The organism is Cognatiluteimonas profundi, from assembly GCF_009792795.1.
GTDB lineage: Bacteria > Pseudomonadota > Gammaproteobacteria > Xanthomonadales > Xanthomonadaceae > Cognatiluteimonas > Cognatiluteimonas profundi.
In genome coordinates this window covers 57317-288002 of record NZ_VKHQ01000003.1, presented here as the reverse complement: position 1 = coordinate 288002, position 230686 = coordinate 57317, and the positions used below count along the sequence as shown (strand labels likewise).

Below are 230686 nucleotides of genomic sequence, written 5' to 3'. Positions count from 1 at the left end.
GACTTCACCATAGGTGGTGATCTCGATCGTCCGCGCGACCCGGCTGCGATTGCTGACGCGCAGGCGCCGCAGCTCGATGTCGTCCTCGGCCGATACCGCGATTTCGGTGTGCATCTCGAAGTCGCGCCTGTGGCCGCGGAACTCGACCTTGGCATCGGAGAAAATGGCTTCGTAACCGTCGACCACCACGCAGGCCGGCTGGTGCGACGTGGACCAGAAGTCGCCGCTGGCGACGTCGCGCAGGTAGCAGAAATTGCCCCAGCAATCGCGCGTTCCGTCCTCGCGCCAACGGGTGACGGCCATGTCGCGCAAGCGGCTGTAGCCGCCGCCGGCGCTGGTCAGCATCGTGTGGTAGCGACCGTTGGACAACATCTGCACGGCCGGACGCGCGCCGCCAGCCGAACGAAACACACGCAGGCGGGTTTCGTGGACTTCGCTGGCCACCGCTGCGCCGGAAACCTCGGCGGCATGCGGATGGAACGTACCCGTGCGCGGCACGCGCTCCTGCAGCAGCAGCAGCGTTGCCTGGAATTCGGGATCCGCGACAAAGCGTCGCTGCATCGGCTGGTCGTGCAGCAGGTAGTCGATCGACAGCAGGCCCATTCCCTGGTGATGCGCCATGAACGACCGGACCACCGTCGATCGCTGGCCGCGCGGCAACCGCGCCGGCGTGTAATCGATGGCTTCATACAGGCCGAAACGTCCGCTGAAACCAGCGGTCGTGAGGCGTTGCAGGTTGTCGCAGGCGCGCTGCGGAGCCACCATCAGCGCCAGCATGCTGGCATAGGGTGCGATGACCAGGTCCTGCGCCAATCCGCGCTGCAGCCCGAGGCCCGGCACGCCAAAGGCGCGGTACTGGTAGTTCATCCGCGCATCGACGGTGTTGTAGCCCGATTCCGAGATGCCCCACGGCACATCGCGCTGGTTGCCGTATTCGATCTGGCGCTCGACCGAGGTCCTGGCCGTCTGGTCGAGCAGCGTCCCCTCGTAGCTGGGCATGACCAGCTGCGGCATCAGGTACTCGAACATGGATCCGGACCACGACAGCAAGGTTGGTTCGCCATCGACCTCGGTCAGCAGCCGGCCCAGCGCGAACCATGACTCCTGCGGCAACTGCCCCTGGGCGATCGCGACGAAACTGCACAGACGCGCCTCGGAGGCCAGCAGGTCGTAGAAGCCGGCATCCAGGCGGCGGTCGTCGACGTTGTAGCCGATCGACAGCAAATGACGCGAATGGTCGTAAAGGAACTGCAGGTCCACCTGGGCGAAGGATGCGGCCAACGTGGCCAGTCGTTCTAGTTCCGCGATACGCGCGCTTGCAGCCGCGATGGCGGCACCGCGCTGCGCGTCCGTCAGCGGACTGGCAGTCCACAGCGAGGACGCCGGTTCGGCGATGTCGCGCAGCGTCGGCACGCCTGCCATCGATGGCCATGGATCCTCGGCACCGGCCTGGCACCAGGGCGCGATGGACGCGATGTCGTCGATGAACGCATGACTCTGCCGGCGCAGCGACGCAGCCCAATGACGCGCCTCCTCGGTTGCCGCCGACAGCGACTGCTCCAGCTCCTCCGCATGCGTGCGGATCGCCACGAGTTGCGACAACGCGCCGACCAACGAGGCAGCCGGATGCGCGATGGCGGCGTCCAGCGCCTGGCGCAGGGGCTGCAACACCTCCGGCGCGTCGTGCATCTCCGCGAGCACGTCGAGCGTGTCGCGCAGGCCACCAAAGGTTGCTCGTGGCAGCACTGGCTGGTCGATCAGCTCCAGCAAGCCCTGGCGTAGCGTGAGCAGGTGGCCGCAGAGATTTCCGCTGTCCACCGTGGACACGTACCGCGGAAGCAACGGCTGCAGGCTTTCGGTGTCGTACCAGTTGAAGAAGTGGCCGTTGAAACGCGCCAGCCCGGACAGCGTGCGCAGCGTGTTGGCTGTGCGTGTCGCCGCCTCCCCGGCCGCGAGGTAGCCGAAGTCGTACGCGGACAGGTTGGCCAGCAAGGCAAGGCCGACGTTGGTCGGCGAGGTGCGCCGCGCGACGATCAGTGACGGGTGTTCCTGGACGTTGTCGGGCGGCAACCAGTGGTTGCCCTCGTCGACATATTCCTCGAAGAACGCCCATGTGCGACGCGCCAGCCGCCGCAGGAATTGCCGCTTCGTCTCCGACAATGCCACCCGCTTGCGCGCGCGCGGGCGACCGAGTGCCCACATGAGCAGTGGCGAAAATGCCCATGACACCAGGACCAGGCCCGCGACCGGCAAGGCGGCGGGATTGAGCCGCAGCAGCAGGATGCCGACAGCAACGGCGACGGCGGGTGCAGACCACATGCTGCGCACGACGCCCGCCAATCCCGCGCCGGTCGTGCGCTCGACCTCGCTGGACGGGCTCCACTGCAGCAGATGGCGCCGTGTCACCACCATTCGCCACAGGCTCGTGGAGATCGCCTGCAGGCTGAAGAACGCCTCGTACGGCATGCAGGCAAGCGTGATCGGTGCGCGCGAGAACTGTCGGGCGATCGAGACCCGCAACTGGGCAAGATGCGTACCCAGCGGAATGTCGGCTGGCTTGTTGAATACATCCCGCAGCGAAGCCAGCAGCGGCGGCACGAACAGGATCGCCAGGACCCAGGTCGTCCATGCAAGCGGTCGCGGCCCCATGACCCATCCGAGCACCAGCAAGGTGGTCATGGCAGCCGGAACGAGACTTCGCCGCAAATTGTCCAGCACCTTCCCGCGTGACAGCCACGAAAGGGGATTGCGCTCACGGCGCCCGTGGCGCATCGGCACGACGGGCAGGAGCCACGGCAGTAACTGCCAGTCGCCCCGGATCCAGCGCTGTCGCCGCTTGACGTCCAGGCCGTAACGCGCCGGATAGTCCTCGTTGAGCTGCACGTCGCTCACCAGGCCGGCGCGTGCGTAGCACCCTTCCAGCAGGTCGTGGCTCAGGATGGAGTTGTCGGGGAACCGCCCCTCGAGTGCGCGCTCGAATGCGTCGATGTCATAGATGCCCTTGCCGACGAACGAGCCTTCGCCGAACAGGTCCTGGTAGACATCCGAAACGGCGCGCGTATACGGATCGATACCGGGCTCGCCACTGAACAGGCGCGCATACCAGGAGCGACGCTGGCCGCTCATGCTGACGCCAACCCCCGGTTGCAGGATGCCGTACCCACGGCTCACGACGTTGCGCCGTCCGTCGAACTGGGCCCGGTTCAGCGGGTGCGCGAGAGTACCGACCAGCGCCCGCGCCGCATCGCGCGGCAGCTGCGTGTCGGTATCGAGCGTGATGACATAACGGATGTCGCCCAGGACCGACAGATCGCCCGCGATCCGGAGGAATGCATCGGGCCTGCCGCCCCTGAGCAGCGCATTGAGCGCGGCCAGTTTTCCACGCTTGCGCTCGTGGCCCATCCACGCGCGTTCGCGGGGGTTCCACTCTCGCGGCCGATGGAACAGGAAGAACACATCGCCCCTTGCGGAGGCATGGCGTGCGTTGAGCGCATTGATCTCGGCCTGGGCGTGATCGAGAAGGCCCGGGTCCTGCGGCAACGACTCCGACGCCGAGTCGAAGAAGTCGGTAAGCAGCGCGAAATGCAGGTTGGCATCGCGATTGGCGAGGAAACGCACCTCGAGCGCCTCCACCAGCGCGTTGATGGTGTCGGCATCGCCGAACATGGTGGGCACGACGACGATTGTCTTCGCGTCAGCGGGGATTCCCTTCGTAAAATCGAGCCGTGGCAAGGTCCTTGGCAAGGCGAGCAGCGTTGCGCCCCAGTTGACGAGCGAGATCCCCAGTTCGCTGAAGGCCACCACGCACAAGGCCGCAACCACCCACAGCACGCTGTGGCCAGCCAGCGCATCCACGGCGCCATCGATCAGGCCGTAGGTGCAGACCGCCACGATCAGCGCCATTGGGAACAGGTAGCCGGCGAGGGGCAATCGGCGGCCAGCCTTCAGGATCGCGCGCGCCGCGTGGCGCGTTGGCGCCAGCGCGTGCTTCAGCGCATCCACGCCGTCGTCGACGAGATAGAAGCCGACGTGCGCCTCCACGTCGCCGGCTCCGACCGCCTCGGCGCGGGCCTGCGCCAGTTGGACGGCAAAGTCGGCGACGAAGGTTTCGTCGAGATCCATGCGGCGCGCGATCTGCTCCACGCGGTGGCGGTAGCGATCGCGCGTGGCGAAATCCATCAGGCCATAGACCCCGCCTGGATCGCTGCGCAACCGCGCCTCGACCGTGCTCATGCTCTCGACGAAATCCCGCCAGTCCATCATCGACAGGAAGCGGATGCTGCCGATGCTGTTGCTGATCGAGACCTGGCTCGACGCCTGTTGCTGGCTTTCGGCCTGGACCATCTGTTCGATCGAGTGGCCTGCGTCGGCAAGCCACTGCTCGATCCAGGTCAGCGGCAGTGCCAGGGTCATGCTCTGGCCCTGCAGCCGGCGCGCGAGTTCGGCAACGAACGAGCTGGACATGGGCGGCCGCGAACGCACCATGTCAGCCAGCACGAGCACCAGGCTCTTGGGATCCGATTCCGCCACCGAGGTGAGCTGGTCGGCCCATGCCTCGGCGACGTTGCGATCGATCAAGTGGCCCATCACCCGCGAACTGACCCGCCGGAGGTTCTCGATCAGGGCCAGGCGCAGCATGATCGGGATCGCCCACAATTCGCCCAGCCGCAACGGCGTGACGCTCTGGTAGGCGGCAACGAAGCGACCCAGGCTTTCGGCATCCACCCGGCCATCGCCGTGGGAGATGGCGCTGAGGGCGATGTCGTACACACGGGGAAAGCCCGCGGATGGCCCACTGGTAAGCCGTGGCAATTCGCGGCTGTAGCCCCTGGGGAAATGCCGCTGGGCCAGCCGGATCTGTTCTTCGATCAGGTAGACGTTGTCGAGCAGCCATTCACCAGCTGGTGTCAGGTGGCGTTTGGCCTGCACCGCGTCTTCGAGCATCGCGCAGGCGCGATCGAGCACCCGGCGATTGTCATTCAGGCGTTCAAGAAGCCGATCCGGGGCGGGCCTGGTGCTGACGACATGCGACCGGGCCAACACCCTGCCCTGGCGCTCCATCTGCTCGGCGGTCAGCAGTGGCGCGCGCAAGGGCGCTTCATCGGCCTCGTTCGCGGGCGCCTGCGCGCGCAATCCCAGAGCGCGTACCCAGGAACGTACGTACGCCTCAAAACTTGGCATCTAGGATTCCGTCAAATGAATCAGACCATGATCGCACCGAACCGGCCGCCGTCCGTGAACGCTCCAGACAGCCGGACCTGTTTATAAGGATTGACGGATGCGCAATGCGCATGCGCATGCCCCGTCACCACGGACGATTGGAAGCACACATGGAAGCACACGTCAGCCCCCTGGCCGGTCATCTGTCCGACCCCTCGCAGCGGGTTGACGTCGATGCGCTCGTCGCCGCCTACCACGACCGCGCGCCGGACCTCGGCGATCCGGCACAGCGCGTTGCATTCGGCACATCCGGACACCGCGGCTCGTCCCTGGACGGAAGCTTCAACGAGGCGCACATCCTGGCCATCACGCAGGCCGTTTGCGTCCATCGCGCACAGCGCGGGATCGACGGACCGTTGTTCATCGGCATGGACACGCACGCACTGTCCCTGCCGGCGTTGCAGAGCGCGCTGGAAGTGCTGGCCGCGCACGGCGTGGAAACCCGGTACGCAGCCAACGGCGAGTACACGCCGACCCCCGCCATCTCGAATGCCATCCTTGTCCACAATCGCGGGCGGACGCGCGGGCTTGCCGATGGCATCGTGGTGACGCCGTCGCACAATCCGCCGGAGGATGGCGGGTTCAAGTACAACCCACCCAATGGGGGGCCTGCGGATACGACGGTGACCGGCTGGATCCAGGACCACGCCAATCAGCTGCTCGCCGCCGGACCCAGGCACATCCGGCGGATGCCGCTGGACCAGGCAATGCGACAGAACACCACGCAGCCGCACGACTTCATCGGCAGCTACGTCGCCGACCTCGCCAGCGTCATCGACTTCGCCGTCATCCGGGCTTCCGGCGTCCGCATCGGCGTGGATCCGCTGGGCGGGGCCGGGGTGCATTACTGGTCGCGCATCGCTGAAGAACACGCGATCAACCTGGAGATTGTCAGCGAGGATGTCGATCCGCAGTTCGGATTCATGCCGCTGGACTGGGACGGGCGGATCCGGATGGATCCATCGTCCCGCTATGCGATGCAGCGCCTGATCGGGCTGAAGGACCGCTTCGACGTCGCCTGCGCCTGCGACACCGACCACGACCGCCATGGCATCGTCACGCCCGGCGTGGGACTGATGCCGTCCAACCACTACCTGAGCGTTGCCATCGACCACCTGTACCGCAACCGCCCGTCGTGGAAACCGGACGCGGCGGTGGGCAAGACGCTGGTGAGCAGCGCCATGATCGATCGCGTCGCCCATCGGCTGGGGCGCCGCCTGTTCGAGGTTCCCGTGGGCTTCAAATGGTTCGCCGACGGCCTGTTCGACGGCAGCCTGGGCTTCGGTTGCGAAGAGAGCGCCGGGGCCACGTGCCTGCGACGGGACGGCACGGTCTGGACCACCGACAAGGACGGCATCGTGCTCGGGCTGCTGGCAGCGGAGATCACTGCAGCGGCCGGCCGCGATCCGGCGGAAGCCTACGAGGACCTGGCCCGGGAACTCGGCCCGATGTTCACCGATCGGGTCGAGGCACATGCCGATGCCGTGCAGAAAAAACGCCTGTCCGGCCTCACCGCCGACCAGGTCGCCGACAGGCAACTGGCAGGGGAACCCATCCGGTCGATCCTGGACAAGGCGCCCGGCAACGATGCGCCGGTCGGTGGGATCAAGGTCATCGCGGACAGCGGCTGGTTCGCTGCCCGCCCATCGGGCACCGAGGACATCTACAAGATCTACGGCGAGAGTTTCCGCGACCCGGATCACCTGCAACTGATCCTCGCCGACGCGCAGCGCATCGTGGACGCCGCGTTGGCGAATTGATTGCCGTGTCGCCGGCAGGCGTGCCTCTTGGGGCCGTGGGTTATATTTTCCCGTGCCGGAACGCCGGTGATGACGAGTCTCCAGCCGATGCGTGCACCGTCGTGATCCTATCCAGGCGATTCATCGCAGGCGTCCTCGCGACAGCACTGATCCTCCCGGCAATCGCTTATCCAGCGACGCCCTCCGACGCACCGCTGTCGGTGTCGAGCACCGGCATCCCGGGTGTGGAACCGCCCCAGTTGTCGCCGCAATTCTGGATTGGCCGCTTGCGCGCACCGAATCGCGTCGTGCTCGATAGCGGCGAGATCACCAGTCGCAACGCCTTGCTCACGCGCCTGGATGCGTCGATGCATGATCTGGATGTGCTGCCGGCCACGCTCGACCACGCGCAGGTCGCGCGCTGGGTCGGCAATGTCTCGCACCGCCCGGGCGGTCCGCTGTTCGATGCGAGCGGACAAGCTGTCGATTCCGCCGTGCTGGACACCATCGTCGCCAATGCCGACCTGGTCAACATTCCCGCGCAGGAGTCGAGCCGCTTCGGGCTCGCGGTCCGGCGCACCGACATGCGGACGTTCCCCACCCGCCTGCGGGTGTTCTCCAGCACGGGCGACATCGACCTGGATCGTTTCCAGGAAAGCGCGCTGTTTCCCGGAACGCCGGTCGCGATCGTGCACGAGAGCCAGGACCACCAATGGTGGTTCGTGCTCAGCCCGACCTACGCGGCCTGGGTGCCGAAACAGGCGATCGCGGAGGGTCCGAGGTCGCAGGTGCTGGACTATGCGCACCGACGTCCGTCGCTGACCATCACCGGCGCCACGGTGCGGACGACGACGACTCCCGAGGAGCCGCGCGTCTCCGACCTGCAGCTCGACATGGGTGTCCGCCTTCCGCAGGCGACGTTGCCAGCTGGCCAAACGGTCAATGGCCAGAACGCAGCCGCATCCTGGGTCGTGCTCCTGCCGGTCCGCGATGACTCGGGCAGGCTTTCATTGCGACCCGCGCTGCTTCCGCGCAGCGCGGACACGACCGCGGACGCCCTGCCGCTGACCCGCGCGAACACCATCAACCAGGCATTCAAGTTCCTGGGCGAACGCTACGGCTGGGGCGACGACTACGGCACGCGCGACTGCAGCGGCTTCGTGTCGGCCGTGTTCGCCAGCATGGGCGTCGTCCTGCCACGCAACACCGGCGACCAGGCCCGGAATCCCGTCTACACGCGGCTGCACCTGGACGAAGCGACGCCCCGCAACGCACGCACGGCAGCAGTCGATGCGCTGGAAGTCGGCGACCTTGTGTACATCCCGGGCCACGTGATGCTGGTGATCGGACGCATCGGCGGTGTTCCCTACGTCATCCATGACATCCACGACGGCAAGTTCATCGACGCGAACGGCGTGCTGCAATCCTTGCACCTCAATGGCGTCGTGGTCACCCCGCTGGCGCCACTGCAGCTGGATGCAGACCGGACATTCGTCGATGGCATCACCGACATCGTGCGGATGCTCGATGGTCGCCCGGCGCCTGCCGCGCCCGTGGTGCTGCGGCAATGAACCCGGTTGGCAACGTCGGTCGGCTGCTGCTGGCGTTCGCGCTGGCGGCATCTGCTGGATGTGCGCGCCATGCCGTGAAGGCCGCCTTGCCGTGGCAACACGCACGGCAGGCAGTCGTCGTCACCACCGCCGACTGGAACGCCGACCACGGCACACTGCGGCGCTTCGAGAGGCGCCATGGTCGATGGGTGGCAGCCGGCGAGCCGAGGCCCGTCGAAATCGGACGCAGCGGCTCGGCCTGGGGCATCGGACTGCACCCTGCGCCCGCGGCCGGGCCCGTCAAGCGCGAAGGCGATGGACGCAGCCCCGCTGGTGTCTTCGGCATCGGTGATGCGTTCGGCTACGCCGACACGACTTCCACCGCACTGCCCTACCAGGCCATGCAGGCGTCCAGCTATTGCGTCGATGTCAGCGGCTCACCGCTGTACAACCGCATCGTCGACACCCGAGTCGTTGGCGAGGATGCCGTGGCGGGCGCGACGGAACCCATGCGTCGCGACCTGCACGAAAACGGCGACCAGCGTTATCGCCTGGGATTCGTCATCGCGCACAACGCAGGCGCCGTCCCGATGGCCGGAAGTTGCATCTTCGCCCACGTCTGGAAGTCGCCTGGCTCGACCACCAGCGGCTGCACCGCGATGGCGGCAACGACGATGGAGACCGTCCTGTCCTGGCTGCGCCCCGATGCCCAACCGGTTTTCATCCTGCTGCCGCTAGCCGAGTACCGGCGTCTGCAATCGACCTGGGATCTACCGCCGGTCAATGCCCGCCCGTAGCGCTCAGCCCGCGGGTTCCGGAGACCAGCCCGTGGGACTGCGGCGAAATCCAGAGATTCGACCAGGCAGGAAGGCAGCGCGGTCGCGCTGCCAGTTCCAGACTTCCACCGTCATGCTGGTTGCGGAAACGCGGATGACGTTGAAGGCGTTGGCCTCTCCACGGCCCCTGGTCGATGTCGATGTCCCCGACTGCACCACCAGCGCGGCATGGCCGTCGATGCCGTAACGCTCGGCGGTATTGCTGTGATGGGAATGATGCAGGTGCCCCGACAGGAACAGGTCGACGCCGGCTTCGGCGAAGGCGCGCATGGCCATCGACGCCCGGCCGACCAGTTCGGACGCCCCGACATGCGCGGGCACGTCGAATGGATGATGCGTCACCAAGACCCGGACCACGGACGGGTCGAGCCCGGAGAAACGACTGGCGATCGACTCCACCTGGTCGATGTTGATGCGGCCGCCCTTGAACGTCAGCGAACGCGCGGTGCTGATGCCGACGATGGCGATCTCGTCGTCCTGGTAGAACGGCTCGCGCTCGGCCGTGACGTGGCGGCGGAAACGTGCCAGCGGAGCGACGAAACGGCGCATGACATCGTAAAGCGGGACATCGTGGTTGCCGGGAATGACGATCTGCGGCGACGGCAGTCGATCGAGGAATGCACGCGCCTGGATGAACTGGCTTTCGCGTGCGCGCTGGGTGAGATCCCCCGATACCGCGACCACGTCGGGATTGACGGTGGCAACGGCAGCGAGCAACGGCTCGAGCACCTCGGGGTCGGTGCGCCCGAAATGCAGATCGGACAGGTGGGCGATCGTGCGCATCAGCTCGCGCTCCCGGAGGCCACCCGGGTGTCGGCGGGAGCCAGCACGCACAGTGCCTTGGGAAGGATCCGATAGCTGACGGGTGTCGGCAGTGCATTCACTTCGCCATCGGTCGCGATCATGATCGACTGCTTCGGCGATTCCACGCGGAAGTCGGTCGCCTCGAACGCGTCGAAGTCGCCCACATGCGACCCGATTCCGAACAGCGCCCGAAAGCCCAGCGACAACAGGCCCCACGTCGTCTTGGGTCGCAGCACGTACAGGGACAGGTGACCCGCGTCCAGGCGTTCGCGCTTGCCGATGCCGAATCCTTCGAGCACGTAGGTGTTGTTGCCGACGAAGATGAAAGGCGTGCGACGCTGCAATTCCCTGCCATCGACACAGACGACAGCGCTGAAGGATGCCGGATCCCGCAATGCGCTCCAGGTGGCATGGGCGAGTGCCGGCCACTTGCCGATGCCCAGGCGGTGCTGGGCATCCTCCCGCTCGACGACGATGCGCGGGTACAGGCCCATGCTCGAGTTGTTGAGGAAGATGTGGTCGTTGACCCGTGCCACGTCCACCAGGATGGCGTGGTTGTCGGCAATGACCTGGGTGGCCTTGTCGATGTCGAAGGGAATCCCGAGGTCGCGTGCGAAATGGTTCAGGGTGCCCAGCGGCAGGACGCCGAACGTTGCCTTCCGGTCCAGCAACCTGGCGGCAACCGCGTTGATGGTGCCGTCACCTCCGCCCGCCACGATCAGTTCCGCCCCCGCAGCGAGTGCTTCGTCGACGACCTGCGCGATGTCCTGCCCCGGTTGCAGCACGATGACGTTCGCGCGGAGCCCGTGCTTGCGAAATGCCGCCTCGATCGCACCGGCATCGTCCGATGCGCCGTCCGGACCTGAACTTGCATTGACGATCACGGGAATCTCGCTCACGCATTGCTCCGGTTGCGGATGGGCAGCTACTTACGCACTGTCGGTGGCGGTGGCGGTGGCGGGACGTGCGCCCGCGGCGGTGCCGTCGACGCAGCCCTGTCGATCCTGGCAATCCAGTCGGGCGGCATCGAGCAGTGCCGGCATCTTTTCGACCAGGAAATCGATGAACACGCGTACCGCGGGAAGCAGGCCACGCCGCGACGCGAACACCGCGTGAAAAATGCCCTGCGGCAATCGCCACTGCGGCAGGACGACTTCGAGCGTGCCGTCGCGCACCTGCTGCGCGCAGAGCGTTTCGGGCAACAACGTGATGCCGACGCCCTGCTCGGCAAGCGAGCGCAGCATCGGAAAGTCGAAGCCGGACACGCGCGGCTTGAGATCCACGCGACGCACCTCCCCATCCGGACCGTGCAGTTCCCAACGCTGCCTGGCTTCGTCCTCGTTGATGCTGAGCGTCACGTGCTGGGTGAGTTCATCGGGGTCGACGGGGCGACCCATGCCGTCGAGGTAACGTGGGCTGGCGACCAGCAACTCCTGGATCTGGCCGAAGCTGCGCATCACCAGGCCGCCATCGTCATCCAGGCGCGAGCGCACCCGCATCGCAACGTCGAAGCCTTCGTTGATCAGGTCGACCTTGCGATTGCTGACGTGCAGCTGCAAACGCACCTGCGGATAGCGGGCGAGGAACTCCGGCAGCAATCGCGGCATCTGCTCCTGCGCAAGGCCGACCGGGATGCTGACGCGGACCACTCCCCTGGGCTCGGCGCTGAGGCGATCGACGACCTCGCGTGCGGCGTTGGCTTCGGCCAGCATCGTCTGCGCATGGCGATAGACGCCGTTGCCGACATCCGTCACCGCGAAGCGTCGCGTGGACCGCTGCAGCAGTCGCACACCCAGGTCGGACTCGAGCTGGGTGATGCGGCGGCTCAGGCGGGACTTCGGGATGCCCAGTGCCCGTTCGGCCGCGGCGAAACCGCCGTGGTCGACGACCATCGCAAAATAATAGAGGTCGTTCAGGTCCTGCATGGCCGGCTCCAAGGTTCCATAAGTGGAACGATCAATGGCATTTGACTATCTTTATCCCATACAAGCAACAATCTATGGTGGGTCCTGTCGCGGCGAACGGCCGCATCGAAAGGGCAAACCCATGAAACTCCTCCATGTCGACTCCAGCATTCTGGGCCAGCAATCGGCCAGCCGCGAACTCAGCGCGGCGATCGTGACCCGATGGAAGGACGCCGTCCCGGGCCTGCAGGTGACCTACCGCGACCTCGACGCCGCCCCGCTGCCTCACGTCAGCGGACGCTCCCTGGCGGGCGCTGATGCGCCGCAAGCGGCCGAGGCGGGTCGTGCACTGCAGGAGTTCCTGGATGCCGATGTCGTCGTCATCGGGGCGCCGATGTACAACTTCGGCATCCCTTCCACGCTCAAGGCCTGGATCGATCGGCTGGCGGTGGCGGGAAAGACCTTCCACTACACGCCCAATGGCCCGGAAGGCCTCGCCGGCGGCAAGAAGATCATCCTGGCCAGCACCCGCGGCGGCTTCCACCAGCACAGCGGCGCCGACTTCCAGGAGCCGTACCTGCGCTACCTGTTCGGGTTCTTCGGCATCACCGACATCGAGATCGTACGGGCCGAGGGCCTGGCGGTATCGCCAGAGCAGCGCACCGAGGGCATGACAGCCGCTCATCGTTCGATTGTGGTGCCCCTGGCCAAGGCTGCCTGAGCGCCAAATGCAAAGGCCCGCGCGAGCGGGCCTTTGTCGTACCGCCCCGCGGGATCCAAGCGCGTCAGGCGATGCGTTCGACCCCGCCCATGTACCCGCGCAAGGCCTCCGGCACGACGATCGAGCCGTCTGCCTGCTGGTAATTCTCCATCACCGCGATCAGCGCGCGCCCGACGGCGACGCCGGAGCCGTTGAGCGTGTGCACCAGTTCCGGCTTGCCGGTGGCCGGGTTGCGCCAGCGCGCCTGCATGCGGCGTGCCTGGAAGTCCCCGCAATTGGAGCAGGAGGAAATCTCGCGGTACGTGTCCTGCGACGGCAGCCAGACCTCGAGGTCGAAGGTCTTGAGCGCGGTGAACCCCATGTCCCCGCCGCACAACAGGACGCGCCTGTAGGGAAGGCCGAGGCGCTCCAGCACGACCTCGGCGCTGCGCGTCATGCGCTCGTGTTCCGCGTCGCTTTCTTCGGGCCGTGCGATCGAGACCAACTCGACCTTTTCGAACTGGTGCTGGCGGATCATGCCGCGCGTGTCGCGGCCATGGCTGCCGGCCTCGGCGCGGAAGCAGATCGAATGGGCCGTGACGCGCATCGGCAGGGCCGCCGCATCCAGGATCGTGTCGCGCGCCAGGTTGGTCAGCGGCACCTCGGATGTCGGGATCAGGTAACGCCTGCTCGCGGCGTCCCCCTCGCCCACCTGGGTCGCGAACAGGTCGTCTTCGAACTTCGGCAGCTGGCCAGTTCCGAGCATCGAGTCGGCATTGACCAGCAGGGGGACATTCGTTTCCTCGTAGCCATGCTCCGACGTGTGCAGGTCGAGCATGAATTGCGCCAGCGCACGGTGCAGGCGAGCCAGCTGTCCGCGCAGCACGGTGAAGCGCGCGCCTGACAGCTTGGCGGCCACGTCCCCGTCCAGCCAACCGTGTCGCGCACCGAGCTCGACATGGTCCTTGGCCGGAAATTCGAACGTGCGTGGAACGCCCCACCGATGCTGCTCGACATTGCCGGTTTCATCGCGGCCCGGCGGGACCGACGCATCGGGGACGTTGGGAATCCCCAGCGCGATGGCGTCGATCTGCCCGCGAATGAGGTCCAGGCGCGCCTCGCTGTCGCGCAGCTCGCCACCGAACGCTGCAACTTCCGCCATCAGGGCGCTGGCGTCCTCGCCTTTCGCCTTTACCTGCCCGATCGCCTTGCTGCGCGTATTGCGCAGGTTCTGCAACTCCTGCGTGCGTACCTGCAGCTGTTTGCGCTCGGATTCCAGGGTCTCCAGCGCCGACACGTCGAGCTCGAACCCGCGCGTCTCGCGCAGGCGCGTGGCGAGTTGCGCCGGTTGGGTGCGGAGCAGTGCGGGATCGATCATGGACAAACCGGCAAGCGGACAGGGGCGTGATTATCGCGTGTTTGACGCTCGCATGAGCGTGCAAGAATGCCGAAGTCCGTTCAAGGGAACGCCAATGTCCAGTCCTTCCCCCAATGAAACCAATCGCGTCCACGTCCCCGATGATCGCGGCATGCGCCGGAACATGACGGACTGGCGACCGTCCAGGCGCACCCTGCTGGTCCTCGGCGCTGCCTTCGCGATCGGATTGCTGCTGTTCTTGTTGATGTGGTGGCGCGATCGCGGCCAGGACTTCTACCGTGCCGATACGGCTCCGGCGGCGACGTCGGAGCAGCAGTTCGAGCCATTGCCGGCGCCATTGCCCGCCGATGCAGGCAACCGTGACAGCCGACTGGGAGAACCGGCGGAAGACGATACGTCGCCGGCCATGGGCAGGATCGAACCGCCGCCCGCGCCGCCACGCGCACCCGAGCAACCGCGCGCGCCCTCGCCCTCGCCACCGGTGAATGCAGGCCCGGCTCCTGGGGCGACACCGGTCGCGATCTCCTCGCCAGCGCCCAGCTACCCGCCCGACGCCTATCGCAAAGGCGAATCGGGCACGGTCGTGCTGCGCATCCACGTCGGGCCTGACGGTATTCCGTATTCGGTCGACCTCGTCCAGAGCAGCCGCTCGCGCTCGCTGGATCGCGCCGCAAGCGACGCCGTCCGGCGCTGGCGCTTCCGGCCGGCGCAACGCGGCGGCCAGCCAGTGGCTGGCGAAGTACAGGTTCCGATCGTCTTCACCGCCGACCGTTGAGTTGAAATGCACGTCCCGTCGCCGGAACACGCGACGTGGACCTGCGCCGTGCCATGGTCCTGTCGACTACACCGCAGGAATGGCCATGGCCTGGCGTATCCGCCACAGCACGCAGGACGAGACCGGCGCTACGCCGCGCGGGAATGCGCATCCCTTGTTCTGGCTGCTGGTACTGGCAGCCTTTCTTGCGATCGTCTGGATGCTCTACAACCGCTACGCGAGCGAGCCGCCGCCTCCGCTGATGACGACACCGCCGCCAAAAACCACGGCGGCAACCCGCGCCGTCAGTCGCATCGTCGATGCCGAACCATTGCGGCCACAGCGCACTGGCAGGCCACCGCGCCCATGAAGCGTCAGGAACGCGGGGGTGGCGGTGCCAGCACCGTGCGATCGCCGTTGTGTTCCTGCGGACTGACGATACCCGCCGCCTCCATCGCCTCGATCAGGCGGGCGGCGCGGTTGTAGCCGATCTTCAGGCGGCGCTGCACGCCCGAGATCGATCCGCGACGCGTCTCGGTGACGATGCGGACGGCCTCGTCGTATAGCGGATCGGACTCGTCCCCTGCCCCGCCACCGCTTTCCGGCAAGCCCGATGCACCGACCACGGTGCCATCGCCGAGCGACTGCACTTCTTCCAGCACGCCCTCGATGTAGTCGGGGCCGCCGCCGCTCTGCTTGAGGTGCTCGACCACGCGATGCACCTCTTCGTCGCTGACGAAGGCGCCATGGATGCGCTCGGGCATCGCGGTGCCGGGGGGCAGGTACAGCATGTCGCCATGGCCCAGCAGCGTCTCGGCGCCGGACTGGTCCAGGATCGTGCGCGAATCGATCTTGCTCGACACCTGGAACGCGATGCGCGTGGGGATGTTGGCCTTGATCAAACCGGTGATGACATCCACCGATGGTCGCTGCGTGGCGAGGATCAGGTGGATGCCCGCGGCGCGCGACTTCTGCGCCAGGCGTGCGATGAGTTCTTCGACCTTCTTGCCGACGATCATCATCATGTCGGCGAATTCGTCGATGAAGATGACGATGAACGGCAGGGCTTCGAGCGGTCGTGGCGCTTCGCCGAGATCCGCGTTGGGCTTGAACAGCGGATCCATCAGCGGCTGGCCGGCATCCTGCGCGTCCTTCACCTTCTTATTGAAGCCGGACAGGTTGCGCACGCCGACGGCCGACATCAGCTTGTAGCGCCGCTCCATTTCGGCCACGCACCAGCGCAGGCCGTTGGCGGCCTCCTTCATGTCGGTGACGACGGGCGCGAGCAGATGCGGAATGCCCTGGTAGACGCTCAATTCGAGCATCTTCGGGTCGATCATCAGCATCCGCACGTCCTTGGCGGAAGCCTTGTACAACAGGCTCAGCACCATCGCGTTGACCGCGACGGACTTGCCCGAACCGGTGGTGCCGGCAACGAGTAGGTGCGGCATGCGCGACAGGTCGGCGACGGTTGGGCGCCCCGCGATGTCCTTGCCCAGCGCCAACGTGAGCGGGCTGCCCGACTTGTCGTATTCCTTGGAACGCAGCAGTTCGCTCAGGAAGATCATCTCGCGGTGCGAGTTGGGGATCTCCAGTCCCACCACGGACTTTCCGGGAATGACATCGACGACGCGCACGGCCTTCACCGACAGTCCGCGCGCGATGTCCTTGTCGAGCGACGAAATCTGGCTGACCTTGACGCCCGGCGCCGGCTCCAGCTCGAAGCGCGTGATCACCGGGCCGGGATACGCACCGACGACCTGCACGTCGATGCGGAAGTCCTTGAGCTTGAATTCGATCTGCCGCGAAACGGTCTCCAGCGTTTCCTCGCTGTAGCCCTTCTGCTGCGGCTTGGGGTCGTCGAGCAGCGCGAGCGGCGGAATGCCGGAGCCATCGCCGACATGGAACAACGGGATCTGCTGTTCGCGCTTGGCGCGATCGCTCTTCTCGACCTGCGCCGGCGCCGGAGGCTCGATCCGGACAGGCGTGCGCTTGGCGCGCAGCTCGCTGTCGAACTTCCGGACCTCACCGCGCTCCTCGCGCATCGCGCGCGCCTGCTGCCATTCGTTCGCCTGTTGCGTGCCGCGGCGAAACAACGGCCCCAGCGCGAGCACGCCCTGGCCGATGCGATCCATCACCGCCAGCCACGACAATCCCGTCGCCAGCGTGACCGATACGAGCAGCAGGGCCAGCAGGAACAGGTTGCCGCCGACCGGACCGAAGCCGCGATACAGCGATCGCCCGACGAGCTGGCCGAGGATGCCGCCACTACCCGCGGAAAAGTCCGGCGCGCTCGCGACGCGAAGATGCAACAGGCCGGTGGCCGCCACGAGGAAGCCCACGATTCCAACAAGTCGCAACGCCGGGCCGAGATCGGCCTCGCCATCGCCATCCGCATCCAGCCCGAACAGCGCGATCCACGCGACGAGGCCCAGCATCACCGGCAACAGATACGCCACGTACCCGGTCAGGTACAGCAGGACGTCCGCCAGCCAAGCGCCGACGCGACCGCCGACGTTGTGCAAGGGCGCCGTGACGCTTCCGGAATGCGACCAGCCAGGATCGGCCGGCGAAAACGTGATCAGGCTGGCGATCAGGTAGAACAGCAGTGGCGCGATCAGGATTAACGCGATGTCGCGCCACATCCGCTGGCGACGCGGATTGGCAGCCGCCGGCGCCACCTTTCGCGAGGCGACGGCACGTTTGCCGCGAGAGGTTTCCGGGACGGGGCGAGCCACCGTGCAGTCACACCTTAAGATAATCCCCTAATGGCCTGATAGTACAAGCCATCAGGGGTAGTCGCCAGCGTCCACTGCGGCGTCGGCCGTGGTCAGAGCTTCATGTCCTGCAGCGCGGGATGCACGATCCTGCCCGCTTCCACGTTGATGCCGCGCACCAGCGGCTGGCTGTCGCGCCAGTTTCCGGACGCCAGCTTGGTCACCCACGGCAGGATCGCCGCGCAGATCGCCTGGGAGGACGTTTGCGGAACGGCGCCCGGCATGTTGGTGACGGCGAAGTGGATCACGCCTTCCTCGACATAGGTCGGCTCCTTCCAGGTGGTCGGACGCGACGTCTCGAAACAGCCGCCCTGGTCGATGGAGATATCCACGACGACAGAGCCCGGCTCCATGCCGCGGACCATCTCGCGGGTCATCACATGCGGCGCGACCGCGCCGGTCACCAGCACCGCACCGACGACCAGGTCGGCGGATGCAACCTCGCGGGCGACCACGTCGTCATAGGGGTACAGCGCGGTGACGTTGTTGCCAAGCCGCATCATTTCGTCCATGCGGTCCTGGCGCTTCTCGAAGACCACGACATTCGCGCCGCCCGCAGCCGCCAGCGCGGCCGAATGCCCGCCCGCGGCGCCGGCGCCGAAGACCACGACCTTGCCGCGCTCGGTCGATGGCAGGCCGCCAAGCAGCTTGCCCTTCCCGCCCATCGGCTGGTGCAGCAGGTGCGTGCCGACCTGCACCGCGATCTTGCCGGCGATGATCGACATCGGCGCCAGCAGCGGAAGGTCGCCGTTCGGCAACTCGACGGTCTCGAACGCGATGCCGGTCAGGCCGATGTCGAGCAGGCGCTTCGTCAGTACCGGCAGCGGGGCCAGGTGCAGGTAGCAGAAGAGCAGGTGATCCTTGCGCAGCAGCGCGAGATCGCCTTCGATCGGCTCCTTGACCTTGACGATGAGCTCGCCGTTCGCATACAGCGTCGCTGCATCGGGCGCGATCTTCACGCCCAACTTGGTGTAGTCGGCGTCCTTGAAACCGGACTTGATGCCGGCGTCCTTCTCGATCCAGACCTCGTGGCCGCGCTTGACCAGATCGCCAGCGGCAGCGGGAACGAGCGCAACGCGCCCTTCAAGGGTCTTGGTTTCCTTCGGTACACCAATACGCATCGGATTGCCTCGCAAGATGGGAGTTTCCGGCCGATGATCGGCCGATGTCGGCACGGCGCCTTTGACGCGCCCTTGTTTTGAGGGGAACCCGCCGCCAATCTATGCGGCCTGCGCCACGGCGATGACACTCGCCAGGCGACGATCCCCGAACCTGACAATTATACCCATGACCTCCCTTTCAATCAGTTCGTCGAAGCATTGCCGCCTGCTGATCCTCGGCTCCGGGCCTGCCGGCTGGACTGCCGCCGTCTATGCGGCGCGCGCCAACCTCAAACCCGTGCTGGTGACCGGCCTGCAGATGGGAGGGCAGCTGATGACGACGACGGAGGTCGACAACTGGCCCGGCGATGCGCACGGCCTCATGGGACCGGACCTGATGACGCGCATGCAGGCGCACGCCGAGCGCTTCGACACCGAGGTGATCTTCGACCACGTGCACAGCGCCGACCTGTCGCAGCGACCCTTCCGCCTGAAAGGCGACAACGGTGAATACACCGCCGATGCACTGATCATCGCCACCGGCGCCACCGCCAAATACCTGGGGCTGGAATCGGAGGACGCATTCAAGGGACGCGGCGTGTCGGCTTGCGCCACCTGCGACGGGTTTTTCTTCAAGGACCAGGACGTTGCGGTGGTCGGTGGCGGCAACACCGCCGTCGAGGAAGCGCTGTACCTGGCCAACATCGCGCGCAAGGTGTACCTCGTGCACCGACGCGACACGCTGCGCGCCGAAAAGATCATGCAGGACAAGCTGCAGGCCAGGATCCAGGCCGGGAAGATCGAGCCGGTATGGCACCACGTCGTCGACGAAGTGCTGGGCGACGATGCCGGCGTCACCGGCTTGCGCGTCAAGTCGACGCTCGATGGCGCCACGAAGGATCTCGTCATCCATGGCCTGTTCGTCGCGATCGGACACACGCCGAACACGTCGTTGTTCGAAGGCCAGCTGGCCATGAACAACGGCTACATCGAGATCCGGTCCGGCCTGTCGGGCGGCGCCACGGAAACCTCGGTCGGCGGCGTCTTCGCCGCTGGCGACGTCGCCGACCAGCATTACCGCCAGGCGATCACCTCGGCTGGATTCGGCTGCATGGCGGCACTGGATGCCGAGAGGTTCCTCGACAAGGACGTCTGATGCGCGTTCCCGCCCATTGAAGGCCAGGCCTTGAGCAATGTGCGCACCATCGCCGCGCTTGGGGACATCCCGGCATCGCAATGGGACGCGCTGCACGATGGACGCAATCCGTTCGTCTCCCATGCATTCCTGGCGGGGATGGAACGCCATGGTGTCGTCCGCGCGCGCACCGGATGGATACCGCACCACTTGACGGTCTGGGACGGCGACGCGCTCATCGCCGCGGCACCCGGATACCTCAAGGCCAATTCGCATGGCGAATTCGTCTTCGACCACGCATGGGCACATGCCTACGCACGCCATGGCCTGGACTATTTCCCCAAATGGCTGTGCGCGGTGCCGTACACGCCGGTCACCGGGCCGCGGCTGTTAGCCCGCGATGACAGCGCCCGCAAGCTGCTGCTCGATGCCGCCATCGCCGAGGCGACGAGGCGCCAGCTGTCGTCGGCGCACGTGAATTTCATCACTGCGGAAGATGACGCCGCTTTCGGGGACGACTGGCTTGCGCGCATCGACATCCAGTACCACTGGCGCAATGCATCGGGCTGGATGGACTTCGATGCGTTCCTGGCAGCGATGGACCACAAGCACCGCAAGAACATCCGGCAGGAGCGCGCGAAGGTCGCGCGGTCCGGCGTCACGCTGCGCGTCGTGCACGGTGACGAGGCCAGCGCCGGCGAACTGGAGGCGATGCATGGCTTCTATCTGCAGACCTTCGCCGAGTACGGCAATACCCCGGCGTTGACGCTGCCATTCCTGCAGCACCTTGCGCGGACAATGCCGCGGCAACTCGTGATGTTCCTGGCCCAGCGCGGCGAGGACATCATCGCCGGCGCCCTGTGCCTGCGTGGCGGCGACACCCTGTACGGCCGTTACTGGGGTGCGAGCGAAGCGGTGCCTGGCCTGCATTTCGAGACCTGCTACTACCAGGGCATCGACTACTGCCTGCGCGAGGGTCTGGCGATCTTCGAGCCCGGGGCACAAGGCGAGCACAAGCTGGCCCGCGGATTCCTGCCGACCGTCGTCCGCAGCCGTCACTGGATCGCAGAGCCCGTCTTCGCCCAGGCGCTTGGCCCGTGGTGCAGCGAGGAGGCCGCCGCGATCCTGCGATACAAGGCCTTGCTGGACACGCACACGCCGTTCCGCGGCGCCTGATCACACTGCGCGCATGCAACTGACATTGCCCTGGCTGGATGCCGACCCGGCCGCACCGTTTCCACCCGCCGACTCGGCGCTTGTCGAACCGGCGGGACTGCTGGCGGCTGGCGGCGACCTGTCCCCCGCCCGGCTGCTGAACGCTTATCGCAGCGGAGTATTTCCCTGGTTCTCGGAAGGACAGCCGTTGCTGTGGTGGTGTCCCGATCCGCGCGCGGTATTCCGGACCGACGGCGTCCTGTTGTCGCGTCGCTTCAGGCGGCAGCTGCGGAGCTCGCACTGGGTGCTGCGCGCCGATACGGCATTCGACGAAGTGGTCGCGGCCTGCGCACGCACGCCCCGGCCAGGCCAGAAAGGAACATGGATTACCGCCGGCATGCAGGCGGCCTACGGTCAACTGCATCGCATGGGACATGCGCACTCCATCGAGGTGTTCGACGGCGGGCGTCTCGTTGGCGGCATCTACGGGGTTGCGATCGGCAGGATGTTCTTCGGCGAAAGCATGTACAGCGGCGTGTCCGGCGCATCGAAAGCGGCACTGGCCGGCCTCGCCTTCCGCCTGCGCGAATGGGGCTGGCCGCTGATCGATGCACAGGTCGAGAATCCCCACCTCGACAGCCTGGGCGCGGAATCCTGGCCCCGGGAACGATTCCTGCGGGAGATTGCGGCTTTGACGGCCCGCAATGCGCCAACCGGAGCGTGGACCGGGCGATTCGGCGAACTGGCGGCGGCCAGCCTGTCCGAATGACCACCCTTTTTGCGCCTGCAGTGCCCCTCGTGCCAGAATGCCCGACTTTCCCGGCGGCATTCCGCCTGGCTGCACAGGCCTGTCGCCTGTCAATCGCGTTGCAACACCAGGAAACACATGGCGAAAGATGACGTCATCGAATTTGAAGGCACGGTCTCCGAAACACTCCCGAACACGATGTTCCGGGTGAAGCTGGAGAACGGGCACGAGATCATTGCCCACATTTCGGGCCGGATGCGGAAGAACTACATCCGCATCCTCACCGGCGACAAGGTCAAGGTCGAAATGACCCCCTATGACCTGAGCAAGGGCCGCATCACCTACCGGATGAAGTAACCCGGCAGGCGGTCAAAAAAAGGCGGCCATTGGCCGCCTTTTTTGTTGCCTGGACGGGCTTACACCGTCACTGGAAGCAGCTTCTCGGGCTCGGGTTCGGAGTCCACGACCAGCTCGCCATCCTTGACGTCGATGCTGACGCGGCCGCCACGCACGAGCTTGCCGAACAGCAGTTCGTCCGCCAGCGGGCGCTTGATCCTGTCCTGGATCACCCGCGCCATCGGTCGAGCGCCCATCAGCGGGTCGAAGCCGTGTTGCGCCAGCCACTCGCGAGCGACCGGCGTGGCCGACAGACTGACGTTCTTTTCGTGCAGTTGTGCCTCCAGCTCGATCAGGAACTTGTCCACGACCCGCAGGATGTGGTCCAGCCCAAGCGCCTGGAACTGCACCACCGCGTCCAGGCGGTTGCGGAATTCCGGGCTGAAGCTCTTGCGGATGACTTCCATCGCATCGGTGCTGTGGTCCTGCTGCGTGAAGCCGATCGTGCGGCGGGCCGCCAGCGCCGCGCCGGCATTGGTCGTCATCACCAGGATCACGTTCTTGAAGTTCGCCTCGCGGCCGTTGGTATCCGTGAGGACACCGCGATCCATGACCTGCAGCAGGATGTTGAAGATGTCCGGATGCGCCTTCTCGACCTCGTCCAGCAGCAGCACGCAATGCGGCGTCTTGACGATCTTTTCGGTCAGCAGGCCACCCTGGTCGAAGCCCACATAACCCGGGGGCGCACCGATCAGCCGCGAGACCGAATGCGGCTCCATGTACTCCGACATGTCGAAGCGCACCAGCTCGATCCCCAGCTGCAACGCCAACTGCTTGGTGACCTCGGTCTTGCCGACGCCGGTGGGACCGGCGAACAGGAAATTGCCGATGGGCTTGTCGGGATTGCCCAGGCCAGAGCGCGCCAGCTTGATGGCCGACGTCAGCGTGCCGATCGCGGCGTCCTGCCCGAAGATGACCATCTTCAGGTTGCGCTCCAGGTGCTGCAGCACATCCTTGTCGGACGCGCTGACCTGCTTGGCCGGGATCCGCGCCATCTTGGCGATGATCATCTCGACCTCCTCCACGTCGATCAGCGTCTTGCGCTGGTCCAGCGGCAGCAGGCGCTGGCGGGCGCCAGCCTCGTCGATCACGTCGATGGCCTTGTCGGGCAACAGGCGGTCGCCGATGTGCTTGACCGACAGGTCCACTGCCGCCTGCAGCGCTTCGTCGGCATAACTGACGCCGTGGTGCGCCTCGTATTTCGGACGCAGGCCATGCAGGATCTCGACCGTCTCGCCGACGGTGGGCTCCACGATGTCGATCTTCTGGAATCGCCGCGCCAGGGCGCGGTCCTTCTCGAAGATGCCGCGGTATTCCTGGAAGGTGGTCGAGCCGATGCAGCGAAGCTCGCCCGAGGCCAGCGCGGGCTTGATCAGGTTGCTGGCATCCATGGTGCCGCCACTCGCCGAGCCCGCACCGATGATGGTGTGGATCTCGTCGATGAACAGCACGGCGCCGGGAATTTTCTTCATCGCCGCCAGGACGGCCTTGAGGCGCTTCTCGAAGTCGCCGCGATACTTCGTGCCGGCCACCAGGGCGCCCAGGTCGAGTGCGTAGATGGTGGCGTCGGAGAGGACGTCGGGAACCTCCCCGTCGACGATGCGCTTGGCGAGGCCTTCGGCCAGCGCCGTCTTGCCGACGCCTGCCTCACCGACGTACAGCGGATTGTTCTTGCGGCGCCGGCACAGGACCTGGATCGTCCGCTCGACTTCGTCGGCGCGGCCGACCAGCGGGTCGATCTTTCCCGCCATCGCAAGCTCGTTGAGGTTGCTGGCGTATTCCGCCAAGGCATCGCCCTTGCCTTCGGAGTCGCCCGCTTCGGCGCGGGTGCCCTCCTCCTGCCCAGGCGCTTCCTCACCGCCGAGCTTGGCGATGCCATGCGACAGGTAGTTGACGACATCCAGGCGGGTGACGTCCTGCTGGTTCAGGTAATACACCGCATGCGAGTCCTTCTCGCCGAAGATGGCGACCAGGACATTCGCGCCGGTGACCTCCTTCTTGCCGGAGGACTGCACGTGGTAGACGGCGCGCTGCAGCACGCGCTGGAAACCGAGGGTGGGCTGGGTGTCGCGCCCGTCGTCGGCATCGAGCTTGACCACCGATTTGTCGATCGCCTGCTCGAGTTCCGAGCGCAGGCGCGCGAAATCGGTGCCGCTGGCCTTGAGCACCATCTCCGCCGACGGGTTGTCGAGCAGAGCGAGCAGCAGGTGTTCGACCGTCATGTACTCGTGACGCGCCTCCCGGGCGCGCTTGTAGCACTGGCCGATGCTGTATTCGAGATCCTTGCTGAACATGGGGCTGAAGCCCTCCGGAAACTGTGGACATCACTGTCGACGATGTGGGGCGGCAGCCACCCTCACACAAGCCCCGCGAGCCCCGTTCTACGCCTTCTCCATGGTGCACAACAACGGGTGCTGGTTCAGCCGTGAGTATTCGTTCACCTGTGCCACCTTCGACTCTGCCACCTCGCGCGTGTAGACGCCGCACACACCCCTGCCCCGGGTATGGACGTGGAGCATGATCTGGGTGGCTTTTTCGATGTTCAGCCCGAAAAACCGGACCAGGACTTCCACCACGAATTCCATCGGGGTGTAGTCGTCGTTGAGCAGCAGGACCGAGTACAGCGGTGGTCGTTCGACCTCCGGCTTGCTGGTTTCCACCATGACGCCGTGGTCGCGTTCGTGTCCCGGATTGGTTGCCATGCGTCGATTATACGAAGACGCGGGCGCGAGCCGGCATTGGACGGCGCAAGGACTCCCGAAGACAATGGCAGCATGGGCTATCGTCAAGGACGTTTCTGGCAGCCGGACGTGACCGTCGCAACCGTCGTGGTTCGCGACGGCAAGCTGCTGTGCGTGGAAGAGCGCGTCAACGGCCAGGTCGTGATCAACCAGCCAGCTGGTCACCTGGAGCCCGATGAGAGCCTTGTCGACGCGGCATTGCGGGAAACCAGCGAGGAGACCGGCTGGGACGTGCAGCTGAGCGCCTTCATCGGCGCCTATCAGTGGAAGGCGCCCATGCAGGCCGATGGCAGCGGCGGTCGGCACTACCTTCGATTCGCATTCGCGGCCGAGCCCTTGTCCCTGGATGCGTCACGATCCCTCGACGAGGGCATCGTCCGCGCGATCTGGCTGACCCCCACCGAGCTGATGCAGCAGCAGGCGCGCCATCGCAGCCCGCTGGTCTGGCAGGTGGTGGCCGATTACCTGGCCGGCCGGCGGCATCCGCTGTCGATGTGCCAGCAGATGGCATGAGCGCTCCCGACGTCATCGTGGGGATGTCCGGCGGGGTCGATTCGTCGGTGGCCGCCTTGCTGCTGCGCGATGCGGGCGTGGCGGTAGCGGGCTTGTTCATGCAGAACTGGGCCAGCGACGACAGCAGCGATTGCCGTGTCGAGGACGATCGCCGCGACGCCGTCGCGGTCAGCGGTCGCCTCGGCATTCCGATCCACTTCCGTGACTTCTCCAGCGAATACCTGGAGGGGGTGTTCAAGCACTTCCTTGCCGAATATGCCGCCGGCCGGACACCGAACCCGGATGTCCTTTGCAACCGGGAGATCAAGTTCAAGCACTTCCTGGACGCCGCCCGAGACCTCGGCGCGGAGTCGATCGCAACCGGCCACTACGCGCGTGTCGAAAGGCGCAACGGCAGCTGGCGGCTGCTGCGCGCCGTCGACACCAGCAAGGACCAGAGCTATTTCCTGCATCAGCTCGGACAGTCCCAGCTGGCCGCCACGCGCTTTCCACTCGGTGGGATGCTCAAGTCGGAGGTGCGGCGGATTGCCGCGGACGCGGGACTCCCGACGGCGGCCAAGAAGGATTCGACCGGCATCTGCTTCATCGGCGAGCGCGACTTCCGGCAGTTCCTGTCGCGCTACCTTCCGGCGCAACCCGGCGAGATCCGCGACCCGACCGGCCGCCTGCTCGGCGAGCATGGTGGCGTGTGCTACTTCACGCTGGGCCAGCGCGAGGGTCTGCAGTTGGGCGGCATTCGCGGCCGCGAGCAGGCGCCGTGGTACGTGGTCGGGAAGGACGTCGCCCGCAACATCCTGTACGTGGACCAGGGCATCGACAGCCCGTGGCTGCAGTCGACGACACTGTCGTCCGAGGACGCGCACTGGATCGCCGGCAGCGCGCCCTCGTCACGCTTCTCCTGCACGGCCCAGACGCGTTACCGACAGCAGGCGGAAGCCTGCGATGTCATGGTTCGCGATGACGGCACGCTCGACGTGCGCTTCTCCCGCAGCCAGCGCGCTGTGACCCCCGGGCAATCGCTCGTGTTGTATGACGCAGAAGCCTGCCTTGGTGGTGCCGTGATCCTGTCGACCGATGCTCCACTGGAATCCATGCAACGCGGACAGGCGGCATGACCGGTTCCGGCGAACGCCTGCTCGCACTGGGTGGACTGGCCCAGGCCCTGCAACAGGTCCGGCGCATTGCCGACACCGGCCAGGCCGATGCAGCCATCCTCGCCACCGCGCTGGACAGCGTCTTCCGCATCGATGCGGAAACGGCATCGGATGTCTACGGCGGCGAAGCTGCCGTGCGACCGGGGATGCTGATCCTGCGCGATTACTTCCATAACGAGGCGCGCGACGAATTGCTGCCGCGCCTGTCGCTCGCGGTGATACAATTGGAGCGGCGGTTCAGCCGCGATGCGATGGCGCAGCGCGTGCACGACGCACTGGTCGAACTGGCACCCACGCAAGCCCAGCTCGGCAGCAGCCATCCGCAGGTGCTTGCAGCCCTCGGCAGCCTGTACGCCGACACGGTCAGCCACCTTCGCCCGCGGGTGCTGGTCCAGGGCAATCCGCATTACCTCGGGCAGGCCACGGTGGTGGCGGAGATTCGCGCAGTACTGCTCGCCGGCCTGCGATCGGCGGTGCTCTGGCGACAACTCGGCGGCAGCCTCTGGGACTTCCTCCTGCACCGCAGATCCATGGTCGACGCCATCGATCAATGGCTGGATTGACCGCACGGAGTCGCCCGCAAGCTGATCACGCATGCCGCTGCACACCGTTTGCGGCATAATTGCAGGGCTGAATGCGGTGTTTTCTCCCGCCTCCCCCTTTCTTTTTCCGGAGCCCCTCGCATGGCCGACTCCTTTGCCACCCGCGCCCACCTTCAAGTCAACGGCAAGTCCTACGCCTATGCCAGCCTGCCCAGGCTCGGGGAGCGCTTCGACCTGACCCGGCTGCCCTACTCGCTGAAGATCCTGCTCGAGAACCTGCTGCGCCACGAAGACGGCGTGACCGTGCTTCCGGCCCACATCGAAGCGCTCGCGCAATGGGATCCGAAGGACGAACCGGAAACCGAAATCGCCTTCATGCCGGCACGCGTGCTGTTGCAGGATTTCACCGGCGTGCCCTGCGTGGTCGACCTGGCGGCGATGCGCGATGCCGTGCACAAGCTCGGCGGCAAGGCCAGCCAGATCAATCCGCTCATCCCCTCCGAACTGGTCATCGACCATTCGGTGCAGGTTGACGTGTTCGGCCGCACCGACGCGCTGGAGCTCAACGGCAAGATCGAGTTCGAGCGGAACATGGAGCGCTACAGCTTCCTGCGCTGGGGCCAGAAGGCGCTGAAGAACTTCAAGGTCGTGCCGCCAAGCACCGGAATCGTGCACCAGGTGAACCTGGAGAACCTCGCACGCGTGGTGATGGAACGCGAAGTCGACGGCGAGCTGCTCGCATTCCCGGACACCGTGTTCGGCACCGATTCGCACACCACGATGATCAATGGACTGGGCGTGCTGGGCTGGGGCGTCGGCGGCATCGAGGCGGAGGCGGCCATGCTGGGCCAGCCGTCGTCGATGCTGATCCCGCAGGTCGTCGGATTCCGGCTGACCGGACGCCTGCCCGAAGGCGCCACGGGAACCGACCTGGTCCTGACCGTGACCCAGATGCTGCGTGCGCTCGGCGTCGTCGGTAAGTTCGTCGAATTCCATGGCGATGGACTCCAGCACCTGCCGCTGGCCGACCGCGCCACCATCGCCAACATGGCGCCGGAATACGGCGCCACCTGCGGCATCTTCCCGATCGATGCCGAAGCCGTCACCTACCTGCGGCTCTCGGGCCGCACCGAGGAGCACATCGCGCTGGTCGAGGCCTACGCCAAGGCGCAGGGACTGTGGCACACGCCCGATTCCCCGCAGGCCCGCTACAGCGCGACGCTGGAGCTGGACCTGGGCGACGTGCGCCCGTCGCTGGCAGGTCCCAAGCGCCCCCAGGACCGGGTGCTGCTGGAGAAGATGCGCGACAACTTCACCGCCAATCTCGAAGGCCTGCTCACCGCCAATCGCAAGGCGCGCAAGACCGAGATCAAGCGCATGGATGCCGAAGGCGGCGACCAGCCGCAGGCCGAGCACCTGGCTGCCAGCCCGCGCTCGAAGATCCGTATACGCGACCAGGATTGCGAATTGACCGATGGCTCGGTGGTCATCGCGGCGATCACGTCGTGCACCAACACCTCCAATCCCGCGGTGATGCTGGGCGCGGGACTGCTGGCGCGCAATGCCGTGCGCCTCGGGCTCAAGACCAAGCCGTGGGTGAAGCCGTCGATCGGCCCGGGCTCGCTCGTGGTCACCGACTACCTGAAGAAGGCCGGCGTGCTGGCCGACCTCGAGCAGCTCGGATTTTTCATCGTCGGCTACGGTTGCACGACCTGCATCGGCAACTCGGGCCCCTTGCCCGACGAAGTATCGAAAGGCATCGCGGAAAACGACCTGGTCGTCGCTTCCGTCCTGTCCGGCAACCGCAACTTCGAGGGCCGCGTGCATCCCGAAGTGAAGATGAACTACCTCGCCTCGCCGCCGCTCGTCGTCGCGTACGCGCTGGCCGGCACGGTCGACATCGACCTCAACACCCAGCCGCTGGGCACGACACCCGACGGCAAGGACATCTACCTGCGTGACATCTGGCCGAGCAACAAGGACATCGGCGACATGATCGCCGCGACCGTGGGCCCGGAGCTGTTCGCGCAGAACTACGCCGACGTCTTCAAGGGCGACAGCCGCTGGAACCAGATCGCCTCGCCCGATGGCGAAAGCTACGCATGGGATGCCGGCTCGACCTACATCAAGAACCCGCCCTACTTCGACGGCATGACCATGGACGTCGGCAACATCGATGACGTGCGCGGCGCGCGCATACTCGGGTTGTTCGGCGACTCCATCACGACCGACCACATCTCGCCGGCAGGCAACATCAAGAAGGAATCGCCCGCGGGCCGCTTCCTCATGTCGCGTGGCGTGCAGCCGGCCGACTTCAACAGCTATGGCTCTCGTCGCGGCAACGACGACGTGATGGTGCGCGGCACGTTCGCCAACATCCGCATCAAGAACCTGATGCTGGGCGGGGAGGAAGGCGGCAATACGCTGTACTTCGACAAGCAGGGCACGCCGGGCGAGAAGCTGGCGATCTACGACGCCGCCATGAAGTACAAGGCCGACGGCGTTCCGCTGGTTGTCTTCGCCGGGAAGGAATACGGCACGGGTTCGTCGCGCGACTGGGCAGCCAAGGGCACCAACCTGCTGGGCGTCAAGGCCGTGGTGGCGGAAAGCTTCGAGCGCATCCACCGCTCCAACCTGGTGGGCATGGGTGTTTTGCCGCTGCAGTTCATGGACGGCGAAAACGCCCGCGTGCTCGGACTCGATGGCAGCGAGACGGTTGCCATCAACGGACTTGAGGACGGCGCATCCAGGACCGCGGCGGTGACAGCCACCCGCAGCGATGGCACGGTCATCAGCTTCCAGGTCCAGGTCCTGCTGCTCACGCCCAAGGAAGTCGAGTACTTCCGCAATGGCGGCATCCTGCATTACGTGCTTCGTCAGCTGGCAGCACGCAAGGCCGCCTGATCATGCCGTCTACAGCGCCGGCTTCCAGTCGGCGCTGGTCATTCGCCAGTCCCCCGATTGCAGTCGCCAGCCTGTGCGCACGTCGTACAGGTTGGCTTCGCCTGGAAGACCCGCGCCGGGACCGCCAGTCAGTGCGGCGCTGAACTCGACGGTCGCATGATCCGGTGCACGCGCGGACGGTGACAGCACGATGTGCAGTGGCCCCACGGTCGCACCCACCGTCGGATGCTGCAGGAATGACAACTGCGCCAAACGGACGGCTGCTTCCCGATCCATGCCATCGGGACCGATGAAGTCATCGGCAAGCAACTCCCTGATGGCTCCGGCCTGTCGCGCCTCCACCGATGACTGCAATGCCGCAACGGCTTGTCGCAACGACTGCTCGGGAGGTGTGCGCGCACAGTTGGCCAGCAGCAATGCAAGCACGCACGCTGCCAACCCTGCCGCCAGGATGCCTGCACTGCGCCGGGTGGTTCGCGTTCGCATGGTCCTGCCTCGCATGGTGAAACCCGCGCGGGGGAAAGGCCCGGCGCCGCCTTGCCAGCCCCCGGAGCCTATGCTCCAATCGATTGCGACCATACGGCGTCGCATTGGTTGCGCGACGCAATCATGACAGGGGAAATCGATGGACTCACGCCCGTGGCTCGCACACTACCCGGCTGGTGTTCCGGCTGAGATCGACGTCGATGAATTCCCCTCGATCGTTTCCGTGCTGGAGCGTGCGATCGAGCTGTATCGCGACAAGCCGGCATTCGCCAACCTCGGGAAGACCCTCACCTACGCCGACGTCGATCGACTCAGCGGGCAACTGGCCGCATACCTCGTCGGTGAGCTGCAACTGAAGAAGGGCGATCGCGTCGCGATCATGCTGCCCAACTGCCTGCAGTACCCGATCTCGACGTTCGGCATCCTGCGCGCCGGGCTGACGGTGGTCAACGTCAATCCGCTATACACCCCACGCGAACTGCGCCACCAGCTTGTCGATGCCGGCGTCAGCGCGATCATCGTCCTGGACAACTTCGCACACACCGTACAGAGCGTCATCGATGACATCCCGTCGATGAAGGTCATCACCAGTGGACTCGGCGACATGGTGGGCGCGAAGGGCGTCGCCGTGAACTTCGTGCTCAAGTACATCAAGCGGATGGTCCCCGACTACGACATACCCGGGAACGTCCGCTTCCGGGATGCGTTGGCGCAAGGCCAGCGGCATCCGCTGCCGGAGCCAACCTGCCTGCCAGGCGACATCGCGTTCCTGCAGTACACCGGCGGCACCACCGGTGTTGCGAAGGGCGCGATGCTCACGCACCGCAACCTCGTGGCGAACATGCAGCAAGCGGCGGCCTGGATCGGCACGGCCCTGCGCCCCGGCGAAGAACTGATCGTGACCGCGTTGCCGCTGTATCACATCTTCGCGTTGACGGCGAACGGTCTCGTCTTCATGAAACTCGGAGGCTTGAACTACCTCATCACCAATCCCCGGGACATGCCTGGTTTCGTGAAGGAGCTTTCGCACATTCCGTTCACCGCCATCACCGGCGTCAACACCCTGTTCAACGGGCTGCTCAATACGCCCGGATTCGAACGCGTCGATTTTTCCCATCTGAAAATGACGCTTGGTGGCGGGATGGCCGTACAGCGCTCGGTCGCCGAGCGCTGGAAACAGGTGACGGGCTGCACACTGATCGAAGCCTACGGGTTGACCGAAACCTCCCCGGCCGCGTGCATCAATCCGATGGACCTCCCGGCCTACAACGGCTCCATCGGCTTGCCCGTGCCGTCGACGGATGCCTGCATCAAGGACGAAGGCGGCAACCACCTTCCGCCGGACATGGTGGGTGAACTCTGCATCAAGGGCCCGCAGGTCATGCTGGGCTACTGGCACCGTCCTGATGAGACCGCGGAAGTCATGGACGACGAAGGCTGGTTGCACACCGGCGACATGGCGCGGATGGACGAGCAGGGATTCTTCTACATCGTCGATCGCAAGAAGGACATGATCCTGGTCTCGGGCTTCAACGTGTATCCCAACGAAATCGAGGACGTGATCGCGATGATGCCGGGCGTGCTGGAGGTTGCGGCCGTCGGCGTGCCGGACGAGAAATCCGGGGAAGCGGTCAAGGTCGTCATCGTCAGGAAGGATCCCTCGCTGACCGAGGAGCAGGTCAAGGCCCATGCCCGCGAGTACCTCACTGGCTACAAGCACCCCCGGTACGTGGAATTCCGTACCGAACTCCCCAAGACCAACGTGGGCAAGATCCTGCGGCGCGAGCTTCGGGAGCCGTCGCCGGCCCGCTGACGGCTTTCCTCCAGCCTTCTCTTGCCCATTCGGAACCGGCGCCCTTGCGGGCGCGTCCGTTTAGATGCATAGAGGTCGGTGTCGGACGCACCCACCTTGCCAAGGCCGTCCCGTAACGCGACCGACCGGGCGGCCCACCCCCTCGGAGATACCCCAATGTCTGTGGTCCAACCCCTGTTTCGCCCTGATGGGAAAACCCTGCGTATCACCGAAGACCATGCTCGCGGGGTGTCCTGGTGCAACATGCATGCACACTTGGCCAGGACGCCTGGCCGCGCATGTTTCTCGAGCCGATTGATCGACGATATCCTGGTTTACCAGCGTGACCTTGGCAGCCGGCTCAATGCGCTTCGGCAGGAACAACCAGGTCGACTGCAACACGTCGTGCTGGCGTCCGATAGCGATGCCTTCAACCTGGGTGGCGACCTTGAGTTGTTCAGTCGGCTGATCCGCACGGGCAACCGCCACGATCTGTTCGCCTACGCAAAGCGTTGCGTCATGGGCGTCCACGCGTTCCATGCAGGACTCGATGCCGGTGCCCATACCATCGCACTGGTGCAGGGCGATGCATTGGGAGGCGGCTTCGAGGCAGCGTTGAGCTGCCACACCATCGTCGCCGAGGAAGACGTGCTGATGGGACTTCCCGAGGTATTGTTCGACCTGTTTCCGGGAATGGGCGCGTATTCATTCCTTTGTGAGCGCATTGCCCCACATGCGGCCGAACGCTTGATGCTTGAAGGCACCGTCTACACCAGCCAGGAACTCCACCGCATGGGCCTGGTTGACGTGCTTGCGCCCAAGGGCCAGGGAGCGCAGGCAGTCGAAGAAGTCATCAGGAGCAACAACCGGATCGCCCACGCCCGGGCTGCGATGCATCGCGTTCGTGCGTTGCGACCATCGTCCACATTCGACGAGCTGATGAAGATCACCGAAGTGTGGGTCGATACCGCACTGCAACTGGGGGACAAGTCGTTGCGCACGATGGATCGCCTGGTGCGTGCGCAAAGTCGACGTGCAGGGGTAGCCAACTTCTAGGGGAAATCAGGGGGAGTGTTCGCCCCCGTCCTTCACGCTGCGTGCTTGCTGGCGAGCATCAAGCGCTCGCTTTCCTTCGGCCAGGCGCTCGGAAATGCCGCGCAGCCTGGCCGCCCACTCGCCCGCGATTTGCCGCTGGGAAACCTGCATCAATTCCCCGCTCACCGCGGCGAGTTTGATCAGTCCCAGGTTTCCCGCGACCCCCTTGAGGGCGTGCGCCTGCTCGCGCACCTGCTCCCAGTCGGCGTCCGCGCCAGCGTGGGTCAAGGCTTCCATGCAGATGTCGGCATCAACGATGCATTGCGCAATGAAGTCGCGTTCAAATTCCGCCCCGAGGCCGATGGCGCCGAGCTCATCGAGGACCGCGCTGTCGAAGACACCATCCAGGCTTGACGCGACCCGCGTTACGGCAGCACCTATCCCGGCCGGGTCAGCCGGTCGCTCCCCGGACGCGACCTCGGCAAGCGTATCGAGCAGGCGCGCCGTCGAAAGCGGCTTCGCCAGGAATGCGCGTGCACCCGCCTGCTCGCAGGCCTTGATCGAGTCCGGGGTGACGTCGGCGCTGAGGACGATGACGGGGGTGCGACGGCCTCCGCCGGCTTCCATCACCCGCAATTGCTTCATGAGGTCCAAACCGCTGATCCCCGGCATGTGCAGGTCGACAATCACCGTGTCGTAGTCGGCACTGGCCAGCAGGTCCAGAACCTGCTCCCCGCCCTCGACGCAGGTCACCCGATGCCCGGCTTTTTGCAGCAATCGCTGCAGGACCATCCGATTGGCGGCATGGTCGTCCGCAACGAGAACGGACAAACCCCGGACACGTGCGCGATGCCGCAGGAAGGGGTTCGCAAATGCAATGACATTTTCGGAAGGATTGTCGAGGTGCTCCCCGGCGTCATCATGCAGCCAGGCTTGTCCTTCTTTCGGCACACCATCGTTCGTGCGGATCGCAGGTGCGTCGACTCGCCCCAGTGGGAGCTCCACCCAGAACCGCGTGCCCTGCCGCTCGGTGCTTTCGAAGCCAATCGTGCCGCCCATCGCCTCCGTCAGGCTCTTTGCAATGGTGGTCCCCAGGCCGGTGCCACCATGGCGGCGGTTCAAGCCCGCGTCTGCTTGTTCGAATGCCTCGAACAGGCGTTTGCTGGCCGACATCGGTATGCCGATCCCGGTGTCCGTGACGACGAATCGCAGGCGCGCGGTTCGCTCGTCGAGGCCCGTGAGCATCAAGTCGAGCCTGACGGAACCTGCCTCGGTGAACTTGATCGCGTTCCCGGCGAGGTTGATCAGAACCTGGCGCAACAGGCCCATGTCGCCTCGCAGGACCAGCGGAATGTCCTCAGCGACATTGTCGATGTAGCGCAAGTGCTTGATACGGGCCTGAGGCTCCAGGATCAGGCCGATGCCCTTCACCAGGTCGCGGGGTGAGAATTCCGTGGGATTGAGCTTGAGTTTTCCAGCCTCGATCGCTGAAATGTCGAGGACGTCCTCAACCAGGGCGAGCAGCGTTCGCGCGGAAGCCTGGATGGTGTTGAGGCACTCACGTTGTTCCGCATCCAGTCGCGTCGTGCCCAATAGTTCCGACATTCCGGCCAGGCCATTCAATGGCGTGCGGAACTCATGGCTCATGTTCGCAAGGAACTGGCTTTTTGCCTGATTGGCGCGACGCGCATCGGTGATTGCGCGATTCAAGGCATTGAGTAGCGAGTCGAAGTACAGCGGGACCGCTGCAAGCCCGATCAGCAATCCCCACGACAGATACGGGTTGTGACGCCAATAGGGCGATATCGCGATCACGACTGCGAAAGACGCTGTTGCCAATGCGGTAGCCGCCCTTAGATAGCCGCTGCCATAGCGCATGCCGTTGCCGATCGTCACCCAGAGGAGCACGGCATAGAGGGGCGATGCCTGGGCACCCTCCAGGCACATGATCGCGCCGATCGCCGCGTAGTCGGCGAGCATCCCGACGCAACGCCGCGGGTGTGAAATGCCAGGCTGGCGCAATATCGCTGCAAGCAGGATCAACGCCGTGGCGAGTTCGCCCAGCAGGATCAACCAGGTGAAATGTACGGTTGAGTTGCCCGCCTGCTGGTATTGCCACCCCATGTACGAGGAAAACAGCGCGGTGATGATGATGCGCACGATGTCCTGTGCATGTTCGCTGTCCGGTCGTCCGGACAACCGGGTCTTGACGAAGGAAAAGACCGAGGCCATGGCCTAGGGCGCGCCGGCGACGAGGGTCCGCAAAGCATGCTGCGCGCAAATTGCATCAAGCCGCTCGCGACTGCGCAACACGATGTCCACGCAGCGCGGATCGAACAGCACGCCGCGCTGCTCGACCAGATGGGCGAGCGCATCGTCCAGCGTCCAGCGCGCCCGGTACGGCCGCGGCGATATCAGCGCATCAAGGACGTCCGCAACCGCGACGATGCGCGCCGCGACGGGGATCGCATCACCCGCCAGTCCGTCCGGGTAACCGCTGCCGTCGTAACGTTCCTGGTGACGGAGGGCAATCACCGCGCCCATCTGGATGAATCGGTTCTGGCTGTTGCCGAGCAACTGGTGGCCGATGACCGGATGGCGGCGCATGACGCGCGTCTCCTCCTCGTCCAGCGAGCCCGGCTTGAGCAGCACCGCGTCTGGGATGGCGATCTTGCCAATGTCGTGCAAAGGCGCGGCGAGTTCGATGAGCCGCACATCCTCCTCGGATAGATCCATGCCCTCGGCGATCAGGCCGGCGAACGCAGCCATGCGTTCGAGGTACGCGCTGGTGCCGACATCGCGAAGCTCGATGGCAGCGGCCAGGCGAGACAGCGTCTCGCGCTCGCGCTCTTCCACCTCGTGCATGCTCGACAACAGCCGCTGCTCCAGGGACAGGGCGCGCTGTTTCACGGACTCGGACTGCTGGCGCAGCTGCAGCAGGTTTCGGCATCGGGCACGCAGTTCGCGCGGACGCACCGGCTTGACCAGGAAATCGATCACGCCGGCATCCAGGGCCGCCTGTCGGACGGGCTCGTCGCCGACGACCGTCACCAGCACGATCGGGACGTCGCGATGGACCAGGGGCCGGCGAAACCGCCTGGCGAACTCGAGGCCATCCATGCCGGGCATGCGGTAGTCGAGCAGCAGCAGGTCGGGGCGGTTCTCGTCGCACCACGCCAGAGCCGCCTGCGGATCGCTGAAGTCGACGACCCGCAACTCGGAACCGATGTCCTCCAGGATGTGGCGAAGCATCGTCCGCGCGGACGTCTGGTCATCCACGATCACGATATTCAACGAGTGATCCCATTGCATTGGCGCGCGAATTGCATGCAGGGCCATGGCGGAGTCCTCACCGTGACGAAGAGCAGCGACCGACTTCCGCCCGGAAAACGAGTCCTGCGACAGCACCGATCTGAAACTGGATACGCGGAATAACGGGTGCGACGGCCAGATCATGCCTGATCGGCGCGGGGTATACCTGCTAATTCGACCCACTTCCTGCCATGGGCCGCATGTAGGGAAAGAGCAGTACGTCACGAATCGATGCGGAATCCGTCAACAGCATCACCAGGCGGTCGATTCCGACCCCCAGGCCACCGGTCGGCGGCAATCCCGTCTCGAGCGCCCGGATGTAATCGGCATCGTAATGCATGGCTTCCTCGTCCCCCCCCGCCTTGGCGTCGACCTGCGCCTGGAACCTTGCCGCCTGGTCCTCCGGGTCGTTCAATTCCGAGAAGCCGTTGGCGAGTTCCTTGCCGCCGACGAACAGCTCGAAACGGTCGGTGATGCCGGGTTCCGTGTCCGACTCGCGCGCCAGTGGCGACACCTCGACCGGGTAATGCGTGATGAAAGTCGGCTGGACGAGATCGCCCTCGACCGTTTTTTCGAAGATCTCCAGCAACAACTTGCCCCATCCGTATCCGGGCTTGACCGGAATACGCAAGCGCTCGCAATGCCGGGCCAGCGCGTCGCGGTCCCGGCAATCCGCGGCACTGATCGACGGATTGACCTCGCGCACGGCGTCTTCCATTTTCCAGCGGCGGAAACGCGGCCCCAGGTCGATGGCGTTGCCTTCCCACTCCACTGCCGTGCGGCCGAGCGTCTCCTGCGCGACATCGCGGATCATCGACTCGGTGAGATCCATCACCTCGTCGTACGTTGCGTAGGCTTCGTACAACTCGAGCATCGTGAACTCGGGGTTGTGACGCGTGCTCACGCCCTCGTTGCGGAAATTGCGATTGATCTCGTAGACCCGCTCGAAGCCGCCCACCACCAGCCGCTTGAGGTAGAGCTCCGGAGCGACCCGCAGGTACAGGTCCAGGTCCAGCGCATTGTGATGGGTCGTGAACGGCTTGGCCGTGGCTCCGCCCGCAACGTAATGCATCATCGGCGTCTCGACCTCGAGGAAGCGTCGCGCGTCGAGCCAGCGCCGCAACGCGGCGATGATGCGCGAGCGCAGCACGAAGACCTCGCGCACGTCCGGCGAAACGATCAGGTCGACGTAGCGCTGGCGATAGCGTTGCTCGACGTCGCTCAAGCCATGCCACTTGTCCGGCAGCGGTCGCAGCGACTTGGTCATCAGGCGCAAGGCGTCGGCCCGGACCGACAACTCGCCGGTCTTCGTGCGCATCAGGGTGCCGGTGGCGGCGACGATGTCGCCAACGTCCCAGCCCTTGAAGGCCTCGTACTGCTCACCCAAGGTGGCGGATTGCAGGAACAACTGGATCCGGCCGCTCATGTCCTGGATCTGCGCGAACGCCGCCTTGCCCATGACCCGCTTGGCCAGCAGGCGGCCTGCGATCGAAACCGGTACCGCCTCGGCTTCCAGCGCTTCGCCAGTCCAGCGCGCGGCATCGCCGTAGCTGGCCTGCAGGTCCGCCGCGTAGTCGGAGCGACGGAAATCATTCGGGAATGCAACGCCCTGCCGGCGCAACGCGGCCAGCTTGCCGCGGCGCTCGGCGATCAGGTGGTTCTCTTCGACGCCGCTGGTATCAGCCGGGGCGGAAGCGGGTTTGTCGGTCATTGCGAGGCCTGGATATCGGGAAGCGACGTGATCGATGGCGGTGAGGAAAGACTACACGGCATCCGATCGCCGGGAGCCCGCCTCCAGGCCGGATTTCAGGCTTGCCTCGATGAATTCGTCGAGGTCGCCGTCCAGCACCTTCTGCGTATCCGTGCGCTCGATCCCGGTGCGCAGATCCTTGATCCGGGATTGATCGAGGACATAGTTGCGGATCTGGCTGCCCCACCCGATGTCCGACTTGGTCGCTTCGAGCGCGTCCTTTTCCACGTTGCGCTTCTGGACTTCGAGCTCGTACAACTTCGCCGCCAGCATCTTCATCGCGGTATCGCGGTTGGCATGCTGGCTGCGGCCGGTCTGGCACGCGACCACCGTGTTGGTCGGGATGTGCGTGATGCGCACCGCCGACTCGGTCTTGTTGACGTGCTGGCCACCAGCGCCCGAGGAGCGATAGACATCGGTGCGCAGGTCGGCGGGATTGATCTCGATGTCGATGTCGTCCTCCACCTCCGGCGAGACGAACACCGAGGTGAAGCTCGTATGGCGACGATTGTCGGAGTCGAAGGGCGACTTCCGGACCAGGCGATGCACGCCGATTTCGGTCTTCAGCCAGCCATAGGCGTAATCGCCTTCAACCCGGAAGGTCGCCGACTTGATGCCGGCGACATCGCCGCCGGACACTTCCATCAACTCGGTCTTCCAGCCCCGCGACTCGCACCAGCGCAGGTACATGCGCAGCAGCATCTCGGCCCAGTCCTGCGCCTCGGTGCCACCGGCACCGGCCTGGATGTCGACGAACGCGGAATGCGAATCCATCTTCCCGGAAAACATGCGCTGGAATTCCAGCGTGTCCACGCCGCGCGCATAACGCTCGACATCCTTGCTGATGGCGTCGGCGGTTTCCTGGTCGTCCTCGGCCTCGACCAGGTCGAGCAGTTCCGCGGCGCCCTCCAGGCCTTCGGTCAGTTCGCGGATGCCATTGACGGTCTTGTCCAGCAGGGACCGCTCGCGCCCTAATGCCTGGGCGCGCGCGGAATCGTTCCAGATGTCGGGATGTTCAAGTTCGCGGATGACTTCTTCCAGCCGCTCGACCTTGGCATCGTAGTCAAAGATACCCCCGGAGCGATGCGAGCCGGCTGCTGAGCTCGGAGATGCGATGGCGAAGGGGATTGAGCTCGATCATGGATGGAAAATCGTTGGTTGCGTGGCGCAAATTCTAACAGTTCGGCATTGCCGCCTCGCGCGGGCGAGCGTCCGGATCCGCTTCGGCAAGGTCCTGGCGGTGCACGACGACGAGTTGTATGGAATCCCCACCCCGGTAGTCGTCCGGGACAAGACGATAGGCCAAGTGCACGGAGGACGCGGGTGCCCGCCCCTGCCATCCGCCGAACTCGATGGCATTGATCCGCATGCCCTGCATCGAGAGCTCCATTTTCAGGTGGCGCTCGCCGACGATGCGCCACGACAGCACATCGAACCGGCCGTCGAACAGTGGCTCCGGATAGGCCTGGCCCCAAGGGCCGCCATCGCGAAGGCACTCCGCGATCGCGCGGGAAAATTCGTCCGGCTGCAACTCGCCATCGGTGACGACTTCGGCCTGCAACAACTCCGGGGCCAGCAGTCGCTCGATAGCCTCGCGCAGGGCCGCCTCGAACCTGGGAAAAGCCTCGATCGACAGGCTCAGGCCCGCCGCCATCGCATGGCCGCCGAACCGCTCGATCAAGCCCGGATGTGCCGAGTCGACCGCGGCAAGGGCGTCGCGGATATGGAAGCCCGGGATCGAACGAGCGGAGCCACGCAATTGCGCGCTGCCCGGTTCCGACGGCGCGAAGGCGAAGGCTGGACGATGCAGGCGCTCCTTCAGCCGCGATGCCACCAGGCCCACGACGCCGGGATGCCACTGCGCATCGAACAGGCAGACCACCGACGGTGCAACGCCATCCAGCGAGACCCGGGCCAATGCGGCCTCCGCCTCGTCGGTCATCTGCTGCTGGACCGCGCGACGCTCGCCATTGATCGCATGCAGCAAGCTGGCGAGTTCGCGCGCTTCGCCGGGATCGTCGCTGAGCAGGCAGGCAATGCCCAGGGACATGTCATCCAGCCGCCCGGCTGCGTTGATGCGCGGTGCGAGTGCAAAGCCGATGTCACCGGCGGTCAGCAGGCGCACGTCGCGACCGGCCACCTCGGCCAGTGCACGCAGTCCGACGCAACCCTTGCCGGATCGAAGGCGCCGCAGGCCGGCACCGACCAGGGCGCGATTGTTCTGGTCCAGCGGAACCAGGTCGGCGACCGTTCCCACGGCGACGAGATCCAGCAGTGTCGCCAGGTCCGGTTCGGCTTGCGCCGCGAATCGTCCGGCGTCCCGCAGGCGTCGACGCAGGGCGAGCAGCACATAGAACATCACGCCCACGCCGGCGAGCATCTTGCTGGGGAAACCATCGCCAGACAGGTTTGGATTGACGATGGCGTCGGCGGGCGGAAGCATTGGCCCCGGCAGGTGGTGATCGGTGACGAGTACCTGCCAGCCCCGCGCCTTCGCCGCGGCGATTCCCGCATGGCAGGCGATGCCATGGTCGACCGTGACGATGAGATCGGGCGCGAGTGCGGCGAGATCGTCCACCAGGTGCGGGGACAGTCCGTAACCATGCGTGACCCGGTTCGGCACGGCATGGGAGACATGGCGCGCGCCGAGCAGTCGCAGGCCGCGCACACCCACCGCACAAGCCGTTGCGCCGTCGCAATCAAAGTCTCCGACGACCACGATGTGCCGATCCGACGCGATGGCCGCCTCCAGCAGCGCGGTCGCAGCATCCAGTCCACCCAGCAGCCGCGGATCGAGCAGTTGCGCGAGCGCAGGTTGCGCCTGCTCCGGGCTGAAGGCGCCGCGCAGCTCATGGATGCGCCGCAGCACCGGTGGCATCTGCGCAGGCCACTCTCCGACTGCTGCTGCGGTGCGTCGACGCACAGTGGGAATGCTCATTGCCTCGGATCCATTGCCGCCGTGGGCGCCAGGGCTGCAGTGTCACGGCCTTGCCAAGGCTTGCGCCAGAAACGCCAGCGTTGATGTCGCAGCAGGAGGAACCGCATGCCGTCCTCGAAGTCCAGCACGATGGAATCCACCTTGCCGTCGCCCATCGCCTGGATGGCCGGCAGGATCCAGCCCAACGCCACTTCATCCATGTGGCGCACCGATCGCAGGTCGACCAGGGTCGACAGCGTTGGTGGCGACCACCGTCCCGGGAGCGGCTGCGTCGACATCACTGTTGCTGCCATCGCAAGGGAACGCAGCGTGGCGTCGTCGGTGCGCACGTCGGCATATGCCGTCGACACCCGGCTGGGAAGTGTTCCGCCACCCCAGAACCACAACGAATTGATCGGCGGCCTTCCCGCTGCGATGCGTTGCGCATTGCGCGGATGGTTGTGCAGCACGATCTGCGCGTCGTTCAACAGGGCGCGCCAGCGTCGGGACGTGACGCCGGCCTCTTCCGCCTTGCCGGGCAGGTGGTCGAAGACATCGGTGCCGAGTGCCTCGGATGGATCCACGAACACCGGCAACGGTGTGTCCCGCGGCAGCTGCAGGTACCAGCGCGACGGAGTCGGGGCATCCAGCGCAAAGCCCGCATCGCCAAACAATGGCTGCAAGGCGGGCAGGAATGCATCGACATCGGCCTGTGCCACGCCGACACCGTCGCTGCATGCGAACAGCCGCGCACCCGTCATCTCCGGTCGCACCCAGGCGGGATCCGCGCGCACCCAGGCCGCGGTGCCTGCGTCGCCGGCATCCGCCTGTCGCGTGAGCGCGGCTGCGGGCCAGCCGCGCGGAAGCAGATCGAAATGCCGCAGCAGTTGCGCACGCTCCCCGGCCTCCCCGGACGGCAGGCGGGTCGCGCGACCCAGCACACTGGACAGCGCCGGCGGCCAGTCGCCGCCCAGGCGCGAACGCGCCGGAAGCAGCAAGGTCACCGGTGGCATGTCGGCTCGCCGTCAGGCTTCGTAACGAACGCCGACGATCTCGTACTCGCGCTGTCCCGCAGGCGCATCGATGACGATGACATCACCCTCGTGCTTGCCGATCAGGGCGCGCGCGACCGGCGACGAGATCGCCACCAGTCCATGCTTGATGTCCGCCTCCAGGTCGCCAACGATCTGGTAGGTCTTTTCCTCGTCCGTGTCCGTGTCGGCGAGGTCCACGGTGGCGCCGAAGACGACCTTCTTGCCGACGTCGAGCGTGGCGATGTCGATCACCTGCGCATTCGACAGCTCGGCTTCCAGCTGCTTGATGCGCCCTTCGATGAAGCTCTGCTGGTCACGCGCGGCGTGGTATTCCGCGTTCTCCTTGAGGTCGCCGTGGGCACGCGCCTCGGCGATCGCGGCGATGACGGCGGGCCGCTTCACGGACTTCAATTCTTCCAGCTCGGTGCGCAGGCGCTGTGCGCCCTTGACGGTCAACGGCGCTCTCATCGTGATGTCCTTGTGTGATTGCGCATGGCGTCAGCAAGACTCCAGTTCGGCGTGCAGCTCCTGCAGCGACCAGACGGGCCCGCTGTCGCGGAAATCCAGCGAGTGCAGCAGCGCCTTGGCGCCGGCGATGGTCGTTGAATAGGTGACGCGATGCTGCAGGGCTTCGCGCCGGATCGAGAACGAATCGGAGATCGCCTGGCGGCCTTCGGTCGTGTTGACGATATACGCGATCTCGCCGTTCTTGATCAGGTCGACGATGTGGGGGCGGCCCTCGATGACCTTGTTGATCAACTCGCAGGCCAGCCCCTGCTCGCGCAGGAACGTGCCGGTGCCGCGCGTGGCGACCAGCGTGTAGCCACGACGCACCAGGTCATGCGCCACCGGCAGCACCCGCGTCTTGTCGGGATCGCGCACCGAGATGAAGGCCTTGCCCGTGCCTGGCGCCTTGATGCTCGCCGCTTCCTCGGCGCGGGCGAACGCCGCTCCAAAGCTGCGGCCGACACCCATCACCTCGCCCGTCGAGCGCATCTCCGGGCCGAGGATGGGATCCACGCCCTGGAACTTCGCGAAAGGGAAGATCGCTTCCTTCACGGAGAAGTAGTCGGGCACGATTTCGCCGCTGACGCCCTGCTCGGCCAGCGTCATGCCGGCCATGCAGCGCGCGGCGATCTTGGCCAGCGGTCGCCCCGTCGCCTTGGACACGAAGGGAACCGTGCGCGAGGCACGTGGATTCACTTCGAGCAGGAAGATCCTGTCCTCGCCATCGGGGCCCGTCTGCACGGCGAATTGCGTGTTCATCAGGCCGATGACGTTGAGTGCCTTGGCCAGTGCGATCACCTGCTCGCGCAATGCGGCCTGGGTCGCCGGCGAGAGCGAGTACGGCGGCAACGAGCAGGAAGAGTCGCCGGAATGCACGCCCGCCTCCTCGATGTGCTCCATCACCCCGCCGATCAGCACGTTGCCGTCCTTGTCGGCGATGACGTCGATGTCGACCTCGACGGCGTTGTCCAGGAACCGGTCCAGCAGGACGGGCGAATCGTTGGAAACCTTGACCGCGTCGCGGATGTATCGCGACAGGTCGGCGTCGGAATGCACGACTTCCATCGCGCGCCCGCCGAGCACGTAGCTGGGACGCACCACCAGCGGATACCCGATCTCACGCGCGAGCGTCAACGCTTCATCGGGATTGCGCGCGGTGCGGTTGGACGGCTGCGCGAGGCCCAGCTTCGTGACGAGCTGCTGGAAGCGCTCGCGATCCTCGGCCAGGTCGATCGATTCCGGCGACGTGCCGATGATCGGCACGCCGTTGGCTTCCAGCGCCTGCGCCAGCTTGAGTGGCGTCTGCCCGCCGTATTGCACGATCACGCCAACCGGCTGTTCGACCTCGACGATCTCCAGCACGTCCTCGAGCGTCAGCGACTCGAAATACAGGCGGTCGGATGTGTCGTAATCGGTCGACACGGTTTCCGGATTGCAGTTGACCATGATGGTTTCATAGCCATCCTCGCGCAGCGCAAGCGCCGCATGCACGCAGCAGTAATCGAACTCGATGCCCTGCCCGATCCGGTTGGGCCCGCCGCCCAGCACCATGATTTTCCTGCGGTCGGTCGGATTGGCCTCGCACTCGTCCTCGTAGGTCGAGTACAGGTAAGCCGTCGTCGTCGCGAATTCGGCCGCACAGGAATCCACGCGCTTGTAGACGGGTCGCACGCCGAAGGCCTTGCGCAGCGCCCGCAGCGCCGATTCGCTCGTTCCGGTCAGCTGGGCCAGGCGCGCATCGGAGAAGCCCTTGCGCTTGAGATGGCGCAGGCGGCGCGCGTCGAGCGCATCCAGTCCACCGGACACGACGTCGCCTTCGATCGCGACGAGTTCCTCGATCTGGTCGAGGAACCACGGATCGACGAACGACAACGCGTGCACCGCCTCGACGCTCATGCCGGCGCGGAAGGCATCGCCCAGGAAGAACACACGCTCGGGACCGGCCTCCTTGACCTCGCGCCGCAGGGTTGCCAGGTCGGCGTCATCGGCTAGATCCAAGCCCGTCGGATCGAGGCCGACCTTGCCGGTCTCCAGTCCGCGGAGCGCCTTCTGCAGCGATTCCTGGAACGTGCGGCCGATCGCCATGACCTCGCCGACCGACTTCATCTGCGTCGTCAGGCGCGCGTCGGCGGCGGGGAATTTCTCGAACGCGAAGCGCGGGATCTTGGTGACGACGTAGTCGATGCTGGGCTCGAACGACGCCGGCGTCAGTCCGCCGGTGATTTCGTTCTTGAGCTCGTCGAGCGTGTAGCCGACCGCGAGCTTGGCCGCGACCTTGGCGATCGGGAATCCCGTGGCCTTGGAGGCGAGCGCCGAGGATCGCGACACGCGCGGATTCATCTCGATCACGACCACGCGCCCGGTCTGCGCATTGATGCCGAACTGCACGTTGCTGCCGCCGGTATCCACGCCGATCTTGCGCAACACCGCGATGGATGCATCGCGCAGGCGCTGGTATTCCTTGTCGGTGAGCGTCTGCGCCGGGGCGACCGTGATCGAGTCGCCGGTATGCACGCCCATCGGATCGAGGTTCTCGATGGAGCAGACGATGATGCAGTTGTCCGCGGTGTCGCGGACGACCTCCATCTCGAATTCCTTCCAGCCCAGCACCGATTCCTCGACGAGGACCTCGCTGGTCGGCGACAACTCGAGCCCGCGGCTCACGATGTCGATGAGTTCCTCGCGGTTGTAGGCGATGCCGCCGCCACTGCCGCCGAGCGTGAAGCTGGGGCGGATGATCGTCGGGTATCCGACGGTCGCCTGGATCTCGATCGCCTGTTCCAGCGATCGCGCGACCTCGGCCTTGGGGCAATCCAGGCCGATCTCGGCCATCGCCACGCGGAAGAGTTCGCGGTCCTCGGCCATGCGGATGGCTTCACGCGATGCGCCGATCAACTCGACGCCGTATTGCTCGAGTACGCCGTGGTCGGCGAGGTCCAGCGCGCAGTTCAGCGCGGTCTGTCCGCCCATCGTCGGCAACAACGCATCGGGCTTTTCCTTGGCGATGATCTTCTCGACCGTCTTCCAGTTGATCGGCTCGATGTACACCGCGTCGGCCATGTCCGGGTCGGTCATGATCGTCGCCGGGTTGCTGTTGACCAGCACGACGCGGTAGCCCTCGTCGCGCAGCGCCTTGCAGGCCTGGGCGCCGGAGTAATCGAATTCACAGGCCTGGCCGATCACGATCGGGCCGGCGCCGATGATCAGGACGGTCTTGATGTCGGTGCGCTTTGGCATGTCAGCGCGCCTCCATCGACGCCACGAATCGATCGAAGAGATAACTCACGTCGTGCGGCCCGGGACTGGCCTCGGGATGGCCCTGGAACGAAAACGCCGGCGCATCCGTCAACTCCAGCCCCTGGTTGCTGCCGTCGAACAATGATCGGTGGGTCACGCGCACGTTCGCGGGCAAGGTGGCCTCGTCGACCGCGAAGCCATGGTTCTGGCTGGTGATGAGCACGCGCCCGGTGTCCAGGTCGATGACCGGATGATTGGCGCCGTGGTGGCCGAACTTCATCTTCAACGTCTTCGCCCCGACGGCAAGCCCGAGCAGTTGGTGGCCCAGGCAGATTCCGTATGTCGGGATCTTCCGGGCGATGAACTCGCCGATCGCGGCGATCGCGTAATCGCAGGGCTCCGGATCACCCGGACCGTTGGACAGGAAGATGCCGTCGGGCTTCAACGCGAGTGCGTCGGCGGCGGAAGTCTGGGCGGGAACGACGGTGACGTCACAGCCGCGCTCGGCGAGCATGCGCAGGATGTTGATCTTGGTGCCGAAGTCGTACGCGACCACGCGGAACTTCGACGGCGCCTCGATGAAGGCATTGCTGTCCAGGTCGAGCTGGCCACCCGTCCATCGATACGATTCGCGGACGCTGACTTCCTTCGCCAGGTCCATGCCCTTGAGGCCCGGGAACTTGCGCGCGGCTTCCAGCGCCACGTCGACGTCGATCGCGTCGCCAGCCATCACGGCTCCACCCTGCGCACCGCGGTCGCGCAGCAGGCGGGTCAGCTTGCGGGTATCGATGCCGCTGATCGCGACGACGCCCCGCTGCTGCAGCCATTCCGGCAGCGCCACCTCATTGCGCCAGCTCGATGGCCGGCGCGGGACGTCCCGGACGATCAGGCCGGCAGCCCAGGCGCGCGTCGACTCATCGTCTGCCGCGTTGCAGCCGGTGTTGCCGATGTGCGGATAGGTCAGCGTGACCAGCTGGCGCGCGTAGGAGGGATCGGTGAGGATTTCCTGGTAGCCGGTCATCGCGGTGTTGAACACCACTTCGCCCACTGCCAGTCCGGATGCGCCGACGGAGTCACCCTCGAACACGGTGCCGTCTTCGAGGACAAGGATTGCGGGCTGGGTCACGGGCATCGCCTAGGTGGGTTGGAATCCGCCTCGATTGCGGGCCGCACGTGAGCGCAGGCTGCAGCAAAGCGCGGACGCGGCGTGGAGCCGGTCCGAGCTGGCGAGGAGGAGGCCAGGAAAGGGAAACAGGGCGAGCGGGAATTCTACCGGCGCGAGGCCGCCCGCGCCACCCGCGATCAGTCGAGAATGTCGCCGATCCGGTACAGGCCGGGGCCACGTCCCGCCAGCCTGGAGGCGGCATGCAGGGCTCCGCGCGCGAATATCTCGCGGCTGCCGGCACGGTGGACCAGTTCGATCCGTTCACCCACGCCCGTGAACTGGACCGTGTGCTCCCCGACGATATCTCCCGCACGCAGCGACGCATACCGCGGCAGTGCCCCGCCCTGCTCCGCGGCCTCGCCCAGCGACAACGCGGTCCCCGACGGGGCGTCCAGCTTGTTGCGGTGGTGGGCCTCGACGATGTCGCAGTCCCAGTCCGGCAGGGCGCGTGCCGCCCTTTCGACGAGGTCGGCCAGCACGGCGACGCCCAGGCTGAAATTGGAGGCCCACAGCACGGGAATGCCTGCCGCAGCGGCCTGCAGGGCGTGCTTCTGGGCAGCATCCAGACCGGTGGTGCCGGAAACCAGCGCGGCTGCGCGCTGGACGCACAGGGCGAGGATCTGGCTGAAACCGTCGGGTCGGCTGAAATCGATGGCCACGTCGAACGCCGGCAGGCCCTCCAGCTCCCGTGCGCTGAACCTGGGGATGCCGTCGACCACACGCTGGTCGACGCTCGCGGACACCGCGGCGACGATCTCCAGCAGGTCATCGGTGGCGGCAAGCCGCACAAGGGCTTCGCCCATGCGCCCAGTGGCGCCATGGATGACGACACGAAGGCGCGGCCGGACAGGGGTTGCGGGTGTACTCATCAATGCAGGCTAGCCGGTTACGAGCGGGTTGGACAACGCCATATGGCGCACTGCCGGTCTGCACCGGTGGTTCCGGCGACCCCTGCGCGTTGTCATGTAACTAAACAAGACAAACCGGTTACATGACACCAATCATGCTTTGGATTTGACCGCGCGCTCACGCCTTAACGGTTTTCATACCGTGGATCGCTGGCGTTCGCGCCCGGCGATTGAGCTGGCGCGGATTGCGCCGGTCGAACGCGATCAGCACCTGGCACATCCACGCTGATCGGTTGCCCGTGCTGGATGTAGCTCGTCGGTGCCGGACGGATTCGGCACAAGAGGATGTCATGAGCCAGGTATCCCGTCGCATTTTCCTCAAGGGCGCAGCCGCGATGCCCTTGGCATTGTGGGTGGCGCGCTACGCCAATGCCGCCGACCCGGTCGTGCGCTACGACATCGCCAGCCCCAACGGGGCCGCGATGATGGAGATCTACGCCAATTCGGTTCAGCAGATGCAGGCCATGGGGCCGGACAACCCATTGAGCTGGATGTGGCAGTGGTATACGCATTTCGTCGACGGCACGACGACCAAGGCCAACGAGATCGCCCGCATTTTCGGAACCACGGTGACGCCGACAAGCTCGCTGGCGACGGAAATGTGGAATACCTGCCAGTCGCATTCGGGACAGAACGCGAACAACTTCCTGCCGTGGCACCGCATGTTCCTGTTCTTCTTCGAGAACATCGTCCGCCAGGTGAGCGGCCATCCGGAATTCGCGGTGCCGTACTGGAATTACGTCTCGGCCGACCCCGCATTGCGCGGCGTCCTGCCGCTGCAGTTCCGCCTCAAGGACGACGCCACCTACAGCGTCCTGTACCGGCCCAACCGCACCTTGCTGGCCAATAGCGGCCAACCGATCCAGAAGAACCAGGCCGCCGATCCGATGGACATCAGCACGGCGATGGCCAAGACCGCTTACAGCACGGTCGGCGCGGTACAGGGTTTCTGTCGCGCCATCGATTCGGGCATCCACGGAGCCATCCATGTGCTGGTTGGAAACAAGACCAACATGGGCGCGGTCCCATACGCCGCCCGCGACCCCCTGTTCTGGGTGCATCACTCCAGCATCGATCGGATGTGGGTGAGCTGGAACGCAAATGGGGGCGTCAATCCCTCCACGGTCGCATGGGCCAGGCAGCCATTCGTCTTTGCCGACCCGCAAGGCCAGCGCGTCTCAAGCAGGCTGCTGGATTACTTCAGCACCGAACCCCTCGGGTACACCTACGATGCTTTGATTCCGCCCGCAGTGAGTCCCGCGACGACACTCGCCGCGACCGCGACGACCGCCACCCGGAGCACCGGCACGAAACCGCAATCTGTGGCAAAGGCGCAAACCGCCGCCGAACTCGGTTCCCGGCCCGTGCACGCAAGACTGGTCCCGCTTGCGGGCGCACCGACGACGACGGTCCTGGGCCTGAATCCGGCGCAGCCCCAAAAGCACGCCTACCTGGTGCTCAAGGACCTGCATACCTGGAAGCAGCCTGAAGTCCTGTACGACGTCTACCTCACGCCCGTCACTGGCGGCCGGTTGGGCAGGGAAAGCCATGTCGGGAGCATCAATTTCTTCGACGCGGAATTCCATGACCACGGAAACGGCGCCATGGCCGAAGCCCTCGGCGAGAACTTCTACAGCTTCGACGTGACCCGGCTATTGCAGGGCATCGCGAGAAGCGGAAATCCGAATGCCCGGTACGGTCTGCTCGTGACCTTCGTGCCTGGGGGCACGCCAACCGCGGGGGCGAAGCCACTCGTGGCCACGATCGAACTCGTCATCCAGTAACTCCGGGAATGACGGATCGCCACACGTCCACTGCACCGCCAGGCCGCGCCGTCGCTTGTGATGGCGCGCCTGCGTGCAATCCACTCCAACACAGCCCCGAGTGGCGCCCGCGATGCTGGCGCCGCCGCAGAAGGAAAGCCGCATGTCCTCGATAACCCGCCGAACCCTGCTGAAGGGCGCCGCCGCCATGCCCATGGCCCTTGGACTGTCGCCGCTCGCACGTGCAGCCGACCTGAAGGTGCGCTACGACATCGCCAGCCCGGACGGCCAGGCCATGCTCGCCATCTACGCCGACGCCGTCTACAAGATGCAGGCGCTGGGCCCTGACAATCCCATGAGCTGGATGTGGCAGTGGTATACGCATTTCGTCAACGGCACCACGACCAAGGCCGACGAGATCACCCGCATCTTCGGCACCGATGTGACGCCGCAGAGTTCGCTTGCGAACGAAACCTGGGATACCTGCCAGTCGCACTCCGGGCAGAACTCGAACAACTTCCTGCCCTGGCATCGGTTGTTCGTCTTCTACTTCGAGCGGATCGTGCGCCAGGTCGGCGGGCATCCCGAGTTCACGCTGCCCTATTGGGACTACACCTCGACCGATCCGGCAAAGCGTGGCGTCGTGCCTGAAGCATTCCGGCTGCCCGACGACCCGATCTACGGATCACTGTATCGACCCGATCGCGGCACGCTCGCCAACAGTGGCGAGCCGATCCAGAAATACCAGGCCGGCGATCCGATGGACATCACCGACGCCATGCTGAAGACGACCTACAGCACGGTCGACAGCGTGCAGGGTTTGTGTCGCGCCATCGATTCGGGCATCCATGGCCGCATCCACGTGCTGGTCGGCACCAAGAGCGACATGGGGGCGGTTCCCTATGCCTGCCAGGACCCGCTGTTCTGGGTGCACCACAGCAACATCGACCGGATGTGGGCCAGCTGGAACAAGAATGGCAACAAGAACCCGACGCTGGGGACACCGGAAACGGCCTGGGCCAATCAGATGTTCGTGTTCGCCGATGCCAACGGTGTCCGCGTGGCGCGCAAGCTGTCGTTCGCGTTCAGCGCATTGAACCTGGGCTACTCGTACGACGCGTTCATTCCCAAGCCGACGCCGCCCCCGGCCGCACCCGCCACCTTGGCTGCCGCAAGCGCAACGACACTGCTGGGCGCATCCACCTCGAGCAGGCCAGGCAAGAAGGCCGAGCATGTCGCCAGATCGGCGGCGCCAGCCGCGCTTGGCGCAACAGCGATGCATGTGTCCCTGCAGCCCCTCGCGGGAACCCCGCAGACGGCGGTCCTTGGCCTGGATCCCAACCAGCCCGACAAGTGCACCTACCTGGTGGTCAAGGACCTGCATACCTGGTCCCAGCCCGAAGTCCTCTACCACGTCTACCTCACTCCCGCAGGCGGACAGCCGAGGCTCACCCGGCAGGCATACGCGGGCAACATCAACTTCTTCGACGCCGAATTCCATGATCACGGGCATGGCGCGATGGGCGCCGCCATTGGCGAGAATTTCTACAGCTTCGATGTCACCGAGATACTCAAGAGGATTGCGCTCAGCGGAAACCACAACGCGCGCGATGCATTGTTCGTGACCTTCGTTCCTGGCGGCAAACCGACTCCCGGCGGCAAGCCGATCGTTTCCACGATCGAGCTGGTTCGTCAGTAGCGACAGCAACCGTATTTGAAGAAAGGGCCGCAGATGCGGCCCTTTCCTTTACTGGAACGCTCTCCCGACGCGCGCATGCCTGCTGCTTCGGCCAGGCACCTGGCTGCAGGTGGCGAAGTCGGCGTCGCCCACCAGCGATCAAGATGATGGCCGAGGCTGCAAGCGCGATATCGAGCGCGACAGTCATCGCAGTGTCGCGCCACAATGAAACATCAATGCGCACCAATACACTGCGCTTTTGATCTGCATCAATTCCATCCGCGGGCAAGCTCCGAAAGTGACATCCGCTGCGCCGATGAATGACATCGGAGTCATCCGCGCAGCGATGGATTTCGGAGGAACACACCATGGAATGCTGCCCCTCACCCTGTGACTCGACCGCAATCCTGATTCCCCGCAGGGACGTGCTCAAGGCGTTCGCGGCCGCTCCGCTGGCACTTGGGCTGTCGCCCGTGGCCGAAGCCGCAACACTGAAGGTCCGCTACGACGCCGCGAGCTCGAAGGGCCAGGAAATGCTGGCGATCTATGCCGCCGCCGTGCCCAGGATGCAAGCGCTCGGGCCCACCCACCCGATGAGCTGGATGTGGCAGTGGTACACCCATTTCGTGGACGGCAGCACGACGAAAACAGCTGAGATGTCCCGCATCTTCGGCTCCAATCCATCCACGCTGAAGACCCTGGCCAACGACACCTGGGACACCTGCCAGCCGCACTCGGGCCAGAACTACAACAATTTCTTCCCGTGGCACCGGCTGTTCGTCTACTACTTCGAGCGCATCGTGCGGCAGGTCAGCGGCCGGTCGGATTTCACCCTGCCCTACTGGGATTACACCTCAAGCGACCCGGCGAAACGCGGCGTGCTGCCGCCGCAGTTCATCCTTCCCGATGACCCTGTCTTCGGCAGCCTTTACCGGCCGGAGCGCTCTTCGCTGGCCAACAGCGGGCTGCCGATCCAGCAAGGTCAACCCGGTGACCCGATGGATATCTCCGACGCCTTGCTGAAAACGACCTACAGCAATGTCAACAGCGTGCAGGGCTTCTGTCGCGCCATCGACTCCGGCATCCACGGTCGCATCCACGTACTTGTCGGCAACGGCGACGGCATGGGCACGGTTCCATACGCGTGCAACGACCCGCTGTTCTGGGTGCATCACAGCAACATCGACCGCATGTGGGCCAGCTGGAACAGGACCGGCGGCAAGAATCCAACCACCGCGCCATGGGCCAGCGCGTCCTTCGTATTCGCCGACGTGAAGGGCGTCAGGGCCACGCGGAAGCTGAGCAGCGCATTCAACGCGGCGAACATGGGCTACACCTACGATGCGCTCATACCGCGCCCGGTGGCGCCGACGACCACGCTGGCCGCGACCAGCATGTTGTCCGGCACCGCCACGTTGACGGGCGGCTCCGCGCCACGACTGGTCGGCCAGGCGCGCGCCGGCGCGAACCTCGGCGCCAGCGCCGTGGATGTCGATCTGCTGCGAATTGCAGGCTCGCACGCGGCGTCCGTCCTTGGACTGGATGCGGCGCATCCCGAGCAGCGCTGCTACGTCGTGCTGAAGGGCCTCCACGCATGGGCCCAGCCCGAGGTCCTCTACCACCTGTACCTCAGGCCGGCACGCGCACAGCGGCTGCAGCCGGACAACTATGTCGGCAACATCAATTTCTTCGACGCCGAGTTCCATGACCACGGTGGCGGCGCGATGGCCGAAGCACTGGGAGAAAACTTCTACAGCTTCGACGTGACATCGATCCTGCAGCGGCTGGCCCGTAACAACGTGCATGCGCCGGACAGCCTGTTGCTCACCATCGTGCCGGGCGGTCGGCCGAACCCGAATGCAAAGCCACTGGTGGCATCGATGCAGTTGATCCGGCAATAACGCCGGGCTTGCGGCGGGGTGCGTCGATCGGCGCACCTCGATTTGCAGCAATGCCTCAGGAGACCATGCGATCCCAGAAGCCCTTGACGCCGTCGAGGAATGTCGATGACCTGGGCGAATGCCGGCGTGCGTTCTCTCCGGTGAAGGTCGCTTCGAACTGCTCCATCAGCACGCGTTGCTCGGAGGTGAGATTCACCGGCGTTTCGACCACGACCTTGCAGTACAGGTCGCCCGGCTTGCGGCTGCGGACCGACTTGACGCCCTTGTCGCGCAAGCGGAAGACCTTGCCTGTCTGGGTCTCGGCGGGAACGCGGATCTCCGCCTCGCCACCGAGTGTCGGCACCCGCACCGAATCGCCCAGCGCAGCCTGCGAAATGCGGATCGGCACGTCGCAATGCAGGTCGTCGCCGTCGCGCTCGAAGATCGGATGCGGACGCACCCGCACTTCGACGTAGAGATCGCCAGGCGGCGTTCCCGCCGGCCCGGCCTCGCCTTCGCCGGCCAGGCGGATGCGGTCGCCGTTGTCGACGCCCGCCGGGATCTTCACCGACAGGATCTTTTCTTCCTCGACGCGGCCGGCGCCGTGGCAGACCTTGCAGGGATTGGTGATGTTCTGGCCACGGCCGCCACAGTGCGGACAGGGCTGCTGCATGGTGAAGATGCCGCGCTGCATGCGCACCTGCCCGTGCCCGTGGCATGTCGCGCAGACACTGAGCTTGCCGTCCTCGGAGCCGGTGGACGCACAGGCGCCGCAACCGGCCAGCGTCGGGATCTCGATCTGCTTCTGGGTGCCTGCGACGGCGTCCTCCAGGTCGAGCTCCATCACGTAGCCGATGTCGGCACCGCGTCGCGCGCCGCGACCGGGCGCTCCGCCGCCAAAGATGTTGCCGAAGATGTCCCCGAAGATGTCGCCCATGTCGCCGAACCCGGCACCGGGCGCCTGGCCGCCGCCACCGTGCTCGAACGCGGCATGTCCGTGCGCGTCGTAGAGCCGCCGCTTGGACGGATCCGACAGGATTTCGTAGGCCTGCTTGCAGTCCTTGAACGCCTCCAGCGCCACCGCATCGTCGGGGTTGCGATCCGGATGGTGCTTCATCGCGCAGCGGCGATAAGCCTTCTTCAGTTCGTCGTCCGACGCGTCGCGGGCGACACCCAGGACTTCGTAATAGTCACGCTTGCTCATGGATGGATCCATTCCCCTGACGCAACAACGGGCAGGCCGTGGGCCTGCCCGTCATCGCCTGTTCGATCGCTTCAGGCCTGCTTGCCGTCGTTGTCCCGGACCTCGGTGAACTCGGCATCGACGACATCCTCGCCACCGCCCTGCGCACCGGGCTGTGGTCCGGAAGCGCCAGCACCGGCCTGCTGCGCGGCGGCAAACAACGCCTGGCCTGCTTCTTCCAGCCCCTTGGACTTGGCTTCGATCTGCGCCTTGTCATCGCCCTTCATCGCTGTTTCCAGCTCGGCGATCGCGCCTTCCGCACGACCGATGACTTCGCCGCCGACCTTGTCGCCATTGTCCTTGATCGCGCTGCGGGTTGCATGAATCAGGGCGTCGGCGTGGTTGCGCGCCTGGACCAGTTCATGGAACTTCTTGTCGTCCTCGCGATGCGCTTCCGCATCCTGGACCATCCGCTGGATTTCCTCGTCCGACAGGCCCGAACCGGCCTTGATCTCCACCTTCTGTTCCTTGCCGGTCTTCTTGTCGCGGGCCGACACGTGCAGGATGCCGTTGGCGTCGATGTCGAAGGCGACCTCGACCTGCGGCATGCCACGCTGCGCCGGCTCGATGCCGGTCAGGTCGAACTTCGCCAGCGACTTGTTGAATCGCGCCTGCTCGCGCTCGCCCTGCAACACATGCACGGTCACCGCGCTCTGGTTGTCATCGGCGGTCGAGAACGTCTGCGCCGCCTTGGTCGGGACGGTGGTGTTCTTCTCGATGATCTTGGTGAACACGCCGCCCAAGGTCTCGATGCCCAGGCTCAGCGGGGTCACGTCGAGGAGCAGGACATCCTTGACGTCGCCCTGCAGGACGCCACCCTGGATGGCCGCACCGACGGCAACCGCTTCGTCGGGATTCACGTCCTTGCGCGGCTCCTTGCCGAAGAACTCGGTCACGGCCTGCTGGACCTTCGGCATGCGCGTCTGGCCGCCAACGAGGATCACCTCGCCGATGTCGCCGGGCTTGATGCCAGCGTCCTTCATCGCGATCTGGCACGGGCCGATCGTCTTCTTGATCAGGTCGTCGACCAGCGACTCCAGCTTGGCGCGGGTCAGCTTGATGTTGAGGTGCTTCGGACCGGAAGCGTCGGCGGTCACGTACGGCAGGTTGACTTCGGTCTGCTGGCTGGTGGACAGCTCGATCTTCGCGCGTTCGGCAGCGTCCTTCAGGCGCTGCAACGCCAGGTGGTCCTTGCGCAGGTCGATGCCCTGCTCCTTCTGGAATTCCTCGACCAGGAAGTCGATCACCCGCTTGTCGAAATCCTCACCGCCCAGGAAGGTATCGCCGTTGGTGGCGAGCACTTCAACCTGCATGTCGCCGTCGACCGACGCGATCTCGATGATGGACACGTCGAACGTACCGCCGCCGAGGTCATAGACGGCGATCTTGCGGTCGCCACCCTTCTTGTCCATGCCATAGGCCAGCGCGGCCGCGGTGGGCTCGTTGATGATGCGCTTGACGTCCAGGCCCGCGATGCGGCCGGCGTCCTTGGTCGCCTGGCGCTGCGAGTCGTTGAAGTACGCCGGCACGGTGATCACCGCTTCGGTCACCGTCTCGCCCAGGTAGGCTTCGGCGGTCTTCTTCATCTTTTCAAGGATGCGTGCGGAGACTTCCTGCGGCGACAGCTTCTTGCCATCGCTGGTCGCGACCCAGGCATCGCCGTTGTCGTGCTGGATGATCCCGTAGGGAACGAGATCCAGGTCCTTCTTGACCTCGGCGTCCTCGAACTTGCGGCCGATCAGTCGCTTGACGGCATAGAACGTGTTCTTGGGATTGGTGACGGCCTGGCGCTTGGCCGATGCGCCGACCAGCACTTCGCCGTCCTTGGTGTAGGCGACGATCGACGGCGTGGTGCGATCGCCCTCCGCGTTTTCAATGACGCGCGGCTTGCCGCCTTCCATGATCGCCACGCACGAATTCGTCGTGCCCAGGTCGATGCCGATGATCTTGGCCATGTGTGTCTCCCTCTCGGATGCTTTGATGGTGGGTTGGCGATGGAGCGCCGCTGGGGGTGATCTGGGGCCGTCGTCGGGCACTTCAAGCGCCCCGGCCTCGGATCCGCGCCACGAGGGCGCCTGGCTCAGTCGTGTTCGGCGACGACGACCAGGGCCGGTCGCAGCAGTCGGTCGTTCAGCAGGTAGCCCTTCTGGAACAGCTGCGCGACGGTTCCCGGGGGCACGCCCTGGGCCGGGACCATGCTCATGGCCTGGTGCCGCTCGGGGTCGAAGGAGTCGCCTGGTGCCGGCGCGACCTCCGCCAGCCCGTTGTTCTCCGCGATGCGGTGGAGCTGGCGAAGCGTGAGTTCCATGCCCTCGCGCAGCGGGTCGGCGACCGGCGCAACCAGCAGGCCGGCTTCGAGGCTGTCGAACAGCGGAAGCAGTTCGCTCAACAGGCGCTCGTTGGCGAACTTGCGCGCCATGTCGATATCGCGCGCCAGGCGCTTGCGCTGGTTGTCCAGGTCGGCGCGCTCGCGCAGTGACTCTGCGCGGATCTGCTCGAGTTCGCCCTTCAGGGCCTCGATCCGGTCGGCCTGGGTGTGTGCGCTGTCGTTGCTGGCCTGGGCCACGTCAGCGTCCTGCGTCGGTTCAATCGTCATCGTTCCAGGGTCCGTTCGGCGGCGCGCATGCCGCACCAGAACACCCGTCATAGGGGCGTTCGCGACTGTTTCAAGGCAATTCAGCTGACGGGCGCAGTGCCCGCCGACCGGTATCAGCCGGCCATCAGGGTGCGTCCAGCGCCGCCCCGAGCACGTCCGCCGCTGCCTGCACGACCGGGATGACGCGCTCATAGGCCATGCGCGACGGCCCGATCACTCCGAGCACGCCCAACACCTGCCCGTCGGCCGTACCGCCGGCCCGGTATGGCGCGGTGACCAGCGACATGCCTTCCAGCGGGGCCAGGCCGGTCTCCTCGCCAATGAAGATCCGGACCCCGGGCGCCCGCAGGGTGCGCTCAAGCAGTTGCAGGATCTCGCGCTTGCGGGCGAAGGCTTCGAACAGCTCGCGCAGCCGATCCAGGTCCGAGAGGTCCTGGACGCCCATGAGGCGCGTCTGCCCCGCCAGCAGCATGTCCTCGCCACCGCCGACCAGCGCCTGCTCGGCCAGCTCCACCGTATGCGCCAGCAGCACGTCCATCTCGCTGCGGGCGGCCTTGAGTTCCCTGACCAGCGCCGCGCGGATCTGCGACAACGGCCGGCCGGCGAAATGGTGGTTGAGGTAATTGGCGACGCGCTCCAGCTCACCGGCATCGTAAGCGCGGCGGGTCTGGATGATGCGGTTCTGCACGTCGTTGTCGGCGAACACCAGGATCGCCAGCACGCGCTGCGCGTCCAGCGGCACGAAATCGATATGGCGGAAGGCGAACTGCTCGCGGCGGGGCACGCTCACCACGCCGACGAAATGGCTCATCGCCGACAACAGCTCCGATGCATTGCCCAGCAGCGACTGCGTCCCGGATCCCGCCGGCAATTCCTGGCGAAGGCGTGCCAGCTCGCCGTCAGGCAAGGGCCGTAATTGCAGCAGCGAGTCGACGAACACCCGATAGCCCTGCGCCGTGGGGATGCGCCCGGCCGAGGTATGTGGCGAGCTCAGGAGCCCGGCATCCTCCAGGTCGGCCAGGATGTTGCGGATCGTCGCCGGGCTGACGTCCAGGCCGGCGTGGCGGGCCAGCGTCTGCGACCCGACCGGCTCGCCATCGCGGATGTAGCGCCCGATGAGCGTCCGCAGCAGATGACGGGACCGTTGGTCCAGGGGTCTTTCGTCGGCAAAGGCGCGGCTCATGCGTTGGATATAAGCCCCGGCATCCATTGGCGCAAGGACCGACGGCCGGAAACGCGTGTTTCGTACAGGACTTGGGGGCTTGTGCCCTGCCCGGCGCGCCGCCACGCGCGCCATGCTTGGAGCTGTCTGCGCCTGCCCGCACAATTGCGCCCATGCTGAGCCATCTCGCGATCAAGGATTTCGCCGTCGTCGCTGCCGCCGAACTGGACTTCGGCGCAGGCCTGACCGTCATCTCGGGCGAAACGGGAGCCGGCAAGTCATTGCTCGTGGATGCGCTGGCATTCCTCTCGGGCCAGCGGGCCGACAGCGGCATGGTCCGCCATGGCGCCGAGCGCGCCGAGCTCGTCGCGGACTTCGAACTGAGCGATGCGCCGGCAGCCCTGGCCTGGCTGCGCGATGCCGACTTCGACGAGGGCGACGACTGCCAGCTGCGCCGCACCCTTCGCGCCGATGGCGGCTCGCGGGCGTGGATCAACGGCCGCCCGGCAACCGTCGGGCAGCTTGGCGAGCTGGCGGCGACGCTGGTGGAAATCCACGGCCAGCACGAACACCAGGCCTTGCTGTCCCGTGTCAGCCAGTTGGCGCTGCTCGATGCCTTCGGCGGGCATGAACGGGAGCTTGGAGAGGTGCGCAAGGCCGCCAATGCATGGTCGGGATTACTGCGTGAGCGCGACCTCCTCGCCGGGCGCGGGGACATGTCCGAACACATCGGCTGGCTGGAGCACCAGCTGGGCGAATTGCAGCGCGAATCGCTCGAACCCGAATCGATCGCCGAGCTGATCAGCTCGCACCGACGCCACGCGCATTCGGCGGCACTCATCGCCAGTTGCGAGCAGGCGCTGGGCTTGATGGGCGGCGCCGATGGTCCCGCCCTGTCGCAGCAGTTGCAGCAGGTGCGCACGGCGTTGTCCAGGCAGCTCGAACTCGAACCCCGGCTGGGCGAAGTCGACGGAATGCTGGATTCGGCGCTCATCCATCTGGATGAAGCCTCCGCCCTGCTCGAGCAGATCCGCGCCGACCTCGACGTGGATCCAGCCGCCTTCGACGACCTCGACCGGCGATTGGCACGACTGCATGACCTCGCACGCAAGCATCGGACGATGCCGGAAAGCCTGGCCGCGCATCGCGATGCACTGATGGCCGAACTGGAGACCTTGCGCGGGGCCGGCGATCGCGTGCGCGTGCTCGACGGCGAGATCCTGGCCGCGGCGCAATCCTGGCAGCGCGCGGCCGAAACCCTCGGCAGTCGTCGGCAGGCCGCGGCGAGCGCCCTGTCGCAGTCGACCAGCGCGCTGCTCGGCGAGCTGGGCATGGGCGGTGGTCGCTTCGAGGTGCTGCTGGAAGCCAACGACGTCGCTCGCCCGGATCCCCAGGGCGGCGAACGGGTGGAGTTCCTGGTGTCCGCCAATGCCGGCCAACCACCCAGGCCGTTGCGCAAGGTCGCATCGGGCGGAGAGCTGTCACGCATCTCGCTCGCGATCGAGGTGGCGGCGCTTGGAATGGATGCGATACCGACGATGGTGTTCGACGAAGTCGATTCCGGAATCGGCGGCGCGGTGGCGGAGATCGTCGGGCAGAAACTCCGCGCACTCGGCGCGACGCGCCAGGTGTTGTGCGTGACGCACCTGCCGCAGGTCGCCGCGCAGGGACATGCGCACTACCGGGTCAGCAAGGCCGAACGCTCGGGCGTCACGCAAAGCGCGGTGGTCGTGCTGTCAGCCGGCGAACGCGAAGAGGAACTCGCACGCATGCTGGGCGGGGTCGACGTCAGCAAGGAAGCGCGTGCTGCCGCACGCAGGCTGCTGAAGAACGCCAGCTGAGGCGGTCTAGCGTTTCCTGCGCACGTACAGCACGAGCGCGTGATCCTCGATCTCGTAGCCATGTTCGGCGGCGATGCGGCTCTGCAGGGCTTCGATCTCGGTGCTCTGGAACTCGATCACCTTGCCCGTCTCGATATCCACCATGTGGTCGTGGTGTTCGCCCCGGTCGAGCTCGTAGACGGCGTGGCCACCTTCGAAATTGTGCTTGAGCACGAGTCCGGCCGACTCGAATTGCGTGAGCACGCGATAAACGGTCGCCAGGCCGATCTCGTTCCCCTGTTCCAGCAACTGCCTGTAGATGTCCTCGGCCGTCATGTGGCGGGGCTTGATCTGTTCGAGCAGGTCGAGGATCAGCATCCGCGGGTGGGTGACTTTCAAGCCAACCTTGCGCAGGTCTCGCGATTCCATGGGGACTCCGCATTGGCTTCGGACGAGGGCTCGATCCGCGCGGGCCGGCGGCATGACGATCGCCACGTCCGGAAACGGTGGTCAGTGTATCATCGCGCTGTTTTCCCACGACCCAAGCGGATCCGCATGCGCAAGTTCCTGTTCGTCATCGCACTGGCTGCCACGACATCCGGTTGCGGCATCCTCTACAAGCAGCCGATCTACCAGGGCAACCTGATAGACAAGTCGGCCGTCGACCAGCTGCAGGCCGGGATGAGCAAGCAACAGGTCCAGGCGCTGCTGGGCACGCCGTCGATCATGGATCCCTTCCACCACGAGCGCTGGGATTACGCCGCCAGCGAGCGCACGAGCCGCACCGGCCGCGTCGATGTCAAGGACCTCACCCTGTGGTTCGACGGCGATGCGCTGACGAAGTGGGACGGCCAGTACTTCCCCGAGCAGGACGAGGCGCTGGTCAAGCGCATGGGCCGGTTCGGAAACCTGGCGAAGGAAAAGGACAAGAAGAAAGGCCAGTAACCGGCCCCTTCTGGACGAAAAACCCGGCTTCGGCCGGGTTTTTCATTTGGGGCGCGCGCGCCGCCGACGTGCGTCCTTGGGATCGATCTCCAGCGGCCGCAGCAGCTCGACGCGATCGCCGTCCCGCAACCGGTGGCCTGGTTCGACGCGCTCTCCGAATACCGCCAGGGCGGTGACGCCATCCGTGGAAAATCCGCTCGCCGAAACCGCATCGCCGACGGTGGCCCCCTCCGGCAGTTCCAGATGGACGGCCTCATGCCGACGCGGCCATGCGCGGACGACGTCAATCCCGATCAGCGACACGTTCCCGTCCGGCGCCATTGGCGACCGACACGAAGTCGTCGACCATCCGATCGGCCAGCGCCTGGAATCCAAGCGCCATCGCGGGCCCCAACAGGCGGCTCTGCGGCTCGAAGTCCAGCGTCAGCGTCACCTTGCAGGCGGATTCGTCCAGTGCGTGGAAGTCCCAGCGTCCGGACAACTTGCGGAATGGCCCGTCACGCAACTGCATGTCGATGCGATGCGGTGGTTCCAGCGTGTTGTAGGTCGTGAACCAGGTGCGCAATGCGCCCAGCCCCAGGTCCAGCCGGGCGACGATATGGTCGTCGTCCTCCTCCAGTACCTGCGCCTTGTCGCACCAGTCGAAGCGGCGCGGATAGGCCGGGATGTCGTTCACGAGTGCGAACATCCGGGCGGCGGAGTGCCCGACCAGGGCGCTGCGTTGGATTTTGGGCATCGATCGCTCGCCTCTTCGGGACCGTTCGGAGGACAATGCTTGCAATGAGCAAGAAAACGGCAGGCAAGGATAAGGCAAACGGCGGCGGCACCATCGCGCTGAACAAACGCGCTCGCCACGAGTACCACCTGGAGGAGCGCTTCGAGGCTGGCCTGGCGTTGCAGGGCTGGGAGCTCAAGTCGATCCGCGCCGGGCGGGCAAACATCACCGAGGCCTATGCCGTCATCCGCGATGGCGAGCTGTTCCTGTTCGGCGCGCAGATGACACCGCTCATTTCCGCATCCACCCACGTGATCGCCGATGCGCATCGCACGCGCAAGCTGCTGCTGCACAAGCACGAGATCGACCAGCTGATCGGACGGGTGCAACGCGACGGCTACACGATCGTCCCCACCGCGCTGTACTGGAAGGCCAACAAGGTCAAGGCCGAATTGGCGCTGGCCAAGGGCAAGCAGACGCACGACAAGCGGGAGGCGAGCAAGGAGAAGGATTGGGCCCGCGACAAGCAACGCGTGATGCGCAGCCACAACAAGAACGCTTGAGCCGGCCGAAACGACGTGGCGTGGCGCGCCGGGCCGCCGCGATCAGAACCCTGGTGGCAGGTATTTGAACCTGGCCATCTGTTCGCGGTGATCGTTGACGATGCGTGCGACCTGGTCGCGGTTGAGGCTTTCCCGCCATTGGTTGGCGCGACCCTTGCGGAAGAAGCGCCCGCCTTTTCCGGACGCCTCGACGAATCCCGCCTGCCGCTCCATCGCGGCAAGCACCGGGAATGTCGAATACTTGATCGCGCGTTCCAGCCGGCCGCGATCGCCATCCATGCGCAGCAGCCTGGCGATCCTGCCGAAGGTCTTGGTCGCCTTGTCGAGCATGTCCTCATAACGGACCACCAATACGCTGGCGCTGGATTGATCCGCCCAACTGGCGACATGGCGTGACCATGACGCCAGCACCTGGCTGACGTGGAGGGCGTCGTTCGCTGTCGCGGCATCGTCCGAGCCCAGGTATTCGATTGCATCGTCCAGGCTCAATGCGAAATGGTCGGCCATGCTCAGGACGACATCCAGCGGATTGCGCACGACGTAAATCGCCGCCACCGTCAACTCGGCTGCATGCAGCGGGTAGCCGTCATAGCTGCCGAACATGTTGTGGGTCTTGACGAATACCGTCGCCGGATGGCGCGCAGCGATCCGGGCGTGCACCTGCGGCCGCAAGCGGCTGATGTCCTGGATCGTGAGATCGATGCTCGGCCTCTTCGCCAACGCCGCGTAATCCTCCGGCAGCGCTTCGTCCTCGCAATATCGGGTGAGTTCCGCCAGGGCGACCGGCCGGCCGCCATCGACCACCATGTTGGCGAGGAAAGCGCGCAACCAGGTGTTGCCCGACTTGGGGTAAGAGGCCAGCCAGCAGATGTTGCCCATCAGTGCGCCATTCCATTCATCGTGACCAGCCAGCCAGCCGGCTGCCTGCTGAATGATAGCGGCGGTGCCGTGGCACCCGAACCCATACGGGACCTGCACGACACTCCCGCCCCGCTTGCGCGGCGGTGATGCGACCCTATACTGCGGGAGTCGGCGACATCGACATTCCCGGGGGTGCACTGGCTTCGACGGGGGTTACGAAATCGCTTGGCGCATGCCGAGGGGGCAGCTTTCCTCGTTAATCCAGCAGCAAAAACCCAGACGCCAACGACGACGTCTACGCTCTCGCCGCTTAAGGCGTAAGCCCCGAACCCACTTGTGCCTGTACTCGTGGATGTAGGGTCATCATTACAGGATCGGTATCGGTGGCGACCCGTCAGCCGTTACTCAACTCAAAGCGGGTGTGTCCTGCGGTGTGCCTCGCACGTCGTGTTGCCACGGGACGAGACTTAACGGCGAGCTAAGCATGTAGTGCCGGGCATGGAGTGCCTTCGGACGGCGGTTCGATTCCGCCCACCTCCACCATACAAGCAGCAAGGCAAGTCCAGGCCGGAACCCGCAAAGGTTCCGGCCTTTTTTTGGCCGGCACGCTGCGACTGGAGGAAATACCCCCTCAGGATCTGGTGCCGCTGGACGCGCAGCGCGTCGTGCGCGTCCCGCCCAGGTATCGCGTCTTCGGATTGGCTTGCCCGATCGGTCGAGACGTCCTGGATTGCGCGACTGCAAATGGGGCCCATGCAGCCACGGTCACGATGGCCACGAAGAGCAACAATTTCCGCCAATCGGGACCGCTGATCCATAGCGCCGTGATCAACGCGATTGCCACGACTGCAAGCGCGGCAGGGACTCGATGGCGATTGCGCGTACCAAGCTGGACGCGACGCGTCGAGTCGTGGAATCCCATCTCGACATCCGCGGGCAACCCGTGTGGCGGGTCTTCGAAGCGGCCGTCGGAATATCGGCGGTGCGGCCGGGAAACTTGTGCTCTACGAATGGCGTTCATGCCACATCCCACGATGACCTGTGCGTATTGACGCATATCACCGCATCGGAGCGTTTGACCTTGGTCAGTTGCATGCAAACACGACGTCGACACCGTTCAAGGGCATGCATGTGTCCGCGCACATGAGTTCCATACGCAGCCACTGTCGCGTCACTTATCCTGATCGGAATTGCAGCCAGCCAATGCGATCTCGTGCGGCCCGGCCGGCCGCGGAGAAACCGTGAGCTGCACATGCCCGGGAGGCTGCATGGACAGGCTCCCAGGCGTGTCGCTGTTGTTCACCCCGACGTGAACCCGCCTTTGCTAGCGTCAAAAGCCTGTGATGAATCGATCGCACATCGAATGGTGCGTGACGTAACTGAAGGCACGTCCCGCAATCGCCCCCCGGCCACCGGGAAACAACAGGAAACCGCATCGCAATGCATTTGCTCCGCCGCTGTGCCTGCTTGGTCCTGCTGGCCGTTGCACTGCCGGCAACATCCCTCGCCACGTTACCGCCAGCAGTTCAGCATTACGGGCCGATCGCACCAGCCATCGGCGCGAAGGAACGCCCCGACCCCGCGTTGCATTACCGGGTGGTCTTCAACATCACCCGCGCCGACACGTCTCCGGACAAGGCGAATCCGTCGCTGGAAGGCGTCGCCCGATTCCTCAACCTCCTCGCGGCCGATGGCGTGCGCCCGCAACCCGGCGATGTCGTCGCGGTCGTGCATGGCCCCGCGACCCTGGCTGTCCTCACCGACGAGGCTTACTCCCGGCACGCGGGCGGAATGACGATCCACAACGCCAGCCTGGCGTGGTTCGAACAACTGCTGTCGTCAGGTGGCCCGGGGCGGAATCCGAATCTTCCACTGATCGCGCGCCTGCGTGCGGCTGGAGTCACGGTGAGTGTCTGCAGCCAGGCGCTGCATGCACAGTCGATCAAGGCTACTGAAGTCGCCCCTGGCGTGCGCCTCGACGTCTCCGCGCTGACGACCCTGGCGAACCTGCAGTTGCGCGGATACGCGTTGATCCCGGACTGATGCCGCGCCGCGTCGTCAATCGGCGGGGTCACGCGACAGGCCGATGCGGCTGGTGGATCATGGCGCCTGGCCCGGAATGGAATCGACCCATGCGTGCTCGTGATGGCATTGCGCGAATATTGCTGCTGGCGATCCTCCTTGCCTGCGCGACACCGGCGGCCGCGATCGATCCCGCAACCCTTGCATCGCGCGGAAGCGCCGGCATCCCCCCGTGCTCGGGATGCCACGGCGCAAGCGGTGCCGGACAGCTCATGTTCCCCCGCCTGGCCGGATTGAATGCGGCCTACATGGCCAAGCAACTGGCTGACTTCAACAACGGCACCCGCATCAACGCCGCGATGCAGCCCATCGCCTCGGCGTTGTCACCGGCTGATCGACAGGCAATGGCCGACTATTACGCTGCAATGCCGGTCCCGGTTGCGGCTGCAGCTCCCGCTCCCGCTGCTGACAGTCCAGGCGGCCTCCTCGCCAGGCGCGGGCGCTGGAGCAAGGGCGTCCCCGCGTGCGGGCAATGCCATGGTCCGGGCGGCGTCGGTGTCGGCGACGCATTCCCTGCCCTGGCTGCACAGCCGGCCGCCTATACCGCCGCCCAGTTGCACGCGTGGCAGGCGGGAACGCGCAGGAATGATCCCATTGAGCTCATGCGGCATGTCGCCGCGCAGCTGAGCGACAGTGACATCCAGTCGGTCGCGGACTGGTTCGCCGCGCAACCGGCCTCACTCGCGGCGACGACGACTCCATGAAACCAGCACGCTCGGCAATATTGACGATCGCCATCGTGGCGGGACTTGTGCTTACGGGTTGCAAGCGGCCCGAGTCGACCGTGTCCGCACCGTCGCAGCCGCCGTCCGTCGCCCAACCGCCAGCCACGCCAACGGCCTCACGCACCGGCGCGACGTTCACACCGCCAGGCGAGGACGACATCCCGAGTGGGCCTTTCGGCGATCTGGTGCGGCACGGACGCGACATCTTCACCGACACCGGCACGTACGCTGCCGCTTACGTCGGCAATGGACTGAGTTGCAGCAACTGCCATCTGGACGCCGGTCGGCTGGCGAACTCGGCTCCGCTGTGGGGCGCGTACGTGCGCTATCCCGCCTATCGAAGCAAGACCGGCCAGGTCAACGATTACATCCAGCGCCTGCAGGGATGCTTTGTTTACAGCATGAACGGCAAGGCGCCGCCCGCCGGCAGCTCGGAAATGCTGGCGCTGGAAGCCTATTCGTTCTGGATGTCGAAGGGTGCGCCGGTCGGCGCGACGCTTGCAGGTGCCGGCTATCCAAAAATGAAGGCGCCTCAACCCCCGGACTACCGGCGTGGCGAGCTGGTGTTCCAGGACAACTGCGCCCTGTGCCATGGCAAGGATGGGCAAGGACAGAAGGTCGCCGGGCGCTTCGTCTTCCCGCCGCTCTGGGGGCCCGATTCATACAACTGGGGAGCCGGCATGCATCAGTTGGACAACGCCGCCGCCTTCATCCAGGCCAACATGCCGCTGGGCCGCGGCGGATCCCTGGGCAACCAGCAAGCCTGGGATGTGGCGATGTTCATCGATGCGCATGAACGCCCCCAGGATCCCCGTTTCACCGGCGATGTCGCGGCAACCCGCAAACTGTTCCATGACGACCCCAACTCGCTGTATGGGACCGTGGTTGATGGCCGCCTGCTCGGCGCCAACCCGCCTGGGCCAGGCGCCCAGAAAAACAGATCCGTTCATCAGTGATTGGGTGGCAAACGAAGAAAGTGCCAATGCGCCGTGCACCTTCGCCAACCCGAGCCCCCACATGAACCCATCGCACTCCTGGCTATCCGATTCCATCGACGTCCCGCCGCGCGACGCACTATCCGCAATCAAGGCGGGCGCAACGGCGATCGATGTCCGTGAACCCGCCGAGTTCGCCGCAGCCGCCATCCCCGGTGCGATCAACGTTCCGCTGGGGCGGATACAACAGCAAGGCGCCGACGCGCTGCGCCTGGCCGGAATCGATGTCGACAGCGCGATGAGTGTTGTCATGGTGTGTCGCAGCGGCGCGCGCAGCGGAATCGCCTGCCAGCATCTCCTCGACTCGCTCGATGGCCGCGCCAGGAACCTCGCAGGCGGAGTCATTGCATGGCAGTCGGCCGGATTCCCGCTGACACCCGGTGGCCGTGGACAAATCTGACATGTTGCTGGCTGGCGTCTTGCAGCTCCTGCATTGCGCTCGGGCGACGGTGTCGACATGACATCGCTGACCATCGCCCAGGACCTGATCGGGGCAGCAGCCGGCTCCCTCGTCGGATTCTCACTTGGACTCGTGGGCGGCGGCGGCTCGATCCTGGCCGTGCCGCTGATGGTGTACCTCGTCGGCGTCAACGACCCGCACGTCGCCATCGGCACCAGCGCGGTGGCCGTCGCCGCAAATGCCGGCATCAACCTGACCCACCATGCCCGACGCGGCAACGTCAAATGGAAATGTGCCGCGCTGTTCGCAGCAGCGGGTGTCATCGGCGCCTACGTCGGATCGACACTGGGAAAGGCCTTCGACGGACAGAAGCTCCTGGCGTTGTTTGCACTGCTGATGCTCATCGTCGCGGTGCTGATGTTGCGAGGTCGCTCGGTCGAAGGCGATGCCGCGGTGAAGCTCGATCGCGGCAACGCGCCCAAGCTGCTGGCATCGGGCGCCGCTACCGGCCTGTTGTCCGGATTCTTCGGCATCGGTGGCGGATTCCTCGTGGTACCCGGGCTGATCACGGCGACCGGCATGCCCATCCTGTACGCCGTGGGGTCCTCGCTGCTCGCCGTCGCCGCCTTCGCGCTGACGACCGCCATCAACTATGCGCAATCGGGCATGGTCGACTGGACACTCGCCGTCGCGTTTTTCGGTGGCGGAATCGTCGGCGGATTGCTCGGAGAGAAGATGGCGACCCGATTGTCCGTTCGACGAGGCGCACTCAATGCCGTGCTCGCGGGGCTCATCATCGTCGTTGCGCTCTACATGCTGTGGCGAAGCGCCCAGGCATTGGGCGCGATCTAACCGCCCAGGCAGGCGCCTGGGCAGCTGCGATGCGTCCATGTCCTCCTCTATGACCTTCCATGAATACGGGATGCGCGTCCGCCTGGCGATTACCCACCGCTTATCCACAGGCTTATCTGCAGCCCGTTGACGCCAACAGGGGTAGTGTTGTTTGGATTGGGATCTGCCCGACCCGGGCAGCCTGATGATTCGATCGGAGGCGTCGACATGGGCTGGAGGCGGGAGGCGCTTGAAGAACGACTGGGCATCCTCCAGGAGCAGCTGCACGAACAGCTGGCGTCCGGCAACACCAGCGTCGTCGAGTGGCTCGAATCGCAGATCAGCGACCTGATGGCAGTCGCCGTCGCCTCGGGATATGCGGATTTCGTCGCCGAGGAGCTGCACAACTTCAAGACCCTGGCTTCGATCACATTGCTGGGCTGATTGCGTCCGCGGCAAATCGCTGGCGTTTTCCAACAGGCCTTCGGACGATTCCGATCAGGAGCGACGCGCGCTTTCCGCCGGCCGCAACGCGCGCGGGTACGAATCTCCGGCCCCCGGCTGGTGCAGGGATCGATCGCGTTGCGGCTCGTACGACTTGACCTGGTTGCGGCCGGAGGTCTTGGCCAGGTAGCACATCTCGTCGGCGTGGACGAGCAGTTCGGAAACCGTCATCGCGCCATCGCGGAAATCCACGCGACCGATGCTCGCCCCGATGCGGAACTCGGCCCCTTCCCACAAGAAGGTGAACGTCGCCACGGCGGACCTGATCTTCTCGGATGCGCATGCCGCCTGCTGCCTCGTGCAATTCGACAGCAGCACCGCGAATTCATCACCGCCGAGCCGGGCCAGCATGTCGCTATCGCGAAGCTGTTTCCTCAGCACGGCCGCAAGCTGCCTGAGCAATTCGTCGCCGGCTACGTGTCCAGCCTGGTCGTTCACCGCCTTGAAGAAATCCAGGTCGAAGTACAGCAGGCTGTGGCGACTGCCCTGCTCGGCTGCATTGGCCACCGCGCGCTCCAGGCGGAACTCGAATGCGCGGCGATTGTCCAGCCCGGTGAGCGCATCGTGGTTGGCGTGGTACGTCAGTTCGTTGGTGAGGCGCCGGGCAGCCGTGACGTTGCGGAAGGTGATGATGGAGCCCACGTGCTTGCGCGCGCTGTCGACAACCGGGGCGACGGCGGCCTCGACCAGCACGACGTGCTCGTCGCGTCGCATCAATCCCGCGATATCCCGACCGCTGGTGTTGAGCACGTCGATCGGCGTGCCCTGTGGATCGGTGAAATGCACGCCCTCGTCGAACTTCCGCCCGATCAGGTCCGCCTCGGTCCACCCGGTCAGGTGCGCGGCGACGGGATTGATGAAGTCGATCCGGCCTTGGGCGCCGACAATCACAACGCCATCGGGCATGGCGCGCAACGCGCTGTGGCTGAACTCCCACTGCTGCTGGAGCTCGGCCACTTCGCGCTTCAGGTCCGCCAGGGTTTCGCGTGTCTCCTCGATATCGGAGTCGCTCCCCGCAGGCATGGTTTCACCGACGTCGATCATAGCGGGCCAATGTAGAGAAAGCTTTGCAAAGCCCAGGTGATCGTGCGAAGCGGAATGTGAATGACGTCGAACGCTTCTTCGGAAATCATCCGCGTTTCCTGCATTTTCCGTCGGCGCGTACGCTGAATGCGCAGCGCCCGCGAACGGCCACCTGGACCCAGGCGGCACCCCGGCCCATCAGTCGAATCGTGTCGTCTCGTGTACTCGACCAACGCGCTTTTCGGAAATGGGCAACACGGGCTCCCGGCGATTTCGTCGATGCAACGTGATGTCTCCTCGCGGTAATCACGCTCTGGAGTCCGACGCTTCGGCGATGGCAGATTGGAAATCCGCTGGGGCGCCTGACAGCGGGTGGATGGGGCGGTCGCCCTCAAGGATTCCTGCGCAAGTGATTCTCCCCCGACGGTCGCGGCATCGTGTCGTACGAGCACGGCGCTCCTCCAGGCAACGGACGTGGACTTCCATGTGCTGGCCAATTGAGTCACAGCCCACTTCATGGCCCCGGGACACACCCCGGGCTTTTTCATGCCGATCGGACGCGCGAAGGCGACGCCGCCGATGTCACTGCGGCATCATGGCTGGCCGCGCACGATGCGGCGCTGCAACCGGGAGTGGGCATGGAACTTGGAATGATCGGTCTGGGGCGCATGGGCGCGAACATGGCCTTGCGCCTCCTGCGCGGCGGGCACGCGGTCGTCGGCTTTGATCCGAAGAGCGAGGCGCGCTCCGAACTGGAGGGCCACGAAGGCCGTTCGGCGGATTCCCTTGCCACGCTGGTCCGGATGCTTCCGGCGCCCAGGACGCTCTGGATGATGGTGCCGGCCGGCTCGATCACCGACGGCACCGTGGAAGCGCTCGGCGCGCTGCTCGAGCCCGGCGACGTGCTGATCGACGGCGGCAACTCCAATTACAAGGACAGCATGCGGCGGGCCGCGCAGATGGCACAACGCAACGTCGCGTACGTGGACGCCGGGACCAGTGGTGGCGTCTGGGGCCTGGACGAGGGCTACAGCCTGATGGTCGGCGGCGACAAGGCCGTGGTCGACAAGCTGCGTCCGATCCTGGAGACGCTGGCGCCGGCCGCGGACAAGGGCTGGGGCCACGTCGGTCCTGTTGGCTCCGGGCACTTCACCAAGATGGTCCACAACGGCATCGAATACGGACTGATGCAGGCCTACGCGGAGGGATTCTCGATCCTGCAGCACAAGCAGGAGTTCGCGCTGGACCTGCACCAGGTCGCCGAGATCTGGCGCACCGGCAGCGTGGTGCGATCCTGGCTGCTGGACCTGACATCCGATGCGCTGGGCAGGAATCCGGCGATGGAAGGCATCGCGCCGTGGGTGGCCGACTCCGGGGAAGGACGCTGGACGCTCCAGGAAGCCATCGACCTCAACGTGCCGGCTCCGGTCATCGCCCTGTCGTTGATGGCGCGGCTGCGCTCACGGGACAACGATTCCTTCGCCGACAAGCTGCTGGCGGCGATGCGCAATGAATTCGGCGGGCATGAAATCAAGAAGGAATGACGCCGTCCCCGGACACGTCATTGCGGACCTGTCGCCTGCGGATGGTGCGCTCAACGCCGCGCCGACGCAGTGGCCGATGACAGGATGGCCTGCGCCCGACGGCAGACTTCTTCCACGCTGAAGCCGAATTCGCGCAGGGTGACGTCGCCCGGCGCCGACGCGCCGAAATGGTCGATGCCCAGCACATCGCCGCCATCGCCAACGTAGCGCCACCAACCCTGGGTGACGCCGGCTTCCACCGCCAGGCGCGCGCGCACGACTGGCGGCAACACCGAATCGCGATAGCTGGCCGGCTGCGCATCGAACAGCTCCCAACTGGGCATCGACACGCAACGCACGGCGAGGCCGGTGTCGCGCAATCGCTGGGCGGCGTCGACGATCAGGTGCACTTCGGATCCCGACGCCATCAGGATCAACGCCGGATCGCGCTCGCCGTCGTCCAGCACGTATCCACCACGAAGCAATCCGTCGGCGGCGGCAAACCGGGTGCGGTCCAGCGTCGGCAGCGCTTGTCGGGAAAAGACCAGCGACACCGGCGCATCCCGTGTCTGCAGCGCGGCGCGCCAGGCCATCGCGGTTTCGTTGGCATCGCCTGGACGGATGACCGTCAGGTTGGGGACCGCGCGCAGGTTGGCCAGTTGTTCGATCGGCTGGTGCGTCGGTCCGTCCTCGCCGACGGCGATGCTGTCATGGGTGAAGACATGGATGACGTGCAGTCGCGACAACGCCGCGAGCCGCATCGGCGGGCGCATGTAATCCGAAAAGATCAGGAATGTCGCCGTGAACGGAATGCAGCCACCGTGTGCCGCCATGCCGTTGGCGATGGCGCCCATCGCGTGCTCGCGCACGCCGAAATGCAGGTTGCGGCCGGCATGGCTCCACCCCGCGCCGTCGGATCCCTGCGCGTCCTCGCCTGCCTGCAATGGCGGGTTGAAATCACCCATGCCCTTGAGCGCCGTCTTGGTCGACGGGTCGAGGTCGGCCGAGCCACCGGTCAGTGTCGGCAGGTGCGGCGCGATGGCATTCATGACCTTGCCCGATGCCTCGCGTGTCGCCATTCCCTTGGCATCGGCAGGAAACACCGGGATCTTCGCGTCCCAGCCATCGGGCAGGCCCCCGTGCAATCCACGCTCGAGCTCGGCGGCGAGATCGCGGTTGGCCTGTGCGTAGGCGGCGAAGTCATCGTTCCACTTGTCCTCCAGCGCAGTGCCACGCGCAACCGCCTCGCGCAGGTGCGACAGCGCATCGTCGGGAACCAGGAACGTCGGCTCGACCGGCCATCCCAGCGCCTGCTTGGTCCTTCGCACATCCTCCTCGCCCAACGGGGAACCGTGCGCCTTGAAGCTGTCCTGTTCGGGCGATCCGTAGCCCAGGTGCGTGCGCACCATCACCAGCGACGGACGTTCGGTGTCCTCGCAGGCAGCCTGAAGCGCGGCATGGATCGCGTCCAGGTCGTTGCCGTCGTCCACGTGCAGCACCTGCCAGCCGTAGGCGGCAAAGCGCGCGCCGCGATCCTCGGTGAAGGTGATGTCGGTCCCCGCAGCGAGCGTCACGTGGTTGTCGTCGTACAGGCAGATCAACTTGCCGAGTTTCAGATGGCCTGCCAGCGAGGCCGCTTCCGATGCGACGCCTTCCATCAGGTCGCCGTCACTGGCGATGACCCAGGTGCGATGGTCGATGACCGCGTGGCCCGGGCGGTTGTAGCGCGCGGCCAGCTGCGCCTCGGCGATGGCCATGCCGACAGCGTTGCCGACGCCCTGCCCCAGCGGCCCGGTGGTGACTTCGACACCCGGCGTATGTCCGCGCTCGGGATGGCCCGGCGTCCTGCTGCCCCACTGCCGGAACTGCTTGATGTCGTCGAGCGAGAGGTCATAACCGGTCATGTGCAGCAGCGCGTACAGCAGCATCGAGCCGTGCCCTGCGGAGAGCACGAACCGGTCGCGATCGGTCCAGCCGGGATTGCGCGGGTTGTGCTTGAGGAAACGATCCCACAGCACGTAGGCCATCGGCATCGCGCCAAGCGGCATGCCGGGATGGCCGCTGTCGGCCTTCTGCACCGCATCGACGGCAAGGAAACGCAGGGTATCGATGCAGCGCTGGTCGAGGACGTTGGACATGTTTTCTGCTCTTCAGTCGGATAGCGATGGACAGGCCACGCGGGTTGCGTCGCCAGTTGCAAAAACAAGATCCCAGGCATGGCGCGCGATCTGCGCATCCTCCTGCGAGGGCAACACGCTGATGCGGGACGGGGCGTCGCCCGACGCAAGGCCGAGGGCGTCCAGTCCCGCGCAGATATCGGCACGGACCAGCGGATCGTTCTCACCGATCCCGCCGGTGAAAACCAGCAGGTCCAGCCCCCCGAGTACTGCCGCCATTGCGCCCACCTGCTTGCGCACGCTGTAGCAGAACATCGCGATCGCGAGCCGCGCGTCGGCGCTGGACGCCGCGGCGGAATGCAACTCGCGCATGTCATCGCTGCTGCCGGACACACCCAGCAGGCCCGACTGCCGGTCCAGCAGCGTCTCGAGCGCGGACAGGTCGCCGTCGAGCTCGCGTGCGGCATACAGCAACAGGCCGGGATCGATGTCGCCGGTGCGGGTACTCATCATCACCCCGCCGCTGGGCGTCAGGCCCATGCTGGTGTCGATCGAGCGGCCATCGGCGACCGCCGTGACGCTCGCACCATGACCCAGGTGCGCGATGACAAGCCGGGGTGGCAATGGCGCGCCGAGTTGCCGCACGATGGACTCGCACGACAAGCCATGGAAGCCGTAGCGTTCGACGCCGCGGTCGCGCAGGCTGGCGGGTATCGGAAGCGTGCGGGCAACGTCCGGCATCGTCCGATGGAAGGCCGTATCCAGGCACGCCACCTGCGGCACGTGGGGGAAGTTCGCGCCGGTGGCCTGCAGCAGTTCGATCGATGCAGGCGCATGCAGCGGCGCCAGCACGATGGCGTCCTGCAATTGGCGGATCACCGATTCGTCGATCACCACGTGGTCGCGATGACCACGTCCGCCGTGCACGATGCGGTGTCCGATGGCATCGGGTTTCGGAAGGCCGCGGGATTCCAGCACGCGCTTGATCGCGGCAACGGCGCCGCCGGCCTCGTTGCCTGGGGCGCTGTCGCCGCCGATGTCCTGTCCGCCGTCGTCACGAACGACCCATGTGCCTTCGAATGCCGCTGTTCCCGACAGGACGCGACGACAGGCGTCGGCATCGACCGCGAACAGACCGAATTTCAACGACGACGAGCCTGCGTTCAGGGCCAGCACGCTTGCCGTCGCGGCATCGCTCATGGCGCCCGCCAGTGCCAGTCGAGGACCTCCGGCATGTCCTGGCCGTGCTCGCTGACGTAGGCGCGGTGGCGGGCGATGGTCTCGCGATAGCGTTGCGTGGCCGCGTCGACATGGCCGTGCAGGCGCGGTACCCGCCGGATGGCGTCCAGCGCCAACTGGTAACGATCGATGTTGTTGAGCACGACCATGTCGAAACGCGTCGTCGTCGTGCCTTCTTCCTTGTAGCCACGCACATGCAGGTTGTCGTGGCCGCGACGCCGGTACGTGAGCCGGTGGATCAGGCCCGGATAACCATGGAACGCGAACAGGATCGGCCGATCGGCGGTGAACAGCGCGTCGAAGGCGTCGTCGGTCAATCCATGCGGATGCTCGCTCGCCGGCTGCAGCGCCAGCAGGTCGACGACATTGACCACGCGGATGCGCAGGTCGGGCTCGTACTCGTGCAACAGCGTGACCGCGGCGAGCGTTTCCAGCGTCGGCACATCGCCCGCGCAGGCCATGACGATGTCCGGATCGCCGCCGTCATTGCCCGCCCAATCCCAGATGCCGGCTCCGGCATCGCAGTGGCGGATGGCGGATTCGATATCCAGCCACTGCCATGCCGGCGCCTTGCCGGCGACGATGACGTTGATGTAGTCGCGGCTGCGCAGGCAGTGGTCGGAGACCGCCAGCAGGCAATTGGCATCCGGCGCGAGGTAGATCCGCACGACCTCGGCCTTCTTGTTGGCGACGTGGTCGATGAAGCCGGGATCCTGGTGCGAGAAGCCGTTGTGGTCCTGCTGCCAGACATGCGACGTCAGCAGGTAATTGAGCGATGCGATGGGCCTGCGCCACGCCAGTTCGCGCGACACCTTCAGCCATTTGGCATGCTGGTTGAACATCGAGTCGATGATGTGGATGAAGGCCTCGTAGCAGGAGAACAAGCCGTGGCGGCCCGTCAGCAGGTAGCCTTCCAGCCAGCCCTCGCACAGGTGCTCGCTGAGCACTTCCATGACCCGGCCGTTCGCGGACAGGTCCATGTCCACCGGCTCGATGTCCGCCATCCATGCCTTGCCGCTGTCGTCGATCACCGCACCCAGGCGATTGGACGCGGTCTCATCCGGCCCGAACAGGCGGAAGTTCTTCCGTGCGTCGTTGTCGTGCATGACCTGGGCGAGGAAGTCGCCGAGCACGCGGGTGGCTTCGGCACTCACCGTTCCAGGCGCCGGGACGTCCACGGCGAACTCGCGTACGTCCGGCATCTCCAGCGGCACCAGCAATGCGCCACCGTTGGCATGCGGATTGGCACCCATGCGGCGCTTGCTGATTGGCGCCAGCGACGCGAACTCCTCGCGGAAGCGCCCGTCGGCGTCGAACAATTCGTGCGGGGCGTAGCTGCGCATCCACGCGTCGAGTTGCTGCAGGTGCCCGGGTTTTTCGAAGTCGTCCAGCGGTACCTGGTGGGCACGCCACGTGCCCTCAACCGGCAGGCCATCGACCATTTTCGGCCCGGTCCAGCCCTTGGGCGAACGCAGCACGATCATCGGCCACCGTGGCCGCACGGGCGCCGCACCACGAGCGCGCGCAGCAGCCTGGATGCCGCGGATATCGGACAACACCTGGTCCAGCGTCCGTGCGAATTCGCGATGCATGCTTGCTGGATCGTCGCCTTCGACGAAGTACGGCTGGTGCCCGTAACCGCGCATCAGTTCGGCGAGTTCCGCATTGCCGATCCGGGCAAGCACCGCAGGGTTGGCGATCTTGAATCCGTTGAGATGCAGGATCGGCAGCACGACGCCATCGCGCGCCGGATTGATGAACTTGTTGGAATGCCAACTTGCCGCGAGCGGACCGGTCTCCGCCTCGCCGTCGCCGATCACGCAGGCAACGATCAGATCCGGGTTGTCGAATGCAGCGCCATAGGCGTGTGCGAGGGAATAACCCAACTCGCCGCCCTCGTTGATCGATCCCGGCGTCTCGGGCGCTGCGTGGCTCGGGATTCCGTACGGCCAGGAGAACTGCCGGAACAGCCTGCGCATGCCCTCCCGGTCGCGGCTGACCTGCGGATAGATCTCGCTGTACGTCCCCTCGAGGTAGGTGTTGGCCACCATCGCCGGCCCGCCGTGGCCCGGACCGGTGATGTCGATCATGTCCAGGTCGTGCTGCCTGATCAGTCGATTGAGGTGCACGTAGATGAAGTTCAGCCCGGGCGTCGTACCCCAGTGGCCGAGCAGGCGCGGCTTGATGTCGTCACGGGACAGCGGCCTATCCAGCAGCGGGTTGTCGCGCAGGTAGATCTGGCCAACCGACAGGTAGTTGGCCGCACGCCACCAGCCGTGCATGCGGCGAAGCAGGTCCGGGTCCAGCCCTGCGTTCATCCGTCCATGACCGGCCGCGCGCCCGCCATCAGCGCGGGTTCCGTGCCGCGCGATAGCGCCGGATCAGGGCATTGGTCGAGCTGTCGTGCCGCAAGTCCGGCGTGTCCGTTGCAGCGAGCTCGGATTCTGTGCGCCTGGCCAGCTGCTTGCCCAGCTCCACGCCCCATTGGTCGAAACTGTCGATGTTCCAGATCACGCCCTGCACGAAGACGCTGTGCTCGTAGAGCGCGACCAGAGCGCCGAGCGAACGTGGCGTCAGCCGATCGGCAAGCAGCGTGTTGCTGGGCCGGTTGCCCTCGAACACGCGATGCGGCGCGATGTCTTCGGACGTGCCCTCCGCCCGGACCTGCGCCAGCGTCTTGCCGAAGGCCAGTGCCTCGCTCTGTGCAAACAGGTTGGCCATCAACAGGTCATGTTGCGACAGGGCATCGGCGCCACCCAACGGCTGGCAGAAGCCGATGAAGTCGCAGGGCACCAGTCGCGTGCCCTGGTGCAGCAGCTGGTAGAACGAGTGCTGGCCATTGGTGCCGGGCTCGCCCCAGTACACCGGACCGGTCTGGTAGTCGCAGGGCGTGCCGTCGCGCGTGACGTGCTTGCCGTTGCTCTCCATCGTGAGCTGCTGCAGGTACGCCGGAAACCGCTTGAGGTGATCGGCGTACGGCAGCACCGCCAGCGTCGAGGCGCCGAGGAAGTTGTTGTTCCAGATCGCCAGCAGCGCCATCAGCATCGGCAGGTTGCGCTCGGGCGGCGTGTCGCGGAAATGCACGTCCATCGCATGGAAGCCGTCCAGCATCTGCGCAAACTGCGCCGGGCCGATCGCGATCATGGTCGACAGGCCGATCGCCGAATCCATCGAGTAACGCCCACCGACCCAGTCCCAGAACCCGAACATGTTGTCGGTATCGATGCCGAAGTCGCGCACGCCATCGGCGTTGGTGGAGACGGCGACGAAGTGTCGCGCCACCGCATCGGCACCCAGGGCAGCCACGCACCAGTCGCGCGCGGCGTGGGCGTTGGTCAGCGTCTCCTGCGTGGTGAACGTCTTGGAGCAGACGATGAACAAGGTCTCGGCCGGGTCGAGTCCGAGCGTCGCCTCGTGGAAATCGACGGGGTCGACGTTGGAGACGAAGCCGAAAGCCAGCTGGCGGTCGCTGTAATGCCGCAATGCTTCGTAGGCCATGACCGGACCCAGGTCCGATCCGCCGATGCCGATGTTGATGACATGGCGGATGCGCTTGCCCGTGGCGCCCTTCCACTCGCCATCGCGGACACGGTCCGCGAAATCGCCCATGCGTTGCAGCACGGCATGCACGTCTGCCACGACATCGACGCCATCGACCATGATCGATTCGGTCACCGGCGCCCGCAACGCGACATGCAGCGCGGGACGCTGTTCGGTGAAATTGACGCGCTCCCCGACAAACATCGCGGCGACGCGGGATTCGACGTTGCAGGCACGCGCCAGGTCGATGAGCAGGCGCAGCGTCTCGTCGCCAATGCGCTGCTTGGAGTAATCCAGGTAGATGCCGGCGCCTTCCGCTGACAGGCGCTCGCCCCGATCTGGCTCATCAGCGAACCACTCATGCAGCTGTCTGTGGCGCAGACCCTCGGCGTGCAGCGACAAGGCCTGCCACTGCGGCCGCCCGGTGAGCGCCTCGCCCTGCCCCTTCACTGCGTCGATCGTGTCCTTCATGGGCTGGCGTGTTCCAGTGCGGTGGCCTTGGTTTCGATGCGCTGCATCAGGTCCTGCCAGGACTTGACGAACGACTGCGCACCGTCGCGCTGCAGCTGCGCGGCCAGGGCTTCGGTGTCGATGCCAGCCTTGGCGAACCGCGCGAGCACCAACTCCGAATCGCCACCATCGGCGTCCATCGCGCCTTGCAGCTCGCCGTGTTCGGCATACGCGCGCAGCGTCGCCTCCGGCATGGTGTTGATCGTGTCTGGAGCAGCGAGCGACGTGACGTACAGCGTGTCCGGTGCCGCCGGATCCTTGGTGCTGGTGCTCGCCCACAGCAAGCGCTGCGGACGTGCGCCAGCCTCGGCCAGGCGGCGCCAGCGGTCGGATGCCAGCAATGCACGATAGGCGCGATAGGTCCGCTGGCCGATGGCGACGCCCAGGTGGTTGCGCAATTCCGCGGGCACCTTGTCCTTGATGGCCTTGTCCCAGCGGCTGACGAACAACGACGCCACGCAGCCCACTACCGGGTCGCGGTTCGCATCGAGACGGCGCTGGATGCCGCGCATGTAGGCCTCGGCCACGGCGAGATACTGCCGCGCGGAAAACAGCAGCGTCACGTTGACCGGGATGCCGTTGAAGATCGACTCCTCGATCGCGGGCACGCCTTCGGGTGTTCCCGGGATCTTGATGAAGAGGTTGTCGCGCGCGGCCTGCCGATGGATGCGTGCGGCCGCCTCGATGCTGCCGGCGGTGTCGCCGGCCAGCAAGGGCGAAACCTCCATCGAAACCCATCCGTCCACGCCGTCGCTGGCGCGGTGCGCCGGCAGGAACAGATCCGCCGCCCGACGCAGGTCTTCCAGCGCCAGTTCGATGAACAGTGCTTCTCGCTGCAATCCATTCGCGCACTTTTCGCGGATGGCGGCGTCATAGGCCTCGCTGTTGCCGATCGCCTCGTCGAAGATCGTGGGATTGGACGTCAGGCCGGTCAGGCCATAGTCCGCGATGTCGCGCGCAAGCGTGCCGCTGTCGAGCAACTCGCGGGTGATGTTGTCCAGCCACAGGCTCTGTCCGAGCTTGCGCAGCTGCTGAAGGTTGTGGTTCATCGTGACTCCTTGAAAATATTGGCCATGCGGCCGACATGATCGACGAGCTCGCCGATGCGGCCGATGCAGACGTCTGGTGCGATGGGCGCAGCGGCCAGCAGTTCATCCGTCGCATAGTGGCCCTGGCGGACGAAAATCGTGGTGACAGCGTCGCCCAGCCGTTGTTTGATGGCAGCCAGCAGTGCCGGCTTGTCGTCGACCATGACGTAATGCCGTGCCGGGTAGGCCTGCTTGATGGCGGGGAGCATCTGTTCCTTGTGGAGATACACGTGCACCCTGCCCTGCACCGCCTCCCACAGCCCGGACCGCTGGATCTTGCGCGGCTGGAATACCAAGTCGCCGTCGGACAGGATCACCGGCGTGCCGGCTGCATGCAGCGCCTGCATGAGCGGGGCCACGCCCGGATAGACCAGGTCCGCGAACGGATAGTCCAACAGGAACGTCGACAGCTGCAGCAGGTCGGGATCGGCAACGAAATCCGGGCGCAACTGCTGCAGCGGCTCCAGGTAGTCGGCGTAGCCGCGCTGCCTGCGCAGGCTGTCGTACAGCGCGCGATAACGCGTGCGTCCCTCGCTCCCCAGGGCCGACGTGAGCCGGGCATCCAGGTCGGCTGAAAACCGGTCGTTGTCGAGCAGCGTGTTGTCGACGTCGAGCAGGAACACCAAGCCATCGGACACCGTCAGCATGGCGCGCTTGCTTCGGCTTGCGGGTCATGCCAGCCATCGTCGCGGGCGACCACGTGCGCCGCGGATGCCGGACCCCAGCTGCCTGGCTCGTAGATCTCCACTGGACCGGGCATCGAGAGGATCGGATCCACCACCCGCCAGGCCGCTTCCACCGCTTCGTCGCGGGTGAACAGCGACGAGTCGCCGCGCAGGGCGTCGCCGAGCAGGCGTTCGTACGGTGGCGCGCCCAGCGCGGGCTGATGTCGCGCAACCAGTTCGACATCGTCGCCACGCATGGATTCGCCGGGGCGCTTCACGCGGGCGCCGGCCGCGATCACCATGTCGGGTCCCAACCGGAACCGGAAGTAATTCGATCGCGGCATGTGACCATGGCCGGCATGCCCGGCGTAATCATCGTCGAAGATCGGCATCGGCGGCTTTTTCAGTTCCACCACGACCTCCGTTGCGGTCAGTGGCAGGCACTTGCCGGTGCGGATGTAGAACGGCACGCCGGCCCAGCGCCAGGTGTCGATGTCCAGCCGCATGGCGGCGAAGGTCTCGACCTGCGAGTCGGCGTGCACGCCGGGCTCGTCGCGGTAGCCGCGAAACTGGCCACGCACGACGTGCGCCGGCTTGATCGGCCGCATGGCATGGAACAGGCGGATCTTCTCCAGCTGGATCGCGCGCGCGTCATCGCCGATGGGGGCATCCATCGCCAGCAAGGCAACGACCTGCAGCAGGTGATTCTGGACAACGTCACGGATCGCGCCGACGTCGTCGTAGAAGCCTCCGCGACCCTGCACGCCGAAGTCCTCCGCCATCGTCACCTGCACGTTGTCGATGAAATTGCGGTTCCACACGGGCTCCAGGAATGTGTTGGCGAAGCGGAAATACAGCAGGTTCCGCACCGCCTCCTTGCCCAGGAAATGGTCGATGCGGAACACGCGCTCTTCCGGGAAGACGGCGTGCAGGGTCGCATTGAGCGCCTGGGCCGACGCGAGATCGCGGCCGAAGGGTTTTTCGACGACGACGCGTGCGTTGGTGGCGCAACTGGCGTCGGCCAGCCCCTTGATCACCGTGGGGAACAGGGCTGGCGGAATGGCCAGGTAATGCAGCGGGGATTTCTTGCCGTCGAGTGCGGCCTTGAGCCGGACGAAGGTCTGGGGATCGTTGTAATCGCCATCGACGTACTGGAGGTTCGCACTGAGCCGGGCGAAGGCATCCGGATCGACTCCACCTGCGTGCTCCAGGCTGTCGCGCATGCGTTCGCGCAGCTTCTCCAGGTCCCATCCCTGGCGGGCGATGCCGATGATCGGGATATCAAGCCCATTGCGCACCAGCGCCTGCAGCGCAGGGAAGATCTTCTTGTAGGCAAGGTCGCCAGTCGCGCCGAAAAAAACCAGGGCGTCGGAGGCATCGGCAGATGGTGTCAACGCTTGCTCCCGCGGGGTGGGCGCCGGGGCGGACGCCGCCAGCCCGCCATTCATACACGATGTACGGTTAAGGCATGGTCGACCACGCCGGACCCAATAAAAAAGCGGGCCGCTTTCGCGGCCCGCCATCCCCTGTCTCGAACCGTCAGCTGCGGACCGGCACGATGGTGATTTCGACGCGACGGTTCTGCGCGCGTCCGGCATCGGTATCGTTGCTGGCGATCGGGCGGGTCTCGCCTGCGCCGACGATCATCATCCGCTGCTGGATCACGCCCTTGCCGCCCAGGTAGGCGGCCACGGCGTTGGCACGTTGCACCGACAACTGCTGGTTGTAGGCATCCGTACCGACGTTGTCGGTATGGCCGGCAACCTCGATGACCGTCTGGTTGTACTGGTTCAACGTGCTCGCCACGTTGTCCAGCACCGGATAGAACTGCGGTTGCAGGTTGCTGCTGTCGAAGGCGAACGTGATGTTGCCCGGCATGTTCAGCGTGATGTTGTCGCCCTGTCGCACGACGTCCACGCCGGACCCGGCAAGGCTGCGGCGCAGCGCGGCTTCCTGGCGATCCTGGTAGGCACCGATGCCGGCACCCGCAAGGCCACCGACGCCCGCACCAACCATCGCGCGCTGGCGCCGCTCGACGGCGTCGCCGCCGCTCAGCAGCCCGGCCACCGCACCGATGCCGGCACCGATCAGGGCACCTGTGCGGGTCCGGTTGGGATCGTTCGGATCGTTGGTCTGGCCGGTATAGGTGGCGCAACTGGACAGCAACATGACGCTGGCAAGGCCCGCGGCCAACCCGGTGGTGGTGAACTTGTTCATCGAAAATCTCCTGATCGCGTTGGCGGCCCCGAAATGGACCTGAATACGCGCATCAAGATAGATATCGCGACGTCGCCTGCAAGTGATGACGGCGCCTCCGCCCGGCATTCCGTTCAGGTTGAATGGGCAACCGGCCCAGTCAGGTCGGCCAGGCGCTCCGATCCCGTGGGCGAGGCTGCAGGCTCGGACGCGCCAGCAGCAGGGCCATCACGTCCGGGGCAACCGGATGGCTATAGAGGAATCCCTGCACCTCCAGGCAATCATGTTGCTCGAGCGCCTCCGCCTGGGCGATGGTCTCGACGCCTTCGGCGACGACGTCGGCCTGCAACGCACGTGCCATCGCCACCACGGCACGCACGACTGCGACCTGCTTCTCGTCCGCGGGCAAACCGGAAACGAATGAGCGGTCGATCTTGAGCGTGTTGAACCGATATTGCAGGAGGTAGCGCAGGCTGGAATAGCCTGTTCCGAAATCATCCAGCGCGATCCGCACCCCCAACGCATGCAGGCCTTCGATCAGGGTGCGCGCACGTCCTTCGTCGCAGAACATCTGGCTTTCGGTGAATTCGATCTGCAGGTCCTCCGCCGCAAGGCCACTGCGCTGCAGCGCCTCGGCAACGTGCGCCAGCAGCCGTTCCGGGTCGAACCGCGCCAACGACACATTCACCGACACCGGCACCGACGGAAGCCCCATCAGTTGCCACGCCCGGTTCTGCCGGCAGGCCTCATGCATCACCCATTCGTCCAACTGGGTGATGAGTCCGCTTTCCTCGGCAACCGGGATGAAGTCGGCAGGCACGCCCAGATCGCCATCCTTCCGGCGCCAGCGCACCAGGGCTTCCATGCCGGTGATGCGTTGCTCCGGGCGCATGACCTTTGGCTGGTAGACAAGGCACAGTTCGCCATCGCGCAGCGCATCACGCAGGTCGTTTTCCAGCTTCAGGCGGGCGGCTGCCTTCTCGCTCATGCTGTTCGAGAAATACGAGAACTGGTCGCGGCCGGACTGCTTGGCGTGGTACAGCGCCGTGTCGGCCTGCATCATCAATGCCTGCGCATCGTTGGAATCCTGCGGAAACAGGGAGATGCCGATGCTCAACGACAGGTGCAGCAGATGGCCATCGACCTGGATCGGTGCGCGCATCATGTGCAGCATCTTCTGCGCGACCCGCGCCGCGTCACGCGGATCGCCCAGGCGCTCGAGCAGGATCACGAACTCGTCGCCGCCCTGGCGGCTGACCGTGTCGTCTTCGCGCACGGAGGCCAGCAGCCGTCGCGAGACTTCCTGCAGCACCTGGTCGCCGACCTGGTGCCCGAGCGAATCGTTGATGGTCTTGAAATGGTCCAGGTCCAGGAACATGAGCGCCCCCGGCGGGCCGAAGCCACCCGCCGTGGATGCGAGCGCGTGCGACAGCCGGTCATGGAGCAGGACGCGATTGGGCAGGTCGGTCAGGTAATCATGCTGCGCCAGGTGCGACATCTTCAGCGCCATGGTGCGCAGCTCGCTGACATCGCGGAACACCATCACGCCACCGACGACATTGCCATCGCTATCGCGGATCGGCGCGGCGGAATCCTCGATCGGCGTTTCGACGCCGTTGCGACGCAGCAGCGCGGTATCGGTCTGGAGCGCGACCACCCGGTTGTCGCGGATCGCGATCCTCAGTGGCGACAACGGTGTTTCGCCGCGCGCCATGTCGACCAGGCGGATGACCTCGTCGACCGGTCGCCCAACCGCCTCGGATTCCGGCCAGCCCGTCATCGCCTCGGCGACCGGATTCAGCAGGGTGATGCACATCCCGGTGTCGCAGACCACGACGGCGTCGCCAATGGACTCCAGCGTCACCTGCATCCGCTGCTTCTCCTCGAACAGCGCACGCTCGGCCTTCTTGCGCTCGCTGACATCGTTGGCCAGGACGAACACGCCCTGCACGCAGCCATCCTGCATTTCCGGCACATAGACGATCGATGCCTCGCGACCGGCAACGGCCGCGTCGAAGTGCACGGCCTGCCCGGCCAACGCCTGCGCCACGGGGCCGGAGAGTTGCGCCGCCTGCTCATCGCCCAGCATTTCCGCTGTCGTCCTGCCGATGAATTCGCTGGCCGGGCGGCCGAACCACTCCTCGTACTCGCGGTTGACGAATCGGTACCGACGATCCGTATCCAGGTTGCCGATGAGCGCGGGGACGTTGTCGATGACGGTCTGCAGGTGTTCGCGGGCGCGTTTGAGCGCCCTTGCCTCGGCTGCACGCCGCTCCTGCTGCACGCTGACCAGCAATGGGGCCAGGATGCTCGCGCAGCTGTAGAAAGCGACCTCGGTGAAACCGAGGCGGTCACCGCGAAACACAGGCAGCGCACCCGGATGGGTGAGCAGGAATCGTTCCAGGACCAATACCGACATTGTTGCGGCGAACCCGAGCAGCGCCGTCCCCAACACCCGCAAGCGGAACGCCGCCAGCAGCAGCGGCAGGAGGATCAGCACGAATGGTTGCGTGGTCCACAGGACCGAAGACACGCAGACCAGCAGCGTCATCATGGCGATCAAAGCCAGTTCCAGCCGACGGCCGGCCCCGATGAGCCTGGTGGCGCGCTCGCGGGTGGCAGCCAGCACAAGCGGCAGGAAGACCACCATGCCGAAGGCGTTGCCGACCCACGGCGCCTGCAGCGCCGGGAGGAACGGCGTGCCATAAGTCCGGTTGACGATCAGCGCGACGAGACTCGTTCCAACCATTGGCGCCACGAACACCGTGACCAGCATCAACCGGCCGAGGGTTGGCAGCTCCTGCAACGCGCTGCCGTCTTCGCCCAGTTTGCGCAACAAGCCGTAGGCGAGTCCCAGCTCGAGCAGGCGGGCGCCGCCGAGCAGCAGCGACGTCGACCATGGGCGGCCAGTGACGTGCTGGGCAATCGTCATGGCTGCCAAGCCCAGCAGCAGGTACATCGCCGCCGCCGCGGCTCGCGGCTGCCGTCGCAACATCACGCCCAGCAGCAGTGCGCCGCCGAGGCGTAACGCGGAAACACTGTCCGGGCGCCATGCGAACAGGCTGGTCGTGACGCTCAGCCCGAAAAATGCCGTCGTGGCCAGCAATGCCGCCGGGAACTCGTTGCGCAATTGATGCCACCAGCGCATTCGCTGCCCCATCCGTTACTCCCGCCTGGTCGTTCGCGGGAGATGGAACCGCCGAGTCCTGCGGCAGTTGCGTCGGGGAGTATGCACTGGCCGAAGGAAACCAGGCGTCCGCCGGGCGTCGGCTCTCAGGCCTCGATGAAGCGCACTCGCCGGGTGATCGAACAGACCGGTTCGTAACCAATGGTGTCGGCAGCTGCGGCGATCACTTCCACCGGCAGTCCCTCTCCCCACAGAACCACCGGATCCCCGGTCCTGGCGTCGGGCTGCGAGCGCAAGTCGATCGTCATCAGGTCCATGGACACGCGACCGACGATCCCTGCGGGCGCACCGTTGACCAGCACGGGCGTACCGGCAGGCACGTTGCGCGGGTAACCGTCGCCATAACCGATGGCAGCCACGCCCACCGGCATGTCCTCGGGACACTCCCATGTCGCCGAATAACCGATCCGCTCGCCCTTGCGCACCCGGTTGACCGCAATCAGCCGGGTGGCGAGCGTCATCACCGGCCGCAAGCCGAAATCAAGGCCGCTCGTGCCCTCGACCACCGAGATGCCGTACAAGGCCCCGCCAGGGCGGACCCAGTCCAGGTGCGACTCCGGCCAGCCCAGGACGGCGGCGGAGTTGGCCAGCGAACGGACGCCCGGAAGCCCTGCGGTCGCTTCGGCGAAAATGCGCAATTGTTCTTGCGTCTGCTGGCTGCCAAAGGCGTCCGAGCTGGCGAGATGGTTCATCAGCACGATGTCGTCCGCGACCGCCGGCATCGCGCGCAGCCGGGCATGGGCATCGCGCACATCCTCCGGCGCGAATCCCAGGCGGTGCATGCCGCTGTCGACCTTCAGCCAGCATCGCACCGGGTCGCCAGGCAGCGCCTGCTCCAGCATCGCCAGCTGGCTGGAATGGTGGATCACGGTTTCGACGTTCAGCCGCCGCAGTTGCGGAATGTCCTGGACCTCGTCGAATCCCGACAGCAGCACGATCGGCTGCGACAGCCCGGCGGCGCGCAGGCGCTCGGCGTCGCTCAACGCCGCCACGCCGAAGGCATCGGCCCCGGACAGCGCGCGGGCAACCCGCTCCAGGCCGTGGCCGTAACCGTCGGCCTTGACGACGGCCATCACCCGGCTGTTCGGCGCGCGATGGCGGACCTGGGACAGGTTGTGGCGCAGCGCGTCGGTGTGGATGGTGGCGGAAGTGGGGCGGGCCATCTGGGTAGTGTAATGGTGGGCGGATCGGCCACGGTCGTGGCCGGCAACGCACGCGTGCCTGACCCTGGGAACGTCCGGCGGAGCACCCCGCCGCGGTTACTCGAAACTGCCGACCGCGTCGTGGGCGAGATTGTCGAACCGTGTGTATTCGCCGAAGAACTTCAGCTTGAGCGAGCCGGTCGGACCGTTTCGTTGCTTGCCGATGATGATCTCGGCGAGTCCCTTGTCCGGCGAGTTTTCCTTGTTGTAGTACTCGTCGCGGTAGATGAAGACGATGACGTCGGCGTCCTGCTCGATGGCGCCTGATTCACGCAGGTCGGCCATCACCGGGCGCTTGTCGGTACGCGTTTCCAGCGACCGGTTGAGCTGCGACAGGGCGACAACCGGCACGTTGAGCTCCTTGGCCAGGGCCTTGAGCGAGCGCGAGATCTCGGAGATCTCCGTGGCCCGGTTTTCGCTGTTGCCCGGCACGGCCATCAGCTGCAGGTAATCGATGACGATCAGGCCGAGGTCGTGTTCGCGTTTCAGGCGACGTGCCTTGGCGCGCAGCACGTCGGGCGAGAGCGCCGGCGTGTCGTCGATGAAGATCTTGGACTCGCGCAGCATGCGGATGGCGCTGGTGACGCGGCTCCAGTCCTCGTCCTCCAGCTGGCCGGTGCGCAGGCGCGTGGCGTTGACGCGGCCATTGGCCGAGATCAGGCGCAGCGCGAGCTGCGACGAGGACATTTCCATCGAGAAGACGGCGACGGCTTTCTTGGTCTTGATGGCCGCGTATTCGGCCATGTTCAGCGCCAGCGTCGTCTTGCCCATCGCCGGGCGCGCGGCCAGGATGATCAGGTCGGTCGGTTGCAGGCCAGCCGTCATCTCGTCGAACTCGGTGTAGCCGGTCGGCAATCCGGTGATGCTGCCGCCGTTGGCATGGCGCGTCTGCAGGACGTCGAAGGCTTCGATCAGCGCCTTGGTGACCGGCACGAAGTCGCTCCGCCCGCGCGCGCCCGCTTCGGCGATCGCGAACACCTGCTGCTCGGCAATGGCCAGGATTTCGCCGCTGTCGCGGCCGTCGGGCTGGAATCCATCGTTGACGATGCCGGTACCGACCTCGATCAACTGGCGCAACACGGCCTTGTCGCGAACGATTTCCGCATAGGCGGCGATGTTGGCCGCCGATGGCGTGGTGCTCGCCAGTTCGACCAGGTACGCGCCGCCGGCAACATGCTCACCCAGTCCCTGCGACTCGAACCACTCGCCCAGCGTCACGGCATCGTAGGGGCGGCTCTTCTCGGCCAGTTCGCGGATCGCACGAAAGATCAGCTGGTGGTCACGCCGGTAGAAGTCTGAATCGACCAGTTGATCGGCGATGCGATCGTAGGCATCGGGCGCAAGCATCAGCCCGCCAAGGACGGCCTGCTCGGCTTCGACCGATTGCGGCGGCACCCGCAACTGCTCGATGCGGTGGTCGGCACGGCTCTGGAAAGCCTGGTCGGCACGAAGCCCCTGGCGTGCAGTCATCGGTTGTGTGACTCCCCTTGTCGACCCAACGACGACATTGTCGGAGTGGCCGGCTTGTATCGGTGTTCGATGGCCATCCTAGTCGTCCCGATCCCGGAGCGTTGCAGATAACACTGTGGATAACCGGTGGGCATCGCAGGGGATGCGACGGGGGCTCGGTTATTTTCGAAAGTCATGAATGTCGTTCAGAAAATTGTGTTGCATGGCGCGAGTGTTGTGGCGCGTGCCACGGCTGCCCTGCGGGCAAGTCAAGGGCTTTCTTTCGCCTTCGGCGAGTTACTTTTGTCTTGGCAAACGTAGTCAACCCTTTTTCATCGGCGTCAAAGGCAGCCCTTCGGGCAAGTCGCCGAAGGCGAAGCCTCTTATCAGGCCGTGGCGACAACCATCAACATCGCCGGAGCGCGCTACAGGCATAAGGATTTCAAACAATGGATGCCACAAACAAAAACGGACGCCTTTGCGGCGCCCGTTCCTGCAACAAACTGCGATCGACGCTTACGCGGCTTCGGCCTGCACGATCACCTTCACCGGGATCTCGACGTCGGCGTGCAGGTGCACGATGACGTCGGTTTCGCCGATGTGGCGGATGGGGCCTTCGCCCATCACGACTTCGGATTTCTCGACCGGCATGCCGATCTTGGTCAGCGCCTCGGCGATGTCGCGCGGGCCGACGGAGCCGTACAACTTGCCTTCGGTCGACGAGTTGGCATAGATCGTGACGCTGGCGCCTTCGAGCTTGGCGCGACGCGCTTCGGCTTCACCCAGGTTGGCCTGCGCCTTGGCTTCGTAATCGGCGCGCTTGGCTTCGAACTCGGCCAGGTTGGCGGCCGTTGCCGGCACGGCCTTGCCCTTGGGCACGAGGAAGTTGCGGCCGTAACCCGGCTTGACGTCGACCTTGTCGCCAAGGTTGCCGAGGTTGGTGACTTTCTGCAGGAGGATCAGTTGCATGGTGTTGCTCCGTATTCGTTAGCGGCGCGTTGCGCCGCAACTGTGGCTGTCCGAATGGACGGTGTACCTGCCCGGCGAGCCGGGCGGATGCAGCCGGATCAGGCGTTGTGGTTGTCCGTGTACGGGATCAGTGCCAGGAAACGCGCGCGCTTGACGGCGGTCGCGAGTTGGCGCTGGTACTTGGACTTGGTGCCCGTGATGCGGCTCGGGACGATCTTGCCGGTCTCGGTGAGGTTCTGGCGCAGGGTATTGAGATCCTTGTAATCGATCTCTTTCACGCCCTCGGCGGTGAACTTGCAGAACTTGCGGCGGCGGAAGAACTTGGACATGTGGGTGCTCCTCAGGCGGCTTCGACGTTGTCGTCGGCATCAATGACGGCGGTGCCGACGGCGTTCTCGTTTTCGTCACGACGGCGACGGTCGCCGCGCTCGGGCTTGTCACCCTTCTCGTCCTTGTTCTTCATGATCAGGGACTGCTCGGTGTCGGCCTCGTCGCGGCGCATCACCAGGTGGCGAAGCACTGCGTCGTTGAAACGGAAGCCTTCGACCAGTTCGTTGAGCACGGCCTGGTCGGCCTCGATGTTGAACAGCACGTAGTGGGCCTTGACCAGGTTGTTGATCGGGTATGCCGTCTGGCGACGACCCCAATCTTCCAGGCGATGGATCTTGCCGCCGCCGGCTTCGATCAAGCCCTTGTAGCGCTCGATCATGGCCGGGACCTGTTCGCTCTGGTCCGGATGGACCAGGAACACGATTTCGTAGTGACGCATGGTGTGTGCATTCCTTCTGGATGGAGTCCGCCTCGCGTTTCGTCAGCGCGGTGCGGACCGGGCAGCCCCCCGTCACGCGGTGGGGCAAGGTTCCCGTGACAGAGCGCCGCGGGAAGCCGGTAATTGTGGCAGGTCAATGGGTTACGTGCAAATCGGACCGCTGTCGCTCCGCTCGCGGGGGGACGGGCAGGATCGCAGCCCGGCTAAGCGAAGCGCACCCGGGATCGCCCTGGGAGGGCCCCCGGTTGCGGCCTTTGGCGTTACCCAGGCGACGCTCCCCGAATCAGGCAGCCTTTTTCGCTGCGATCCAGGCGTCGATATGCCGCTCCAGCGCGTCCAGCGGCACCGAGCCGGTTTCCAGCACGGCGTCGTCAAAGTCGCGGATGTCGAACTTCGGCCCCAGCTCCCGCTGCGCCTTGGCCCGCAGCTCGGAGATCTTGATCTGGCCGATCTTGTAGGCCAGCGCCTGCCCGGGCGTGCCGATGTAACGGTCGACCTCGTTGGTGATGTCCTGGTCGGTCTTGGGTGCGTTGTCCTTGAAGTAGGCGATGGCCTTCTCGCGGCTCCAGCCCATCGAATGCATGCCGGTGTCGATCACCAGCCGCACGGCGCGCCACATCTCGTAGGTCAGCTGGCCAAAGTGATCATAGGGATCGTCGTAAAGACCCATGGGGTAGCCGAGCTGTTCGGCATACAGGCCCCAGCCCTCACCGTAGGCCACGAAATAGGCCGTCTTGCGGAACATCGGCGCGTCCGGCAATTCCAGCCCGCGCGCGAACTGGAAGTGGTGCCCGGGGACCGCTTCATGCAGCGTCAGCGGCATCATTTCCCACGTCGGCCGCACCTCGGGCTTGTACAGGTTGACGTAGTAATAGCCCGGGCGACTGCCGTCGCTGGCGCCCTGCTGGTAATACGCCGTCGTGGTGTCCGGGGCGATGTTGTCCGGGATCGGCCTGACGCCGTAGGGCTGGCGCGGGATGATCCGGAACACCTTCACAAGCTCCGGGTCGATGCGCTTGGCGAGCGCGCGATAGTGCGTCAGCAGTGCGGCAGGCGTCTTCTCGAAGAAACGGGGATCGGTGCGCAGGTAGGTGAAGAATTCGGCCATGGAACCCTTGAAGCCGGTCTGCTCCTTCACCTTTTCCATCTCGCCGCGGATCCGTGCGACTTCCTTCAGGCCGATCGCGTGGATCTGGGCCGCGCTCAGGTCGGTCGTCGTGTAATAGCGGGCGAGGAAGTCGTAATACGCCTTGCCGTTGGGCAGGTCGGCGGCGGCAATGGAATCGCGCGCCTTCGGCAGGTACTCGTCATTGAAGAATGTCGCCAGCTGGCGGTAGGCCGGGACGAGTCGCCCGCGAACAACCGCCTGGGCCTGCGCCTGCAGGGCCGCCCGGTCGCTGGCCGGGATCGCATCATTGAAGTTCAGGAAAGGCCGGTAGAACGGGCTCTTCGTCGGATCGTCGACGATCTGGGCGGCAATCTGCGCTGGAACCCGCTGCATCAGGACTTTCGGCGGCACGTTGCCCGCCTTCATGCCTTCGCGCATCAGCGCGATCGACTGGTCGACCAGGGTCGGCACCGCCTGCATCCGCTTGATCCAGTCCTGGTAGTCCTTGACGCTGGCGAACGGCAGGACCTCCGCCAACCCGTCGGCCGTCTGCACGCCACCCTGGTGGCTGACCGGCTGCAGGTACTCGTGGAATTTCTGGCGCTCGATATTCCGCTGCAGCTGCCACTCGAAGGTGTCGTAATTCAGCTGGTCAGCGGGCGACAGGCCGGCGCGCCCGATCGCATGCAGCTTCTCCAGCGCCGCGCGGTCCTCGCCTTCGCGGCGGGCAATAGCGGCCAGGCTGAAGTCGCTCCAGCGATCGTTGAATCGCTTGTCGCCATTGGCGCTGGCATTTTCTGGGGACTCGACCAGCCCCCGCTCCCACTCGTCGGCGAAGAGCTGGTTCAGGGCCTTCGAGGCATTGGCCGGCTGCGCGTGGAGCGGCGCGGCGCAGAGCACGACGGCAGCGGTGGCTGCCAACAGGAACGGACGCAACATCGGCGCAATCTCCCCAGACGGTCTGGCGAGTCTAGCCCGGGGGCGCCCATGCGCAACCTGCCGAAGGTTGGGTCGCGACCGCGCGTCAGGCGGCGCGGGTGGAATCGGTCGTGAAGCTCTCGCCGCAGCCGCACTCGGCGGCCACGTTGGGATTGCGGAACACGAATTGTTCGCTCAGTCCGTTCTTCACGAAGTCGATCTCGGTCCCGTCGACCAGGCCGAGACTGTCCGCATCGACGCGGATCTGGATGCCCGACTGCTCGAACACCGTATCGCCCTCGCGCTGGTCGCGGGCCAGGTCCACCGCGTAGCCCCAACCGGAGCAACCGGTCCGCCTGACGCCGAAACGCAGGCCGATGGCCGTCGGAGTTTCGGCGAGATAACCACGGATGCGTTCGACGGCGGCTGGGGCAAGGGTGATCGACATGGTGGAATTATAGCTCCCGGGGCGATATGGACTCTTGACTTCCAATGCCGCGAACCAAGAGCGCGTGGCGGCGCATCGCGAAAATTCGCCAGCGGGTCTCCCGCGTCGAGGTAGACTTCCACGCTCACTAAATAGGCGCCGATGGGCGGGATTCAAGGCATGACAACGGTCAGCGTCGAACACGCACTCGCAGGCAAACTGCCGGATGGAGGCGAAGTCACCGTCCGCGGATGGGTTCGCACCCGGCGCGATTCCAAGGCGGGCCTGTCGTTCGTCAACGTCAGCGACGGCTCGTGCTTTGCCGCGATCCAGGTGGTCGCTCCCGCCACGCTGGCCAACTACGACACCGAGGTGAAGCGCCTGACGGCGGGCTGCTCGGTGATCGCCACCGGCACGCTCTCGCCGTCCCAGGGCCAGGGCCAGGCCTTCGAGATCCAGGCGCATGCCATCGAGGTCGTGGGCTGGGTCGACGATCCGGAAACCTATCCGATCCAGCCCAAGGCGCATTCGCTCGAATTCCTGCGCGAGGTCGCGCATCTGCGCCCGCGCACCAATCTGTTCGGCGCGGTCACCCGTATCCGCAACTGCCTTGCACAGGCCGTGCACCGCTACTTCCACCACAACGGTTTCTACTGGATCAGCACGCCGATCATCACCACGTCCGACGCCGAGGGCGCCGGGCAGATGTTCCGCGTATCCACCCTGGACATGGCCAACCTGCCGCGCGGCACCGACGGACAGGTGGATTTCTCCCGCGATTTCTTCGGCAAGGAGACATTCCTCACCGTATCGGGCCAGCTCAACGTCGAGGCCTACTGCCTGGCACTGAGCAAGGTCTATACATTCGGGCCGACCTTCCGCGCGGAGAACAGCAACACCACGCGCCACCTGGCCGAATTCTGGATGATCGAGCCGGAAATCGCCTTCGCCAACCTCGACGACAATGCGGCGCTCGCCGAGGACTTCCTGAAATACCTGTTCCGCGCGGTCCTGCACGAACGCGGCGACGACCTGGCATTCATCGCCGAACGCGTCCAGCCCGACGCGATCACGCGACTGGAAGCCTTCGTCAATGCACCCTTCGAGCGCATCGACTACACCGATGCCATCGCGTTGCTGCAGAAGTCCGGGGAGAAATTCGAGTTCCCGGTCGAGTGGGGCCTGGACCTGCAGACCGAACACGAGCGCTGGCTGACCGAGCAGCATGTCGGACGCCCGGTGGTCGTCACCAATTACCCCGAGCACATCAAGGCGTTCTACATGCGCCTGAACGATGACGGCAGGACGGTCGCGGCGATGGACGTGCTGGCGCCGGGCATCGGCGAGATCATCGGTGGCAGCCAGCGCGAGGAACGCCTGGACGTGCTGGACAAACGCATGGCGCAGTTCGGCCTGGATCCCGAACACTACGGCTGGTATCGCGATTTCCGCCGCTACGGCAGCGTGCCGCATGCCGGATTCGGATTGGGCTTCGAACGACTGGTCGTCTACGTCTGCGGCCTGTCCAACATCCGCGACGCACTGCCCTACCCGCGTGCGCCGGGACAGGCGGAGTACTGATCGATGAGCACGGACATGATCCTGTTTTTCGCACTGCTCTTCGTCGCGATCGCGATCGCCGGGGCCACCGCGTTCGTCATCTTCTGGCCGTTGACGCTGGTGCATGTCCGCGATCGCCATTCGGGTATTGCCGCGCAATTGGGCCAGGGCGCCTTCCTCAAGCCCTCGGCGCTGGGTTGGCTGTTGCGTGGCGGCTATCGTGAAGTCCGTGATCCCTCCCTGAGCGGACTGGCGACGCCGGCCAGGATTTCGCTGCTCGTGATCATGCTGGGCCTGTCGCTGGCAGGCCTGTTGTGGCTGGCATCGGTCGTGATGGCATGAGCGACGAATGGTGGCTGGCGACGCTGGGGCGCACGCTGGTCTGGGCCCGGCTGCGCGTGCGGGATGCGGGAACCGCCGAGGTCTTCGACAGCGACGGCAACACGCTCGCCTACGACAGCGAGGACACGGCCCGTGCGGCGTTGATGGATGCCGAGTTCGTCGCGTTCGACGGGATCGATGCACAGGACGCACTCGAGCGCGGTTTCGACCTGGATGAGGTTCAACCGCCGCAGGCGGACAACGACGAAGCCTTGCGCGCGAAGATGTTCCATGCGCTCGGCGAACCGCGCTGACAATTCGGCCGTGTACCTGCCCAGGGCGTTCGAGGAATCCGATCTTGTCGCGCTCGACAGGCTTGTCGAGCGCGACAATTTCATCACCTTGATCACCATGCGCGATGGCGCGCCTGACATCAGCCATCTGCCGGTCCTGTACCAGCGCCAGGGCACACGGATCGAACTGTCGGGCCATTGGGCGCGCGCAAATCCGCAAAGTCGCCACGACGGACATGCGCTGGCGATCATCCATGGGCCGCAAGCCTACATATCGCCGTCGTGGTATCCGGACAAGGAAGATGCAGCGCGCGTGCCCACGTGGAATTACGCGATTGCCCACCTGGGTGGCGAGCTGCATACCTTCGACGACGAAGCCGCGCTGGGCGCGCTGGTCGGCGACCTGACACGGCAACATGAAGCGCGTGCCGGAAGCGACTGGGCCTACGAGCACGGCCGGGCCGAGCTGCGCAGCCAACTCAGGGGCATTACCGGCTTCAGGATGGCCATCACGGCAGTCCAGTTGAAATTCAAGCTCAACCAGAACCATCCCATCGGCAATCGGCAATCGGTCGCCGCGCATCTCGCGCAGCAGCCGGGGCAGTCGAGTCACGACGTCGCCATGCTCATGCGCGAGCGCTTGCCCGGGACTATCCAAGGAGATCGAGATGGACCTGAACCTTAGCGGCAAGCACGCGCTCGTCTGCGGCGGGTCGGACGGCATCGGCCGCGCAGCGGCGGAGGAACTCGCGCTGCTGGGAGCCGATGTCACCCTGCTGGCGCGACGCGCCGGTGCACTGCAGGACGCCGCGGCAGCCCTGCCGTGCCGCGACGGGCAGCATCATGGCTGGATCCAGGCCGACCTTGCGCAGACCGATGCGCTGCGGGCCCAGGTCCAGGCGCTGATCGCGGGCAGACCGGTGCACATCCTCATCAACAACACCGGCGGGCCTCCCGGCGGCCCGGCGTTGACCGCCGACATTGCCGCTTTCCTCGACGCGTTCACCCGGCACCTGGTCGCCAGCCAGGCTATCGCGCAGGTGGTGGTTCCCTGCATGCAGGCGGCCAACTGGGGGCGCATCGTCAACGTCATCTCGACCTCGGTGAAGGAGCCGATCGTCGGATTGGGCGTCTCCAACACGATCCGGGGCGCAGTCGCCAGCTGGAGCAAGACCCTGTCGCGCGAACTCGGGCCATTCGGCATCACCGTCAACAACGTGCTGCCGGGCTACACGCAGACTGGCCGCATCGCGCAGATCGTCGCCGAACGATCGCAGGCCTCCGGCCAGCCCGAAGCCGCGATCCTCGATGGCATGCGCAGGAACGTCCCCGTCGGCCGCTTCGCGCAGCCGGCCGAGATCGGCGGCGTTATTGCGTTCCTCTGCTCGCCGGCGGCCGCCTATGTCAACGGGGTGTCCCTGGCCGTCGACGGCGGACGCATGCAGTCGATCTGAAGAACCGACGGCTCGGTTCCGCCTGCCGGTGCGGCCCGCGAGCCTTGTCGCAGGCGAGTTCCTTAGCGGCGCGGACCTCCACGCGATAAGCTTGGCGGATGCGCTTCAAACACTGGATCGACGGCCACGCATGCGACCCGGCGAGCGATCGCTGGCTCGACGTATTCGATCCAGCGACCGCCCGCGCCGTGGCGCAGGTCGCCGCCGGCAATGCGGATGATGTCGACAAGGCCGTCGCCGCTGCCCGGCGGGCCTTTCCGCAATGGTCGTCCGCGGCCAGCATGGAACGCGCGCGCTGGCTCGAGCGTCTTGCCGACGCGCTGGAAGCGCGACTTGAGGATTTCGCGCAGGCCGAATCACGCGATGGCGGGAAACCCATCCGGCTGGCACGCGAGATCGAGATCCCGCGCGCCATCAGCAACCTGCGGTTCTTCGCGCATGCGGCGACCCAGTTCGCGAGCGAATCCCACCACGGGCAGGCCGGGCTGAACTACACCGTGCGCCAACCGCTTGGCGTGGTCGGCACCATCTCGCCGTGGAACCTGCCGCTCTACCTGCTGACCTGGAAGATCGCCCCCGCGCTGGCCGCCGGCAACACCGTCGTCGCGAAACCATCCGAAGTCACGCCGCGCACCGCGACCATGCTCGGCGAACTGGCTGCCGACATCGGACTGCCCGCGGGCGTGCTCAACATCGTCCATGGGCTCGGGCCTGAAGTCGGCGAAGCGCTCGTGACCCATCGCGACGTACGCGCGATCTCGTTCACCGGCAGCACCGTCGTCGGCAAGCGGATCGCCACCATGGCGGCGCCGCTGCTGAAGAAAGTGTCGCTGGAAATGGGCGGCAAGAATCCCACGCTGGTCTTCGCCGACAGCGACTGGCAGGCGCAGATCGCGACGATCGCGCGGTCCGCCTTCCAGAACTCCGGGCAGATCTGCCTGTGCGGCTCGCGCATCCTGGTCGAACGCAGCATCTATCCAGCATTCCGCGATGCGCTGGTTGCGCAGGCGACATCGCTGCGCGTTGGCGACCCTGACGACGAGAACACCGATCTAGGTCCGCTGGTCTCGCAGGCGCATTTCGACAAGGTGATGAAGGCCATCGCCCAGGCCCGCGAGGACGGCGGCAACGTGCTCTGCGGCGGACACGCACTCGAACGCCCGGGCTGGTTCGTCCCACCGACGATCATCGATGGCCTGGGGCAGGATTGCGCCGGCAATCGCGAGGAGATCTTCGGACCGGTCGCGACGCTGCAGGCATTCGACACCGACGCCGAGGCGCTGGCCATGGCCAACGCAAGCGACTATGGGCTCGCTGCGTCCATCTGGACGCGCGACCTCGTCCGCGCCCATCGCCTCGCCGCGGGCATCCATGCCGGTGTCGTATGGATCAATACGTGGATGATGCGCGACCTGCGCACGCCGTTCGGCGGCATGGGCCAATCCGGCCTGGGCAGCGAAGGCGGCTTCGAGGCCATGCGGTTTTTCACAGATACCAGGAACGTGGGGATATTCATCGGATGACCGAGCTGAGCGAACTGCTGCGCAACAACCGCGAATGGGCCGCGAGCGTCCATCGCGACGACCCCGGGTTCTTCGAGCGCCTGTCGATCCAACAGGCGCCAAAGTACCTGTGGATCGGCTGCTCGGACTCTCGCGTGCCGGCCAACCAGATCATGGGACTCGCACCGGGCGAGGTCTTCGTCCACCGCAACATCGCCAACGTGATGGTCCATACCGACCTCAACTGCATGTCGGTGATCCAGTTTGCCGTCGACGTGCTGCATGTCGAACACATCCTCGTCGTCGGCCACTACGGCTGCGGCGGTGTGCACGCGGCGCTGCACGGCACCCGCGTCGGCCTGGCCGACAACTGGATCCGGCACGTCGGCGACGTGGCGCAGAAGCATTCGGGACTGCTGGAACTGGTCGAGCCACCCCTCCGCAGCGACCGGCTTTGCGAACTCAACGCCATCGAGCAGGCCGAGAACGTCTGTCTCACCACCGTCGTCACCGATGCCTGGGCACGCGGACAGGCGCTGTCGGTGCACGGCTGGGTCTACAGCCTGCACGACGGGCGGGTTCGCGAGCTCGGCATGGACGTCGATTCTGCGGAAGCGCTGGAGCCCGCCTATGCCAATGCGCTGTCGCGGCTGCGCGACAGCCGGGGTGACGCGTGACCCAGGCAATCCAGGCATCATCGGCGCCACGGCCAGTGGGCAACTATCCGCATGCGCGGCGCGTGGGCAACCTGCTGTTCCTGTCCGGCATCGGCCCGCGTGATCCGACGACCAACGAGGTCCCCGGCAACGAGGTCTACGCCGATGGCCGTGTGCGCCGCTACGACATCGCCGCGCAGACGCACGCCGTCCTGGCCAACGTCCGCGCGGTGCTTCAGGCCAGCGGCGCGCAGTGGGATGACCTGGTCGACGTGACCGTCTACCTCACCGACATGCTCGCGGACTTCCGCATCTACAACGCCATCTGGGCCGAGTATTTCCCTGATGCGTCGACGGCGCCCTGCCGGACCACGGTGGGCATCACCGCACTGCCGACGGCCATTGCGATCGAGCTCAAGTGCACTGCCGTGCTCAAGGACTGACCCCATGCTGCCCTCCCCGCTCAACCTGCAGGCCTGGATCGACGAACACCGGCACCTGCTCAAGCCGCCGGTCGGCAACAAGTGCATCTACGACGGCGATTTCATCGTCATGGTGGTCGGCGGCCCGAATGCGCGCACCGACTACCACTGGGACGAAGGCCCGGAGTGGTTCTACCAGTTGGAAGGCGAGATGGTGCTTCGTATCCAAGAGGATGGAGCCGTCCGCGACATTCCCCTGCGCGCGGGGGAAATCTTCCTGCTGCCGCCGCGGACACCGCACTCGCCACAGCGCTTCGCCGACTCGATCGGCCTGGTGATCGAACGCAAGCGACTGCCGCATGAGGACGATGGCCTGATGTGGTTCTGCGAGCAGTGCAACCACAAGTTGTACGAGGAATATTTCCACCTGCATGACATCGAGACGGACTTCCCGCCGGTCTTCGATCGCTTCTATGCATCCATCGAGCGTCGCACCTGCGGGCAGTGCGGGCACGTCAACCCGGCGCCATCGAAGTACGTGATGCCGGACACCTGACCGGCACGCACGTGCTGGGGTCCCTGCTCGCACTCAAGCCCCGCGACGTTCCCGTGCGCGTCGCGCTGCGCAATGCGGTGGGAGTGGTCGCGCCGCTGGCGATCGGATACTGGAGCGGCCACGTCGACATCGGCCTGGCTGTCGCCACCGGCGCCTTGAACACGATGTTCACCGACCAGCCCGGGCCCTACCGGTTGCGGGCGCAATGGATGTTGATGGCGGCATTGTCGGCGGGCTTGTCCGCGTTGCTGGGCATCCTCGTCGGAGAGCACTCGCTGGTATTCGTCGTTGCCGTCCTGATCTTTGCGTTCGTCGGCGGCATGATGGTCGCGCTGGGGCCGATGGCGGCGCGGGTCGGGCTCACGAGCATGATCGTGATGATGGTGACGGCCGACATGCGGCTGGCACCCGCGAATGCGCCAGGCGTCGCCGCGCTGATTTCCGCTGGCGGCCTGCTGCAGATGTTGCTGGCGGTGGCGGCATGGCCGTTGCATCGGTATCGACCCGAGCGATTCGCGCTGGCTGACCTGTTGCAACAGTTGGCGGACACCGCCCGCTCGCGACCCGATGCCGCGCTCAGGCCGCCAGTCTCCCAGGCGGCCCTGGAGGCGCTGGTCATGCTGCACGGCGAACACCGCGCACGCGGAGCGGCGATGCAATCGTTCCGCGTCGTGGCGGAAATCTGCGAACGCGTGCGGATGGACCTGCTTGCGCTGAGCGACCTGCACGCCCGGCTGGAAGACGCAGCCGCGAGGCGATGCATCGAAGCCGTACTGGACGATGCAGGCAGGAGCCTCGATGTGCTGTCCGAATCCGTGCGTAGTGGCCAACTGGAATCGCCGCAAGCGTCCGTCGAAGCGATCGAGGCTGACGTGCGGTCGCTGGGCGCCGCCATCGCGGCCACCAGCCGTCGATCCGATGCACGCCTGCTGCGGATCGCACGGACCCGGGCCGACAGCCTGACGGGCCAGCTGCGTGCCTTGCTGCGCAACGCGCGCCTTGCCAGCAGCCGCGGCGAGATCCAGGCGCAGTTGTCGGAGGTCCGCCTACCCCGCGCGCTGAGATCCGACGCCCCGCTTGCGACGTTGCGGGCCAACCTCGATGGCACATCGGTCGCGTTTCGCCATGCGGTCCGTTGCGCGCTGTGCGTGGGGTTCGCCGCAGCGTGCGAACGCGCCCTCACGATCCCCCACGGCATCTGGATCCCGATGACGGCTGCGATCGTCCTCAAGCCCGACTTCGGCGGCACCTTGCGCTTCGGCGTGCTGCGCACCGCCGGCACCTTTGCCGGCCTGTTGCTCACCACCGTCATCGCCCACTACGCCATGCAGGGTGCGGCATTGCGACTGCTCCTGATGGGCGTGCTGTGCATGGCGTTCCGACTGCTGGCGACAGTCAACTACGCCGTCGGCGTGGCCATGCTGACCGGCATGCTGGTCCTGCTGCTGTCGTTTACCGGCATCGCGCCAGCCGATGCGGTGCATGCGCGACTGGTGGCCACGCTGCTGGGCAGCGCGCTGGCACTGGCCGCCTACGCGCTGTGGCCCACGTGGGAAGGACGCCGGGTCGGCGCCAACCTGGGGCGCCTCATCGATGCCTATCGCAACCACCTGGCGGCGGTCTGCAGCGGATCCATCGCACCTCTCGTGGACAGCCGCGCCACGGCGCGCCGTGCCCGCACCAACGCCCAGGCCTCGCTGGAACGCCTGCGCGCCGAGCCCATGCGCCGGGCGTCGACGAGCGAGTTGAAGAAGGCCGAATCCATCCTGGCCAATGCCAGCCGCCTCATCCGCGCAACGGTCATGCTCGAAGCGCTGGCGCGTGATGGGGCGCAATTGCCGGGAGGCGAACAGATGGCGGCGTTCGCACGGCAGGCCGACGCGATCCTCGGTGGGATCGCCGAGGCCTTGGCCGGGGATCGAGCCGCCGAGCTCCCCTTGTTGCGGCCGACCGAACGTCGCCTCCATGCGGTGCTGCTCCCGCTCGTCGATCGGGAGGATCCCATCGCGACGGCGATGGACGATGCCTGCGACCGCATCGCCGACAGCGTCGATACCCTCGCGTATCTCCTGCGCCCCGCCGACCGCGATGCGCCGGCGACGGCAGCGGCCGCCGTCGCTGGTTAAACTGGCGCCATGCTCAAGATCGACATCCACGCCCATTACCTGCCCCGCGACTGGCCGGACCTTGCCGCCAAGTACGGCGATGCGCGCTTTCCCGTCATCCACCATGGCGACGACGGGCACCACCGCATCTACAAGGACGGGAAGTTCTTCCGCGAGATCTGGCCCAAGACCTGGGATCCGCAGGAGCGCATCAACGACTACGCGCGGTTCGACGTGCAGGTACAGGTGATCAGCACCGTGCCGGTGATGTTCAGTTACTGGGCCAAGCCGCACCATGCGCTTGAATTGCACCAGTCGCTCAACGACCACATGGCGCTGACCTGCCGCAACTACCCGCGTCATTACGCCGGCATCGGCACGGTGCCGTTGCAGTCGCCGCGACTGGCGATCCAGGAACTGGAACGCTGCATGGACCAGCTCGGGCTGCAGGGCGTGCAGATCGGATCGCATGTCGGCGACTGGAACCTCGACGCGCCGGAGCTGTTTGATTTCTTCGAAGCCGCCAGTGACCTTGGTGCTGCGATCCTCGTGCATCCCTGGGACATGATGGGCGCCGAATCGATGCCGAAGTACTGGCTGCCATGGCTCGTCGGCATGCCAGCCGAGCAGTCGCGCGCCGCGTGTTGCCTGGTCTTCGGTGGCGTGCTCGAGCGCCTGCCGAAGCTCAAGGTATGCCTGGCCCACGGTGGCGGGAGTTTCCCCTACACGATCGGCCGCATCGAGCACGGCTTCAACATGCGCCCGGACCTGGTCGCGACCGACAATTTCCGCAATCCACGCGATTACCTGTCGCGCCTGTATTTCGATTCGTGGGTTGCCGACGATCGCGCGCTGCGCTACCTGCTGGATACCTGCGGCGTGTCGCGCGTCATGCTGGGCACCGACTATCCCTTCCCGCTGGGCGAACAGGCGCCGGGTGCCGGTATCGCCGCACTCGACCTGGACCCGTCCGAACAGGCGCGGCTCTATCACGGCACCGCGCTGGAATGGCTCGGGCTGACCGCGGCACGGTTCAAGTAAGGCGTCGCGACACACATGACCGATCTCCATAGCGACGACACCGCAATCGCCCTCGATGCCGCTGATCCGCTGCGTCGATCGCGTGACAACTTCCACATCCCGCTGCATGGCGGCATCGAGCAGGCCTATTTCTGCGGGAATTCGCTAGGGCTGCAGCCTCGCGGCGCGCGTCCGATGGTGGAGGAAGTCCTCGATAAATGGGCATTGGAGGGCGTCGAAGGCCACTTCCGCGACCCGGCCCCATGGATGCCTTACCACGAGATGGTGCGGTCCGGCCTGGCCGACGTGGTCGGTGCGCAGCCGGGCGAAGTGGTCGCGATGAACTCGCTCACCACCAACCTGCACCTGATGATGGTCAGCTTCTACCGGCCAACGGCGGAACGACCGGCAATCCTGATCGAGGCCGGCGCGTTCCCGTCGGATCGCCATGCGGTCGAGTCGCAACTGCGATTCCACGGCTTCGATCCGACGACCGACCTTGTCGAGCTGCAACCTGATGGAGTGGATGGAAGTTTCAGCATGGCCGCGATCGAGCGTGCCATCGCACAGCACGGCCCGCGCCTGGCGCTGGTCCTCTGGCCTGGCGTGCAGTATCGGACCGGCCAGGCCTTCGACCTGCGCGAAATCGCGCGACTCGGCCATGCCGCCGGCGCGATCGTCGGCTTCGACCTCGCGCATGCCGTGGGCAACCTGCCGCTGCAGTTGCACGACAGCGATGCCGACTTCGCCGTCTGGTGCCATTACAAGTACATGAACGCCGGTCCGGGCGCGGTCGGTGGTTGCTTCGTGCATGAGCGGCACGCACACAGCGATCGGCCGCGGTTCGCTGGCTGGTGGGGACACGAGCAGGCAACGCGATTCCGGATGGGGCCGACATTCGCGCCGACCCCGGGCGCCGACGGCTGGCAGTTGAGCAATCCGCCGGTACTGGCGCTCGCACCGCTGCGTGCATCGCTGGATCTTTTTTCGCGCACCGGCATGACCGCGTTGCGCGAAAAATCGCTGCGACTGACCGGTTACCTGGAGGCACTGATCCACGAGCGACTGGAAGCGACGTTGCAGATCCTCACGCCACGCGATCCCGCCCAGCGCGGCGCGCAGTTGTCCCTGCGCGTGACCGGAGGCCGGGAACAGGGCCTCCACCTGTTCGAATTCCTCGCCAATGCCGGCGTGGTGGGCGACTGGCGCGAGCCCGATGTCATCCGCATTTCGCCGGCTCCGCTGTACAACAGCCACGTCGATATCCTGCGGTTCGTGCGGGCCGTGGAATCCTGGCGCGAGGCTGCGCGATGACGTCCCCACGGCAGCTGACCATCGTCGGCGCCGGCCTTGCCGGTGCGTTGCTGGCGACATTGCTGGCGCGGCGTGGGTGGGAGGTCGACGTCTACGAGCGACGCGGCGATCCGCGCGTCGCCGGTTACGCCGGCGGCCGCTCGATCAACCTGGCGCTGGCCGAACGCGGCCTGCATGCCCTGCGCAGTGCCGACGCGGCCGACGCCGTCATGGACAAGGCCGTGATGATGCGCGGCCGCATGGTGCATTTCGCCGACGGCAGCCAGCAGCTGCAGCGCTATGGCCGTGACGATTCCGAAGTGATCTGGTCGGTGAGCCGGGGCGACCTCAATCTCACGCTCATCGATGCCGCGGAAACAGCCGGCGCCCGCCTGCATTTCGACCGCCGCCTGGACAGCGTCGATTTCAGCACGCGCACGGCGACCTTCCTCGGTGACGGCCCACACACGCACGTATTCAATGCGCTGGTTGGCGCCGACGGTGCCGGTTCGATCGTGCGCCAGCAGATCGACCGCGTCGCGCCGCTGGGCGAACGCCTGGAATGGCTGGACCATGGCTACAAGGAGCTGGAGATCCCGCCGCGCGTGGACGGTGGATTCAGCATCGAACCACACGCGCTGCACATCTGGCCGCGTGGACGTTACATGTGCATTGCCTTGCCCAACGACGAACGCACCTTCACGGTGACGCTGTTCCTGCCCAACAAGGGCGACCCGAGCTTCGAGACCGTCGTGTCGGGCGAAGACGCGCGCGGGCTGTTCCAGCGCGACTTCGCCGACGCGCTGCCGCTGATGCCGGACCTCGAGAAGGATTTCGAATCCCACCCCACCGGCACGCTGGCCACGTTGTACCTGGATCGCTGGACGCTCGACGGCCGCGCCGTGCTGGTGGGCGACGCAGCGCACGCCATGGTGCCGTTCCATGGCCAGGGCATGAACTGCGCATTCGAGGACTGCGTGTCGCTCGCCGATCAACTGGATTCCGACCCGGACCTGGCGACGGCTTTCGCGGCCTTCGAATCCGTGCGCAGGCCGAACGCCCTGGCGATCCAGCAGATGGCGCTGGAAAACTACCTGGAGATGCGCGAGCGCGTCGACGACGCCGATTTCCTGCTGCAGCGTGCGCTGGAGCGCAGCCTGGCCGAGCGCCATCCGGACCGTTTCGTCCCCCGCTACGCCATGGTGACCTTCCGCCGGATTCCGTACGCCACCGCGCTCGAACGTGGCCGCATCCAGCGCGAACTGCTGGTGGAGGCGACCCGCGGGCGCACGTCGCTGGACGGCATCGACTGGCCGTGGCTCGACGCGGAAGTCGAACGCCAGCTGTCGCCACTGACGGTTTCGGCCTGAATCGCCGGTCTCACGGGACGATACGGGGCCCGGGCATGCTGACGTCGCCACACCCGCCACCCAGACCATGACCGCCAGCTTCCTGTTCTACGACCTCGAAACCTTCGGCGCCGATCCGCGCACGACGCGCATCGCGCAGTTCGCCGCCATCCGCACCGACACCGACCTGGGCGAGGTCGACGAACCGATCAGCTTCTTCGTCAAGCCGGCGGACGACCTGCTGCCCTCCCCCGTGGCGACGCTGATCACCGGAATCACGCCGCAGCAGGCGTTGCGCGATGGCGTCAACGAGGCCGAGGCGTTCGCGCGCATCGTCGAGGAGATGGCCCGGCCGGAAACCTGCACGCTGGGCTACAACTCGCTGCGCTTCGACGACGAGTTCATCCGTCATGGCCTGTTCCGCAACTTCCACGATGCCTACGAACGCGAATGGCGCGGCGGCAACTGTCGATGGGACCTGCTGGACGTCCTGCGGCTGGCGCATGCGCTGCGCCCGGACGGCCTGGTGTGGCCGCAACGCGAGGATGGCGCGACCTCGTTCCGGCTGGAGCATCTCGCCGTGGCCAACGACGTGCGCACGGGCGATGCGCACGAAGCCCTGTCCGACGTGCGCGCCCTGATCGGCCTTGCGCGCAAGCTGCGCAGCGCGCAACCAAAACTGTGGGATTACGCCCTGCAGTTGCGCAACAAGCGCCGCGCCGCGCAGTTGCTGGACACCGTCGGCATGTCGCCGGTGCTGCACGTCTCCCAGCGCTACCCGGCGTCGCGGATGTGCGCGGCCGCCGTGCTGCCATTGGCGCGGCATCCGCACATCGACAACCGGGTGATCGTGTTCGACCTGGATGGCGATCCCGAAGCGCTGCTCGCACTGGACGCGGATGACATCGCCGATCGCCTGTACACGCCCGCCGCCGACCTGCCGCCGGGCGAAGTGCGCATCGGCCTGAAGGAAGTGCACCTGAACCGCTGTCCATCGCTGGTGGCCTGGGGACACCTGCAGGCGCGGGACTTCGAGCGGCTTGGCATCGAGCCCGCGATCATCGAAGCCAAGGCTGCGCGCCTGCGCGAAGTCGGCCCGGAGCTGGCGGAAAAGGTCCGTCGCGTGTATGCCGCCGGACGGACGCGCGAACCCGGCGACGTCGATGCCAGCCTCTACGAGGGTTTCGTCGGCGATGGCGACAAGCGACGACTGGCCGAGGTGCGCGCGACGCCGCCGGAAGCGCTGGCCGCACGCATGTTCACCTTCTCCGACCAGCGCCTGGTCGAGTTGCTGTTCCGCTATCGCGCGCGCAACTGGCCCGGGACCTTGACCGATGGCGAACGCCAGCGATGGGATGATTACCGGCGCCAGCGCATCGTGGCCGAGTCCGGACTGTCCGAGTTGAGCCTGGAAGGCTTCCGGATGGAGTTGGCGCGCCTGCGTGGCGTGCACGCCGACGAAGGGCCGCGAATGGCGCTGCTGGACCAACTGGACGACTGGGGCCTCTCACTCGAACGCTCGCTGGCATGACCACGTATTTCAACGACAGGACATTCAAGTTCCTGCGCGGCATCGCGCGCAACAACGACCGCACCTGGTTCCATGCGCACAAGGATGCCTACGAGGCGAACGTCCGCGGACCGTTCCTGCAACTGTTGCTCGACCTGCAACCGGGCCTGGCCGAGGTCAGCACCCATTACCGCGTCGATCCAAGGCCGGTGGGTGGCTCGCTGTTCCGCCTGCACCGCGACACGCGATTCGCCAATGACAAGTCGCCATACAAACGCTGGCAGGGCGCGCGCCTGTTCCATGCACGTGCGCGCGAGGTCGATGCACCATCGTTCTACCTGCACCTGGAACCTGGCGCATGCTTCGTCGGCGCGGGGCTGTGGCATCCACAGCCGGACACGCAGCGCCGCCTGCGCCAGTTCATCTTCGACAATCCGGGCAGCTGGGAAGTGGCCGCCCATGCGCCGGGGTTCCGCAAGCGTTTCGAGCTGGAATCCGGCGAATCGCTGGTGCGGCCACCGCGCGGATTTCCCGCCGACTTCCGGTTCATCGACGACCTGAAGCGACGCAACTTCGTCGCCGTGCGCGCATTGCCGGATGCGACGGTGCTGGGGCCACGACTACGCCAGGTGCTTGAAAAGGATTTGCAGGCGCTGGCGCCTTTCGTCGACTATCTGTGCGCGGGGCTGGACCTGGAATTCTGATCGCTGCAATCGCCTGCCGGTCGCAAAGGCCGTGACCCCGCTGGAGCAATGATCGCAATGAAACGATGGCTGGCCCTGATCCTCGTCGGCGCACTGGCGCTCACCGCATACGTTGGCAGCGGCCCGTACCGCACCATGCGTGCGATCCGTGTCGCGGTCCAGGCGCAGGACGCCGCCGCGTTGTCGAAACAGGTCGATTTCCCTTCCGTGCGCGCCAGCCTCAAGGCACAGCTGTCCGATCGACTGGTGCGCAAGGCGGGCCCAGGCCTGCAGTCGAGTGTGTTCGCCGCGCTCGGCCTGCGTCTGGCGGACAGCCTGATCGGTCCCGCGGTCGACACGATGGTCACGCCACTGGGCCTTGGCGCAATCATGGAAGGTCGCAAGGAATGGGCGCACGCCAGTTCCGGATTCGCGCCGCCCGATCCATCCGCGCGGCCGGCTGATCCATTACACGGTGTCGTTTACCGCTACGAATCGACCTCGCGATTCACGGCAACGATCAACGACGAGCAAGGCATCCCTACCGTCTTCGTGGTGACGCGCTCCGGACTGGACTGGCGCCTTTCCGATATCCGCCTTCCGCCCGTGGCGTCGGACTCACAATCATGAATTCACGGGTGCTCGCGACACGCCGTTAATGGAGTGCTGTCTAGGCTGACGGGCGTCGCTACCACCGCGCCCGCCATGAGAATCGCCCAGATCGCGCCCCTGTACGAAGCGGTCCCGCCCAGGCTGTATGGCGGAACGGAACGGATCGTGGCGCACCTCACCGACGCGCTGGTCGACCTCGGCCACGACGTCACGCTGTTCGCATCGGGCGATTCCAGGACGCGCGCGACACTGGTCCCGATGCGCGAACAGGCGATCCGGCTGGACCCCGATGACCTGCGCTCGGACATGGCCAGCCACCTGTCGATGCTGCATGAGGTGCGCAGCCGCAGCGACGAATTCGACATCCTGCATTTCCATGTCGATCTCCTCCACTTTCCGCTGTTCGCCGACATCGCGTCACGGACGTTGACCACGCTGCACGGACGACTGGACCTCAAGGACCTGTCTGCGGCCTACCGTCGCTGGCCGCGATTCCCGATGGTGTCCATTTCGGACCACCAGCGTCGGCCGTTGCGATTCGCGAACTGGGCGGGCACCGTGCAGCACGGCATGCCTCCGGCGCTGTACCGGTTTTCGGCTCGGCCGCAAGGCGGCTACCTCGCGTTCCTGGGACGCATCTCCCCGGAGAAACGCCCGGATCGCGCGATCGCGATCGCAAAAGCCGCGGGATTGCCGCTGCGGATCGCGGCCAAGGTCGACGCCGCCGATCGCGCCTACTTCGCCGAGATCTCGCCCTTGCTCGATGATCCATCCATCGAATTCATCGGCGAGATCGACGACGAGCAGAAGTCGGATTTCCTGGGGAATGCTGTTGCGCTGCTGTTCCCGATCGACTGGCCCGAACCGTTCGGCCTGGTGATGATCGAGGCCATGGCCTGCGGCACGCCGGTGATCGCATGGCCATGCGGCTCGGTGCCGGAGATCATCGACGATGGCATCACCGGTCGCGTCGTCAGCTCGCAGGCCGAGGCCGTCGCTGCGGTCGCCGAAGTCGCGGCATACGATCGCACGCGCATCCGCGAGACCTTCGAGCGGCGTTTCTCGGCGCAGGCCATGGCGCGCAATTACCTCGCGCTCTACGAACGCCTGCTCCCGCAGCGCCACACCAAAACCCGCCTGCTGGCGTGACCGACCGTGGTTGACCTGCAACCGGCAGCGACCGCCGCCTCCTTCACCACCCATGTGCTCAAGGATGGCGACAGTTTCGTGGTCGCCAACGCATACGGTGATATCGAAGGCGGAAGCGACGGGCTGTTCCATGACGACACCCGCCTGCTGTCCACCTACAGCCTGCGCATTGCCGGATTGCAGCCAGAGGCGTTGAGCGCCGCGGTGAGCCGCGACAACGTGTTCTTCGTCGCCCACCTCACCAACCGCCCGCTGCCGGTGCTGGGCGCACCGGATGCCGTGTCGGGACTGGTGCATATCGTGCGGACGCGCTTCCTCTGCGAGGACCGCCTCTACGAGAGGATCTGCTGCCACAACTACGGCAACCACGGCGTGGTGGCGCCATTGCGCCTGCGCCTTGGCGCCGACTTCCGCGACATGTTCGAGGTTCGCGGCAGCGTGCGCGCGGCACGGGGCACCCTGTTGCCGGTCGAAACCAGGGACCACGCGATCGTCTTTGGCTACGAAGGGCTCGATGGACGCCATCGCAGTTCGGCGGTGGTGTTTTCGCGCGAGCCGTCGGTGCGAACGGCCAACTCGGTGGAATTCATCCTGGACCTTCCGCCCAACACCAGCGACGAGATCTTCGTGGAAGTCGGGCTCAGCGTGCAGGATGTGCCGTCGCGGTCGCGATACCGCAGCGCGGCGGCACGCGCGCGGATGACGATGCGCGCCCGCCAGCGTCGCGGCGCCAGCGTGCGCAGCGTCGGGCCCTTGTTCACGTCGTGGATGGAACGCTCGCGCGCCGACCTCGCATTGCTGACGAGCGAACTGCCGACCGGACCCTACCCCTACGCGGGCATTCCTTGGTTTTCCACGCCATTCGGTCGCGATGCGGTGGTCACGTCGCTGCAGACGCTCTGGTTGAATCCGGGCATGGCGCGTGGCGTGTTGTCGTTCCTTGCGGCCCACCAGGCCAACGACAAATCCGCATTCCTGGATTCAGCGCCCGGCAAGATCATGCACGAGACCCGCAAGGGCGAAATGGCGGCGATGCGTGAGCTGCCCTTCGGCCTGTATTACGGCGGCGTCGACACGACGCCATTGTTCGTGATGCTGGCTGGCGCCTATGCGCGGCGCACCGGGGACCTGCACCTCATCGCGACGCTGTGGCCGGCACTGCTGGCGGCGACTGCGTGGATCGAACGGGTCTGCGATGCGAACGTGGACGGCTTCCTGGATTACGAGCGCGGCGAGACCAGTGGCCTCGCCAACCAGGGATGGAAGGACAGCGAGGACTCGGTCTTCCATGCGGACGGACGCATTCCCGCTGGGCCGATCGCGCTGGTCGAGGTCCAGGGCTATGTATTCGCCGCCCTGCGCGCCATGGCCGACCTGGCCCGGCGTCGCGGCGAATCCGAAGCGGCGCACCATTGGCAGGATCGCTCCGATCGCCTGCGCGAGCGGGTGGAGCAGCGATTCTGGATGCCCGAGCGCAATTTCTACGGAATCGCCATCGACGGCGACGGTGCGTTGTGCCGCGTGCGTGCCAGCAATCCCGGACACCTGCTGTTCGTCGGGCTACCCGGCCCCGAACGCGCCGCATTGACGGCAGCGCAGTTGCTCGGCCCCGCGTTTTCAACCGGCTGGGGCGTGCGCACACTGGCCGAAGGCGAAGCGCGCTACAACCCGATGTCCTATCACAACGGCTCCGTGTGGCCGCACGACACCGCGCTGTGCGCCGCCGGCATCGCACGGACCGGCGACCGCCATGGCGCCGTGCGCCTGCTGCGGGCCGTGTTCGAAACGGCGGCGCACTTCGACATGCGCCTGCCGGAACTGTTCTGCGGATTTTCGCGCGCACAAGGCAATACGCCGGTGTCCTATCCGGTCGCCTGCCTGCCACAGGCATGGGCCGCCGGATCGGGCTTCATGCTGCTGAAGTCCTGCCTGGGTGTCAGTATCGATGGCTGGCGCAACGAGATACACGTGTCGCACCCGCATCTCCCGCCCGGAATCGAGCAGGTCGCCCTGCGTGGCCTGGGCATCGGGCCATGCTGCGTCGACCTGGTCTTCCAGCGGCTGGATGGGCGCGTGATCGTCTTCGTCGAGGGACCCGAAGCCGACCGTGTTCCCCTGCGCATTCGCGGCCTGTAGCGGTCAGCCCTGGTTGGCGACGCCATGCGGAACGTGTCCGGCCGCGACGTGGTCGCGCGCGGACGCGATGTTGTGTTCCGAATCGTCGAAGAAGATGTCGGCGCCGAACGCATCCAGGAACGGTCCCTTGGCCCGGCCGCCCAGGAACAGCGCCTCGTCGAGCCGCACGCCCCATTCGCGCAATGTCAGGATGACCCGCTTGTGCGCCGGTGCCGATCGCGCGGTGACCAGGGCGGTGCGGATCGGCGACTCGGTGCCTGCGGGGAATGCCTTCTGCAATCGATGCAAGGCATCCAGGAAGCCGCGGAAGGGCCCGCCCGACAAGGGCTCGCCGGCGTGGACGCGCTCGTTCTCGGCGAACGCCTCCAGCCCGCCCTGGCGCGACACGCGCTCGGACTCGTCGCCGAAGATCACGGCATCACCGTCGAACGCGATCCGCAACTGGTCGTCGCGATGCATTGGACTGGCCTTGTGCGCCGCCGGCAGGATGGTTGCGGCAGCCACGCCGGCGGCCAGCGCGCTGCGCACGTCATCGCCGTGCGTGGACAGGAACAGGTCCGCGCCAAACGGCCGGATATAAGGGTACGGTGGCGCGCCATTGCTGAAGGCGGCACGGTGGATCGCCAGGCCGTGGTGTTCGATCGAGTTGAAGATGCGCAAGCCGGTGTCCGAGGAATTGCGCGAGATCAGGATGACTTCCACCCGTGGCGCCTGCGGCGCAGTGCCATCGTTGAGCGCGAGCAGCTTGCGCACCAGCGGAAACGCAATCCCCGGCGCGAGCAACTCATCCTCGTGCGCGCGCTGGAATGCCGCGTAGGCATCGAGCCCCTCGCGCTCGAACAGGCCATGACTGTCCTCCAGGTCGAACAGCGCACGTGACGAAATGGCAACGATCAACGGGTCGGAACCGGTGGTATCCATGGAGACACTATCCTCCATGCCGGTATCGCCGGTTGAGACTGGAAACGGGCCTGGTCGCCGGCAAGCTGCGGATGCCCGTCGCCATTCAGACCACGAACTGCTCGCTGAGGATGCGTTCTTCCAGGTTGTGCTCCGGATCGAACAGCAGCGTCACCGTCAGGTGCTCCGACTCTCGGATCGTTACCTCGACGACGTCGCGCACCTCGTGCGAGTCCGCGGTTGCGCTGACCGGCCGCTTGTAGGGATCCAGCACGCGGAATCGCACCTGTGTCGCCGATTTCAGCAACGCACCGCGCCAGCGCCGCGGCCGGAACGCCGCGATTGGCGTCAAGGCGATGATGCTGGAGCCCAGCGGCAGGATCGGCCCCTGCGCGGAGAAGTTGTACGCGGTGCTGCCGGCTGGCGTGGCGACCATCACGCCGTCGCAGATCAGCTCGTCCAGCCGTGGCTTGCCGTTGAGGTCGATCGCAATGTGCGCCGCCTGGCGCGTCTGCCGCAACAGCGACACCTCGTTGTAGGCGAGCGAGCCGACCGTCGCCCCGGACTCGGTCATTGCCTGCATTTCCAGCGGCCGAAGGACCGCCGGTTCGGCGGCGGCGATGCGCTCGACCAGGCGATCGCCATGGTAGTGATTCATGAGGAAACCGACGCTGCCCAGCTTCATCCCGTAGACGGGCTTGCCGGCAGTGGCATGGCGATGGAGCGTCTGCAGCATGAAGCCGTCACCGCCCAGCGCGACCACGACATCGGCATCCTCCGGCGCGTGCCGGCCATGTCGTGCAGCCAGCAGCGACAGTGCCGCCTGCGCTTCCTCGGTCGGACTGGCCAGCAATGCGATACGCGGCTCGCTCATCGGTCACTCCCTGGCTGATTCCGCGAGGATAACGCCATGCTCCGCATCGGCGAAACCGGCCCGCCCCCGATGCGGGGAGCGGGCAGCAATTGCCTGCTTGTCACATGCCCGGCCTGCCGGCCTGATGTGATGCAGCCGTTCCTCAGCCGCGCGATGCCAGTTGCGACAGCCGCTGCACGGCCACCGATGCGGTCGGATAGTCGAGCGTCTTCTGCGCGGCCAGCTCGGCCAGCATGGCAAGGGTGAATCGCAACGATGCGTCGTCGCGATCCAGCCAATGCCGCACCTGCGCATCCGAGGAATCGCCGGGCATCGCCAGTACCTGCTGCACCAGCGCACGCTGCTGCGTGGCGAGTTCGTCACGCAACACGCCACGCGCGACCGCATGCCAGCGCCCGTCAACCGGCAAGGCATCGATCTGTGCCTGCAGCCAGGGCAGGTTCAGGGCATCGCCGAGCCTGAAATGGACCTTGGCAACGGCAATCGGTGACATCGCGCTGTCGCGTGCCAGCTCGATGATGTCGCAGCACGGCTCCAGGTACGGAAGTGCCGCGAGTTGCGCGCCCAGGTCTTCCGGCACGCCGCGCGCCTTCCAGTCGCGCAGGCTGGCGTCATAGGCGGGACGTTGCGACGGCGGCAGGATGTTCTCGCCCGCGCGGATCTCGCGGAACCCATCGTGATAGCGGTCGACGGCAGTGGCGATGTCCGGGATCGCGCCCGGACGCGACAGCAACCAGCGCGTGAACGAGCGCTGCAGCGACCAGATGACCTGCAAGGCGTCGATCTGGACCGGCTCGGCGACCTTGCCGTCGAGCGCATCGATCTGTGCCCATAGCACGCGCGCATCGAGCGTTTCGCGCGTGATCGTGAATGCCTTCGCGACTTCACCCGGCGTGCGCCCGGTGTCTTCCTGCATGCGCAACAGGAACGTCGCGCCCATGCGGTTGATGGTCGAGTTGGTGACGGCGGTGGCGATGATCTCGCGCTTCAGCCGATGCTGCTCCATCGCCGCGACGTACTGGCGCTGCAGGGGCTCCGGGAAATACCGGCTCAGTTCCTTGGACAGATACGGATCCTCGGGGACGTCCGATGCCAGCAGTTGCTGGTAGGCCACGAGTTTGGAGTAGGACAACAGCACCGCCAGCTCCGGCCGCGACAGGCCAACGCCGCGCGCCTTGCGCTCGGCGATCTCCGCATCCGATGGCAGGAACTCGATCTGGCGATCCAGCAGCCCCTGCGATTCCAGCGTACGGATGAAGTGCTGCTTGGACCCAAGCCGCGTGACGCTCATCCGCTCCATCAGGCTGATGGCCTGGTTCTGGCGATAGTTGTCGGTGAGCACGAGCCCGGCGACTTCATCGGTCATCGACGCCAACAGCGTATTGCGCGCATCGAAGGTCAGCGCGTTCCTGCGGACTTCCCCGTTGAGCAGGATCTTGATGTTGACCTCGTGGTCGGACGTGTCCACGCCCGCCGAGTTGTCGATGAAGTCGGTGTTGAGCAGGACGCCGTGCTGCGCCGCCTCGATGCGACCGAGCTGCGTGAAGCCGAGGTTTCCGCCCTCGCCCACGACCTTGCAACGCAACTCGCGTCCATCGACCCGCAGCGAATTGTTGGCGCGATCGCCGACGTCCAGGTGCGACTCGGCGGTCGACTTCACGTAAGTGCCGATACCGCCATTCCAGAACAGGTCGACCGGCGCCTTGAGGATGGCGCTCATCAGTTCCGCGGGACTCATCGCGGCCACGTCCGGATCGATCCCCAGGGCCTGCTTGACCTCGGGCGTCAGTGCGATCGACTTGGCGCTGCGCGGATGGACTCCGCCACCGCGACTGATCAACGCGGGGTTGTAGTCCTCCCACGACGAACGCGGCAACTGGAACAGGCGGCTGCGCTCGGCGAAGGATGTTGCGATCTCCGGCGCCGGGTCCAGGAAAATGTGTCGATGGTCGAATGCCGCCAGCAGCTTGATGCGTGGCGACAACAGCATGCCGTTGCCGAACACGTCACCGGACATGTCGCCGATGCCGACGACGGAGAAATCCTGCGCCTGGCAATCGCGGCCCATCGCGCGGAAGTGGCGCATGACCGATTCCCACGCGCCCTTTGCGGTGATGCCCATCGCCTTGTGGTCGTAACCGACCGATCCGCCCGAGGCGAAGGCATCATCGAGCCAGTAGCCGTGCGCACGCGAAATGGCGTTGGCGATGTCCGAAAACGTAGCCGTGCCCTTGTCGGCCGCGACGACCAGGTAGGGATCATCGCCGTCATGCCGCACCACGTGTGCCGGATGCACCACCTTGCCATCGACGAGGTTGTCGGTGATGTCGAGCAGCGCGTTGATGAAGCGCTTGTAGCAGGCCACGCCCTCGGCGAACCATGCGTCGCGGTCGACGGCCGGATTGGGCAACTGCTTGCAGAAGAATCCACCCTTCGAACCCACGGGCACGATGACCGTGTTCTTGACCATCTGCGCCTTTGCCAGGCCCAGCACTTCCGTGCGGAAGTCCTCGCGTCGGTCCGACCATCTCAGTCCGCCGCGCGCGACAGGTCCGAAGCGCAGGTGCACGCCTTCCACCCGGGCGCCATAGACGAAGATCTCGCGGTACGGGCGCGGCTTGGGCAGGTCTGGAACCAGCGCGGAATCGAGTTTGTAGCTGACGTAATCCCTCGCCTCCCCGTCCGCGCGGGGCAGGCCGATGACGTTGAGGTAATAACTGGTGCGCAGCGTGGCATCGATGACGCCAATGAAACTGCGGATGATGCGGTCCTCGTCCAGGCTGGACACGCGGTCGAGCAAGGTCAGCAATGCCGCCCTGGTGGCCTCGACCTGGCGCTCGCGCGAGCCGGACCGGGCCTCGATCACCGGCTTCAACGCAGCGGTCGCCGCCGCGTCGGCAGCGGCAAGCGAGGCAAATTGCGCCTGCAGGCGCTGCATGCCTTCAGCCACTTCGGACGCTGGTTCCGATCCGGTTGCCGGATCGAAGCGCGCTTCGAACATCTCGACCAGCAACCTGGCCAGCAATGGATAGCGGGAGAACGTCTGCTCGACGTAGACCTGCGAAAACGGAACGCCCAGCTGCTGCAGGTACTTGCTGTAGGCGCGCAGCATCGCCACCTGCCGCCACGACAGTCCGGCCGCGAGGATCAGGTGGTTGAATCCGTCGTTCTCGGCCTGGCCGCGCCAGAGCTGTGAGAACGCCTCCTCGAAATTCTCGCCCAGGCGCTCGACATCGAGCTGTGCAGCCGCTTCGACCTCGAAATCCTGGATGTAGGCGACATCGTTTCCGAGCGCGATGCGATAGGGGTGCTCGGAGATCACCCGAAGTCCCATGTTCTCCATCATCGGCAGGACATCGGACAGCGGGATGTCGTCCTTCCAGTGGTAGAACTTCAGGCGCAGGCACCCATCGGCGCGCCGGTACAGGCTGATCCGCAGGTCATCCTGGGCGGACAACTGCGCAAGGCACTGGACATCGTCCGCCGCAACCTGCGGCGTGACGCCTTCCATGTAACCGGTCGGCAACGCCCGGCCGTAGCGATTGGCGAGCATCAATCCCTGCTCTTCGCCATTCCGCGCCAGCAACTCGTCGCGAAGATCGTCATGCCGGTTGCGCACGATCTCGGCCAGCTCGGCCTGCAGTGCGGACGTGTCGACCTCGCCCACTTCCCTGCCTTCGGGCCGCACGATCATGTGCAACTGCGCAAGCGGCGATTCGCCGACCTGGACCGTGGTGTCCACGCTCGCACCATGCAGCGCGCGCTTGAGCATCGATTCGATGCGGTCACGGATCTCGGTGTTGAACCGGTCGCGGGGGATGTACACCAGCGCTGAAAAGAACCGCCCGTAGCGGTCGCGTCGCAGGAACAACTTGCTGCGCAGGCGCTCCTGCAGGCCAAGGATTCCCAGGCTGGTCCGCAGCAACTCGTCTTCGCTGGCCTGGAACAATTCGTCGCGCGGCAGCGTCTCGAGGATGTGGCGCAGGGCCTTGCCACTGTGGCCGTCCGGCGCCAGTCCGGACTGCTGCATGACGTAGTCGTGGCGCTCGCGGATCAGCGGGATCTCCCACGGCCGGCGGTTGTAGGCACTGGACGTGTACAGGCCAAGGAAGCGCTGTTCGGCGACTGGTTTGCCGCTGTCGTCGAACTGCAGCACGCCGATGTAATCCATGTACCCCGGGCGATGCACCGTCGCGCGCGCATTGGTCTTGGTCAGGATCAACGCATCGACCGATCCGGACTGCGGCATGTAGTGCGCGGCGAGGGACGCCAGCGGCCGCGGCCGGCTGATGTCCTGTCCACGCAGCAGGCCGAGCCCCGACGTCTCCACCGGGCACAGCAGCGCCTGGCCGTCCTCGTCGGTGACCTGGTACTCACGATAGCCCAGGTAGGTGAAATGGTTTTCGGCCGCCCAGCGCAGGAATGCCTGCGCCTCCGAGCGCCCCGCCGGCGACACCGGCATGGTCCGCGTCGGCAGCTCGTCCGCGATCTGCAGCATCTTCGCCCGCATCGCATCCCAGTCCACGACGATCGCGCGGACGTTCGCAAGCACTTTCCGGATCGCCTGTTCGATCTGAGGCATGGCCTCGGCAGGCTGGCGATCGATCTCCAGATGGATGAGCGATTCCGCCTGGCCTTCGCCGACCGCATCCAGCTTGCCGGCCTCGTCGCGGTGGAAGCGCACCACCGGGTGGCCGAGGACGTGCACGCCGATGCCCAGCTCCGCCAGCGCCATCGTCACCGAATCGACAAGGAACGGCATGTCGTCGTTGACGACCTGCAACATCGTGTGCGGCGACTCGAGGCCATGCTGCTTCAGGTTGGCGTTGAACACCCGCACCTGCGCCTCGCCCGGCTTGCGGGTGCGCGCCAGGTCGAGGAAGTCGGCAGCCAGCACGGCCCATGCGTCGGGGCTGTGCAATGCGAACTCCTCGGCCGTCATGCGCCGGTAGAAGGCCTTGGTGAACAGTTCGGCCTGCACCTGCTGGTCCTTGGGCACGTGCTTGCGCAGCGCCTCGAAGACCAGCTCGAAGGGAACCGAAACAGGCGTTGCTGGCTCGCTGCCAGCGGCGAGGGAAGACGAATGCGTATTTGCGCTCATTGGGGTCGGTCGATTGCGGATGTGGGAGCCGCGCACGGCGCGGCCGTCGGGGTCAGCGCAGCCCGGTTTCCTGGCGGGCGATCACCAGTCGCTGGATCTCACTGGTGCCCTCGTAGATTTCGGTGATCTTCGCATCGCGGAAGTAACGCTCCAGCGGCATCTCCTTCGAGTAGCCCATGCCGCCATGGATCTGCACGGCCTGGTGCGCGATCCACATGGCCGCTTCCGAGGCAGTCAACTTGGCGACCGCGGCTTCCGTGGTGAAGCGACGCCCCTGCCCCTTCAGCCATGCGGCACGCAGGGTCAGCAGGAGCGAGGCATCGAGCTTGCACTTCATGTCGGCGATCTTGGCCTGCGTCATCTGGAAGGAACCGATCGGCTGGCCGAATGCCTTGCGCTCGCGCACGTATTCCAGCGTTGCCTCATAGGCGGCGCGTCCGATGCCGATGGCCTGCGACGCGATGCCGATGCGTCCGGCGTCGAGCACGCTCATGGCGATCTTGAAACCGTGGCCTTCCTCGCCCAGGACGTCCTCGGCACGGGCGACATACCCGCTGAATTCGATCTCGCAGGTGGCTGACGCACGGATCCCGAGCTTGGGCTCGGTCTTGCCGCGATGGAAGCCTTCGCGCTGCGCATCGATCATGAACGCCGTGATGCCGCGGGCTCCCTTCTCCGGCTCGGTCATCGCGAACAGGACGAGATAGCGGGCGACGGGCCCCGAGGTGATCCAGCTTTTCTTGCCATTGATGACGAAGCTGCCGTCGGCCTGCCTGACGGCCCGGCAGCGCATCGCGGTGGCGTCGGAACCCGACTGCGGCTCGGTAAGGGCAAAGGCGCCGATCTCCGTGCCTTCGGCGATCTCGCGCACGTAACGCTGCTTCTGTTCTTCGGTGCCGTGGGTCAGGATGCCGTTGCAGAACAGGGAGTTGTTGACCGACATGATCGTCGAGTGCGCCGCATCGGCGGCAGCGATCTCGATCATCGCCAGCACGTAGGCGATCGAGTCCATCCCGGCGCCGCCGTATTCGGCGGGGACTTCGATGCCCATGAGCCCGTTCTCGCCGAGCAGGCGGATGTTGTCCAGCGGAAACTCGCCGGTCCTGTCGAAATGCTCGGCGCTGGGCGCGATTTTTTCCTGCGCGATCCGGCGCGCGACGTCCTGGAGCATCAACTGCTCATCGGTGAAACTGAAATCCACGCAATCACCTCGGGCTGTCCAGGCAGGACGGCAATTGTAACGGGCCGCGCTGCGACTCCACGCACTGATCCTCGAACTCCGCCGCGTGACCACGCTCCGCAGGACTCGTCTTGCAGGCTTTTCCCCGGCTGCCGCATGTCGCGAAAGGCCCCACCAGCGGCTGTATCCAGACCGTCGCTTGACCCGATCGGCCATGCGTCCGACACTTATCGCTGAATCGCGATGGAAAGATATTCATGGATCTCGAAGGCTGGTCCAATCGCCTCAGGGTCTTTGCCGACGCAACCCGCGTCCGCCTCCTGAGCCTGCTGGAAGGCGAGGAACTGACCGTCGCCGAACTGTCGGCGATCACGCAGCTGGCGCAGCCGCGCGTGTCGACGCACCTGGCCAAGCTCAAGGACGCAGGCCTCGTGCGCGACCGCCGCGCCGGCGTGTCGGCCTACTACCGGTTCGACGATGCCACGCTCGACCCGACGCAGCGCGCGCTATGGATGTCGATCAGCAATGGCAGCGACGACCCGCTGCTGCGCCAGGATGCCGAACGCGTGCCGGCAGTGCTGGCCATGCGGGCCGCCGACCAGAACTGGGCCGATTCCGTCGCCGGCGACATGGAGCGGCATTACTCGCCCGGCCGTACCTGGGAAGCGCTGGCGCGCACCGCGCTGCCCTTGCTGGAACCCGGCGACGTGCTGGATATCGCCTCCGGGGATGGCGTCCTGGCCGAATTGCTCGCACCGCATTCCAAGCGCTACGTCTGTATCGACACCAGCGCACGCGTCGTCGCTGCCGCCTCCGAACGCCTGAGCCGATACAGGAACGTGCAGGTGCGCGAGGGCGACATGCACAGCCTGCCGTTCGCGGACGACAGTTTCGACCTGGTCGTGCTGATGCATGCGCTGACCTATGCCGCCAAGCCGGCGGTGGCCGTGGCCGAGGCCGCGCGCGTGTTGCGGCGCGGGGGACGCCTGCTGCTGAGCAGCCTGGCGAAACACGAACATCGAGCGGCGGTCGAGGCCTACGGGCACGTCAACCTGGGATTCAGCGAAAAGGACCTGCGCCGCTTCGTCGAAAAGGCCGGCCTGAAGATCGGACGCTGCGAGCCGGTGACCCGCGAGCGCCGGCCGCCGCACTTCGAGGTGATCTCCCTGATCGGACTCAAGCCATGACGGCGCTCCCGTGGCTGCACCCTGCCCGCGTTGACGCCCTGCATCGCGCACTGGACCAACGCATCCTGGTGATCGACGGCGCCATGGGCACCATGATCCAGCGTCACGAGTTGCAGGAAGCCGACTATCGCGGCGAGCGCTTCGCACAGGGCTTCGACGCGCTGTTCGCACCCGAGGGACACGTGCACGGCCCAGGTTGCGGTTGCGCCGGCCACGACCAGCGCGGAAACAACGACCTGCTGACGCTCAGCCGCCCACAACTCATCCAGGACATCCACGCCGCCTACCTGGCGGCAGGCGCCGACCTGGTCGAGACCAACACCTTCAATTCGACATCGATCTCATTGGCCGACTACCACCTGCAACACCTGGTGTACGAATTGAACATGAAGGGCGCCGCACTCGCCCGCGCGGCCTGCGATGCCGCCGAAGCGCAGGATCCCGAACGACCGCGCTTCGTCATCGGTGTCCTTGGGCCGACCAGCCGCACGGCGTCGCTCAGCCCCGACGTCAACCGCCCGGGCTTCCGCGCGACCAGTTTCGATGCGCTGGCGGAGACGTATCGCGACGCCGTGTCCGGGCTCATCGACGGCGGCAGCGACGTGCTGATGGTCGAGACGATCTTCGACACGCTCAACGCCAAGGCCGCGCTGTTCGCCATCGACGACGCGTTCGAGGCCCGCGGCGGCCGCCTGCCGGTGATGATTTCCGGCACGATCACCGACGCCTCCGGCCGCACGCTGTCGGGACAGACCGCCGAGGCCTTCTGGTATTCGCTGCGACACACGCAGCCCCTGTCGATCGGGCTGAACTGCGCACTGGGTGCCAAGGACCTGCGACCGCATATCGACATCCTCGCGCAGGTCGCCGACGTGCATGTCAGCACCCACCCCAATGCCGGGCTGCCCAATGCATTCGGCGACTACGACGAGTCGCCCGAGGACATGGCCATGGTGTTGCGCGACTTCGCGCAGGCAGGCCTGCTGAACCTGGTTGGCGGCTGTTGTGGCACCACGCCAGAGCACATTGCCGCGATCGCGCAGGCGGTGCACGGCCTCCCTCCCCGGCAGCTGCCGCGGCTGGAATCAGTCGCATGACCGCCGCGCCGCGCCACCCCCGTGTCGCCGGTTTGTCCCCAACCGTCGCGCCAGCCGCAAACAGGACCTGCCGTTGAACGCATTGCCACGCCAGACGCGCCTGAGTGGCCTCGAGCCACTCGTGATCACGCCGCAAAGCAACTTCATCAACGTCGGCGAACGCACCAACGTCACCGGCTCGAAGCAGTTCAAGAAGCTGATCCTCGACAACCGCATGGACGAAGCGGTCGTGGTGGCGCGCCAGCAGGTCGAGAACGGCGCGCAGGTCATCGACGTCAACATGGACGAGGGCATGCTCGACTCGGAAAAGGCGATGGTGGATTTCCTGCACCTGATCGCCGCCGAGCCGGACATCGCCCGCGTTCCGGTGATGGTCGACAGCTCCAAGTGGAGCGTGATCGAGGCCGGCCTCAAATGCCTGCAGGGCAAGGGCATCGTCAATTCCATCTCGATGAAGGAAGGCGAGGCCGAATTCCTCCGGCAGGCACGGCTTGTCCGGCGATATGGCGCAGCCGTCGTCGTGATGGCCTTCGACGAGGAAGGCCAGGCCGACACCGCGGCGCGCAAGGTGGAGATCTGTTCGCGCGCGTACGCGCTGCTCACCGGCGAGATCGGCTTCCCGCCCGAAGACATCATCTTCGACCCCAACATCTTCGCGATTGCAACCGGCATCGAGGAGCACGACAACTACGCGGTCGACTTCATCGAGGCGACGCGCGAACTGCGCAAGCGCTTCCCCTTCAGCCACGTGTCGGGTGGCGTGTCGAACGTCTCGTTCTCGTTCCGCGGCAACGAACCAGTGCGCCAGGCCATCCACGTGGTCTTCCTCTACCACGCGATCAAGGCCGGCATGGACATGGGCATCGTCAACGCCGGCGCGATGCCGCTTTACGATGACCTGGACGACGACCTGCGCGAGCGCGTCGAGGACGTCGTGCTGAATCGACGCGGCGACGGTACCGAACGGCTGCTGGAGATCGCCGATCGCTACAAGGGCAGGAAGGGCGAGACACGGACGGAAGACCTCGCCTGGCGCGAACAGCCGGTGCAGGCGCGCCTCAGCCATGCCCTTGTCCACGGCATTGACCAGTGGATCGTCGAGGACACCGAGGAAGCGCGCGCGCTGTCAAGCCGCCCGCTCGATGTCATCGAAGGTCCGTTGATGGATGGCATGAACGTCGTTGGCGACCTGTTCGGCGCGGGCAAGATGTTCCTGCCACAGGTCGTGAAGTCCGCGCGGGTGATGAAGAAGGCGGTCGCGCACCTGCTGCCCTATATCGAGGCCGAGAAACTGCGGACCGGCGACACCGGCAAATCCGCCGGCAAGATCGTGATGGCGACGGTCAAGGGCGACGTGCACGATATCGGCAAGAACATCGTCGGCGTGGTGCTCGCGTGCAACAACTTCGAGGTGGTCGACCTGGGCGTGATGGTGCCGGCGCAGACGATCCTGGATCGCGCGATTGCCGAAGGTGCCGACCTGATCGGGCTGTCCGGCCTCATCACGCCATCACTGGAGGAGATGAGCCATGTCGCGCGCGAGATGCAGCGCCAGGGGTTCCAGTTGCCACTGCTGATCGGTGGCGCGACCACGTCGCGTGCGCATACGGCCATCAAGATCCACCCGCATTACAAATCCGCCACGGTCTGGGTGAAGGACGCCTCGCGTGCGGTCGGCGTGGCGCAATCGCTGATCAGCCCGGAGTTGCGCGATGCATTCGTCGCCGCCAACGAGGCCGACTTTGCCGACATCCGCACCCGTCATCGCAATCGTGGCGACGCCAAGCGCCTGGTCTCGCTGGACAAGGCGCGCGCGCAGCGATTCCGTGGCGACTGGGACAACTACACGCCGCCAGCACCAGCCACGCCCGGCATCACGGTGTTCGACGACTATCCCCTCGCCGACCTGGTCGAACTCATCGACTGGACACCGTTCTTCAACGCCTGGGAACTGGCGGGTCGCTACCCGGCCATCCTCGACGACGCCGTGGTCGGCAAACAGGCGCGTGAATTGTTCGCCGATGCCCGCGCCATGCTGGACCAGGTCATCGCCGGGCAATGGTTGACCGCGCGGGCCGTGATCGGCATCTGGCCGGCGAACAGCATCGGCGACGACGTCGTGCTCCAGGCCGATGACGAGGATGTCACCCTGCATTTCCTGCGGCAGCAGGTCGACAAGCCGGTCGAGCGGCCGGACTTCTGCCTGGCGGATTTCATCGCGCCCAGGTCGACAGGCAAGCAGGACTGGATCGGTGCGTTCGCCGTCACCGCGGGACTCGGGATCGAGCCGCATATCGCGCGTTTCATGGCCGACCATGACGACTACAACGCGATCCTGCTCAAGGCACTTGCCGATCGCCTTGCGGAGACTCTCGCCGAGCGCATCCACCAGCGCGTGCGCAAGGACATCTGGGGCTATGCGCCGGACGAATCGCTTGATGCGGACGCCGTCATCGCGGAAGCCTACCGTGGCATCCGCCCCGCTCCCGGTTACCCGGCCTGCCCGGAACACAGCGAAAAGGCGACGCTGTTCCGGTTGCTCGACGCAGGGCGCAATGCCGGCATGGAGTTGACCGAGAATTTCGCGATGCTGCCTGCGGCAGCCGTGTCCGGTTATTACTTCAGCCATCCGAAAAGCCAGTATTTCGTGGTCGGCCGCGTCTCGCGCGAACAGGCGACCGACTACGCCCAGCGCAAGGGAATCAGCCTTGCGCAGGCCGAACGCCTGCTGGCGTCGAACCTGGACTACGACCCGGAATGACGGTCGATCGGACCCATGGGAACGCGCGGCCCGCGCTGATCCCGCGCGAACAATCAGCCTTTGGAAGGTGGAGCCGCGGTTACCACACCAGGTCGTCAGGCACCTGATAAAGCGGATCGGCATAGGGATCGTCGGCCGCGGATGCCGATGGATCGACCTTCAGCGCGACACAGGGCGGAAAGATCGCCTCGACCTGCTGCAGCAGCGCGGCGTCGACCAGCAGGTAGCGACCGTCCATCTGCACCACGCCGAGCTCTCCGGCATTCAGCGCCTTCAGTTGATCGGCGTTGACGTGGATGCGCTTGATCTTGCCGCCGTAGTCGAAGTGCCGCGCGATGTCGGCCGCGGGATCGTTCAGCGCCTTGTCCTTCAACAGCTCGGCTGCGCGCGCCTTGGCTTCGCGACGCTGGCGTGCCTGCTCCTGCTTCAGGCGTTCGGCTTCGATCCGCTCGTCCTTCTCGCGCTGCGCACGGATGGCATAGGCCTTGGCGAGATCGATGTCCTCGCGCGAACGTGGTGGCGACGGAGGCCGCGACCTGCCCGCTGCATCGGCGGGCCGACCCCGAACCGGGCGCGCCATGGGTCGGCCGGGCTGCCCAGCCGCAGGCTTGTTGTTGCCCGGTCGACCCTGCGGCCCCCTGGCTGGCGCATGCCGGTCGTTGCCGGGCTTGGCCTGGGCAGGCTTGCGCTCGGCGACGGGCGTTGCCTTGAAGCCCAGTCCGAGCAGTTGGTCGCGTAGGGAATCGGTCATCTGCTCGGTTCAGTAATGCGGCGGTGGCGGTTCATTGTCCGGGTCGGCGAAGAATTCTCCGCGCGATTGCTTCATGTCGTCCAGCGCGCGACGCAGCAGCTCGGCATTGCGGGTCGCCTCCATGCGCGACGCGGCCAGCGCGTCGCTCATTTCCATGAGGGCCTGCTCCTGGAATGCCATGCGCATTTCCAGTTCCGTGAGCCGTTGCTCGAGCGCGGACATCTCCATCATGCAGTCGCGATCGACCGGCCGCGACCGATGCCGTAATAGGCCAGCCCGGCCGACTCGACTTCGGACGGCTCATAGACATTGCGTCCGTCGAAGATCACGCGGTCGCGCAGTGTCGTCTTCAGCATCGCGAAATCCGGGCTGCGGAACTGTTTCCACTCGGTGACGATCACGAGCGCATCGGCGCCTTCCAGCGCTTCAGCGGCCGAGTCGCAGAGCGACAGGTCGGGGCGGTCGCCGAAAACGCGTCGCGCCTCCTCGCCTGCCTCCGGATCGAACGCGCGGACCGTGGCGCCAGCCTCCCACAGCTGCGGCAGCAGGCGTCGACTGGAGGCTGCGCGCATGTCGTCGGTGTTCGGTTTGAACGCCAGCCCCCAGATCGCGAACGTCTTGCCGCGGATGCCTTCGTCCTCGCCCTTGTCGTAGTAGCGCTGGATCAATTCGAACAGGTGGCCCTTCTGCGCGTCGTTCACGGCCTCGACGGCATTGAGCAGCTTCGCTTCGTAGCCCATCTGCTGCGCGGTGCGTGCGAGGGCCTGGACGTCCTTGGGAAAGCACGAACCGCCGTATCCAGCGCCCGGATAGATGAAGTGCCAGCCGATGCGCGGGTCCGACCCGATGCCATGGCGGACCATCTCGATGTCGGCGCCAACACGCTCGGCGATGTTGGCGATCTCGTTCATGAAACTGATCTTGGTCGCCAGCATGGCGTTTGCGGCGTACTTGGTCAGCTCCGCGGCGCGCACGTCCATCGCCACGATGCGGTCGTGGTTGCGGTTGAAAGGCGCGTACAGGCGCTTGAGCTTTTCGATCGCCTCGGCGCTGTCGGCGCCGATGATGATGCGGTCCGGCCGCATGCAGTCCTCGACCGCCGCACCCTCCTTGAGGAATTCGGGATTGGAAACCACGTCGAAATGGACATCGGCATTGCGCTCGGCCAATGCCGCCGCAACCGTGGCCCGGACCTTGTCGGCCGTGCCGACCGGAACCGTGGATTTGTCGACGACGATCGCCGGCTGCGCCAGGTGCCTGCCGATGGTCGTCGCAACCTGGAGCACGTACTTGAGGTCGGCGCTGCCGTCCTCGTCCGGAGGCGTGCCGACCGCGATGAAGATGATGCCTCCCTGCACGACCGCACTCGCCGCGTCGGTGGTGAACTTCAGCCGGCCGGCGGCGTGGTTCGCCTTGACCATCGGCTCCAGGCCAGGCTCGTAGATCGGCACCACGCCGCGATTCAAGCCTTCGATCTTGGCGGCGTCGACATCGACGCAGATGACATCGTGTCCGACCTCCGCAAGGCAGGTGCCGGTGACCAGGCCGACGTAGCCGGTGCCAAAGATGGTGACGTGCATGAACTCTCCGTGTCGTTGATACAACGACGCCGGTGGCGACCGCCACCGGCGTCAGGGCCCGCAGAGTTTATTTGGCGGGCTGTTTGGCGATGTCAAGAAGCTCCACTTCGAAGACCAGGGTCGCATTGGGCGGGATCGGGCCGCCTGGCGTGCCCTTGTCGCCATAACCCAGCTTGCTGGGGATCCAGAACTTGTACTTGCTGCCGACGGGCATCAGTGCAATGCCTTCCTGCCAGCCCGGAACCACCTGGTCGAGCGGGAATGTCGCCGGCTCGCCGCGATCGTAGGAACTGTCGAAGGTCTTGCCATCGAGCAGCATGCCCTTGTAGTTGACGCGCACGGTGTCGGTCGACTGCGGCTTGGCGCCCTTGCCTTCGGTCAGCACCTGGTACTGCAGGCCCGACGCGGTGGTCTGCACGCCAGGCCGCTTGCCGTTCTGGGCCAGGAAGGTGTCGCCGGCGGCGAGGTTCTTCTTGGAGTCCTCCATCATCTTGGCCAACTGCTTGGCCTGCATCTTCTGGCCAAAGCTCTGCGCGATCTCGGCAGCCTGCTGGTCGGTCAGCAACAGCTTCTGCCCGGCGAGCGATGCCTTGATCGCCTTGGCGATCACGTCCACGTCGATGTCGTCCTTGGCAGGCTCCAGCTGCTTGGCCATCGCCATGCCGATCATGTAGCTCGCCTGGTCCTTGTCGGTCGGGAGGCCGGGGATCGCCTTGGCACCGGCAGCGGTCTTGTCAGCGTTCGCCGCGGGAGTGGTCGCGGCCTTGTCGCCGGGCTTGCAACCAGCCGCCACCACGCTGAGCGACAGCGCGGCAAGCAGGATCAGGGGGGAACGCAGGGAAGGCTTCATTGAACGGGACACTCCGGTATTGGAAAAGGCTGGGACGCGGATCCGCGGGCTGCGGACCGTGTTTACAGGATGGACATCAACTCGACGTCAAAAACGAGTGTTGCATTGGGACCGACCGGGCCGCCGGGGGTTCCCTTGGCGCCGTATGCCAGCGCCGACGGGATCCAGAAACGGTACTTGGCGCCCACCGGCATCATCGTGACGCCCTCGCTCCAGCCGGGAATCACCTGGTCCAGGCCGAATTCGGCGGCCTCCCCGCGATCGTATGAACTGTCGAACACGGTGCCATCGAGCAGCGTGCCGCGGTAATTGACGCGGACGTGGTCACCCGGCTTCGGCCGCGGGCCGGCGCCTTGCCGCAGCACCATGTATTGCAGGCCCGAAGGTGTCGTGTAAACGCCCTTCACCGCCTTGTTGCGGGCGAGGAATGCGTCGCCTTCGGACTTGTTCTTTTCCCCGGCGACCATGGCCTTGGCCTGCATCTTCGCCTGCATGCGCCGGGTGAAATCGGCGAGCGTTGCCTTCGCGTCGACATCGGACAGCAACTCGGTTCCACCAGACAGCGACGTACGGATCGCCTGCAGGAGCGTCGGCATCTCGAGCTCGTCCTTGATCGGCGCCAGCGAGGGCCCGATCATCATGCCGCCGACCAGTTGGCCGACCTTTTTCCGGTCGATCGGCGGCAGCGCGCCGGGCGCGGAGCCGGGAACCGTCTTGCCGGTCCGTGCGGCAGCGCGCGCGCGCAACGCCGCATCGGTGGCCATCGCCTCTTCCTTCGTCATCACCGGCTTCCCGCCGGCCATGGCGTCGTTGATTGCCTGTTCGAACGCAGGCGTGTCCATGTCGGGCGCAACGGGTGCGATGGCACGGGCAACGTCCATGCCGATGGCATAGCTGACCTTGTCGCGGTCACCGGCGAGACTTGTCTTGTCCTGGCAGGCGGCAGAGCCGGCCCACAGGGACGCGGCCATGACCGCCGCCGCGGCGACGCGGGTGAACTTCATCATCCTGGAACTCCTGGAACGCCACGCTCGCGGCGGAATGACCAACATTGTCCGGACCGCCAAGCTGCGCGGCAATGACGCCGGGATCGGCGACATGACTGCGGCCTTTGGCCTGCCCTCGATCGCAGTCGATTGCGTCGGACCGCTGATTTTAGAGGGAAAGCCGTCCCAGCGGCTCGGCGCCTGCGGCGGTCGGTCACCGTGCCATCAGTTGGGTATGGGAGCGCTTGACTGGGCGGAATTAGGTGTTATAGTTGCATACAACACCAGTTACCCAGCGCAGGACGTCCGCCATGAACCGCAAGCTCCACCACACCGTGATGGCCCTGTCGGCAACCGCAACGGTCTTTACCGTGCTGCTGCTGGCCGCTTCCCCGGTCGGTCCGGCGAGCCAGACGATCGACACTGGGTCGACCCCCTCCCTGGTCACCGACGCTTCGGCGGTCGCCGTCGGGGCCGCCGACGCCATCCAGGACAGCGCGAACCAGCGCCGCCACCTTCGCCACTCCCGCGCCCTGCTGGCGCTGCCTTACTTCTCGTTCGCGCAGGGCCTGCGCCGCAACCGGAGCTGATCCATGACCTCGATCACTTGGAGCGACGGCGCTCCCATCTACCGCCAGCTGAAGGAGCGCGTCGTCGCGATGATGCTCGACGGCATCCTGAAGCCCGGCGACGCCCTGCCCTCCGTACGGCAGGTCGCGGCCGAATACCAGCTCAATCCGATCACCGTGTCCCGGGCCTACCAGGAGCTCGCGGACGAAGCACTTGTCGAAAAACGCAGAGGGCTGGGGATGTACGTCACCGAAGAAGCATCGAAGAAACTCCTGGCCAGCGAGCGCGAGCGTTTCCTGCGCGAAGAATGGCCGCTGGTACTCGAGCGCATCCAGCGCCTGGGCCTGTCGACTGAAGACCTGATCACGTCCCGCGGAGGCGCCAAGTGAATACCTTCACCGAAACCAGGCACAACGGCGCGGCCGTGCAGGAAGGCAGCGCGGCCGTCATCGACGCCCGCGGACTGCGCAAGGCCTACAAGAACAAACTGGCGCTGGACGACACCAGCTTCCGGATCCATTCGGGCCGCATCGTCGGACTCATCGGCCCCAACGGCGCCGGCAAGACCACCGCGCTCAAGGCGGTCCTGGGCCTGATCCCGTTCGAGGGCGAGCTCAGCGTGCTTGGGCGCGACCCGCGCACCGAGCGCGACGAACTGATGAACGATGTCTGCTTCATTGCCGACGTCGCCGTCCTTCCGCGATGGATGCGCGTGTCCGAGGCCATCGAGTTCGTTGCCGGCGTGCATCCGCGCTTCGACCGCGCCCGCTGCGAGCGTTTCCTGGCCGGCACCCAGCTCAAGCCGCAGATGCGCGTGCGCGAATTGTCCAAGGGCATGATCGTGCAGTTGCACCTGGCGCTGGTCATGGCCATCGATGCGAAGTTGCTGGTGCTGGACGAGCCGACGCTCGGGCTGGACATCCTGTATCGCAAGCAGTTCTACCAGCGCCTGCTGGAGGACTACTTCGACGAGCAGAAGACCATCGTCATCACCACCCACCAGGTCGAGGAGGTCGAACACATCCTCACCGACGTGATGTTCATCCGCGACGGCAGGATCGTGCTCGATGCGCCGATGGAAGACGTCGGGCAGCGCTACGTCGAGGTCCTGGTCAACGCCGACAGCCTCGGCCGGGCGAAGGCGCTCCAGCCGATCGATGAGCGCGCGCTGCCGTTCGGCAAGACCATCATGCTGTTCGATGGCGTGCCGGTGTCGCAGTTGCAGGACCTTGGTGAAACGAGAACCCCCGGCCTGGCCGACCTGTTCGTCGCCACGATGAAAGGAACCTACGCATGAACGCCAACCCCTCGATGACCGTCGAACGCACCGCGGCAATGCTCCCGCATCCGACGCACAAGTTCGCCCTGCTGTTGCGGCGCGAATACTGGGAACACAAGGGCGGCTTCCTGCGTGCGCCGCTGGTGGCCGGCGGAATCTCGCTGCTGCTGACCGCCATGGCCGGCATCACCGCCGAGGTCCTCGGCCGGCGTGCGACTCCCGGAACCGTGCAGGTCAATGGCGCGCACGTGCAGATCAACGGGCTCGACCTGAACCAGCTCACCAGCAAGATGAGCGCGGACGACCTGCGCCAGCTCGGCGGCGCGGTCGACGTCAGCCTGCTGCTGAGCTCGGCGTGGCCGTTCATCGCCCTCGCCTTCGTGGTGTTCTTCTACTGCCTCGGCTCTCTGTATGACGAGCGCAGGGACCGCAGCGTGCTGTTCTGGAAGTCCCTGCCCGTGTCCGACAGCGCCACCGTCTGGTCGAAGGTCGCCAGCGCGACCGTCGTCGCCCCGCTGATCGCGACAGCCGTCGCACTGGTGACCATGTTCGGTTTCCTGGTGATCGCCAGCGGCCTTGTCGCGATGCACGGCGGAAGCCCGATGCAACTGCTCTGGGGTCCGGGTCACCCGCTCACGATCATCGGACACCTGGTTGCGGCGGTGCCCGTGTATGCACTGTGGTCGCTGCCAACCGTCGGCTGGTTGCTGCTGTGCTCGGCCTGGGCGCGCAGCAAGCCCTTCCTGTGGGCGCTGATGATTCCTGCATTCGCCGGCATCTTCGTCAGCTGGTTCGACCTGATGAAAGTGTTCGACCTGCAGGCTGGCTGGTTCTGGGAAAACATCGTGGCCCGCATGTTGCTCGGCACGGTGCCTGGCAGCTGGATTCCCGTCGCACAGCACACGTCCGGTTCCATGCAGGGTCCGGAGGCGATCAGCCAGGCGATGAACCTGCAATCGATGTATTCGGTGCTGCAGACCCCGCAGTTGTGGATTGGCGTGGTGGCCGGCGTGTTGATGATCCTCGTCGCCATCCGCCTGCGGCGCTGGCGCGACGAAGGCTGATGGAAGGTCGCACTCCTGATGGCTTACTTGACGTAAACGGACAAAACCATGAACGCATTGCGTAACAACATCGCCATCGGCCTGCTTGCCTGCATTCCGCTGCTTGCGGCGTGCGACCGTCAACAGCAGTCGACGGCGCCACCCAAGGCCGGCGAACCGACTTCGATGCTCGGCAACATTGTCAAGAATGCAACCGACGAAGCACGCAAGAAGCTGGAAACCGAGAACATCAGCATCAGCGACGGCATGCACATCCAGATCAACGGCCATTCGATCGATCGGCCGAGCGGGAAGACCAAGGCGGAGATCACACCGCAGGGCGACCTGCTCCTCCAGGGCACGGCCGTGGCGGTCACTCCCGCACAGCGTGAGTTGTTGCTTCAATACCGACAGCACATCATCCACATCGCCGAAGCCGGCATGGACATCGGCGTGCAGGGTGCGGACCTTGGCATGAAGGCCGCCAGCGAGGCCATCAGTGGGATCTTCAACGGCAACGCCGACAAGGTGGAAGAACGCATCAAGCCGGAAACCCAGAAGATCGAGGCAGCCGCCGAACAATTGTGCGATCGGCTGCCTCCCATGCTGGTGACACAGAAGGCACTTGCGGCCAGCCTCCCGGCGTTCAGGCCTTACGCAACCATGACGGATGCTGATATTTCGGACTGCAAGAACCATCACAAAGGCGCTGGCGCCGTGGCGTTCTCACACGCCGACATCGGTTCGGAAATCCGCGATGAAATCCGCGACAACGTCCGCGGAGCCGCGGAATCCGCGCAGAACGACGAAGCAAGCCGCGCCGACGCGGCCGCGACGCAGAAGTCACCCAGCCCGCTTTGACCGCACGTTGATCCCGCCTTGCGTGAGCAGGGCGGGATCGAGCAGGTGCTTCAGCCGGGCCGCGTCCAGGCCGCTGTCCTCGATCGCGATCTCCAGCACCGGACGGCCCTCCGCGTAGGCCCGCTTCGCGATCGCCGCCGCTTTCTCGTAGCCGATGATCGGGTTGAGCGCGGTGACGAGGATCGGATTGCGGTCGAGTGCTTCGGCGACGCGACCCCGACGCACCTTCAATCCGGTGATCGCCTTGTCCGCCAGCAGGCGCATCGCATTGGAGAGCAGGCCGACCGCGTCCAGGACGTTGCTGGCGATCAGCGGCAGCATCACGTTGAGCTGGAAGTTGCCGCTGGCACCGGCGATGGTGACCGCGGTGTGGTAGCCCATCACCTGCGCGCAGACCATGCACAGCGCTTCGGGAATCACGGGATTGACCTTGCCCGGCATGATCGAACTGCCCGGCTGCAGGGCCGGCAGTTCGATCTCGCCAAGACCGGCCAACGGGCCGGAATTCATCCAGCGCAGGTCGTTGCCGATCTTCATCAGCGCGACGGCCAATACGTTGAGCTGGCCGGACAATTCGACGAGATCGTCCTGGGCGGCCAGGCCCTCGAACTTGTTGTCGGCCGATTCGAACTTCGCTCCGGACAATGTCGACAAGGCTTTCGCCATGGCCTTGCCGAATCGTCGATCGGCATTGATGCCGGTACCGATCGCGGTGCCGCCGATCGGCAGCCGGCGCACGCGCTTCAACGTATCGACGATGCGGTCCTCCGCCGACGAGAGCTGCGCGGCCCACGCCGCGAACTCCTGGCCGAACGTCAACGGCATGGCATCCATCAGGTGCGTCCGCCCGGTCTTGGTGACGCGATCCAGTGCCTTCCCGCGCCGCTCGATGGTCCTGCGCAGCAACTTCAGCGCCGGCAGCAGTTGCTCGACCACCGCCAGCTGCGCCGATACGCGCATCGCGGTGGGGATGACGTCGTTGGAACTCTGTCCCAGGTTGACGTGGTCGTTGGGATGCACGGGACTCCTGCCCGCCCGCGACGCCAGGGTCGCGATGACCTCGTTGGCATTCATGTTGCTGGAGGTGCCGGAGCCTGTCTGGAAGACATCGATCGGAAACTCCCGATCATGGCCACCGGCGGCAACGGCCAGCGCGGCATCGCGGATGCCCGCCGCCATCGGCGCGGCGATCAGGCCGAATCCAGCATTGACGTCCGCGGCGGCGGCCTTCACCAGCCCCAGCGCGCGAATGAAGCCGCGCGGCATCGGACGGCCGGAGATGGTGAAGTTCTCCACCGCACGCTGCGTCTGTGCGCCCCACAGGGCGTCGGCCGGGACCTGCAGTTCGCCCATGCTGTCGTGCTCCGTGCGCGAGCCTGTTGCCTTCGCCATGCCGTCCGTCCCTGCCCTGTGCCCGTGACCCTGGCCGAGCATACCGCCGCGACCGTTTAGAATTGCGCCATTCCCCATCCAGCGCCAGCCATGTCCGACGCCCAGTTGCTTGCCCTCTCCCCGCTCGATGGCCGCTATGCCGGCAAGGTCGATGCGTTGCGGCCGATCTTTTCCGAGTTCGGGCTGATCAAGGCGCGGGTCCGGGTGGAGGTCGAATGGCTGCTGGCGCTTGGCCGTGAACCTGGCGTGGTCGAACTGGACGCCTTTTCCGACAGTGCGACGTCGCGCCTGCGCGATCTTGCGTCGACGTTCTCCGTTGCCGACGCCGCCCGCGTCAAGGCCATCGAAAGCACCACCAACCACGACGTCAAGGCCGTGGAGTACTTCATCAAGGAGCGCTTCGCCGAGGATGTCGAATTGCGTCCCGCGCTGGAGTTCGTGCATTTCGCCTGCACCAGCGAGGACATCAACAACCTCAGCTACGCGCTGATGTTGAACGAGGCTCGGCAAACCGTCCTGCTGCCGACCCTGGACACGCTCATCGCGCACCTGCAGGGCATGGCGCATGCGCACGCGGGCCTGTCGATGCTGTCGCGCACCCACGGGCAGACCGCGTCGCCGACCACCGTCGGCAAGGAGATCGCCAACGTGGTCGCGCGCCTGCGCCGGCAGCGCGACGTGCTGGCGGCACTGCCGATGCCGGGCAAGCTCAACGGCGCCGTCGGCAACTACAACGCGCACGTAGCGTCGTACCCTGAGGTCGATTGGCCGGCGCTGTCGCGCGCGTTCGTGACCTCGCTGGGACTGGACTGGCAGGCCTACACCACCCAGATCGAGCCCCACGATGGCATCGCCGAGCTGTGCGATGCCCACAAGCGGATCAACACGATCGCCATCGACCTGTGCCGCGATCTCTGGGGATACATCTCGCTCGGCTACTTCAAGCAGGCGGTCAAGGCCGGCGAAGTCGGCAGCTCGACGATGCCGCACAAGGTCAATCCGATCGATTTCGAGAATGCCGAAGGCAACCTGGGCATCGCCAATGCATTGCTGGAGCACTTCGCCGCCAAGCTGCCGATCAGCCGCTGGCAGCGCGACCTGACCGACTCCACCGTGTTGCGCGCATTGGGCACCGCCTTCGGCCACACGCTGGTCGGCCTGGATGCCCTGCTCCGCGGCCTGCGCAAGCTGACGGCCAACCCCGAGCGCATTGCCGCCGACCTCGACGCGTCCTGGGAAGTGCTTGCCGAAGCCGTACAGACCGTCATGCGGCGACATGGCCTGCCCAGCCCCTACGAGCAACTCAAGGCCCTGACCCGCGGGCATGGCATCGACGCCGCGGCCATGCGGGCGTTCATCGCGACGCTCGCACTGCCCGACGACGAACGCCAGCGCCTGCTGGACATGACGCCCGCCAGTTACACCGGCCTGGCGGAGCAGTTGGCCCGGGGCATCTGACGTGGCGAAACGGACGCTGCCCATCGAGGTCGATGCCGCAGGGCGCACGCCGCTGGGCATGGCGCCGGCGGTGTTCCTGCGCGACTACTGGCAGAAGCGCCCACTGCTCATCCGCAACGCGTTTCCCGGCTTCGAGACGCCGATCAGTCCCGAAGACCTTGCCGGGCTTGCGTGCGAGGAAGCCGCGCTGTCGCGGATCGTGATGCACGAGACCGGATATTCCGGCGAACTGGACCAGTGGTTGCTGCGCCACGGTCCCTTTCCCGAGGAATTGTTCCCCACGCTGCCGACGCAGGACTGGACCCTGCTGGTCCAGGACGTCGACAAATGGGATGCGGACGTTGCTGCGTTGTTGCCGGCGTTCGACTTCCTGCCGCGCTGGCGCATCGACGACGTGATGGTCAGCTTCGCGGCACCGGGCGGGTCCGTGGGCGCGCACGTGGACCAGTACGACGTGTTCCTGCTGCAGGGGCTCGGCCACCGGCGCTGGCTGGTGGACGCATCGGCCAGGCCGCCGCTGGAATTCCGGACCGACAGCGAGCTGAAGCTGCTCACGCAGTTCCATCCCACGCACGAGTGGACGCTGGGGCCGGGCGACATGCTTTACCTGCCGCCGGGAGTCCCGCATCACGGCATTGCCGAGGACGCGTGCCTGACGTTCTCGATCGGCATGCGTGCACCGGCCGCTTCGGAACTCCTTGGCGATTTCGTCGACGAACTGATCGAGGCGTCCGATGAGAGCCAGCGCTATGCCGATCCCGACCTGGTTGCCGCAACCGATCCCAACGAGATCGATGCCGATGCCATGCAGCGGGTCCTTGTCGCCCTGAATGCCTTGCGCATGAACGACCCCGATCGACTCGGCGATTGGTTCGGCCGCTTCATCACCCAGTACCGAAGTGCCGGTGAAGCCATGCCGGCGACCGACCTGCCGCCGCGCATCGAGATCGAATGGACGCTGACGCACGGTGGGCAGCTTCTGCGTCACCCGTGGACACGCATGGCCTGGCGCCGGGCCGGCCGGGGTGCCCGCCTGTTTGCCGGCGGCCTGTCCTTGCCGATGCCGGTGCGCGATGCGCGCCGTCTTGCCGCCGCCACCAACGTTGGCGATGCCTTGTATGCCGGCCTGTCGCAGGCTGGCCGCGATGCCGTCATCGAACTGCTGGCCGCGGGCCACTACCAGCTGCCGTCCGACGAGGCGGAATGAAAACGCTGCCGTTCACCGCCATTGAATCCTGCGACGACGCCGTCGCCGTCACCACCGCCATCGTGCAGTCCGCACGCCGTGCATTGTGGATCTACAGCCGCGAACTCGATCCGGGCCTGCTCGACGCACCCGGCGTGCTGGAAGCCTTGCGACGCTTCGCAACCGCCGGCCGCGACAACGCGGTGCGGATCCTGCTCCAGGATGCGGAAACCCCGCACCGCCGCCACGCGCCGCTGATCGCCTTCGCGCAACGCCTGCCGAGCGTCTTTTCCTTCCGCGAAGTGCTGGACCCGGTCGATCGCGCCTATCCATCGGCGTTCCTGTGCAATGACGCGGGCGGGTTTTATTTCCGCGGCCTGGGCCACCGTTTCGACGGCGAAGCCGACCTCCAGGCATCCGGTCGAGCCCGGCAGTTGCGTGAGGGCTTCGATCGGGTCTGGGAGCGGTCGCGGCCGGTGACCGAGTACCGGAGCCTGGGGATCTAGGTTTGGGCGGGCGGCGGCGCGGGCGGTTTGAAGAGCTCGCCACCGCCTGACCTCAGCGCGCGGGGGCGCGGCATTGAACTGCGCGAACCGCTCGCCCGCCGCATGTCCCCGGCGCGCGGCCCAATTGAACAGCTCGTTGACGCCTATCCTCAGCGCGCGGGGGCGCGGCATGGCGAAGTCGCCATCCCGATCCTATCTTTGCCCGCTATAATTCACGGCCTTTCGCGCCGGTTCCAGCCCGATGGCAGGAATCGTCGCGTTTTCAGTCGCTTGAAGCGACTTCATCCATCCTTTCGAGCTTCCGACGCCAGAGTGGACAGTCTCCTGAAGCAGCTAGCCAAGACCTCGCAACTCGGTGCGAACGCCGACTATATCGAGGGTCTTTACGAGCAATATCTTGCCGCGCCCGACAGCGTGTCGCCCCAGTGGAAGGCCTACTTCGATGGCTTCCAGGGTCGCCAGGCCGGTGACGTCCCGCACTCGGCGATCATCGAGGCCATCGCATTGGCCGGCCGGCAGGCCGCCCGCGGCAACGTGCCGAGCGGATCCGCTTCGGGAGATGACCGCGATCGCGCCGTCGGCAAGCTGGTCACCGCCTACCGCTCACGCGGGCATCTCGCGGCCAATCTGGATCCGCTGGGCATGGCGGCCAAGGCCGATGCGCCAGACCTGACCCTGGCCTTCCATCGACTGTCCGACGCGGACCTGGATCGCGAGTTCTTCACCGGCGTCGTGGCCGGCCAGGAACGCATGCAGCTGCGCAAGCTGCTGGCCCTGCTCAAGGCCACCTACACCGGACCGATCGGCGCCGAATTCATGCACATCACCGACGCCGAGCAGCGTCGCTGGATGTACGACCGCCTTGAGACCGCGGCCGGCAACTACGGCCAGTCGAACGAGCAGAAACTGCGCATCCTCGAGCGCCTGACCGCGGCCGAAGGCCTCGAGCGCTACCTGCACACCAAATACGTCGGCCAGAAGCGTTTCTCGCTGGAAGGCGGCGATGCCCTGATCCCGATGCTCGACCTCATGATCCGCCGCGCGGGCAGCGATGGCGTGCGCGATGTCGTGCTCGGCATGGCTCATCGCGGCCGGCTGAACGTGCTCGTCAATACGCTGGGCAAGCCGCCGCGCAAGCTGTTCGACGAGTTCGAGGGCAAGTTCGAGCACAACAGCGCCAGCCAGGCGCATACCGGCGACGTGAAGTACCACATGGGCTTCAGCGCCGACCTGGCCACGCCCACCGGCCCGGTCCACGTCGCACTGGCCTTCAATCCGTCGCACCTGGAGATCGTCGATCCGGTCGTGGTCGGCAGCGTGCGCTCGCGGCAGAACCGCCGTGGCGACAAGCAGCGCACGCAGGTGCTTCCGGTGCTGCTGCACGGGGATGCGGCATTCGCCGGCCAGGGAGTGGTGATGGAACTGCTGCAGATGTCGCAGGCGCGCGGATTCGCCGTCGGCGGCACCGTGCACATCGTCATCAACAACCAGATCGGATTCACCACCAGCGCCGCCGACGACGCGCGTTCGACGCTGTATTGCACCGACGTGGCCAAGATGGTGGGCGCGCCGGTCCTGCATGTGAACGGCGACGAGCCCGAGGCGGTCGCCTTCTGCACCGAGCTCGCGTTCGATTTCCGCCAGCGCTTCGGCAGGGACGTGGTCATCGACCTGGTCTGCTACCGCCGCCACGGCCACAACGAGGCCGACGAGCCGGCGGCGACCCAGCCGCTGATGTACCAGACCATCCGCGCGCACAAGACCGCGCGCGAGCTCTATGGCGACAAGCTCGTCGCGGAAGGCGTGCTCGCGGCGGACGGCGTCAAGTCGATGATGGACGCGTACCGCGACAAGCTCGACGCGGGCGAAGTCACCGTCGAGGTCGCCACGGTCAAGCCCGACGAATTTTCCATCGACTGGTCGAAGTACCTGCACGGCAAGGTGTCCGATCCGGTCGATACCCGCGTGGACCGCACGAAGCTCGATGCTTTGGCGTCGGCGATCAACACCATCCCGGCCGAGATCGTCCTGCATCCGCGCGTGGCGAAGATCTACGAGGACCGCCGGAAAATGGGGGCCGGCGAGGTACCGGCGGACTGGGGCTTCGCCGAGAACCTGGCATACGCCACGCTTGTCGACGAAGGCTACAAGTTGCGGCTCGTGGGCCAGGATTCGGGCCGCGGCACCTTCTTCCACCGCCACGCGATCCTGCACGACCAGAAGACGGACGCGTACTACCTGCCATTGCGTCAACTGGTGGACAACCCGGAATCGGTCACCATCATCGACTCGCTGCTCAGCGAGGAAGCCGTCATGGGATTCGAGTACGGCTATTCCACCGCCGACCCGATGACGCTGGACATCTGGGAAGCGCAGTTCGGCGATTTCGCCAACGGCGCGCAGGTGGTCATCGACCAGTTCCTGTCGTCCGGCGAAGCCAAGTGGGACCGCCTGTGCGGACTGGCCTTGTTCCTGCCGCACGGTTACGAGGGGCAAGGGCCGGAACACAGTTCCGCGCGCCTGGAACGCTTCCTGCAACTGTGCGCGCTGGACAACATGATCGTGTGCGCTCCGACGACGCCGGCGCAGGATTACCACATGATCCGCCGCCAGATGCTGATGGCCACGCGCAAGCCGCTGGTGGTGATGACGCCCAAGTCGCTGTTGCGCCACAAGCTGGCCGTCTCGTCGCTGGATGAACTCGCCAGCGGGCAGTTCCAGACATTGATCCCGGACTCGACGGCGACTGCGAAGAAGGTCCGCCGCGTCGTGCTGTGTGCCGGCAAGGTCTATTACGACCTGCTGGAAGAAGCCCGCAAGCAGGGCATCGCCGACGTCGCCCTGGTGCGCGTCGAGCAGCTGTATCCGTTCCCTCGACCGGAGCTTGTCGCCGAACTCAAGCGACATGGCAGCGCTGCCGAAGTCGTCTGGTGCCAGGAAGAGCCGCAGAACCAGGGCGCGTGGTACCAGATCCAACACCACCTGCGCGCCTGCCTGCAATCGAAGCAGTCGCTGCATTACGCCGGCCGTGCCCGCTCGCCCTCGCCCGCCGCGGGCCACATGGACGAGCACATGGCCGAGCAGGCGCAGCTGGTCGCCGATGCGCTGGTCAATCCACTGGCCGGCGACACCACGGTCGAATGATCAACCACACCCCATATCACCTCCAGGACGCCGCCCATGGCCATTGAAGTCAAAGTCCCGGTTCTGCCCGAATCGGTTTCGGACGCCACCATCGCCACCTGGAACAAGAAGGCCGGCGACGCGGTCGCGCGCGACGAGAACCTGGTCGACCTGGAAACGGACAAGGTCGTGCTCGAGGTGCCCTCTCCCGTCGACGGCGTGCTGAAGGAAATCCGCTTCGAGACCGGCGCCACCGTCACCAGCCAGCAGGTCCTGGCGATCATCGAGGAAGGCGCCGCGCCCGCCAAGGCAGCCGAGCCCACGAAGGCTGCGGCGCCCGCCGCTGCAGCAGCGCCCGCAGCGCCGAAGCCGGCCGCGCCGGTCGCGGCAACGCAGGCCGCCGCCCTGCCCCCCGGTGCGCGCTTTGCCGCCGAAAAGGCCGGCGTGGACGCATCCAGCGTCGAAGGCACCGGACGCAAGGGTGCGGTGACCAAGGAAGACATCGTCAACTACGCGGCAGGCAGGACCGCCGGCGTGTCGGGCGGCGCACGTCCCGAGGAACGCGTGCCGATGACGCGCATGCGCGCGCGGATCGCCGAGCGCCTGATGCAGTCGAAGAATTCGATCGCGATGCTCACGTCCTTCAACGAGGTCAACCTCGGCAAGGTCATGGCGATGCGCAAGGAGCTCGGCGAGTCGTTCGAGAAGGCCAACGGCATCAAGCTCGGATTCATGAGCTTCTTCGCCAAGGCCGCCGCCAACGCGCTGCAGAAATACCCGGTGGTCAATGCATCGGTCGATGGCAACGACGTCATCTACCACGGCTACGCCGACATCTCGATCGCGGTGTCGACCGATCGCGGACTGGTGACGCCGGTGCTGCGCAACGTCGAGCGCATGTCCTTCGCCGAGATTGAAATGGCCATCGCCGGCTATGCCAAGGCGGCGCGCGAGGGCGGCCTGAAGCTGGAAGACCTGCAGGGCGGGACATTCACGATCACCAACGGCGGCACGTTCGGTTCGCTGCTGTCCACGCCGATCGTGAACCCGCCGCAATCCGCGATCCTGGGCATGCACACCATCAAGGAGCGCCCAATCGTCGAGAACGGACAGATCGTCGCCGCCCCGATGATGTACATCGCGATCAGCTACGACCATCGCATCATCGACGGCAAGGATGCGGTGCTGTTCCTGGTCGACATCAAGAACCAGCTCGAGAATCCCAGCCGCATGCTGCTGGGCATGTGATCCGTTTCGATCCCTCCCGCATTCGGGAGGGGTCAGGGCAAGGTGTCGCTTTTCGCGAGCAGCCGCGCCCGGCGCGCCGCGCCACCTTCTCCCACTGGCGGGCGAAGTGAAATGCCAAGGAATCCGAAGACATGAGTGAACAGCAGACTTTCGACGTCGTCGTCATCGGCGGCGGTCCCGCGGGTTACCACGCCGCGATCCGCGCCGCGCAGCTCGGGCTGAAGACCGCCTGCATCGATGCCGGCATGGGCAAGGATGGAACACCAGCATTGGGCGGCACCTGCCTGCGAGTGGGCTGCGTCCCCTCCAAGGCCCTGCTCGACAGTTCACGTCAGTTCTGGAACCTGCAACACCTGTTCCCGGAACACGGCATCGCCACGAAGGATGCAAAGATCGACGTCGGCACCATGGTTGGTCGCAAGGACAAGATCGTCAAACAGTTCACCGGCGGCATCGCGCTGCTGTTCAAGGCGAACAAGATCACGACGATCCATGGCTTCGGCACCTTGTTTCCCGGCAATGTCGTGAAAGTGAAGCAGCACGATGGATCCGAGCTCGAACTCAAGGGCACCAACGTCATCCTGGCCGCGGGTTCGGATTCGATCGAACTGCCTTTCGCAAAATTCGGCGAACACATCGTCGACAACGTCGGCGCACTGGATTTCACCGCCGTTCCCAAGCGCCTGGGTGTGATCGGCGCCGGAGTGATCGGCCTCGAGTTGGGCAGCGTCTGGAAGCGCCTGGGTGCCGAGGTGGTGATCCTCGAGGCGATGCCTGAATTCCTTCCCGCGGCCGATGCGGAAGTCGCAAAGGTCGCCGCCAAGGAATTCAAGAAGCAGGGCCTGGACATCCGCCTTGGCGCCAAGGTCTCGAAGACCGAGGTCAGGAAGGACGGCGTGCATGTCACCTATTCCGATGCCAAGGGCGAACAGACGCTCGTCGTCGACAAGCTGCTGGTCTCCGTCGGACGCAAGGCCGCCAGCAAGGGCCTGCTTGCCGATGGCACAGGTGTGAAGCTCGACGCGCGAGGCGTGGTCGAGGTCGACGAGCATTGCCACACCGGCGTCGATGGCGTCTGGGCGGTCGGCGACTGCGTGCGCGGCCCGATGCTGGCGCACAAGGGTTTCGAGGAAGGCATCGCGGTGGCCGAACTGATCGCCGGCCTGCCCGGCCACGTCAACTACGACACCATTCCGTGGGTCATCTACACCGAGCCTGAAATCGCCTGGGTCGGCAGGACCGAGCAGCAGTTGAAGGCCGAAGGCATTCCGTTCAAGACCGGCAGCTTCCCGTTCGCGGCGATCGGCCGCGCGGTGGCGATGGGCGAGCCCGCGGGTTTCGTGAAGGTGATCGCGCATGCGGAAACCGATCGCGTGCTCGGCCTGCACCTGGTCGGTGTCGGTGTTTCCGAGCTCGTGCACGAGGGCGTGCTGACCATGGAATTCAATGGCTCGGCGGACGACCTCGCCCGCATCTGCCATGCACATCCGACGCTGTCCGAAGCCATCCACGATGCGGCCATGGCCGTGGACAAACGCGCGATCCACAAGGTCAACTGATCGCGTCGCAGGTTTTCCATCCGGTGAGGTCGTCGCAATGAGCCAGGCCAATCCGATCCGCAACGTGTCCGACACCGCCCTATGGGTGGCGATCTACCGAGCGATGGAAAGCGAGCGTCACGACGCGCATTTCGTCGATCCGTTCGCGCGTCGCCTGGCTGGTGAGCGCGGACAGGCGATCGTCGACGCGATGCCGCGCGGCAAGACGATGTCCTGGCCGATGGTGGTGCGGACCGCGGTCATGGACGAGATCGTCATGCGCTGCGTGCAGCAGGGCGCGACCACGGTGCTCAACCTCGCCGCCGGGCTGGATGCTCGCCCCTATCGCCTGGACCTGCCTGCGTCGCTGCGCTGGCTGCATGTCGACCTGCCGGACATGGTCGGGTATTTCCGCGAACGCATGGCTGGCGAGGCACCCCGGTGCCAGCTTGAGTTCATCGCGGTCGACCTGCGTGATGCGCACACGCGGCGCGAGTTGTTCGCCAATGCTGCTGCCCATGGCCCCGTGTTGGTGATCACCGAAGGCCTGCTGGTCTACCTGGAAAGCGACCAGGTCGCCGACCTGGCGCGCGACCTGCACGACGTTGCGCATGCGCGCTGGTGGCTCACCGACCTTGCTTCGCCGATGCTCCTGAAGCTGCTCGAGCGGCAATGGCAACCGCAGTTGCGCGACGGCAATGCGCCATTCCTGTTTGGCCCAGCGGAGGGCACGGCGTTCTTCGCACCTTTCGGCTGGAGGGAAGCCGAATTCCGCTCCACCTGGGATGAATCCCTGCGCCTGGATCGCACGATGCCCGGCGCGTGGTTGTGGCAATGGCTGGGCTACCTGCAGCCCGCAGCCAAACGCGAGGCGTCCCGCCGCATGTCGGGCATCGTCCTGCTCGAAAGCGACGGAGCGGCTGCATGAACATGCAGTTGATCCTGAAATTCCTCATCACCGTCGCGGTCGTGCTGGTGGCGTCCGCACTTGCGCGCCGCACCGGTTGGCTCGGGGCGCTGGTGGCGTCGCTGCCGCTCACATCCCTGCTGGTGCTGGTGTGGCTGTACACCGACACGCACGATCCCCGGCAGGTTGCGGACCTGTCGATGGGCATCTTCTGGTTCGTGCTCGGCAGCCTGCCGTTCTTCGTGGTGCTGGCCCTGGGATTGCGGCAAGGCTGGCCCGCCGTGGTCGCATTCATGGCGGCCGCGATCACTGGATTCGCCGGCGTCTCGCTCGTGCAGTGGCTGCTGACGAGGTCCGCCACGTGAGCCCGAATCGCTTCGCCAGAGCCTGGCGCGTTGCATGAAGGCGGTCTGCGTCTATTGCGGCTCGCGCCCCGGCAGCACGCCCGACTTCGCCCGCAAGGCAGCCGCGCTCGGCAGCCGGTTGGCACGTGACGGACTGACGCTCGTCTATGGCGGCGGCAACGTCGGCCTGATGGGCGTCGTCGCCGATGCCGCATTGGCCGCCGGTGGCGACGTCGTCGGCGTCATCCCGCAGCAACTGGTCCAGTGGGAAGTCGCGCACCAGTCGCTGACGCGGCTGGAGGTCGTGGCCAGCATGCACGCGCGCAAGGCACGCATGTTCGACCTCAGCGATGCCTTCGTGGCCTTGCCGGGTGGATTCGGCACGCTCGACGAGATGTTCGAGATGCTCACCTGGCGACAGCTCGGATTCGGCGACAAACCGTGTGCGCTGCTGGATGTCGATGGCTTCTATTCGCCGCTGGTGGCGATGCTGGATCGCATGGTCGATACCGGCTTCGTGCCGTCGCAGCATCGGCGCGACCTGTGGCATGGCGAGGAGATCGATGCGTTGATGACATGGTTGCGCGACAACCAGCCGCCCAGGCTGGATGGGTCACCACCAGCCGCCGAGGACGGACGATGAACACCACGGACCGCTTCGACGCATTCCGCATCGACAACACCGATGGAGTGACTACGGCCGGGATCAGCCATCTGGCGCTCGATGACCTGGGCCCGGGCGAACTGGTGATCCGGACCGCGTACTCATCGGTGAACTTCAAGGATGCCCTCGCGGGAACCGGTGAGGGAAAAATCCTGCGGCGGTTCCCGCTGGTCGGCGGCATCGACGTCGCCGGCACGGTCGAATCATCGACCGATCCGGGATTCCAGCAAGGCGACCGCGTGCTGGTCACCGGCTGCGGATTGTCGGAAACGCGCGATGGCGGCTACGCGCAATTCGCGCGACTGGAATCGCGATGGGCCATCCCGGTTCCCGATGGCCTGTCGCTGCGGGAATCCATGATCCTCGGCACCGCCGGGTTCACCGCCGCACTGGCCCTGTACCGGATGCTCGACAACCGGCAGACGCCGACCCTCGGCCCGCTGTGCGTCACCGGCGCGACCGGTGGTGTGGGCTCGCTGGCCGTCGATATTTTCAGCCGCGCCGGTTTCGAGGTGCATGCCGTCAGCGGCAAGCCGGAACATCGCGATTACCTTCGCGAAATCGGCGCAAGCCAGGTACTGGGGCGCGATGCGCTGGCGACGTCACGGCCACTTGAATCCGCACGCTTCGGCGGCGGACTGGACAACGTGGGTGGGCCGATGCTCGCCAGCCTGCTCGCGCAGACAGCGCCCTACGGCAATGTCGCAAGCGCGGGCCTCGCTGCATCCAGCGAATTGGACGCCACCGTCATGCCGTTCATCATCCGCGGCGTATCGCTGTTGGGCATCGCGTCGGCAGGGACCGAGCGCAGCATCCGCGAGGCCGTCTGGCAGCGCCTGGCGGGCGACTGGAAACCGCTGCACCTGGATCGCATCTGCACGCGCGAGGTCGGCCTGGATGGCTTGCAGGACGTCTTCCAGGTGATGTTGTCCGGCGGCTCGGTCGGGCGGACGCTGGTCCGCCTCTGATCGGGTATGCCGCGGGACGCGCGACGGCTACAATCGACGCGAATTTCAGGGAAACCAACATGGCGCGCATCCTCATCGTCGACGATTCCCCTTCGCAACTGATGGGAATCCGTCGCATCGTCGAGAAACTCGGCCACGAAGCCGTCACTGCCGAGGACGGCGCGCAGGGCGTGGAAGTCGCCAAGCGTGAATTGCCCGACCTGATCCTGATGGACGTGGTGATGCCGAACCTCAACGGTTTCCAGGCAACGCGCGCGATCACGCGCGAGTCCACGACCAAGCACATCCCCGTCATCCTGGTCACGACCAAGGACCAGGACACGGATCGGATGTGGGGCATGCGCCAAGGTGCGCGCGCCTACCTGACCAAGCCCTTCAGCGAAGCCGAACTGGCCGAAGTCATCACCGGGCACATCGGTGGTGGTGGTGGTGCCGGCGCCGCCTGAGATTCGTTTTGCCGAGAGGCCTCGGCGCGGTACGACGTGAGCCTGCGGGCGACGAACTCCCGGGTGCGCTGCGCTTACCCGGGCTACGCCTTGCTTGGGGCGCGTACAGCCGCTGTCAGGCACGCCGCCAGTCGTCGCCGAACGCATCGCGCAGGCGCGCATAGGCTTCGCGTTCGCCATCGGTATGCGCCTTGGGCGCCAGGACTTCCAGTTCAACGATCTGGTCACCGGCCGGTGTGCTGGATGTCGCCGGCAGGCCGCGCCCGCGCAGGCGCAGCTTGCGCCCGGCTTCGGAATCGGCCGGTATCTTCAGTTCGACCGAGCCGCCAAGGGTCGGCACGCTGACAGTCGATCCCAATGCCGCCTCCCACGGAGCGATGGGCAGCACGTGGATGATGTTGCGGCCGTCCACCTCGAACTGCGGATGCGCCGCGTATTCGATCTCCAGCAGCAGGTCGCCTTGCGCGCCCTGTCCGCCCAGGCGGATCTTCTGGCCGGGCTTGATGCCTTTGGGGACGCGGACGTCGAGGGTCCTGCCGTTGACGCCGATGCGGATGCTGCCGCCGTTGTAGACGGCTTCCAGCGGCACGGCGAGCTTGGCGCGGGTATCGCCACGTGGCGGGGCGCGATGGCCCGCGGGCCCTTGCCCGGGATGCTGGCCGAATCCGTCGGCCGAACGGCGCCGCCCGAACAATTCCTCGAAGAAATCGCTGAAACCGCCGCCTGCGCCGCCTCCCGCGAAGATCTCGTCGAAATCGCCGAATCCCTCCGGACCGCCCTGTCCGAATCCACCGGGCGGCGCGTGGACCTCGTCGCCCGGGCGGTAGCCGCGCGTGCGCAGCTGGTCGTATGCCGCGCGTTTTTGCGGATCCCGCAGGGCTTCATAGGCCTCGTTGACCGCCTTGAATTTCTCCTCCGCGCCCGCTTCCTTGCTGACATCGGGATGCAGCTTGCGCGCGAGCCGGCGATACGCCGTCTTGATTTCGGCCTCGCCCGCCGTGGGCTCGACGCCGAGGATCTCGTAGTAATCCTTGAACTGCATCTGCGATCCGTTGCCTCTGGCTGCGTGCCGATGATCCAACAATGACTGGCCTGTGGCGACGCCACAGGCCAGAAGACTAGCGCACTGCCGGCAACTGTTCGGTTACTGCTGGGTCGGCGGCGCGTTGATGGTGCGCTGCTGGCCGCCCTCGTGGCGGACCTGCTCCTTGTTGGCGACCTGGATGCGGCGCGGGGCTGCCTCGGGCTTCTTGGGGATGGTGATTTCCAGCACGCCATTGCGGCCATGCGCCTGGATGCCTTCCGGATCGGCGCTGTCAGGCAGCGCGAAGCGACGATAGAAATTGCCGTAGCGACGCTCGATCCGCGAAAAACGATCGGTCTGCTCGGAGGCTTCGCTGCTGCGCTCACCCTTGATCGTGAGGATGCCCTTGTCCATCGAGACGTCGATCCTGTCCGGGTCGATCCCGGGAAGATCGGCGTACAGGACGAAGCGGTCCTGCTCTTCCTTGACGTCGACGCGCGGCACCCACTGGCTGGTCACGATGGAACTGTCGTCGGACTGGTCCTGGTCGAACAGACTCCCCTCGAACAGGCGGTCGAACACCTGCATGAGGTCATTTTGCAGCCGTCCCTGCGACGGCACCTGGCGGTAACGGGCGATATTCATCGGTTTCTCCTGTCGTTTTTCCTTCTGTGGATGCGTGTCGACGGACTGTGCCGCCAAGCCACAGATCGGGTGCGCCGTCCGCGATTTCAAGGCTTTCCCGCCCCTTCACCAGCTCGCCACTAAACTGTCTGCCGTTCCCTGAAGAGTTCCCCCCCATGCCCATCAAAGCTGGCGACCGCCTGCCCGAATTCCCGCTGCAGCGCATCCGTTCCGGCGTCGAAACCGTCGACACCACGGCACTGTTCGAGGGCAAGAAGATCGTGCTGTTTGCCGTACCGGGTGCCTTCACCCCGACCTGTTCTGAAAAACACCTGCCCGGCTTCATCGAGCACTTCGAGGACTTCCGCAAGCTGGGCGTCGAAGTCGCCTGCGTGTCGGTCAACGACCCATTCGTCATGCAGGCCTGGGGCCAGAGCCAGCACGTTCCGGACGAGTTGATGATGCTGGCCGACGGCAACGGCGAGTTCACCCGCGCGCTTGGCCTGGAAATGGACGCCAGCGCGTATGGCATGGGAACGCGATCCAAGCGCTACGCCATCATCGTCGAGGATGGCGTCGCCAAGCAGGTTTTCATCGAGGCGCCGGGTGAATTCCGTGTGTCCTCCGCCGAGCACGTGTTGTCCGCACTCTCCCCACACTGACGAACGGAATCAAGACAATGAGCAAGTCCGACAAGAAGACCTCACGGAAGGAATCACTCCCAAGCCAGTCCCAGGGCACGCAGGCTTCCACGGGTACCGCCCCTGCCACCGACAAGCCCACCGCGGGCATGACCGACGTGCAGACATTGCGCGAGCGGGCCCGCAAGAGCATCGATGACGGAGCGATCACGGCGAGCTATACGCTCGACCGCAAGGCCGTGGTCCGCCTGCTCAACGAGGCGCTGGCAACCGAATGGGTCTGCGTGCTGCGTTATTACCGCCATTACTACATGGCGTCGGGAATGATGGCCGACTCGGTCAAGGCGGAATTCCTCGAGCACGCGCAGCAGGAACTGGCGCACGCCAACCTGCTCTCCGAACGCATCGTGCAGCTGGGCGGCGAACCGGACCTCAATCCGGACACGCTGACCGCACGCTCGCATGCCGAATACCGACCCGGGCATGACCTGCGCGACATGGTGAAGGAAAACCTCATCGCCGAGCGCATCGCGATCGACAGTTACCGCGAGATGATCAATTACGTCGGCGACAAGGACACGACGACCAAGCGCATCCTGATGCAGATCCTTGCCGACGAAGAGGAGCACGCCGACGACATGGCGGACCTGCTCGACGGCTGGGTCGGCAAATGACCATTCGATAGCGTCCAACAAAAAGGCGGCCCGAAGGCCGCCTTTTTGTTGTCGCAACCGCTGCTTCAGGCTGGCGGGGCATCGACCGTGGCGACGTCGCCCGGCTGCGTCGGCTCGATGTCCTCGGCGAGCGACGCATCGACGCGTTCGATCGCCTGCAGCGTCTCGTCACTGGCAAGGCGCATCAGGGTGACGCCCTGCGTATTGCGCCCGACCGTCGCGATCTCCGAGGCGCGCGTCCGCACCAGCGTGCCTCCGTCGGAGATCAGCAACACCTCGTGATGGTCGGACAGCTGGATCGCACCGACCAGCTTGCCGTTGCGCGTGCTGGTCTGCAGCGCGATCACGCCCTGCGTTCCGCGTCCCTTGCGCGGGTAATCGGCGACCGGCGTGCGCTTGCCGAATCCGCGTGCGCTGGCCGTCAGGATGTCGCCGTCGCCCTCGACGACGATCAGGCTGCGGACTTCCTCGCCAGGCGAGAGGCGGATGCCCCGCACGCCGGTGGCCGTGCGGCCCATCGGCCGAACGGTCGATCCGGCGAATCGCACCGCCTTGCCGTTGCTCGCGAACAGCATGATGTCGCGGGTTCCGTCGGACAGGGCCACGCCGACCAGCGCATCGCCATCCTCCAGGTTGATCGCGATCTTGCCGCGCTGCAGCCGGTAGGCGTATTCCGGCAATGGCGTCTTCTTGACCGTGCCGTTGCGCGTGGCGAAGAACACGAAGCTGCCCTCGTCGTAGGTCCGCACCGGCACCACGGCCTGCACCTTTTCCCCGGCTTCCAGCGGGATCCAGTTGACGATCGGCCGTCCGCGCGCGTTGGGGCCGGCATCCGGCAACTGGTACACGGGCAGCCAGAACACGCGGCCCGCGCTGGTGAAGGTCAGCAGGGTGTCGTGGGTGTTGACCAGCCACAACTGGTCGATGAAGTCCTCGTCCTTGATCGCCGCGGCATTGCGGCCCTTGCCGCCGCGCTTCTGCGCGCGGTAGCTGCTCGCGGGCTGGCGCTTGGCATAGCCGGAGTGCGACAGCGTGACCACCACGTCTTCCGGCGCGATGAGGTCGAGGATGTCGAGGTCTTCCTCGCTGGCGCGGATTTCGCTGCGGCGTTCGTCGCCGAACTCTTCCTTCAGGTTGCGCAGCTCGGTGCGGATGACATCGAGCAGCACGTCCGGGTTTTCGAGGATGCGGATCAGCCCGCCGATGGTTTCCAGCAGCTGCCGGTATTCGTCGGTGAGCTTTTCCTGCTCCAGGCCGGTGAGGCGATGCAGGCGCATTTCCAGGATCTGCTGGGCCTGCGTCTCGGTCAGCTGGTAGCGGCCGGCGACCAGGCCGACGCCCGGCGGAAGATCTTCCGGTCGCGAGGCTTCGGATCCGGCGGCGGCCAGCAATGCGCCGACGAGACCCGGCTCCCAGGTGCGCGACAACATGCGGTCGCGCGCCTCGTTGGGATTGGCGGACGTCTTGATCAGCTCGATCATCTCGTCGATGTTCGCCAGCGCGACCGTCAGTCCTTCGAGGATGTGGGCGCGGGCACGGGCCTTGCGCAGCTCGAAGATCGTGCGTCGGGTGACGACTTCGCGACGGTGGCGGACGAACGCCTGCAGCATCTGCTTGAGGTTGAGCAGCTGCGGCCGGCCATCGACCAGCGCGACCATGTTGATGCCGAACACCGACTCCATCTGCGTCTGCTGGTAGAGGTTGTTGAGCACCACTTCCGCCGACTCGCCACGCTTGATCTCGATGTAGATCCGCATGCCGTCCTTGTCGGACTCGTCGCGCAGCTCGCTGATGCCCTCGAGCTTCTTTTCCTTGACCAGCTCGGCGATCTTCTCGATCAGCCGCGCCTTGTTCACCTGGTAGGGAATCTCGGTGACGGCGATCGCCTCGCGGCCGTTGTCGGCTACCTCGATGTCCGCCCGGGCGCGCATGCGCACGCGGCCGCGACCGGTGCGGTACGCCAGGTGGATGCCGCCGACGCCATTGATGATGCCCGCGGTCGGGAAATCCGGACCGGGGATGTGCTGCATCAATCCCTCAACGTCGATCGACGGATCGTCGATCAGTGCGATGGTCGCGTCGATGACCTCGGACAGGTTGTGCGGCGGGATGTTGGTGGCCATGCCGACCGCGATGCCGGCGGAGCCGTTGACCAGCAGGTTCGGGAAGCGCGACGGCATGACCGTCGGTTCCTGCTCCTTTTCGTCGTAGTTGGGCTGGAAATTGACGGTGTCCTTGTCGATGTCCGCCATCAGCTCGTGCGTGAGCCGCGACATGCGGGCCTCGGTATATCGCATGGCCGCGGCCGAGTCGCCGTCGACCGAACCGAAGTTGCCCTGCCCGTCCACCAGCAGGTAACGCAGCGAGAACGGCTGCGCCATGCGCACCAGCGTGTCGTACACCGACTGGTCGCCGTGCGGGTGGTACTTACCGATGACGTCACCGACGATTCGCGCCGACTTGTAGTACGGCTTGTTCGCATGCGCGCCGAGTTCGTGCATCGCGAACAGCACCCGCCGGTGGACCGGCTTGAGTCCGTCGCGCACGTCTGGAAGCGCACGACCGACGATCACGCTCATCGCGTAATCGAGGTAACTGCGGCGCATCTCGTCTTCGAGATTGACCGGAATGATTTCTCTGGCGAGCTCGGCCATTGGGTGTCCGTCTGGGCAAATGCGTGGCCCGCGACCGACCTGCGGAGGGGCCTCCGCAAGGGCTCGGACACGCGGGTTCGAATACGAAAGATTCTAGCACGAAAGTTGCCCAGTCAGGGGCGGTATTTCCCGCTAGAAACAAGGACTTGCAGCAGGCTTCGGGACCCTGGCGGAAGCCCCCCGCTCAGGCGCCGAAGACCGCCCGCATGGCTGCGGCATCCGGGTGCTCGATCACGCCGCGCTCGGTCACGATGGCATCGATCAGGGTATGTGGCGTCACGTCGAACACCGGATTCCACGCCGTGATGCCTTCGGCGACGGTCCGGGTGCCGGCGATGGCATGCAGTTCGGCCGAATCGCGCTCCTCGATGTCGATCAGGTCGCCGCTGGCGGTTGCCATGTCGACCGTGGATGCCGGCGCCACCACCATGAAGCGGACGCCGTGGTACCTGGCCGCGATCGCCAGCTGGTAGGTGCCGATCTTGTTGGCGGTGTCGCCGTTGGCGCAGATGCGATCGGCACCGACGATCACCCATTGGATCCTGCCGGTCTGCATCAGGTGCGCGGCGGCGGAGTCGGCGATCAGGGTGGCGTCGATGCCGTCCTGCTGCAGCTCCCAGACGGTGAGGCGGGCGCCCTGCAGCCAGGGCCGGGTTTCCCCGGCGAAAACCCGCGCGATCCGGCCCTGGGCTACGCCTGCACGGATGACGCCCAAGGCTGTTCCGAAACCCGCCGTGGCAAGCGACCCGGTATTGCAGTGCGTCAGCACGCCACTGCCGGGACTGATCAGCGCAGCGCCGAGCAGGCCCATGCGACGGTTGGCGGCGAGGTCTTCGCTGTTGATCGCATGCGCCTCGTCCTCGAGCAACTGGCGCCAGTTGCCATCGGCGCGCGCCAGGGCTCCACGCATGCGCGCCAGCGCCCAGGCCAGGTTGACCGCCGTCGGCCGTGCCGCGTTGAGTCGCTGCAATGCGGGCTCGAGCCGGGCGGCGGCTTCATCCACGTTGTCGGCGACGGTGGCGCGTTCGGCGAGCACCACTCCCCAGGCAGCGGCAATGCCGATCGCTGGCGCCCCGCGCACGACAAGGTCGTGGATGGCTTCAGCGACTTCGTCGCTGGTCCGGCAGCTGATGTATTCGGTGATGAACGGCAACTTGCGCTGGTCCAGCAGCTCCAGCGAATCGCCGGTCCAGCGCAGGGGTCGAATGCGGTCGTAGCGTGCGTAATCGATCGTGTCGGGCATCCGCGTAGTTTAAGGCGTCGACGCAAGTGTTCCACAGACGGCGGTGCTGCCGGTCATTGCGCCGTACAGCTGCTCAGGCCTGGTCGAACGCAAATGCCAGCACGTCGCCGATGTTTCCGGTGTCGAGCATCGCCATCAGCAGGCGGTCGACCCCCAGGGCAACGCCGGCACAGGCGGGAAGTCCCGCCTGCATGGCCGCCAGCAGATGCTCGTCGATGGGCGGCATCGCGATTGCGCGCTCGCGTCGTCGAGCAAGGTCGCGCTCGAAGCGCGCGCGCTGCTCAGCCGGATCGAGGAGTTCGTGGTAGCCGTTGGCGAGTTCGAGCGGCCCCAGGTAGAGCTCGAATCGCTCGGCGACCGGCGGATCGCCCGCCCGGATCCGCGCCAGTGCCGCCTGCGATTCCGGATAGTCATGCACGGCCAGCAACTGGTCGGCGGGGAATGCCGGTTGCAGCCGGTGCGTCAGCAGCAGGTCGAGCCGGTCGTCGCGCCGCAAGCCGGTCGGATCGATGTCGATGTCGCCGAGCGCGTCGCGCAGTTGCTGGTTGCTGGCTGTCACCGGATCAAGGCCTAGATGCTCGCGATACAGATCGCGCCATGCGATGCGTTGCAGCGTGGCCGTGCGGCCGACCAGCGACAACGCCATGCAGACCAGCTCCGCGGTTTCGTCGATCAGGCGCTGGTGGTCCCATCCGATGCGGTACCACTCCAGCATCGTGAACTCGGGATTGTGGCGTCCGCCGGCCTCGCCATCGCGGAACACGCGACCCAATTCGTAGCAATCTCCAATGCCGGCCGCGAGCAGGCGCTTGAGGGCGAATTCGGGCGACGTGCGCAGCCAGCGGGTGCGCGGCGCGCCGTCGGTCCGCCCGGAAAACCGCAACGAGAATGCGGCGATGTTGGGATCGGTGTTGCCCGCGACCGACAGCACGGGAGTCTCCACTTCGACGACGTTCCGGTCTGAGAAAAATGCGCGGATGGCGGCATTAACCTTAGCCCGCAAAAAAAGAGAATCGAACATTGCAGATGGCCACCAATCGGGGGCGTCGCTAGTTACGAGCGAAGCGACACAGCAAGCTTCTTTTTGGCTTTGAACAGTTCTTCTGCAGCTCTGGAATGCCTGTCTTCCGCCAAAGCCACCTCACGTAGTGCTAGCTCGACATCCGTCCCCACCAGCCAATCAACAATTGTACCGAGTAAAGCCAAATCGCCCTTGATCAAACCTTCTGCGTTTCCCGACAGCAATCGCATTCGGTGTTTGCACACTTGACCATTACTACCCGCAGGACAGGTACAAAACGCATTTAGATTTCCCGCAATTTTTTCAAACACAACCTTGTATGGATCTATTGATGATCCCTTAACGTAAAATTCAATGCGCGTCATCCCTCCTCTCCCCAGAGTGGCTGGCAATAAACTTCAAGAACACTTCCTCATCCCAAACCTCAACCCCCAGCTCGTGAGCCTTGGCAAGTTTAGATCCAGCAACTGCTCCAGCTATAACAAAGCTGGTTTTTTTCGATACGCTATTTGCAACTTTTGCACCCAACGACTCTAGTCTTGACCCAGCCTCATCGCGAGACATGGACTCTAGCGTTCCCGTAAGAACGCAGGTCTTACCGGCTAAAGGCCCCTGAGGAGCGGTGACGCCACCTTTGGAGCGAAGTGCGTGAATCTGCGCCTCAGCCGACTTCAATCGCGCGGCCCACCGCTTATCACTCGTAATCGAGAGCAGCTCGTCTATCGCATTTCCTGGCCAATCCAAACCCGCAAAATCCGAATAAGCCAGATTAATCAGCTCATCGACTGACCCAAGCTTGCCTACTAGGGCTTGAACGCGAGAGGGGCCGACCCCCAACATGAATTGGCGGCTGGGAGTGGAGTTCAGCTCCTTTATTCCGCGAATCAGGAACGAAAGATCGAGCTTATTGAGCAATCCCGCAGAAGCAAAGCCTCGCTCTTTTGGACTCACACCCTCTCTCAACAAATCGTCAATAACTCGCTCGTTGTGTTCTTCAGCGAAGAAGGCGGCTATTGATTTTGCCGTGTTCACACCTATGTCGGACACCCCAAGCAATACAAGAGCATCTGCATGGCGGATCACGTCGAGAGAACCGAAGCTTTTAGCCAGTCCTTTAGCAGTCTCCTCTCCGATATCTAGAATTCCCAGCGCGTACAGCAATCGCTCCAGAGTAGTGTTGCGACTCGTACCTATGGCATTCACCAGGTTTTCGGCCCATTTTGTCGCAATTTTTCCAGATTTTGCTGTGTGAGGAACGTCGTCCGCTAGCTCATCGGCGCGCGCCTTCATCGCGACGAAGTCGTCGACCGACAAGCGATACAGGTCGGCCACCGTGCGGACGTAATCGAACTCGACCAGCATTGCGATCAGGCGCTCGCCCAGGCCATCGATATCCATCGCGCGACGCGAGGCGAAGTGGAACAGCGCCTGGATGCGTTGTGCCGGGCAGACCAGCCCGCCAGTGCAACGGGCGACCACCTCGCCTTCCTCGCGCTCGACGGCCGAACCGCAATCCGGGCAGGTCGTCGGCAGCTGGTATGGCGGATGCAACGGATGCCCGCGCTTGTCGAGCGGACGCAGCTCCTCCATCACGCGAACCACTTCCGGAATGACGTCGCCGGCACGGCGGACGATGATGCTGTCGCCCACCCGCACATCCAGGCGCGCCACCTGGTCGGCGTTGTGCAAGGTCGCCCGGCTCACGACGACGCCACCCACCTGCACGGGTGTCATCCGCACCCACGGCGTGACGGCGCCGGTGCGCCCGACATTGACCTCGATCGACTCGACCGTCGTCATCTCTTCCTGCGCGGGAAACTTGTGCGCGATCGCCCAGCGCGGTGAACGCGAGACGAAGCCCATCGCGCGCTGCTGGTCATACCGGTCCAGCTTGTAGACCACGCCATCGATGTCGTACGGCAAGGCGTTGCGCGCAGCGCCGATCCGCTCGTAGTACGCCAGCAGGCCGGCGACGCCGCGCGCGACGCCGACTTCCGGGCTGACCGGGAAACCGAGTTCGCGCAGCCAGGCCAGCGTGCGCGAATGGGTCGGCGGCAAGCCCGCCGTGCCGTCGGCGAAGCGCACCTCGCCCAGTGCGTAGGCATAGAAGGCCAGTGGTCGCTGGGCGCTCACGCGCGGGTCGAGTTGCCGCAGTGAACCGGCGGCGCCGTTGCGTGGATTGGCCAGCGTCTTCTCGCCGTTGGCCGCTGCCTGGGCGTTGTAGCGCTCGAACGCGGCCTTGGGCATGTACACCTCGCCACGCACCTCCAGCACCGCGGGGGCGCCGGCGTGCAGGCGCAGCGGCAGCGAGCGGATCGTGCGCAGGTTGGCGGTGACATCCTCGCCGGTGGCGCCGTCGCCGCGCGTCGCCCCGCGCACGAATTGCCCGTCCTCGTAACGCAGGCTGATGGCCAGCCCGTCGAGTTTTGGCTCGGTCGAAAACGCCGGATCCGCGTCGCCCGTCTCGCGCTCGATGCGCGTGACGAATTCCTGCACTTCCTCCGGGGCGAAAGCATTGGCCAGCGACAGCATCGGGATCGCGTGGACGACTTCGGCGAACTTCCCGGACGGCGCACTACCGACCCGCGCCGTCGGCGAATTGGGGTCGCGCAATTCCGGATGCGCCAGCTCCAGCGCCTCGAGTTCGCGCATCAGCCGGTCGTACTCGGGATCCGGCAGCTGCGGATCGTCAAGGACGTAATAACGGTAGTTGGCGTCGTCGATGCGGCGGCGCAGGTCGGCGATGCGGGCGGCGGCGGACGCGGGGGTCATGGTGTCGATTCTATCGATGCGCCGGCAGGACGGCGCGGATCCGGCGCCGATCAGCGCTCCTGGTCGGTCGGCCGGATCAGGATCTCGTTGACGTTGACGTGCGATGGGCGAGTGACGCAGAACACGATGGCGTCGGCAACGTCCTCGGGCTGCAGCTGGCGCATGCTGGCCGCCCACGCGTCCAGGCTGTCCTTGGTCGCCGCGTGCCCGATGTGTTCGCGCAGCTCGGTCTCCACGACACCCGGCTCGATGACGCTGACGCGGATGTTGTCGGCATGGACCTCGCGCCGCAGTGCCTCGGAGAACGCGACCACGCCGAACTTCGTGGCCGAGTACGCGGCGGCATTCGGGTTGGCGATACGACCCGCCGTCGATGAGATGTTGACGATGTGTCCATCGCGGCGCGCGCGCATCCCGCCGAGCGCCGCCTGCGTGGACGCGATGAGGCTGAGCACGTTGAGTTCGAGCATCCGCCGCCAGCGCCCGAGATCGGCCTCGATCACCGGCTCCAGGTACATCACGCCGGCGTTGTTGACCAGGATGTCGAGCTTGCCGAAGTGTCGTTCCGTATCCGCGACGATGCGCTGGGCGACGTGTTCGTCCAGCAGGTCGGCCTCCAGCACGAGTACGTCGGCGCCCATCGCCCGCAGGCGCGAGGCGAGTGCTTCGAGGCGGTCGCGCCGGCGTGCGGCGATGGCGACGCGTGCGCCCGCCTGCGCCAGGGCAACGGCCGTGGCCTCACCGATGCCGGACGATGCTCCGGTGACCAGTGCAACCCGGCCATCGAGCCGCTTCAATGTGCCGCTCCGATCACGTGCACCTGCCTGTTGCTTCCATGCGCGGATTGAAGCGTCACCAGCGCGGACTGCGCGTGATGGGCGCTTCCTGCTGGCGGTCGTAGGCCCGCAACTCCTCGCGCAGGTGCGCGATGCGCTGCCTGCCGAGCGCATTGCGCGATTCGTCCAGCAGCACGCCATCGAGCAGTTCGCACATCCGTTGCGCCGTCGGCAGCATGGTTTCCCAGGCGTCGAGGGCCGGAATCGGTGCCGGCAAGGTGAGGAAGAACGCGATGGCCGGCGTTTCCAGCGACTGGATCGTCGTCATGTCGAAGCTGCCGGGCTTCATGATGTTGGCGACGCTGAAGACCGGGCCACGTTCGGGATGGCCTTCCACCAGGCGGTGGAAAACGTTCATGTGTCCATACGCCAGGCCGGCCTTCTCGGCGGCGACCACGATGTCGGGTCCATGCAGCTTTTCACCGGCACGCGCGGCGATGTACAGCGTGACGATCTTGTCGAATTCCTCGCTCTCGCGCCGGCCGAGCGTAGTGCCTGCCTGGCCGCGCGTTGCCGATGCGCCATCGAGCAGGTCCAGCTCGGCCTGCAGCGCCTCGTCATCCGCGATGCTGCCGGTCCCCAGCTCGTCTTCGAGCTGCGCGCCGATCGTGGGCTCCACGCGCCCGCCCTCGACGCGTCCCGCACCGAGTCGTCGACCCTGCCCAGGTTTGCGCGGCCGGCCGAAGACATAGATGGCTGCGATCAACAAAATGCCAGCGAGAAGTATTCCCGTTCGCAGCATCCAGACATCGGACATCATTTTCTCCTCTTGGCGTGCATCGCCATGCCGTCGCCGGATGCGCCATCCGTGCACGACGAGTACGGAACGTCCCTGGCGCTCATGCGGCGCCTGCCAGGCGTGCCGCCTCGGCCAGGTCGACTGAAACCAGTCGGCTGACGCCAGGCTCACGCATCGTAACGCCACTCAACTGCTTGGCAGCCTCCATCGTCGCCTTGTTATGGGTGACGAACAGGAACTGCACGTGTTCGCTCATCTCGCTCACCATCGCGGTGAACCGTCCGACGTTGGCTTCGTCCAGCGGCGCATCGACCTCGTCGAGCAGGCAGAACGGCGCCGGGTTGAGCTGGAAGATGGCGAAGACCAGCGCGACCGCGGTCATCGCCTTCTCGCCACCTGACAGCAGCGAAATGTTCGACACGCGCTTGCCGGGGGGGCGCGCCATGATCGCGACGCCGGTGTCCAGCAGGTCTTCGCCGGTCAGTTCCAGGTAGGCATGGCCGCCGCCGAACAGGCGCGGATACAGTTCCTGGACCCCGGAATTGACCCGGTCGAACGTGTCCTTGAAGCGGCCACGGGTTTCGCGATCGATCTTGCGGATCGCGTCCTCCAGTGTTTCCAGCGCGGTCGTCAGGTCGGTGTCCTGGGCATCCAGGTACTCCTTGCGCTGCGCGGCCTCGGCATGCTCGGCGATCGCGGCGAGATTGACCGGTTCGAGCCGGCGCAACTTCGCATCGAGGTCGGTGACGGTCTTCTCCCATGCCGGGACGTCGGCATCGTCGGCCAGCGACGACACGACGTCCTCCAGCACGAAACCAGCCTTCTCGACAGCCTGCGACAACTGGCCGGCCTTCAAGACGAGCGCCTGCTGGTCGAGCCTGCGTTGCGAGATGCGTTCGCGCTGGGCCAGCGATTGTTCGTCGCGCTGCTGTCGCGTCTGCTCGAACTCGCGCAGTTCGTTGTCGATGCCTTCCAGCACCGAGCGCGCGGCGGCAAGCGCCTTCTCGGTGCGCACGCGCTCTTCCAGCGCGGCCTGGCGCTGCTGCTCCAGCGCAGTGACGGGTGCATCGCCATCGGACAGCTGGGACACCAGGTCGGTCAGGCGGCCATCGAGCTGGCCCCGCTGGCTGCCCATGCGCTCGAGCGACTGCACCAGCGCGACGGTCTGCGCGCGGTGCGATTCCAGCGTCAACGCCAGGGCATGTGCGGCCTCGCTCGAAGCCCGCGCCGCGGCTCGCGCGGAATCCCGCGCCTCGCCTAGCGAGCGCCGTTCTTCGTCGAAGGCGCGGCGCGCGGTTTCCAGCTCGCCCATGCGCGAAACGACTTGCTCGAGCCTGGCGCGCGCTTCCCGCGCCTGTTCGCGGCTGCCATCGAGCGTCGCGGTCAGCTGCGCGGTTTCGGCTTCGATGCGCGCGATGCGGCTACGCGCCGACTCCAGCCTGCCCTGCTGGCTCTGCAACTGCCCGGCGAGTTCGGAGACGGTGCGATGACCGTGATACGACGCGCGCTGGGAGTCCTCGCGCTGCTGTTCGGCCGCGAGCAGGCTGTCGCGCAATCCGGCCAGGGTCTGGTCGAGCGCATGTTCGCGCTGCTGCAATTGTTCGATGTCGCTGCGCAGCGACTGGATTTCGCGCGCACGCAGCAACGCGCCCTGCTTGGCCGCGCCCGAACGCAGCACGCGCACCCAGCCCGTGCCCAGGCGCTCGCCCTGCCGGGTGATGACCGATTCGCCATCCCCGAGCTGCGGCAGCAACGTGCGCGCGTCGGCAAGGGTTTCGGCGGCACGCAGCCGGGACAGGATGCGGCGGATGGCTCCGGGCCCCTGCACCTTCGCCGCCAACGAGCCGGGCGCGAAAGTCTCGGCGGCCTCGTCTGGCGATACCAGCGTTAAGCGCCCTTCGCCGAGATCGGCCAGTGCATCGACAAGGGATTCCGGCGAATCGACCAGGACGCCTTCGATCAGCTGGCCCAGGGCCGCTTCGACGGCGTTTTCCCAACCCGGCTCGACGACCAGCCGTTCGCCGACGCGGGCCGCCGAATCGAGTCCGTGTCGCTGCAACCAGGCGACGGCGGCACCCTGCTCCTGCCCGAGCGCGGCGTGCTGCAGCGCCTCCAGCGAGGCCAGGCGGCCACGACCGGACTGTGCCTGCTTGCGGACCTCGGCAAGGTCGGCCTGTGCATGGCGCTGCTGTTCCTGCAACGCCGCCAGCGACTGCTTGCGCGCTTCGACTTCGGCGTTGAGGGTTTCGAGTGCCTGCTTGCGGGTGTCGTGCTCGGACTGGATGCCGGCGAAGGCTTCCGACAGCGCGGCGACATCCAGTCCGGCGCGTTCCTCGGCCAACTGCTCGCGACGGCGATCGGCGTCCAGCGCCTGCCGGTCGAGGTAGTCGACGCGGGTGCGCTCGACATCGCCCGCGCGCGCGGCCTCGGATTGCGCGCGCACGTGCGTGTCCCAGCGCTGCTGCCAGTCCGCCAGACGCGCCTCGGCGTCGCGAAGGGCTTCCTGCTTCGCCTGGTCGCCGGCCTGCAGGTCCGCCAGTTGCGGCGCGGCGGCGGCGACGGCGTCGCGCAGCACGGCCAGCTTCGCCTCGTCGGCGTCGATATGGCTGGCGATTTCCGCAAGCGCGCTCTGGGCTTCGTCGCGTGCGCGCTGCAGGCGCTGGCCCATCTCGCGCTGGTGCGCGATCTGCTGCTCGATGCGTGCCAGCGCGCCACCGACTTCGTAGCCTTCGGCCTGGGCCTTGTTGAGTGCCTGAGCGGCTTCTTCGCGGCGCACGCGGCCGGTTTCGATCTGCCGTTCGGCTTCGCGCTGCTCGGCGATCAGCTGCTGCAGCCGGGTTTCTTCCTGCGACATCCGTTCGCGCAGCGATTGCAGCTCGGCGTCGAGGCCGCGGAACTCGAGCGCCTTCCACTCGGCGTCCTTGATCCTGCGTTCGGCCTGCAGCACCTGGTACTGCTCGGCCTGGCGCGCCTGGCGCTTGAGATGCTCCAGTTGCTTGCCGACTTCCTCGCGCAGGTCGCTCAGGCGTTCGAGGTTCTCGCGGGTGTGGCGGATGCGGGTCTCGGTCTCCTTGCGTCGCTCCTTGTACTTGGAGATTCCGGCGGCCTCTTCCAGGTAGACGCGCAGGTCTTCGGGCCGCGCCTCGATGATCTGGCTGATCATCCCCTGCTCGATGATCGAGTAGCTGCGCGGGCCCAGGCCCGTGCCGAGGAACAGATCGGTGATGTCGCGCCGGCGGCAGCGGGTGCCGTTGAGGTAGTAGTTGCTGGTGGCGTCGCGGCTCACCGTGCGCTTCACCGAGATCTCGTTGAAGGCGGCGTATTCGCCGGTGATCGTGTGGTCGGAGTTGTCGAAGACCAGTTCGACCGTCGCCTGCGACACCGGCTTGCGCGCCGAGCTTCCCGAGAAGATCACGTCGGTGAGCGAGTCGCCGCGCAGGCGGCTGGCGGCGCTTTCGCCCATGACCCAGCGGATGGCATCGATGATGTTGGACTTGCCGCAACCGTTCGGCCCGACCACGCCGGTCATGTTGGTCGGCAGGTGGAGCGTGGTCGGATCGACGAAGGATTTGAAACCGGAGAGCTTGATCGTGGACAGGCGCATGCGGCGGTGTCAGGTTCCGGCAGGGGCGCGGGCGAAGCCGGCGCGGTATGAGAATATGGGTCCAGTAGTAACTGCAAACCTTTGATAGCCAAGGAATTGCGCGACCGAGCTCTCTGCGAGCACCGAGCGAGTATAGCGGCCTTGCGGCGTGGCGTCGTCGGACGGTTTCAGCTTGGAGTGACCCGCCGAAGGCCCGTTTCGGCAGCGGATGAAGCCAGGCAATTGCACCTGGATGGGTTAACTGCTCATGCACCTGTGCGCCATCCATGCGGCGATCCAGGCCGGCTGCGACATCCGCGGCTACATGGTGTGGTCGCTGCTCGACAACCTGGAGTGGTCGCTGGGGTATTCCAAGCGGTTTGGTATCGTCCACGTCAATTACGCCACGCAGCAACGCACGCCCAAGGACAGCGCGCGCTGGTATTCGAGCGTCATCGCTTCGCACGGTGGCGCGCTGTCGGATCCCCTGCCCGGCTGACCCATTCGGAGATTCCATGCCACACAGGTTCGCCGTTCCTCTTCCGACACTGAAGTCGCCGCGGTGAGCATCTCCCCCGAGCATGCCTTGCTGGGCGATATCGGTGGCACCAATGCACGATTCGCGCTGGCGCATGTCGCGGCGGAATCGGGACTGCTGCCGGACAGCATCCGCAGCTACGACGTTGCCGCCTTCCCATCGCTATCGGCGGCCGCGCGCCATTACATGGACGAGATGTCGGTGAGCGCCACCTTCGGCGTGCTTGCCGTCGCCGGCCGCGTGGAGGGCGACGAAGCGCGGATGACCAACCATGCGTGGGTGATCTCCGCCAGCCGCGTGCGCGATACGCTGGGCCTGGACGCCGTCTACCTGGTCAACGATTTCGTCGCCCAGGCCGCATCGATCCGCCTGCTCCAGGCGTCCGACATCGTCGCCCTGGGTGCGCCGCTCTGGCATCCGGCCACGCAGACCGGCTCCCGCACCTACGCGATCCTCGGACCTGGCACTGGCCTCGGGATGGGCGGACTGATCAAGCGTGGCGGGCGCTTTTTCCCGCTCGCGACCGAAGGCGGACATGCCAGCTTCGCCCCCGGCACGCCCGAGGAAATCGAAATCCTGCAGCGCCTGTCCGCGTATTACGGGCGCGTGTCCGACGAGCGCATCGTCAGTGGGGGTGGCCTGGTGAACCTGCATCGCGCACTGAGCGAAATCGCGGGCCTGGATCCCGGTCCCATGCAACCCGCTGACATCACCGCACTCGCCGCCAGGGGCGACCGTCGCTGCATGCGCGCGGTCGACATCTTCTGCTCGGTGTTCGGCGCCATCGCGGGCGACCTGGTGCTGACGCTTGGCGCCTGGGACGGCGTCTTCCTCAGTGGCGGAATGGTGCCGCGCATGCTCGCCGAGCTGCAGCATTCCGGATTCCGCCCCCGCTTCGAGGGCAAGGGTCGCTACGCACCGGCGATGGCCAAGGTTCCCACCCTGGCCGTCGTGCATCCACAACCCGGATTGCTGGGAGCGGCAGCGCTCGCGGGTGACCGCGCGTCACTGGAGGCGAATGCATGAACGACAGCACGCCGTGCAGCACCGAACAATGGCTGCCCGCATTGACCTTCCATGCGTGTGCGGGCGAGGAGCAATGGGCGACGGCAACCGCCGAGGCAGTGACGTCGGCACTGCGCGGAAGATTGCAGCAAGGCCTGCGTCCGCGATTGCTGGTGTCGGGTGGCGGCACGCCCGCGCCCATCTTCCGCAAGCTGGCGAGCGCCACACTGGACTGGAGCGGCGTCGACATCGGCCTGGTCGATGACCGCTGGCTTCCGCCCACGGATCCTGGCAGCAACGCGCGCCTGGTCCGGGAAAACCTGTTGCTGGACCATGCGCAGGACGCGCATTTCGACCTGCTGGCGCCGCCCGGATGCAGCATCGATGCAGCCGTCGCGCAGGCAAACCTGCAGGCACGCAGTCCGGCTGATGTCATCCTGCTCGGCATGGGCGATGACGGCCATACCGCGTCGCTGTTTCCCGGCATGCGCGGGCTCGATGACGCGCTGGAATCGGCAGAGGCGTATGTCGCCGTCGACGCTGGCGGCTGTCCAGGGGCGGGACAATGGGCTCGGCGCATCAGCCTGACGCCCGCCGGGCTGGCACCGGCAGCGACCCGATTGCTGTTGCTGCGTGGCGACGGCAAGCGCGCGCTGCTCGAACGGATTGTCGAAGGCACCGATCCGCACGTCTATCCGGTGCGCATCGCCTTCACCACGCCGGGCGCGGTCCTGCACGTGTACTGGTGTCCCTGAGCCGACTCAGCGCATCGGCGGCGCACTGATTGCGCGGCCCGGCCGGCCATCGCCATCGCGCGCGCTGGCAAAGTGCAGGAACCGAAAAACAATTGCCGCTGTTCGCGTCGAATCGCGGTTGCTGGCGGTCGAAGGCCGGATGGAATCGGCCGAGGGCAGCCAGCACCTGATCGCGACCCGACTGGACGACCTGTCGCCGCTGCTGTCGGGCGTGGCGACCCATTCGCGCGACTTCCGTTGACATCACATCGCCGCCGGAACGGCGATGATGCCTGGGCCAGCAACATGAACAAGGATGTCCCGATGCGCGTTTCCTGGTCCGGCCTGCTGCTCATGCTCGGCATGCTGGCCGGGTGCTATCCCAAGGGCGACCCGTCCAGGCCAATCCCCACGGTGCTCGTCCCCGCGCCGGGACCGGCGCAACGGCTCGTGGTCGTGCTGCCCGGACGCGGCGACGACCTGGCGGGCCTGCAGCGTGCCGGCATCGCCCAGGCCATCCAATCGCAGTGGCCCGATGCCGACGTGATGCTCAGCGGACTGGCAATCGGCTATTACCTGCAGGGACGCGCCATCTCGCGCCTGCACAACGAGATCATTGCGCCCGCCCGCAGCCGCTATCGCGAGGTGTGGCTGCTGGGCGCATCGCTGGGTGGCCTGGGCGCATTGATGTACGACAACCAGTGGCCCGGAACCATCGACGGCATGGTGCTGATGGCACCTTACCTGGGCGAAAAACCGCTCCTGCGACAGATCGCGCGGGAAGGCGGCATCGCGCGCTGGGATCCGGGTCCGGTACCGGCACGCGTGGACGGGAACAACTTCCAGCATGAACTGTGGCGCGGCCTGAAAACCTGGTCACGCGATCCGTCGCGATCACGCAATGTGTGGCTGGCATATGGCGACCGCGACTATCTGCGCGACACGATGCCGGCGTTGACGCCATTGCTGCCCGCAGCGCAGGTGCTCGTCCGTCCCGGAAGCCACAGCTGGACGGTGTGGACGCCGGCCTCGGTCGAAATACTCGCGGCCATCAAGGCGCGACACACTCAACTGGCGCCGTGACGCAGCCACGATTCCGCGCCAGAGCGCACGGTTTTCCCGCTGACATCCGGTTGAACCCGGGTACTGGTCATCCCAGGGCGGTCTCGATGTCCGCCTTCAGCGACTGTGGTGTCTCGGTAGGGGCATAACGGCCGAGCACCTGGCCATCGCGCCCGACGAGGAACTTGGTGAAGTTCCACTTGATCGCGTCGATGCCCAGGATGCCGCCCTTTTCCGACTTCAGCCACGTCCACAAGGGATGGGCGTCGGCACCGTTGACGTCGATCTTGCCGAACATCGGGAAATCGACATCGAAGTTGAGCGAACAGAAGTCGCGGATCGCGGCCTCGTCACCCGGCTCCTGGTGCCCGAACTGGTCGCAGGGAAAGCCCATGACGACGAGTCCGCGATCGCGGTACTCGCGCCACAACTGCTGCAGGCCCGCGTACTGCGGCGTGAACCCGCAACGCGAGGCGACATTGACGACCAGCAGCACCTTGCCGGCGTATCGCGCCAGTGCCTGGGGGCGGCCGTCGATATCCGTCGCGCTGAAGTCGAAGGCCGTGGTCATGGGCGATCATTCCACCGGGACGTGAAGCGACGGCGTGAACGGCTTGATGCCCAGCGCCATGTCGATGTCGTCGGGATAAAAGGCGTTGCCGTCCTTGAGCACCAGCGCGACCTTGCGGATGTCGGACATGTTGACGGTCGGGTCGCCGTCGACAAGGATCAGGTCGGCGCGCTTGCCGACCGCGATCGAGCCGCGATCGTCGAGGACGCGCGCGTATTTCGCGCCGCTCCAGGTCGCAATCTGCAGCACCTGTGCCGGCGTCAGCCCGGCGCGCACGTAGAGTTCGAGTTCGTGCTGGAGGGTGAAGCCCGGCAGTTCATCGGTACCCGCCTCGATCGGCACGCCGGCCTTGTACGCACGCCCGACGAACTCGACCATCTTGTCGAACGACTGCGTGTAACGCGCGGCCGTGGCATCGTCGGGGATCTTCATTTCGGCGGCGCGGCGGCCGCGTTGCACGTCCGGCGGCAGGTGGTCGGCGATGTCGGCCACGATCGGCGACATCTCGCCGTCGCGCTGGTGCAGGAATTCGAATGTCGCCAACGTGGGATCGATCACGGTCTTGTGCGACACCAGCAATGCGATGAAATCCTGCACCTGCTTGCCGTCCAGGTCGAGCCCCGCGGTCTTTTCCGCCGGCAGGTAGAAGCGCGCCAATGTGCGCGTGTCGGTCTTGTCGTCGACGAAGAAATTCAGCATCAGCTGGTTGATGTGCTGGATTTCGTCGTAGCCCTGCTCGACGACGTCCTGCGCCCGCATGAAGGCCGGCACATGGCCGCTGACGCGCATGCCCTTGCTGTGCGCATAGGCCGCAACCGGCCGCACCAGGTCCCTGGGGAACGAGTTGTAGATCTTGATCTGCGGATAGCCATGGGCGTGGTACCAGTCCACGGCATGCTTGGCTTCCGCCAGGTCCTTGATCACGAATCCATTGCGCGCCGACATCGGGCTTTCGCCTTCGATGAAGCCGGCGGGCACGATGTGCGGCGACAGCAGCCGGCCTTCATTGCCGTCGGCGATCAGCTGCTGCAGGGTGGCATTGTCGTTGCCCATGTCGCGGATGCTGGTGATCCCGGCCGCCATGTGCAGGCCGCCATCCCAGGCGCTGAAGTGGGCATGCATGTCGAACAGCCCGGGCAGCAGCAGGCGATTGCCCCCGTCGACCACATGGTCCGCACTGGCCGGTGCGGCGCCAGCGACGGTGATCGCCGCGATGCGACCGTCCTTGAGGAGCACATCGGAAGGCGCACCGACGGTGGCGTGTTCGCTGTCGAACACGCGCACGTTGCGGATCAGCGTCGTGCCCGGCAATGGGTGCACGAGGCGTTGCTGGAGGTCGACCAGCGCCTTGGCCTCGGCCTGCTTCTGCCGGGCCTCCAGCGCGTTGCCGTCCGATTCCCAGCCCTTCTCGATCAGCTGCAGGAAGCCCGGCGCGATGAAGGCGAACAGGCGTGGATTGGCATCGGTCGTCGCCCAGACGAAGGTCGGCGTGAACCCGATCCCGGTCAGCGCCAGCAACTGCACGACGCGCTTGTCCGCGCCGCGTCCAACTTCGGCATCAGCGACCTTGCGCATCGTCAACGTGCCACTGGGGATCAGCGGCAGCTTCCCGTCAGGGCGTCGCGCCAGCGCGGTGATCGCCACCGACCACGCCGCCGGTGAGCCGGAGAGCGGCGTGTACATGCCGGTGCCCTGCACGGTCTGGCTGCCCTTGTCGGACTTCGATTGCCAGGTCGCCTGGTCGCCGCTGCGGGTGAATGTCTCCGCGACCGGCGCACCGAATGTCGACGTGCCCTGCAGCTCGTAGTGGCTGAAGGTGCCGTCGGGGGCCAGCGAATAGGTTTCCCTGGTCTCGGGACCGCGCCCGTTGTCCTTGAAGATGAATTCGACGTGCGTGATGCCGTCGTCGCCCTGCTCGACGATGGCGTGGCCGGCGTTCTTGCCGCCATCGACCAGGGCCTCGTAGGTAAGCGTTTGCGCGGCAAGCGCCGGGCCGGCGAACAGCAGGCCCAGGCAACATCCAAGAAGATGGTTCATGAAGCCCCCCGATAGGAGGGCCGAGTCTAAACCCGATCCCGGCCCCCGGAGCGGGAGCACGCCTGGCTGGACCAGGACCGGTCCAGCCGCTGGTCAGTCAGTGCGAACCCGGTTGCGAGACCTGCTTCACCACCTCGGCGGTGCGGCTGTCGCCACCCGCACGGGCGATATCGGCCTGCGCGACGATGCCAGCGACCACTCCGCGGGCATCGACGACCAGCACGCGCCGGATCTGCTGGTCCTCCATCACATCGACGACCTGGGCCAGGCTGCTGTCCTCGGACACGGTCGTCGCGGGCGAGGTCATGTAATCGCTGACGGTAGCGGTCGTGTCGATCCCTTGTGCAACAGCGCGAATGGCGATGTCGCGATCGGTGATCACGCCCAGCGGACGGCGTTGCGCATCGACGACGGGGATTTCGCCACAGTCCTTGTCCCGCATCAGCTGCGCCACTTCCCGCAGGGTCGTCTGGGGGGTGCAGCAGGTCGGGTTCGCTGTCATGACCGATTGGATATCCATTGGCGCTCCTGGATCGTTGGGATGGGTCGAACGCCCACCCTGCCGCAGCGGGGGTTGCGACAAGGTGAACCACGGCCGCCTCCATGCCTTTCGTCATTCGCCCGGCCTCGGCCCATGCGCTAGGCTTCCTGTCCAACTGCCAACGCCCACCTGCAAAGGATCGACCCGATGAAGCACCCGCTTGCCTTGGCGCTCGCCATCGCGCTGACCGCCGCCGCCCCTCTCTCCGCACAGACGCACAGCCACGCCGTGAGCCATTCCACCAACGCATCCAATCCCTTCTTCGCCGACAGCCCGCTGCCGCTGCACTACCCGCAGTTCGACAAGATCAAGGACAGCGACTTCGCACCGGCATTCGACCGCGGCATGGCCGAGCAGCTGAAGGAAGTCGAGGCGATCGCCAATGATCCGGCCAAGCCCACCTTCGACAACACCATCGTGCCGCTGGAGAAATCGGGCCGGACGCTGAGCCGTGCGACGACCGTGTTCGGCAACCTCGTCGGCGCGGACACCAACGACACGCGTGACAAGATCGACGCCGCCTACTCAGCCAAGTTCGCCGCCCATCGCGACGCCATCGCCCTCAACCCGAAGCTGTTCGCACGCATCCAGTCGCTGTACGACAACCGCGCGACGCTCGGCCTCGACGCCGAAAGCACGCGACTGGTCGAGAAGTACCACCAGGACTTCGTGCGCGCCGGCGCCAAGTTGTCCGAAGCCGACAAGGTCAAGCTCAAGGCGATGAATGCCGAGATGGCGGACCTGGGGACGAAATTCAGCCAGAACGTCCTGGCCGAAGTGAATGATTCAGCGGTCGTCGTGGACAGCAAGGACCAACTTGCCGGCCTGACCGACGAGCAGATCGCCGCCGCCGCCGAAGCCGCGAAGTCGCGCAAGCTCGACGGCAAATATGTCATCACCCTGCAGAACACCACCGGCCAGCCGCCGGAAACGTTCCTGCAGAACCGCGGCCTGCGCGAGAAGCTCTATCGCGCATCGATCGCGCGCGGCAGCCGCGGCAACAAGTTCGACAATACCGGCATCGTCGCCAAGGTCGCCAGACTGCGCGCCGAAAAGGCCAGGCTGCTCGGCTATCCGACCTATGCCGCGTACAGCCTCGAGGACCAGACGGCGAAGACGCCGGAAGCCGTCAACGACATGCTCGGCAAGCTCGCGCCGCCGGCAGTCGCCAACGCGAAGAAGGAAGCGGCCGACATGCAGGCGCTCATCGACAAGGAACAGGCCGCCAAGGGCCAGCCGACCTTCAAGCTGGAGCCGTGGGACTGGGCGTATTACGCGGAGAAGGTGCGCCAGGCGCGCTACAACTTCGACGAATCGCAGCTCAAGCCCTACCTCGAGTTGAACAACGTGCAGCAGAACGGCGTCTTCTATGCCGCCAACCAGCTGTACGGCCTGACCTTCAAGGAGCGCAAGGACCTGCCGGTGTACGAGCCGGACGTCCGCGTGTTCGACGTGTTCGACAAGGATGGCAAGCAGCTGGCGATCTTCATTTCCGACATGTACGCGCGTCCGTCCAAGCAGGGCGGCGCATGGATGAATTCCTACGTCGACCAGTCCGGGCTCACGGGCTTCCTGCCGGTGGTCGCCAACCACCTCAACATCACCAAGCCGCCGGCGGGGCAGCCGACCCTGCTGACATGGGATGAGACGACCACGATGTTCCATGAGTTCGGGCATGCGCTGCATGGCATGTTCTCGAACGTGAAGTATCCGTACTTCAGCGGCACCAACGTCCCGCGCGATTTCGTCGAGTATCCGTCGCAGGTCAATGAAATGTGGGCCGACTGGCCGCAGGTCCTGGCCAACTACGCCAAGCATTACCAGACGGGCGCGCCGATGCCGAAGGAACTGCTGGACAAGGTGCTGGCCAGCTCCAAGTTCAACCAGGGTTTCACGACCACCGAATACCTGGGCGCCGCGATGCTGGACCAGAACTGGCACCAGCTCGCTCCCGACCAGGTCCCGGACGCCGCCGGCGTCATGCCGTTCGAAGCCGCAGCGCTGAAAAAGGATGGTGTCGACTTCCAGGCGGTTCCGCCGCGTTACCGCACGCCGTACTTCAGCCACATCATGGGCGGCTACGCGGCCGGCTACTACGCCTACATCTGGTCGGAAGTGCTGGACGCCGACAGCGTCGAGTGGTTCAAGCAGAACGGCGGGCTGACGCGCAAGAACGGACAGCATTTCCGCGACACGCTGCTGTCGCAGGGCGGCAGCCAGGATGCCATGAAGATCTTCAAGGACTACACGGGCCGCGAGCCTTACATCGAGCCGCTGCTGGTGCGTCGCGGGCTGACGACGACGGTGGACGACTCGGCCAAGCCCGATGCCGTGCCGAACGAGACGCCGCCCGTCAAGAAGTGACGCCGCGACTGGAGTGAGCTGGAACAGGACCGCCGGGATCGCATCCCGGCGGTTTTTTATTGGAGGACCGGCAGCTTCTGCCGGGTCGCCGCGGCCCATCCGGGCCACACATCGCGCCGCGCACGCGTCGCACGCCGCAACGCACGATCCAGCGGGTAATCGGCGCCCGAACGCAGGCGCCCCAGTTCACTCCAGCCCACCGGCACCGCGACGCCCGCTTCCTTGCGCGCGCGCAACGACCAGCTCGCGATGCTGGTGGCGCCGCGACTGTTGCGCAGCCAGTCGATGAAGATCACGCCATTGCGCCTGGCCTTGCTGGCCGTTGCGACGTAACGCTCCGGAGATTGCCCGGCCATCGCATCGGCGACCCGCTCGCAGAAATCCTTGGACTCGTCCCAGGTTGGCCCGGGGCGAATCGGCAACACGACATGCAAGCCCTTACCGCCAGACAGGCGCGCAAAGCTGTCGACACCCATCGCCTGCAATCGCGCGCGCACATCGCGCGCGGCCGCGACCAGGTGCGTCCACTCGACGCCGGGGCCGGGATCGAGGTCGAACACGAGACGATCGGGGTGTTCGAGGTCCTCGATGCGCGACCCCCACAGGTGCAACTCCAGGACATTCATCTGGACCAGGTCGAGCACGCCGGCAATGTCATCGACGTACAGGTAGTCCTCGCTGCCACCATCCTTCTCGATGATCGGAATGGCGTGCACGTTTGGACCAAGGGAATCGGCGTGGTGCTTCTGGAAAAAGCATTGCGACTCGACGCCCTCCGGACAGCGGACCAGCGTCAGTGGCCTGCGCACCAGCTCCGGCAACAGCAGCGGCGCAACGGCGCGGTAATAGTCGGCAACCTGCTGCTTGGTGAAGCCCGTTGCGGGATACAGGATCTTGCCCGGACTGCTCAGCTCGCGCGCGGGCGAATCGGTCCGACCCGGTTGCGTTGCCTTGGCCACTCGTCCCGATGCCCCGGCGCTGGCCTGCCTCATGCGGACTTGCGTCGCGACGCCTTGGCAGGCGCCTTCTTGGGGGCGGCCTTGGTCGCCTTGCGTGCTGTCGTCTTCTTCGCCGGCGCCTTGGCCGGTGGCGCGGCGACGTTTTTCTTCGCCGGAGTTCGCTTGTTGCGATCGATGCTCTGCTGCAGCAAGGACATGAAGTCGACCACGTTGGTCGTCGTGCCTTCGGCGGCTTCGTGCTCCTCTTCCTCGCGCTTGACGACGCCGTGCGCCTTCATGCGTTCCTTGATCACTTTCTGCAGGCGTTCGCGGAACTCGTCCTGGTAGTCATCCGGCTTCCACTGCGTCGACATGGTTTCGATCAACTGCTCGGAGAATTCCAGCTCCTTCGCACTGATCCGGTAATCGCCCCTGGCGCCTTCCGGGATGTTGTATTCGCTGATGTCCACCAACTCCTGCGGGTAGCGCATCATCAGCAGCAGCAATGCGTTGCCCTGCGGCATCACCGCGCACAGGCTCTCGCGCGTGCGGATCACCACGCGCGCGATGCCGATCTTGCCCGTCTGCGCCAGGGCTTCCCTCAGCAGCACATAGCCTTTCTCCGCCTTCTTCGCCGGCACCAGCACGTAGGGTTTCTCGAAGTATTGCGGACCGATCGAATTGGCGTCGACGAAGCCTTCCACTTCGACCGCGTCGTGGCTTTCGGGCGCCGCTGACTTGATGTCCTCGGGCTCGAGCACGACATAACTGCCCTTGTCGTACTCGAACGCCTTGACGATCTCCTTCCACGGCACTTCCTCGCCGGTTTCGGCATTGACGCGCTCGTACTTGATCGGGGCATTGTTGCGCGCGTCGAGCATGCGGAAGGAGATATCGGTGCGACGTTCGCCGGACATCAGCGACACCGGGATGTTGAGCAACCCGAACGACAGGGTGCCGGACCAGACGGGACGTGCCATGGCACTCTCCAATGAAGCGACGAAACCTGTGACCGCTGCGATGGCAGCGGCGGGCCTTGCCCGGAGTATCGCGACCCCGCGTGATGTGGCCGTGGAAGTTTCGGCTGCAGGCGTGCAGACGCCGCCTTGCGGCGGCGTCCGGGAGATCGACCGGCCGCGTGGCGCGGCGCGGGGTCAGGCGGCCTTGAAGACCGGCGCGTCGTCCTGCAGGTGGCCTTCATGCTCCAGCTTGGCAACCTGCCACGCGGCGTGCGCCTCGCGACGGACGTCCGCCCAGGTCAGTGGCGAACTGCCGCGAACGGCCTGCCAGTCGTTGGCGACGTGGGTTTCCACGGCCTGCCATGGCGCGCCGGGATACATGTCGGTCGCTACTTCGCCGAGGATGCGCGCGCGCGTCCAGCCTTCATCGCAACGATCGACATGGGTGGGGCGAATGAGATGGATCGGCATGGCAGGCTCCGTTTGCAGGGCGCCATTAGTTCAACCGATGCGTTTCGCCATCGTGAAATCCGGCTGAATGCAGGTGCGGGCTTTCCGCGGGCGATGGCAGTCGCTAGCGCGGCGCCACGTAACCGCCGGGCACGCCGCGTGGCGACAGCACCAGTTGCCACAACTGCGCGCGGCGGGTCCTGAAGTTCGCCATGGACGATGCCAGGTAGAAACGCCACATGCGGCGGAAACGGGCGTCATAACGGGCCGGGAGCGTGTCCCATGTCGATTCGATGTTGTCGCGCCAGGCCTGCAAGGTGCGGTCGTAGTCGTGCCCGAAACCGTGCCAGTCCTCCACCACGAACACACCTTCCAGCGACTGCGCGATCTGCACCGGCGACGGCAGCATCGAATTGGGAAAGATGTATCGCTCGATCCACGGATCGGTGTGGCGGACGGATTCGTTGCTGCCGATGCTGTGCAGGAGGAACAGCCCGCCGCCGGTCGCGGGATCGTCGACCAGGCAGCGTCGCGCGATTTCAAAATAATCCCGGTAGTTGCGCACCCCGACGTGCTCGAACATGCCGATCGAGAAGATGCGATCGAATGGCTCGTCGAGCTCGCGGTAATCCTGCAGTCGGATCTCGATGGGCAATCCGTCGCACAGCCGCCGCGCATGCTCCGCCTGCTCCTGGGAAATGGTGACGCCAACGCCGCTCACGCCATAGCGCTGCGCTGCGAACTTCAGCGCCTCGCCCCAGCCGCAACCGATGTCGAGCACGCGCATCCCGGGACGCAGGTCGAGCTTGCGGCACACCAGGTCGAGCTTGGCCGCCTGCGCGGAATCCAGGTCCGCGGCATCCCGCCAGTAGCCACAGCTGTACACCATGCGCTTGCCCAGCATGGCCTGGAACAAGTCGTTGCCCAGGTCGTAGTGGCGCTCGCCGACCACCGCGGCCCGGCGTGCGGTCTGCAGGTTCAGCAGCCAGGCGCGCGCACCGTGCAATCGCGAGACGATGCCCGGGACGCGCTGGTCGAGTCGTGCGCGCAGCAGGCGAACGATCAGGCCGTCGAGCGACGCGACATCCCACCAGCCGTCCATGTAGGACTCGCCCAGGCCGAGGGATCCCTGCGCAATGACGCGTGCGTAGAATCGCTCGTCGCGGATGACGGGATCGGTCGTCGACGCACCGCCAGGGTGGACGCCTGCCGTTTCGAGCAGGTCCAGGACGCGTTGCCGGATGATCGAGGGCATTGGACTCCCTTGCTCCGCTTGTCAGCCGCCGACGAACAGATGCCGGTATGCCGGCGCGATCCTGGGTAGCAGGACGTCGGCGGGAACATCGACCGTCTGCGTCCCGTCGGCGTAGGGGCCGACCTGATACGGCGGAAACACGAAGCGCAACGCGGCGATGCGGCCATCGGGGGCAAGCACCGGCTCGAACTGGGAGAAGTTGTCCACGTCCGGGCCCGTGCCCTCGTCGATCATGCGGCCGGCATCCTTCACCACCTGTGCGCGATCGGCTGGAGCCAGCGCATCGGCATCCACCCGCTGGGACAGTGCGGCCTGCAACTGCTCGCGCACGTGATCGGAAATGTCACGCCACGCGGCGGGATCGGGCACCAGGTCCTGTGCGGTGAGGCGCCGGTTCTCGCCGGGCAGCCAGACGAAGCGCGCAACCAGCGGCGCGCCATGCGCCCCACCGGTATAGCTGCTGCCGTCCGCCGCGATGGCCACGACCTGCGGCGTCGCGACGACCTCGGTGAAGCTGAGCGAGAGATCGTAAGGTGCCGCGGGCCTGGCTTGACCCAGCGCCGCGACCGCCCGCATCAGGTCGGCGCGCGCACCATCGGCATAGCGTTCCAGTTCGGCCGCAAGCCCCGGATAGCGGCTGGCGATCGGCGGGTAGCTGATGCCGATCATGTATCGCGGGTCGCGTTCGATCACGTCCTGCAATCCGGCAGGTTGACTGGCAACCACGGCCGAAGCCGCCGGGGCGGGAGTTGGCGCCGCCGCCGGCGTCGGCTCGCGATCGCGATTGCACGACACAAGCAGGAATACCATCGAAAAACCTGCCAGCCATCCTGTCTGACGAAACGCCTGCAACACGTTCAAACTCCTGTCCCGCGGACCCCAGTCAGGGTAGAGAACGCAGCGTGATGCCTGCCTACACGCAGGCGGTCCCAACCAAAGAAAAACCCGGCCGAAGCCGGGTTTTCCGTTTTGCGAAGCCTGGCCCGGAGGCCGGCTCAATTACATGGCCTGGACTTCGTCCGCCTGCAGGCCCTTCTGGCCCTGCACGACCTTGAACGAGACCTTCTGGCCTTCCTGCAGCGACTTGAAGCCGCTGCCCTGGATCGAACGGAAATGCACGAACAGGTCCGCGCCGCTCTCAGGGGTGATGAAGCCGAAGCCCTTGGCATCGTTGAACCACTTGACGGTTCCAGTCTGACGATCCGACATGATTTGTTACTCCTTGAAACGAGGTTTTGGTGTACACGGTCGCATCCACACGGTGCGTACCGGACTGTCGAGCAAGGGGTAACACGAGAGCGATGTAGCGGATCGTTGGATCTACCGCATCGGAGCCACGATGTACCGTGATCCCGGCTTTGAACAGTGCGCGCACCATACCCTACTTCGGGTCACAAGTGTGAACACGCCCAAACGACCCTCCCGGGCCTACCAATCCTCCTGCCGGGGGAGCAGGCCCCGCAGCTCGGCATCGGTCAGGTTCCGCCATTGGCCGGGCTTGAGATGGCCCAGCTTGACGTTGCCGATCCGGACCCGGACCAGCTGCTTGACCCGGTATTTGAAATGGGCCGCCATCAGCCGGATCTGGCGATTGAGGCCCTGCACCAGGACGATCCGGAAGCCGAACGGCCCGAGCTTGCCGACCTTGCAGGGCAGCGTCACCTCGCCATGGACGGGGACGCCGCGGGCCATCCCCCGCAGGAAGACATCGGTGACCTGGTGGTTGACCGCCACCAGGTACTCCTTCTCCAGCTTGTTTTCGGCCCGAAGGATGGCGTTGACGATGTCGCCATTGCTGGTCAGCAGGATCAGGCCTTCGGAATCCTTGTCCAGCCGTCCGATCGGGAATATCCGATGCTGGTGGCCGACGAAGTCGACGATGTTGTCCTTCTCGGCCGGGTCGGTCGTGGAGGTGACGCCCACGGGTTTGTTGAGCACGATGTAGACATGCTTGCGCTGGCCCTTGGCGGCCGTGCGGACCTTGACCGCCTGGCCGTCGATCTGGACCTGGTCGCCCTCGCCCACCTCCGCCCCGACCCGCGCGCGCAGGCCGTTGACGGTGACCCGTCCCTCGGCGATCAGGCGGTCGGCTTCCCGCCGCGAACAGAAGCCGGTGTCGCTGATGTGCTTGTTGAGGCGCATGCCAAGGCCGGCGGGTAGGAGGTGCGCATCTTACGCAGGCCCGGACCCGGCGGCAGGAACCCCACCACCCCGGTCGCAGGACGGCGGGCGCGGGGTGGCCCCGGAACGTCAGGTGGTCGCCAGCAGATCCGCGTCCTGCGGGTGCTTGCGGAAATAGGCGGCGACGTAGCTGCAGGCCGGGTCGACCTTCAAACCCTCCGCGCGGGCGTGATCCAGGGCCGTGCGGACCAGTGCCGCAGCCACGCCGCGCCCGCCGATCTGCTCCGGCACGCCGGTATGGAAGAGGCTGATGACATCGCCGTGGCGCCGGTAATCGAGCACGGCCTCGACACCATCGACGGTGGCTGCGAAGCGGTTGCGCTCCGGCTCGTGGCGGACGTCGATCGCGGCTGTGTCGCTTGTCATGTGCGCTCCTGGTTGTGGTTCGTGTCCGCTTGCCCTGCCCCTCGATAACACCTGCAGCATGCAGGTCGGGTGAGTGCGTCAGCCCAGCGTTGGATGCAGCAACTGCTGCAGGAAAACGGCGCCGACGCGCGGCTCGAGCAGCAGCGTGAACAGCACGCCGTATGCCGCACCCCACAGGTGCGCGCTGTGGTTGACGTTGTCGTTTCCCTGCCGATCCATCCACAACGAATAACCGACGTAGACGACGCCGTAGACGATCGCCGGCACCGGGAGGAAGAACACGAAGATCAGCGACCACGGCTTCAGCAGGATGAAGGCGAACAGCACGGCGGACACCGCGCCCGACGCCCCGAGGCTGCGATAGCGCGCATCGGTGCGATGGCGCAGGTACGTCGGCAGGATGGCGACGAGCAGCGCCGACAGGTAGAACAGCAGGAACCCGGTGCGCCCGATGTACTGCGCGAAGAACTGCTCGATCAGGCGCCCGAAGAAATACAGCGTGATCATGTTGAACAGCAGGTGCTGCAGGTCCGCATGGATGAAGCCGTGCGTGACCAGGCGGTCGTACTGGTGCTGTCGCTGGATCGGTGGCGGCCACAGGATCAGCCGGTCCATCAGGCGCGCGTCACGCATCGCCAGCCAGGAGACGACGCAGGTGATGACGATCAGCAGCACCGTCACGCTCATGGCCACTCACCGAGGGCTTCGGTTGCGCAGAGCTGCCTGAAGGATGGCCGTGCGCACATGGCGTGCGCCAGGGCAGCCAGTCGCGGCCATCCGGTCGCCGGCTTCGGCATCGCACGCGACCACCGCATCAGCATCGTCAGGTAGAAGTCCGCCGCGCAGGGCCGGTCGCCGAGCAGGTAATCGCGTCCGGCAAGATGCGAATCGATCCGCGCCCAGGCCTCCTCGATGCGGGGCGCCACCCGCGTGCGCACCAGCTCGGCGTGCTCCGGGCCCGCTGGTTCATCCGCGTACCACCACAGCCGGAACAACGGCTGCACCGCATTGGCCAGGTGGAACATCCATTGGGTGTATTCCGCCCGGGATGGACTGTCGAACGCCGGCGCCAGGCCCGATTCCGGGTGGCGATCGGCCAGGAATACCGCGATCGCGGCCGCCTCGAACATCGGCTTTCCCTGGTGCACGAACGTCGGCACGACCCCGTTGGGATTGATGGCCAGGTATTCGGGCGCTTTCTGCGCTCCGGTCGCCGTATCGACCAGCTGCAGCGTGTGCGGGACATCGAGCTCCAGCAACAGCCAGTGCACGAGCATGCTTGCCGCGCCTGGCGCGTAGTACAACTGATCCATCGACAGTTTCCCCGGTTCGCCTTGACGAAGTCTAAGCGATGGGTGCTGCGGACCCGAGTGCCGTGGTCAGGGACTGGACTTGGAAACGAAATCGCCCGCGGCGCGAGGCTTGGCTTTTGCGCGCGCGGCCGATCGACTGCCCACCAGCTGCTGCAGCTGCACCGCATCGGCGATCGCATGGCCGCCGGCCGTGTTGTCGAAAATGCACCACGCTGGTCGCCGGGGCGATGCGATCCCGATCAAGCCAGACGCCAGGTCAGCCAGGCGTCCCGGGCCATACGCGTCGTAATACATGCGCGGCGATCCATGCCAGCGCCAGTAGCTCCATCCGCCCTTGCCGCCGGGGAGTGCGGCCTGGGGCAGGATCGCGGGATCGGCGGCGACCCGGCTGACGTCATGGCGCTGCCAGGTCGCATCGACGCGTGGCTCGAACCAGCTGGCATGGCGCGGCTCGCAAGCGACCGGTACCGATATCCGTCGACGCAACATCGCGAAGAACGTGTCGGCGGTGCGTGCGTCGAAAGCCAGGCTTGGCGGCAGTTGCACCAGGACGCCGCCCAGGCGATTGCCCAGCCCGGCGATCGACTCCGCGAATCCCGACAGCAATCCACCCACCGCATGCAGCCGGGCTTCATGGGTGATGGATTTGGGCAACTTGACCGAGAAGCGGAATCCCGGCGGGACGGCCGCCGCCCAACGCGCGTAGGTCGCGAACGCGTGGGGCCTGTAGAACGACGAATTGATCTCCACCATGTCGAATCGCGTGGCGTAACGGGCGAGATGGCTCTCCCCGGCATCGAAATGCGCGCCATGGCGCGACAGGATCGACCACCCCGCGCAGCCGATCCTGACGTTGGCTGGTGTGTATTCGCCTGTTGATTCGTGCATAGGGACGATCGCGCTGCACCACGGCGGGAGTGCCAGCCCACGCATGTCGTCGGCCGGTGGTCCAGCAGTCTCACAAGTGAAGTGAACGCGACGCCGACGCCCGCGCCAACGCGATCGCGTCTGGACGGCCATCGGATCGCCGCCTATCCTGACGCCCTCATCAGCTCAGCAAGCTCAGGGACGAGTTCAGTACATCCATGACGGCAAACACGATCGAGCGGCGTCTTTCGGACGAGGAAATCAAGTCGCGCCTGCGCGGCCTGCTCAATGACGAGCAGCGGCAGACCCTGTCGGAACTGGAACGATTTGGCTGGGAGCTGAAATTCGTCCGTCGCCCGATGTTCCAGCCCTCGATCCCCGTCATCGTCGACGGCGACCGCAGGACCTACGCCGTGCTGGAGCTCGACGGCACGCTGAATGAAAATCCCGGTTTCGACATCCGCGAAACCTGATCGCCGACGCCTTGCACGCGCGAGGCCGATTCAACGCGTGAGCAGCGGCCATCGCGCGAGGATGCGGTAAGGCATTCCCGGCCGACTGTCGACCAGTACGAAGTCGCGCACCGGCCATCGCACGACAGGCGGCGTGAGCGGCGGCACTGCTGCACGCGCCTTGCGCCGGACCGTCACGTGCGGGACGAATCCCGCTTCCCTCTGCATCGACAATTTCGGCGCCAGCGCCTGCATCAGCCGCTCATGCAGTGCCAGCAGGCCGGCGGGCACCACGCCCGGACCCAGCCACAGCACGTGGTTTCCGGGAAAGGCGCCGACCCGATCGAGCGACAATTCGAAGGGCTCCACGCGCATCGATGCGCCGGCCACCATGGCCGTCGACAGTACCGACTGCGGCAGCGGGCGGAAGTCGCCAAGGAACAACACCGTCAGGTGGTAACTCTCCGGCGCGGTGACCCGGCCACCGGTCGCGTCGTCAAGCAGCGACGCGGCCTGCGCGATCGAGGAGCGGACGGCATCGTCTGGCCAGAGCGCGAAGAACAGACGATGTGGCGCAGCAATCGCGAGATTTCCTGGTTCCCGTGCGTCCGCTGGATGGCTCATTGCGACTCCACCATGCCGGCAACGGATCGATCAGGGTTCCAGCGCCGACCAGCGCGCGTAGGCGGCATCCAGCTGCGCCTGTGCATCGGAAACCGCCTTGCCATGGGCAGTGATCGCCGCGCTGTCGCGCCGATAGAAGTCCGGCGAGTTCATCTCCTCGGTCAAGCCCGCGATGGTCGTTTCGAGCGCCTCGATGCGACCGGGCAGCTGTTCGAGCTCGCGCATTTCCTTGTAACTGTGCTTTCGCGGCGGGCTGCGCCCCGATGCGGCGGCAGGCGACTTCGCACCAGCCGAACTGCTGCCCGCCGATGCTGCCTGCACGCGTTGGCGCAGCCAGTCGCTGTAGCCACCGACGTATTCACCGACACGGCCGGGTGCGCCGTCCTGCATGACCATCGTCGAGGTCACGACGTTGTCGAGGAAATCGCGATCGTGGCTGACCAGCAGCAGCGTTCCCGGATACTCGCCCAGCAGTTCCTCGAGCAGTTCGAGCGTCTCGACATCCAGGTCGTTGGTGGGTTCGTCCATCACCAGCAGGTTGGACGGCTGCGCGAACAGGCGCGCCAGCAACAGGCGGTTGCGCTCGCCGCCGGACAGTCGCGTGATCGGCGCGCGCGCCCGCTCGGGCGTGAACAGGAAGTCCTGCAGGTAGCCGAGCACATGCTTGCGACGACCACCGATCTCGATGAATTCGCGCCCCTCGGCGACGTTCTCGATGGCATTCCAGTCCTCGCGCAGCGTCGCCCGGTACTGGTCGAAATATGCCACCTGCAGCTGCGTGCCGATCCGCACGTCGCCGGAGTCGGGCTGCAGCTCGCCCAGCAGCAGCTTCAGCAGCGTGGTCTTGCCGCTGCCATTCGGGCCGATCAGGCCGATGCGGTCGCCGCGCAGGATCGTGGTGCTGAAGTCGCGCACGATGACCTGCCTGCCATGGGCGAAGCATAGGTCCTTGGCCTCGATGACCTTCTTTCCGGAGGCGCCGGCCTGGGCGGTTTCCATGCGCACGTTGCCGGTCTGCGCACGCCGTGCCGCGCGCTCGTTGCGCATCGCTTCCAGCCGGCGCACGCGGCCTTCGTCGCGGGTGCGGCGCGCCTTGATGCCCTGCCGGATCCAGACCTCCTCTTCCGCCAGACGCTTGTCGAAACGGGCCGACTCCTGCGCCTCGGCATTCAGCCGCTCCTCGCGGCGACGCTGGTAGTTGGCCCAGTCGCCGGGCCAGCTGGTCACCTGTCCACGGTCGATCTCGACGATGCGCGTCGCCAGCGCGCGCAGGAAGCGCCGGTCGTGGGTGACGAACACCAGTGCGCCCAGCCATCCTTTGAGGAAGCCCTCCAGCCAGTCGATGGCCTCGATATCCAGGTGGTTGGTCGGCTCGTCGAGCAGCAGCACGTCGGGCGCCGACACCAGCGCGCGCGCCAGCAGCACGCGACGCTTCATTCCGCCGGACAGGCGCGCGAACGGCGCCTCGCCGTCGAGTTGAAGACGCTCCAGCACCTCGTTGACGCGCTGGTCGAGCGACCAGCCGTGAGCCGCTTCGATCAGCGCCTGCACCCGCGCCAGCGCATCCATGTCGACCGGATCGGCATGGCTGAGATGGTGGAATTCGGCCAGCTGCGCGCCCAGCTCACCCAGTCCAGCCGCGACGACGTCGAACACCGCGCCCTGGGCGTCGGCAGGCACTTCCTGTTCGAGCCGGGCGATCCGGCCGGCGCCACCCGCCCCGCGACCTTCGACCAGGATGCGGCCGTCGTCCGGCTTGAGGTCGCCGGCCAGCAGCTTGAGCAGGGTGGATTTGCCCGCGCCGTTGCGCCCGATCAGCGCGATGCGCTCGCCGGACTCGATGGACAGGTTCACGTGGTCCAGCAACAACGGTCCGCCGACGCTGAAGTCGACGTCCTGCAATGTGATCAATGACATGTGCGTAGTCTAGCCGCCCCATTCCAGCCGGCGCCGTCGCGGTGTACGCTTTCGCTTCCTTTCCCGGCAATAACCAACGCGGAGCGCGACATGAGCAAGGGCATGGACCAGAAGAAAACCGAGAAAAAGAAGCCCGAGAAGTCGCTGAAGGAAAAACGGGCGGCAAAGAAGGACAAGAAATCCGGCAAATAAGCCGGATTTCCTTTTTGACGCTGCCGGCGGCCCGGGCTCAGGAACTGCAGGACAGCATCGAGCAGCCGGCGCGGTTGCGGGCCCAGTCCGGCCGCTTGCCGGCAAACGCCTCGCAGCCGGGCTGGTCGTCGTAGGGTCTGCGCAGCAGGTCAAGCAATTCCGTGATGCCGGCGAAATCGCCTGCTTCCGCGCGATCGATGGCTTGCTGGGCCAGGTAGTTGCGCAGCACGTAGCGCGGATTGGCCAGCCGCATCCGCTCGACACGGTCCCGAGGACTCGCACCACGTGGGTCTTGCAGGCTGCGGGCTGCGTATCGCCCGAGCCAGTCGATGAACGCGGGCTCGGCCGCGGCTCGTTGCCCGTCGTCATAGAAGGCGCCGACCAGCGGAGCCATGGACGGCGCGTGCAGGTCGATATCGGACAGCGCGCGGAAGAAGATCGTCATGTCGGCTTCGGACGACTGCAGCAGCGCGTGCAGATCGTCCATCAGTGCGACGTCCGCATCACGGCAATCCTGCAATCCCAGCTTGCGCGCGATGCTGTCCCGATCGGCCGCCGCGTAGGCATCGGTATAACGCTGCAGTCCGGCGTGCAGCGGTGCGGCATCGTCGAACAACGGCGACAGGGCCTGGGCGAGCCGGGTGAGGTTCCAGTAGGCGATCTTCGGCTGCCAGCCGAAACGGTAGCGCCGTCCGTGCGCATCGGTCGTGTTCGGCGTCCAGTCGAGGTCGAAGTTGTCGATCCAGCCGTAGGGGCCGTAGTCGATCGTCAATCCCAGGATCGACATGTTGTCGGTGTTCATGACGCCGTGCACGAAGCCCACGCGCATCCATCCCGCCACCATGCGCGCGGTGCGTTCGCAGACCTCGCCGAACCATTCCGCATACGGCTGTCCGCCCGCGGCGGATGCCTGCAGATGCGGAAAATCGCGCGCGATGCAGAAGTCCGCCAGCTGGCGCAACAAGGCGACGTCGCCACGTGACGATGGCAGTTCGAAATTTCCGAAGCGGATGAACGACGGCGCGACGCGACACACGATCGCCCCCGGCTCCGCACGCGGATGCCCGTCGTAGAACATGTCCCGCACCACCTGCTCGCCGGTCATGACCAGGCTCAGCGCGCGCGTCGTGGGAATGCCGAGGTGGTGCATCGCTTCGCTGCACAGGAACTCGCGCACCGACGACCGCAACACCGCGCGCCCATCGGCGCTGCGCGAATACGGCGTCGGCCCCGCACCCTTGAGCTGCAGTTCCCAGCGCTCACCAGCGGCGTTGACGACTTCGCCCAGCGAAATCGCGCGTCCGTCGCCGAGTTGCCCGGCCCAATGTCCGAACTGGTGGCCGCCATAATTGGCGGCGAAGGGTTCCATGCCTGCCCACGCCGCGTTGCCCGCGAACACCTCGGCAAACCATGGCGACAGCACGTCGCTCTCGCTGAATCCCAGGCGCTGCGCCATGTCCCCGGACCAGGCGACCAGTTGCGGCGCGGCAACGGCAGTGGGCTCGACGCGCGACCACAACGCCCCATGCACCTGGCGGATGCCGGGGCCGGAATCAGGGTCGCCGGGCAGTTCGCGCAGGAATCTGTTGTCGAATCGCAGGGCGGGCAGATCGGCGTTCATGTCGGACCGGATGTCGGCCATCGACCTTAGCAAACACCGGCACGCTTGCCGGTAAGGGGCGCCGTCGCGTTCAAGCTGCGATCATGGGCGGATGAACGAAACGCTCCCCGACTTCACCGACCTGCCGCTGGATCCAGCCCTGTTCCAGGGACTGGACGCGCTCGGCCACGTGCGCATGACGCCGATCCAGGCACAAAGCCTGCCGGCACTGCTTGCCGGCCGCGACGTGATCGCCAAGGCGCCAACCGGCAGCGGCAAGACGGCGGCCTTCGGACTGGCCCTGCTGCACCGGCTGGATCCCGCGCAGATCCGACTGCAGGCGCTGGTTCTGTGCCCCACGCGCGAACTCGCCGACCAGGTCAGCAAGCACATCCGCAAACTGGCGACCGGCATCCCCAACCTGAAGCTGCTGACACTGACCGGCGGCATGCCGCTGGGCCCGCAACTGGCATCGCTGGGACATGAGCCGCACGTCGTCGTCGGGACGCCCGGTCGCGTGCAGGAACTGCTGCGCAAGCAGGCACTGGACCTGCGTGGCGTGCGCACGCTGGTGCTGGACGAGGCCGACCGCATGCTCGACATGGGGTTCGAGGAGCCCATCCGCGAAATCATCGGCAAGGCCCCCCGGGACCGGCAGACCCTGCTCTTCTCCGCGACCTATCCGGACCTGATCCGCGATATCGGGCGCAAGCACATGCGCGATCCGCTGGAGGTTTCCGTCGACGCCATCGCCGACCAGGCGGTCATCGTCCAGCAGTTCTTCGAAGTCGACCTCGCGCAGAAGACCGCGGCGCTGGCCGGCCTGCTGCTGGAACACAATCCCGACTCGGCGGTCGTGTTCTGCAACATGCGCCGCGACGCCGACGATGTCGCGGGATCGCTGGCACACATCGGATTCTCGGCAGCGGCCCTGCACGGCGACATGGAACAACGCGATCGCGACGAAGTCCTCGTCCAGTTCGGCAACCGTAGCTGCAACATCCTGGTGGCCAGCGACGTCGCGGCGCGTGGGCTCGACATCCAGGACCTCGGCGCCGTGATCAATTACGAGCTGCCGACCGATCCCGACGTCTACGTGCATCGCATCGGCCGCACCGGGCGCGCCGGGCGCACAGGGCTGGCGCTGAGCCTGGTCAGTCCGCGCGAGATGCCACGGGCCCTGCAGCTGGAAAAGATGCTGGTCGACAGCGGCCAGGGCGCGCTGCGCTGGTCGCGCCCGACGCTTGCCAACCTGAAGAGCTGCAAGGCGCCAGCCGCGCCGATGGCCACCCTGCGCATCGACGCTGGGCGCACCGACAAGCTGCGGCCTGGCGACATCGTCGGCGCACTGACCGGCGATGCGGGGCTGCGCGTGGAGGCCGTCGGCAAGATCGATGTGTTCGCGACGCGCAGCTACGTGGCCATCGCCCGGAACCAGGCGCAGCGGGCGCTGGAGCGGCTGCAGGCGGGGCGCATCAAGGGTCGCAACTTCCGCGTCCGGGCGCTGTAAGCCAGCGCCATTCGCGGTCGGAGCCACCAGGCGAGTGGCGATCGCGACGCCTCCGTCCGGCCCCTTGCCCTAGACTAGGAGCCTTCCACACGGAGACTGCCGCATGGCGAAGCCCAATTATTCATTCGAAAAGCGCCAACGCGAGATCGCGAAAAAGAAGAAGCAGGACGAAAAGCTGGCCAAAAAGCAGGCATCGAAGGATGTCGGCAACCCGCCGGGCACCCCCGCGCCGGACGAAACACCGCCGCGCAGCAGCTGAACCGCCCGCGGCGACGCGCCGGCACCTGCTGGCGCCTGCGACGGTGGCTGACCCCGTCGCGCGTAAACTAGTCGGCTTCTGTCCGGCCTCACCGGCCCCGATGAGAGTGCCATGAGCGCCGACCCCGCCGTTTCCCCGACCGACCCCATCCTCCCGCGATTTACCGATCTCGGCCTGCCTGAGCCGCTGCTGCGCGTGCTGGCGGACGTCGGCTACGAGTCGCCCTCGCCCATCCAGGCCGCGACCATCCCGCCACTGCTGCAGGGGCGCGACGTCCTCGGCCAAGCGCAGACCGGTACCGGCAAGACCGCCGCCTTCGCGCTTCCGGTGCTCGCCCGCCTCGATGCGTCGCTGACCAAGCCGCAGGCGCTGGTGCTGGCGCCGACCCGTGAACTCGCCATCCAGGTCGCCGAGGCCTTCCAGAAATACGCCACCCACCTGCCCGGCTTCCACGTGCTGCCGATCTACGGCGGACAGAGCTACGGCCCGCAACTGAGCGCGCTCAAGCGCGGCGTGCAGGTCGTGGTCGGCACCCCGGGCCGGGTGATCGACCACCTGGAACGCGGATCGCTGGACCTGTCGGGCCTGCGCTGCCTGGTGCTCGACGAAGCCGACGAGATGTTGCGGATGGGCTTCATCGACGATGTCGAAACGGTGCTGAAGAAAGTTCCGGCGACACGACAGGTCGCGCTGTTCTCGGCGACGATGCCCTCGCAGATCAAGCGCATCGCGCAGACCTACCTGAAGGATCCGGTCGAGATCGCGATCAAGTCGACGACCGCCACCGCCGCCAACATCCGCCAGCGTTACTGGATGGTCAGCGGCGTCAACAAGCTCGACGCACTGACCCGCATCCTCGAGGCCGAACCGTTCGACGGCATGCTCGTCTTCGCGCGCACCAAGCTCGGTACCCAGGAACTCGCCGAGAAGCTGGCCGCCCGAGGCCTGTCGGCCGCCGCGATCCATGGCGATGTCGAGCAGAAGCAGCGCGAGAAGATGATCCAGTCCCTCAAGGACGGACGCATCGACATCCTGGTCGCCACCGATGTCGCCGCGCGTGGACTGGATGTCGACCGCATCAGCCACGTGCTGAACTACGACATCCCCTACGACACCGAAAGTTACGTGCATCGCATCGGCCGTACCGGTCGCGCGGGGCGCAGCGGCGAGGCGATCCTGTTCGTGGCGCCGCGCGAACGCGGCATGCTCGGCGCGATCGAGCGCGCAACACGGCAGAAGATCGAGCCGATGCAGTTGCCCAGCGTCGATGCCGTCAACGAGCAGCGCGTCGGCAAGTTCCTCGGCAAGATCGGCGCCGCGTTGGAAAGCGACGACCTGTCGCTGTTCCGCGAACTGGTCGAGCGTTACGAACGCGAGCACGACGTCCCGGCTGTCGACATCGCCGCCGCACTGGCCAAGCTGGTGCAGGGCAAGACGCCGCTGCTGTTGCAGGCACCGCCGCCGGAACGTCCGCGCTTCGAGCGCGACGACCGCGCGCCACGCGAGCGCCCCGCCCGCGGCGAGCGTCCGCCATTCGAGCCGCGTGCGCCGCGACATGCCGAGCGCCAGTTCACCCCGCCAGCCACGCACCCGCGGCCGGCGCCGGGCAACGCGGGCGAAGCGCTGTTCGGCGACACCGCGCCAGCACCGCGTCCCGCGCGCGAAGCGCCGGAAGTCGGAATGGAGACCTTCCGCATCGAGGTTGGCCATGTGCATGGCGTGCAACCGGGAAACATCGTCGGCGCCATCGCCAACGAGGCCGACCTGGAGAGCAAGTACATCGGCCGCATCGATATCCGCGACGAGTACAGCCTGGTCGACCTGCCCGAAGGCATGCCGCGCGAATTGATGGAGTACCTGAAGAAAGTCCGCGTCGCCGGACAGGCTCTGCGCATCCAGCGTGCCGAAGTGGCCGACACCGAAGGCGGTCCTGCTCGTGGCCAGCGTCCGCACGTGGCTCACGGGCCACGGCAGCCAGGCGGCAAGCCCAATGCCGGTCCGCGCAAGCCGGATTTCAAGAAGGCGGGCAAACCCCGGCCTCCGCGTAGCTGACGATGGCAGTCAAGGCCACCGTCTTCCGCGCCGAATTGCAGGTCAGCGACATGGACCGGCATTACTACGCGACGCATGCACTGACGCTCGCGCGCCATCCATCCGAGACCGACGAGCGGCTGATGGTGCGCCTGCTGGCGTTCGCGCTGTATGCGGACGATCGGCTGGAATTCGGCCGCGGGCTGAGCAGCGACGACGAGCCCGACCTCTGGCGCAAATCGCGCAGTGGCGAGATCGAACTGTGGATCGACCTGGGCCAGCCGGACGATTCGCGCATCCGCAAGGCCTGCGGGCGCGCCGAACAGGTCGTCGTCATCAACTACGGCGGCCGCGCCGCCGATATCTGGTGGGACAAGATCGCGCCGTCGCTGTCGCGCTGCGGCAACCTCACGGTGCTGGACATCGCCGCGACGACAGTCGCCGAACTGGCCGCGCTGGCCGATCGCGGCATGCGCCTGCAATGCATGATCCAGGATGGCAACGTCGAGCTCTACGGCGAAGGCAGCAGCGTGACCGTGGAGCAGACCGTGCGCATGGCGCCGTCCGAACGCGTCTCCTGAGCCTGGCGTGGAGACGTTCGACGTCCTGGTCGCCGGTGGCGGCGCCGCGGGGCTGATGTGCGCACTGACCGCCGGGCGACGCGGCAAGCGCGTGCTCGTCATCGAACATGCGAACCGGGTCGGCAAGAAGATCCTCATGTCGGGCGGCGGCCGCTGCAACTTCACCAACACCGGGACGTCGCCGGAGAATTTCCTGTCGGCCAACCCGCACTTCTGCAAGTCCGCGCTGGCTCGCTACACGCCGGCCGACTTCGTGGACATGGTCCGCCAACACCGCATTGGCTTCCACGAGAAGGAACTCGGCCAGCTGTTCTGCGACGTCTCGTCCAAACAGATCGTCGCGATGCTGCTGGACGAATGCAGCGCGGCGAACGTGTGCATCCGGACCAGTTGCACGATCGATGGCGTGCGCCACGGTGACGATGGATTCCAGCTGGAGACCAGCAGCGGAACCATCGCTGCGCCGGCGCTGGTGGTCGCGACCGGCGGCCTGTCGATCCCCAGCATGGGTGCCAGCGGATTCGGGCACGGCATCGCGCGCCAGTTCGGGCATGCGGTATTGCCACTGCGCGCCGGACTGGTGCCGCTGACGCTCAGTGGCACGCACCAGGAGCGACTGGCCGACCTCAGCGGCGTGTCCGTCGACGTGGAAGCCCGCTGCAATGGCGCCGTTTTCCGCAACGCGATGCTGATCACCCATCGCGGCGTGAGCGGCCCGGCAATCCTGCAGATCTCGTCCTACTGGCAGCCGGGCGACGTGCTGGAACTCGACCTGCTGCCAGGCTCGGTTGCCGACGACTTGTTGCATCGATGGCGCGCGGAACGACCCGATGCCGAGCTGCGGACCATGCTCGCCGACGTGCTGCCCAGGCGATTCGCGCAGCGCCTGTGCGACGTGTGGTTTCCCAGCAGGCCGATGAAGCAATTCGACGCGCCGCAGTTGCGCGCGATGGCGCGACAGCTGTCCGCCTGGCCACTGGTCGCCAGCGGCACCGAGGGCTACCGCACGGCGGAAGTCACCCTGGGCGGCGTCGACACGCGCGAACTGTCGTCGACCACGATGGAGTCCCGGCGCGTCGCGGGGCTTTATTTCATCGGCGAGGTGGTCGACGTCACCGGGTGGCTGGGCGGATACAACTTCCAGTGGGCGTGGGCGTCGGGCCACGCGGCGGGATCCGCCGCATGAACAAATAGCCCGCAATAGAAGCGATATGCACGGGGCGTTGACATTGGCGTGTGCTTCCATCTGCACCGCGTTCCGGGACGTAGGAGACCAGGTTCGCCCACTGAACTCTCGGGAGCCGCATGTCCAATCTTCCATTCGCGCGACGCGCGCCCATCAGCACGGGCATTCCGGGGCTTGATGCGGTACTGGGCGGGGGATTTACTCCAGACCGCCTCTACCTGATCGAAGGCGTCCCCGGGGCGGGCAAGACCACCCTGGCCATCCAGTTCCTGCTCGATGGCGCGGCGCGCGGCGAACGGGTCCTGTACGTCAGCCTGTCCGAAACGCGATCGGAACTGCAGGAGGTGGCCGACTCGCACGGCTGGGCCCTGGACGGCGTCGGCATCCACGAATTCTCGACGTCGGACGAAAACCTCAACCCGGACGAGCAGTACACGATGTTCCACCCTTCCGAGGTGGAACTGAGCGAAACCATCCAGGCGATCCTGGAGGAAGTCGACCGGCAGCGACCCACCCGCCTGGTCTTCGACTCCCTCGCCGAATTGCGCCTGCTGGCGGGATCGCCGCTGCGCTACCGGCGCCAGGTGCTGGCACTCAAGCAATACTTCACCGGCCGCGGCTGCACGGTGCTGCTGCTCGACGACAGCGCGATCAGCGAATACGGATTGCACGTCCACACCATCGTCCACGGCGTGGTTTCGCTGGACCAGCTCAATCCCGAATACGGCGGCGACCGTCGCCGGCTGCGCGTGAGCAAATACCGCGGCCGGCGCTTTCGCGGCGGCTACCACGACTACCACATCCTGACCGGCGGACTGCAGGTGTTCCCGCGCCTGGTCGCCGCCGAGTACCGGCGCGACAGCGAGCACGAGACAGTCAGCAGCGGCCTGCCGGCGCTGGATTCGCTGCTGGGCGGCGGCCTGGATCGCGGCACCAGCACGCTGGTCGTTGGCGCTGCGGGCACCGGGAAGTCGTCGCTGGTCACGCACTTCATGATGGAAGCGGCCAACCGTGGCGAGAAGTCGGTGCTGTTCGCCTTCGACGAAAGCATCCATTCGCTGATGACGCGCTCCCAGGGCATCGGCTTCAACCTGCAGGACCACGTCGAATCCGGGATGGTGCAGCTGCAGGCGGTGGATCCGGCGGAGATGCTGCCGGGCGAGTTCGCGCAGGCCATTCGCCATGCCGTCGAAAACGATGGCGTGCGTTTCGTCGCCATCGACAGCCTCAACGGCTACCTCAATGCGATGCCCGAGGAACGCTTCATGATCGTGCAGCTGCACGAGCTGCTGACCTACCTTGGCCAGCTGGGCGTAGTGACCTTGCTCGTCAGCACGCAGCCCGGACTCATCGGTCCCATGGCGCAGGGCGTGGATGTCAGCTACATCGCCGACGGCGTCATCCTGCTGCGGTATTTCGAGGCGCATGGCGAGGTCCGCCAGGCGATTTCGGTCCTGAAAAAACGCACCGGCCTGCATGAGCGCTCCATCCGCGAGATGCGGGTGGGCGCCAGGGGCATCTCGATCGGCGAACCACTGCGCGAATTCCAGGGAATCCTCACCGGCGTTCCGCAGGAGCGACAGGTCGCCGGGAACAATGCGGTCGCGAAGAGCGAGGATGCGGTCGCGTGATGAGCCAGGGCCCGCGCGATCCCGACCAGCGCCTGTTGATGCTGTTGGCAACCGGACGCGACGCCACTATGACGCGCGACGTCCTCGCCCAGGCCGGCATCGACGCCGAGGCGTGCGCGGGAGCCCAACAGCTTGCCCACGACCTGGCGATGGGCGCGGGCGCGGTCCTGGTCTGCGAGGAAGCCCTGGTGGCTGGCGCGCATGCGACCCTCGCCCGCCTGGTCGACAACCAGCCGCAGTGGTCGGACCTGCCGGTGATGGTGCTGACGCGGCGCGGAGCGGATTCGCCCGACGTCGGCGATGCGCTCGAACAACTCGGCAACGTCACCCTGCTGGAGCGTCCGCTGCGCCTTGCCACCCTGATCAGCACGGTGCGCACCAACCTGCGTGCGCGGCAGCGCCAGTACCAGATCCGCGACCAGTTGATCGAGCAGGAACTCGCCCGCGCCGAATTGGCCGAGGTCGCCCGGCGCAAGGACGAATTCCTCGCGATGCTCGCGCATGAACTGCGCAATCCGCTGGCGCCCATCCGCAACGCCCTGCACCTGCTGGGAGCGGACCAGGACCTGGATGCGGCGGCGCGTGCGAATGTCCGCGCGATGATGGAGCGGCAGGTCAACCACATGGTGCGACTGGTCGACGACCTGGTGGACATGTCGCGGATCTCGCGCGGCACCATCGAACTGCGACGCGCACCCACGCCGTTGGCGGCGGTGATCCGCAACGCCGTGGACGCGAGTGCACCGCTGGTCGAGGCCGGCAGGCATACGCTCACCCTGGATGTCGACGACCAGCTTGTCGTCGATGCGGACCCCGTGCGGATCGCGCAGGTGTTCGGCAACCTGCTCAACAACGCGGCGAAGTACGGCGACCCGGGCGGCAACATCCACCTCAGGGCCGTGCGCGAGCAGGATGATGCCGTGGTCAGCGTCGTCGATGACGGCATCGGCATCGAACCGGCGATGCTGCCGCACGTCTTCGAATTGTTCACCCAGGAACGCCGCTCACAGCATCGTGCGCAGGACGGGCTTGGCATCGGGCTGACGCTGGTGCGCACGCTGGTGGAGATGCACGGCGGTCGCGTGGATGCCAGCAGCAACGGACGCGGTCGCGGCGCCGAGTTCGTCGTGCGACTCCCGCTCGCGGTCAAGGGCGACGCGATCACTGCCGTACCCCGTCGCCGCGACAGCACCACGACAGGGTCCGACCCCAACGTGCGCATCCTCATCGTCGATGACAACCAGGACGCCGCCAACTCGCTGGGCATGGTCCTGGACATGCTGCGGATCGACAACCGCATCAGCTACTGCGGCAAGGATGCGATCGCGTTGATGGACGCATACGCGCCCAGTGCCGTCCTGCTGGACATCGGCATGCCGGGCATGGACGGTTACGAAGTCGCCCGGCAGATCCGCCTCGACGGCCACGACGACGTCCTGCTGGTTGCGGTCACGGGTTGGAGCCAGGTCGAGGATCGCCAGAAATCGTGGGCGGCGGGTTTCGACCACCACCTGAGCAAGCCGGTGGACCTCGACGGCCTGCAGGAGTTGCTGGCCAAGGTCGCATCCACCGCCGATCGCGAGCGACCCAAAGCTGCCACAGCGGCGCACTGAGTGATACCAGGGCGGCATGCAACGGTTGCCTCGTTATGATGGGCACCCCTCGCTGCAGCCTGCCGTCATGCCCGAGCAACCGCGCCAGTCACGCGTGGCCGTCATCGGAGGCGGTCCGGCTGGGCTGATGGCGGCGGAAACCGCGCGCGCCGCCGGTGCGCATGTCGATGTGTTCGAGGCGAAGGGCTCGGTCGGACGCAAGTTCCTGATCGCCGGCAAGGGCGGACTCAACCTCACCCACTCCGATGGGCGCGACGCGTTCGACGCACGCTATGGCAAGCGTCGCGATGCGGTTTCGGCATGGCTGGATGCGTTCGATCCACGGGCATTGCGCGATTGGGCGCGCGCACTGGGCGTCGACACCTACGTGGGGAGTTCCGGCCGCGTGTTCCCGCTGGATCGCAAGGCGGCGCCACTGCTGCGCGGATGGGTCCGGCGTTTGCGCGAATCCGGCGTGCAGTTCCACGTGCATCACCGCTGGATCGGCTGGGACGATGATGGGCTCTTGCGATTCGACACACCCGACGGTGCCCTCGCCATCGCCGCCGATGCCGTAATCCTCGCGCTGGGCGGCGGCAGCTGGCCGCAGCTGGGATCCGACGGCGCGTGGGAAGCGATCCTGCGCGCGCGCGGCGTCGACGTTGCCGAGCTGCAACCGGCGAATTGCGGGTTCGATATCGAATGGAGCGCGCACTTCGCCGGTCGCCACGCCGGCGCTCCGCTCAAGCCGGTCGTCGCGTACTGGACCGATGCCGAAGGCGAGCATGCCCTGCAGGGCGAATGCGTGGTCACCGCCACCGGAGTGGAAGGCAGCCTGGTGTATGCGCTGTCGGCGATGCTGCGCGACACGATCGCAACGTCGGGCAGTGCGACCCTGCAGCTGGACCTCGCGCCGGGGCGCACGCTGGAACGCCTGCGGGCGGACCTTGCGCAGCCGCGCGCTGGACGGTCGTTGTCCGAGCACCTGCGTCGGCAGGCGGGCATCGAGGGCGTCAAGGCCGGACTGTTGTACGAGGTCCTTGGCAAGGCCTGCGGCGAGGACATGTCGGCACTGGCCGATGCCATCAAGCGACTGCCGCTGACGCTCAAGCGCCCGCGTCCGCTGGCCGAGGCGATCAGCACCGCCGGCGGCGTACGCCTGGAAGCCATGGACGCCGCACTGATGCTGCAGCCGACCTCCGGCCAGCTGCCCGAAGGCGTGTTCTGTGCGGGCGAAATGCTGGACTGGGAAGCGCCGACCGGTGGTTATCTGCTGAGTGCGTGCTTCGCCAGCGGACGCCGCGCGGGGCGCGGCGCCGTGGATTGGCTCAGGTCGCGGGCTGCGGCTGCGGACCATCCACCAACGGCTTGAGCTGCGGATCAACCGCCACGCGCGCATCGAATACGAAGCAGCGGCCCTCAAAGCCGACCCCGCCGGCATTCTCGAAATATCCCAGGATGCCGCCGTCGAGTTGCGCGACATTGTCCATGCCGGTGCCGCGCATCCACAGCGCGGCTTTCTCGCAACGGATGCCGCCGGTACAGAAGCTGACGACGGTGGCGTCCTTCCAGTCGGCGCGATGCGGCTCGATCGCATGCGGAAGGTCGGTGAAGTTGTCGATCGGCAATGCGACGGCACCGGCGAACGTGCCGAACGCGACTTCCTCGCGGTTGCGGGTGTCGAGCAGCACCAGCCGGCGACCGGAATCATCGACGCCGCTGGCGATCCAGCGCGCAAGCGTGGGCGCATCCACCGTGGGTGCGCGACCGGACAGCGGCGATGCGTCGTCGCGACGGAAGGCGATGATCTCGCGCTTGACCTTGACCTTCAGTCGCGCGAACGGCTGCGCCTGGCTCCAGCTGTATTTCACCGGCAGCCCGACCATGCGTGGGTCGGTGCACAGCTCGCCGAGGAAACGCTGGACGCCGGCTTCGCTGCCTGCAAGGAACAGGTTGATGCCTTCGGCGGCGAGCAGCACGGTGCCGCGCAGGTCGTCGGCCAGCGCCCACGCGCACGCGCGTTCGGCCAATGCGTGCGGGTCGTCGATCGCGACGAAACGATAGGCGGCGATGTTGAGGATCATCCCCTATTTTACGGCGCGACGGCGTTCAGAACAGCGGCGGCAGGCCCATGTACGGCGCCAGGAACCAGTACAGTCCCAGCAGGACAAGCGCCCACATCACCAGTTTCAGCACCGCGCCGGCGACCTTGATCGCCAGGTACAGCGCGACGAGGACCACGACGATCCCGAGCCAGCTCACTGCACGCTTCCCGAAGCGTCGCGCGCGAAGACGATGCTGCAGCACGTGGTCGCGCCCTCGGCCTTCTGCAGCTCCGACAGGTCGACCGCGACCACGTCGATGCCGGCATCCTGCAGCCGCTGGCGCGTGCGGGGAAAGCACGCCGGATGCACCACGCCGGCGCCAACTCGCAGTGCATTCGCTGCGTGCTCCTCTTCCGGATCGACAATGACCTGTCGCAACCCACCGAAGACGGCAACGTCGACCCACGCCGGCTGGACCAGCAGCGTGCCGTCGGCGACCAATGTCGCCGCGGATTTCAGGTGCAGGCAGCCGTGCGTCGGAACGCCCTGGACGCGATAACCCAGCGGCTCCGCGATCTCCCGCAGGCGCGCGATGCCGGCGGCATTGGTGCGCGCGCCCTGCCCCACGAACAGCGTGCGATCGACCCGCAGCACGTCGCCCCCATCGATGGTGGCGTCGCCGTCGATCGTCCGGACCGTCCGGAACGTCCGGAACGCCCGCAGCGCGGCGGCAACCGATTCACCTTCCTGGCGACGCGATACGGCGCCCGGATGGGTCATGACGGCGACTTCGTCCAGCACCACGGCGACGTCCTCGACGAACACCGCATCGGGCATGTCCTCCAGCGCAGGCAGCGCGATGACGTCGCAACCGAGCATGCGCAACGTCCGGCAATAATGGGTGTGCTGCGCGACGGCGCGCTCGATGTCGATGGCGCTGCGCTGCACGAAGGACAATTCGCAGCGGGCCAGGCTTGGACTGACGTCACGGGTGATGGCGATCATCCGCGCAGCGTAGCCGAGGCGACGGGACCGCGACAAACCGCATGCCTGGTTACCAACGGCCGCCTTGTGGCCTCACGCGAAATGCCAGGCTGATGCGCGGGCCGACCGCCGCCGTCGTCTTGGGGATGCCGTGGTCGTACCGCGTCTGCGAGGCATGGCTCATCACCAGCAGGCTTCCCGCGTCCAGCTCCAGCCGCCAGCCGCGGCGCCGTGGCGGCATTCCCGATGGCTGCTTTTCGCGGATGTCCATGCGCCGGGTCGCGCCCAACGACAGCAGGGCGATCGGATGACCGGGCACGAGGCTGTCCAACTTGTCGTTGTGCGGGGCGACGCTGTCGCGCCCGTCGCGATAGTGGTTCATGCCGACATGGGTGAACGCCACGCCGAGGCCCTCCCCCACCGCGCGTGCGGCGTCATCCAGTGCCATTGGCAGCGGCTTGCTGCCATCGAGTGGAAAGCCTGCGGTCAGCCGCGGGATATCGACGACGCGGTCGTACATCGGCCGGCTGCCGCCGTGCCAGTCGACTTCGGCGCGCAGGCTGTCGAACCACCGCGTGGCGAGCATCAGGTCGACGAAACGCGGCCAATAGCGGATCCCGCCCTCGCCATCCTCGGCGAGCACGCGTGGTTCGGCGGCGAACAGTCCAGCCTGCGACATGCGACGAGTGTGGCCGGCGCGCGTCGCAGGCGATGCGAAAAACCAGCGTCGCCTTCAGCCAGCCGCGATCAGTGCGCGGGCTTGCGTCCGGACACCACCGGAACGTGCCAGACGGCGTACTGCGGGGACGTCCGGATGGCCTGCATCATGCGGTCGAAGTCGGCGGCGGCGGCCTGCGGCGTGCGCCCGGTGACGTTGGCCAGCGACGCGGAGTAACCGTCGCGCCAGGCGGCGATGATGTTGGCGAAGATGTCGCGCGGCACGCGCAGGGTATCGACGATCACGTAGTCCATGGCGACATCGTCGTAGCCGGCCGCCTGCAGCAGCGTCGGTGAATGCCTGCCGACGCGCCCGTCGCAGCCGATGCTCGCCAGGAAGGCGATGGCATTGCGGTTCCAGAACACGTCCGGATCGAACGATTCCGTTGCCGGGAAATGCAGCATGCCGTAGTCCTCGGACAGCAGGTGCAGCCAGCCGCCCGGGCGCAGCACGCGGGTGATTTCCGCCAGCACCTGCGGGAAATCAGGAACCGCCTGCGACATGTGCCGACACACGACGAGGTCGAAAGTGTCGGCGTCGAACGACAGGTCAAAGGCATCGCCCTGCTGGTAATGGATCCGGTCGGCCAGGTCGGCGCTGACGCGCTCGGCCAGCGCGAGGTTGCCCTCCAGGATGTCGACGCCGGTGACCTGCGCCTGCGGATAGCGGCGCGCCAGCCGGCGCGTGATCTCGCCAGTGCCGCAGCCCAGGTCCAGGATGTGCAGCGGCCCGGACAATGCGTAGCGATCGAACAGTCGTTCTTCCTGCGGCCAGATCGCCTCGGCCTGGTGCGACAGGTTGCGCACCATCGATTCGTCGCCCATCTGCTCGGCTTGCGGATTGCGGTTGCTCGTCACGCCTCGACTCTCCCTGGTATTGCCGATGCCCGATCCTCAGGCATGGTCGCTACGCACCGTCAGCAAGGCAAGCAGCGTCAGCACGCCGGCGGCCGACAGGTAATAGCCGACGGACTCCAGCCCGAAACGGGTGGCCAGCCAGGTGGCGACATAGGGCGCAAGCGAGGCGCCCAGGATGCCGGACAGGTTGAAGCACAGCGACGCACCGGTGTAGCGCACGGCGGTGGGAAACATCCCCGCCAATAGCGTGCCGATGGGGCCGTAGGTCAGGCCCGTCAACGACATGCCCACGGCGAGGAACACGAACGTGCCGACAAGGCTTCCGCCGATGAACAGGCTCTTGAAGGCGATGCCGAACACGATGATGGCGATCGTCGCCAGCACCATCGCGTTGCGGCTGCCGAAGCGCCCACCGATGTGGGCCGACAACGGGATCGTTGCCGCGAAGCAGAGCACCGCGGCCATTTCCAGCCACAGGAACTGCTCGCGCGAATAACCCAGGTGCGTGGTTCCCCAGCTCAGCGCGAACACCGACATCAGGTAGAACACGAGGAAGGTCGCGATCGACGCGATGGTGCCGGCCAGCAATGCGCGTGGATGGCGCGCGATGACTTCGCCCATCGGCAATCGCACGCGCTGCTGCTTCAGCAGTACATCGCGGAAAGCCGGGGTTTCACTGATCGACAGGCGGATCCACAAACCGGTGGCGACCAGCACCGCGCTGCCGATGAACGGCAGGCGCCAGCCCCATGCGAAGAACGATGCGTCATCGATCGTCGCCGTGAGGAGTAGGAAGGTCGCGGTCGCCAGGAAGAATCCCAGCGGCGCGCCGAGTTGCGGAAACATGCCGAACCATGCGCGCTTGCCCGGCGGAGCATGCTCGGTCGCCAGCAGGACAGCCCCGCCCCACTCGCCGCCCAGGCCGAGGCCCTGCCCCAGTCGGCACAAGGCGAGCAACACCGGCGCCGCGACACCGATGCTGCCGTAGGTCGGCAACAAGCCGATCGCGACCGTCGAGATGCCCATCGTCATCAGCGCGGCAACGAGCGTCGCCTTGCGTCCGATGCGATCGCCGAAGTGGCCGAACAATGCCGACCCGACCGGCCTTGCGAAAAACGCCAGCGCGAAGGTTGCCAGCGACTGCAGGATTCCCAGCGTCGGATCGCTGCCGGGGAAGAACAGTCGCGGGAACACCAGCACCGCGGCGGTTGCATAGATGTAGAAGTCGAAAAACTCGATCGTTGTCCCCACCAGGCTCGCGAACAGCACCCGGCTGGTGGAATTGGCGTTGGTCCCCGCCATCGCGATGCTGCTCATCCGTTCCCCTTCATGACGGTGGGCCGGCGTGCCGGTCAATAGATCCCCATGTAATCCTTCTTGCCGATGTGCACGCCGTTGTGGCGCAGCAACGCATACGCCGTGGTGACGTGGAAGAAGAACTGCGGCAGGCCGTAGGCGAGCAGGTAGGCCTCGCCTGAAATCGTCCTCGCCTTGGGCGTGCCGGGGCGCAGCACGATTTCGCGCTCTTCGCTGCCGATGAACTGCGATGGCTCAAGGCCCTCGATGAAGGCCAGCGTGCGGGCGATGCGTGCACGCAACTGGACGAAGGTCTGTTCGTTGTCCTCGTACGCCGGCACCTCCACGCCGACCAGGCGCGCCGGCACCGAACGCGCGAAGTCGCAGGCGACCTGCACCTGGCGCGCGAGCGGAAACATGTCCGGCGACAGGCGCGCCTGCAGCAGGGCGTCGGGCTCGATGCCCTTCTCCTGCGCATGCGACTGCGCCTTGACCAACAGGGCGTCCAGGCTGCCGAGCATCTGCAGGAAGACCGGTACCGACGCGGAATACATCGAGATCATCAGGGTTTCTCTCTTGGTTATGCCAATGAATGCCTGCCAACACGCACTTCCCGCTCATCAGGCTGGATCCGGCGGCTTCGTCGCGGCCTCGCCCACTGCCGGCTGAATGGGTCTGCCTCGCTCAGATGATGTTAAGTGGCCCGGCCGCGTAGTGCACCACAAGGCAGGAATGGCCTGCTCGTGACCCATGAGGATAGCCATGAACGTGTACACCGCCCGTCGCAACATTCTGGCCGCCACGGTCAGCAGCCTCCTGGCGCTGGGTTTCGCAACGCAGGCCAGCGCCCAGCAACACGTCCGCGAGCAGGACAGGACCGATCGCCACGAACAGGCGCTGACTCCGCAACAGCGGGCAGCGGCCCAGCGTGCGCGCGCCGCCCAGGCAGACGCGCAGGCCCGCAAGCAGGACGCCACGCGCGCCGCTTCGGCTCGCAACCAGGCCAACACCGAGCGCGGTGCGCAGCAGCGTGAGGAAACCCAGCGTCGCGTCACCGAACAACAGGCGGCACAGCGCCGCCAGGTCCAGGCGCACTTGCAGGATCGCCACGAGGAACAGGCGCGTCACCTGGACCAGGTTCGCGCCAGGCAGGACGCCCAGCGCGCCCAGCAGCTGCAGGAGCAGGCCGCGCGCCAGCGGACGTTGCAGCAGGCCCGCCAGGACCAGGGTCGACGTGAAGACGCCAATGCGCGACTGGCCAATCAACGTCGGGTTGCCGAGCAGCGTGATCGGCAGATGGACGGCCGGAATCGCGTGGTCGAGCAGCGTGCAATCGAGCAGCGCGATTGGCGCCGCCGCGACCAGGACCAGCGCGAGGCGATGCAGCGCGACCGCCAGTTGCGCCGATCGCACGAGCAGCAGGAGCACCTGATCGCACAGCAGCGGCAGCAGGCGATCAACTACCAGCGCTACCTGGCCGCGCGCCAGTCGGCGGCGCAACAGCGGGCGTACCAGCTGCAACGGGCCAACCGGATGGCGCAGTACCGCTACCAGCAGCAGTACTACGAGCGCCTGCGCCGCCAGCGGGAGCAGTTGGCCGCACGGCGATTCGACTACGCGAGCGACCCGTATTTCTATACGCCTGACACCTACCGGTACTCCTACGGCGGCAATGCGTACCAGACCAACCAGTACGGGGCGCAGATCCTGCGCCAGGCCGCCAACGAGGGTTACGCGGAGGGCATCCGCGCGGGTCGTGCCGATCGACAGGACGGCTGGCGTGCGGATTACCGCAATTCCTTCGCCTACCAGGATGCGAACTACGGCTACAACGGCTATTACGTGAGGCAGGAGGACTACAACTACTACTTCCGCCAGGGCTTCCGCCGCGGCTATTCGGACGGGTACGACCAGAACTACCAGTACGGCCGATACGACTCCGGCAATGACTCGGGCGTGCTGTTGCAGACGGTCCTGGGCCTGATCCTGAACCTGCAGCCGCTGGGCGGCTGACAGGCTCCAGGCGGCAACCCCAACAACGCCCGGTTCGCCGGGCGTTGTTCCTTGTCATGACGGTGCACGGGCACAACCCACGTAAGATGGGCGAGGCAGTCGTCCTTCCTGCCTCGCTGACCATCGGTCCGCACGCCTCCCATCCTCCGCTCCGGCGCGTCGCCGGTGCCACGCATTCCCGGGAGTCCCCACATGCCGCTCGATCCCTCCACGGAGCCGCCATTGCCGCTGTATGCGGGCGTGCCTGAGCAGGAGGATGACGACATGCGCGTCGACCCGACCGTGTCCTGCTCGTCCTGCGATGCGGTGTGCTGCCGTCTCACCGTCGTCGTCATGCCCGAGGACATCGTGCCAAGGCACCTGGTCGAGCGCACCGCGCAGGGGCTGGACGTGATGGCGCGCGACGAGGAAGGCTGGTGCGTGGCGATCGACCATCGGCACATGCGTTGCAGCATCTACGAGCAACGCCCGGGCATCTGCCGCAAGTTCGCCATGGGCAGCGCCTACTGCCGCGACGAACGTGAAACCTATCGGGACCAGGTGGCGCGCGGCATCCCGCTGACCGTCATCCACGATCGCTGACCGCGTTGCCGTGGCGACGCGATGCGCGCCCTGCCGGATATGCCTGGTGTCAGTGGTTCGCCAGCAACAGCGGTACCAGCGCGACCAGGCCCAGCAGGGCAATGATCGCCAACACGGTGAAGATGACGCGCGCCGGCTCGTGCTTCAGCACGCTGGCGAACGTCTCGGCGCTGCCGTCACGTACCGCTGCCTCGTGTTCGGCGCGTACCCGGGCGCGCCGCTCGAGCTGGTACGCCGCCATCAAGGTCTTCGCCCGTGCGACGTCGGCTTCGCTGGTGATCCAGATGCCACCATGGGAAATCCCCCAGCGACTGGGTCGGGTCTCGTAGAACTCGATGCCGTTTGCATCGAGCATCGCGCGCACGTCGTCTGCCTCGTCGGGCAGCACCATGCGCAGGTTGAGCAGGAGTCTGGACATGGCGGGAGTGTAAGGCCGCTGCCGCCCGCTCACACGCCGCGGTCCATATTGGATCCCGATCCTCGCTGCCGCTGGTCTCCATGGCCCCGATCCGCATCCTGACCTTGAACGTGAATGCCGGATTCGACATTGCGCGCCGGCGCTTCGTGCTGCCGGCCCTGCGCGATGCGGTCCGCGGCGTCGACGCCGACGTCGTGCTGCTGCAGGAGGTGCTGGGCCGCCATTCGGGCCATGCGCGCCGCCACCAGCAGTGGCCCGACGAGGCGCAACATGAATACCTGGCGCATGCCTTGTGGCCGCACCACGCGTACGGGCGCAACGCCGTCTTCGACGAAGGCGAACAGGGCAATGCACTGCTCTCCAGGTTTGCAATCACCACCGTGCGCAACCGCGACGTATCGATCGCGGGCCACGAGTCGCGAGGACTGCTGCACGCACAACTGCGTCTTCCCGGCGCCGACCTGCACGTGATCTGCACACACCTCGGGCTGCTGGAACGCCACCGGAGGCACCAGCTGTCATTGCTGCGCACGATCATGCGGGAAGAGATTCCCGACGATGCGCCACTTGTCGTCGCGGGCGATTTCAACGACTGGCGCGGCCACGGACACAAGTTGTTGCAGCAGTGCGGGCTGGATGAAGCGTTCCACGTGCACACCGGACGGCTTGCGCGGACGTTTCCCGCACGGCGTCCGCTACTGCCACTGGATCGCATCTACTTCCGGAACGCCACCGTGCGTTCAGCCGAAATCCTGTCGTCCCGACCGTGGTCGCATCTCTCGGATCACGCCGGGCTTGTGGCGGAACTCGCATTAAGCCAACTGCATGGCAAATGAACCATGGCTCGACGGCAACGATGACCCGCGCAAAAACACACTCGTTCGACACGCAACCCTGCAGCATGCATCGCAGCAGTGGTCTGTTTTCCAAGGAGAGTTGCAATGAGCGCCAATGAAAGCAGGGACATGAATCGAGATCCCATCACCGGCACTCCGGGTTCGCATCCGCTGGGCACCGGCGTGGGCGCAACCGGTGGCGCGCTCGCGGGCGCCGCCATCGGCTCGCTGTTCGGACCCATCGGAACCCTGATCGGTGGTGCCATCGGAACCATCGGTGGAGGCGCCGCGGGCCACGCCGTCGCCGAGCGCGTCGATCCGACGGGCGAGTCGGAATACTGGCGCACCGAATACAAGGCGCGTCCGTATTACAAGTCGAACTACGACTTCGATACCGACTACGCGCCCGCGTTCGCCTACGGCAGCGATGCCCGTACGCATTACGTCGGTCGCCAGTGGGATGACAGCCTCGAGAACGACCTCGCCAGGGGCTGGGACAAGGTCAAGACGAAGTCACGCCTGACCTGGCCAGAGGCCAAGGGCGCCGTTCGCGATGCATGGGAGCGCGACGACCGCACCTATCGCACCTATGAAGCCACCGATCGCTATTACGCGGAGCGCTTTGCCGCGACGAAACGCGATCCGCGCTACGACTACGAAACCGACTATCGCCCGGCCTATCGCTATGGGACCCACGCACGCAGTGCGTATCCCGGCCGGGCGTGGGACAACAGCCTGGAATCCGAACTTGCCAGCGGCTGGGACAAGGCCAGGGGAAGCTCACGCATGAGCTGGGAAGATGCCAAGGCGTCGATCAAGGACGCGTGGCATGGGTTGGAACGGGCAATGCCCGGCGATACCGATCGCGACGGGCTCTGATCCCGACAGGCATTGATTACGGAGCGATTCGAGACGGGCCCTTCGGGGCCCGCGTCATCGGCAACCACAAATTCCCATGCCTGGAGCGCTTGTCGCGAGGATAGCCCTTGTCCGCGTAACAGGCAGCGCTGCGCAGATGTCCGGTCAGGCCCTCAAGGAATCCTGCGACGACGTCGCCTCGGGTTCGGCAGGCTGGCGGCGATCCTTGCCAAAGTTGATACCAGTCAGTTCCGCCGACGTATCCGGCACGTAGGCACGCACGCGATTGCGTCCCTCGCGCTTGGCGCGATACAGCATCTGGTCCGCGTGCGACAGCAGCTTGTCCAGGTCGTAGCCCGACGTCGCACTGGAGCTGACGCCGAAGCTCGCGCTGATGGGGAACGTATAGCCGCTGGGCAGCGGATCGATGCGCGACAGGCGCACACGGCAATCCTCGGCCATGCGCGTTGCCGCCTTGAGGTCGTAGCCATGCAGGAGGATGGCGAATTCCTCGCCTCCGATGCGTCCAAGATGGTCGATTCCGCGACAGAGCTCCGCGCACACGTCAGCTACCCGCTTGAGCACCCAGTCGCCGGTGACATGGCCGTAGTTGTCGTTGATCGACTTGAAGTAATCCAGGTCGAACATCAGCAGCGAAACCGGTTCCCCTGCCGCCTTGCAGCGCGCCAGCGTCTTCTCCGCCTGCGACGTGTAATGGTGGCGATTGCAGATTCCGGTCAGCGCATCGGTCTCGGCCATGCGCCTGACGGACATCTGCATGCGCTTGGTCTTGTAGGCCCAATAGCCGATCGTCGCCGCCAGCAGGGCGAACAGCAGCATGTACAGCCGTGAGTTCTGTGCCGACTGCTGGTCGACCTGCTGCTGGAGTTGCAGGAGGTTATTCTTGCGGTTCAGCAGTTGGATCTGCTGGCCCTTCTGCAGGTTTTCATTTCGGACGATCTGGTACGCGAGCTCGCGTGTCTTGACCTCATTGAGGTAACCCTTTTCCGCGTTGGCAAAATGCTTGTAATAGGCAAGCGCAGTTGCGTAATCGCCCCGCCGCTCGGCAACCATGTACAGCGTCTTATAAGCGCTGACGACGGGAGGGGTATTTTCCAGATTGGGGGTTGGGGCCACAGCCGCCAACGCATTGGTTTCGGCGCCGGCAAGATCATTCATGCCGAGCTTCAATTCAGCGATCAGCGAGCGGATTTCGGCGATAAGCCGGGGGTAGTGCGTTGCCAGGACCTCGTCCAGATTGGCCTGTAAATCCACCAATGCCTCGGTCGAATGTCCTTGGACGATTCGCTTTCGCGCCAGCGTTCCGCGAATCATGTTGGCCATCATGACTTCGTTTTGCCCCTTGCACTGCGCGATTCCATCCAGCAACGGGGAATCATCAGCGGGCATCTGGTTGAGATGTAACTGTGCTTCGAACTTCAGGTAATGCGCAAAACACAAGATCCGACCGGTCGACGGAAATGGCAGGACCGAGTCGGCATAGCGCTTGGCGAGCTCGAATTGTCCAAGCTGGTTGTACAAAGTCGCTGCAGCGAGGAGGCCCTGTTCGCGCAACTCGCGGTCCTTGACCGCATCAAGCAACGACAGCGTCTGTTCCATCTGGCGCAGCCCTTCATTGAACCGACCGTTCAATGCGTAGCTGTTGAATACCAGCACGCCAGCTCGAAATTGGCGATCGGGGTCTGGGGCCAGCTCGATCTGCTGTTTAGCCAGACTCGCGCCCTTGTCATAGTTTCCGGAATAGACCTCCTGATATGCATTCAGGTAGCCGATATCGAGCCGTTGATCAGGGCTCGCCTGATCAACGTGTTGGTTCAGTTCTTGCAAGGTCTTTGCGAAAACCGCTGGCTCGGAACTTCTGGATTTTTCTGCGCGAACGATCAGCGTCCCAACGGACACGGGCTCACCCCACGACGGCGGCGAGCCAAGCATGATTGCAATAAGAACGAGAACGCGGGCGACGCGCGCAAGCATCGTGCAGTGCCTGGGAAACCTTAATTCGCGGATTCGTCCGGGAGCTCGTCGGGAATATCCTCGAACGGCTCATCTTCCAACGGCTGCTCCTCCGGCGCCAGCACCCCGAAGAACATCGTCGGCCGACCCCCCAGAATATCGTTGAGGGCAGCGGGATTTCTCTGCAGCAACGCCTTTCGATGCAGTTCGTCCACTTCCAGGCCAGCAACAGCGCCTTCGTAGTTGGCAGCACTCAAGGCATTGCTGCCCACTGTTTCAAGAAACCGGATTGCAGCTGACATGGTCTTATCCCCCTACAGAAATGGCCGAACGACTTGCGTCCGGTTTTCGAACTTGCGACAGGCGCCCTTCAGATCTCGTCGTCCTCGGCCAATACCGCGAACATCACCTGCTTCCTGCCGCCAAGAAGCTCATTCAATGCGAAGTGATCTCGACGCGCCAACGCCTGCCGTTCGTCAGCGCAAGCACTGATACTGGCAACGCTTGCAGCGTATTCAGCCGCCGACAACGACGGCCTGCTGCCCACGGCTTCAAGAAAGCGGATAACGGTTGACATGTTTGTCCTCTCCTGCAGTTGTTCTAAATAATTTAGTTACAAAATGGCGGCCCCCGAGAGGCCGCCATGTATTTCATGCCGCCAGAACCTGCGGCTGCTCCTCGTCTTCTTCCTCTGCCGCAAAGACACCAAAGAACACATTAGAACGCCCGCCCAGCAGATCGCTGAGGGCTGACTGATCATGGATCAACAACGCCTGCTTGTGGAGATTGTCCACATCAAGCGCCGCAACGCTTGCCGCATACTCAGCTGCCGACAGCTGCCGGGTGCCCATGGATTCAGGAAAACGGATGACGTTCGACATGTTTGTCCTTTGTTTTTGAACTTCTGTGGGTGTTACGCGTTGATAGCAGGTTGTGCGGCGGCCTGACGATCTAGTTCCGCGACCCGGTCGAGCATCGCCTGGTTCCGCTCCATTGGCCGGGCCGGGGGAAAGACCAGCGTCGTCTGTAGGCGCAGGTCCGCTTCCACCAGGTCCGACAGGCGCAACGTCTCCATGCGGGGCGCCGTGATCGGGAGGGTAGCAGCTTCATAGGCGATCACGGGATGGTCGGCCGGGTAGTCCTTGGCCAGCAGCTCGACCAGCAGGCGCCGGTAGGCGGGGCCGGTCGAGAAGCGCGCCAGCGACCGGTCGCCGGCCATGCCGACCTGCCAGAGGATCAGATAGGCCGATGGGTCGATCCGGCGCTTGTAGAACATGAGCTGGCTGGCCTCGTAATGCTGGCAGCCGAAGGTCCCCGGGTCGATGCCCAGGTCGGCGTACAGGCAGTCCTCGGCCGAGATGCCCGGCTCCATGTGCGCCTCGAAGCCTTCGGCCCGGGCGCCGGCGATCGCCTTGTGCGGGACCAGGGCGAAGACGCCGGGATGGCCGTAGAACACGCCGCAGACCCGGCGCCCCGCGCGGACCTCGACCAGCATCGCCTCGACCATCTGCTTGTAGGACGTCAGCCGCGACTGGCCTTCGCAGTAGTAGGGCTGCAGGCTGCGGGTGTCCGCGCGCATGTCCTGCACCCACAGCTCCACCAGCGGATCGGAGACCAGGGCGAAGACCACGTCGGCCTGTTCGATGTGGCTTCGCGAACGCGGGCTGACATGGGCGCCGAGCATCATGCCCAGGCCGACGCAGGCCAGTGTGCCTTGTGGTGTCATGGCTAACCCCCGTGGAAACCCCTAATTTATCCGGTTTGCCCGGCGGCCTCCAATGGCTTGGGATGCCAGCGCTCGCGGATCAATTCCCAATAACGCTCATGGCTGCCGATGCGGGCGGAGTCACCGCGCTCAAACCGGAGCTTGGTCATCATCCCGTCGACAGCGATGTTCGTGGCGTTTTGCCTAATCCATAGCAGGCGCAGCGGCATCATAGTGAATGCCCTGTCGACGACACCCGCCATCGATTCCGTGCCATAGCCCTTGCCCTGCCCGGCCGACAGCAGCATCACGCCGATCTCGGCAACGTCCGGCTCGAGCTTGTCGACGAACAAGCCCACCAGGCCCACCCCCTCCGCCTGGCCTTGCCCGCAGACGATCCAGCGTTGCCGGGTCGGCGACTGTTGCTTGAGGGCTGCCTGGAAACTCCGCTTCGCCGCCTCCATCGTCATCGGCTCGGCGATATGCCGCATCAATCCCGGATCGGTGTAGAGCCGGCAATACAGGACTTCATCGCCCTCGCCGATCGGACGCAGGTGCAGGCGTGGCGTGTCGAAGCCATCCAACAAGGCGTCGTTCGCGCGTGGAACGACGGTTGTGCCGATGTGATCGTCCATCTGCTGTGTCAGCCCTCCTCCGCCTGCACCACCCGGTTGCGACCGGCCGCCTTCGCCGCGTACATCGCCGCATCGGCGCGCTGGATCAGCGCGCGCGTGTCTTCGCCGGGGCGCAACGTGGCCACGCCGACGCTGACGGTCGGCACGCGCTGCGAGGTCGATGTCGACAGGTCCTGCAGTTGCTCGCGGATGCGCTCGGCCACCTGCATGGCCTGTGCCGCGTCGGCGCCCGGCAGCGAGACGACGAATTCCTCGCCGCCATAGCGGCCGATCTGCTCGTGGTTGCGCAGCACGCGCCGCATGAGGTCGGCGACGAGGCGCAGCGCGGTGTCACCGGCCTCGTGGCCATGCAGGTCGTTGAGATCCTTGAAATGATCCAGGTCCATGAACAGCAGGGACAGCGGCCGGCGGGTGCGGCGGGCCGCCTCCTCCAGCACGGCCAGCCGCTCGCTCCAGGCGCGGCGATTCCACAGGCCGGTCAGGGGATCGACGTCGGCCAGGCGCCGGGCGCGGTCGCGGTCGCGACGCAACGCGAGGCTGCGATCGGCCAGGCCCAGCGACAGCACCAGTGCGTCGAATGCCCCTGCCGCCAACGCCGCATCCCCGCTCCACGTCCAGTCGGCGAGCAGTCCGTAGAGCTGCAGGCTGCCCAGCACCGTCACCGCCAGCAAGGGAACCCAGCCTACGAGATAGAAGATCGCGTAACGCGAGCCGCGCCAGGCAACCAGTGCCGCCACCACCACGATGAGCGGGCCGCCGAGGATCAGCAGCGGATTGATCAGTACGCGGGCCAGCGGCGCGAGCGCTGGCGCCAGCCCCAGCAGCGACAGCAGCGTCGTCAGCCCGGCGAACCCCAGCAGCAGCCGGCGGCCACCCGGCGCATGGCGGCCAACGTCGGCAAAGCGATCCAGGAAGAGGATCGCCGCCACCACCGATACCGTCGTCGCGATGCGACCCCACAACCGCGGCGCCTCGGCCACCCACTGCCAGGCCAGCGGGTCGTACACATACCCGGACTGGATGGACAGGATCAGCGCGTAGGCGATGACGAACACCGCGTACCAGGCGAAGGTGACGTCGCGCAGCTCGACCGCGAAGAACAGGGCCATCAGCGCCATGGCCGCCATCACCGCGAGGCAGGCGCTGGCAAATGCCAGCCAGCGCGCATCGGCGTGCAGGTACTCGGCAACGGGCAATACGGCAAAGGTCATGGGCGCCGCGATCACCCCGTCGGCTTCGACCTGCAGGCGCAATGGCTCGGCGCCCGCTGGCATCTCGTGGAGGGGAAATACCAGCCGGTCGTGCGCGGGCCATGCGTCGACTTCGACGCTGCCGAACTGCGCACGCTGGCCTGCGGATGCGCCGGGGGGAAAGAACGTCAGGACCTGCAGGCCGGGCGATCGCGCCTGCAACACCCAGTCGCCCGGTGGCCAGGCGCCGTTGGCGGGCCGCAACTCGATCAGCGCTCCGCCTTCATTCGGAGGAAACACCTGCAACCGCGCGGGATCGAAGTGGCGCAGCGGGGCATCCTCTCCACCGGCCTGGGGCGTCGCCGGGCGCCAGCCGCCTTCCAGGCCGAGGGCCGATGCCGAGGCGACCATCCACGGCAGGCAGGTTGCCAGCACCAGCAGCCACGCCAGTGCCCGGCATGGCCCCCTGGTCAGGGGCCGGGCATCGGCCGACAAGCGATGGCGTGAAAACCATGTCACGACGCCAAGCGTACGTGAGCAATGCGACACGTGCGACGGCGATCGAGGTCGAAGAATTCGAACCAGCGCGGATGCAATGCCTGCATGCGATCGAGCGGGTCGCGCGAGAAACCGAGCTTGAGGAGGTCCTCGTAGGCGCACGGGAGCACATACAGATAGCAGCGCCCGCGACTGGGCCCGCGGTTGCCTGGTTCGCGTGGGTCGATGCGTCGCGCCATGGTGGCAAGCTTACGGACGATCATGCGCACTGGGCATCAGCGCGTCTCACCTGCCATGCACGCCGCGCTGAACAGGATTCGAGCCATGCCAACGATCAAGATCGCCACCTTCAACGTCAACGGAATCCGCTCGCGCCTCGCGCCGCTGCTGCAGTGGCTGGACAAGGAGAAGCCAGACGTTGCCTGCCTGCAGGAGCTCAAGGCACCGGACGATGCATTCCCGATCGACGCCATCCGTGCCGCCGGATACGGCGCCATCTGGCACGGGCAGCGCTCGTGGAATGGCGTGGCGATCCTCGCCAGGGGCGCCGACCCCGTCGAAAGCCGACGCGGCCTGCCGGGCGACCCCGACGACTCCCACAGCCGCTACATCGAGGCCGCGGCACATGGCGTCATCGTCGGCTGCCTGTACCTGCCGAACGGCAATCCGCAACCAGGTCCGAAGTTCGACTACAAGCTGGAATGGTTCGATCGGCTGATCCGGCACGCGGCGACGCTGGTCGACAACGGCCACCCCGTGGTGCTGTGTGGAGATTACAACGTGGTGCCGACCGACGAACTCGACATCTACAACCCGCGCTCGTGGCGCAAGGATGCGTTGCTGCAGCCGGAGAGCCGCGACTGCTACGCGCGCCTGCTGGCACAGGGCTGGACCGATGCGCTGCGCGTCCTGCATCCGGACGAAAAGATCTTCACCTTCTGGGATTATTTCCGGCAGCACTGGGAACATGACTCGGGCTTGCGCATCGACCACCTGCTGCTCAATGCAGAGCTTGCGCCGCGACTGCGCGACGCCGGCGTTGATCGGTGGGTGCGTGGGCTTCCCGGTGCAAGCGATCACGCTCCGACATGGATCACGCTGAACCCGGCGAAGAAAGCACGCGCCACGCAGTCAGAAAGTAAAATCACCGGCAATGCAAGCAGGCAATCGAAGCCGACAGCAACGATGCGGAAGACATCGCGCGTTGCCGCGCCGAAAAATATTCCTGCACAGCGAAAGCATTTTCGCTGGAGCATTCAAGCAGATGATCCTTGCTTAACGACTCATGGCCGCTCGACTAACGCACGAACGTTTAAATTTTCTCCCATCAGAACAGGTACGCACCTGGACTGAGATGGTGCAAGCCTGCACTGTTGATCGCAGAGGAGAAAAAAAGATGGCGAACCAGAACCAGTCGAGCAACGACAACACCCGCGGCGGCGATAGCAGCAATCGTGGGTTTGCGGGCATGGACGACGACAAGCAGCGCAAGATCGCCCAGAAAGGCGGCGAGGCTGTCAGCCAGGATCGCGAGCACATGTCCGAGATCGGCCGCAAGGGCGGTGAAGCCTCGCATGGCGGCGGGAGCCAGGGTGGCAGTCAAGACGGGAAACAGGGCGGCAGCAGCAGCCGCGGTGGCAGCCAGGGCGGTCGCAATTCCTGACGCGATCCCGACCGGCAAGCATGGCGCCCGCTGGTGCGGGCGCTTTTTTTTAGTGACTGAAATCGACGGCGCGGGATGGCCGTCGCGTGGTCAGTCGGCCTCGGCAGCAGCCTCGCGTCCCTGCTGCCGGATCAAGGCTTCCTGGCGCGCGTCCTCGATCGACATCCGGACCGCATGCACGTCGGCCTTGTGCAGGTCGAATACGAAGTGGCCGGTGAGTGGCGTATCGGCCTTGAGCTCGCCCGCCTCGTAGAGCTTCCACATCTCTTCGCCGAAATGCGTCGCGTTGAGTTCGGGTGCGAACCGGCCCAGGCTGTCGCGCAGGTTGTGCACGTCGCGCAGCAGCATCTCGCGGGCGGCGTTGTTGCCCGCGGCACTGACGACCTGTGGCAGGTCGATGATCACCGGGCCTTGGGCGTCGACCAGCACGTTGTATTCGGACAGGTCGCCGTGGATGAGGCCCAGCGCGAGCATGCGCACGACGTCGCGCACGAGCGCCGCATGGAATTCCCGCGCCTGCCCGGGGGTGAGTTCGACATCGCCCAATCGTGGCGCGCTGAAACCATCGGCATCGGTGACCAGCGCCATCAGCAGCACGCCGTGGTGGAAACCGTGCGGCTGCGGCACGCGCACGCCCGCCTCGGACAGCTGGTACAACGCATCGACCTCGGTGTTCTTCCACGCCGTTTCCTGCTCGCGGCGCCCGAACTTGCTGGCCTTGCCGATCGCGCGCGCCTGGCGGCTGCCGCGGACCTTGCGCCCTTCCTGGTATTGCACGCGCGCCTGGAAGCTGCGTTGCGCCATGTCCTTGTACACCTTGGCGCAGAGCACCTCGTCGCCTGCCCGCACGACATAGACCGAGGCTTCCTTGCCGCTCTTGAGCGGACGCATGACCTCGTCGATCACGCCGTCGTCGATCAGCGGCTGCAAGCCCTTGGGCGTCTTCATCGGCCAGCGCTCCGGTAGCGGCGGCATTCAGCTGCGATCCGATCCATCAGGCCTTCTTCAGGAAACACGTCTTCAGCACCAGTCCGTGAATCCTGTCCGAATGTCCCTCGATGTGCTCCGGATCGCCGTCGACCAGGCGGATATTGCGGATCAGCGTGCCCTGCTTGAGCGGAATGGATGAGCCCTTCACCTTGAGGTCCTTGATGACGATGACGGCGTCGCCTGCGCACAGGATGGTGCCGTTGGCGTCCCTCGGCGCGGCTCCCTGCACGTCCGCTGGCGGTGCCGACGGCCATTCATGCCCGCAGACCGCGCACACGGCCCGGTCGCCATCGGCGTAGGTGTTGTCGCTGCCGCATTGCGGGCAGTCGGGCAGATCGGACATGCGAGGGATTCCGGGAAAGCGCGCAGCCTACACGGACTGGGTGGCCGGGGCACCCGTCGGCGGGCGGCAATAGGGGATGGCATTCATGCCGCACAGGCCCCCATGGCGAGCTCGAATGAGCGCACCCGCGCCGCGTGATCGAAGATGTTGGCGGTCAACAGGAGTTCGTCGGGGCGGTGCTGCGCGATGAACCGCGCCACGCCATCGCGGATCGCCTGCGGTGCGCCAACCACCGCGCAGCCGAGCGCGCGATCGACACCGGCCTTCTCCTGTGGCGTGCAGAAGGCATCGATATCGCTGGCGCTGGCCAGCGGCGGCGGCACCAGGCCCGGACGCCCGCGCCGCAGGTTGATGAAGCTTTGTTGCTGGGTGGTGAACAGGCGAGCCGCCTCCGCGTCGCTGTCGGCTGCGACGACATTCAGCGCCAGCATCACCTGCGGTTGCCGCAGGCGCGCGGATGGGCGGAATTCGCCGCGGTACACCGCCAGTGCCTGCTCCAGCGCGTCGGGTGCGAAGTGCGAGGCGAACGCGTACGGCAGTCCGAGCATCGCGGCCAGGCGCGCGCCAAACAGGCTGGAGCCCAGTATCCACACCTCGATGCTGCTGCCCGCGCCCGGCACCGCCTGCACGGCCTGCCCCGGTTGCGCTGGCTCGAAATAACGCAGCAACTCGACCACGTCAGCAGGAAATTCATCGGCGTTGGCGTAATAGCGTCGCAGCGCGGTGGCGGCTGCCTGGTCGGTGCCCGGCGCGCGTCCGAGACCCAGGTCGATGCGGCCGGGATACAGCGCATCGAGCGTGCCGAACTGCTCGGCCACCTGCAGGGGCGCATGGTTGGGCAACATGATCCCGCCCGCCCCGACCCGGATGTGCGTGGTGCCGCCGGCCACGTGTCCGATCAGCACCGCCGTCGCCGCGCTGGCGATCCCTGGCATGTTGTGGTGCTCGGCGAGCCAGTAGCGGCGATACCCCAGGCGTTCGGCGGCGCGTGCCAGGTCGAGCGTATTGGCGAACGTCGCCCGCACGTCGCTGCCTTCGGTGACGGGGGCAAGATCAAGGACGGACAAGGGGATCATCGGCGGTCTCGCGCGGGCATTCCCGATGAGATGGGGGCGCCCGGCGCGAAATCACCGGTGCACGCTGCAGGACGTGGCCGCCACCGGCGGTTGGCTCAGGCAGCCAGTTCCCGGGATAGCTTGCGCAGGCGCGCCTCGAGCTCCTCGACCCGGTAGGGTTTTGCCAGGAAATCGCAACCCTCGGGAATGGTCGGCAATTGCCCGCGCGCATACCCCGACACCAGCAGGACCTTGATATCCGGCCGGATCGCGCGCGCCTTGTGCAGCAGGTCGACGCCGCTCATGCCCTTGGGCATGACGATGTCGGTCAGCAGGATGTCGATGTCGTCGTCGCGCTGGATGATCTCGAGTCCCGCCGCGCCCTCGTCCGCCGTCAGCACCGCGTATCCCATGTAACGCAGCGCTTCGACGGTGACGAGCTGCACGTCCGGATCATCCTCGACCAGCAGGATCTTGGTGGGCGTACACCCATCCGCATCCGTCGATTGCGAGCCGCCTGCGCGCACGGGCAGGTAGAAACGAACGACCGTCCCGCCGCCGACCGCGCTGTCGATGTCCACGTAGCCACCGGACTGCACCGCGAAGCCATAGACCTGGCTCAATCCCAGTCCACTGCCCTTGCCGACATCCTTGGTCGTGAAGAAGGGTTCCGTCGCGCGTGCGCGCACGTCCTCCGTCATGCCCACGCCGGTGTCCTCGACGGAGACGCACACGTACCTGCCGGGCTTCCCGGCGCCCTCCAGCCCCAGCGCGTCCCCGGGCGCAACGTCGTACTCGCGCGTCCGCACGAGGATGCGCCCGCCATCGGGCATGGCATCGCGCGCGTTGACGACCAGGTTGAGCATCGCCGCCTCGAACTCGCCGACATCCACGTCCACCAGCCCCAGCGCGCGCGACAGGCTGAGTTCGATCTGCACGTTGTCGCCGACGGCGCGACGCAGGACCGATTCGGCCGAATAGAGCACTGCGTTGAGGTCGCGGCTTTCGGGATTGAGCGTCTGCCGGCGCGAGAACGCGAGCAGTTGTCGCGTCAGCAGCGAGCCGCGCTCGCCTGCGCGCTGCGCCACGGCCACCAGTCGACGGACGCGCTGCGCATCGCCGCTGTCGGCGTTGATCAGGTCCAGGCTGTTGGTGATCACCGTCAGCAGGTTGTTGAAGTCATGGGCCACGCCAAACGTCAGCTGGCCGATCGCCTCCATCCGGTGTGCCTGCAACATCGCCTGCTGGGCGACTTCCAGCGCCTCGGCCTGCTGCCGCCGCTGGGTCACATCGCGCGTGATCTTGGCGAATCCGACAAGGGTGCCATCGTCGTCGAACACGGGGTCGATGAGGACGCTGGCCCAGAAGCGCGTTCCATCCTTGCGAACGCGCCAGCCTTCTTTCTCATACTTCCCCTCCGAGATGGCCGTGGCCAGCGCATAGGCGGGCTCACCGCCATCGCGGTCCTCGGTCGTGTAGAAGCAGGAAAAATGACGGCCGATGACTTCCTCGGCGCGATAGCCCTTGATGCGCTCGCCGCCGGCATTCCAACTGGCGATGTTGCCGTTCACGTCCAGCATGTAGATGGCGTAATCGGTGACACCCTGCACGAGCAGCCGGAACTGGCGCTCGCTCTCGCCAAGCGGGGCCCGGATCTCACCCGACTGTGCCGGCATGGCGGCGTTGCCGACAGGCTCGCAGCTGATGTCTCTCCCGCTCACGCAATCTCCGGGACTGCACTGGTTGCAATCGTTGGTTGGAAGGCCACCAACAAGCCGTGGCGCATCCGGCGGAGTGTACCGATGAGGGGCGTGAAGGCGCATGCACCGGGGTGCGGGGACCCCCAGGGCAACATGTGACGCTCGTCACGCTTGAAAGCGTCATATGACCGCCTGGTCCGCATGGCTGGGCGGTCCCAGCAGCCCGGCGTCGCGGTCACGCGCGGACACCACCGCCCGCGCTCACTACACTGCAACACCCCGCACAAGACTGGCCATGACCGACCCGATTCGCCTCGACAAGCGGGTTTCCGAGCTGATGCGTTGCTCGCGGGCGCAGGCGCAGCAGTACATCGATGGCGGCTGGGTGTCGATCGATGGCGTCGTCTGCGAGCAGCCAGGTACTTCCGTCACCTCCGGGCAGGTGACCGTCGCCGAGGACGCGCAGCTCAACGCGATCGAGCCGGCGACGATCGTCTGGCACAAGCCGGCGGGATTCGATGCAACGCAGTCCGCAGGGGCGATCACCGCGGCCAACCGCAGCGCAACCGACGATTCCGGCGTGCGGCTGCTGCAACGGCACCTGCACGGGCTGACCGCGCTGATGCCGATCGACAGCGACGCCAGCGGACTGGTGGTGCTGTCGCAGGATGGGCGCATCTGGCGACGGCTCACCGAGGACTACGCCGCGATCGAACAGGAATTCGTCATCGAGATCTCGGGCGACCCGGTGCCGTACGGGATCGCGCGCCTGTGCAATGGCCTCCAGTACCAGGGCCGTTCGCTGCCGCCGTGCAAGGTCAGCTGGCAGAACGAAGTCCGGTTGCGGTTTGCCATCAAGGACGTGCGGCCCGGCCAGCTGCGCCACATGTGCGAGGCGGTCGGCCTTGGCGTGGTGTGGATGCGCCGGATCCGGGTGGGCCGGATTCCGCTGGGCAAACTGCCCGTCGGCGAGTGGCGCCACCTGCCTGCAGGCGCGCGTTTCTGAAACACCGACCTGCTGCACGTCAGCCGGGCTGACGATCCCGCCTGCGCGAGCCGGATCAGCATCACGGACACGGCAGTGCTCCGCGGCAATGCGCTGACATTCCCTTCACGTCGACGAGAGGCTCCCTCGCCGACCCTTGAAAGTCCCGCCCCGCAACCACACACGCGGGGCAGCGTCCAGCGGTTCCCAAGCAGCGCACGCGGCTGCCCGTGGACGTCGTGGAGCGGACATGGAACGACAACAGATCGAAGAAACACTGGCACTGCTGCAGGCACAGTGTGCGGTCCAGCATCTGATGCTCCGGGCGATGCTGCGGTTGCAGCCCGATCCGATGGCCCTGCTCGAGGCGTGGCATGCGGTTCGCGCCGATGCGGAGCGCGCGACCTCGGTCCTGCCCGCCGATGCCCGTCACAGCCGTTGGCTTGCCGACCAGATGCAATGCTTCGTCGAAGACTGGACCGCGGAACTGGCCGACGTGGCGGCGATGAACACCGAACCCGCACGCCACGCCCCGCAGGCCCGACCGCGCCAACGGCGTCCGCCATCGCGCGCAACGCGTCCGAAGACGAATGCGGACCGTGGGCCGTCCTCCTGATCCGCTGATATCCATTAGCACCGACCCCAGCGCGCTGCAGCGACTTGTCGCGCCACCGCCACAGGCTCACCGCTCCATGCCCAATCCAAGTGCCGGCATCCTGCTGTTCAAGCATTGCGATGGCGAATTGCAGGTGTTGCTTGCCCACCCTGGCGGGCCGTTGTGGCGTCATCGCGACGATGGCGCGTGGTCCATTCCCAAGGGCGAACTCGCACCCGGTGAGGCTGCAGATGTCGCCGCGCGACGGGAGTTCGCCGAGGAAACCGGCGTGGCGCCGGACGGTGTCCTTCAAACCCTTGGGACTGTCCGCCAGCGCGGTGGCAAGCAGGTGGAAGCCTTCGCGCTGGAAGGCGACTTCGACGTGACGTCGCTGCGCAGCAATCCATTCGGGATGGAATGGCCGCCGCGCAGCGGGCAGCTGGCGTCGTTTCCGGAGATCGACCGCGTGGAGTGGTTTTCGTTGCCGGTCGCGCGACGCAGGATCCTCGATGGCCAGCTGCCTTTCCTCGATCGCCTGGCGCTGCTGCAAGGGCATGCGCCGGATTGATCGTCGGCGTCAGCGCAGTTGGCTGTCCTTGCTGCCGCGGCGGTTGTAGCCGCTGGCATGGCCCTGCTCCTGGTCGTGTGCTTCCTGGCAGGCGATGCACAGGCGAACGCCCGGGACCGCTTCGCGGCGCGCCTGCGGAATGCCGGCGTCGCATTCCTCGCAACGTTCAAGGCCCGGACCCTGCGGCAGCTGGCTGCGGGCACGCTCGATGGCGTCCTTCACGGTCGCATCGATCTGCTCCTGCACGGCGCCTTCTTTTGCCCAACCGGTTGCCATGGTGTCCCTCCGTTGTTCGAACACTGACCGGTAACAGGATAAGACGTCCGGAGTGAACACAAGGCAGCCGCCTGGGGACCGATGGTCGGCGTGAATCGCATCGCCCGCACGTCGACTGCATCCGGTGATGCCTGCGTGGATCAAACGCAGCGTTGCATCCATGGCCGCTGCGATCGTCGGCCGCGAACCCATGAATGGATGCTGGCGTCCTTCATCGCCTGCAAGGAATCCCATGTCCGTGACTGCAACCGCAGCTTCCCCACTGTTCACCCCGACCCACCTGGGATCCATCCCGCTGGCCAACCGCATCGTGATGGCGCCGCTCACGCGCAATCGCGCCGTCGGCGACCGCGTGCCGACGCCCATGGCCATCGAGTACTACGGGCAGCGCGCCAGTGCCGGACTCATCATCAGCGAGGCGACGCAGGTCAGTCCGCTCGGCCAGGGCTATCTGGATACACCCGGTCATCGCCAATCCCGACCTGGTCGAACGCATGCGAACCGACGCTCCGCTCAACCAGCCCGCACGCGAGACACTGTATGGCGGCGGCGCGAAGGGTTACGTCGATTACCCGACGCTGGAGCCCGCCATCGACGACGTGGTGGCCTAGCCGGCGAGAACGCGGCCGCGGCCCGCGTTCTTGGCCGCGTACATGCCCTGGTCGGCACGCAGGATCGTCTGGGCGGTGTCCTCGCCCAGTCGGTATTGGGCGACGCCGGCTGAAAACGACAGTGGCGGATCCCCGGCGTCGTGCGGCATCCCGCGCACGTGATCCAGCAGCCGCTCCATGGCGTCGAGCGCCTGGGGCGCGTCGCTGCCGGGCATGAGCACCAGGAATTCCTCCCCGCCCCAGCGCGCGACGAGGTCGCAACCACGCACGTTGCGTTGCGCCACGATGGCAAAGGCCTGCAGCACGCGGTCGCCGCCGGCGTGTCCGTGGGCGTCGTTGACCCGCTTGAAATGGTCCAGGTCGATGAGCGCCACGCTGAAAGGCGTGCCCTGTCGCTCCGCCCGTGATTGCTCCTCGCCCAGCCGGTGCTCCATGTGGCGCCGGTTGCACAGGCCCGTCAGCGCGTCATGGGTCGCCAGCCGCTGCACCTGCTCCAGCGCCTGCATCAGCTCGGTGCGCTGGGATTGCAGGCGCATGCGCAGCAATGACAATCGTGCCGCCAGCCACGACAGCGCCGGCAACATGATCGAGATCATCAGGAAATTGATCAGGTCCAGCCGCAGGTTCGCGTCGCGCAGCGACCAGGTATCGACGCCCGGCTCCAGCGCATGGCCGACCATGATCGTCCCGAGGAGGCTGGCGAGGGTGAGCGCGGTCAGCAGCGCGATCTTGCGCCAGCTCAATGAAAACGCGGCGAACGTGAAGATCAACAGGAGCGGGAACAAGGTGACGCTGCGCACCGGCCCGCAGATCAGGTATCCCCACTCGACGCCGATCACGCCCAGCATCAGTTGTTCGACGGTCAGCGCAGGGTCGCTGAAGCGCTCGCTCCAGCCGCTGCGCAGCGCGACATAGATCACCGCCAGGACGGTGGCCAGGAAGATGCACCAGGGAACCAGGCGACTGGCATCCATCCAGCCAAGTCGCAGGCCGAACCAGAGCACCAGGCCACTGGCGGCGTAGGCGAGCGTGCCGATCAACCATTGCGTCAGCCGGATGCGCCTGCGCGGATCGGCCCCCAGCGCAAACGCGGAAAGACGACCTGGTGGCTTGCGGCGGGTCGCCGTCCCCGGGTCCGCTTCGGACACCGCGGGCGCGGGGTGCTCTGGCATGTCCAATCAGTCTCCCCATGCGACTGTTTGACGCGGCCATTATCGACATTCGACAAGCAGGCGCGTGAAGGGCCAGGAATGTCGGCGCAACCACGCTCGTGGCCAGACCTCTGGGCACCGCGCCCAGGAGCCGGTCAGGCAGATCGATGCGCGAAGTGACCCCGCCGATCCGCAGTGACATCACCGCCACGACGCTCGTTGGGCTCCTGCATGGCCATGTGGCCGAACGGGCCCAGGACTTGCACTTTCACCGACCGCCGGCGCTCGATCCCACCCAACTCACTGCCAACGGCAACAAGCGCGCAGGGAAATTCCGGACTCCTCGTCATCGGATGATCCAGCGCCAGCGTCACATAGGCCTTGGCGTCCATCGACGCGACCAGGGCGTCGACGATGGCTCCGGAGATGCGCATGGTTCCGCGGTATCGCGCGGGACCGTGCACGGCAGTGGCCTCCATCGACGGCAGGAAGCACGTGGGAACCAGCAGATAGGCCTCGCGGCAACGGTAGACGGAAACATGCATGTCGCACCTGTCGTTGGCCCTTCAGGGACCTTGCTGACGGATGCTGGCCCCTTGCCGGGCATCCGTTGATGATCCAGATCAAGCCGGCCTTTGACCGACTGCCATCCGGGGACATGGGCTCCCAGCCCGGCACACCTGCCGCCCCAGTCCATCAACAAACGCGTCGCCCGCGCGCCGCCGGCCACGACACCCTCGCCAGGATTGACGCGGATCAAACCGCAGGGCGGACAAAGGGACTACCGTTGTCTTGCCGGCACGCAGTCCCGCGTGGCCGGGGGAGCGAATCGATGAGCACCAGCCGCAAGACCGCCGCCGGCGGACGCAACGGGCACGCCACTGCATTACAGGCTGTCGCCCTGCTGCTGTTTTCGTTTCTGTCACTGCAATCACCGCCTGCGCAGGCGGTGCCCTCCTACGCCAGGCAGACCCAGCAGCCTTGCAGCGGATGCCACGTTGGCGGTTTCGGGCCGCAACTGACGCCATTCGGTCGCCAGTTCAAGCTCTCCGGATACACGCTGAAGGTCGGCGACGACGCCAAACTGCCCTTGTCGGCGATGATGGTGGAGTCGTTCACGCATACACAGAAGGCGCAATCCGAAGCACCCGGAAAGCATTTCAGCCGCAACGACAACACCGAGCTGGAGCAGGCGTCGCTGTTTTTCGCCGGCCGGCTCAGTGACCACCTGGGCGCCTTCGTCCAGGCCACGTACGAACAGGCCAGCGGCATCGTGGGCTGGGACAACGCCGAGCTCCGCTACGCGCGCACCTTCAGCGGCGCCCGCCACAACGGCATCTGGGGCCTGACGGTCAGCAACAACCCGACGCTCAGCGACGTCTTCAACACCGCGCCAGCCTGGCAATACCCGTACATGGCGCCCGATCTGGCGCCTGGTGCACCGGCCGCACCGATCCTCTTCGGCGGGCTGGGGGGCCAGGTCATCGGGGCCAGTGCCTATACCCAGATCGACGGCAGCTGGTACATCGAGGCAGGCGGATTCCGCACGCTGTCACCGGCCTTCCTCGGGCATGTCAACGCCGACTATGACGGGCGATTGTCGAAGACCGCACCCTACGCGCGCATCGCGCGCACCTGGGATATCTGGGGCGGAAACCTGGAAGTCGGTGGCTTCGCGCTCGACGCCCGCCGCCAACTCGCGGGGGAAGATCCCGTTGGCAACGTGATTTCGCTTGGAGGCCCGTCCGACCGCTTCCGCGATCTTGGCGTGGACGCCAGCTACCAGAACTTCGGCGATGGCACGCACACCTACACCGTGAACGCCCTGTACGTCGACGAGCGCCAGCACCTGGACGCGACCTTCGATGCCGGCGGCGCGGAACACCTGCGCAACTCGTTGCAGGCACTCAACATCAATGGCAGCTACTGGTACCGCAATACATGGGGTGCAACGCTGGGCGCATTCGCCAACAACGGCAGCGCCGACACCATCCTGTACGGCGATACCCGGTCGCCGAACACGCAGGGCGGCACCATGGAGCTTGACTGGAACCCACTGGGCCAGGCCAATTCCTGGGGCGCGCCTTGGGCCAACATCCGGATCGGGCTGCAGTACACGTTCTACACGCGCTTCAGTGGCGCGGTGCACAACGTCGATGGCGCCGGCCGCAATGCAAGCGACAACAACACCTTGTTCGCCTATCTCTGGCTGGCGCTGTAGCCGCCCGCCGCCCCTTCCCCCCACGACAGGACTCCTCCCATGCGCACCCTTCTCTTCCTCGCCGTATTCCTGGCATCCGGATTCGTCCATGCCGAAAGTTGCACGATCGACCTCAAGTCCAACGACGCGATGAGGTTCGACCAGCACAGCGCCACCGTGTCGTCGACATGCAAGACCATCACCGTCAATTTCTCGCACACCGGCAAGCTCCCGGCGCAGGCGATGGGACACAACCTGGTCATCGCATCGGCGGCTGACTACCAGGCCGTTGCGCAGGACGGTTTGAAAGCCGGCCTGGCCAACAACTATGTCAAGCCGGGCGACACGCGCGTGATCGCGTCGACCAAGATCATCGGTGGCGGCGAGAGCACCAGCACGACGTTCCCGGGCAGCAAGTTGAAGGCCGGTGGCGCATACAAGCTCTTCTGCACCGCCCCGGGCCACCTGGGGATGATGACGGACCAGCTGATCGTGAAATGATCGCTGCGCGGAGCGCACGATCGATTGGCTGACCAGGATCCATTGCCATGACGCGCGGCGCCTTTCGGGGCGCCGTCGCTTTCAGCCGCTGCAGCCACCACAGCAGATCGACGGCAACTGCCGGACCCGATCCGGCGTGATCGGCAATCCCGCCCCGCAGACCAGCGAGACCAGCTGCACTGCATCGATCGACGTCGCGATCCGCAACGTGTTGCCGCTAGGGTCGACATCCACCAGCGCCGATGGATCCGCTGCCTGGATCGCCTCCTCGATTGCCGCAAGCCCCGCTACCGGCCCGATCAGCCTGATGTGGAATTCCATCGTGCCCCTCGTCGTTGTCGTCGGCGCCCACGGCGCATCCCTGCGCGCAGGTTGACCGACGCAGGAAGCCATCGCGTTGACCCCGGTCAAGCCGTGCCTGCACGTCGCACACCAACTGCCTTGCCCGCAATGAAAGCTTCGCGGTGAGTTGACCCGACTGGACCAGCCGGGTGTTCCTCGTCCATGACGCGCGTCGCATCCTGACGGACTCCAGTCGGGACCCGCACGCGCAAGCCGGTCGGGCCGCCATGTCTTTGCTATCGTTCGGCCTCGCGATCGCCATCATCCGGGAACCCCATGCGACAGCTTTTCTTGACTCCTGCACGCCTGCTCCTGCTGACGTGCCTGTGCGCCGCCACCTGCGGTGCGTGGGCGGCGACGCGGGATTTCGGCGACCTGCATTGGCGCCTGCTGGGGCCGTTTCGCGGCGGACGCGTGCTGGCGGTCGCCGGCGTGCCAGGACAGCCGCGTCATTTCTACTTTGGCGCCGTCAACGGCGGCGTGTGGGAAACGCATGACGCCGGCCGCAGCTGGCAGCCGATCTTCGACGAGCAGCCGGTCGGCGCGATCGGCGCGATCGCGGTGGCGCCTTCGGACCCGAACGTGCTGTACGTCGGCACCGGCGAAGCGGACATGCGCTCGGACATCGCACAGGGCGACGGGGTCTATCGCTCGCGCGATGCGGGCCGGCATTGGGTGAAGGCCGGCCTGGGCGACAGCCAGCAGATCGGCAAGATCATCGTCGATCCGAATCATCCGGACACGGTCTTCGTCGCGGCGCTTGGCCATCCGTATGGCCCGAATGCGGAACGCGGCGTCTTCCGCTCGCGCGATGGCGGCGCCCACTGGCAGCGCGTGCTCGGCAAGGGCGACGACACCGGTGCGATCGACCTGGCCTTCGAGCCGGGCAATCCGCAGGTGATCTACGCGGCGCTCTGGCAGGTCAGGCGCACGCCGTGGAATGTCTATCCGCCGGCGACAGGCCCAGGCTCCGGCCTCTACAAATCCAGCGATGGCGGCGACACCTGGACGCCGATGCGCGGCAACGGATTCCCCGATCACGCCGGACGCATCGGCATTGCCGTCGCGCCGGGCGACGCATCGCGCGTGTACGCGATCGTCGATGGCGACGCGGGCGGCCTGTACCGATCCGACGATGCCGGCGCGCACTGGCGCAGGACCAGCGACGACGCCCGCATCTGGCAGCGCGGCTGGTACTTCGGCCGCATCGCGGTCGATCCGAAGAATGCCGATCGCGTGTATGCCATGAACACCATCGTGCTGCGCTCCGATGACGGCGGCGCGCACTTCAATGCGGTCCAGGGCGATGCGACCGGCGACGACTTCCACGAGCTGTGGATCGATCCGACCGACCCGGACCGGCAGATCCTCGGCGTCGACCAGGGCGCGATCGTCACCTTGAACGGCGGCAAAAGCTGGAGCAGCTGGCACAACCAGCCGACGGCGCAGATGTACCACGTCAGCACCGACAACCGGTTTCCGTATCGCGTCTATGGCGCGCAGCAGGATTCGGGCGCGGTCGGGCTGCCCAGCGCGGCCACCGGCAACGAACGCATCACCATGGAGCAGTTCAAGGAAGTCACCGTCGGCGGCGAGAGCGGCATGATCGCGCCGGACCCCAGGGACCCGGACATCGTCTACGGCGGTGGCGTCGACCGGCTCGACCTGCGCACCGAGCAGACGCGTTCGGTGGACCCCACGCTCGCCGAACCCGACGCGCTGTACCGACGCACGTGGACGTTGCCGCTGGCGTTCTCGAAGGTGGATCCGAAGGTGCTGTATTACGCCAACCAGCGGATCTTCCGCACCGCTGACGGCGGCGAGCACTGGACCCCGATCAGCCCGGACCTCACCCGCGAACAGCCCGCGACGCCGTCGAACCTCGACGACACCACCGTCGCCAACAACCTCGGCACCGGGCCACGGCGCGGCGTGGTCTATGCCATCGCGCCCTCGCCGCTCGCAGCCAAACTGCTCTGGGCCGGCACCGACGACGGCCTGGTCTGGCGCAGCAGGGACGAAGGTGCGCACTGGCAGGACGTCACGCCCGCCGGACTGGGCGCCTGGTCGAAGGTCGGCATGATCGAGGCCTCGCACTTCGACGCCGACATCGCCTACGCCGCCATCGACCGGCATCGACTGGATGATCGCAAGCCCTATCTCTATCGCACGCGCGACGGCGGCAGGAGCTGGACGTCGATCGTCAGCGGCATCCGCGACGGCGACTTCGTCAACGCAGTGCGCGAGGATCCCGGCCAGCGCGGATTGCTGTACGCGGCCACCGAACTGGGCGTGTACGTGTCCTTCGACGATGGCGACCACTGGCAGCCGATGCAGATGAACCTGCCACGCACCTCGGTGCGCGACATCGACATCCACGGCGACGACATGGTCATCGCCACGCATGGCCGCGGGTTCTGGGTGCTCGATGACCTGTCGCCGATCCGCCAGATGGTTGCGGAGCGGTCGCCGGATGCGACGCGACTGTTCGCACCGTCTACGGCGATCCGCGTGCGTCCCGCCGGTTTCACCGGGACCCCGCTGCCGAAGGACGAGCCGACCGCGCAGAACCCGCCATTCGGCGCGCGCATCGACTACCGGCTCGCCGACACGCCGGCACAGCCGGTGCAGCTGGCCATCCGTGACGCATCGGGACAGCTCGTGCGCGGTTACTCCAGTGCCGACAAAGCGCCGACGTACGCGGCTGCGACAGCCGGCACCGCGCCGGAATGGTTCACGTCGCCGTCGGTGCTGGCCACGGCGCCGGGGCTGCATCGGTTCATCTGGCCGCTGCGCTATCCGGCGCTGCCGACCGCTGCCGCTGGCGACGCCTACACCGAGGGCGCATGGGCGCCACCCGGCCGGTACACGGTCGAACTGACCGTCGATGGGCACACGTATCGCCAGCCACTGACGGTCGTGCCCGACCCGCGCGTCAAACTTCCTGCTGACACTTACACGCGCCAGTTCGCATTCGCACGCAAGGTCGAAGCGGCGCAGGTGAGACTGGCGGCCGCACAGGCACAGGCGACCCAGCTGCATACGGCGATCAAGGCTGCCCGCAAGTCGCCCGGCGAACTGGACGCTGCGCTGGCAGCGCTGGATGGAAAAGTCGTCGAGCGCAACGGGCACGTCGATGCGGTCAACCCCTACAACGCCTGGGCGATGCCACCCAGGAGCACGCAGACGTTCGCCTTCCTGGCGCAGGCATTCGGCAAGCTTGGCAATGCCGTCGACGGTGCCGATGGCGCGCCGTCGCCGGACGCGATCACCGGTTACGACAAGCTGATGCCGATGCTCGACGCCACCCTGGGCCTGTGGCAGGCACTGGTGTCGACCGACCTGGCGGCAATGAACGCGCAATTGCGCGGTGCCGGACGGCCCGAACTCAGCCTGGTCGTGGGGTCGTCGGCGAAGACGCCCTGACATCCACGGGCATGGTCAGATCCGCGAGTGCTCCAGCGGGCGCTCGCGGTGCATCAATGTCCACTCGGCGTGCTCGGCCAATGCGGCTTCGCCCAGCGTGCGCAGGATCTGGCGTTGCTCGTGCAGCGAGGTGCTCGCCTTCAGCCGATGCCGTGCCGCGCTGAAGATGCTCTGCATGAAGCGGTATTGCTTGATCAGTTCCTTGTCGGCCTTCTTGTAGGCGTAAGCCTCGTGCACGGCGACGGCAACCGAGAGCACTCCCATCGCCGCCACCATCAGGTTCTGGGTGCGTCCAGCGAGCTGGCGGGCGAAGACCGCGAGCACCACGCTGATCGCGATGCCAAGCCACAAGCTGGTATTGCCGAGCAGCGTGGCGCGCGCGTGCTGGCGCGTGCGCCGCGATGCCGTGACCGTGAAGTAGTGCAGCTGTCCGGGAGAATCGTCCGTGCCGATCCATTCCGAGATCACGGCGGCCACTTCCGCCGGACCCGTGGCCGTCGGCTTGAGGATCCCGTCCAGGCTGGCCCCGCGCATGACGTTGCGGATCCATCCGAGCTCCACATCCTGCTTCTGCAGGAAGTTGTCGTGCGCGAACGACGGTGAGCTGATGTCGACGATGCCGGCGCGGCGCCAGAACGACTGCACGCGCAATCCTTCCGCCAGGGCGCGGTAATCGATGTACTGGCGGTGCCATTCGCGGCGCGTCGCGATCGCTGTCACGATGATGCCCGCGACGAAGAACAACAGGAACAGGTACAGCATCACGTCCTGGTTGGTGACGTCGGAATACAGCACGAACGAAAAACCCATCAGCGCCGCCAGCACGTAGGTGACCAGCAACACCTTGGCCACCCGTCGCTGGTAGGTCGTCGCCAGCCAGTCGGCCACCTGGAAGAGCGCATGGATCGGGCAGCTGTCGCCTTCCACCACCACGGTGGCTGGTCGCGAGCCGATCTGGTCGCCGTACTTCTCCCAGTCCATGTCGAATTCGCAATGCCTGCGGAACATCTGCTCGAAGGATGGCGGCATGTCCGCGTGCTCGACGTAATCCTGGTCGCAGGTCAGCCAGCAGCCATGCGCGCCCACTTCGTCCGCGCTGTCGCGGCGCCCGGTGGGGATGTGATAGGCGATCGTCTCCTCCCCAAGGCCCAGCATCCCCAACACGGCGCGACGGCGTTCAAGCGGACCCGGCATGTCGCCGCGCAGATGGAACGCGACCACCTGCGCGGTCCCGCCCAGCAGGTCGGATCCGCGTCCATCCCACAGCGCCAGCAGGATGTGGCAATGGCTGGACACGAAGATGCCGGCCCGCGCGTATTGCTGGTCGCGGGCAGGCCCGGGCCGGGAGACCGCCGCGGCATCGTTGCCGGGTGCGATCGGCAACAACAGGCGTTCCGCGCGCTGCAGCTGCCGCTCGAACAACTCGAGCGCCGCGGTCTCTTCGAAGTCGTCCCGGTACATCACTTCCGTCACCGGCAGTGGCGCGATGACCCTCAAGCCAAGCTCGAAGGCGACGTCCGCCACCAACTGGTCGCTGCCTTCGGCAAGCGACGACAGCAGGCTGACCGGCAATCCCGGATAGCGACCCTGCAGGTCCTCGAAGAATGCCCGCACCTGCGCACGCAAACGCGGAACCTCCGCCTCCCGCAGGTTGCGGTGCCCGGTCACGCCCACGACCAGGGTGCTGGCGAGCAGCGGCATTGGCATCGGCGGTGTGCGCCGCTACCGGGCGGGCACGTTCCTGATGGCCGGATCGCAGGGGATGAGGTTGTTGGGCGTCGTTCCGGTATCGGTGACGTTGACCTTGTAGGAGCCATCCAGCAGGCCGGTGCAGCTGTCGTTGATCACCCGCGTCCGGGGAGCATTGCCGTGCGTGCTCAGTTGCCCGTTGGGGTCGTTCTGGAAGCTGACCGCGTCACCAACAAACTGGTACCGCGTGTCGGTGGTCGTGGCGAACTTGAGCGTGATGGCTGCGTTGCCTCCGCCGACGCCGTACTGCACCGAGCCATCGTTGCCAGGCATGTTGCCACCGACATACTGGTAGCTGTAGGTGGTGCCATTGACGCTGACGTTTGTCCAGCCGTCGCCGTTGGTGGCGCTGTTGCGCACGTCGAGGGTGGTGGTCGTCGGATTGTTGGCAGGCATCGTCGTTTCTCCATCTCACGGCTGGCCGGAATGGCCCCGAATACAGGACACGCACAATCGTCGATCCGGCACGGGTGCGGCTGCGAGTCCATCGGCGATCGTCATCGCGAGGCCACTGCCGTCGATTGCCTGAACGGCGACAGCGGAACATAGCCGCTCTTGTCGAGGCGGGCGCGGTATGGCGCGGCTTCCGCGCCGCGATGCTGCGCCTGCAGTACGCGCACCAGCAGGTCGAGCCGGTTGAATGCAGGCGGATTGCCCAACCCATCGCGCAACAGGCGCTCTGCCTCCGTCCACGCTGCCATCGACGCCTTGGCATCTCCCCGCGCCTGCGCAACCTGACCCTGCTGGTACCGGGTCCGTGCAACCAGTTGCCGGAGTTCCTCATTCGGCTTTCGGATCCAGGCGGGCTTCAAGTCGGCTTCGGCCTGCGACAGCAACACGGACGCCGAACCAGGGTCGTTGCGTTGGAGTGCCAGTTGCGCCAACAGCAAGCGGCTGTTGGTCAGCGAGCGGAGGAAGCGTGCGTCATCGGGCTCGGCGGCGTGGGCGGCGGTGAACACGCGCTCGGCGATGCGCGCGTCCCCCTCGGCCCGCTCGGGATCACTGCTGGCGGCAAGCTTCGCCTGCCACAAGCGACAGACCCCTGCGATCTGCTGCCACTCGCGGTTGTTGCGGTCCTGGGCCGCGAGCGACTCGGCCAACGCAGTCGCCTCATCCAGCCCGCGACGCGCTTCGGTTGTCTTTCCCTGCACCGCCTGTACCTGCGCCAGCAGGACCCGGGCGTCCAGCCAGGTCTTCTTCCAGATGGCGTTGTCCGGTTCGGCCTGGCGATTGCGGGATACGGCGTCCAGCTGCTCCTGGAAGCGCGCCTGCGCCTCGGACAGCCGACCATCGTCCTGTGCCAGGGTGCCGAGGAACGACGCGGCATTCGCAGCCTCGTCGCGCAGGGATGTGTCCTGCGGATGTGTCTTCAGCCACTCACGATAGAGATTGAGTTCCGCACGGAAGGCCTGCTCCGCCTGTTTGTAGTGGCCACGGCTCTGGTCGAGCACGGCGAGATTGTGGTGGCCATAGGACACCTCGCGTTGCCAGTCGAAATTAGCGGGATCCATTGCCGCAAGCTTCAGGGCGCTATCGCGATAGCGGCGCAGCCACGTCTCGGCGTCGTCGAACTGGTTCTTGCGCCAGAACACCAGGCCGATCCAGTACTCGGCCTGGGCCCGGTCGAACAATCGCTGGCCGTTGTCCGGCTGGCGCTCGGACAGCGCGCGACTGCGCTCGTAGGCCTCGCGGAACGCAGCCATGGCCTGCTCGTGATGGCCTTCATCCAGCCGAACCTGGCCGATGCCGGTCAAGGAACGCGCCTGTTCTTCCAGCGCGCGATCGCTGAGGTCGCGTGGTTGCAGCGTCGCGAAGTAGCTGGTGGCCTTGTCGTCCACGGCGCGCATGAGGTCCAGGCGGCCGACCGTCGTCAGCTTCGTACGCAGGTCGCCGAGCATGAAACCCAGGATGTCCTCCGCCTGCGCCTGGCGACGCTGCGCATCGTTGCGCGCGACGTACGCGGCTGCGGCCAGCCCGAAGGCGACGGCCATTCCGAGCAGCGCGCCGACGGTGATCGCAAGCATGCGGCGGTGCCGCCGCTGCGCTTCGCGCCGCGCGAGCACGTCGTAGCTGACGCCCAGCAGGCCTGCCACCAGGCGCAGGAAGGCGCGATCGCGACCATCGCCCTGGGGGCGCGCGTCGGCAGCCAGCGGTTCGTTGGGTGCACCATCGGGGCCTGGCGCAAGCAGCGCCGGCGGAAAACAGGCGTCGTCGCCACCGCTTGCCGGATCGCCAGCGACCACGAAACACGCGATGCGATCGCCACGCCCCAGCGCCTGGAACGCCTCCACCTCGCGGTTGGCCCAGCGCGAACGCGCCACCGCCGGTGAGCAGATGACGATCAGCGCGGATGACTCCGACAGCGCCGATTTGATCGTCGCGCCGAGATCGCCGGAGGTCGGCAGTTCATCGCGGTCCCTGAAGATGGTGCCGAGCCGGGTTCCGATCGGCCCGTCGGGGCCCGGCGTCCCGACAAGACGCGACGGCACGCGATAAGCCTCCAGCCGACGGTGCAACCATTGCGCCCACCGTGCGTCGGCATGGCTGTAGCTGAGAAACGCCGCGTAACGCATGGGCATCCACGTCGTATCGGTCCATGGCCCAACGTCATCGATCAGGGTTACCGGACAGCAGGGCGTCGTCGCAGTCGGCACCGCGTCCGCAACAGCGGCGCCGGCGCCACGCTTCCACCTTTCATGAATAGGCAGAAAAGCGCCATCGTCGCCGCCTGTTGATTTGCATCAAGCCTTTCCGTCCTGGGCCCACCACAGTGGGTGACGCCAGTGGACGCGCCGTTGCAGCCGAGCGCATCGACGTTGCCATCCTGTGATCACGGCCGCCCATGGCGTGGAGCCGGGTCCGACCAAAACGATCCTCCCACCCACCGCCGAACAAGGACCGGACGTGATGCACGCGGATGCCAGCATCGTGCGCAAGGGTGGTGGTAGCCGGCTGCGGATGGCGGCCTGGATGTCCGGCGTCGCCGGGTTGGCGGTGGTGATTGCCGCCGGCGCGCATCTTGGCGATATCGAGCATTTTGTCCGGCTG

The 230686-nt window shown here is 66.0% G+C and carries 201 protein-coding genes, 1 other RNA gene and 5 pseudogenes (2 of these 207 cut by a window edge); 97 read left to right on the top strand and 110 right to left on the bottom strand.

Annotation, left to right across the window (positions count from 1 at the left end; all coding sequences use genetic code 11):
• A protein-coding gene (locus tag GST15_RS03295) for a glycoside hydrolase family 94 protein (protein WP_159015832.1) crosses the window boundary here: on the bottom strand, positions 1–5181 show its 5' portion. 3516 nt of this gene lie to the left of the window's left edge; 5181 of the gene's 8697 nt are visible here — the first part of the coding sequence; its start codon is at positions 5179–5181; the stop codon falls past the left edge of the window.
• 149 nt (positions 5182–5330) lie between these two features.
• Between GST15_RS03295 and pgm the strand changes: the two genes are divergently transcribed.
• The 3 genes from pgm to GST15_RS03280 all read left to right on the top strand — a co-directional run bounded on the left by pgm (position 5331) and on the right by GST15_RS03280 (position 9306).
• Positions 5331–6980 (top strand): phosphoglucomutase (alpha-D-glucose-1,6-bisphosphate-dependent), encoded by a 1650-nt coding sequence (pgm, locus tag GST15_RS03290; protein ID WP_159015831.1) that lies wholly within the window; start codon positions 5331–5333, stop codon positions 6978–6980.
• A 101-nt stretch (positions 6981–7081) separates the two neighbouring features.
• Positions 7082–8530: a C40 family peptidase gene (locus tag GST15_RS03285; protein WP_233263034.1), complete on the top strand. Its 1449-nt coding sequence runs from the start codon at positions 7082–7084 to the stop codon at positions 8528–8530.
• The gene (locus GST15_RS03280) at positions 8527–9306 is read left to right on the top strand and encodes a L,D-transpeptidase family protein (RefSeq protein WP_233263033.1); all 780 of its coding nucleotides are present in this window, start codon (positions 8527–8529) and stop codon (positions 9304–9306) included. Before GST15_RS03285 ends, GST15_RS03280 begins: the two co-directional genes overlap by 4 nt.
• Before the next feature lie 3 nt (positions 9307–9309).
• Here the strand turns inward: GST15_RS03280 and GST15_RS03275 are convergent, their stop codons facing one another.
• The 3 genes and pseudogenes from GST15_RS03275 to GST15_RS03265 form a co-directional block, all read right to left on the bottom strand.
• Entirely contained in the window at positions 9310–10128 is an 819-nt protein-coding gene (locus GST15_RS03275; RefSeq protein ID WP_159015830.1) for a metallophosphoesterase family protein, read from the bottom strand.
• Positions 10128–11048 carry a diacylglycerol/lipid kinase family protein gene (locus GST15_RS03270; protein WP_159015829.1) on the bottom strand — a complete coding sequence of 307 codons (921 nt, stop codon included), beginning with the start codon at positions 11046–11048 and terminating at the stop codon, positions 10128–10130. The genes GST15_RS03275 and GST15_RS03270 overlap by 1 nt, the downstream gene beginning before the upstream one ends.
• A 108-nt stretch (positions 11049–11156) precedes the next feature.
• Positions 11157–12074, bottom strand: a pseudogene (locus GST15_RS03265) (LysR substrate-binding domain-containing protein); the annotation flags it as partial.
• A gap of 121 nt (positions 12075–12195) precedes the next feature.
• On the opposite strand from GST15_RS03265, the gene GST15_RS03260 reads away from it, so the two are divergent.
• On the top strand, positions 12196–12774 hold the full coding sequence (locus GST15_RS03260; protein WP_159015827.1) for an FMN-dependent NADH-azoreductase: 579 nt from the start codon (positions 12196–12198) through the stop codon (positions 12772–12774).
• Positions 12775–12838: 64 nt separating this feature from the next.
• On the opposite strand, the gene serS is transcribed toward GST15_RS03260, so the two are convergent.
• Positions 12839–14131: a serine--tRNA ligase gene (gene serS / locus GST15_RS03255; protein WP_159015826.1), complete on the bottom strand. Its 1293-nt coding sequence runs from the start codon at positions 14129–14131 to the stop codon at positions 12839–12841.
• A gap of 94 nt (positions 14132–14225) precedes the next feature.
• Between serS and GST15_RS03250 the strand changes: the two genes are divergently transcribed.
• Positions 14226–14906: an energy transducer TonB gene (locus GST15_RS03250; RefSeq protein ID WP_233263032.1), complete on the top strand. Its 681-nt coding sequence runs from the start codon at positions 14226–14228 to the stop codon at positions 14904–14906.
• Between the two features lie 85 nt (positions 14907–14991).
• The gene (locus GST15_RS03245) at positions 14992–15255 is read left to right on the top strand and encodes a hypothetical protein (RefSeq protein ID WP_159015825.1); all 264 of its coding nucleotides are present in this window, start codon (positions 14992–14994) and stop codon (positions 15253–15255) included.
• A 4-nt stretch (positions 15256–15259) separates the two neighbouring features.
• Here GST15_RS03245 and GST15_RS03240 read toward each other — a convergent pair whose 3' ends face one another.
• Both GST15_RS03240 and GST15_RS03235 read right to left on the bottom strand, forming a co-directional pair.
• Positions 15260–17623 (bottom strand): DNA translocase FtsK, encoded by a 2364-nt coding sequence (locus GST15_RS03240; RefSeq protein ID WP_159015824.1) that lies wholly within the window; start codon positions 17621–17623, stop codon positions 15260–15262.
• 92 nt (positions 17624–17715) lie between these two features.
• Positions 17716–18783: an alanine dehydrogenase gene (locus GST15_RS03235; RefSeq protein WP_159015823.1), complete on the bottom strand. Its 1068-nt coding sequence runs from the start codon at positions 18781–18783 to the stop codon at positions 17716–17718.
• 166 nt (positions 18784–18949) lie between these two features.
• Between GST15_RS03235 and trxB the strand changes: the two genes are divergently transcribed.
• The 4 genes from trxB (at position 18950) to infA (ending at position 22157) form a co-directional block, all read left to right on the top strand.
• The gene (gene trxB / locus GST15_RS03230; RefSeq protein ID WP_159015822.1) at positions 18950–19918 is read left to right on the top strand and encodes a thioredoxin-disulfide reductase; all 969 of its coding nucleotides are present in this window, start codon (positions 18950–18952) and stop codon (positions 19916–19918) included.
• A 30-nt stretch (positions 19919–19948) separates the two neighbouring features.
• Positions 19949–21073, top strand: a complete 1125-nt coding sequence (locus tag GST15_RS03225) for a GNAT family N-acetyltransferase (protein WP_159015821.1) — start codon at positions 19949–19951, stop codon at positions 21071–21073.
• A 13-nt stretch (positions 21074–21086) separates the two neighbouring features.
• Entirely contained in the window at positions 21087–21821 is a 735-nt protein-coding gene (gene aat / locus GST15_RS03220) for a leucyl/phenylalanyl-tRNA--protein transferase (protein WP_159015820.1), read from the top strand.
• A 117-nt stretch (positions 21822–21938) separates the two neighbouring features.
• On the top strand, positions 21939–22157 hold the full coding sequence (infA, locus tag GST15_RS03215; RefSeq protein WP_159015819.1) for a translation initiation factor IF-1: 219 nt from the start codon (positions 21939–21941) through the stop codon (positions 22155–22157).
• Between the two features lie 59 nt (positions 22158–22216).
• Here the strand turns inward: infA and clpA are convergent, their stop codons facing one another.
• Complete coding sequence (gene clpA / locus GST15_RS03210) at positions 22217–24490, bottom strand: ATP-dependent Clp protease ATP-binding subunit ClpA (RefSeq protein ID WP_159015818.1); 2274 nt, start codon at positions 24488–24490, stop codon at positions 22217–22219.
• An 87-nt stretch (positions 24491–24577) separates the two neighbouring features.
• Positions 24578–24898 carry an ATP-dependent Clp protease adapter ClpS gene (gene clpS / locus GST15_RS03205; RefSeq protein WP_159015817.1) on the bottom strand — a complete coding sequence of 107 codons (321 nt, stop codon included), beginning with the start codon at positions 24896–24898 and terminating at the stop codon, positions 24578–24580.
• Between the two features lie 72 nt (positions 24899–24970).
• Between clpS and GST15_RS03200 the strand changes: the two genes are divergently transcribed.
• From GST15_RS03200 to acnA, 4 genes are all read left to right on the top strand, one after another.
• Entirely contained in the window at positions 24971–25450 is a 480-nt protein-coding gene (locus GST15_RS03200) for an NUDIX hydrolase (protein ID WP_159015816.1), read from the top strand.
• Positions 25447–26565 (top strand): tRNA 2-thiouridine(34) synthase MnmA, encoded by a 1119-nt coding sequence (gene mnmA, locus GST15_RS03195; protein WP_159015815.1) that lies wholly within the window; start codon positions 25447–25449, stop codon positions 26563–26565. Before GST15_RS03200 ends, mnmA begins: the two co-directional genes overlap by 4 nt.
• On the top strand, positions 26562–27167 hold the full coding sequence (locus tag GST15_RS03190) for a lysogenization protein HflD (RefSeq protein WP_159015814.1): 606 nt from the start codon (positions 26562–26564) through the stop codon (positions 27165–27167). The genes mnmA and GST15_RS03190 overlap by 4 nt, the downstream gene beginning before the upstream one ends.
• A gap of 120 nt (positions 27168–27287) precedes the next feature.
• On the top strand, positions 27288–30050 hold the full coding sequence (gene acnA, locus GST15_RS03185; RefSeq protein WP_159015813.1) for an aconitate hydratase AcnA: 2763 nt from the start codon (positions 27288–27290) through the stop codon (positions 30048–30050).
• A 9-nt stretch (positions 30051–30059) separates the two neighbouring features.
• Here acnA and GST15_RS03180 read toward each other — a convergent pair whose 3' ends face one another.
• Positions 30060–30536: a nuclear transport factor 2 family protein gene (locus tag GST15_RS03180; protein WP_159015812.1), complete on the bottom strand. Its 477-nt coding sequence runs from the start codon at positions 30534–30536 to the stop codon at positions 30060–30062.
• A gap of 139 nt (positions 30537–30675) precedes the next feature.
• On the opposite strand from GST15_RS03180, the gene GST15_RS03175 reads away from it, so the two are divergent.
• Positions 30676–32349: an AMP-binding protein gene (locus GST15_RS03175; protein WP_159015811.1), complete on the top strand. Its 1674-nt coding sequence runs from the start codon at positions 30676–30678 to the stop codon at positions 32347–32349.
• 156 nt (positions 32350–32505) lie between these two features.
• Entirely contained in the window at positions 32506–33384 is an 879-nt protein-coding gene (locus GST15_RS03170; protein WP_159016424.1) for a crotonase/enoyl-CoA hydratase family protein, read from the top strand.
• Positions 33385–33390: 6 nt separating this feature from the next.
• On the opposite strand, the gene GST15_RS03165 is transcribed toward GST15_RS03170, so the two are convergent.
• The 10 genes from GST15_RS03165 to dapB form a co-directional block, all read right to left on the bottom strand.
• Entirely contained in the window at positions 33391–35595 is a 2205-nt protein-coding gene (locus tag GST15_RS03165) for an ATP-binding protein (RefSeq protein WP_159015810.1), read from the bottom strand.
• Positions 35596–35598: 3 nt separating this feature from the next.
• Complete coding sequence (locus GST15_RS03160) at positions 35599–36702, bottom strand: HD domain-containing phosphohydrolase (RefSeq protein ID WP_159015809.1); 1104 nt, start codon at positions 36700–36702, stop codon at positions 35599–35601.
• A 142-nt stretch (positions 36703–36844) separates the two neighbouring features.
• Complete coding sequence (gene lysS / locus GST15_RS03155) at positions 36845–38386, bottom strand: lysine--tRNA ligase (RefSeq protein ID WP_159015808.1); 1542 nt, start codon at positions 38384–38386, stop codon at positions 36845–36847.
• Positions 38387–38437: 51 nt separating this feature from the next.
• Positions 38438–39566 (bottom strand): peptide chain release factor 2 gene (gene prfB, locus GST15_RS03150; RefSeq protein WP_159015807.1). Its coding sequence is split into 2 segments (ribosomal slippage): positions 38438–39490 and positions 39492–39566, totalling 1128 coding nucleotides; the frame shifts between segments, so codons are not numbered across the junction.
• Between the two features lie 33 nt (positions 39567–39599).
• Positions 39600–41363, bottom strand: a complete 1764-nt coding sequence (recJ, locus tag GST15_RS03145; RefSeq protein WP_159015806.1) for a single-stranded-DNA-specific exonuclease RecJ — start codon at positions 41361–41363, stop codon at positions 39600–39602.
• Positions 41360–42355: a phosphoglycerate mutase gene (locus tag GST15_RS03140; protein WP_159015805.1), complete on the bottom strand. Its 996-nt coding sequence runs from the start codon at positions 42353–42355 to the stop codon at positions 41360–41362. The genes recJ and GST15_RS03140 overlap by 4 nt, the downstream gene beginning before the upstream one ends.
• A gap of 12 nt (positions 42356–42367) precedes the next feature.
• Positions 42368–42844, bottom strand: coding sequence for a transcription elongation factor GreA (gene greA, locus GST15_RS03135; RefSeq protein ID WP_159015804.1), 477 nt, complete (start codon positions 42842–42844; stop codon positions 42368–42370).
• Positions 42845–42874: 30 nt separating this feature from the next.
• Positions 42875–46120 carry a carbamoyl-phosphate synthase large subunit gene (carB, locus tag GST15_RS03130; RefSeq protein WP_159015803.1) on the bottom strand — a complete coding sequence of 1082 codons (3246 nt, stop codon included), beginning with the start codon at positions 46118–46120 and terminating at the stop codon, positions 42875–42877.
• A gap of 1 nt (position 46121) precedes the next feature.
• The gene (gene carA, locus GST15_RS03125; RefSeq protein WP_159015802.1) at positions 46122–47246 is read right to left on the bottom strand and encodes a glutamine-hydrolyzing carbamoyl-phosphate synthase small subunit; all 1125 of its coding nucleotides are present in this window, start codon (positions 47244–47246) and stop codon (positions 46122–46124) included.
• Positions 47247–47422: 176 nt separating this feature from the next.
• The gene (gene dapB, locus GST15_RS03120) at positions 47423–48154 is read right to left on the bottom strand and encodes a 4-hydroxy-tetrahydrodipicolinate reductase (protein WP_159015801.1); all 732 of its coding nucleotides are present in this window, start codon (positions 48152–48154) and stop codon (positions 47423–47425) included.
• 329 nt (positions 48155–48483) lie between these two features.
• Here dapB and GST15_RS03115 point away from each other — a divergent pair, with 329 nt between their 5' ends.
• From GST15_RS03115 to GST15_RS03105, 3 genes are all read left to right on the top strand, one after another.
• On the top strand, positions 48484–49977 hold the full coding sequence (locus GST15_RS03115; RefSeq protein ID WP_159015800.1) for a tyrosinase family protein: 1494 nt from the start codon (positions 48484–48486) through the stop codon (positions 49975–49977).
• Positions 49978–50119: 142 nt separating this feature from the next.
• The gene (locus tag GST15_RS03110) at positions 50120–51655 is read left to right on the top strand and encodes a tyrosinase family protein (RefSeq protein ID WP_159015799.1); all 1536 of its coding nucleotides are present in this window, start codon (positions 50120–50122) and stop codon (positions 51653–51655) included.
• 347 nt (positions 51656–52002) lie between these two features.
• A complete protein-coding gene (locus GST15_RS03105; protein ID WP_159015798.1) occupies positions 52003–53535 on the top strand; it encodes a tyrosinase family protein in 1533 nt (510 codons plus the stop codon).
• A 55-nt stretch (positions 53536–53590) separates the two neighbouring features.
• Here GST15_RS03105 and dnaJ read toward each other — a convergent pair whose 3' ends face one another.
• From dnaJ to hrcA, 4 genes are all read right to left on the bottom strand, one after another.
• Positions 53591–54718, bottom strand: coding sequence for a molecular chaperone DnaJ (gene dnaJ / locus GST15_RS03100; RefSeq protein ID WP_159015797.1), 1128 nt, complete (start codon positions 54716–54718; stop codon positions 53591–53593).
• Between the two features lie 71 nt (positions 54719–54789).
• A complete protein-coding gene (gene dnaK / locus GST15_RS03095) occupies positions 54790–56712 on the bottom strand; it encodes a molecular chaperone DnaK (RefSeq protein WP_159015796.1) in 1923 nt (640 codons plus the stop codon).
• A 125-nt stretch (positions 56713–56837) separates the two neighbouring features.
• Complete coding sequence (gene grpE, locus GST15_RS03090) at positions 56838–57353, bottom strand: nucleotide exchange factor GrpE (protein ID WP_159015795.1); 516 nt, start codon at positions 57351–57353, stop codon at positions 56838–56840.
• Between the two features lie 124 nt (positions 57354–57477).
• The gene (gene hrcA, locus GST15_RS03085; protein WP_159015794.1) at positions 57478–58536 is read right to left on the bottom strand and encodes a heat-inducible transcriptional repressor HrcA; all 1059 of its coding nucleotides are present in this window, start codon (positions 58534–58536) and stop codon (positions 57478–57480) included.
• Between the two features lie 152 nt (positions 58537–58688).
• Here hrcA and recN point away from each other — a divergent pair, with 152 nt between their 5' ends.
• Complete coding sequence (recN, locus tag GST15_RS03080; RefSeq protein WP_159015793.1) at positions 58689–60356, top strand: DNA repair protein RecN; 1668 nt, start codon at positions 58689–58691, stop codon at positions 60354–60356.
• 6 nt (positions 60357–60362) lie between these two features.
• Here recN and fur read toward each other — a convergent pair whose 3' ends face one another.
• Complete coding sequence (fur, locus tag GST15_RS03075) at positions 60363–60764, bottom strand: ferric iron uptake transcriptional regulator (protein ID WP_159015792.1); 402 nt, start codon at positions 60762–60764, stop codon at positions 60363–60365.
• Between the two features lie 126 nt (positions 60765–60890).
• Here fur and GST15_RS03070 point away from each other — a divergent pair, with 126 nt between their 5' ends.
• Complete coding sequence (locus GST15_RS03070; protein ID WP_159015791.1) at positions 60891–61280, top strand: outer membrane protein assembly factor BamE; 390 nt, start codon at positions 60891–60893, stop codon at positions 61278–61280.
• A gap of 42 nt (positions 61281–61322) precedes the next feature.
• Here GST15_RS03070 and GST15_RS03065 read toward each other — a convergent pair whose 3' ends face one another.
• On the bottom strand, positions 61323–61574 hold the full coding sequence (locus GST15_RS03065) for an RnfH family protein (protein ID WP_159016423.1): 252 nt from the start codon (positions 61572–61574) through the stop codon (positions 61323–61325).
• Positions 61564–62016 (bottom strand): type II toxin-antitoxin system RatA family toxin, encoded by a 453-nt coding sequence (locus GST15_RS03060; RefSeq protein ID WP_159015790.1) that lies wholly within the window; start codon positions 62014–62016, stop codon positions 61564–61566. Before GST15_RS03060 ends, GST15_RS03065 begins: the two co-directional genes overlap by 11 nt.
• Positions 62017–62060: 44 nt before the next feature.
• Between GST15_RS03060 and smpB the strand changes: the two genes are divergently transcribed.
• Entirely contained in the window at positions 62061–62558 is a 498-nt protein-coding gene (gene smpB, locus GST15_RS03055) for an SsrA-binding protein SmpB (protein WP_159015789.1), read from the top strand.
• Between the two features lie 42 nt (positions 62559–62600).
• Here smpB and GST15_RS03050 read toward each other — a convergent pair whose 3' ends face one another.
• Positions 62601–63437, bottom strand: coding sequence for a sulfotransferase domain-containing protein (locus GST15_RS03050; RefSeq protein WP_159015788.1), 837 nt, complete (start codon positions 63435–63437; stop codon positions 62601–62603).
• A gap of 170 nt (positions 63438–63607) precedes the next feature.
• Between GST15_RS03050 and ssrA the strand changes: the two genes are divergently transcribed.
• From ssrA to GST15_RS03015, 7 genes are all read left to right on the top strand, one after another.
• Positions 63608–63962, top strand: a transfer-messenger RNA (tmRNA) gene (gene ssrA / locus GST15_RS03045).
• A gap of 924 nt (positions 63963–64886) precedes the next feature.
• On the top strand, positions 64887–65462 hold the full coding sequence (locus GST15_RS03040; RefSeq protein ID WP_233263031.1) for a DsrE family protein: 576 nt from the start codon (positions 64887–64889) through the stop codon (positions 65460–65462).
• Positions 65463–65551: 89 nt separating this feature from the next.
• Positions 65552–66205 (top strand): c-type cytochrome, encoded by a 654-nt coding sequence (locus GST15_RS03035; RefSeq protein ID WP_159015786.1) that lies wholly within the window; start codon positions 65552–65554, stop codon positions 66203–66205.
• 80 nt (positions 66206–66285) lie between these two features.
• Positions 66286–67182, top strand: coding sequence for a c-type cytochrome (locus GST15_RS03030; RefSeq protein WP_233263030.1), 897 nt, complete (start codon positions 66286–66288; stop codon positions 67180–67182).
• 61 nt (positions 67183–67243) lie between these two features.
• Positions 67244–67621 (top strand): rhodanese-like domain-containing protein, encoded by a 378-nt coding sequence (locus tag GST15_RS03025; protein ID WP_159015784.1) that lies wholly within the window; start codon positions 67244–67246, stop codon positions 67619–67621.
• Positions 67622–67693: 72 nt separating this feature from the next.
• Entirely contained in the window at positions 67694–68473 is a 780-nt protein-coding gene (locus GST15_RS03020) for a sulfite exporter TauE/SafE family protein (RefSeq protein WP_425482202.1), read from the top strand.
• A gap of 207 nt (positions 68474–68680) precedes the next feature.
• Positions 68681–68896 carry a hypothetical protein gene (locus tag GST15_RS03015; protein WP_159015782.1) on the top strand — a complete coding sequence of 72 codons (216 nt, stop codon included), beginning with the start codon at positions 68681–68683 and terminating at the stop codon, positions 68894–68896.
• Positions 68897–68950: 54 nt separating this feature from the next.
• On the opposite strand, the gene GST15_RS03010 is transcribed toward GST15_RS03015, so the two are convergent.
• Entirely contained in the window at positions 68951–70000 is a 1050-nt protein-coding gene (locus tag GST15_RS03010; RefSeq protein WP_159015781.1) for a diguanylate cyclase domain-containing protein, read from the bottom strand.
• A gap of 617 nt (positions 70001–70617) precedes the next feature.
• Between GST15_RS03010 and gnd the strand changes: the two genes are divergently transcribed.
• Positions 70618–71523: a phosphogluconate dehydrogenase (NAD(+)-dependent, decarboxylating) gene (gene gnd, locus GST15_RS03005; RefSeq protein WP_159015780.1), complete on the top strand. Its 906-nt coding sequence runs from the start codon at positions 70618–70620 to the stop codon at positions 71521–71523.
• A gap of 50 nt (positions 71524–71573) precedes the next feature.
• Here gnd and tkt read toward each other — a convergent pair whose 3' ends face one another.
• The 16 genes from tkt to GST15_RS02925 form a co-directional block, all read right to left on the bottom strand.
• On the bottom strand, positions 71574–73640 hold the full coding sequence (tkt, locus tag GST15_RS03000) for a transketolase (RefSeq protein WP_159015779.1): 2067 nt from the start codon (positions 73638–73640) through the stop codon (positions 71574–71576).
• Between the two features lie 12 nt (positions 73641–73652).
• Positions 73653–74819 (bottom strand): acetate/propionate family kinase, encoded by a 1167-nt coding sequence (locus tag GST15_RS02995; RefSeq protein ID WP_159015778.1) that lies wholly within the window; start codon positions 74817–74819, stop codon positions 73653–73655.
• Positions 74816–77176 carry a phosphoketolase family protein gene (locus GST15_RS02990; RefSeq protein WP_159015777.1) on the bottom strand — a complete coding sequence of 787 codons (2361 nt, stop codon included), beginning with the start codon at positions 77174–77176 and terminating at the stop codon, positions 74816–74818. Before GST15_RS02990 ends, GST15_RS02995 begins: the two co-directional genes overlap by 4 nt.
• Positions 77177–77204: 28 nt before the next feature.
• On the bottom strand, positions 77205–78869 hold the full coding sequence (gene pgi / locus GST15_RS02985) for a glucose-6-phosphate isomerase (RefSeq protein ID WP_159015776.1): 1665 nt from the start codon (positions 78867–78869) through the stop codon (positions 77205–77207).
• Positions 78866–79957 carry a transaldolase gene (tal, locus tag GST15_RS02980; RefSeq protein ID WP_159015775.1) on the bottom strand — a complete coding sequence of 364 codons (1092 nt, stop codon included), beginning with the start codon at positions 79955–79957 and terminating at the stop codon, positions 78866–78868. Before tal ends, pgi begins: the two co-directional genes overlap by 4 nt.
• Positions 79954–80643 (bottom strand): HAD family hydrolase, encoded by a 690-nt coding sequence (locus GST15_RS02975; RefSeq protein ID WP_159015774.1) that lies wholly within the window; start codon positions 80641–80643, stop codon positions 79954–79956. Before GST15_RS02975 ends, tal begins: the two co-directional genes overlap by 4 nt.
• The gene (gene zwf, locus GST15_RS02970; protein ID WP_233263029.1) at positions 80637–82055 is read right to left on the bottom strand and encodes a glucose-6-phosphate dehydrogenase; all 1419 of its coding nucleotides are present in this window, start codon (positions 82053–82055) and stop codon (positions 80637–80639) included. Before zwf ends, GST15_RS02975 begins: the two co-directional genes overlap by 7 nt.
• Before the next feature lie 145 nt (positions 82056–82200).
• Positions 82201–82878 carry a YiaD family glycine zipper/OmpA-like lipoprotein gene (locus GST15_RS02965; protein WP_159015772.1) on the bottom strand — a complete coding sequence of 226 codons (678 nt, stop codon included), beginning with the start codon at positions 82876–82878 and terminating at the stop codon, positions 82201–82203.
• 139 nt (positions 82879–83017) lie between these two features.
• Complete coding sequence (locus GST15_RS02960) at positions 83018–86017, bottom strand: bifunctional diguanylate cyclase/phosphodiesterase (RefSeq protein ID WP_159015771.1); 3000 nt, start codon at positions 86015–86017, stop codon at positions 83018–83020.
• A gap of 113 nt (positions 86018–86130) precedes the next feature.
• Complete coding sequence (alr, locus tag GST15_RS02955; RefSeq protein WP_159015770.1) at positions 86131–87207, bottom strand: alanine racemase; 1077 nt, start codon at positions 87205–87207, stop codon at positions 86131–86133.
• A gap of 96 nt (positions 87208–87303) precedes the next feature.
• Complete coding sequence (locus tag GST15_RS02950; RefSeq protein ID WP_159015769.1) at positions 87304–88716, bottom strand: replicative DNA helicase; 1413 nt, start codon at positions 88714–88716, stop codon at positions 87304–87306.
• 495 nt (positions 88717–89211) lie between these two features.
• Positions 89212–89664 (bottom strand): 50S ribosomal protein L9, encoded by a 453-nt coding sequence (gene rplI, locus GST15_RS02945; RefSeq protein ID WP_159015768.1) that lies wholly within the window; start codon positions 89662–89664, stop codon positions 89212–89214.
• Between the two features lie 98 nt (positions 89665–89762).
• On the bottom strand, positions 89763–89993 hold the full coding sequence (gene rpsR, locus GST15_RS02940; protein WP_159015767.1) for a 30S ribosomal protein S18: 231 nt from the start codon (positions 89991–89993) through the stop codon (positions 89763–89765).
• A gap of 11 nt (positions 89994–90004) precedes the next feature.
• A complete protein-coding gene (gene rpsF / locus GST15_RS02935) occupies positions 90005–90433 on the bottom strand; it encodes a 30S ribosomal protein S6 (protein ID WP_159015766.1) in 429 nt (142 codons plus the stop codon).
• Between the two features lie 283 nt (positions 90434–90716).
• The gene (locus GST15_RS02930; RefSeq protein WP_159015765.1) at positions 90717–92480 is read right to left on the bottom strand and encodes a DUF885 domain-containing protein; all 1764 of its coding nucleotides are present in this window, start codon (positions 92478–92480) and stop codon (positions 90717–90719) included.
• Between the two features lie 85 nt (positions 92481–92565).
• Positions 92566–92907: a HesB/IscA family protein gene (locus tag GST15_RS02925; protein WP_159015764.1), complete on the bottom strand. Its 342-nt coding sequence runs from the start codon at positions 92905–92907 to the stop codon at positions 92566–92568.
• A gap of 159 nt (positions 92908–93066) precedes the next feature.
• Between GST15_RS02925 and asnS the strand changes: the two genes are divergently transcribed.
• The 18 genes from asnS (at position 93067) to GST15_RS02835 (ending at position 111507) form a co-directional block, all read left to right on the top strand.
• A complete protein-coding gene (gene asnS, locus GST15_RS02920; protein WP_159015763.1) occupies positions 93067–94467 on the top strand; it encodes an asparagine--tRNA ligase in 1401 nt (466 codons plus the stop codon).
• A 15-nt stretch (positions 94468–94482) separates the two neighbouring features.
• Positions 94483–94788: a hypothetical protein gene (locus GST15_RS02915; protein WP_159016422.1), complete on the top strand. Its 306-nt coding sequence runs from the start codon at positions 94483–94485 to the stop codon at positions 94786–94788.
• Positions 94785–95081, top strand: coding sequence for a hypothetical protein (locus GST15_RS02910; protein WP_159015762.1), 297 nt, complete (start codon positions 94785–94787; stop codon positions 95079–95081). The genes GST15_RS02915 and GST15_RS02910 overlap by 4 nt, the downstream gene beginning before the upstream one ends.
• Before the next feature lie 10 nt (positions 95082–95091).
• On the top strand, positions 95092–95745 hold the full coding sequence (locus tag GST15_RS02905) for an FMN-binding negative transcriptional regulator (RefSeq protein ID WP_159016421.1): 654 nt from the start codon (positions 95092–95094) through the stop codon (positions 95743–95745).
• Positions 95729–96514, top strand: coding sequence for an SDR family oxidoreductase (locus GST15_RS02900; protein WP_159015761.1), 786 nt, complete (start codon positions 95729–95731; stop codon positions 96512–96514). Before GST15_RS02905 ends, GST15_RS02900 begins: the two co-directional genes overlap by 17 nt.
• Before the next feature lie 98 nt (positions 96515–96612).
• The gene (locus GST15_RS02895; protein ID WP_159015760.1) at positions 96613–98037 is read left to right on the top strand and encodes an aldehyde dehydrogenase; all 1425 of its coding nucleotides are present in this window, start codon (positions 96613–96615) and stop codon (positions 98035–98037) included.
• Positions 98034–98693 (top strand): carbonate dehydratase, encoded by a 660-nt coding sequence (gene can / locus GST15_RS02890; RefSeq protein WP_159015759.1) that lies wholly within the window; start codon positions 98034–98036, stop codon positions 98691–98693. The genes GST15_RS02895 and can overlap by 4 nt, the downstream gene beginning before the upstream one ends.
• Positions 98690–99115 carry a RidA family protein gene (locus GST15_RS02885; protein WP_159015758.1) on the top strand — a complete coding sequence of 142 codons (426 nt, stop codon included), beginning with the start codon at positions 98690–98692 and terminating at the stop codon, positions 99113–99115. The genes can and GST15_RS02885 overlap by 4 nt, the downstream gene beginning before the upstream one ends.
• A 4-nt stretch (positions 99116–99119) precedes the next feature.
• A complete protein-coding gene (locus tag GST15_RS02880) occupies positions 99120–99650 on the top strand; it encodes a 3-hydroxyanthranilate 3,4-dioxygenase (RefSeq protein ID WP_159015757.1) in 531 nt (176 codons plus the stop codon).
• An 11-nt stretch (positions 99651–99661) separates the two neighbouring features.
• Positions 99662–101776: an FUSC family protein gene (locus GST15_RS02875; RefSeq protein ID WP_159016420.1), complete on the top strand. Its 2115-nt coding sequence runs from the start codon at positions 99662–99664 to the stop codon at positions 101774–101776.
• A 9-nt stretch (positions 101777–101785) separates the two neighbouring features.
• Positions 101786–102796: an amidohydrolase family protein gene (locus GST15_RS02870; RefSeq protein ID WP_159015756.1), complete on the top strand. Its 1011-nt coding sequence runs from the start codon at positions 101786–101788 to the stop codon at positions 102794–102796.
• A gap of 15 nt (positions 102797–102811) precedes the next feature.
• Positions 102812–104089 carry a kynureninase gene (gene kynU / locus GST15_RS02865; protein ID WP_159015755.1) on the top strand — a complete coding sequence of 426 codons (1278 nt, stop codon included), beginning with the start codon at positions 102812–102814 and terminating at the stop codon, positions 104087–104089.
• Positions 104086–105438 (top strand): FAD-dependent oxidoreductase, encoded by a 1353-nt coding sequence (locus GST15_RS02860; protein WP_159015754.1) that lies wholly within the window; start codon positions 104086–104088, stop codon positions 105436–105438. Before kynU ends, GST15_RS02860 begins: the two co-directional genes overlap by 4 nt.
• A gap of 67 nt (positions 105439–105505) precedes the next feature.
• Positions 105506–106948: an exodeoxyribonuclease I gene (gene sbcB / locus GST15_RS02855; protein ID WP_159015753.1), complete on the top strand. Its 1443-nt coding sequence runs from the start codon at positions 105506–105508 to the stop codon at positions 106946–106948.
• Positions 106945–107631: a DUF2461 domain-containing protein gene (locus GST15_RS02850; RefSeq protein ID WP_159015752.1), complete on the top strand. Its 687-nt coding sequence runs from the start codon at positions 106945–106947 to the stop codon at positions 107629–107631. The genes sbcB and GST15_RS02850 overlap by 4 nt, the downstream gene beginning before the upstream one ends.
• Positions 107632–107688: 57 nt before the next feature.
• Positions 107689–108240, top strand: coding sequence for a DUF2939 domain-containing protein (locus GST15_RS02845; protein ID WP_159015751.1), 552 nt, complete (start codon positions 107689–107691; stop codon positions 108238–108240).
• A 75-nt stretch (positions 108241–108315) separates the two neighbouring features.
• Positions 108316–109371 carry a glycosyltransferase family 4 protein gene (locus GST15_RS02840; protein ID WP_159015750.1) on the top strand — a complete coding sequence of 352 codons (1056 nt, stop codon included), beginning with the start codon at positions 108316–108318 and terminating at the stop codon, positions 109369–109371.
• Positions 109372–109377: 6 nt separating this feature from the next.
• Positions 109378–111507: an amylo-alpha-1,6-glucosidase gene (locus tag GST15_RS02835; protein WP_159015749.1), complete on the top strand. Its 2130-nt coding sequence runs from the start codon at positions 109378–109380 to the stop codon at positions 111505–111507.
• Between the two features lie 3 nt (positions 111508–111510).
• On the opposite strand, the gene GST15_RS02830 is transcribed toward GST15_RS02835, so the two are convergent.
• From GST15_RS02830 to GST15_RS02815, 4 genes are all read right to left on the bottom strand, one after another.
• Positions 111511–112428 (bottom strand): 5'-nucleotidase, encoded by a 918-nt coding sequence (locus GST15_RS02830; RefSeq protein WP_159015748.1) that lies wholly within the window; start codon positions 112426–112428, stop codon positions 111511–111513.
• A gap of 85 nt (positions 112429–112513) precedes the next feature.
• Positions 112514–113281 carry an NAD kinase gene (locus GST15_RS02825; protein WP_159015747.1) on the bottom strand — a complete coding sequence of 256 codons (768 nt, stop codon included), beginning with the start codon at positions 113279–113281 and terminating at the stop codon, positions 112514–112516.
• Between the two features lie 142 nt (positions 113282–113423).
• Complete coding sequence (locus tag GST15_RS02820; protein ID WP_159015746.1) at positions 113424–118382, bottom strand: NAD-glutamate dehydrogenase; 4959 nt, start codon at positions 118380–118382, stop codon at positions 113424–113426.
• Positions 118383–118434: 52 nt separating this feature from the next.
• Positions 118435–119583: an acyl-CoA dehydrogenase family protein gene (locus tag GST15_RS02815; protein WP_159015745.1), complete on the bottom strand. Its 1149-nt coding sequence runs from the start codon at positions 119581–119583 to the stop codon at positions 118435–118437.
• 236 nt (positions 119584–119819) lie between these two features.
• On the opposite strand from GST15_RS02815, the gene GST15_RS02810 reads away from it, so the two are divergent.
• The 3 genes from GST15_RS02810 (at position 119820) to metH (ending at position 124607) form a co-directional block, all read left to right on the top strand.
• Positions 119820–120749: an ArsR/SmtB family transcription factor gene (locus tag GST15_RS02810; protein WP_159015744.1), complete on the top strand. Its 930-nt coding sequence runs from the start codon at positions 119820–119822 to the stop codon at positions 120747–120749.
• Positions 120746–121846 (top strand): homocysteine S-methyltransferase family protein, encoded by a 1101-nt coding sequence (locus tag GST15_RS02805; RefSeq protein ID WP_159015743.1) that lies wholly within the window; start codon positions 120746–120748, stop codon positions 121844–121846. The genes GST15_RS02810 and GST15_RS02805 overlap by 4 nt, the downstream gene beginning before the upstream one ends.
• A gap of 73 nt (positions 121847–121919) precedes the next feature.
• Positions 121920–124607, top strand: coding sequence for a methionine synthase (metH, locus tag GST15_RS02800; RefSeq protein ID WP_159015742.1), 2688 nt, complete (start codon positions 121920–121922; stop codon positions 124605–124607).
• Positions 124608–124686: 79 nt separating this feature from the next.
• On the opposite strand, the gene GST15_RS02795 is transcribed toward metH, so the two are convergent.
• The 5 genes from GST15_RS02795 to GST15_RS02775 all read right to left on the bottom strand — a co-directional run bounded on the left by GST15_RS02795 (position 124687) and on the right by GST15_RS02775 (position 128795).
• Positions 124687–125358, bottom strand: coding sequence for a DUF2058 domain-containing protein (locus tag GST15_RS02795; RefSeq protein WP_159015741.1), 672 nt, complete (start codon positions 125356–125358; stop codon positions 124687–124689).
• Positions 125359–125367: 9 nt separating this feature from the next.
• The gene (locus GST15_RS02790; protein WP_159015740.1) at positions 125368–125589 is read right to left on the bottom strand and encodes a SlyX family protein; all 222 of its coding nucleotides are present in this window, start codon (positions 125587–125589) and stop codon (positions 125368–125370) included.
• On the bottom strand, positions 125586–126938 hold the full coding sequence (locus GST15_RS02785) for a UDP-glucose dehydrogenase family protein (protein WP_159015739.1): 1353 nt from the start codon (positions 126936–126938) through the stop codon (positions 125586–125588). The genes GST15_RS02790 and GST15_RS02785 overlap by 4 nt, the downstream gene beginning before the upstream one ends.
• A 67-nt stretch (positions 126939–127005) precedes the next feature.
• Positions 127006–127788, bottom strand: a complete 783-nt coding sequence (locus GST15_RS02780) for an FKBP-type peptidyl-prolyl cis-trans isomerase (RefSeq protein ID WP_159015738.1) — start codon at positions 127786–127788, stop codon at positions 127006–127008.
• A gap of 62 nt (positions 127789–127850) precedes the next feature.
• Positions 127851–128795, bottom strand: a complete 945-nt coding sequence (locus tag GST15_RS02775; protein ID WP_159015737.1) for an FKBP-type peptidyl-prolyl cis-trans isomerase N-terminal domain-containing protein — start codon at positions 128793–128795, stop codon at positions 127851–127853.
• 290 nt (positions 128796–129085) lie between these two features.
• Between GST15_RS02775 and GST15_RS02770 the strand changes: the two genes are divergently transcribed.
• The 5 genes from GST15_RS02770 to GST15_RS02750 are packed head-to-tail and all read left to right on the top strand — an operon-like array spanning position 129086 to position 132527.
• Positions 129086–129364 (top strand): hypothetical protein, encoded by a 279-nt coding sequence (locus GST15_RS02770; protein ID WP_159015736.1) that lies wholly within the window; start codon positions 129086–129088, stop codon positions 129362–129364.
• A 3-nt stretch (positions 129365–129367) separates the two neighbouring features.
• Complete coding sequence (locus GST15_RS02765) at positions 129368–129733, top strand: GntR family transcriptional regulator (RefSeq protein ID WP_159015735.1); 366 nt, start codon at positions 129368–129370, stop codon at positions 129731–129733.
• A gap of 35 nt (positions 129734–129768) precedes the next feature.
• A complete protein-coding gene (locus GST15_RS02760; protein ID WP_159016419.1) occupies positions 129769–130641 on the top strand; it encodes an ABC transporter ATP-binding protein in 873 nt (290 codons plus the stop codon).
• Positions 130642–130679: 38 nt separating this feature from the next.
• Positions 130680–131687 carry a hypothetical protein gene (locus GST15_RS02755; protein WP_159016418.1) on the top strand — a complete coding sequence of 336 codons (1008 nt, stop codon included), beginning with the start codon at positions 130680–130682 and terminating at the stop codon, positions 131685–131687.
• Positions 131688–131735: 48 nt separating this feature from the next.
• The gene (locus GST15_RS02750) at positions 131736–132527 is read left to right on the top strand and encodes a YggN family protein (RefSeq protein WP_233263028.1); all 792 of its coding nucleotides are present in this window, start codon (positions 131736–131738) and stop codon (positions 132525–132527) included.
• On the opposite strand, the gene GST15_RS02745 is transcribed toward GST15_RS02750, so the two are convergent.
• Complete coding sequence (locus tag GST15_RS02745) at positions 132510–133919, bottom strand: class II fumarate hydratase (protein WP_159015734.1); 1410 nt, start codon at positions 133917–133919, stop codon at positions 132510–132512. The two genes, GST15_RS02750 and GST15_RS02745, sit on opposite strands and share 18 nt — an antisense overlap.
• A gap of 90 nt (positions 133920–134009) precedes the next feature.
• Here GST15_RS02745 and purB point away from each other — a divergent pair, with 90 nt between their 5' ends.
• The 11 genes from purB to GST15_RS02690 all read left to right on the top strand — a co-directional run bounded on the left by purB (position 134010) and on the right by GST15_RS02690 (position 146307).
• Positions 134010–135377: an adenylosuccinate lyase gene (purB, locus tag GST15_RS02740; RefSeq protein WP_159015733.1), complete on the top strand. Its 1368-nt coding sequence runs from the start codon at positions 134010–134012 to the stop codon at positions 135375–135377.
• Position 135378: 1 nt separating this feature from the next.
• Positions 135379–136584, top strand: coding sequence for a JmjC domain-containing protein (locus GST15_RS02735; protein WP_425482186.1), 1206 nt, complete (start codon positions 135379–135381; stop codon positions 136582–136584).
• Complete coding sequence (locus GST15_RS02730) at positions 136581–137069, top strand: DUF7931 domain-containing protein (RefSeq protein WP_159015732.1); 489 nt, start codon at positions 136581–136583, stop codon at positions 137067–137069. The genes GST15_RS02735 and GST15_RS02730 overlap by 4 nt, the downstream gene beginning before the upstream one ends.
• A gap of 312 nt (positions 137070–137381) precedes the next feature.
• Complete coding sequence (locus GST15_RS02725) at positions 137382–140213, top strand: 2-oxoglutarate dehydrogenase E1 component (RefSeq protein WP_159015731.1); 2832 nt, start codon at positions 137382–137384, stop codon at positions 140211–140213.
• A 36-nt stretch (positions 140214–140249) separates the two neighbouring features.
• Positions 140250–141440 carry a dihydrolipoyllysine-residue succinyltransferase gene (gene sucB, locus GST15_RS02720; protein WP_159015730.1) on the top strand — a complete coding sequence of 397 codons (1191 nt, stop codon included), beginning with the start codon at positions 140250–140252 and terminating at the stop codon, positions 141438–141440.
• A 131-nt stretch (positions 141441–141571) separates the two neighbouring features.
• A complete protein-coding gene (lpdA, locus tag GST15_RS02715; RefSeq protein ID WP_159015729.1) occupies positions 141572–142999 on the top strand; it encodes a dihydrolipoyl dehydrogenase in 1428 nt (475 codons plus the stop codon).
• Between the two features lie 37 nt (positions 143000–143036).
• A complete protein-coding gene (locus GST15_RS02710) occupies positions 143037–143906 on the top strand; it encodes a class I SAM-dependent methyltransferase (RefSeq protein ID WP_159015728.1) in 870 nt (289 codons plus the stop codon).
• The gene (locus tag GST15_RS02705; protein ID WP_199268702.1) at positions 143903–144250 is read left to right on the top strand and encodes a DUF3147 family protein; all 348 of its coding nucleotides are present in this window, start codon (positions 143903–143905) and stop codon (positions 144248–144250) included. The genes GST15_RS02710 and GST15_RS02705 overlap by 4 nt, the downstream gene beginning before the upstream one ends.
• A gap of 34 nt (positions 144251–144284) precedes the next feature.
• Positions 144285–144872, top strand: a complete 588-nt coding sequence (locus GST15_RS02700) for an LOG family protein (protein WP_159015727.1) — start codon at positions 144285–144287, stop codon at positions 144870–144872.
• Complete coding sequence (locus tag GST15_RS02695) at positions 144869–145861, top strand: YhdH/YhfP family quinone oxidoreductase (RefSeq protein ID WP_159015726.1); 993 nt, start codon at positions 144869–144871, stop codon at positions 145859–145861. Before GST15_RS02700 ends, GST15_RS02695 begins: the two co-directional genes overlap by 4 nt.
• 59 nt (positions 145862–145920) lie before the next feature.
• Positions 145921–146307, top strand: a complete 387-nt coding sequence (locus tag GST15_RS02690) for a response regulator (RefSeq protein ID WP_159015725.1) — start codon at positions 145921–145923, stop codon at positions 146305–146307.
• 115 nt (positions 146308–146422) lie between these two features.
• Here GST15_RS02690 and GST15_RS02685 read toward each other — a convergent pair whose 3' ends face one another.
• Both GST15_RS02685 and GST15_RS02680 read right to left on the bottom strand, forming a co-directional pair.
• Positions 146423–147349 (bottom strand): DnaJ C-terminal domain-containing protein, encoded by a 927-nt coding sequence (locus GST15_RS02685; protein WP_159015724.1) that lies wholly within the window; start codon positions 147347–147349, stop codon positions 146423–146425.
• Positions 147350–147451: 102 nt separating this feature from the next.
• The gene (locus GST15_RS02680) at positions 147452–147976 is read right to left on the bottom strand and encodes an Hsp20/alpha crystallin family protein (protein ID WP_159015723.1); all 525 of its coding nucleotides are present in this window, start codon (positions 147974–147976) and stop codon (positions 147452–147454) included.
• A 155-nt stretch (positions 147977–148131) separates the two neighbouring features.
• Here GST15_RS02680 and GST15_RS02675 point away from each other — a divergent pair, with 155 nt between their 5' ends.
• Entirely contained in the window at positions 148132–148617 is a 486-nt protein-coding gene (locus GST15_RS02675) for a peroxiredoxin (RefSeq protein ID WP_159015722.1), read from the top strand.
• A 128-nt stretch (positions 148618–148745) separates the two neighbouring features.
• A complete protein-coding gene (locus tag GST15_RS02670) occupies positions 148746–149270 on the top strand; it encodes a ferritin-like domain-containing protein (RefSeq protein WP_233263069.1) in 525 nt (174 codons plus the stop codon).
• A gap of 65 nt (positions 149271–149335) precedes the next feature.
• Here the strand turns inward: GST15_RS02670 and gyrA are convergent, their stop codons facing one another.
• The 8 genes and pseudogenes from gyrA to smc all read right to left on the bottom strand — a co-directional run bounded on the left by gyrA (position 149336) and on the right by smc (position 162139).
• Positions 149336–151924: a DNA gyrase subunit A gene (gene gyrA, locus GST15_RS02665; protein WP_159015720.1), complete on the bottom strand. Its 2589-nt coding sequence runs from the start codon at positions 151922–151924 to the stop codon at positions 149336–149338.
• Between the two features lie 184 nt (positions 151925–152108).
• Entirely contained in the window at positions 152109–153167 is a 1059-nt protein-coding gene (mtnA, locus tag GST15_RS02660; RefSeq protein WP_159015719.1) for an S-methyl-5-thioribose-1-phosphate isomerase, read from the bottom strand.
• Between the two features lie 73 nt (positions 153168–153240).
• Positions 153241–154212, bottom strand: a pseudogene (gene epmA / locus GST15_RS02655) (EF-P lysine aminoacylase EpmA); the annotation flags it as partial.
• An 8-nt stretch (positions 154213–154220) separates the two neighbouring features.
• Positions 154221–154553 (bottom strand): SWIM zinc finger family protein, encoded by a 333-nt coding sequence (locus tag GST15_RS02650; protein ID WP_159015717.1) that lies wholly within the window; start codon positions 154551–154553, stop codon positions 154221–154223.
• Positions 154540–156960, bottom strand: coding sequence for an NAD-dependent DNA ligase LigA (gene ligA / locus GST15_RS02645; protein ID WP_159015716.1), 2421 nt, complete (start codon positions 156958–156960; stop codon positions 154540–154542). Before ligA ends, GST15_RS02650 begins: the two co-directional genes overlap by 14 nt.
• A 50-nt stretch (positions 156961–157010) precedes the next feature.
• Positions 157011–157757 (bottom strand): SDR family NAD(P)-dependent oxidoreductase, encoded by a 747-nt coding sequence (locus GST15_RS02640; protein WP_233263027.1) that lies wholly within the window; start codon positions 157755–157757, stop codon positions 157011–157013.
• Between the two features lie 55 nt (positions 157758–157812).
• Positions 157813–158553, bottom strand: a complete 741-nt coding sequence (gene zipA / locus GST15_RS02635; RefSeq protein WP_159015714.1) for a cell division protein ZipA — start codon at positions 158551–158553, stop codon at positions 157813–157815.
• Positions 158554–158635: 82 nt separating this feature from the next.
• The gene (smc, locus tag GST15_RS02630) at positions 158636–162139 is read right to left on the bottom strand and encodes a chromosome segregation protein SMC (RefSeq protein ID WP_159015713.1); all 3504 of its coding nucleotides are present in this window, start codon (positions 162137–162139) and stop codon (positions 158636–158638) included.
• Positions 162140–162386: 247 nt separating this feature from the next.
• Here smc and GST15_RS02625 point away from each other — a divergent pair, with 247 nt between their 5' ends.
• The 4 genes from GST15_RS02625 (at position 162387) to GST15_RS02610 (ending at position 165478) form a co-directional block, all read left to right on the top strand.
• The gene (locus tag GST15_RS02625) at positions 162387–162617 is read left to right on the top strand and encodes a family 1 glycosylhydrolase (protein WP_159015712.1); all 231 of its coding nucleotides are present in this window, start codon (positions 162387–162389) and stop codon (positions 162615–162617) included.
• Between the two features lie 63 nt (positions 162618–162680).
• Complete coding sequence (glk, locus tag GST15_RS02620) at positions 162681–163682, top strand: glucokinase (RefSeq protein ID WP_159015711.1); 1002 nt, start codon at positions 162681–162683, stop codon at positions 163680–163682.
• Positions 163679–164416: a 6-phosphogluconolactonase gene (pgl, locus tag GST15_RS02615; protein WP_159015710.1), complete on the top strand. Its 738-nt coding sequence runs from the start codon at positions 163679–163681 to the stop codon at positions 164414–164416. Before glk ends, pgl begins: the two co-directional genes overlap by 4 nt.
• 303 nt (positions 164417–164719) lie before the next feature.
• A complete protein-coding gene (locus GST15_RS02610) occupies positions 164720–165478 on the top strand; it encodes an alpha/beta hydrolase (protein ID WP_159015709.1) in 759 nt (252 codons plus the stop codon).
• 67 nt (positions 165479–165545) lie between these two features.
• Here GST15_RS02610 and GST15_RS02605 read toward each other — a convergent pair whose 3' ends face one another.
• The 3 genes from GST15_RS02605 to GST15_RS02595 all read right to left on the bottom strand — a co-directional run bounded on the left by GST15_RS02605 (position 165546) and on the right by GST15_RS02595 (position 168585).
• Positions 165546–166028 carry a glutathione peroxidase gene (locus GST15_RS02605; protein ID WP_159015708.1) on the bottom strand — a complete coding sequence of 161 codons (483 nt, stop codon included), beginning with the start codon at positions 166026–166028 and terminating at the stop codon, positions 165546–165548.
• Between the two features lie 6 nt (positions 166029–166034).
• Positions 166035–168065, bottom strand: a complete 2031-nt coding sequence (locus GST15_RS02600; protein ID WP_159015707.1) for an amidohydrolase family protein — start codon at positions 168063–168065, stop codon at positions 166035–166037.
• A 97-nt stretch (positions 168066–168162) separates the two neighbouring features.
• A complete protein-coding gene (locus GST15_RS02595) occupies positions 168163–168585 on the bottom strand; it encodes a CBS domain-containing protein (RefSeq protein ID WP_159015706.1) in 423 nt (140 codons plus the stop codon).
• Between the two features lie 168 nt (positions 168586–168753).
• On the opposite strand from GST15_RS02595, the gene GST15_RS02590 reads away from it, so the two are divergent.
• Complete coding sequence (locus tag GST15_RS02590) at positions 168754–170970, top strand: M3 family metallopeptidase (protein ID WP_159015705.1); 2217 nt, start codon at positions 168754–168756, stop codon at positions 170968–170970.
• Between the two features lie 56 nt (positions 170971–171026).
• Here GST15_RS02590 and ligD read toward each other — a convergent pair whose 3' ends face one another.
• The 11 genes from ligD to GST15_RS02535 all read right to left on the bottom strand — a co-directional run bounded on the left by ligD (position 171027) and on the right by GST15_RS02535 (position 179320).
• A complete protein-coding gene (gene ligD, locus GST15_RS02585; protein WP_159015704.1) occupies positions 171027–171962 on the bottom strand; it encodes a non-homologous end-joining DNA ligase in 936 nt (311 codons plus the stop codon).
• On the bottom strand, positions 171959–172888 hold the full coding sequence (gene ku / locus GST15_RS02580; protein WP_159015703.1) for a non-homologous end joining protein Ku: 930 nt from the start codon (positions 172886–172888) through the stop codon (positions 171959–171961). The genes ligD and ku overlap by 4 nt, the downstream gene beginning before the upstream one ends.
• A gap of 174 nt (positions 172889–173062) precedes the next feature.
• On the bottom strand, positions 173063–173338 hold the full coding sequence (locus GST15_RS02575) for a hypothetical protein (protein ID WP_159015702.1): 276 nt from the start codon (positions 173336–173338) through the stop codon (positions 173063–173065).
• 103 nt (positions 173339–173441) lie between these two features.
• Positions 173442–174572, bottom strand: a complete 1131-nt coding sequence (gene cfa, locus GST15_RS02570; protein ID WP_159015701.1) for a cyclopropane fatty acyl phospholipid synthase — start codon at positions 174570–174572, stop codon at positions 173442–173444.
• 21 nt (positions 174573–174593) lie between these two features.
• On the bottom strand, positions 174594–175382 hold the full coding sequence (locus tag GST15_RS02565; RefSeq protein WP_159015700.1) for a DUF3298 and DUF4163 domain-containing protein: 789 nt from the start codon (positions 175380–175382) through the stop codon (positions 174594–174596).
• A 189-nt stretch (positions 175383–175571) separates the two neighbouring features.
• Positions 175572–175781 (bottom strand): cold-shock protein, encoded by a 210-nt coding sequence (locus tag GST15_RS02560; protein ID WP_159015699.1) that lies wholly within the window; start codon positions 175779–175781, stop codon positions 175572–175574.
• A 219-nt stretch (positions 175782–176000) separates the two neighbouring features.
• Positions 176001–176714, bottom strand: coding sequence for a 23S rRNA pseudouridine(2604) synthase RluF (gene rluF, locus GST15_RS02555; protein ID WP_159015698.1), 714 nt, complete (start codon positions 176712–176714; stop codon positions 176001–176003).
• A gap of 108 nt (positions 176715–176822) precedes the next feature.
• Positions 176823–177119: a GNAT family N-acetyltransferase gene (locus GST15_RS02550; RefSeq protein ID WP_159015697.1), complete on the bottom strand. Its 297-nt coding sequence runs from the start codon at positions 177117–177119 to the stop codon at positions 176823–176825.
• Positions 177120–177197: 78 nt separating this feature from the next.
• A complete protein-coding gene (locus tag GST15_RS02545) occupies positions 177198–177806 on the bottom strand; it encodes a rhomboid family intramembrane serine protease (protein WP_159015696.1) in 609 nt (202 codons plus the stop codon).
• The gene (locus GST15_RS02540) at positions 177803–178432 is read right to left on the bottom strand and encodes a glutathione S-transferase family protein (RefSeq protein WP_159015695.1); all 630 of its coding nucleotides are present in this window, start codon (positions 178430–178432) and stop codon (positions 177803–177805) included. Before GST15_RS02540 ends, GST15_RS02545 begins: the two co-directional genes overlap by 4 nt.
• A gap of 66 nt (positions 178433–178498) precedes the next feature.
• Positions 178499–179320, bottom strand: coding sequence for a DUF72 domain-containing protein (locus GST15_RS02535; protein ID WP_159015694.1), 822 nt, complete (start codon positions 179318–179320; stop codon positions 178499–178501).
• A gap of 197 nt (positions 179321–179517) precedes the next feature.
• On the opposite strand from GST15_RS02535, the gene GST15_RS02530 reads away from it, so the two are divergent.
• Positions 179518–179772: a hypothetical protein gene (locus GST15_RS02530; RefSeq protein WP_159015693.1), complete on the top strand. Its 255-nt coding sequence runs from the start codon at positions 179518–179520 to the stop codon at positions 179770–179772.
• Between the two features lie 30 nt (positions 179773–179802).
• Here the strand turns inward: GST15_RS02530 and thpR are convergent, their stop codons facing one another.
• The 3 genes from thpR to GST15_RS02510 all read right to left on the bottom strand — a co-directional run bounded on the left by thpR (position 179803) and on the right by GST15_RS02510 (position 184093).
• The gene (gene thpR / locus GST15_RS02525) at positions 179803–180375 is read right to left on the bottom strand and encodes an RNA 2',3'-cyclic phosphodiesterase (protein WP_159015692.1); all 573 of its coding nucleotides are present in this window, start codon (positions 180373–180375) and stop codon (positions 179803–179805) included.
• Positions 180376–180405: 30 nt separating this feature from the next.
• Complete coding sequence (locus GST15_RS02520) at positions 180406–182292, bottom strand: ATP-binding cassette domain-containing protein (protein WP_159015691.1); 1887 nt, start codon at positions 182290–182292, stop codon at positions 180406–180408.
• A gap of 229 nt (positions 182293–182521) precedes the next feature.
• Positions 182522–184093: a protein adenylyltransferase SelO gene (locus tag GST15_RS02510; protein WP_159016415.1), complete on the bottom strand. Its 1572-nt coding sequence runs from the start codon at positions 184091–184093 to the stop codon at positions 182522–182524.
• 103 nt (positions 184094–184196) lie between these two features.
• Here GST15_RS02510 and dbpA point away from each other — a divergent pair, with 103 nt between their 5' ends.
• The 8 genes from dbpA (at position 184197) to GST15_RS02475 (ending at position 194246) form a co-directional block, all read left to right on the top strand.
• Positions 184197–185594 carry an ATP-dependent RNA helicase DbpA gene (dbpA, locus tag GST15_RS02505; RefSeq protein WP_159015689.1) on the top strand — a complete coding sequence of 466 codons (1398 nt, stop codon included), beginning with the start codon at positions 184197–184199 and terminating at the stop codon, positions 185592–185594.
• Positions 185595–185697: 103 nt separating this feature from the next.
• The gene (locus tag GST15_RS12785) at positions 185698–185853 is read left to right on the top strand and encodes a hypothetical protein (RefSeq protein ID WP_199268701.1); all 156 of its coding nucleotides are present in this window, start codon (positions 185698–185700) and stop codon (positions 185851–185853) included.
• A 111-nt stretch (positions 185854–185964) separates the two neighbouring features.
• Complete coding sequence (locus GST15_RS02500; RefSeq protein ID WP_159015688.1) at positions 185965–187905, top strand: DEAD/DEAH box helicase; 1941 nt, start codon at positions 185965–185967, stop codon at positions 187903–187905.
• A gap of 2 nt (positions 187906–187907) precedes the next feature.
• Positions 187908–188465 (top strand): YaeQ family protein, encoded by a 558-nt coding sequence (locus GST15_RS02495; RefSeq protein WP_159015687.1) that lies wholly within the window; start codon positions 187908–187910, stop codon positions 188463–188465.
• 7 nt (positions 188466–188472) lie between these two features.
• Positions 188473–189651 carry a BaiN/RdsA family NAD(P)/FAD-dependent oxidoreductase gene (locus tag GST15_RS02490; RefSeq protein ID WP_199268700.1) on the top strand — a complete coding sequence of 393 codons (1179 nt, stop codon included), beginning with the start codon at positions 188473–188475 and terminating at the stop codon, positions 189649–189651.
• Positions 189652–189770: 119 nt separating this feature from the next.
• The gene (locus GST15_RS02485) at positions 189771–191282 is read left to right on the top strand and encodes an ATPase domain-containing protein (protein ID WP_159015686.1); all 1512 of its coding nucleotides are present in this window, start codon (positions 189771–189773) and stop codon (positions 191280–191282) included.
• Positions 191282–192895, top strand: coding sequence for a hybrid sensor histidine kinase/response regulator (locus GST15_RS02480; protein WP_159015685.1), 1614 nt, complete (start codon positions 191282–191284; stop codon positions 192893–192895). Before GST15_RS02485 ends, GST15_RS02480 begins: the two co-directional genes overlap by 1 nt.
• Positions 192896–192962: 67 nt before the next feature.
• Positions 192963–194246 (top strand): TIGR03862 family flavoprotein, encoded by a 1284-nt coding sequence (locus GST15_RS02475; RefSeq protein WP_159015684.1) that lies wholly within the window; start codon positions 192963–192965, stop codon positions 194244–194246.
• Here the strand turns inward: GST15_RS02475 and GST15_RS02470 are convergent.
• From GST15_RS02470 to GST15_RS02440, 7 genes are all read right to left on the bottom strand, one after another.
• On the bottom strand, positions 194203–194958 hold the full coding sequence (locus tag GST15_RS02470; protein ID WP_159015683.1) for a sulfurtransferase: 756 nt from the start codon (positions 194956–194958) through the stop codon (positions 194203–194205). The genes GST15_RS02475 and GST15_RS02470 overlap by 44 nt on opposite strands.
• A 25-nt stretch (positions 194959–194983) precedes the next feature.
• On the bottom strand, positions 194984–195136 hold the full coding sequence (locus GST15_RS02465) for a hypothetical protein (protein WP_159015682.1): 153 nt from the start codon (positions 195134–195136) through the stop codon (positions 194984–194986).
• Positions 195133–195924: a dimethylarginine dimethylaminohydrolase family protein gene (locus GST15_RS02460; protein ID WP_159015681.1), complete on the bottom strand. Its 792-nt coding sequence runs from the start codon at positions 195922–195924 to the stop codon at positions 195133–195135. Before GST15_RS02460 ends, GST15_RS02465 begins: the two co-directional genes overlap by 4 nt.
• A gap of 49 nt (positions 195925–195973) precedes the next feature.
• Entirely contained in the window at positions 195974–196582 is a 609-nt protein-coding gene (locus GST15_RS02455) for an alpha-ketoglutarate-dependent dioxygenase AlkB (RefSeq protein ID WP_159015680.1), read from the bottom strand.
• Between the two features lie 68 nt (positions 196583–196650).
• Positions 196651–197478 carry a class I SAM-dependent methyltransferase gene (locus GST15_RS02450; protein WP_159015679.1) on the bottom strand — a complete coding sequence of 276 codons (828 nt, stop codon included), beginning with the start codon at positions 197476–197478 and terminating at the stop codon, positions 196651–196653.
• A gap of 36 nt (positions 197479–197514) precedes the next feature.
• The gene (locus GST15_RS02445; protein ID WP_199268720.1) at positions 197515–198786 is read right to left on the bottom strand and encodes an MFS transporter; all 1272 of its coding nucleotides are present in this window, start codon (positions 198784–198786) and stop codon (positions 197515–197517) included.
• Between the two features lie 44 nt (positions 198787–198830).
• A complete protein-coding gene (locus tag GST15_RS02440) occupies positions 198831–199337 on the bottom strand; it encodes a DUF1993 domain-containing protein (protein WP_233263026.1) in 507 nt (168 codons plus the stop codon).
• A gap of 199 nt (positions 199338–199536) precedes the next feature.
• Between GST15_RS02440 and GST15_RS02435 the strand changes: the two genes are divergently transcribed.
• Together GST15_RS02435 and GST15_RS02430 are read left to right on the top strand one after the other, a co-directional pair.
• Positions 199537–200787, top strand: a complete 1251-nt coding sequence (locus tag GST15_RS02435; protein ID WP_159015678.1) for a hypothetical protein — start codon at positions 199537–199539, stop codon at positions 200785–200787.
• Positions 200788–201051: 264 nt separating this feature from the next.
• Positions 201052–201369, top strand: a complete 318-nt coding sequence (locus GST15_RS02430) for a YkgJ family cysteine cluster protein (protein ID WP_159016411.1) — start codon at positions 201052–201054, stop codon at positions 201367–201369.
• Between the two features lie 49 nt (positions 201370–201418).
• Here the strand turns inward: GST15_RS02430 and GST15_RS02425 are convergent, their stop codons facing one another.
• Positions 201419–201787, bottom strand: a complete 369-nt coding sequence (locus tag GST15_RS02425) for a DUF6164 family protein (protein WP_159015677.1) — start codon at positions 201785–201787, stop codon at positions 201419–201421.
• An 80-nt stretch (positions 201788–201867) separates the two neighbouring features.
• On the opposite strand from GST15_RS02425, the gene GST15_RS02420 reads away from it, so the two are divergent.
• Both GST15_RS02420 and GST15_RS02415 read left to right on the top strand, forming a co-directional pair.
• Positions 201868–202623 carry an endonuclease/exonuclease/phosphatase family protein gene (locus GST15_RS02420; RefSeq protein ID WP_159015676.1) on the top strand — a complete coding sequence of 252 codons (756 nt, stop codon included), beginning with the start codon at positions 201868–201870 and terminating at the stop codon, positions 202621–202623.
• A gap of 105 nt (positions 202624–202728) precedes the next feature.
• Positions 202729–203502: a splicing factor U2AF large subunit gene (locus tag GST15_RS02415; RefSeq protein ID WP_159015675.1), complete on the top strand. Its 774-nt coding sequence runs from the start codon at positions 202729–202731 to the stop codon at positions 203500–203502.
• Between the two features lie 144 nt (positions 203503–203646).
• Here GST15_RS02415 and GST15_RS02410 read toward each other — a convergent pair whose 3' ends face one another.
• The 8 genes from GST15_RS02410 to GST15_RS02375 all read right to left on the bottom strand — a co-directional run bounded on the left by GST15_RS02410 (position 203647) and on the right by GST15_RS02375 (position 209722).
• Positions 203647–205476: a sensor domain-containing diguanylate cyclase gene (locus GST15_RS02410; RefSeq protein ID WP_159015674.1), complete on the bottom strand. Its 1830-nt coding sequence runs from the start codon at positions 205474–205476 to the stop codon at positions 203647–203649.
• Positions 205477–205496: 20 nt separating this feature from the next.
• Positions 205497–205757, bottom strand: coding sequence for a hypothetical protein (locus GST15_RS02405; RefSeq protein WP_159015673.1), 261 nt, complete (start codon positions 205755–205757; stop codon positions 205497–205499).
• A gap of 68 nt (positions 205758–205825) precedes the next feature.
• Positions 205826–206032, bottom strand: a complete 207-nt coding sequence (locus GST15_RS02400; RefSeq protein WP_159015672.1) for a hypothetical protein — start codon at positions 206030–206032, stop codon at positions 205826–205828.
• A 73-nt stretch (positions 206033–206105) separates the two neighbouring features.
• A complete protein-coding gene (locus GST15_RS02395; protein WP_159015671.1) occupies positions 206106–206336 on the bottom strand; it encodes a hypothetical protein in 231 nt (76 codons plus the stop codon).
• Positions 206337–206368: 32 nt separating this feature from the next.
• Positions 206369–207181 (bottom strand): SAM-dependent methyltransferase, encoded by an 813-nt coding sequence (locus GST15_RS02390; protein WP_159015670.1) that lies wholly within the window; start codon positions 207179–207181, stop codon positions 206369–206371.
• Between the two features lie 26 nt (positions 207182–207207).
• A complete protein-coding gene (locus GST15_RS02385; protein WP_159015669.1) occupies positions 207208–207795 on the bottom strand; it encodes a GNAT family N-acetyltransferase in 588 nt (195 codons plus the stop codon).
• A gap of 8 nt (positions 207796–207803) precedes the next feature.
• Positions 207804–209504: a GGDEF domain-containing protein gene (locus tag GST15_RS02380; RefSeq protein WP_159015668.1), complete on the bottom strand. Its 1701-nt coding sequence runs from the start codon at positions 209502–209504 to the stop codon at positions 207804–207806.
• Positions 209501–209722, bottom strand: coding sequence for a hypothetical protein (locus GST15_RS02375; protein ID WP_159015667.1), 222 nt, complete (start codon positions 209720–209722; stop codon positions 209501–209503). Before GST15_RS02375 ends, GST15_RS02380 begins: the two co-directional genes overlap by 4 nt.
• 85 nt (positions 209723–209807) lie before the next feature.
• Between GST15_RS02375 and xth the strand changes: the two genes are divergently transcribed.
• Both xth and GST15_RS02365 read left to right on the top strand, forming a co-directional pair.
• Positions 209808–210836 carry an exodeoxyribonuclease III gene (gene xth / locus GST15_RS02370; RefSeq protein WP_159015666.1) on the top strand — a complete coding sequence of 343 codons (1029 nt, stop codon included), beginning with the start codon at positions 209808–209810 and terminating at the stop codon, positions 210834–210836.
• Between the two features lie 43 nt (positions 210837–210879).
• Positions 210880–211146, top strand: a complete 267-nt coding sequence (locus GST15_RS02365; protein WP_159015665.1) for a con-10 family general stress protein — start codon at positions 210880–210882, stop codon at positions 211144–211146.
• Positions 211147–211236: 90 nt separating this feature from the next.
• On the opposite strand, the gene GST15_RS02360 is transcribed toward GST15_RS02365, so the two are convergent.
• The 5 genes and pseudogenes from GST15_RS02360 to GST15_RS02345 form a co-directional block, all read right to left on the bottom strand.
• Positions 211237–212094: a PA4780 family RIO1-like protein kinase gene (locus tag GST15_RS02360; RefSeq protein WP_159015664.1), complete on the bottom strand. Its 858-nt coding sequence runs from the start codon at positions 212092–212094 to the stop codon at positions 211237–211239.
• 46 nt (positions 212095–212140) lie between these two features.
• Positions 212141–212479 (bottom strand): zinc ribbon domain-containing protein YjdM, encoded by a 339-nt coding sequence (locus GST15_RS02355; RefSeq protein WP_159015663.1) that lies wholly within the window; start codon positions 212477–212479, stop codon positions 212141–212143.
• Between the two features lie 83 nt (positions 212480–212562).
• Positions 212563–213555, bottom strand: coding sequence for an LLM class flavin-dependent oxidoreductase (locus GST15_RS02350; RefSeq protein WP_159015662.1), 993 nt, complete (start codon positions 213553–213555; stop codon positions 212563–212565).
• A 95-nt stretch (positions 213556–213650) separates the two neighbouring features.
• Positions 213651–213995: pseudogene (locus tag GST15_RS12845) on the bottom strand (response regulator); the annotation flags it as partial.
• Between the two features lie 66 nt (positions 213996–214061).
• A pseudogene (locus tag GST15_RS02345) lies at positions 214062–215210 on the bottom strand (PAS domain S-box protein); the annotation flags it as partial.
• Positions 215211–215529: 319 nt separating this feature from the next.
• Here GST15_RS02345 and GST15_RS02340 point away from each other — a divergent pair.
• The 3 genes from GST15_RS02340 to GST15_RS02330 all read left to right on the top strand — a co-directional run bounded on the left by GST15_RS02340 (position 215530) and on the right by GST15_RS02330 (position 217382).
• On the top strand, positions 215530–216240 hold the full coding sequence (locus GST15_RS02340; protein ID WP_159015660.1) for an rRNA pseudouridine synthase: 711 nt from the start codon (positions 215530–215532) through the stop codon (positions 216238–216240).
• A 229-nt stretch (positions 216241–216469) separates the two neighbouring features.
• On the top strand, positions 216470–216835 hold the full coding sequence (locus tag GST15_RS02335; RefSeq protein ID WP_159015659.1) for a hypothetical protein: 366 nt from the start codon (positions 216470–216472) through the stop codon (positions 216833–216835).
• A 76-nt stretch (positions 216836–216911) separates the two neighbouring features.
• Positions 216912–217382, top strand: a complete 471-nt coding sequence (locus tag GST15_RS02330; protein WP_159015658.1) for an NUDIX hydrolase — start codon at positions 216912–216914, stop codon at positions 217380–217382.
• Between the two features lie 9 nt (positions 217383–217391).
• On the opposite strand, the gene GST15_RS02325 is transcribed toward GST15_RS02330, so the two are convergent.
• Positions 217392–217658, bottom strand: coding sequence for a DksA/TraR family C4-type zinc finger protein (locus GST15_RS02325; protein WP_159015657.1), 267 nt, complete (start codon positions 217656–217658; stop codon positions 217392–217394).
• Positions 217659–217890: 232 nt separating this feature from the next.
• Between GST15_RS02325 and GST15_RS12840 the strand changes: the two are divergent.
• Positions 217891–218124: pseudogene (locus GST15_RS12840) on the top strand (oxidoreductase); the annotation flags it as partial.
• Positions 218125–218265: 141 nt separating this feature from the next.
• On the opposite strand, the gene GST15_RS02315 reads toward GST15_RS12840, so the two are convergent.
• Both GST15_RS02315 and GST15_RS02310 read right to left on the bottom strand, forming a co-directional pair.
• Positions 218266–219441 carry a GGDEF domain-containing protein gene (locus tag GST15_RS02315; protein WP_159015655.1) on the bottom strand — a complete coding sequence of 392 codons (1176 nt, stop codon included), beginning with the start codon at positions 219439–219441 and terminating at the stop codon, positions 218266–218268.
• A 134-nt stretch (positions 219442–219575) separates the two neighbouring features.
• A complete protein-coding gene (locus GST15_RS02310; protein WP_159015654.1) occupies positions 219576–219965 on the bottom strand; it encodes a hypothetical protein in 390 nt (129 codons plus the stop codon).
• 287 nt (positions 219966–220252) lie between these two features.
• Between GST15_RS02310 and GST15_RS02305 the strand changes: the two genes are divergently transcribed.
• Positions 220253–221641 (top strand): cytochrome C, encoded by a 1389-nt coding sequence (locus tag GST15_RS02305; RefSeq protein ID WP_233263025.1) that lies wholly within the window; start codon positions 220253–220255, stop codon positions 221639–221641.
• Between the two features lie 39 nt (positions 221642–221680).
• Complete coding sequence (azu, locus tag GST15_RS02300) at positions 221681–222121, top strand: azurin (RefSeq protein ID WP_159015653.1); 441 nt, start codon at positions 221681–221683, stop codon at positions 222119–222121.
• 81 nt (positions 222122–222202) lie between these two features.
• Here the strand turns inward: azu and GST15_RS02295 are convergent, their stop codons facing one another.
• On the bottom strand, positions 222203–222442 hold the full coding sequence (locus GST15_RS02295; RefSeq protein WP_159015652.1) for a hypothetical protein: 240 nt from the start codon (positions 222440–222442) through the stop codon (positions 222203–222205).
• Positions 222443–222739: 297 nt separating this feature from the next.
• Here GST15_RS02295 and GST15_RS02290 point away from each other — a divergent pair, with 297 nt between their 5' ends.
• Complete coding sequence (locus GST15_RS02290) at positions 222740–225889, top strand: WD40/YVTN/BNR-like repeat-containing protein (RefSeq protein WP_199268698.1); 3150 nt, start codon at positions 222740–222742, stop codon at positions 225887–225889.
• Positions 225890–225904: 15 nt separating this feature from the next.
• Here GST15_RS02290 and GST15_RS02285 read toward each other — a convergent pair whose 3' ends face one another.
• From GST15_RS02285 to GST15_RS02275, 3 genes are all read right to left on the bottom strand, one after another.
• Positions 225905–227590, bottom strand: coding sequence for a DUF4231 domain-containing protein (locus GST15_RS02285; RefSeq protein WP_159015651.1), 1686 nt, complete (start codon positions 227588–227590; stop codon positions 225905–225907).
• A gap of 21 nt (positions 227591–227611) precedes the next feature.
• The gene (locus GST15_RS02280) at positions 227612–228034 is read right to left on the bottom strand and encodes a hypothetical protein (RefSeq protein ID WP_159015650.1); all 423 of its coding nucleotides are present in this window, start codon (positions 228032–228034) and stop codon (positions 227612–227614) included.
• Between the two features lie 101 nt (positions 228035–228135).
• Positions 228136–230211, bottom strand: coding sequence for a TIR domain-containing protein (locus GST15_RS02275; RefSeq protein ID WP_159015649.1), 2076 nt, complete (start codon positions 230209–230211; stop codon positions 228136–228138).
• A 334-nt stretch (positions 230212–230545) separates the two neighbouring features.
• Here GST15_RS02275 and GST15_RS02270 point away from each other — a divergent pair, with 334 nt between their 5' ends.
• Positions 230546–230686 carry the start of a lysylphosphatidylglycerol synthase transmembrane domain-containing protein gene (locus GST15_RS02270; protein WP_159015648.1) on the top strand. 897 nt of this gene lie beyond the right edge of the window, so only the first 141 of its 1038 coding nucleotides appear in the window; its start codon is at positions 230546–230548; its stop codon lies beyond the right edge, outside the window.

Bases quoted from the DNA above. Each gene is read 5' to 3' on its own strand.
- pgm (WP_159015831.1), top strand. From the start codon at position 5,331: ATGGAAGCACACGTCAGCCCCCTGGCCGGTCATCTGTCCGACCCCTCG.
- GST15_RS03280 (WP_233263033.1), top strand. From the start codon at position 8,527: ATGAACCCGGTTGGCAACGTCGGTCGGCTGCTGCTGGCGTTCGCGCTG.
- GST15_RS03275 (WP_159015830.1), bottom strand. From the start codon at position 10,128: ATGCGCACGATCGCCCACCTGTCCGATCTGCATTTCGGGCGCACCGAC.
- GST15_RS03260 (WP_159015827.1), top strand. From the start codon at position 12,196: ATGAAACTCCTCCATGTCGACTCCAGCATTCTGGGCCAGCAATCGGCC.
- serS (WP_159015826.1), bottom strand. From the start codon at position 14,131: ATGATCGATCCCGCACTGCTCCGCACCCAACCGGCGCAACTCGCCACG.
- GST15_RS03250 (WP_233263032.1), top strand. From the start codon at position 14,226: ATGTCCAGTCCTTCCCCCAATGAAACCAATCGCGTCCACGTCCCCGAT.
- GST15_RS03245 (WP_159015825.1), top strand. From the start codon at position 14,992: ATGGCCTGGCGTATCCGCCACAGCACGCAGGACGAGACCGGCGCTACG.
- GST15_RS03235 (WP_159015823.1), bottom strand. From the start codon at position 18,783: ATGCGTATTGGTGTACCGAAGGAAACCAAGACCCTTGAAGGGCGCGTT.
- trxB (WP_159015822.1), top strand. From the start codon at position 18,950: ATGACCTCCCTTTCAATCAGTTCGTCGAAGCATTGCCGCCTGCTGATC.
- aat (WP_159015820.1), top strand. From the start codon at position 21,087: ATGCAACTGACATTGCCCTGGCTGGATGCCGACCCGGCCGCACCGTTT.
- infA (WP_159015819.1), top strand. From the start codon at position 21,939: ATGGCGAAAGATGACGTCATCGAATTTGAAGGCACGGTCTCCGAAACA.
- clpA (WP_159015818.1), bottom strand. From the start codon at position 24,490: ATGTTCAGCAAGGATCTCGAATACAGCATCGGCCAGTGCTACAAGCGC.
- clpS (WP_159015817.1), bottom strand. From the start codon at position 24,898: ATGGCAACCAATCCGGGACACGAACGCGACCACGGCGTCATGGTGGAA.
- GST15_RS03200 (WP_159015816.1), top strand. From the start codon at position 24,971: ATGGGCTATCGTCAAGGACGTTTCTGGCAGCCGGACGTGACCGTCGCA.
- mnmA (WP_159015815.1), top strand. From the start codon at position 25,447: ATGAGCGCTCCCGACGTCATCGTGGGGATGTCCGGCGGGGTCGATTCG.
- GST15_RS03190 (WP_159015814.1), top strand. From the start codon at position 26,562: ATGACCGGTTCCGGCGAACGCCTGCTCGCACTGGGTGGACTGGCCCAG.
- acnA (WP_159015813.1), top strand. From the start codon at position 27,288: ATGGCCGACTCCTTTGCCACCCGCGCCCACCTTCAAGTCAACGGCAAG.
- GST15_RS03180 (WP_159015812.1), bottom strand. From the start codon at position 30,536: ATGCGAACGCGAACCACCCGGCGCAGTGCAGGCATCCTGGCGGCAGGG.
- GST15_RS03175 (WP_159015811.1), top strand. From the start codon at position 30,676: ATGGACTCACGCCCGTGGCTCGCACACTACCCGGCTGGTGTTCCGGCT.
- GST15_RS03170 (WP_159016424.1), top strand. From the start codon at position 32,506: ATGTCTGTGGTCCAACCCCTGTTTCGCCCTGATGGGAAAACCCTGCGT.
- GST15_RS03165 (WP_159015810.1), bottom strand. From the start codon at position 35,595: ATGGCCTCGGTCTTTTCCTTCGTCAAGACCCGGTTGTCCGGACGACCG.
- GST15_RS03160 (WP_159015809.1), bottom strand. From the start codon at position 36,702: ATGGCCCTGCATGCAATTCGCGCGCCAATGCAATGGGATCACTCGTTG.
- lysS (WP_159015808.1), bottom strand. From the start codon at position 38,386: ATGACCGACAAACCCGCTTCCGCCCCGGCTGATACCAGCGGCGTCGAA.
- recJ (WP_159015806.1), bottom strand. From the start codon at position 41,363: ATGAGCATTCCCACTGTGCGTCGACGCACCGCAGCAGCAGTCGGAGAG.
- GST15_RS03140 (WP_159015805.1), bottom strand. From the start codon at position 42,355: ATGCCACCGGTGACCTTGCTGCTTCCGGCGCGTTCGCGCCTGGGCGGC.
- greA (WP_159015804.1), bottom strand. From the start codon at position 42,844: ATGAGAGCGCCGTTGACCGTCAAGGGCGCACAGCGCCTGCGCACCGAG.
- carB (WP_159015803.1), bottom strand. From the start codon at position 46,120: ATGCCAAAGCGCACCGACATCAAGACCGTCCTGATCATCGGCGCCGGC.
- dapB (WP_159015801.1), bottom strand. From the start codon at position 48,154: ATGAGTACACCCGCAACCCCTGTCCGGCCGCGCCTTCGTGTCGTCATC.
- GST15_RS03115 (WP_159015800.1), top strand. From the start codon at position 48,484: ATGAGCCAGGTATCCCGTCGCATTTTCCTCAAGGGCGCAGCCGCGATG.
- GST15_RS03110 (WP_159015799.1), top strand. From the start codon at position 50,120: ATGTCCTCGATAACCCGCCGAACCCTGCTGAAGGGCGCCGCCGCCATG.
- GST15_RS03105 (WP_159015798.1), top strand. From the start codon at position 52,003: ATGGAATGCTGCCCCTCACCCTGTGACTCGACCGCAATCCTGATTCCC.
- dnaJ (WP_159015797.1), bottom strand. From the start codon at position 54,718: ATGAGCAAGCGTGACTATTACGAAGTCCTGGGTGTCGCCCGCGACGCG.
- dnaK (WP_159015796.1), bottom strand. From the start codon at position 56,712: ATGGCCAAGATCATCGGCATCGACCTGGGCACGACGAATTCGTGCGTG.
- grpE (WP_159015795.1), bottom strand. From the start codon at position 57,353: ATGACGATTGAACCGACGCAGGACGCTGACGTGGCCCAGGCCAGCAAC.
- hrcA (WP_159015794.1), bottom strand. From the start codon at position 58,536: ATGAGCCGCGCCTTTGCCGACGAAAGACCCCTGGACCAACGGTCCCGT.
- recN (WP_159015793.1), top strand. From the start codon at position 58,689: ATGCTGAGCCATCTCGCGATCAAGGATTTCGCCGTCGTCGCTGCCGCC.
- fur (WP_159015792.1), bottom strand. From the start codon at position 60,764: ATGGAATCGCGAGACCTGCGCAAGGTTGGCTTGAAAGTCACCCACCCG.
- GST15_RS03070 (WP_159015791.1), top strand. From the start codon at position 60,891: ATGCGCAAGTTCCTGTTCGTCATCGCACTGGCTGCCACGACATCCGGT.
- GST15_RS03060 (WP_159015790.1), bottom strand. From the start codon at position 62,016: ATGCCCAAAATCCAACGCAGCGCCCTGGTCGGGCACTCCGCCGCCCGG.
- smpB (WP_159015789.1), top strand. From the start codon at position 62,061: ATGAGCAAGAAAACGGCAGGCAAGGATAAGGCAAACGGCGGCGGCACC.
- GST15_RS03050 (WP_159015788.1), bottom strand. From the start codon at position 63,437: ATGGGCAACATCTGCTGGCTGGCCTCTTACCCCAAGTCGGGCAACACC.
- GST15_RS03035 (WP_159015786.1), top strand. From the start codon at position 65,552: ATGCGTGCTCGTGATGGCATTGCGCGAATATTGCTGCTGGCGATCCTC.
- GST15_RS03025 (WP_159015784.1), top strand. From the start codon at position 67,244: ATGAACCCATCGCACTCCTGGCTATCCGATTCCATCGACGTCCCGCCG.
- GST15_RS03015 (WP_159015782.1), top strand. From the start codon at position 68,681: ATGGGCTGGAGGCGGGAGGCGCTTGAAGAACGACTGGGCATCCTCCAG.
- GST15_RS03010 (WP_159015781.1), bottom strand. From the start codon at position 70,000: ATGATCGACGTCGGTGAAACCATGCCTGCGGGGAGCGACTCCGATATC.
- gnd (WP_159015780.1), top strand. From the start codon at position 70,618: ATGGAACTTGGAATGATCGGTCTGGGGCGCATGGGCGCGAACATGGCC.
- tkt (WP_159015779.1), bottom strand. From the start codon at position 73,640: ATGTCCAACGTCCTCGACCAGCGCTGCATCGATACCCTGCGTTTCCTT.
- GST15_RS02995 (WP_159015778.1), bottom strand. From the start codon at position 74,819: ATGAGCGATGCCGCGACGGCAAGCGTGCTGGCCCTGAACGCAGGCTCG.
- GST15_RS02990 (WP_159015777.1), bottom strand. From the start codon at position 77,176: ATGAACGCAGGGCTGGACCCGGACCTGCTTCGCCGCATGCACGGCTGG.
- pgi (WP_159015776.1), bottom strand. From the start codon at position 78,869: ATGAAGGACACGATCGACGCAGTGAAGGGGCAGGGCGAGGCGCTCACC.
- tal (WP_159015775.1), bottom strand. From the start codon at position 79,957: ATGAACCACAACCTTCAGCAGCTGCGCAAGCTCGGACAGAGCCTGTGG.
- GST15_RS02975 (WP_159015774.1), bottom strand. From the start codon at position 80,643: ATGCTGACGGTGTCCGATGGCTTGGTGTTCCTGCTCGACGTCGACAAC.
- GST15_RS02965 (WP_159015772.1), bottom strand. From the start codon at position 82,878: ATGAACAAGTTCACCACCACCGGGTTGGCCGCGGGCCTTGCCAGCGTC.
- GST15_RS02960 (WP_159015771.1), bottom strand. From the start codon at position 86,017: ATGGGGCAGCGAATGCGCTGGTGGCATCAATTGCGCAACGAGTTCCCG.
- alr (WP_159015770.1), bottom strand. From the start codon at position 87,207: ATGGCCCGCCCCACTTCCGCCACCATCCACACCGACGCGCTGCGCCAC.
- GST15_RS02950 (WP_159015769.1), bottom strand. From the start codon at position 88,716: ATGACTGCACGCCAGGGGCTTCGTGCCGACCAGGCTTTCCAGAGCCGT.
- rplI (WP_159015768.1), bottom strand. From the start codon at position 89,664: ATGCAACTGATCCTCCTGCAGAAAGTCACCAACCTCGGCAACCTTGGC.
- rpsR (WP_159015767.1), bottom strand. From the start codon at position 89,993: ATGTCCAAGTTCTTCCGCCGCCGCAAGTTCTGCAAGTTCACCGCCGAG.
- rpsF (WP_159015766.1), bottom strand. From the start codon at position 90,433: ATGCGTCACTACGAAATCGTGTTCCTGGTCCATCCGGACCAGAGCGAA.
- GST15_RS02930 (WP_159015765.1), bottom strand. From the start codon at position 92,480: ATGTTGCGTCCGTTCCTGTTGGCAGCCACCGCTGCCGTCGTGCTCTGC.
- GST15_RS02925 (WP_159015764.1), bottom strand. From the start codon at position 92,907: ATGTCGATCACCCTTGCCCCAGCCGCCGTCGAACGCATCCGTGGTTAT.
- asnS (WP_159015763.1), top strand. From the start codon at position 93,067: ATGACAACGGTCAGCGTCGAACACGCACTCGCAGGCAAACTGCCGGAT.
- GST15_RS02915 (WP_159016422.1), top strand. From the start codon at position 94,483: ATGATCCTGTTTTTCGCACTGCTCTTCGTCGCGATCGCGATCGCCGGG.
- GST15_RS02910 (WP_159015762.1), top strand. From the start codon at position 94,785: ATGAGCGACGAATGGTGGCTGGCGACGCTGGGGCGCACGCTGGTCTGG.
- GST15_RS02900 (WP_159015761.1), top strand. From the start codon at position 95,729: ATGGACCTGAACCTTAGCGGCAAGCACGCGCTCGTCTGCGGCGGGTCG.
- GST15_RS02895 (WP_159015760.1), top strand. From the start codon at position 96,613: ATGCGCTTCAAACACTGGATCGACGGCCACGCATGCGACCCGGCGAGC.
- can (WP_159015759.1), top strand. From the start codon at position 98,034: ATGACCGAGCTGAGCGAACTGCTGCGCAACAACCGCGAATGGGCCGCG.
- GST15_RS02880 (WP_159015757.1), top strand. From the start codon at position 99,120: ATGCTGCCCTCCCCGCTCAACCTGCAGGCCTGGATCGACGAACACCGG.
- GST15_RS02870 (WP_159015756.1), top strand. From the start codon at position 101,786: ATGCTCAAGATCGACATCCACGCCCATTACCTGCCCCGCGACTGGCCG.
- kynU (WP_159015755.1), top strand. From the start codon at position 102,812: ATGACCGATCTCCATAGCGACGACACCGCAATCGCCCTCGATGCCGCT.
- GST15_RS02860 (WP_159015754.1), top strand. From the start codon at position 104,086: ATGACGTCCCCACGGCAGCTGACCATCGTCGGCGCCGGCCTTGCCGGT.
- sbcB (WP_159015753.1), top strand. From the start codon at position 105,506: ATGACCGCCAGCTTCCTGTTCTACGACCTCGAAACCTTCGGCGCCGAT.
- GST15_RS02850 (WP_159015752.1), top strand. From the start codon at position 106,945: ATGACCACGTATTTCAACGACAGGACATTCAAGTTCCTGCGCGGCATC.
- GST15_RS02845 (WP_159015751.1), top strand. From the start codon at position 107,689: ATGAAACGATGGCTGGCCCTGATCCTCGTCGGCGCACTGGCGCTCACC.
- GST15_RS02840 (WP_159015750.1), top strand. From the start codon at position 108,316: ATGAGAATCGCCCAGATCGCGCCCCTGTACGAAGCGGTCCCGCCCAGG.
- GST15_RS02830 (WP_159015748.1), bottom strand. From the start codon at position 112,428: ATGGATACCACCGGTTCCGACCCGTTGATCGTTGCCATTTCGTCACGT.
- GST15_RS02825 (WP_159015747.1), bottom strand. From the start codon at position 113,281: ATGAGCGAGCCGCGTATCGCATTGCTGGCCAGTCCGACCGAGGAAGCG.
- GST15_RS02820 (WP_159015746.1), bottom strand. From the start codon at position 118,382: ATGAGCGCAAATACGCATTCGTCTTCCCTCGCCGCTGGCAGCGAGCCA.
- GST15_RS02810 (WP_159015744.1), top strand. From the start codon at position 119,820: ATGGATCTCGAAGGCTGGTCCAATCGCCTCAGGGTCTTTGCCGACGCA.
- GST15_RS02805 (WP_159015743.1), top strand. From the start codon at position 120,746: ATGACGGCGCTCCCGTGGCTGCACCCTGCCCGCGTTGACGCCCTGCAT.
- GST15_RS02795 (WP_159015741.1), bottom strand. From the start codon at position 125,358: ATGACCGATTCCCTACGCGACCAACTGCTCGGACTGGGCTTCAAGGCA.
- GST15_RS02790 (WP_159015740.1), bottom strand. From the start codon at position 125,589: ATGATGGAGATGTCCGCGCTCGAGCAACGGCTCACGGAACTGGAAATG.
- GST15_RS02785 (WP_159015739.1), bottom strand. From the start codon at position 126,938: ATGCACGTCACCATCTTTGGCACCGGCTACGTCGGCCTGGTCACCGGC.
- GST15_RS02780 (WP_159015738.1), bottom strand. From the start codon at position 127,788: ATGAAGCCTTCCCTGCGTTCCCCCCTGATCCTGCTTGCCGCGCTGTCG.
- GST15_RS02775 (WP_159015737.1), bottom strand. From the start codon at position 128,795: ATGATGAAGTTCACCCGCGTCGCCGCGGCGGCGGTCATGGCCGCGTCC.
- GST15_RS02770 (WP_159015736.1), top strand. From the start codon at position 129,086: ATGAACCGCAAGCTCCACCACACCGTGATGGCCCTGTCGGCAACCGCA.
- GST15_RS02765 (WP_159015735.1), top strand. From the start codon at position 129,368: ATGACCTCGATCACTTGGAGCGACGGCGCTCCCATCTACCGCCAGCTG.
- GST15_RS02755 (WP_159016418.1), top strand. From the start codon at position 130,680: ATGCTCCCGCATCCGACGCACAAGTTCGCCCTGCTGTTGCGGCGCGAA.
- GST15_RS02750 (WP_233263028.1), top strand. From the start codon at position 131,736: ATGAACGCATTGCGTAACAACATCGCCATCGGCCTGCTTGCCTGCATT.
- GST15_RS02745 (WP_159015734.1), bottom strand. From the start codon at position 133,919: ATGGCGAAGGCAACAGGCTCGCGCACGGAGCACGACAGCATGGGCGAA.
- purB (WP_159015733.1), top strand. From the start codon at position 134,010: ATGTCCGACGCCCAGTTGCTTGCCCTCTCCCCGCTCGATGGCCGCTAT.
- GST15_RS02730 (WP_159015732.1), top strand. From the start codon at position 136,581: ATGAAAACGCTGCCGTTCACCGCCATTGAATCCTGCGACGACGCCGTC.
- sucB (WP_159015730.1), top strand. From the start codon at position 140,250: ATGGCCATTGAAGTCAAAGTCCCGGTTCTGCCCGAATCGGTTTCGGAC.
- lpdA (WP_159015729.1), top strand. From the start codon at position 141,572: ATGAGTGAACAGCAGACTTTCGACGTCGTCGTCATCGGCGGCGGTCCC.
- GST15_RS02710 (WP_159015728.1), top strand. From the start codon at position 143,037: ATGAGCCAGGCCAATCCGATCCGCAACGTGTCCGACACCGCCCTATGG.
- GST15_RS02705 (WP_199268702.1), top strand. From the start codon at position 143,903: ATGAACATGCAGTTGATCCTGAAATTCCTCATCACCGTCGCGGTCGTG.
- GST15_RS02700 (WP_159015727.1), top strand. From the start codon at position 144,285: ATGAAGGCGGTCTGCGTCTATTGCGGCTCGCGCCCCGGCAGCACGCCC.
- GST15_RS02695 (WP_159015726.1), top strand. From the start codon at position 144,869: ATGAACACCACGGACCGCTTCGACGCATTCCGCATCGACAACACCGAT.
- GST15_RS02690 (WP_159015725.1), top strand. From the start codon at position 145,921: ATGGCGCGCATCCTCATCGTCGACGATTCCCCTTCGCAACTGATGGGA.
- GST15_RS02685 (WP_159015724.1), bottom strand. From the start codon at position 147,349: ATGCAGTTCAAGGATTACTACGAGATCCTCGGCGTCGAGCCCACGGCG.
- GST15_RS02680 (WP_159015723.1), bottom strand. From the start codon at position 147,976: ATGAATATCGCCCGTTACCGCCAGGTGCCGTCGCAGGGACGGCTGCAA.
- GST15_RS02675 (WP_159015722.1), top strand. From the start codon at position 148,132: ATGCCCATCAAAGCTGGCGACCGCCTGCCCGAATTCCCGCTGCAGCGC.
- GST15_RS02670 (WP_233263069.1), top strand. From the start codon at position 148,746: ATGACCGACGTGCAGACATTGCGCGAGCGGGCCCGCAAGAGCATCGAT.
- gyrA (WP_159015720.1), bottom strand. From the start codon at position 151,924: ATGGCCGAGCTCGCCAGAGAAATCATTCCGGTCAATCTCGAAGACGAG.
- mtnA (WP_159015719.1), bottom strand. From the start codon at position 153,167: ATGCCCGACACGATCGATTACGCACGCTACGACCGCATTCGACCCCTG.
- GST15_RS02650 (WP_159015717.1), bottom strand. From the start codon at position 154,553: ATGACGCGCATTGAATTTTACGTTAAGGGATCATCAATAGATCCATAC.
- ligA (WP_159015716.1), bottom strand. From the start codon at position 156,960: ATGACCCCCGCGTCCGCCGCCGCCCGCATCGCCGACCTGCGCCGCCGC.
- zipA (WP_159015714.1), bottom strand. From the start codon at position 158,553: ATGTCCGATGTCTGGATGCTGCGAACGGGAATACTTCTCGCTGGCATT.
- smc (WP_159015713.1), bottom strand. From the start codon at position 162,139: ATGCGCCTGTCCACGATCAAGCTCTCCGGTTTCAAATCCTTCGTCGAT.
- GST15_RS02625 (WP_159015712.1), top strand. From the start codon at position 162,387: ATGCACCTGTGCGCCATCCATGCGGCGATCCAGGCCGGCTGCGACATC.
- pgl (WP_159015710.1), top strand. From the start codon at position 163,679: ATGAACGACAGCACGCCGTGCAGCACCGAACAATGGCTGCCCGCATTG.
- GST15_RS02610 (WP_159015709.1), top strand. From the start codon at position 164,720: ATGCGCGTTTCCTGGTCCGGCCTGCTGCTCATGCTCGGCATGCTGGCC.
- GST15_RS02605 (WP_159015708.1), bottom strand. From the start codon at position 166,028: ATGACCACGGCCTTCGACTTCAGCGCGACGGATATCGACGGCCGCCCC.
- GST15_RS02600 (WP_159015707.1), bottom strand. From the start codon at position 168,065: ATGAACCATCTTCTTGGATGTTGCCTGGGCCTGCTGTTCGCCGGCCCG.
- GST15_RS02595 (WP_159015706.1), bottom strand. From the start codon at position 168,585: ATGGATATCCAATCGGTCATGACAGCGAACCCGACCTGCTGCACCCCC.
- GST15_RS02590 (WP_159015705.1), top strand. From the start codon at position 168,754: ATGAAGCACCCGCTTGCCTTGGCGCTCGCCATCGCGCTGACCGCCGCC.
- ligD (WP_159015704.1), bottom strand. From the start codon at position 171,962: ATGAGGCAGGCCAGCGCCGGGGCATCGGGACGAGTGGCCAAGGCAACG.
- ku (WP_159015703.1), bottom strand. From the start codon at position 172,888: ATGGCACGTCCCGTCTGGTCCGGCACCCTGTCGTTCGGGTTGCTCAAC.
- GST15_RS02575 (WP_159015702.1), bottom strand. From the start codon at position 173,338: ATGCCGATCCATCTCATTCGCCCCACCCATGTCGATCGTTGCGATGAA.
- cfa (WP_159015701.1), bottom strand. From the start codon at position 174,572: ATGCCCTCGATCATCCGGCAACGCGTCCTGGACCTGCTCGAAACGGCA.
- GST15_RS02565 (WP_159015700.1), bottom strand. From the start codon at position 175,382: ATGGTATTCCTGCTTGTGTCGTGCAATCGCGATCGCGAGCCGACGCCG.
- GST15_RS02560 (WP_159015699.1), bottom strand. From the start codon at position 175,781: ATGTCGGATCGTCAGACTGGAACCGTCAAGTGGTTCAACGATGCCAAG.
- rluF (WP_159015698.1), bottom strand. From the start codon at position 176,714: ATGCGCCTCAACAAGCACATCAGCGACACCGGCTTCTGTTCGCGGCGG.
- GST15_RS02550 (WP_159015697.1), bottom strand. From the start codon at position 177,119: ATGACAAGCGACACAGCCGCGATCGACGTCCGCCACGAGCCGGAGCGC.
- GST15_RS02545 (WP_159015696.1), bottom strand. From the start codon at position 177,806: ATGAGCGTGACGGTGCTGCTGATCGTCATCACCTGCGTCGTCTCCTGG.
- GST15_RS02540 (WP_159015695.1), bottom strand. From the start codon at position 178,432: ATGGATCAGTTGTACTACGCGCCAGGCGCGGCAAGCATGCTCGTGCAC.
- GST15_RS02535 (WP_159015694.1), bottom strand. From the start codon at position 179,320: ATGCACGAATCAACAGGCGAATACACACCAGCCAACGTCAGGATCGGC.
- GST15_RS02530 (WP_159015693.1), top strand. From the start codon at position 179,518: ATGACGGCAAACACGATCGAGCGGCGTCTTTCGGACGAGGAAATCAAG.
- thpR (WP_159015692.1), bottom strand. From the start codon at position 180,375: ATGAGCCATCCAGCGGACGCACGGGAACCAGGAAATCTCGCGATTGCT.
- GST15_RS02520 (WP_159015691.1), bottom strand. From the start codon at position 182,292: ATGTCATTGATCACATTGCAGGACGTCGACTTCAGCGTCGGCGGACCG.
- dbpA (WP_159015689.1), top strand. From the start codon at position 184,197: ATGAACGAAACGCTCCCCGACTTCACCGACCTGCCGCTGGATCCAGCC.
- GST15_RS12785 (WP_199268701.1), top strand. From the start codon at position 185,698: ATGGCGAAGCCCAATTATTCATTCGAAAAGCGCCAACGCGAGATCGCG.
- GST15_RS02500 (WP_159015688.1), top strand. From the start codon at position 185,965: ATGAGCGCCGACCCCGCCGTTTCCCCGACCGACCCCATCCTCCCGCGA.
- GST15_RS02495 (WP_159015687.1), top strand. From the start codon at position 187,908: ATGGCAGTCAAGGCCACCGTCTTCCGCGCCGAATTGCAGGTCAGCGAC.
- GST15_RS02485 (WP_159015686.1), top strand. From the start codon at position 189,771: ATGTCCAATCTTCCATTCGCGCGACGCGCGCCCATCAGCACGGGCATT.
- GST15_RS02480 (WP_159015685.1), top strand. From the start codon at position 191,282: ATGAGCCAGGGCCCGCGCGATCCCGACCAGCGCCTGTTGATGCTGTTG.
- GST15_RS02475 (WP_159015684.1), top strand. From the start codon at position 192,963: ATGCCCGAGCAACCGCGCCAGTCACGCGTGGCCGTCATCGGAGGCGGT.
- GST15_RS02470 (WP_159015683.1), bottom strand. From the start codon at position 194,958: ATGATCCTCAACATCGCCGCCTATCGTTTCGTCGCGATCGACGACCCG.
- GST15_RS02460 (WP_159015681.1), bottom strand. From the start codon at position 195,924: ATGATCGCCATCACCCGTGACGTCAGTCCAAGCCTGGCCCGCTGCGAA.
- GST15_RS02455 (WP_159015680.1), bottom strand. From the start codon at position 196,582: ATGTCGCAGGCTGGACTGTTCGCCGCCGAACCACGCGTGCTCGCCGAG.
- GST15_RS02440 (WP_233263026.1), bottom strand. From the start codon at position 199,337: ATGATCTCGATGTATTCCGCGTCGGTACCGGTCTTCCTGCAGATGCTC.
- GST15_RS02435 (WP_159015678.1), top strand. From the start codon at position 199,537: ATGAACGTGTACACCGCCCGTCGCAACATTCTGGCCGCCACGGTCAGC.
- GST15_RS02430 (WP_159016411.1), top strand. From the start codon at position 201,052: ATGCGCGTCGACCCGACCGTGTCCTGCTCGTCCTGCGATGCGGTGTGC.
- GST15_RS02425 (WP_159015677.1), bottom strand. From the start codon at position 201,787: ATGTCCAGACTCCTGCTCAACCTGCGCATGGTGCTGCCCGACGAGGCA.
- GST15_RS02420 (WP_159015676.1), top strand. From the start codon at position 201,868: ATGGCCCCGATCCGCATCCTGACCTTGAACGTGAATGCCGGATTCGAC.
- GST15_RS02415 (WP_159015675.1), top strand. From the start codon at position 202,729: ATGAGCGCCAATGAAAGCAGGGACATGAATCGAGATCCCATCACCGGC.
- GST15_RS02410 (WP_159015674.1), bottom strand. From the start codon at position 205,476: ATGCTTGCGCGCGTCGCCCGCGTTCTCGTTCTTATTGCAATCATGCTT.
- GST15_RS02405 (WP_159015673.1), bottom strand. From the start codon at position 205,757: ATGTCAGCTGCAATCCGGTTTCTTGAAACAGTGGGCAGCAATGCCTTG.
- GST15_RS02400 (WP_159015672.1), bottom strand. From the start codon at position 206,032: ATGTCAACCGTTATCCGCTTTCTTGAAGCCGTGGGCAGCAGGCCGTCG.
- GST15_RS02395 (WP_159015671.1), bottom strand. From the start codon at position 206,336: ATGTCGAACGTCATCCGTTTTCCTGAATCCATGGGCACCCGGCAGCTG.
- GST15_RS02390 (WP_159015670.1), bottom strand. From the start codon at position 207,181: ATGACACCACAAGGCACACTGGCCTGCGTCGGCCTGGGCATGATGCTC.
- GST15_RS02385 (WP_159015669.1), bottom strand. From the start codon at position 207,795: ATGGACGATCACATCGGCACAACCGTCGTTCCACGCGCGAACGACGCC.
- GST15_RS02375 (WP_159015667.1), bottom strand. From the start codon at position 209,722: ATGGCGCGACGCATCGACCCACGCGAACCAGGCAACCGCGGGCCCAGT.
- xth (WP_159015666.1), top strand. From the start codon at position 209,808: ATGCCAACGATCAAGATCGCCACCTTCAACGTCAACGGAATCCGCTCG.
- GST15_RS02365 (WP_159015665.1), top strand. From the start codon at position 210,880: ATGGCGAACCAGAACCAGTCGAGCAACGACAACACCCGCGGCGGCGAT.
- GST15_RS02360 (WP_159015664.1), bottom strand. From the start codon at position 212,094: ATGAAGACGCCCAAGGGCTTGCAGCCGCTGATCGACGACGGCGTGATC.
- GST15_RS02355 (WP_159015663.1), bottom strand. From the start codon at position 212,479: ATGTCCGATCTGCCCGACTGCCCGCAATGCGGCAGCGACAACACCTAC.
- GST15_RS02350 (WP_159015662.1), bottom strand. From the start codon at position 213,555: ATGATCCCCTTGTCCGTCCTTGATCTTGCCCCCGTCACCGAAGGCAGC.
- GST15_RS02340 (WP_159015660.1), top strand. From the start codon at position 215,530: ATGACCGACCCGATTCGCCTCGACAAGCGGGTTTCCGAGCTGATGCGT.
- GST15_RS02335 (WP_159015659.1), top strand. From the start codon at position 216,470: ATGGAACGACAACAGATCGAAGAAACACTGGCACTGCTGCAGGCACAG.
- GST15_RS02330 (WP_159015658.1), top strand. From the start codon at position 216,912: ATGCCCAATCCAAGTGCCGGCATCCTGCTGTTCAAGCATTGCGATGGC.
- GST15_RS02325 (WP_159015657.1), bottom strand. From the start codon at position 217,658: ATGGCAACCGGTTGGGCAAAAGAAGGCGCCGTGCAGGAGCAGATCGAT.
- GST15_RS02315 (WP_159015655.1), bottom strand. From the start codon at position 219,441: ATGCCAGAGCACCCCGCGCCCGCGGTGTCCGAAGCGGACCCGGGGACG.
- GST15_RS02310 (WP_159015654.1), bottom strand. From the start codon at position 219,965: ATGCATGTTTCCGTCTACCGTTGCCGCGAGGCCTATCTGCTGGTTCCC.
- GST15_RS02305 (WP_233263025.1), top strand. From the start codon at position 220,253: ATGAGCACCAGCCGCAAGACCGCCGCCGGCGGACGCAACGGGCACGCC.
- azu (WP_159015653.1), top strand. From the start codon at position 221,681: ATGCGCACCCTTCTCTTCCTCGCCGTATTCCTGGCATCCGGATTCGTC.
- GST15_RS02295 (WP_159015652.1), bottom strand. From the start codon at position 222,442: ATGGAATTCCACATCAGGCTGATCGGGCCGGTAGCGGGGCTTGCGGCA.
- GST15_RS02290 (WP_199268698.1), top strand. From the start codon at position 222,740: ATGCGACAGCTTTTCTTGACTCCTGCACGCCTGCTCCTGCTGACGTGC.
- GST15_RS02285 (WP_159015651.1), bottom strand. From the start codon at position 227,590: ATGCCGCTGCTCGCCAGCACCCTGGTCGTGGGCGTGACCGGGCACCGC.
- GST15_RS02280 (WP_159015650.1), bottom strand. From the start codon at position 228,034: ATGCCTGCCAACAATCCGACGACCACCACCCTCGACGTGCGCAACAGC.
- GST15_RS02275 (WP_159015649.1), bottom strand. From the start codon at position 230,211: ATGCGTTACGCGGCGTTTCTCAGCTACAGCCATGCCGACGCACGGTGG.